Raw genomic sequence first — 223,207 nt, 5'->3', positions numbered from 1 at the left:
ACAGGAGGAAAGCTCGGCGTGTCCGGCTTGTTCGAATTGTCCGGCTGGGACGACCCTGGTCCAGCCGGAGGGGTGGTTGAGCCGCCTGAGTGCACGCCCGTGGCATTGCTTGGTGGCGCGGCGTTTGCGGTTCCTGCGCTTCCCAGCAGGGCGAGTCCTAGGATCCCCACTGTAGCGATAGTTCGTCTCATCTTCGGTCGCTCCATCTAGAGTAGATTTCCGACCTGACTGCACCGCGCGGAGTACCCACTTGAGACCCCGTAATGAAACGTTTCGGAGCCTACAACAGTGAGGATGTAGTCCGACAGTTACTCCCCAGCAGATTTGTCAGTCCGCTAACGCTGTCAGGGTAGGTCGGGGTATGAGCGGCCGTCCCGAGTAATTACCGCCCGCTTTATCCGCGGAAATACCCGTTCACGGCGGAGGAACTACTGGGACACAAAAACGTCGAGGTGGCACTCTGCGGCAATGATCCTGGGACCGTTGCCGCGAAGTGCCACCTCGACGGTGGTGCGGTGTGTGGAGTTTGGCTGACCGGGCGCTACGCCTCTGCGGGCTCCTCGTACTTGGGGAAGACGGGGGCCGGTGCCGGCAAGACGGTTCCGGCCTCGATCGGGGTCTCCAGCGCCGCAAAGTCGCGGGACTCCCCTTCCTGCTGGCCGAGGCTGTCAAGGATGGCAGCGGCAGCCGTCGGCATGACCGGCTGGGCGAGGATGGCGACGATCCGCAGCACTTCGAGGGTGACGTAGAGAACCGTATTCATGCGTTCGACGTCGGTCTTCCGCAGCACCCACGGGGCCTGTTCGGCGAAGTAGGCGTTGGTGTCACCGAGGACGTTCCAGATTGCTTCGAGCGCGCGGCTGAACTCCTGCTTCTCGAAGGCGGCCCGGGCGATGCCCAACAGTCCGCGGGCCTGGCCCAGCAGCGCGGCATCCTCTGCGCTGAAGCCGGCCGGGACCGGGACGCGGCCCTCGCAGTTCTTGGCCACCATGGACAGGGAACGCTGGGCAAGGTTGCCGAAGTTGTTGGCCAGGTCCGAGTTCATCCGGCCGACAATCGCGTCGTGGCTGTAGTTGCCGTCGGCACCGAAAGGTACCTCGCGGAGCAGGAAGAAGCGCACCTGGTCCAGACCGTACTGCGCCACCCAGTCCGCCGGCGCCACCACGTTGCCCAGCGACTTGGACATCTTCACGCCCTGGTTGTGCAAGTGTCCGTGGATCATGACGCGCTTGGGCAGCTCCAGCCCCGCGGACATCAGGAACGCCGGCCAGTACACGGCGTGGAACCGGGAGATGTCCTTGCCAATCACGTGCACGTCGGCGGGCCAGTACTTCCGGAAGCTCTCCGACTCGGCATCCGGGAAGCCGACGCCGGTCAGGTAGTTGGTCAGCGCATCGACCCAGACGTACATCACGTGGTCCGGGTTGCCCGGTACCGGCACACCCCAGTTGAAGGAGGTCCTGCTGATCGAGAGGTCCTCGAGCCCGCCCTTGACGAAGCTGATGACCTCGTTGAAGCGGCTGTGCGGGGCGCCGAAGTCCGGCTGGTCGGCGTAGAGGGCCAGCAGTCTGTCCTGGTAGGCGGAGAGCTTGAAGAAGTAGCTTTCCTCCTCGGTCCAGGTCACCTCGGTACCGGTTTCGGAGGCGTAGCGGAGACCGTCGTCACGGACCTCGGTCTCGTCCTCGACAAAGTAGCGCTCGTCGCGGACCGAATACCAGCCGGCGTACTTGGAGAGATAGATGTCGCCGTTGGCTTCCATCCGCTGCCAAAGCGCCTTGGCAGCTTCGTAGTGGTCCGGATCGGTGGTGCGGATGAAGCGGCTGAGTGAAATGCCCAGGTCGTCACTCATCTGCCGGAACGCGGCCGAGTTGCGGTCGGCGAGTTCCTTGACCGGGATGCCTTCCTTTTCCGCCGTCTGCTGCATCTTCAGGCCGTGCTCGTCTGTGCCGGTCATGAAGAAGACGTCGTAGCCGTCCAGCCTCTTGAACCGCGCCATCGCGTCGGTGGCAATGACCTCGTAGGCGTGGCCGATGTGCGGCACGCCGTTGGGGTAGCTGATGGCCGTGGTGATGTAGAACGGGGTTTTCTCGGAAGGCGTCACGTTAATAACCTAGATCAGTTCGGTCAGGGTATCGCTCTGGCGGACAAGTTCGTGGTCGTGTGAAGCGACCAGGACGGCGATACCGTCCGACGTCGTGTCCTTGAGGATGCTGATGATGCGGTTGGCCGAGGTGCGGTCCAGGCTCGCGGTAGGCTCATCGACCACCAGCACGCGGGTGCCGAGGATCAGGGCACGGGCGATCGCCACGCGCTGGCGTTCGCCGCCGGAGAGCTGGGCCGGACGGTGCCGCATGCGCCGGCCGAGGCCAACCAGGTCGAGGAGGTCCTTGGCCATGTCGCGGCGCTGTTCCACCTCGCCGTCGGGCACAGCCGGAAGCAGAACGTTCTCAAGCGCGCTCATGCCGTCAATCAGGGCGCCGCCCTGGTCGACGTAACCAATCAGCGCACGGCGGCGGTCGGCGATCTCGTCGTCGCCCATGGTTTCGAGCGAGTCGCCTTCCCAGAAGACCCGGCCCGACGTCGGCAGGGTCAGGCCCGCGCCGACGGTGAGGATGCTGGTCTTGCCCGAGCCGGAGCGGCCGGCGACGCAGTGCATTTCGCCGGCGTGCAGCGTCATGTTGAAGTCGTCCACAACGTTGACGGCCTCGGCGCCGCCCTTTCCGCCGCCGTAGTGGATGGTGATGTTGCTCAGTTCCAGCGGCGTGGCGTGGTCCGCGGCCTTCACGATCGTGTTGGCGCGGGTTTGGTGGCCGCCGGTCACGGTGCTCTCCGGCATCCGGTTCCGGGCCGCCCTGGTCAGGTTCAGCTCGTTAGTCATTGGACCACTTTCGTTGCAATCGGAATCCAGCAAAGTACAGCCACGAGTCCGGCGATTCCGGCCCAGAGCGCGGCATAGGGGGCGAGGAGCAAGCCAATGCCCAGGGCGCCGAGGACACCCAGCGGCACGGCGATGGCTCCCACCATGGCGTTTTCGAAGAAGCGGACCTGGCCCAGCATGTCGGGGTTCCAGCCCATCGCCTGCAGGATGCCCAGGTACTGGCGTTTGGCTCCCAGTTCAAAGCGTCCGGTGACCAAGGTCAGCAACAGGCCCACGGCAACCCCGGACACACCCAGGATGATGCTCGGCATCGCGATGCTGGCCGCGGCAAGTCCGCTGAGGGCGCTGGCTCCGGCGGCGCGCGGGATGTCGATCAGCAGCGCGGCGAGTCCACCCACCGCGGCGCCGAAGACGCCGACGGCGACTGCCAGGGAACCGGTGTTGAACTTATTGGTGCTCAGTTGCCTGCTGGCGAAAGTCAGCGGCGAATCGACCGGGATGAGCCGCTCGTCGTGCTGCGGCTCCTGGTCGATGACCTCGCGGTGGCGCAGCTGCTGCGCGGCGAAGTAGGCGGCGCCGCAGTACAGGACCAGGACCGAAGCGGAGACCACCGCGGTGGCGGGGTTCCAGCTGATCAGGCTCAGGGCGATGCCCACTACTGCCAGCAAGGCAGCGCCGACGCCGAACTCGGCGAGCACCCAGGACCGGATCTTGCGCTGCGTCCAGCCCATGGCCCGGAGCGTTCCGGCCTCGCGGCGGCGCTTGCGGACGTAGCTGACGGTGGAGGCGCCGGTGAGCAGGGCGGCCCCGCACAGGGTCAGGAAGAGCAGGGTCAGGTTGGTGCCGGTCAGCGAGCCCGAGACGGCGTCCGCGGCGTCCTGGCGGACCCACGACTGCTGCACGGTGCCGAGCGGCGATTCCTTGCCCGCGTCGTCCTTGGAGTAACCGGGCACGAAGATGCTGGCATCCTCGCGGGCCGAGCCGGCAACCACGGTCGCCTGCAGGCCCATGCCGCGGATCTCGTTGGCAAGCTTATCGACCTCGGGCTGGGCCTGCTTCCAGCTGCCGTCGACCTTGGCACGGACGCGGACCGCGTCGATCACGGAGGCGTTCTTCTCGTAGCCACGGGCGGCCGCCAGGCCGTAGTAGTCGGTGATGGCGCCGGCCGACTGGCTGACCAATCCGGTACTACTGAGCGAGGGCTTGAGCGCGGTCTTCTCGACGTCCTTGCCGTCCGCATCCTTGGTCAGGGTGAACGGGGTCGGGTCGTAGCCGCCAAGCGGGAGGCGGTTGACGTCGCCGGCCGCGTCCTGGACCTTGGCCGGGTCGAAAGTGCCGTAGACCATCGCCAGCGGCGTGGCCGGCTTCTTTCCGGTGGCGAGGTTCTCGCGGTAGGACCGCTCGTCGACCGGTGTGCGCTGCGTCTGGTCCACGGGGGCGTCGTTGGCGCCCTTCTCCGGCAACCGGTTGACGGTGACCCAGTCGCCCGGAACTGCGGATTTGTCGACGGCGCCGTTGCCGGCGGTCTGCCCGTCCTTGTACTTGGGCGCGGCAGCGAAGTCCGTGCTCCAGGTCGCCGGGTTGTAGAGGCCCTGGCCGAAGCTGCCGGTGTCACCGAGCAGCTTCGAGAGGTCCTTGGATCCGGGCCATTCGAGGGCGAACGGGGACTTGGAAACGAACGGCAGGTAGTCCTTGTCCAGCGAGCGGGTCACGGTCCCGACGTCCTTGGTGACGTTGCCGGCGTCGTCGATTTCCTCGATCTTGACGGAGTACTTGAGGTCCAGCGAAGTGCCGGACCGCACGATCAGCGGAATCGCCTGCGAATCATCGGTCAGTTGTCCGGCACGCTTGGCCTGCTGGTACTGCGTCATCAGTGGAGCCCAGTACTTCAGTTTGACGCCGAGGAAGTCGGGGCCTTCCTTGAGCTGCTCCATGCTGATGCCGCTGGTGAAAAGGCTCTCGAAGTGGCGGCCGATCGCGCCGGCGTTGCGGGCGTCTGCCGGGGGCGCCTTTTCCAGCGGCGCGAGGAAGTCGCCGGCGCCGCCCAGCAGCGCGCGCTCGGAGACGGGGTCGACGGCGACGACGGACTCGGTCACCTGCGGAGCCAGCGGCAGTGAGACCGAGAGGTTGAAGAGATTGTGCTCCGAGCCGCCGGCCGGCGCGGGGAACTTGATTCCGGTTTCGCCTTCCGGTCCTGCGATGCGGACGTTCTTGCCGCCGGCCACTTCCTCTTCGATGAGCTTGGCCTTGCCGAGGGAGCCTTCGGCGGTTGTCTTGAACAGGGTCTGCTCGGACTTGCCGTCAGATTTCACGGCGCTGGCGGTGAGGCGGTACTTCTTGACCGTGTCGCTCAGGACGGACTCTGCGGCGGGCCACTTCGACGGATCGGTGGCGCTGGGGTCACCGGCGGTGCCGGCGAGGCCGGCGTTGTAGCCGAGGTAGTCGGTAGCGTCGAGGCGCGGGGTCTCGAGGTTCTGCGAGACCCGGGAAACGAGGCTGATCGGAGCGGCCACGGAGGTGCCGGAGAGCTTGCGGATCGAGTCCAGCTGGTCGAAGCTGATGCCGCCCTGGCCGGTGGCGATCTCGGGCTGCATGAGCCCGCCCTTATCATCGGCCTTGGCCTGGACCAGGATGTCGTAGAGCCCTCGGGAATTTTGGTCGACGGTACGGTTCAGCGCGGCCTGCGACTGGCCCTGAACCAGCACGGATAGGCACATCGCCACGATCAAAATGGACGCGGTCAGCAAAAGCACTCTGCTTCTGATGAACCTCTGGACGGCGTTCATTGGGCTCCTGAAAGCTGGATTGCGTGCGCACACCGCTGTTCATTCCGCGCGGAAATGAAGGCGTCCCCGGCCGGGTGTGCAAAAGTAAAGGCCGGTCTGCCGGCCACATCCGAAATTCGGACCTAGCCATTGTACGCAGACCGGCCGCTCATTCGTGGCCGCCTGCGACGGTGTTGCCGCCGCAGGCGCCCACGTTGGGGACCTAGTCCTCGAGGTCGACCTCGCGGACCATGTCGGCCCCGATTCCGGCCTTGATCGCTTCCAGGACCTGCTGCGGCACGGAGCTGTCGATGGTCAGCAGGGCAAGCACCTGGCCGCCCTCATCCTGGCGTGCCACCTGCATGCCGGCAATGTTGATGTTGTTCATGCCGAGGATGTGGCCGATCGTGCCAATCACGCCGGGGCGGTCCGAATAGGCCACCACCACGAGGTGTTCGCTGATCGGAATCTCGACCTCGAAGCCGTTGATCCCGACGAGCTTCTGGATCTGCTTGGGCCCGGTCAGCGTGCCGGCCACCGAGATCTGGCTGCCGTCGCTGAGCGCCCCCCGCAGGGTCAGTACGTTGCGGTAGGACTCCGTGTCCGGTGTGGTGATGAGCCGGACGTTGATCCCCCGCTGCTCGGCGATCACCGGCGCGTTGACGTAGGAGACCTGTTCGGTCACGACGTCGGCGAAGATGCCCTTGAGGGCCGCGAGCTCGAGGACCTTGACGTCCAGCGACGAGATCTCGCCAGCCACCTCGACGTCGAACTGCGTCAGCGAGGCGTGGGTCATGGCGGTGAAGATCCGGCCCAGCTTCTCGATCAGCGGGATGCCGGGGCGTACGTCCGGGGCGATGACGCCGCCGGCGACGTTCACGGCGTCAGGCACCAGCTCGCCGGCAAGGGCCTGCCGGACGGACTTCGCCACCGAGACGCCGGCCTTTTCCTGGGCCTCGTCGGTGGAGGCACCCAGGTGCGGGGTCACCACGACGTTGTCGAGCTTGAAGAACGGCAGGTCGGTGCTGGGCTCCTTGACGAACACGTCGACGCCGGCACCGGCGATCTCGCCCGACTCCAGCGCGGCGTACAGGGCTTCCTCGTCGACCAGGCCGCCGCGGGCGACGTTGACGACGTAAGCGCTGGGCTTCATCTTCTTGAACGCCTCGGCGCCGAGCATGCCGACGGTCTCGGGCGTCTTGGGCATGTGGATGGTGATGAAGTCGGACTGGGCGAGCAGCTCGTCCAGGGTCACCAGCTGCACGCCGAGCTGGGCGGCGCGGGCGGAGGTGATGTAGGGGTCGTAGGCGAGGATCTTTGTGTCGAAGCCCTTCAGCCGGGCCGCGACCAGGGCGCCGATCCGGCCGAGGCCGATGATGCCGATTTTCTTCTCGAAGAGCTCGGTGCCGGTGTACTTGGACCGCTTCCATTCGCCGTCCTTGAGCGCGGCGGAGGCCTGCGGGATGTGGCGGGCGAGGCTGAGGATGTGGCCGACGGTGAGTTCGGCGGCGGAGACGATGTTCGACGTCGGGGCGTTGACCACCATCACGCCGGCCTGCGTCGCGGCCTTGATGTCGACGTTGTCCAGGCCCACGCCGGCGCGCGCGATCACCTTGAGGTTCTTCGCGGCGGCGATGGCCTCGGCGTCGACCTGGGTGGCGGAACGGATCAGGATCGCGTCGACGTCGGCGATCGCGGAGAGCAGCTGGGAACGGTCGGCTCCGTCGGTCTGGCGGATTTCAAAGTCCGGGCCGAGGGCCTCGACTGTGGCGGGCGAAAGTTCCTCAGCGAGGAGTACGACAGGTTTGGTGCTTGTCACCGGTGACCTCTTTAGCTCTCTTGTGTATCAGGTGGGGATTTGGAACGTTGGGTGGCGGACGGCGGTGTCCTTTCGGCTGCTGCGCTCGTTCCTCACGCAACAACGCAGCCTTCAAGGACACCACCGCCCACCACCACCGGGATTTAGCGGGCGACGGAGCCTTCGGTGTAGTCGTCTTCGTTCTTGATCCAGGAGAACAGCTTGCGCAGTTCGCGGCCGGTGGCCTCGATCGGGTGGTCCTCGCCCTTCTTGCGCAGGGCCTTGAACTCGGGGGCTCCGGCGTCCTGGTCGTCGATGAACCGCTTGGCGAAGGTGCCGTCCTGGATGTCCTTGAGGACAGCCTTCATGTTCTCCTTCACCTCGGGGGTGATGACGCGCGGGCCGGAGACGTAGTCGCCGTATTCCGCGGTGTCCGAGACGCTCCAGCGCTGCTTCGCGATGCCGCCCTCGACCATCAGGTCAACGATCAGCTTGAGCTCGTGCAGCACCTCGAAGTAGGCGACCTCGGGCTTGTAGCCGGCCTCGGTGAGGGTCTCGAAGCCGTACATGATCAGCTGCGAGGCGCCGCCGCAGAGGACCGCCTGCTCGCCAAAGAGGTCGGTTTCGGTCTCTTCGGTGAAGGTGGTCTCGATGACGCCGGCGCGGGTGCCGCCGATCGCCTTAGCGTAGGACAGGGCCAGTTCCTTGGCCTTGCCGGAAGCGTTCTGCTCGACGGCGATCAGGTCCGGCACGCCGCGGCCGGCTTCGAACTCGCGGCGCACGATGTGGCCCGGGCCCTTGGGGGCGACGAGGGCGACATCGACGTCGGCCGGCGGCTGGATGTAGCCGTAGCGGATGTTGAAGCCGTGGCCGAAGAACAGGGCGTCGCCGGCCTGCAGGTTCGGGGCGATGTCCTCGGCGTAGACGTGGCGCTGGACCTGGTCCGGGGTGAGGATCATGATGAGGTCTGCTTCGGCGGTGGCGTCGGCGACGTTGAGCACGCGCAAGCCCTCGGCCTCGGCCTTGGCGCGGGACTTGGAATCTTCCTTCAGGCCGACGCGGACGTCAACACCGGAATCGCGCAGGCTGAGGGCGTGGGCGTGGCCCTGGGAGCCGTAACCGATGACGGCGACGGTGCGGCCCTGGATGATCGACAGGTCGGCGTCGTCGTCGTAGAACATTTCAGTCACTGGGGTGTCTCCTTTGAATGGATTCTGTGGTGTTGTCTGTGAAACTCGGGGATGTTGCGGCAGGCCCGGCGGGCCCGATTTAGGCGGAGCGCAGGGCCCGGTCGCTCATGGAGCGGGACCCGCGTCCGACGGCGAGGGTACCGGACTGCACGATTTCGCGGACGCCGAAGGGCTCCAGCACCGAAAGCAGTGCCGAGAGCTTGTCGGGGTGGCCGGTGGCTTCGATGACGACCGACTCGGTGGAGACGTCGACCACTGAAGCGCGGAAGAGATCGGCTGCCTGGGTTACCTGCAGCCGGGTTGCGGCATCCGCACGTACCTTGACCAGGATGTGGTCGCGCTGTACGGAAGATTCGGGGGTGAGCTCGACGATCTTGATCACGTTGATCAGCTTGTTCAGCTGTTTGGTGACCTGTTCGATCAGCTCGCCGTCGGCGTCGACCACCACGGTCATCCGGGAGATGCCCGGAACTTCGGTGGGGCCGACAGCCAGGGAATTGATGTTGAAGGCGCGCCGGGCGAAGAGGCTGGCCACGCGGGTCAGCACGCCGGGCTTGTCCTCGACCAGGACGGAGAGTGTATGGCGGGTCATGTTCAGTCCTCTTCTTCCCAGTCCGGGGTCATGTTGCGGGCAACCTGGATCTGGTCGTTGCTGACTCCGGCGGGGACCATCGGCCACACCATGGAGTTGGGGCTGACGACGAAGTCGATCACGACAGGGCGGTCGTTGATCGCCAGGGCCTGCTGGATGGTGGCGTCGATGTCCTCGTCGCGTTCGCAACGGAACGAGGCGCAGCCGTAGGCGTCCGCCAGCTTGACGAAGTCCGGGATGCGGACGGTGTCATGGCCGGTGTTCAGGTCCGTGTTGGAGTAGCGGCCCTCGTAGAAGAGGGTCTGCCACTGGCGCACCATGCCCAGCGAGGAGTTGTTGATCACCGCCACCTTGATCGGGATCTTGTTGATGGCGCAGGTGGCGAGTTCCTGGTTGGTCATCTGGAAGCAGCCGTCGCCGTCGATCGCCCAGACCACCCGGTCCGGCTCCCCCACCTTGGCTCCCATGGCGGCAGGTACGGCATAGCCCATGGTGCCGGCGCCGCCGGAGTTCAGCCAGGCATGCGGGCGTTCGTACTTAATGAACTGCGAGGCCCACATCTGGTGCTGGCCGACGCCGGCGACGTAGACGCCCTCCGGGCCGGTGAGGGCACCGATCCGCTCGATCACGCGCTGCGGCGCGCTGAGGCCGTCCTCCGGCTCGGTCCAGCCGAGCGGGTAGGTCTCCTTGAGGTTATTCAGGAAGGCCCACCAGTTCGTCAGGTCCGGGGTGCCGGAGGCCTCGAACTGCAGGCGCAGCGCCTCGCTGAGCTCCGGGATGATTTCCTTGACCGAGCCCACGATCGGCACATCGGCGGTGCGGTTCTTGGAGATCTCGGCCGGGTCGATGTCCGCGTGGATGACCTTGGCATTCGGGGCGAAGGACTTCAGGATGCCGGTGACCCGGTCATCGAAGCGCGCGCCGAGCGTGATCAGGAGGTCGGACTGCTGCAGCGCGGTAACGGCGGAAACCGTGCCGTGCATGCCGGGCATGCCGACGTGCTGAGGGTGCGAGTCCGGGAAGACGCCGCGGGCCATCAGCGTCGTAACCACGGGGGCGCCGGAGAGTTCGGCGAGCTCCCGCAGTTCGGCCGACGCGTGCGCCTTGACGACGCCGCCGCCGACGTAGAGCACCGGCTTGTTGGCGGCGGCGATCAGCCGCGCGGCTTCACGGACCTGCTTGCTGTGGCCGCGGAGTACAGGCCGGTAGCCGGGCAGGTCGATCTTCGGCGGCCAGGAGAACGTCATCTGGCCCTGCTGGGCATCCTTGGCCACGTCCACCAGGACGGGGCCGGGGCGGCCCGTCGAGGCGAGGTGGAATGCCTCAGCCATCACGTGCGGGATGTCGTTGGGGTCGGTGACCAGGAAGGAGTGCTTGGTGATCGGCATCGTGATGCCGACGATGTCCGCTTCCTGGAAAGCGTCGGTGCCGATCACCCCACTGGAGACCTGTCCAGTGATAGCGACCATCGGCACGGAGTCCATGTGGGCATCCATGATGGCGGTAACGAGGTTGGTGGCGCCCGGGCCGGAGGTGGCGATGCAGACGCCCACCCGCCCGGTGACCATGGCATAGCCTTGCGCGGCGTGGCCGGCTCCCTGTTCGTGGCGCACCAGAATGTGGTTCATTTTGGAGGCCATCAAAGGGTCATAGGTGGGCAGGATCGCGCCACCGGGCAAACCGAAAATGTCCTGGACGCCGAGTTCTTCGAGCGAGCGGACGATTGCTTGCGAGCCTGTCATCACCGTCGGGGGTACGACGGTGTTCGGCCCAAGGACGGGAGAGGCAGCAGCATGCTCGACGCCGGCGTCTGCCGGGCGTTCGATGCGTTCCGGAGCCTTGTGGGCTCCAGCGGACTTTGTGGCCATCAGCGAGGGGCTGATCGGCGATCCTTTGCTCATCGGACTCTTCCTTTGGTGGATCTGTGGGTGGATCTACGGTGATCGTGTGGTGCTGGTGGTGCTGATGGAACGGAAATAAAAAAACCCCTCAGCCTGGAGGCTCTTCGAGGGGTTTGCGCGTGGCGATTCGTTACCAGGAACGGCTATTGAGCCACGCGCTTGGTAAGGACGACGACTGCAGCTGCGCAAGCGCCGCCGGTAACGATCTCGATCATGCGTTCAGTTTTCCCTCTTAGCAAGACAGGTGTCAACGAGCCTTCGCCGTGTCTCACTATGTGGACCACGCCGTCCACTAGCTGGGATCCCCGGTTCTTCCCTGGCGGCCCGGCAGCCTTCGGCGCCGGGCCTAATAAGGAGACTCCCGAGGGGCCCAGGGATGCGGCGCTCGCGCCGCATACCTGGGGAAGGCATTACCCGCAGTAGGCGCCGGTGGAGGCGCTGTGGACGAGCTTCGCGTACTTGGCGAGCACGCCCTTGGTGAACTTGGCAGGCAACGGCTCCCAGCCCACCTTGCGCGCTTCGAGCTCGGCCGGCTCCACCAGCAGGTCGAACGACCGGGCGGCAATATCGACGCGGATCCGGTCGCCGTCCTTGACGAAGGCGATGGGGCCGCCGTCGACCGCTTCCGGAGCGACGTGGCCGATGCACAGGCCGGTGGTGCCGCCCGAGAAGCGGCCGTCGGTGAGCAGCAGGACGTCCTTGCCGAGGCCGGCGCCCTTGATGGCGCCGGTGATGGCCAGCATCTCGCGCATGCCCGGTCCGCCCTTGGGGCCCTCGTAGCGGATGACGACGACGTCGCCGGCCTTGATCTCGCCCTTGTCCAGCGCGTCCAGGGCACCCTGCTCGCGCTCGAAGACGCGGGCGGTGCCCTCGAAGACGTCGGCGTCGAAGCCGGCGCTCTTGACGACGGCACCTTCCGGTGCCATCGAGCCGTGCAGGATGGTGATGCCGCCGGTCTTGTGGATCGGGTTGTCCAGTGCGCGGAGGATCTTGCCGTCGACGTCCGGCGGGTTGATGGCGTCCAGGTTCTCCGCGACGGTCTTGCCGGTCACGGTCAGGCAGTCGCCGTGCAGCAGGCCGGCGTCGAGCAGGGCCTTCATGATCACCGGCACGCCGCCGATCTTGTCGACGTCGGTCATCACGTAGCGGCCGAAGGGCTTCAGGTCGCCCAGGTGCGGGATCTTGTCGCCGATCCGGTTGAAGTCGTCCAGGGTCAGCTCGACCTCGGCTTCGCGGGCGATGGCCAGCAGGTGCAGGACAGCGTTCGTCGAACCGCCGAAGGCCATGGTGACGGCGATCGCGTTCTCGAACGCCTTCTTGGTCATGATGTCGCGGGCGGTGATGCCGAGGCGGAGCAGGTTCACCACAGCCTCGCCGGACTTGCGTGCGAAGTCATCACGACGGCGGTCGGCCGAGGGCGGCGCGGCGGAGCCGGGGAGGGACATGCCGAGGGCCTCGCCGATGCAGGCCATGGTGTTGGCCGTGTACATGCCGCCGCAGGCGCCTTCGCCCGGGCAGATGGCCTTTTCGATCCGGGTCAGGTCCTCCATGCTCATCTTGCCGGCGGCGCAGGCGCCCACGGCTTCGAAGGCGTCAATGAGGGTGACCTCTTTTTCGGAGCCGTCCTCCAGCTTGACCCAGCCGGGCATGATGGAGCCGGCGTAAAGGAAGACGCTGGCCAGGTCGAGGCGGGCAGCGGCCATCAGCATGCCCGGCAGGGACTTGTCGCAGCCGGCCAGCAGCACCGAGCCGTCGATCCGCTCGGCCTGCATCACGGTCTCGACCGAGTCCGCAATAACCTCACGCGAGACGAGGGAGAAGTGCATGCCCTCGTGGCCCATGGAGATGCCGTCGGAAACCGAGATGGTGCCGAACTGCATCGGGAAACCGCCGCCGGCGTGGACGCCTTCCTTCGCGCCTTGGGCCAGTCGGTTCAGGGAAAGGTTGCAGGGAGTGATTTCGTTCCACGAACTTGCCACGCCCACCTGGGGCTTGGCGAAGTCGTCGTCGCCCATGCCGACCGCCCGGAACATGCCGCGCGCGGGGGCTGCGTGGATTCCGTCGGTGACGACCCGGCTGCGGGGCTTGATGTCCGGCTTGGTCTCTGTCGCTGTTTGGGTGTCCTCACTCATGGCTCAAAGTCTAGGGCTCCGCCGAGGGCAGCAACGAGCCGGATTGGCTCATTAAGCGCAAAACCGGGAATATTTCGCCCAAATAGTGGACGCTTGTCTCATTTGCTGGACGTAAGCGCGGCATTGCCCTGGATGCTGTGAGCCGCATCACGCAATTCGGGCGCATCGGCGAGGGCCTGGGCCTCCGCTTTGAGCAGCACGAGCACCTGCTGGATGGTGGTGCGCGCCGCGGCCTCGGGGCGGGCCAGGGCCACGATGCTCCGGCTGGCCTTCACGCCGCGGAGCGGTCGGAGCACGAAGCCGCGGCCCTGGTTCTTCAGGGCGGTGTAGCGCGGCAGCAGGCTGAGCCCGTGCCCGGCGCTGACAAGGGCCTCCAGCACGCGCAGGTCCGGGAAGAGCTGGGCCCGCAGGGCCGGGGAATCGGCCTGCATCTCGATCTGGCGCAGCACGGTATCAAAGGGGAAGCCGTCGGGCACGCCCATCCAGGGGTAGCCGATGACGTCCTCCGCGCTGAGCGTCGCCTTGCCGGCCAGTTCGTGGTCCGTTGGGACTGCTACGTCCAGCGGCTCCTCCAGCAGGGGGATCACTTGCAGGCCCTGGCGGGCGAAGACCTCGGGCCCGTCCACGCTGTGGGCCAGGACGATGTCGTAGTCGGCGGCCAGGGCGGCGAATCCTGCGACTCCGGGGTCCTCGAAGTGCGCCTCGAAGCGGAGCCCGTCGATCTCCTTCACGCGGTGCAGCAGTCCTGGCAGGAACATTTCCGCTGCACTCGGAAAGAATGCCGCCTTGATCTGCGTCTGCCAGCCGAGCCGGTAGGTGTCGATGGTGGCCTCCGCACGGGCCATGGCCGTGGACACCTCTGCCGCGGCTCCGGCCATGGCCAGCCCCGCCTCGGTCAGCCGCACTCCCCTGCCGGACTTCTCAACGAGCACCACGCCGAGCTCGTCCTGCAGGATTTTCAGCTGCTGCGAGACGGCCGAGGGCGTCACCCGCATGGACTCCGCCGTGGCGCCCACGGAGCCGCGGTCCGCCAGCTCGCGGAGAATCTGCAGTCGCTTGAAATCCATGCAGCGAGGCTACACGGGGCGCGTCCGGAACGCTGGACAGCCGCGTCGGGCCGGACGTAACGTCAAACAGCGGCAACCTTGCCGCCCGGACAAAGGATTCGACTATGGATTGGATTATCTGGCTCGTCGTCATCGTGGTCATTGTCGGGGTCGTGTGGTGGCTGCTGAACCGCAACAACGCCCGCAGTGGCGCTACAACCCCGCCGTCCACCGGGGCAGGAACGCCTGCCTCCCCGCGGGTTTCCGAGGACCGGCTTTCCGAGGACCGGCCCGGCCACGACGGCGCCCTGTCCGGGGGTACCGCCGCCGCGTCGGCCGCAGCGGCCGCCACCACCGGTATTCCGTCCGCCGCCGGATTCGGCAACGCGGAACCGGTGCCGCCCACCACAGCCGACGACCGCGCGGCAACAGTGAGTCCTCCGGCCGGCAGCACGGCCCCCGAGTCCGCCGACGTCGGGAGCCCTGACGTGAAGAGTCCCCGCATCGATAGCGCCTCCCAGGAGGGCACCGCCGCCGGTGGCGCAGCGGAGGAAAACGCTGAGTGGGAGACCCAGTGGTCGGAGACGCCGCCCGCCGAGGCGCACGCCGCCACGCATCACGACCTTCACCACGGCGGCCACGGGGAGCAGGTGGCCCACGGCGCCCAGCTGGCACCCGACTCCCATGCCGAGGCCCCCACGAACCCTGCGACGGGAGCGGCCGCTGCCGCCACCACGCCGGAATCTCAGTCGGCGGAACATGTCCCGGTGCACCACGCCGAATACACCGAACCGCATGCCCCCACCCTCCCCGGCGCGGAGTCCGCGGCGGCCGAGGCTGCAGAGCTGGAGACGGCGCAGGCCGCGTCGTCGGCCGCACTCACCGAGGGCGCAGCCAGCCACTCCGCGGCGCCGGCCGGGCATCCCGCGGCGCCGGCCGGGCACCTGGCCGTCGAACAGCCATACGGCGAGGGTTCCGCCGCGCCGGCCCCGGACGGAAGCGGGCCAGAGGGATTCGCCGTCAAGGGGAACGCGTCGTCGATGATCTACCACGACGAAACCAGCCCCTCCTACGAGGAGACCGTGGCCGAGGTCTGGTTCCTCTCTGCCGCCCACGCCGAAGCGGCAGGCTTCCGGCCGCCACGCCGGTCCCGGATCTAGCAATGCGGCGGCGGTCGCCACGGCGCGCGGCCCGGGTAGCGGCCGTGGCGGCGCTGACCGCCGCCCTGGCCGCGGCCGGCTGTACCCCCGGCCCCACCGCTCCCCCGCCCGGTAACACCCCGGCCGCCGGCAGCCAGAGCGCTGGCAGCCCAAACGCTGGTAGCCAAGCCGCGCCGGCGGCGCCGCGAGTCGCTGGCCGCATCGAGGCCGGGCTGGCGATGCCGTGGTCCACGGTCTTCCTGCCGGACGGCACGGCCCTCATCTCGGAGCGGGACAGCGGGCTGGTGAAGGCGGTGCCGCCCCGAGGGGGCGCTGCCGCAACGACGGTCGGCAAGGTGCCCGACGTCGTTCCCGGCGGCGAGGGCGGACTGCTGGGGCTGGCCATCTCCCCCGACCTCGCAAGCGGCAGGTACCTCTACGCGTACTTCACGGCCACCGCGGACAACCGGATCGCACGCTTCCGGCTCGGCAAGGACGGCCTGCCGGATCTGGGCTCCCCCGAAGTCATCTTTACCGGCATCCCCAAGGCCTCCACGCATAACGGCGGCCGCATCCGGTTCGGCCCTGACGGATACCTCTACGTCGGAACCGGTGACTCCCAGCGCCGCGGCCAACCGCAGGACCGCAACGCCCTCGGCGGCAAGATCCTCCGCCTCACCCCGGACGGCAGCCCGGCCCCCGGCAACCCCTTCGGCGCGAACCCCGTCTACAGCCTGGGGCACCGGAACGTCCAAGGCCTCGACTGGGACAGCGCGGGCCGGTTGTGGGCCAGCGAATTCGGCCCGGACAGAGACGACGAACTGAACCTGATTGTCCCGGGCGGCAACTACGGCTGGCCCGAGGTGACGGGCGCCCCGCACCGCGCGGGATTCCTTGATGCGAAGGTGGTGTGGCCTTCGACGGCGGACTCTTCGCCCAGCGGACTCGAAATTGTCGGCGACACGGCCTACCTGGGCGCACTCCGGGGCCAGCGGCTGTGGGCGGTTCCGTTGCGCGGCAAATACGCCGGCGATCCTGTGGCCTATTTCACAGGCGAGTACGGCCGGATCCGCGACGTTTCGCTTGCCCCTGACGGCCGCCTCTGGGCCCTCAGCAACGGCAAAAACCCTGATTTTGTGCTGATTTTGACACTCCCCGGCTAGCCGTGGAGCGTCGTAGGAAGCTCGATTTCACACTGCACCAAAACTCGTGTAGAGTTTCATGTCGTTGCGGAGAACACCGCGGGAAATAAAAAGCCCGAGGGAAACGAAAACAACAGTTGCACCTCTAGCTCAACTGGCAGAGCAATTGACTCTTAATCAATGGGTTCCGGGTTCGAGTCCCGGGGGGTGCACCAAAGGAAAACCCCGTTCGGCAGGCTGAAAAGCTTGCCGAACGGGGTTTCTTTTTTTGCCCAGAAGCCACTGCGTCTGCCGCGTGGCTCATGCGGCAGACGCAGTGCGGTTTACGGGACCCGTGCGCTGTAGCCCGAGTACCTGGCCAGGCTCGTGTATCCCGCTTTCGACCCGATGACGCGCAGACTCATGACGTCGTAGCGGTCGGCCCAGGTGATCCGGTGATACCGGCCAGTGGCGCCGGAAATGGGCACGCCGGACCGGTACCACTGGTAGCGCAAGGTTGTGCCGGCGGTCCAGGTGCCCGGATGCGCGGTCAAGGTGTAGCCATACCGCGCGTATCCGCCCATCCAAGGCCGTGATGAGGCCAAGGACCCGGTCGCGATGGCGCTGGTCGATCCCGAGTACTTGGCGAGCGTCGTGTAGCCGGCCTTCGATCCGGTCACCCGGACCCGCATGGACTTGCCCCGGTCCGCCGCTCCAAGGGTGTACTTGGACGCCGTGGCTCCCGTGATGGCGCTGCCGGAGCGGTACCACTGGTACTTCAGGGTCGCGCCCAGGGTCCAGGTCCCGGAGGCTGCGGTCAGCGTGTAGCCGACCTTCCTGGTCCCGTTGATCAGGGGCGTCGGGCCCGAAAGGATCCCGGCGATGACGACGTAGTGCGGGGCTTCCTTGACGATGGTGGCGTAGCCGGGCTGGGTCCGTGTCACACGCCCCATGAGCGATTTGCCCAGGTCCGCCGCGGTGATGCCGTAGTAGGGGTGGTTGGTGCCCGGGACCGGCAGCCCCGACCGGTACCACTGCCAGGTTCTTGTGCCGTTGTACTGCCAGCCGGTTTGCTCGCTCAACCTGCCGAGGAGCGACATGCCCACCCGGGCGCTGCCCGTTACGGTGAGCACCGGATCCGGGACGGTGCCTGGCGCTATCGTGACGGGCGCGGATACGACGGTCAGGGTGGTGTAGCCGGCCTTCTTGCCTGTGGCGCTGATGGTCAGCTGATGACCGACGTCCGCCACCTTGGCCGTGTACGAGGATGAGGTGGCACCGTCGATGGGAACGCCGGAGCGGTACCACTGCCAGCCCAGACCCGTGCCCGCCGGCCAGGTGGTGGAGTTGCTGCGGATGCCCATGATGGAGCCGAGCTTTGGCACCCCGGTAATGGCCGGTGCCGTGGGCGTGAAGGTGCCGGGACCGACGGCCGGAGTGGGCGCCGAGGTTGCTGTCGCCGGATCGTAGCCGTACATGGTGCCGGTGACGGCCACTGTGAGGCTCTGGTCCAGGTCCGCCGCGGTCACGGTGTAGGTGCTGGCGGTGGCAGCGTCGATGGGGGTCCCGGCGCGGTACCACTGGTAGCTGAACGACGCGTTGGGCGTCCAGCTGCCCGGGACGGCTGTGAGCACCGAGCCCACACGGGCGCTGCCCTGGATTGTTGGGGTGCCCGAAACAATCGGCTCCGTTGCGGGCGGCTGCCAGCCGGGCTGGGCAACCCGCACGGCGGCTGCGGCATCCACCAGGCCTGCGCCGCAGCCTCCCGTGTCGCAGCTGCCCGGCAGCGGCCGCGCCGTCTGCTTGAGGATGGCTTCGACGTCGGCGGGGGTGAGGTCCGGGTTGGCGGACATGATGAGGGCGGCGGCGCCGGCCACGTGGGGTGCGGCCATCGAGGTGCCCTGCATGTAGCCGTACGTCTCGGCGCCCGGCGTGGTGGTGCCGTCGTTCAAGGTCGAGAGAATCGTGTTGGCCCCACCGGTTGAGCCGTCGCCGCCGGGTGCACTGACGTCGACCTCGGGACCGTAGTTGGAGTAGTACGACCGGCTACCTTCACGTCCCGTGGCCCCGACAGTGATGATGTTGTTGCAGTTGCCCGGGGTGGAGCCGGCGGCGGGAGCATTCGAGTTGCCGGCAGCTGCGACTACTGTCACGCCCTGTGCGGCGGCGAAGTCCAGCGCGGACTGGAAGTAGCTGCCGCACTGGCCGGCGCCGCCGAGGGACATGTTGATGACTTTGGCGCGGCTCGTGGCTGCCGGAACACCCGAGACGGTCCCGCCGGAGGCCCAGACGACGGCGTCGGCGATGTCGCTCAGGTAGCCGCCGCAGGCCCCCAGGGCGCGGACGGGAAGGATCTTCGCCGAATAGGCAACGCCGGCGATGCCGATGCCGTTGTTGGCCGCGGCCCCGATGGTTCCGGCCACATGCGTTCCGTGCCAGGACGATGATGAGCCGTTGCAGTAATCGCCGGCGTCGGTAGCGTCGCTGTCGCGGCCGTCACCGTCGTTGGACATGGTGCTGTCGGAAATGAAGTCGTAGCCGGGCAGGACGTTCGGCAGGTCGCTGTGGGCAGTGATGCCCGTGTCAATGACGGCCACTACGATGCCTTGGCCGGAACTCATGTCCCAGGCGGCGGGGACGCGCATCCCGCCGGTGTCCTCCGAGAGATCCCACTGCTTCGGGAAGAGCGGATCGTTCGGGGTTGACGTCTGGCGGACAAAGGTGTCCGGTTCGGCATACTCGACGTTGGACTGGCTGCGCAGGGAGGCGAGGACTTTGGCGCTCTCACCGGCAGTCAGCGCGCTGGCGGTCCGTACCACGGCCGCACCACGGGCCGTGGTGTGCAGTTCCTTGACGGAAACCCCCGCGGCCCTGGCAGCCTGTCCGTACGCGTTGCCCCGGGCGCTGGCTGTACCGGCGGTTCCGGACTTGAACTTGACGACGAACCGGCCGTTGGCCGCGGCAGGCGGCGCCGAAGAAGTCGACGACGGGGCGGCCGGGTGTGCGTCGATGGCCGGATCCGGGCCCGCGGCGGCAGGAGACGCGAACAGCGTGCTGAGCAGGACAGCGGCTGTGCTGAGTGATGCGGCGGCCGTAGTCAGACGTGGTGCGGTCATGCGGGTCCTCAGGGCATGGCCGGCCTGGGCCGGCGGACGGGCGAGAGCGGGAAACACTCGCGCTCAACAGGCGTCTGCCCCCGCCAGAACTCTAACCCAGGGAAAACGGTTCCAGCCGCAAATTGCGGGAGCCCTTGGTCTTTACTGCGCGTCTCCTGCCGACACTCGAGCTCTGCTGTCCGCTGCCATTACTAGGGAACCCGAACTCCGCGACGGCTGAGTGCCATAAGCGCCCAAGCTGACAGCAGCACGCCACCGACGGCCAGCAGTAAAGCCCCCGCCCGCAGGCTGGTGCCGCTGCCTTGTGAGCCTTGGACGACGACGGCGGGTGCCACAGCGACGGCCGAGGGCGCCGACGACGGCGTCCCGTCTGCCGTGGTGGACGGGACGTTTGCCCTGACAGGAACCGAAGACGGGGACGGGACCGGGGCCTTGGACGGCGTCGGCCGGGCGGAGCGTGTCGCCGATGGGGCTGGTGCGGGTCTCGCCGGTGCGGCGGAAGACGATGCCGGCACGACCGGCGCCGCCGACGGTGCTGCCGTAGCCGTGGCCGGGGGCTTGGGGGTGCTCGTAGGCTGCGGGGTGGGCGTGGCCGAGGGCTCGCATCGTCCCAGCGGAACCAGAATGACCGGTCCGCACGGTTCGGCGTCGGCCGGAGCGGCGATGGCGAGAGCAGTGAAGGCGGTGATGGCGAGGACTGCAAGGGCCGGCACGGCGGCAAAGATTCCCCTACGCGTTCTCATCCTCAACATCCTACGGTTCGGTGTTAGGTGCCTCCGGGATTTCCGGGCGCGGTCCTAGCTCCGTCCCGCCACCGCCAGCTGGAAATGGATGGGCAACGTCAGCTGGATCGGCAAGGTGCCCAGAGGCTCGTCGAGCAACTCGTTGATCGAGGTCTGCCCTTCAAGCTCGGGCGGCGGCACCATTTCCATAGGAAAACTCTATGCGAGCCTTTGCCCGGCACAGGGGCAGGACACGGCCTGTCAAACAGCAGAAAAGCCGCGGCCATTAGCCCGGTTTACGAGACAACCTCCACCCCTAGGAATCCTCGGGCGATGCAATGTGGGGGTCGCAGTCCTCGCAGAAAACCGCAGTGGCAAATTCGCCGCAGCACTGACAGTGATGCTCAAGGGATCTAGGCTCAAGGACGTAGCTCGTCATGCCCCCCATGTTTGCCCAGTGTCAGGTGCTCAGCACCAGTAATTGGTACTCGTTTTTGGGCAGTCACACTCTCGCCCGGCGCGCATACCGCTGCCGCTCGCAGGGGCCTAGTTGGCCTTAGCGGGCACACTCGACTCGGCCGAGGTGACGATCGCCTTCGCTTCCGTCGTCGACATGCGGTTGGCCAGTTCCCGGACCACGGACTGCAACTCGTGGCGCAGCGAGTCGGGATCAATCGAGGCGGCAGCAAGGACCGAGCGTTCCATGTCCGCGGCCGCAACGACGGCTTCGCGGCCGCGGTCCGTCAGGGTGACGACGTGGCTGCGGCGGTCGGAGGCACTGCGCTCCCGGGAGATGTGGCCATGGGCTTCGAGCCGGCTCAGGGTCTTACCCATGGTCTGGGCTTGCACACGAACCAGTTGCGCCAGCTGCGCTTGGGTCATGGGTCCTTGGACGGAGAGCACTTCCATCGCAATGACCCCCGCGTGGGTGAGGCCGATGGCCCCCAGCTTCTCATTCCAGGAGTGTTCTACAAGGCGTGCTGCCGTGGACAATAGGCGGCCAGTGGGCCAGCGATCCATATCAGGCATACCAAAGAGTATAACGATTGTCCGATTCGTCGACTGCGCCCGCGCTCACTAGGCTGGAATTCCCCCTATTTTTATCAGGAGAGATACATGACCGAACGACTCGTTCCCGGCACTGTGGCACCGGACTTTCAGCTGTTGGACTCGGCGGGACGCACGGTCGGCCTGCAGGACTTCCGCGGCCGGAACACGGTGGTCTATTTCTACCCTGCGGCCGCCACGCCCGGGTGCACTAAGCAGGCCTGCGACTTCCGGGACTCCCTCGCCGCCCTGCAGCGGGCCGGCTACGAAGTCGTAGGCATCTCCCCCGATCCGGTTCAGAAGCTCGCCGCCTTTGCGGCCGCCGAACGGCTCAGCTTCCCGCTGCTCTCCGATCCGGACCACGCTGTGGCGGAGGCCTACGCCGCATGGGGCGAGAAGAAGAACTACGGCCGCACCTATGACGGGCTCATCCGGTCCACCGTGGTGGTCGACCCGGAGGGCAAGGTCGCCCTGGCCCAGTACAACGTGCGTGCCACCGGCCATGTCGCCAAACTGCTCCGCGACTTGAAGCTGGACGCCTGAGTTTCGAGTCCAGACGCCGGACTGCGGGGCAAAACTGTAGACTGGTGGCCGGCATCCGCCGTCGAGGTCCTATTGGTTCCCCGAACGACGGCGCCGCGCGCGAGTGGTGAAATTGGCAGACACGCAGGATTTAGGTTCCTGTGCCTTCGGGCGTGGGGGTTCAAGTCCCCCCTTGCGCACAACGCGAAACCCCGGTCCGATGACCGGGGTTTCGCGTTTTAACCATGGCCCTTGACTGCCAGAAACCCCGGAATCACGCGGGAACCGCGGGCTGGAGCGGCCGCCGCGGGCCGGGCCAAAAAAAGAATTTCGATTCCCACCCATCCCTTTCAGCCGAGCTCCCGAATACCCATTGAGACACCAACCAAGGGTCGGTGCCCACCAGTCGGAGAAAGGCCACAGCGGCAAAGAGGTCCGCTGCAGGCAATGAAATCGGCACAACAAAGGAGAATCGAAATGCAGACCATCAAGCGCACGACTTTCGCCGTTGCAGGTATCGCTGCTGCAGCCATGCTCAGCCTCACTGCCTGTGGCGGTTCCAGCACCGGCTCCAGCTCCTCCTCGGCTCCGGCATCCACGCCGATGGAATCGAGCATGGCACCGTCGCCGTCCATGAGCTCCTCCGCTGCGGCAATGGACCCGGCAGCTGACCTGGTCGGCTCCGGCTGCGCCGGCTACGCCGCCAAGGTTCCCGATGGCAAGGGTTCTGTTGCCGGCATGGCCCTGGATCCGGTGGCCGTTGCCGCCTCCAACAACCCGATCCTGACCACCCTGACCGCAGCCGTTTCCGGCAAGCTCAACCCCAAGGTCAACCTGGTGGACACCCTGAATGGCAGCGAATTCACCGTCTTCGCTCCGACGGATGACGCGTTCAAGAAGATCGACGCCGCCACCATCAACAAGCTCAAGACGGACGACGCCCTGCTGAGCAAGATCCTGACCTACCACGTAGTCCCGGGCAAGATCAGCCCGTCCGAGATCGTGGGCACGCACAAGACCGTTGAGGGCGGTTCCGTTACCGTCACCGGCAGCAAGGACGCGCTCAAGGTCGATGGCGCCAACGTTGTCTGCGGTGGCGTCAAGACCGCCAACGCCACGGTCTACATGGTCGACTCGGTCCTGATGCCCAAGTAAGCATCACCAAGCCCTCCTGACCCGGATTCAGCCTGACTCCCTGGATCCACCTGGAGAAACGAAGGCCCGCACCCGGTGGTGCGGGCCTTCGCCTGTTCCCTGGATCCGCGGACCGGTCAACTAGACTGGGGCTGTTCCGCAGTCGGCGGCCGACAAGTTCCCAGAGGTGATTCCCGAGTGCCCAGCAGTACCGCGCCCATCAGTACCGGCCCCCGAAAGGCGTTGCGCCGCATCGCAGCCGGTTTCGGCGCAGTCCTGCTCCTGCTGCCTCTCGCTGCGTGCACCGGAACACCCGGCCCTGCACCCTCGCCCACCTCCGCCAGCGCTTCCGACGCCGAGCCCACCGCCACCTTCACCTTCGGCACCGGCTCGCGTCCGCTCGGCCTGGATCCGGCCCTCGTGTCCGACGTCGACTCCTACCGCATCACCCGCCAGATCCTTGAAGGACTGATCGGTGTCGACCAGACCAGCGGCAAGCCCACGCCCCTCCTTGCAACAGAATGGACGAACAGCGACGACGGCCGCTCCTACACTTTCAAGCTCCGCGAGAACGTGAAGTTCCAGGACGGTACTGCCTTCAACGCGGCGGCAGTGTGCACCAACTTCAAGCGCTGGTTCAACTTCTCCCCCGCCCTCCGCAAGCAGGCGCCCGGCAGCACCTTCAAGGGCGTCTTCATGGCCCATTCGGACCAGGCGTCGCTGTCCATCTACAAGGGGTGCACCGCACTGGCGGCGGACAGCGTCCGGATCGACCTGACCCAGCCCTTTACCGGGTTCCTGCAGGCCCTCACCCTGCCGGCCTTCGCAATCTCCTCGCCGCGCGCCCTGGCCGCGGGCTCGGCCGATGTGTTGAACCGGAACCGCGAGGGCCAGCCCCTGTCCGCCTACGCCCTGCACCCCGTGGGCACCGGACCCTATGTCTTCGGCTCCTGGGAGGACAACACCGTCACCCTGGCCAGCAACAAGCACTATTGGGGGGACAAAGGCCAGATCGGAACGATCAACTTCGTCACCTACGACCACCCCCAGGCACGGCTCCAGGCACTGCTCGACGGCAAGATCGACGCCTACGACTCCGTGACCGTGGGCAACTTCGACCAGCTGGTCAAGCGCGGCAAGCAGATCATCCAGCGCGACCCGTTCTCCGTCATGTATCTGGGCATGAACCAGCAAGTTCCGGTGCTGCGGAAGCTCAAGGTCCGCCAGGCGATCGAGATGGCCCTGGACAAGGACACCCTGATCCGGAAGTTCTTCATCGACAACACCGCCGCCGCCTCGCAGTTCGTGCCGCCGAAGCTGAGCGGCTTCAACAACAACGCCCCATCGCTGGGCTACGACCAGAACAAGGCCAAGGAACTCCTCGCCGAGGCCGGCTACAAGGGCGAGGTGCTGAAGTTCTACTACCCGCTCAACGTCACCCGCCCGTACCTTCCGACGCCCGAAAAGGTCTACGCCGAGATCAGCCGCCAGCTGACCGCCGTCGGACTCAATATCAAACCGGTTCCGATCGACTGGTCCGACGGGTACCTCCAGAAGGTCACCTCCCCCGGCGACCATGCCCTGCACCTGCTCGGCTGGAACGGCTCCTATGCGGATCCGGACAACTTCGTCGGCCCGCTCTTCGGGGAAAACACCGGCGAGTTCGATTACCAGGACCCGCAGGTGTTCTCCAAGATCTCCCGTGCCCGCGGGCTGCCGGACGGCAAGGACCGGACCGAGCAGTACCAGACCATCAATGCGCAGATCGCGGCTACGGTGCCCGCTGTCCCGATCGCGTTCCCGATCTCGGCCCTGGCTCTCTCCGACCGGGTGCTGAAGTACCCGGCGTCGCCGGTGCTGAACGAAGTTTTCACAAACGTCCAACTAAAGCCTTGACGGGACGACCCAATTTCAGTTAGTGGGCCGTGCGGGGATATTCTGTGACAGCCAGAGCCGCTGCTATCGGAGACTGATTGTGACTTTCATTTCCAAGACCCAACACGCCGACGTTGTCCTGATAGGCGGCGGCATCATGAGCGCCACGCTGGGCGCCTTCCTCAAGCAGCTCGAACCGAACTGGACCATTTCGCTCTTCGAGCGCCTGGACCAGCCGGGCCTGGAAAGCTCCGGACCGTGGAACAACGCCGGTACCGGCCACGCCGCACTGTGTGAGCTCAACTACTCCCCCGCAGCCAAAGACGGCTCGGTGGATCCGGCGAAGGCGCTGCACATCAACGAGCAGTTCCAGCTGTCCCGCCAGTTCTGGTCCCACCTCGTGACCAACTCGCTGATCGGCTCCCCCAAGGGCTTCATCAACACGGTGCCGCACATGAGCTTCGTTGTCGGCGACGCCAACGCCAAGTTCCTGCGCACCCGCTACGAGGCGCTCAAGCCGAACCCCCTGTTCCGCTCGATGGAATACTCCGAGGACCACGCGCAGATCGCCAAGTGGGCACCGCTGATCGTCAAGGGCCGCGACCCGAAGCAGCACATCGCCGCCACCCGCGCCGCGGAGGGCACCGACGTCGACTTCGGCGCCCTGACCCGTGAGCTGACCGGCTACCTCGGCAACAACGGCGTGGAAATCAACTACGGCCACGACGTCACCGGCATCAGCCGGGCATCCGACGGCGGCTGGGACCTGGCACTGAAGCACCCGCGCTCCGGCGAGCACGGCTCCATCCACGCGAAGTTCGTCTTTGTCGGCGCCGGCGGCGGGGCGCTGCACCTGCTGCAGGCCTCGGGCATTCCGGAAAGCAAGGGCTTTGGCGGCTTCCCGGTATCGGGCCAGTTCTTCCGCTGCACCGATGAGACCCTCGCCGCCCAGCACAGCGCCAAGGTCTACGGGCAGGCATCCGTGGGCGCCCCGCCCATGTCCGTCCCGCACCTGGACACGCGCTTCGTCAACGGCAAGCGCTCACTGCTCTTCGGCCCGTACGCCGGCTTCTCCACGAACTTCCTCAAGAACGGCTCCTACCTGGACCTGCCGCTGTCCATCCGTCCCTCCAACATCATCCCGATGCTGGCCGTGGCGAAGGACAACATGGACCTCACCGCGTACCTGGTCAAGGAAGTCGCCAAGCGGCACGGCGCCAAGGTCGAGGCGCTGCGGGAGTACTACCCGGAGGCCAAGGACGGCGACTGGGAACTGATCACCGCCGGCCAGCGGGTCCAGATCATCAAGAAGGACCCGAAGAAGGGCGGCGTGCTGCAGTTCGGCACCGAGGTCATCGCCGGACGCGACGGCACCATCGGCGCCCTGCTCGGCGCCTCCCCCGGGGCCTCCACCGCGGTGCCGATCATGATCGAGCTGCTGCAGAAGTCCTTCCCGAAGAGCTTCAAGGGCTGGCAGTCCAAGCTCAAGGAGATGATGCCGGGCTACGGCGTCAAGCTCAACGAGAACCCGGAACTCGCGGCCAAGCTCGAGGCCGAGACCGCCGCCGCCCTCCAGCTGGAGCCGGTCAGCGCCAACCGCTGAAACTCTGCCGGGTTGCGGCACGTTTAGTCCCATTGAGGCGTTCCGTCGTGGCGAGCGTCCGCTAACCCCCAGGAGACCATGAGATGTTCCGGCTGGCCCAGCTCTCGCTAGCAAACCGGGCGCTGATTGCGCTGATCACCGTCTTCGCGTCGGTGTTCGGCGTGATCACGATGACCTCGCTCAAGCAGGAGCTCATCCCGTCCATCGAGTTCCCGCAGATCACGGTCATCACTTCGATGCCCGGTGCCTCGCCGGAGGTAGTGGACAAGCAGATCAGTGGTCCGCTGGAGACGGCGCTCAACGGCGTCGAAGGTCTGGAATCGACGTCGTCGACGTCGCGGAACGGCGTTTCGCAGATCACCCTGGCATTCACGTACGGATCCAATCTGGACCGCGCCCGGAACCAGATTGACCGTGCCATCTCCAACGCCAAGCAGGCGCTGCCGAAGGACGTCCAGCCGCAGGCGATCGCCGGCAGCATAAGTGACTTCCCGATCGTCTACCTCGCCGTCTCCTCGGACAAGCCGCTGAGCGAGCTCAACGCGGACCTAACCCGCCTCAGCGTGCCGCGGCTGCAGAAGCTCGACGGCGTGCGCGGCGCCGAAGTGACGGGCGGGGCCACCCAGCACATCCAGATCCTGCCGCGGCCGAAAGAGATGGCGGCCTCCGGGGTGACCATCGGAACCATTTCCGACGCGCTGAAGAACAACGGCACGCTCGTCCCGGCGGGAAGCATCGAAGAGAAGGGCAAGACCCTTTCGTTGCAGATCGGCAGCCCGGTGGATTCCATCGACGCCATCAAGGCCCTGCCGCTGGGCGGCGCCCGGGACGCCGCGACCATCGGCAGCGTGGCGGACGTCAGCATCGCCGAGGACGCCCGCACCTCGATCACCCGCACCAACGGCAAGGAAACCCTGGCCGTCTCGGTCACCAAGAAGCCCGAGGGCGACACGGTGGGCATCTCCCATGCGGTCAAGGACTCCATCCCGCAGCTTGAAGCGGAACTGGGCTCCAACGCCAAGTTCACCCCGGTGTTCGACCAGGCGCCGTTTATCGAGAAGTCCATCAAGGACCTCACGACGGAGGGCCTGCTGGGCCTGGGCTTCGCCGTCGCCGTCATCCTGCTGTTCCTGCTCTCGGTGCGCTCGACGCTGGTCACAGCCGTGTCTATCCCGTTGTCGCTGCTGATCACCTTCATCGGTCTCTCGGCCACCGGGTACTCGCTCAATATCCTGACCCTCGGCGCGCTGACCATCGCGATCGGCCGCGTGGTGGACGACTCGATCGTGGTGATCGAGAACATCAAGCGGCACCTGAGCTACGGCGAGCAGAAAATCACCGCGATCCTGACGTCCATCCGCGAGGTAGCCGGCGCCATCACCGCGTCCACCCTCACCACCGTGGCGGTCTTCCTGCCGATCGCGTTCGTGGCGGGACTCGCTGGAGAGCTGTTCCGGCCCTTCGCTTTGACGGTCACGATCGCGCTGGTCTCCTCGCTCCTGGTCTCGCTGACCATCGTTCCGGTGCTGGCCTACTGGTTCCTCCGGACGCCCGCGGACAAGGCCGGCGCCGAGGTTTCCGAGGCTTCCGCCCGCGAAACAGCTGCGAAAGCCCACGAGGCGGAGCAGCGCGGCTTCCTGCAGCGCGGCTACCTTCCCATCCTGACCAAGACCCAGCGGCACCCCGTGATCACCCTGGTGGCGGCCGTTCTGGTACTCGGTGGCACCGCCGCGATGTCCCCGCTGCTCGCCACCGACCTGCTGGGCCGTTCGGGCGAAAACAGCATGACCGTGAAGCAGGCCCTTCCGGCCGGCACCAGCCTCTCCGAGGGCAGCGCCGCCGCCGTCAAGGTCGAAAAGGCACTGCGCGGCATCGACGGGATCAAGGACGTCCAGGTCACCACCGGTAACGCCCAGTCCGGCTTCTCGGCGCTGCAGTCCACCGGGGCTGCGAACTCCAGCTTCACGGTCGTGACCGAGGAGAAAGCCAACCAGGGCAAGCTGCAGGACACCGTCCGCAACGAGCTCGCCAAGATCTCCGGCGCCGGCAAGATCACGGTGGGATCGCAGCAGGGCGGCTTCGGCACGACGTCGACTGTCGACATCACGCTGAAGGCCGCCAGCTCCGCCGACCTGAAAACGGCGAGCGACGCCATGGTCAAGGCCATGGACGGCGTACCCGGCTCGTCCGAGGTCAGCACCAACCTGGCCGCGAGCCAGCCGGTGGTCCAGGTCAAGGTGGACCGCGCCAAGGCCGTCGCGGCCGGTCTCAACGAACAGCAGGTCGCCGGCGTGCTGGCCTCCACCATCAGCCCGATCCCTGCAGGGACCGTGCGCATCGGCACGAACGATTTCCCGGTCCGGATCGGCGAGGGCAGCCGCTTCACCAGCATCGGCGCCGTGCGCGACCTCCCGCTGCCGACGGCGCGGGGACCGGTTCCGCTGTCTTCGATCGCCTCGGTGGAACAGGTGGACGTCCCGGTCTCCATCACGGCCAGCAACGGCCAGCGGACCGCACGAGTGTCCGTCACGCCGTCCGGCGGCAACCTGGGCGCGGTCAGCACAGAGGTCCAGGCCCGGCTCAAGAACGTCCAGCTCCCGCCGGGCGTAACGGCAGAGATCGGCGGAGCCACCACCCAGCAGGCAGAGTCCTTCGGCCAGCTGGGGCTGGCGCTGCTGGCCGCCATCGCGATTGTCTACGTGATCATGGTCGCCGCGTTCAAGTCGCTCGTTCAGCCGCTGATCCTGCTGGTCTCCATCCCGTTCGCGGCCACCGGCGCCATCGCCCTGCTGCTGGTGACGGGCGTTCCGCTGGGGCTGCCGTCACTGATCGGCATGCTGATGCTGGTGGGCATCGTGGTGACCAACGCAATCGTGTTGATCGACTTGATCAACCAGTACCGCCAGCCCCGTAACGGCGAGCCAGGGATGAGCGTGGCGGAAGCGATCACGCACGGCGCACGGCAGCGCCTGCGCCCAATCCTGATGACCGCGCTGGCCACCGTGTTCGCGCTGACCCCGATGGCGCTGGGCCTGACCGGCGGCGGCGGTTTCATCTCGCAGCCGCTGGCCATTGTGGTGATCGGCGGCCTCATCTCTTCCACCGCCCTGACGCTGATCCTCGTGCCCGTGCTCTACCGGCTGGTCGAAGGACGGCGCGAACGGAAGGCACTGCAGAAGGCCGAGGGCGGCAGGCCCGTCCATGGCCGCCGGGCCCAGCCCGCTCCGGCAGACACCATCCATGCCCGGCAGGACGGGCAGTTCGAGGCCGACAAACCGGACGAAGCCCCCGCGCTCCGCAACTAGATCCCTCCTCTCCCAACTAGCTCGCAATAGTTGTCGTTTTGACCGCCCAAAACGACAACTACTGCGAGCTAGTTGGGTTGGCGCGGGCCGGGCCTGTGGATAACCCCCTAGGCGCCACCGGATTTTGCCAGCATGGGGCTATGAAGACCCCGCAGCCCCTGCCGGACGCGGTTGCCCGTGCGCCCTTCACCTTTCAGGAGGCGCTCGAGGCCGGGGCCAGCTACCGCCGGCTCCGGCACCACGGCCTCGTATCGCCGAGTCGAGGCATCCGCATCCCGGGCGGCGAGGAACCGACTCCCGGCTTCGTCCCGCTGGTGCGGCCCTTCACCCTGATTACGGAATTCACGGCAGCCTCGCACGCCACGGCATTCCGGGCCTGGGAGATGCCCGGTTATTTGCCCGGTTCGGACGGACCACACATCCACTTATCGCGGCCCGACTCCATGGCCATCCCCCGGCGGACTGGCGTGATCGGCCACGTCGGCCAATTCTTTCCCGATGAGATCACGAGCATCGGCGGCCTCCTCTTGACGACGCGGACCCGGACCTGGCTCGATGTGTCCCGGCTTATGACGGTGGACGAGCTCACCGTGGTGGCCGACCATCTGATCCGTGTTCCGCGGCCTGGCTTGGAGGGTCGCGGTGATCCCCACGCCAGCATCGCCGACCTGGCCGCGATGCTGGACCGGCACAAGGGAACCCCGGGAATCCGGAAGGCCCGGCTGGCCTTGGAACAGGCCCGGGTCGGCTCTGATTCAGCACCGGAGACCCGGCTGCGACTCGCATTGACGCGGGCGGGTTTGCCGGAACCCGAGGTGAACCCGCGCACGGAGCTGCTCAACGGCGTCGTGCGTCATCCCGATCTGGCGTATCCGGAATTTCTGGTGGCGGTGGAATACGAAGGCGAGGGGCACTCCTCGGCCGGGCAGGTGATCCGGGACATCACCCGGGAGGAAGACTTCAGCCGGGCCGGCTGGACGCTGGTCCGGGTGTCCAAACGCCACATGGCCAACGACGCCCGTTCTGCGGTGTCGAAGGTCCGCGTCGCGCTGCTGGCCGGTGGGTGGAGCCCGCGCTGACTTTCCCAACTGACTGGCAGTTGTTGTCGTTATGAGGGCCCAAAACGACAACAAATGCAAGCTAGTTGGGGGCGGAAGCCGGCTTGGTGGTTTCGAGGGTTCGTGCAAGCGCGGGATCCGGGTCGGAGAACGCCATCCGTGGCACCAGCACCAGCGCGGCGGCCGCGGCCAGTCCGGTAACCCCGCAGATGGTCCACACCGTGAGGTAGCCGGCCAGCGGCGCCGCTGTCTGGCCGGCGCCGGCGGCAGCACCTGCGTCTGCCAGGACATGGCTGATCAGGGCTATGCCGAAGACAGCCGAGGCGAAAGCCCCGCCGATGGTCTTGGTGGTGTTGGTCAGGCCGGTGGCCATCGCCGTGCGGTTCAGGGGTGCCGCGGCAGCCGCAGCCGAGGGCAGCGCAGCCACGAGTGCCCCGGAGCCGACGCCGGCCACCGCCATGTTGACCAGCGCCTCCGCCAGGCTGCCGTGGAGGGGCAGGAAGAGCAGGTAGCCCAGCCCCACGAGCGCTGCCGCGCCCACCAGGGTCCAGCGCGGGGTCAGCCGCCGCGTCACCACCGGGTACAGCAGCGCCCCGATCAGCAGCGCGAGCACGTACACCCCGATGATGATCGAGACCTGGCCAGCGCGCAGCCCCAGTCCGTAGCCGTGTAGGGCGGGGTCGGTCCGGGCGAAGGTGGAGAGCGGGGCCTGGGCGCCGAGTACGGACACCCCGAACAGCCCTGCGGTCAGCTGCACCGGCCACATTGACTTGGACCGCAGCATCCGAATGTCCACGAGCGGATCTTCGCGGCCCAGCTCCACGCGGGTGAACGGGACAAAGACCAGCAGGCCGGCCGCGACCAGCGCCCACGCCCACCAGGCTCCGGGGCCGTTGAGGCGCATGAACGTCAGCCCGGAGGTGATCAGCAGGAGCCCGACGGCGAGCAGCGCGAAGCCGCGGGTGTCTACTGTGCCGCCGCCGCGTTGGGTGGATTCCGGCACCCCGAAGCGGATGGCGAACCAGCACGCCGTGACTGCCATCGCGGGAAGCATCAGCACCAGCTGCAGTTGGCCTGCGAAGACTTCCACGAGGGCACCGGCGGCGAGGGCGCCGGCGATCACACCGAATTCCAGTGCGCCCACCAAGGCTCCGGCGGCGCGGCGGGTGCGGGCGGCACCGTCGGGCAGCGCGTGCACCCGGCTGAAGACGAGTGCGATTTCCAGCGGAAGCCAGACCACGTAAAAACCCTGCAGCGACCATGCCGCGAGGAACGTCCAGAAATCCGGCGCCAGCGCCACGCCCCAGGACGCGGCGGCGGTGAGCACGGTGGAAACGAGCAGGATCCTGCGGTGTCCGTACAGGTCCCCCAGCTTTGCCAGCACCGGCACGGCCAGGGCGCTGACCGTCAGCTGGGCGGCCTCGAACCAGTTCACGTCGGCGTCGTGGATCCCCAGGTGCCGGGCGATGTCGGTAAGGATGGGCGTGTAGTAGCCCTGCAATATCCCGCTGGTAAGTTCCACCAGACACAGAAAAGCGACAACGCGGCGCATGGCGACTTTCCGGGCGGGCTGGGCATTGGGCGGCCAGCCGACTGATTGCATCCTAGGTCCGGGCCCCGCGGCCGCCCCGCAGGCGAGGGAATATCGCGGCGTGGCGGACGTTATAGTCGGTGATAGATGCAAATGCATGTAAATCGGCTATAGTAGAAGCAGTTACCGGAAGTCTCCGGCCCCGGAAAGGAACACCATGCAGATCGGCGTATTCAGCGTCAGCGACATCACTACCGACCCCACCACGGGCCGCACTCCCACGGAACACGAGCGCATCAAGGCCTCGGTTGCCATCGCCAAGAAGGTCGAAGAGATCGGCATGGACGTCTACGCCATCGGCGAGCACCACAACCGGCCGTTCTTCTCCTCCTCCCCCACCACCACGCTCGCCTACATCGCGGCGCAGACGGAGCGGATCATCCTCTCCACCGCCACCACGCTGATCACCACCAACGACCCGGTCAAGATCGCCGAGGACTTCGCGATGCTCCAGCACCTTGCCGACGGCCGGGTGGACCTGGTTCTGGGCCGCGGCAACACGGCCCCCGTCTACCCCTGGTTCGGCAAGAACATCCAGGACGGGATCGAGCTCGCCATCGAGAACTACTCCCTGCTCCGCCGGCTCTGGGACGAGGACACCGTCAACTGGTCCGGCAAGCACCGCACCCCGTTGCAGAACTTCACCTCCACGCCGCGCCCGCTCGACGGCGTCGCCCCCTTTGTCTGGCACGGCTCGATCCGCACCCCGCAGATCGCCGAAGTAGCGGCGTACTACGGCGACGGCTTCTTCGCCAACAACATTTTCTGGCCCAAGGAGCACTACCAGCAGCTGATTGGCCTCTACCGCGAACGCTACGAGCACTACGGCCACGGCAAGGCGGACCAGGCGATCGTGGGCCTCGGCGGCCAGTTCTTCATGCGGAAGAACTCCCAGGACGCCGTGAAGGAGTTCCGCCCGTACTTCGACAACGCCCCCGTCTACGGCCACGGCCCCTCGCTTGAGGACTTCACCTCGCAGACCCCGCTCACGGTGGGCAGCCCGCAGGAAGTCATCGAGAAGACTCTGACCTTCCGTGAGTACTTCGGCGACTACCAGCGCCAGCTGTTCCTGATCGACCACGCCGGCCTGCCGCTGAAGACCGTGCTGGAACAGTTGGACCTGTTCGGCGAGGAAGTCCTGCCGGTGCTCCGCAAGGAATACGCGGAGAAGACCCCGGCCCACGTTCCCGAACCGCCGACGCACGCCGGACGCGTGGCCGCCTCGCTGGCAGCCCGTGAAGCCGCCCCGCAGGACGCCTGATGTCCGCGAAAGCAGGCACTGATGCCGCCGCCGCCGACCAGACACCGGGGCCAGCCTCCCCGGTGCGGCTGGCGGCGCAGACCTGGGAATCCCTGTTCCGTGCCCAGGTCGCCGTGATGCGGCGGCTGCAGGCCGGCCCGGCCTTCAAGTCCCTGGCCCTGAACGAGTACGACGTGCTCTTCACCCTCTCCCGCTGCCCGTCCGGCTGGCTGCGCCAGAATGAGCTCAACGACCATGTGCTGCTCAGCCAGTCGAGCCTGAGCCGGCTGGTGGAGCGGCTCGAGAAGCGCGGCCTCGTGGAACGCAGGCCAGCCCCCGACGACGGCCGCGGCGTGCTGATCCGGCTCACCGACGCCGGGCGGGAGCTGCAGAAGACGATCGGGCGCGAGCATGTCCGCGACATCGCCGCCCTGGTGGGCCCGGCTCTCACACCGGCCGAGCAGGAGGAGTTGCTCCGGCTGACGGACAAGCTGAGGGCTTCGGTCTCGGGCCGCTAGTTGGTGCTGCAACCAGCGCCACTAGCGGATGGCGACCAGCGCTGCAGGGTCCTCGGCCGGAAGCTCGCCGGTGACGGTGGCGGTGACCTTCAGTTCCTTCAGCAAGAGGCTGCCGCCCACGGTGGACAGGAACGCGGTGTCCGAGGAATCCCGGCCGGCGGTAATCCGGAGCATGCTCTCCCGGGGCGCGAGGCCGGTGGGGTCGATGACGTGCCAGGCGCCATTGACGTGGGCTTCGGCCACGGCGTGGAAGTCCATCGGAGTCAGTCCCGGCGCGTAGACGGCGGCCAGCCGCGCCGGGACGTTCTTGGACCGCAACAAAGAAATGGCCAGGTGCGCGAAGTCCCGGCAGACGCCGCGCCGGTGCAGCAGCGTCTCGACGGCGCCGTCGGTGCCGCGGGACGATCCGCTGACGTAGCGCAGTTCGCTGAAGACCCAGTCCCGCACGGCGTGCAGGAGCTCCGCGCCGTCCAGGCCGCCGAACTCGGCGTAGGCGGTCGGGAGCAGCCGGTCGGATTCGGCGTAGCGGCTGGGCCTGACGTAGCGGATGAGTTCCATCAGCCCGGGTTCCTCCGGGACGGCGAACCCGTTGACGGTGGCCCTGTACTCCACCAGCACCTCTGTTGGTTCGGCGAATTCCATGTAGTGGAAGCGGCCGCCGTGGTGGTCCGAGAGCTCCGTCAGGGCCACGTCCTCGCCGCCGGCCGTCACGGACAGCGACTCCTCGAAGCTGCTGTAGCCGGGGTTGCGGGCAACGGCCACCGCCATCGCGACCTTTGTATCGGCCACGGTCTTGAAGGCCAGGCGTGCGGACACGATGCGTTCCATGAATCTCCGGAGGGTGCGAGCGAGGCCGCTGGATTCTCAGCGGAAGGGCAGTGTCCCGGGCAGCCGCAGTACCGGCCCGGCGGGACTAGTTTTTGATCTTCAGCGACATTAGCATCCGCTGGACGTTGGCGAATTCCGAGCCTTCGTTGACGTATTTGTCCGCTTGTCCCAGCGTGTCAAAGGACTTGGCCGGTGCCACTCTCTGGTCCGGAGCGAACGCCTTCAGCTCCACCAGGTCGCCGAAAGAGTAATCGCCCTTGCCTTCCGGGCCGCGGACGACGTTCCGCAGGGCGCAGGATTTCCCGCCCGCACCGCCAACCACGTTGGTGATGCCGTAAGAGCCGAAGTACTTGTAGCCCTGGATCACCCTGAATACCACGTGCGGGTCGATAGTTCCTTCCCCGTCCAGGTGCGCCAGTTCCACGGGAACGCTGCTGACCACGACATACTGTTTGGCCGCTTTTGCCTTGCACGCGGCCGCCGGCTGCGGCCTGAGTCCGGTCTGCAATGTGGCCAGGTACCGGCCGTCCGGGTCCTTGACCTCGATCTTCAGCGCCCCCGGCAGTGTGCCCTGCGCCGGGGTGACCGACTGGGCAATCCATTCCTGCGGCAGTTCGAAACTGACGTTCTTGCCGGGATCGGAGTACGTCTTCCAGGCCGCGGCCGTCGCACCGGCCGTCGCACCCGCCGTGGCGGAGGCTCCGGCGGAGGCCGTGCCCGTGACAGACCCGCCCGGGCTGGCCGCCGATGACCCGCCGGCGGAGGGAGCCGCCGTCGAGCTTCCGCTTGGGCCGCCCGCCGTCCAGCCCGGGGCGCCCTTGCCTTCGCTGCTGCAGCCTGCGAGCGCACCGGCGGTGAGCGCCAGCGCAGCGGTAATCCGGAGTCCGCGGGAGAGAACCGTGCCAGTCATGGTGCCAGCGTAGCCGGGGCCTGGTCCGGTTTAGAGCCTCCGGATCAGCGTTTCGTAGAAGCGGACGCCGCGGCCCAGGGTCTCAAGCGAGATCTTCTCGTCGACGGCGTGGATGGTGCCACGGTCCGCTGCGTCCATAGCGAAGGGCGCAAACCGGTACACCGAGTCGGAGATCCGGGTGAAGCGGCGCGAATCCGTCCCGCCCATCATGATGTACGGCGTGATGATCGCCTCCGGGAAGATCTCGGAGATGCAGTCCTCCAGCAGCTGCCACTGCGGACCAACTGAGGCGGACACCGGCGTGGGCTCATTGCCCTCCACCACCCGCAGTTCCACCTTCGGATCCCGGATGACCTTCCGCAGCCGCTCCACGGTCCCGGCCACGGTGTCGCCGACGGCCACCCGGATGTTGGCGTTCGCCCTGGCCGTAGCGGCGAGCACGTTGGCGCCGGCACTGCCTTCCAGGGTGGTGATGGCTACGGTGGTGCGGGTCATCGCGTTGGTTTCGTTCCCCAGCCGGCCGAAGAGCCACGTCATCGGAACCTTGAGCAGCGACAGATTCGCGAACGCCACCCGCAGCGGGCCCGGTGCGTGCGGCCCGAAGCGCCGGAGCATCTCCGCGGTCACCTCCGGGAGGCGCTGCGGGAAGGGGTTCTGCTCGATCCTGGTGATTGCGCGCGCCAGCCGCGCCGTCGCTCCCATCCGGGGCGGCGTCGAGGCGTGTCCCCCGGGGTCCCGGGTCAGCAGCTCGACATCCAGGATCCCCTTTTCGGCCACGCCGACGACGGCGGCCGGCCGGCTCACGCCGGGAAACGCGCCGCCCGCCACGGCACCGCCTTCGTCCAGCACCAGCCAGGGCCGCACCCCGCGGCCGGCCAGGAGGTCCACCGCCGCTGCGGCACTGTCGCCCGCGGTCTCCTCGTTGTTTCCGAAGGAGAAGTAAATGTCGTGCTCAGGAGCGAAACCGTCACCGAGCAGGGCTTCCGCGGCCTCCAGGATGGCGACGAGCTGGCCCTTGTCGTCCAGGGTGCCGCGGCCCCAGAGGTGGGTTCCATCGCTGTGACCGGAGAACGGCGGGTGGGTCCACGCCTGCTCGTCCCCCGCCGGAACCACGTCGTAGTGGGCCATCAACACCGTGGCGCCGCTGCCGGGCTCCGCCGCCGTGCCGGGCCAGCGGAACAGCAGGGCCGCGCCGTTAACACGCTCCACCTCCAGGGCCGCGTGCACCGCAGGATAGAGCAGGGGCAGCGCCGCGAGGAAGGCCTCGAACTCGTCGGCGTCCACCTCGGCCGGGACCCGGGAGGAAACGGTGCGGAAGCGGACGAGTTCGGCGAGCGAGGCTGCGGCGCGGCGGGCTGATTCGTCGGGGGCGGTGTTGTGCATGCGGGCAGTCTACGACCCGCCGCCGGCGCTCCGGGGGCACGGCCCGCCGCAAACCGGGCAGCTAAACAGGGCTAGGCTGGTGGGATGGCTGAACAGCATTTTGACGGAGAAGACATTGGTGCGGCCGACGGCGTCGCGGGGATGTCCGCCGTCGACATCGCGGATTGGCGGCTCCGGACCTTCGCGCTCTACGCCGCCGTGCGTAAGATCGCTGCGGACAGCCCGGCCGAAGCCCACTCCTACTGGCGGCAGGAGAGGGACCGGATGTTCGGCACCCACCCCGCCTCGCCGCTGACCGCAGAGGCCAAGGCGAACTTCGGCGGCCTCCGGACCGCGGACTACGACCCGATCTACCGCTTCCACGTCCCCATCACGAAAGAGGGCGCCGGACGGGAGATGAACGTCGAAACCGGAACCGACGGCGTCGTCCGCTTTGTCAGGCTGGGCACCTTCGACCTGCCCGAGATGGGCCAGCTGGCGGTCTGGAAGCTCAACGGCTACGGCGGCGGCATCTTCGTGCCGTTCCGCGACGCCACTGCCGGCCAGCCCGGCGGCAGCTACGGCGCGGGCCGCTACCTGCTGGACACGATCAAGGGCGCCTTCCACGGCGTCAACGGTTCCGGGCCCGACGCCGAATTTGTGTTGGACTTCAACTTCGCCTACAACCCGTCCTGCGCCTACAACGAGGCCTGGGCCTGCCCCCTGGCAGGACCCGCCAACCGCCTCGCCGTGGACATCCCGGTCGGCGAGCTGTACTAGCGGATGGAGTCGCAGCTACAACAGGAGCAGCCCGCCCCGTCCGTTCCGCCGGACACCGCCCCACTCCTCCCGGCCTCTCCCCCGCAGGCGTCGCCGCGGCGCCGCCACCGGGGCGTGCTCCGCTATCCCGTGGTCCGTCAGCTGCTGCGCTTCACCGGCGTCGGCGTCGTGTGCACGGTGTCCTCGCTGGCGCTGTACGCCTTCCTGCGGCCGTGGATCGGGCCGCAGCCTGCCAACGCGGCGGCGCTGATCATCACTTCGCTGATGAATACCGCGCTGAACCGGCGGCTGACGTTCAAAATTACCGAGCGCCACCGGATGAAGCGCGACCACCTCAACGGGCTGATCGTGATCGCCGTCGCCCTGCTGATTACCGGCGGCAGCCTCGGCATCCTGCACTGGCTCAACCCGGACGCCACCGTGGCCGACGAGCTCTGGACCACCACCCTGTCCGGATTCCTGGCCACGGCGGTGCGGTTCACCATGCTGCGGCACTGGATCTTCCGCCGCGCCCGGCACCGCTAGCCGGTTGCTCTCTCACTTATGGGTGTTCCGGCGCCTCCGGAGCAGCCATAAGTGAGAGAGGAACGCGGGCTCAGGCGCCCAGGGACCGGACGCTGCCGACGGCGCTGTGCACCGCTGCCGCCGCTTCGCGCAGCTCGGGTGCGGTAATGGACGATTCGAAGCTGAAGCGCACGGCGGTCTGCGCCACCTCCGCGCTGATTCCCATCGCCAGCAGCACGGGCGAGGGCTCATCGGAACCCGCGGCGCAGGCCGAACCGCTGGAGCAGATAACGCCCTGCCGCTCGAGCTCCAGCAGCACCGACTCACCGCTGGTTCCCGGGAAGCAGAAGGACGCCACCGAAGGCAGCCGCTCGTCCGGATGGCCGGTCAGTACGGCCCCGGGCACTCCGGCCAGGACGGCGGAAATGAAGTCATCACGCAGTGCGGCCACCCTGGCGGAAGCCGCCGGCTGCGAGGTCCCGGCGAGGGTCAACGCCGTCGCCAGGGCCACGGCACCGGCAACGTTTTCGGTGCCCGAGCGGCGGCCGCGTTCCTGGCCGCCGCCGTGGATCAGCGGCTCCATTCGGGTCCGGCTGCGCACGAACAGCGCCCCGCAGCCTTTCGGGGCGCCCAGCTTGTGGCCGGAGAGGCTCAGGGCGTCGACGCCCAGCTCGCGCGTGTCGAGGGAGAGCCAGCCGGCGGCCTGCACGGCGTCGCTGTGCAGCGGGACACCCTGGCTGCGGGCCAGGGCCGCGAGCCGGGCCACGGGCTGCACCGTGCCGACCTCATTGTTGGCGTACATGATGCTCACCAGCGCGGTCTCCGGCCGGAGCACGGCGGCGAGCGCCTGCTCGGTGACCTGCCCGTAGCGGCCCACCGGGATCACGTCGACGGCAAAGCCGTGGACCCGTTCGAGGTACCTGGCGGATTCTTCCACCGCAGGATGTTCGACGGCGCTGATCGCCACCCGGTCCAGGCGCGGGTCCGAGGCGCGCCTGGCCAGAGCGATGCCTTTCACGGCGAGGTTGTCCGCTTCCGTGCCGCCGGAGGTGAAGACGACTTCGCCCGGCCGGCAACCCAGGGCCCTCGCGGTCGCCTCCCGCGCTCCGGCGAGCGCCACGGCGGCGGCCTCCCCGAGCGAGTGGTGGCTGGAGGGGTTGCCAAAGTCGCCGCTGAGGTACGGCCACATGGCTTCGAGCACCTCCCGGCGAACCGGGGTGGTGGCGGCGGCGTCAAGGAAGATCACGGAATTCCTCAGCCGGCCGCCGGGCCGGCTCCCCGGTCAGCCTCGGTAGCCACGGCGGCTTCCAGTTCGACATCGAGGCCCAGGTCCAGGGCGGTGACGCTGTGGGTGAGCGCGCCGATCGAGATGACGTCCACCCCGGTCGCGGCGATCCCTGCCACCGTGGCGAGGCTGACGTTGCCGCTGGCCTCCACCCGGGCCCGCCCTGCGACCAGCTCCACGCCGTCGGCGAGCTCGATCAGCGAGAAGTTGTCCAGCATGATGGTGTCCACGCCGGCGGCCAGCACGGGCTCGATCTGCTCCATGCTGTCCACCTCCACCTCGAAATGCGTGGTGTGCCCCAGCCGTGCCTTGGCGTCCCGCAGCACCGTGGTCAGCTTCGCTGGGTCTCCCCCGGTGAGCACGGCCAGGTGGTTGTCCTTGGCCAGGACCGCGTCCGAGAGGCTGAAGCGGTGGTTGGCCCCGCCGCCGCAGCGGACCGCGTAGCGCTCCAGCACCCTCAGCCCGGGCGTGGTCTTCCGGGTGTCGGTGATCCGGGCGCGGGTGCCTGCAACCAGCGCGACGAATTCCGCGGTCCGCGTGGCGATGGCGCTCATCCGCTGCACGAGGTTCAGGGCCACCCGCTCTGCCAGCAGCACACCCCGGGCGTCGCCGGTCACCCGGGCCAGCGCCGTGCCGGCTTCAAAGGAGTCACCGTCGGCCACGAGCAGTTCGACGACGGCGGACGGGTCCGCCAGCTTCATCGCTGCGGCGAACACCTCGCCGCCGCTGAGCACGCCTGGCACCCGCGCGGCCAGCACCGCCGTGGCGCGGGCCCCGGCGGGGATGAGGGTCTGCGAGGTGATGTCGCCGTACGGGGAGTCCTCCTGCAGTGCGGTCCGCAATACGGCATCGACGGCGGCCGCCGGGAGGGTTCCCGCGAGGGCGGTGGGGGCCTGCGTTTCCTGGGTGGTGGCAGTCATGAGGAAATCCTTTGCTTTTGACGGGATACGGCGGCGTGCCGGTACCCGTGTGTTGCGGCGGGAGGGGTGGATCGGGCCGGCGCTGCGAGCATCGCCGGGAGGCTGACATCGGCCTGCCGGGAGGCTGCGTCTGCGTCCGCGCGGAAGTGGGCGCCGAGTGAGCCGCTTCTGGCCCGGGCGGCCTGCACCAGCAACCCGGCGGCCAGGAGCAGGTTCCGGTCCTCGTGCTCCCGCGGATCCAGCATGTCCGGCACTTCTTCAGGACGGACGACGGCGGCCCACTCGGCCAGCTGCACGGCGGCACCATCGAGGTCAACCCCCGAACGCAGGACCCCGGCATGCGAGGTCATCAACCGCCCCAGAACCTCCCGCGAAAACGGTTCGGGAACAGACTCCGGCCCAGACCTCACAACAACTTCGGGCACCGCCGCGGAGGTTCCTTCCTTGGAGGAGCCGCGCAAGGGTGCTGCGGAAGCGTGCGTCAAAGGGAGGCCGGCCGCGGCCGAGCTAGCACGCGGAGCAGTGCCGTTGTGCGGAACTTCGCCGCGCAGGAAGTCCTCCACAGCCCGGCGCCCGAACACCAGGCCCTCCAGCAGTGAATTGCTGGCCAGCCGGTTGGCGCCCTGGACGCCCGTGCAGGCGACCTCTCCCGCGGCGTAGAGCCCCGGTACCGAGGTGCGTCCCCGATGGTCGGTGGCGACCCCGCCCATCCAGTAGTGCGCGGCAGGGGATACGGGCAGCGGTTCGGTGGTCCAGTCGTAGCCGGCGGCGCGGGTGGCCGCGTTGATGGTGGGGAACCGCCCGGCCAGGAAACCCGTTCCGCGCCGGGCCTCGATCCCCCGGGCGTCCAGATACACCGGGCTGTCCGCCGGGAGCCCGGCGGCCGCCAGGTGCAGGGCAATGCTGCGGGAGACGACGTCGCGCGGGGCCAGTTCCGCATCCGGGTGGTAGTCGGGCATGAAACGGTAGCCCGCCGCGTCCAGCACCACCGCACCCTCGCCGCGCACCGCTTCGGAGATCAGCAGCGCCGGCGGTCCGCCCGGCAGTTCGGCGGCAGCGAGCGTGGTCGGGTGGAACTGGAAGAACTCGAGGTCGCGGACGTCGGCGCCGGCGCGCCAAGCCAGGGCGAGGCCGTCGGCGGTGGCGACCGAGGGGTTGCTGGTGCGGGCGAAGAGCCGCCCGGCGCCGCCCGTGGCGATCAGTACGGCGTCGGCGTCGAGATGCTTCAGCTCCCCGCCGGCGAGGTAGGCGACGCCGGTGACGGCGCCCGAAGCGGCGCCTTTCGCCTGGCTGCCGCCTCCGGTGAGCAGCTCGGTGACGAAGGCGCCGGTCTCCACCCGCAGCCTGCCCTGCTCGGCGCGCTGCAGCACGGCCGCCACCAGCGCGCGGGCAATGCGGGCGCCGGTAGCGTCGCCGCCGGCGTGCAGGATGCGGGCCGCGGAATGCGCAGCTTCCAGCCCCAGCGCCGGTCCGCTGTCGGGAAGCGCGTCGAATTCCACGCCGAAGCGGCGCAGCCCGGCGATATCCCGGACGGCCTCGGTGCAAAGGATCCGCACCGCGTCCGGGTCATTGTGCCCGGCACCGGCGGCGAGGGTGTCGGCGATGTGCGCCGCCACGGAATCGCCCGGCGCGGCCTCCCCCGGCGCCAGTACGGCGGAGACGCCGCCCTGGGCGTAGAAGGTGTTGCTCTGCTCCAGCGCCCCCTTTGTCAGGAGCACCACCTCGGCCCCGGGTGCCGCGCCGGCGCTGCCCGGATGGGAACCTTGCTCGGAGGCGAGCAGAGCCGCGTACAGTCCGGCGATCCCGCTGCCGACGACGACGAGCCGCCTGGTCACGGCCGCGCCGCCAGCATGCGCTCCAACGCGACGCGGGCGGGGGCCGCGACGTCGTCCGCCACCGTGATGCGGTTGACCACCTCGCCGCGGACCAAGGACTCCAGCACCCACGCTAGGTAGCCCGGGTGGATGCGGTACATGGTGGAGCAGGGGCAGATCACCGGGTCCAGGCAGAAGATGGTGTGCTGCGGGTATTCGGCGGCGAGCCGGTTCACCAGGTTGATCTCGGTGCCGACGGCGAAGACGGTGGGCTCCGTGGCGGCGGCGATGGCCTTGCGGATGAAGTCGGTGGAGCCGGCGGAGTCCGCGGCGTCGACCACCTCCATCGGGCACTCCGGGTGCACGATGACCTGCACGCCCGGGAAATCGGCCCGTGCCTTCTCAATCTGGGCGACGTTGAAACGCTTGTGCACGGAGCAAAAGCCGTGCCAGAGGATTACCCGGGAGTCCTGCAGCGCCTGCTCGTCGTTGCCGCCAAGCTCCCTGCGCGGATTCCACATCGGCATCTGCTCCAGCGGCACGCCCATGGCTTTGGCGGTGTTCCGTCCCAGGTGCTGGTCCGGGAAGAACAGCACACGCTGGCCCCGCTCGAACGCCCACTCCAGCACCGTGGCGGCGTTCGAGGAGGTGCAGACGATGCCGCCGTGCTCGCCGCAGAAGCCCTTGAGCGCGGCCGAGGAGTTCATGTAGGTGACCGGGATGACGGGCACCTTGCCGTCGGCGTCGGGCTCCGTGCCGAAAAGTTCTTCCAGCTGTTCCCAGCACTCGGTGACCGAATCGATGTCCGCCATGTCCGCCATCGAGCAGCCCGCGGCGAGGTTGGGCAGGATTACGGCCTGCTCCGGCCGGGAGAGGATGTCCGCGGTTTCGGCCATGAAGTGCACGCCGCAGAAAATGATCGCCTCGGCGTCGGGCCGGGTCAGCGCCGCGTTGGCGAGCTGGAAGGAGTCGCCCACGAAGTCGGCGTATTCCACCACCTCGTCGCGCTGGTAGAAGTGGCCCAGGATGACGGCACGGTCGCCCAGGGCCGCCTTGGCGGCCCGGATCCGGGTGTCCAGTTCTGCGTCGTCGGCGATGCGGTACTCCTCCGGGAGCTGGCCCTGACGCGGCGTGGACCGGGGGGCGACGTCGGCTGCCGAGGCGCCGGGGCCGTAGGCGGGCACACCGGCGAGGGCCTCGGCGAGGTCGTAGTCCCAGGGGCCCCGGGCGAGCGCCGGGCTGCAGGTGGACCCCGCAGCTGCAATGCCCGTGGCGCTGGCTGTTGCCTGGCTTGTGGCCGCCTCGCGCGTGATCAGCTGGATCGCCGTGTTGACGCTGCTCATGGTGTGCTCCTGTTGTCTGGATCGAGGCCGGGGCGGCCGGTGAAGCGGTAGAGGCGGGGCGGGCGGTGCTTGCCGCCTTGGAGGTACTCGTCGGTTTCTTCGATTTCCGGGGCGGCTTTGATCTGGCGGCGGAAGTTCGCCGGATCCAGCTCGCGGTCCAGGACTGCCTCATAGACTTCGCGGACCTGGGCCAGGGTGAAGTATTCGCCGAGGAGGTGGTAGGCGATTGAGCCGTAGGCCATCTTGTTCCGCAGCCGCCAAAGCGCGTACTCGATGATTGCGTTGTGGTCGAAGGCCAGTTCGCCAAGCCGGTCGGCCCGGAACCAGCGGACGTTTTCCGATTCGTCGGCGAGCGCAGCCTCGGTGGGCTGGACCAGCGCCCAGTAGACGATCGACACCACCCGCTGGGTGGGCGAACGGTGCAGGCCGCCGAAGGCGTAAAGCTGTTCGAGGTAGTTTGGCGTCAGTCCGGTGGTCTCGCGCAGGTTCCGCGAGGCGGCGTCCTGGAGCGACTCGGAGTGCGTGAGCGGGCCACCGGGCAATGCCCAGAGCCCCTTGAACGGCTCCCGGATCCGGCGCACCAGCGGAATCCACAGCGTGGGGCGCCCGGAGCGTTCACTCGGGCGCAGGGCGAAGATCACCGTGGAGATGGCCAGCGACGGCGGCGCGAGCTGGCGCTCCGAGACGTTGGCTGGAGAGGTGTAGACGGTGATCGACCCCCGCGGTCCGGGATCCGGGCCTGTGGAGACTGCCCGGACGGTTCCGGCCCTACCGCCGGAGTAGTTATAGTCAAATTGACTATAACTAATTCTACGACGACGGCGGTCCGGCGCAAAATGTTGCGGTCCCGGGCCGGCCGCGCGGCCTACTGACCCTCCGCGGCGGCTTCCAGCAGCGGCAGGGTCCGGCCCTCGAAATGGGTGTTGAGCACGATCACGGAGGAAGACCGCAGCACCGTCCGGGTGGCGATCATCGCATCGAGCACCCGCTGCAGGTCCGAGTTGGAGCGGGCCGCAATCCGGGCCATCAGGTCCGAACTGCCGGACACGGTGTGGATCTCAATCAGCTCGGGAATCCGGGCCAAGGCCTCCACGACGGCGTCGTGGCCAAGATCCTGGTTGATGGTCAGGGAGCAGAACGCCACCACCGGGTAACCGAAGCGGGCCGGATCCGGCTGCGGCACCCAGGAGCCGATCACACCGTTCTCCTGCATCCGGTCCAGCCGCGACTGCACGGTGGCGCGGGCGACCTTCAGCACCCGGGACGCCTCCAGCACGGAAGCCCGCGGGAAGTCCGTGAAGAATCGGACAATCTTTGCGTCGAGCGGGTCAACGTTCACGGCGGTTTCCTTGCCTGCAGGGATTCAATAGCGCAAATCGTCACGATTCGGGCCGGATATTCAACAAACTGCCACCATGCTCTCACGCCGCCCGCGCGCAGGGGCATCCACGGGACGGTAAATTCAAATGGTCCCAAAAGGACAACTCCACCACCGTAAGAAGGTTCGCCAGCATGACAACGAAGTCCACCGCGGAGCGCCCGGCCCTGAAACTCGGCCACAGCATGAAGCCCCGGCAGCTCACCATGATGGGACTCGGCAGCGCCATTGGCGCCGGCCTGTTCCTCGGATCGGGGGCCGGAATCCAGGCCGCCGGGCCGGCCGTCCTGATCTCCTACCTGGTCGCGGGCACCCTGATCATCATCGTGATGTGGGCCCTCGGCGAGATGGCCGCCGCGAATCCGAACAGCGGCGCGTTCTCCGTCTACGCCGAAAAGGCGATGGGCAAGACCGCCGGCGCCACCGTGGGCTGGCTCTGGTGGCTGCAGCTCGTCGTCGTCATCGCAGCCGAAGCGCTCGGTGCGGCCGGGTTGCTCTTCACCATCTGGCCGGTGGTCCCGGTGTGGGGCCTCGCGCTGATCTTCATGGCGGTGTTCACGGCCATCAACCTCGCCGGGGTGAGGAACTTCGGCGAGTTCGAATTCTGGTTCGCGATCCTCAAGGTCGCCGCCATCCTGCTGTTCCTGGCCATCGGCGCGGCCCTGCTCTTCGGCTGGCTACCGGAGGTTCCCAGCCCGGGGCTGTCCAACATCACCGCCAACTTCGCCCCGGCGGGCCTTGGCGGCATCGCCGCGGCCTTGTTCGTGGTGATCTTCGCGTTCGGCGGCACGGAAATCGTCAGCGTCGCCGCGGCCGAGACGGAGGATCCCGAACGCAGCGTGGGTCACGCGATCCGCACCGTCGTCTGGCGGATCCTGGTGTTCTACATCGGCTCCGTATTCGTCATCGCCGCGGTGCTGCCGTCGACGTCGGCAGCACTGAAGTCGCCGTTCGCCGGCGTCCTGGACCTGGCCCGCATCCCCGGGGCCGGCGCCGCCATCACCCTGGTCGCCGTCGTCGCACTGCTTTCCGCCCTCAACGCGAACCTGTACGGGGCATCCCGGATGGCCTACTCGCTGTCCGTCCGCGGCGAAGCTCCCCGGTTCCTGTCCCGGCTCACCAGGACCCGCGTTCCGGTCATCGCGGTCAGCATCTCGGTGGCGTTCGGCTTCCTCGCCGCCGTACTCGAACTGCTGTTCCCGGAACGGATCCTGCCGGCGCTTTTCCAGCTGGTGGGCTCGACCTGTCTCGTGGTGTGGGGCTCGGCCCTGGTGTCGCAGCTGATCCTGCGGCGCCGGGCGGACCGCGCAGGCACGGTACTGCCGCTGCGGATGAAGGGGTTCCCGGGGATCACGATCTTCGGGCTGGTCCTCCTGGCCCTGATCTTCGCCGTCGGCTTCAGCAGCCCGGACAGCAGCAAGCAGCTCTTCAGCACCATGGCGCTGATCGCCGGCATTGCCGCCGCCTGCTGGATCGGCGCCCGGCTGAACCGGACCCGGACGCCCGACGAATCCCGGGCAGTCGAGCCCAAGTAGCTCGCATTAGGGGCCGTTTTGGTCGCTCATAACGGCCCCTACTGCCAGTCAGTTGGGTAACGCCTATAGCTGCACAAATTGCCACGTGCGGCGGCGGCTTGGCTAGCGTTCTTGCGCAGAATGGTCAGCGTTTCCTGAGCTGATTGCCTAGGACTTAGACCGTGACTAGGGTCACAGGCATGGAAACACTCCCCCTCGCGGTTTCCGGCGACGACGCCGGGCCGCTCACTCCCGCCCAGCTGCGCGAGCTCTACTCGCTGATGGTCGCGGTACGGCACCTGGACACCTCGGCGATCGCTTGGCAGCGGCAAGGCATCATTCCCGGCTACGCCCCGGAGCTCGGCCAGGAAGCCGCCCAGGTGGGCAGCGGCTACGCCGTGGACACCACCCGCGATTTCGTCTTCCCCACCTACCGTGAAATGGGCGTCGCCCGGACCATGGGCGTGGACATGGTGGGCTACATGTCCACCCACAAGGCCACCTGGCACGGCGGCCTCTACGACCCGATGCAGTCCCGCCTCGCCCCGATCCAGGCCGTAGTGGCCGGATCCGTGCTGCATGCCGTCGGCTGGGCCCACGGCCAGACCCTGGAACAGAAGGACGGCGTCGCCCTTACCTACTTCGGCGACGGCGCCTCCTCGCAGGGCGACGTCCACGAGGCCCTGAACTTTGCGGCCGTGATGAAGGCACCCGTGGTCTTCTTCGTGCAGAACAACGGCTGGGCCATCTCGGTTCCCACGGAACGCCAGGTGGCCGGCGGCTCCGTCGCCGCCCGCGCGGCCGGCTACGGCATGCCGGCGCTGCAGGTCGACGGCAACGACGTCGTCGCCGTCGTCGAAGCCACCCGCCGCGCCTTCGCACACGCCCGCTCCGGCAATGGCCCCGTGCTGATCGAGGCCATGACCTACCGGCGCGGCCCGCACTCGACCTCCGATGACCCCGGCCGCTACCGCTCCCTCGACGAGGAACGCGACAGCGCCGGCGAGGATCCGCTGGAGCGGCTCAAGCAGCGGCTGCTGGCGGACGGGATCGCCGGCGAGGAGTTCTTCGCCGAGGCCCTGGCCGCGGCCAAAGCCGAAGAGGAAGAGATCCGCACCGGCATCCAGGCCCTGGGCCCGCGCCCCGGAGCCGAAATGTTCGACCTGGTCTTCCAGGAAACCACCCCTGCCCTGCAGGCCCAGGCCGCCAACTGGCGCGAGGAGTCCGAACATGTCTAACTCGATTCTTGAAGGCGCAGCTGCCGCAGGTGACAGCACTGCCGATACGCCCATGACCGAAACCCTGTCCATGCAGCAGGCGCTCAACCGCGCGCTCGACGAGGTGCTGGCCGAGAACCCCAAGGCCGTCATCTTCGGCGAGGACTGCGGCCGCCTCGGCGGCGTCTTCCGGATTACCGACGGGCTGCAGGCCAAGCACGGCGCGCAGCGGGTCTTCGACACCCCGCTGGCGGAATCCGGCATCCTCGGCATGTCCGTGGGCCTGGCGATGGCCGGCTTCCACCCCATCCCGGAAGTTCAGTTCGACGGCTTCGCCTACCCGGCCATCAACCAGATCGTCTGCCAGATCGCCCGGATGAACTACCGCAGCCGCGGCACCCTGCCGATGCCGATCACCCTGCGCGTGCCCAGCTTTGGCGGCATCCGCGCGCCCGAACACCACGGCGAAAGCCTGGAGGCGCTCTTCGCCCACGTACCCGGGCTGAAAGTGGTCTCGCCGTCGAACCCGCACGAGGCCTACCACCTGCTCAAGCACGCCGCCACGCGGCCGGACCCGGTGATCTTCATGGAGCCGAAGTCCCGCTACTGGCAGAAGGGCGAGGTGGACGTAGCCAACCCCGGCACCCCCGAGGGCGCCAAGGTCATGCGCGAGGGCCGGCACCTGACCCTTGTGGCGTGGGGCGCCATGGTGGCGCGCTGCCTGCAGGTGGGGGAGCTCGCCGCCGAGGACGGGATCGACATCGAGGTCCTGGACCTGCGCTGGCTCAAGCCGATCGACGCCGAGGCGCTGGCCGCCTCCGTGAGCAAGACGCGCCGCGCCGTCGTCGTCCATGAGGCGCCGCTGACCTCAGGGCTGGGCGCCGAGGTGGCGCAGCTGATCACCCAGAGCTGCTTTGACACGCTCAAGGCACCGGTGGAGCGCGTGACCGGATTCGACGTCCCGTATCCCTCCGGCGACCTGGAGGACGAATACATCCCGAACATTGACCGGATCCTCTTCGGCATCCAGCGAGTATTGGAGTACAAACGTGGCTGAAATTTCCTTCCCGCTGCCGGATCTCGGCGAAGGGCTCATCGAGGCGACCGTGCTGGAATGGCTGGTTGCACCGGGCGACCAGGTGGAGCGGAACCAGCCGCTCGTGGAGGTCGAAACCACCAAGTCCGCCGTCGAATTGCCCAGCCCGCAGGCAGGTAAGGTAGTGCGTATCCACGGCGGGCCCGGCGACAAGATCAACGTCGGCGAGCCCCTGATCGTGTTCGAGGTGCCGGACAACACCGCCGGCATCGTGGGCACGGTCCCGAAGGAAGAGGCACCGAAGCGCCGGGTCCGCCTGAGCGCCGTACTTGATGAGGACTGACACCATGAGCGGCAGGCACACCGGCGAACAGCATTCCCACACGGTCGAGGGCACCGACCCCCAGCTCTACGTCGGGGTGCACGATCCCAAGGACGACGCCGGGCTTCGGCCGATCCTGCTGCTGCACGGCTTCTCCTCTTCCTCCAAGCTCAACTGGGAGGACACCGGCTGGATCGCCGCCCTCACCGAGGCCGGCCGCCGCGTCATCACCGTGGACCTGCCCGGCCACGGCCGCAGCGGCGCCCCGGAGGACCGGGATTCCTACTCCCCCGGCCGGATCCGCGCGGATCTGCTGCAGATCGCGTTCGACGCCGGCGCGCGTCCGCTGCGCGACGGGGATCCGGCCAGCGGCCTGGACGTGATCGGCTACTCTCTGGGGTCCCGGCTGGCCTGGGAGTTCGGCGCAACGCAGCGCGAGCTGGTCCACCGGCTGGTGCTGGGCGGACCCAACATCGCGGACCCGCTGGCGGAGTTCGACCTGGTCGCCGCGCAGCGGTACCTGGCCGACGGCACGCCCATTGCGGACGCGTCCACCGCCGGGCTGTTGAAGATGGCGCAACTGCTGCCGAGCAACAACATCTTTGCCCTGCTCTCCCTGATCGAGGCGATCAAGGACGAGCCGTTCGATCCCGCCGAGGCGGTGCCGCAGATGCCGATGCTGCTGGTTGCCGGCGAAAAGGACGAGCGGGCCGCGTCCATGCCGGAGCTCGCCGCGCTCGGCGCCAAGGGCGGGGCGATGGTGGAACAGCTCGTCCTCCCCGCACGGAACCACACCAACGCCGTCACGAGCCGGGCGTTCAAGCAAGGGGCCATCAGCTTCCTGGGCGTCTGAGCCGCCTGGATTTTGCATCGAAGCCGCAACACAGAAGAGGCACGGACTACGGTCCGTGCCTCTTCTGTATTGCCTTGTTCCTGGCGGGCTGCCGCCTGGTTGGCTGCTGCCTAGTGGTGGCTGCTGACGCCCAGCGGGCGGCCGCGGGTTTCCTTGGCCAGCACGACGCCGACGGCGGAGATGACGCAGAGGATCATGATGTAGATGCCGATGGAGCCGGTCCAGTGCGTGCCCTGCAGCAGGGCCTCGGCAATGGTCGCCGCGAAGGCGCCGCCCAGGATGGCGCCGAAGGCGTAGCCGATGGAGATGCCGGAGTAGCGGACGTTTGCCGGGAACATCTCGGCGTACATCGCGGACATCGGGCCGTAGGACAGGCCGAGGCCGATGGTCAGCACGAACAGCGCGACGCCGTAGAGCAGGATGTCCTTGGTGTCGATCAGGGCGAACATCGGGATCATCCAGGCGAAGACAATCCCGTAGCCGATCAGGAAGGTCTTGACCCGGCCGATCTTGTCAGAGAGCCAGCCGCCGACCAGGGTGAAGATGAGCCAGCCGAAGGATGCCAGCGTGGTGGCCAGCAGAATCTGCGGGGTGGGCATCTTCAGCGTCTTGGTGGCGTAGGAGATGAAGAACGCGATCAGCAGGTAGCCGGCGGCGTTGTTGCCGATGAAGATCATCGTGGAGTAGAGGACGGCCTTCTTGTGCTTGCGGATCAGCTCGCCCAGGGGAGCCTTGCTTTCTTCCTTGCGGTCCTGCATCTCCTTGAAGACCGGGCTCTCGGCCACGGCGCGGCGGATGAGGTAGCCRACCACGATCAGCACGATCGAAAGCAGGAACGGAACCCGCCAGCCCCACGCGCCGAAGTCTTCCTTGGACATGCTGGTGTTGAGGAAGAACAGCAGGCCGGTGGCGAGGATCATGCCCACCGGAACACCGATCTGCGGGTAGGCGCCGAACAGTCCGCGCTTGCTCATCGGGGCGTGCTCGACGGCCATCAGCGCAGCGCCGCCCCATTCACCGCCGGCGGAGAAGCCCTGGATGACGCGGAGCAGGATGAGGAGGACGGGGGCCCAGAAACCGATCTGGGCGTAGGTCGGCAGCATGCCGATCAGCGCCGTCGCGGCACCCATCATCACCAGGGTGAAGACCAGCATCGCCTTGCGGCCGAGGCGGTCGCCGAGGTGCCCGGCAATGATGGCACCGAGCGGCCGGAACAGGAAGCTGATACCGATCAGGGCGAAGGACAGAATCTGCGCCAGGCCCGGGTTGGACGCGTTGAGGGGCGCCAGGAAGAGCGGGGACAGCAGCGTTGCTGTCAGCTGGGCGAAGATGAAGAAGTCGTACCACTCGATGGTGGTGCCGACCAGCGTCCCGGCGAGGACCTTACGTTCCTCATGCTTGCTGCTGGGGCCCGCCTCAGAATCAACGGTGGAAGTTGCGGTCATTGGAACTCCGTAGCTGGGGGCAGAGGTACTGCCCGGGTGGGTGCGAGTGAATAACTAAATGCCTCATGAATTACTGATCGAACGGTCAGTTAGTAACTGCGATCATACTATGAAAACTGTGATAGAGCACACATTTCGCTGGATGTGTCCGTAGAGGTGGCTGCCGGCCGGGGATGACGGCCGGCCGGAGCTGTTCAGGGCTCCATTGCGAGTTCTATAATCGAACGCATCGTTCATATATAGAACGCTGTGCCAGAACGCTACTGCACTGTGAGCCGCAGCACAAGACTCTTCCTGCCCGCCCCTAGGATGGAACTCATGACCCCGAACGCCGGCAGCACCCAGGCCCCGCCCTCCCAAACGCTCTCGCGAGGCATCCGGGCACTGGAGATCCTGGCCGACGCTCCGGAGCCGCTCACCATCGCCGAACTCGCCGACGCCATGGGCGTCCACCGCTCGGTGGCCTACCGCATCCTGCGCACCCTCGAGGACCACTCGCTGCTGGTCCGCGACGACGCCGGCCGGGTCCAGCCCGGTCCCGGCCTGGCCGTTCTCGCCCGGGGCGTGGCGCGCAACCTGCAGACCGCCGCGCTGCCCGAGCTCACCCAGCTGGCCAATACCCTGACCATGAGCGCGTTCGTGGCCGTCTGGGACCGCGAAGACTGCGTCACCCTGGTCACCGTGGATCCCCGCCACACCGGGGCGGCCGTGGTCCAGCACCCCGGCTCCCGGCACCCGGTCAGCGCGGGCGCCCCCGGCATCGCGATCCAGTCCGCGCTTTCGGAGCAGGAATGGCAGCGCCTCGCCCCCGGCATCCACTACCGCCCCGAGGCAGCCGAGGCGCGACGCCGCGGCTTCGCGGCCAGCCACGACGAGGTCATCCCGGGCGTCTCCTCGCTCGCCGTGCCGGTCAGGGTTCCCGGCGGGCGTCCGGCCGCCCTCGCCGTGGTCTATATCCGCGCCGCGCAGGATCCGGCCGAAGTTGCGGCCGCGCTGTCGGCGAGCGCCGCGCGCATCGAGGCGCAGCTGGCCTGAAGCCGTCCCGGCGGCGCCGCACCCTGGGCCTTGACAAGCAGCCCCGGCTCGGGCAGTTTAGTATCGTATACGATTTCATACTCAATGAGGAGATGCGATGGAGCAGCTTTCGCAGGACGCCCTGGCCGCCGCCGGCAAAGTCATCGCGGTGCACATCAACTACCCCAGCCGGGCCGCCCAGCGCGGCCGCACCCCGGAGCAGCCCTCCTACTTCCTGAAGCCCACCTCCTCGCTGAGCCTCTCCGGCGGCACGGTCGAACGCCCCGCCGGCTGCGAGCTCCTGGCCTTCGAGGGCGAGGTGGCGCTGGTGATCGGCACCCGTGCCCGCCGCGTTTCCCCCGATGAGGCCTGGCGCCATGTCGGCTTCGTCACCGCGTCCAACGACCTGGGCGTCTACGACCTGCGCTATGCGGACAAGGGCTCCAACCTGCGCTCCAAGGGCGGGGACGGCTTCACCCCTGTGGGGCCAGGCCTCCTCCCGGCCGCGGAGGTGGATCCGGAGGGCCTGCGCCTCCGCACCTGGCTCAACGGCGAACTGGTGCAGGAAGACACCACCGGCACCCTGCTGTTTCCCTTTGCCCGCCTCGTCGCGGACCTCTCCCAGCTCCTCACCCTGGAGCCGGGCGACATCATCCTGACCGGCACGCCCGCCGGCGCCTCCGTAGCCCAGCCGGGCGACGTGATGGAGGTCGAGGTGGACGCCCCGGCGTCGGGACTCACCACCGGCCGGCTGACGACGACGGCGGTCCAGGGCACCGTGCCGCTGGCCGGCTACGGAGCGCAGCCGCGCAGCGACGACGCCCAGCGCGCCGAGGCCTACGGCACTCCGGCCGCCGAACAGACCGCGCCGAAAAGCGTGCTGACCCCTGAGCTCAAGGCAAAGCTCGGATCCGTTGCGACCGCCACCCTGAGCTCCCAGCTGCGCAAACGTGGGCTGAACAACGTCAGCATCGACGGCCTGCACTCGACCCGACCGGACCGCACCGTCGTCGGCGTCGCCCGGACGCTGCGCTACGTGCCCAACCGCGAGGACCTGTTCAAGACCCACGGCGGCGGCTTCAACGCCCAGAAACGCGCCATTGACTCGCTCCAGGAGGGCGAAATCCTGGTCATGGAGGCCCGCGGCGAAAAAGGCACCGGAACGGTCGGGGACATCCTGGCCCTGCGCGCCCAGGTCAACGGTGCCGCGGCCGTCATCACCGACGGCGGCGTCCGCGACGTCACCGCCGTCGGCGCCCTGGACATGCCCACCTTCTTCGCCAACGCCCACCCCGCGGTCCTCGGCCGGCGCCACATCCCCTGGGACGTTGACCTCACCATTTCCTGCGGCGGCGCCACGGTGCAGCCCGGGGACATCATCGTGGGGGACGCGGACGGCATCCTCGTGATCCCGCCGGCCCTGGCCGAGGAAGTGGCCAACGACGCCCTGGTCCAGGAAGCCGAGGAAAGCTTCATCGCCGAGATGGTCGCCGCCGGGCACAGCGTGGACGGCCTCTACCCGATGAACGCACAGTGGCAGGAAAAGTACCGGTCGTGGGCCGCGGACCGCGGACAGTCCCGGCCATGACCAGCGCAGTGACCGCGAGCGCCGGCGCCGCGGCCGCCACCGCCAGCAAGTCGGAACAGGCCTACGCGGCCATCAAGGCCAGCATCCTCAGCGGCGAGTACTCCCCCGGCTACCGGCTGGTGCTGGCCAAGATCGCCGAGGACCTCGGCTTCAGCGTCGTCCCGGTCCGCGAAGCCATCCGGCGGCTCGAAGCGGAGAACCTCGTGGTGTTCGAACGCAACGTCGGCGCCACCGTGGCCGGGATCGATCCCACCGAGTACCTCTACACAATGCAGACGCTGGGGATCGTCGAAGGCGCCGCGACTGCCCTGTCCGCCCCGCTGATCTCCGCCGCGGACATCGCCCGGGCCCGCGCCGTGAACGAACTGATGCGCGAGTGCCTGGCGGACTTCGACCCGGTGCGCTTCACGAGCCTGAACCGCGACTTCCACAGCGTCCTCTTCGAACACTGCCCCAACCCGCACATCCTCGACCTCGTGCACCGCGGCTGGAACCGGCTGCAGGCACTGCGCTCCTCCACCTTCAGCTACGTGCCCGGCCGCGCCCGGCAGTCGGTCGAGGAACACGAGGCGCTTCTGAAGCTGCTGGAAGCGGGCGCCCCGGCCGACGACGTCGAACGCGCCGCCCGCGCGCACCGCACCGCGACCCTCGAAGCGTACCTGGCCCACCGGACACCATCCCCCTGACCACAGCGGGACCGCCCCCGCTTCCGCTCCCCCGAACGATAAGGAAACAACAATGAAGTTCCGTTCCGATCCCCAGCAGCACCTCAAAGGCTCCCTCGCCGCGATGTTCACCCCTTTTACCGCGTCCGGCGACGTCGATCATGACAGTCTGCGGAACATGGTCGAATGGCAGATCGCCAGCGGCTCCTCCGGCATCACGATCGGCGGGTCCACCGGGGAGCCCAGCGCCCAGTCGGTGGAGGAACGCGCCGCCGCCATCCGCGCCACGGCCGAGGCGATCGGCGACCGCGTGCCCTTCATGGCCGGCACCGGAACGGCGAAACTGCAGGAGACGCTGGAACTGACGCAGGCCGCCGTCGACGCCGGCGCGGACGCATCGATGATCATCACGCCGTACTACTCCCGGCCCACGCAGGAAGCCCTGTACCGCTGGTATGCCACCGTCGCCACGGAGTTCCCGGAGATGCCGTTCGTGATCTACAACGTGCCGTCCCGCACCGCGGTGGACATGGCCCCCGAAACGGTGTCGCGGCTGTTCCGCGATTTCGACAACATCGTCGGGATCAAGGAGACCACCAAGGACTTCGAACACTTCTCCCGCGTCATGCACCTGGCCGGCAAGGACCTGCTGGTCTGGTCCGGCATCGAACTGCTGTGCCTGCCGCTGATGGCGATTGGCGGCGTCGGCTTCATCTCGGCGCTGGCAAACATCGCGCCGAAGGCCTCCGCGGACATGTACAACGCCTGGGTCGACGGCGACTTCGAGACCGCCCGGAAGATCCACTACGGCGTCCACCCGCTGGTGGACCTGCTGTTCGTCGAGACCAACCCCGCGCCCAGCAAGTGGCTGATGGCCGAGGCCGGCCTGATCGCCTCCGACTACGTCCGCCCGCCGCTGATCACCCCCACCGACGCCGGGCTCAAGAAGATCGCCGAACTGATGGAGGCTGGCCGGGAGTACCTCACCCCGGTGGACGGCTTCCGGATCGCCAATTAGCAGCTGCACCGCAGCACACCGCAACTTCAACGCCGAAGCAAAGGATCGACCCATGGCTGAGCACTACATTCCGGACGATTTGCCCACCCGCATCCAGCACTACATCGACGGCCAGTTCGTCGACTCCGTCAGCGGCAAGACCTTCGATGTCCTGGACCCGGTTTCCAACGAAACCTACGCCACGGCGGCCGCCGGGCAGCAGGAGGACATCGACCTCGCCGTAGCCGCCGCCCGCAAGGCCTTCACCGAGGGGCCCTGGCCACGGATGAAACCGCGCGAGCGTGCCCGGGTCCTGAACAAGATCGCCGACGCCGTCGAGGCCCAGGAATCCCGGCTGGCGCAACTGGAAACCTTCGACACCGGCCTGCCCATCACCCAGGCCAAGGGCCAGGCGCTCCGGGCCGCGGAGAACTTCCGGTTCTTTGCCGACCTGATCGTGGCGCAGTTCGACGACGCCATGAAGGTTCCCGGCGCGCAGATCAACTACGTCAACCGCAAGCCGATCGGCGTCGCCGGCCTGATCACGCCGTGGAACACGCCGTTCATGCTGGAGTCCTGGAAGCTCGCCCCGGCGCTGGCCACCGGCAACTGCGTGGTGCTCAAGCCCGCCGAATTCACGCCGCTGTCCGCCTCGCTCTGGGCGAAGATCTTCAAGGACGCCGGGCTGCCCGACGGCGTGTTCAACCTCGTCAACGGCCTCGGCGAAGAAGCCGGCGACGCCCTGGTCAAGCACCCGGACGTCCCGCTGATCTCCTTCACCGGCGAAACCACCACCGGCAAGACGATCTTCCGTAACGCGGCGGAGAACCTCAAGGGCCTGTCGATGGAACTCGGCGGCAAGAGCCCGGCAATCATCTTCGACGACGCCGACCTGGACGCGGCGATCGATTCGACCCTGTTCGGTGTCTTCTCGCTCAACGGCGAGCGCTGCACGGCCGGCTCGCGGATCCTGGTCCAGCGCGGCATCTACGAGGAGTTCTGCGAGAAGTACGCCGCCCGGGCCAAGAACATCGTGGTCGGCGACCCGCACGACCCGAAGACCGAGGTTGGCGCGCTGGTGCACCCGGAGCACTACGAGAAGGTTGCCCGCTACGTCGAGATCGGCAAGTCCGAGGGACGGCTGCTGGCCGGCGGCGGGAGGCCCGAGGGGCTGGATACCGGCAACTACATCGCGCCCACGGTCTTCGCCGACGTCAAGCCGGACGCCCGGATCTTCCAGGAGGAGATCTTCGGCCCGGTGGTGGCGATCACCCCGTTCGAGGACGACGCCGAGGCGCTGGCCCTGGCGAACAACACCCGTTACGGCCTGGCCGGCTACGTCTGGACCAACGACCTGACCCGGGCGCACAACTTCTCGCAGAACCTTGAAGCCGGCATGGTCTGGCTCAACAGCCACAACGTCCGGGACCTGCGCACCCCCTTCGGCGGCGTCAAAGCCTCCGGCCTGGGCCACGAGGGCGGCTACCGCTCGATTGACTTCTACACCGACCAGCAGGCCGTCCACATCACCCTCGGCAGCGTCCACACCCCCAAATTCGGCGCCGCGGCGGAGCACTGAAACACTTCCCCTCCTCAACGAAGAGAGAATTTCCATGAACGACATCATCACCCCCACCGTGCCCGCACCGGACATTGTCCGCTGCGCCTACATGGACCTCGTGGTCACCGACCTGGAAAAGTCCCGCGCGTTCTACGTGGACCTGCTGGGCCTGCACGTCACCTACGAGGATGAGGACGCGATCTACCTGCGCTCCTTCGAGGAGTTTATCCACCACAACCTCGTGCTGCGCAAGGGTCCGGTGGCGGCCGCCGCGGCATTCGCCTACCGGGTCCGCAGCCCCGGCGACGTGGACAAGGCCGAGGCCTATTTCGCCGAGATGGGCTGCCGCACGGAGCGCCGGAAGGACGGCTTCGCCCGCGGCATCGGAGACGCGGTCCGGGTGGAGGATCCCTTGGGCTTCCCCTACGAGTTCTTCTACGAGGTCGAGCACGTGGAGCGCCTCACCCAGCGCTACGACCTCTACAGCGCCGGGGAACTGGTCCGGCTGGACCACTTCAACCAGGTCACGCCGGACGTGCCGCGCGGCCGGAAGTACCTCGAGGACCTGGGCTTCCGGGTCTCCGAGGACATCAAAGACTCCGACGGCGTCACCTACGCGGCCTGGATGCACCGCAAGCAGACCGTGCACGACACCGCCCTCACGGGCGGCGACGGGCCGCGGATGCACCACATTGCCTTCTCCACCCACGAGAAGCACAACATCATCCAGATCTGCGACAAGATGGGCGCGCTGCGGATCTCGGACCGGATCGAGCGCGGTCCCGGCCGGCACGGCGTGTCCAACGCCTTCTACCTCTACATCCTGGATCCCGACGGGCACCGGGTGGAGATCTACACCCAGGACTACTACACGGGCGATCCGGACAACCCCACGGTGACCTGGGACGTGCACGACAACCAGCGCCGCGACTGGTGGGGAAACCCCGTGGTCCCGAGCTGGTACACGGAGGCTTCCCTGGTCCTGGACCTGGACGGCAAGCCGCAGCCGCTCGTGATCCGCACCGACAGCAGCGAAATGGCCGTCACGGTCGGCGCCGACGGCTTCGCCTACACGCGTGAGCCCGGCGAGGAGCGCGGTTTCAAACTGGGCTCCCAGCTCTAATTCACCCAACTGACTCGCATTAGTTGTCGTTTACAGCCTTCAAAACGACAACAATTGCGATTCAGTTGGGGTTACGCGGCCGCCGTCGTCGTCCTCTTGTTCCGTCGCTGGAGGACGACGGCGGCCACCGCTCCGAGCACGAACAGCGCGGCCGCTGCGCAGACCGGAACCAGGAACGCGGCCGAATAGCCGGAGTTCTGCGCCAGTTGGCCGGCGATGGAGGAGCCCAGCGCTGTCCCGGCCACGATGCCGCTGGCCAGCGCCGTCATCACCGTGCCGAGTTTCCCTTCCGGGGCCACGACGCCGCCGATAGCGAACACGGTGACCATCAGCGGGCCCACCGGAAGGCCCAGGACCAGCAGCACCAGGATCATCGGCAGCGCGGAGGACGGCAGGAGCAGCAGCGCCGCAAAGCCGGCCATCAGCGCCGCGCAGGCCAGCCAGCGGGCGTTGACGCTGAACCGACGGGGCCAGTACGCCACGGAGAGCGCGGCCGCGGCGGAGCTCAGGCCCATCACCGCGTAGAGCAGGCCCGCGAGCTCGGAGGTGGCGAAGCTGGCCGAGAAGGAACTAAGGGACGTCTGGGTGGACCCGAAGAAGGTGCCCATGCAGACCATGGCCAGCACCGGCAGGGCGACGGCGGCGGAGGCCGCCGTGCGCTGCCCGGGCGCCAGGGCCTTGCGTTGCCGGCGGGCGGCTGCCGAGGCTGAGCGGCTCGGGGCGGCGGCGCGCGGCACCGCACGGTGGGTCGGGTGCACGGCAAACGCCGGAACCAGGATGAGGGTGAGCGCGGCCGCGAGCGCCAGCGGCAACCAGGGGCTGAGCAGGCTGGCGAGAATTCCTACCAGGGCCGGGCCCAGCACGAAGGTCAGCTCGTCGGCGGTGCTCTCATAGGACAGCGCGGTGTCCAGGTCTTCGGTGTGTCCGGTTCCGCCGCGGGAGCTCAGGGCCATCCAGCGGACCCGCGCCAGCGGGCCGACCTGCGGGCAACTGGCGCCGGCCACGAAAGCAGCGGCGAGCACGGGAACGGCGGCAGCCAGCTCCCGGGCGCCCGGCACCAGGTAGGCAACGAGAATGAGGGCGGCCACGGCGGCCGTGTTGAGGACCGCGGACACGATCAGGACGGGACGTTGGCCCAGCCGGTCAGCGAGGGCGCCCAGCACGGGGGCGCCGAGTGCCGAGCCGATGCCGACGGCACCCGCTGCAGCCCCGCCCACGGCGTAGGAGTCGGTAACGGCTGTGACGAGCGTGAGGGCGCCGACGGTCAGCATGGCCAGCGGGAGGCGGGCGAAAAGTCCCAGCGGGATGAAACTCCGGCCAGCCAGGAGGGGCAGCCGGGCGAAGCGGCCGCCGCTAGACGGTGCCGCGGGCGCGGTGGCGGGAGGGGTCGTCGTGGAGGACGGTGAAGGGTTCATGATTCCGGGTTCGTTCGATGGTGCGCATCGTCCCTCCTCCCGATGCGCGCGACCCGGTAACCCTCCGAATTATACCTGAGGCGGGGGACTCAGGCCTGGGCGTCGTCGGAGATGTGCAGGGTGGAACCGTTGCGGCCTTTGACCACCTGGAGCTGGGTGGTGATCCGCTGTTTCATTTCCGCCACGTGGCTCACCAGGCCCACGACACGGCCTCCGTCGCGGAGACCTTCCAGCGCGTCCATGACCTGTTCGAGTGATTGTTCATCGAGGCTGCCGAAGCCCTCGTCCACGAAGAGGGTTTCGATGTCCACTCCGCCGGATTCCATTTGCACCACGTCCGCAAGGCCGAGGGCCAGCGCGAGCGAGGCCATGAAGGACTCCCCGCCGGAGAGGGTGGCGGTGTCGCGGCGCTGGCCGGTCCACTGGTCCACGACTTCGAGGCCCAAACCGGATTTCTGCCCCCGGGCGGCTTTGGCGTCGGTGTGCTGCAGGGTGTAGCGGCCGTCGCTCATGCCGATCAGCCGTTCCGAGGCCGCTGCCGCCACCTGTTCCAGCCTCGCGGCCAACACGTAGCTGTTCAGGCTCATGCGGTAGTTGTTGTCTCCGCCGCCGCGGGCCGCCTCGGCCACGGCGGTCCACAGCGCCGCCCGTTCGCGGGGTTCCCGGCCGGCTGCCGCAAGCTCCCCGTATTCGGCGGAGATCCGGCCCAGGGTCCGCACCGAATTCCCGGCAAGTCCGGAGGCCAGTGCGGCCTCCCGGGCGTCGCGTTCCGCCGCGGCGCACTCGGCCCTGAGCTGATCGAGCGCACTGTCGTCCACCGGGCCGTCGGTTGCCAGCTCGCGGGCGGCCAGGGCGAGTTCCTCACCGGCGAAGAGTTCCGTAAGCCGGGCGGCTTCGTCCTGCCCGGCACGGACGGCGGCTTCCAGGCCGGCCGCATCCGGAGCGGGAAGGAGTACCGAACGGGCCGCCTCCGCCGAGGCAAAGCCGGCGTCCGGCAGCGCCCGCTCAAGGTGGGCACGCGCGTCAGTTGTCCGAACGCGGGCCTGTTCCAGGTTGCCGGTGGCCGCATCGGCGTGTTCGAGCAGGGCCGTCGCGCCGTGGACCGCCGCGAGCCGTGCCCCGAGGGTGGCGTGCCCGGAGCGCAGGCCGGCCAGGGCGGTCTCGATTCCTTCAGCCTCTCCGCGGACCCCGCTGAGGGACGCCTCGGCCTCCGCGATGGCCAGGGCAGTCGCCGTCCGGGCCTCTTCGGCAGCCGAAACCTCGTCCTCCAATTCGGACCGCCGTGTCCGGTTGGCTGCAAGCTCCGCGGCGGCGCGGCTGGCTTCGGCCGCCCGCTCCTTCGCCAGCGCGGCCTCGTTGCTTGCCACCTCGGGCGCAGTGTCGCCGCCCTGGGCCGCCAGCACGGCGAGGCTTTGTTGGGCTTCGCCGAGTTCGCGCTCCAGCGCCGACAGCACGGCCTCCGCCGCCTCGGCGTCCTGCTCTGCGGTCTTCTCGGCTTCGGCGATGGCCAGGGCGGATGCCGCAGCCGGCGCAGGGGCCGGGTGCTCGGCACTGCCGCAGACCGGACACGGTTCGTCCGGGCGCAGCTGGGCCGCGAGTTCGGCGGCGGCGTTGGCGAGCCGCTCTTCCCGGAGGTCCAGCCAGCGCTGCCGGCGGTCCTGGTGGGTGTCGCGGGCCGCGCGGCGCCGTTCGATGATCCGTGCACAGTTATCCGCGGCGGTTCCATGGCGGCCCACAATGGCGACCAGCTCGTCCGCCGCGGCGGCTTCCTTGGTGCGCAGCTGGACTTCGGCAGCAAGTTCCTCGAGCGGGGCCAGTGCTGCAAGGAGGCCGGCGGACTCGAGGCGCAAGGCGTCCAGGGCCGCGGCGCCGGAGCGGCTTGCCGTGTGCAGCCCGTCCAGGGTGCGCTGAAGTTCGGCGCTCCGGTCCTTCAGGGTTGCCAGCCGGTCCTCGTCCGGCAGCCTTTCCTCCAGCACGGCGCGGAGCGAGCGCAGCCGGCCCAGTTCGCTCCGCAGCACCGCTGCCTCGGGCAGTGGCGCGCCAGCCGGTCCGCCGGATGTCTGGAGGGCAGCCTGCAGCGGGGCCAGCTCCGGGTCGGTAAGAGCTGCGGTGCGGAGCTCCTCGGCCGCGCCGGCGGCGGCCGCGGCCGCCCGTTCCTCGGCCGCCTCGGCGCTGTCCAGTGCCTGCAGTTGGCCGCCAAGGACTTCCGCTTTCCGGTGCTGTTCCAGCAGGGCAGCTTTCTCCCGCAGCTCGGGGCCCGCTGCCTCGGCTGCGGCCCGCCGGTGTTCCGCGGCCGCAAGTTTCGCCTGGCGTGCGGCCCGCGCCGTCACGTCCTCCAGCCGGGCGGCCAAATCGGCGCCGTGCCGCTCCGCCTTGAGCGCGGCGGCCTGGCGTTCCCCGGCGGCCGACTCCGCAACGGCCGCAAGCCGGTCCAGCAGCTGCTCGGCCTGAGCGCGGTCAAGGGCCTCCTCCAGTTCCAGGCCCAGACCCGCGGTCTCCGCTTCGGCTTGGGCCAGCAGGAGTTCGAGTTTGTTGTTCAGGCTTTCCACTTCGCTGCGGGCCGCGGCGGCGCGGCGGCCCAGTTCCTGTTCCACCGCTTCGAAGCGCTGGGTGCCGAAGAGGCTTTGGAGCAGCACCAGCCGGTCGGCCGCTTTGGAACGCAGAAACGCGGCGAAGTCGCCCTGGGGTAGCATCACCACGCGGGTGAACTGTTCGCGGTCCATGCCGAGCAGGGCGGTAATCTCAGCTCCCGCCTCGTCGTTGCGGCCGGACTTTTCCAGCCACTCGCCGTCGATCCGCTCCCGCAGCAGGGTATTGGCTTTCTGCTCGGTGAACCCGTTCTTGCCCCGGGCGCTGGGTTTGTTCCAGGCGGGCGTCCGGGACACCTCAAAATGCCGGCCCTGCGCGGAGAACTCGCAGGTGACGCGCGGTTCGGCGGCCGGGTCGGCGTGGTCGCTGCGCAGCCGTTTCCCTTCCTGCCGGGCGCCGGGAACGGAGCCGTAGAGGGCGAAGCAAATGGCGTCCAGGACGCTGGTCTTTCCCGCGCCGGTGGCCCCGTTGAGCAGGAAGAGCCCGTGGGCGCTGAGCCGGTCGAAGTCGATGCGCTCGGTGCCGGCAAAGGGGCCGAAGGCTGAAATATCCAGGCGGTGGATCCTCACCGGGACACCCCTTCCAGTCGGACGGCTTCAAGGGCTTCGGCCAGGACTCCGGACTCCGCCTCATCGGCGGCGCGGCCGCGGACATGTTCCAGGAAGCCGCAGCAGATCGAGAGATCGTCCCCGGCCTGCGCCAGCCTGCTGCTGTAGCTGGTCTTGGCCGAAGCCTCGGCACCTTCCGGGTCGAAGCCCAGGACCAGGGTGTCGGGAAAGCGCGCCCGCAGCCGTTCCATGGCCTGGTTCGGACGTTGCGCGTCGGTCAGCGTGATCTGGCAGTAGGCGCCCTCGGCCCAGGCGAACTCCTCGTTCGAGAGCAGTTCCTCGAGTTTCCCGCGCAAGGTGGCGAGCCGGCGGGGCGCTTCCCACAACACTTCGGTGACGGCAGTGACCCCGCTGGCATCGACGTCGATCATCCAGCCGCCCTTTTGGTGCTTCGCCTCGGAGAACGAATAGGCCAGCGGTGAGCCGGAGTAGCGGACCGCGGGCGAGAGCGACTGCCTGCCGTGCAGGTGGCCCAGGGCGGTATAGCTGAAGCCGTCGAAGAGATCGAGCGGCACGGCGCCGACCCCGCCGATGCTTAGGTCCCGTTCGCTGTCGGAACTGATCCCGCCGCTGGCGAAAGTGTGCGCGAGCACCACGGAATGGACGGTCCGGTGTTGCGACCGGGCCTCGATGTCGGCACGGACCAGCGCGGTGGCGGCGCGGGTCACTTCGAAGTGGCTGGCAGTCTCGACGCCCAGCTGCCCTGCAACGAGCCGCGGCTCCAGCCAGGGGATGCCGTAGATCGCCAGCACCGGCCCGTCGTCGGTGGACCCAGCAGCCCCAGACCCGCCTTCACCGGATTCGGCGTCGTTCGGGAGCGGCAGCAACAGCGGCGTGTCCAGCTCCGCGAGCCGGGTGCGCAGGTGCACTCCCCCGCGTTCGAGCAGGCGGGAGGCGAAGCCGAGCCGGATGGCCGAATCATGGTTGCCGCTGGTCAGCACCACCTTCGCACCGGCACCGCTGAGCCGCACCAAGGCGTCGTCGAGCAGGCCCACGACGTCGACGCCGGGCAACGCCCGGTCGTACACGTCGCCGGCGATGAGGACGACGTCGACCGATTCTTCACGGACGACGCCGACGAGCTGGTCGATGAAGGCCCGCTGGGCGTCGAGCATCCCGACGCCGTGGAATGAACGGCCCAGGTGCCAGTCCGAGGTGTGCAATAACCGCATGCCACTACGCTATCGGCTGGCACCGACAGTAAAGCGCACCGGCACCCGTGACGGGGCGCCCGGCGTTACGGGGTGGGCCTGTCGGGTTTGTCGAAGAAGGCGCGGGCTTCATCGGCCGGGGCAGACCGCGGAGTGTCCCCGGCGTCGGCCGCGCCACCGGCGCTAACGGGCTCCACGGCGGAACCGGCGTCCACGTCGTCGTCGAACCCATCTTCCGGCTCGGGGCCGCCGGAGACGGGCAGCGCCCGTCCCGGCGTGTGGGCAAAACCACGGAACACCAGGCCGGCCACCGCGGCGCCGGCCAGCGGCGCCACCCAGAAGAGCCAGAGCTGGCCCAGGGCGTCCGGGCTGCTGAAGATCGCGGAAGCGGTGGCACGCGCCGGGTTGAACGGGGCATTCCCGATGCTCTGGCCCAGCTGCAGCAGCACGGCCATACTCAGGCCGACGGCGAAGGGAGCCGCGGCCTTTGCCGGGTTGCGTCCCGCGGTGGTGCCGAGATAGACCGCGACCAGCAGGGCGGCGCCGAGCACCTCGACCAGCAGCACGCCGGCCATCGGCGCCTGGATCACGGAGCGGCTGTCGAAGCCCGCCGCGACGGTGTCGAAGGCCGTCTGCGTGCCGTTGAGCTTGGGCACGGTGCGCAGGACGCCGAACAGCGTGAGCGCCCCGAGCAGGGCTCCGGCCAGCTGCGCGCCGAGGTAGGCGGCGGCGTCGAGGGCCCGGATCCGGCCGGCGATCGCGTTGCCGACGGTGACGGCCGGGTTGAAATGGCCGCCGGACAGGTAGCCGAAAGCCAGCATGGCCGCCGTGAGGGCCAGGCCCGCAGCCAGCGAGGCGGACATCGGGTTGTACTGCGGAACGGCGAACAGCGGCACGCCCAGGCCCACCACCACGACGAAGAGGGTTCCCAAGGCCTCGGCGGACAGCCGGGCGGCGAGGCCGGTCCGACGGAGATCGGGGACGAAGGCCGGCCGGGCGATGCCCGGCTCGGAGGCTTGGACTGGCATGGTCATGGCGCGGGAATCCTTTGGCTGGGGGTCATGGTCTGATTGGAGTCTGCCAGCGGAGGCTGGACTTTCGCTGGCGGCCTGCCGGGCGGCCGGCAGCTAGCCGCCGAGGGCGATCGCGGCCACCGTGCTCGCGGCGAGCGCCAGGACAGCCGCCGTCGCGCTGAACATCAACGCTGCCGGGGCTCCTTCGGTGGAGCCGCGCAACTGCCGGGAGCGCACCCTGACGCAGACGAAGAGGACCACGGTGGATCCGAGCGCAGCGGCGGCGCACAGGCCCAGGTAGTCTAAGCGCCCCGCGGCTGGACTTTCCGGACCGGACAGCGCCCAGGTGCGCCAGATGAACAGATCGGCGACGACGAGGGCCAGCAGCGTCCGGCCCCAGGCAAGGGTGGTGCGCTCCGGCTGCAAGCCGGGGTCCCGCGGCGCAGTGGTCACCGGGCAACGAGGATCAGGATGGCGATGGTGAGCGCGGCAATGGCGACGCCGACGGTCATGATCAGCATCAGCCCGGAGTACGGCAGTTCCCGGTTGTTGCGCATCGCGGCTTCCATCCGGCCCCAGCGGTGGTAGGCCAGTGCCGCCAGTCCGGCGCCGAGGACAGCCAGCACGACGCAGACGGCGATCCGGACGGGACCCGGCGCAATGTTGGGCGCCAGCTGGTCAATGGCGAGCGCGCCGGCAATCAGAGCCAGCGAGGTCCTCACCCAAGCCAGGAAGGTCCGCTCATTGGCGAGCGTAAACCTGTAGTCCGGCGTGCTGCCTGTCTTCCGCCACGCTGGTTCGCGCATCCGTCTCCCCTGCCTGAGTCCGCTGGTCATGTCCGCGGCACCACAGCCAACATGGCGCCATCAGCACCCTACCGGGATATGCCGGCGATCCAGTCCGGCGCATCGTTCCCGGCCGGCCCGTTCCCGGGAGGCCCGGCCACCGGGGTAAATTTGAAGCCATGAACATCGAGTCCGGCAGCACCCCGGCGGCGCCGACGCCGTCCCACGAATCCCGCATCCATGGTTGCCTGCTGGGCGGCGCGCTGGGCGATTCGCTGGGCTACGCCGTCGAATTCTCGAAAATCGACGAGATCCGCGCCATGTACGGCCCGGAAGGACTGCGGGACTTCGCCGAGCTCGACGGCGGCAGCCACTTCTCCGACGACACCCAGATGACGCTGTATACGGTGGACGGCCTGCTGGAGGCTCTCGAATGGGCCAACTCGGGCGTGGCGGCGGACACGAACGCCTGCCTCTGGCTCTCCTACCTGCGCTGGCTGGCCAGCCAGGGCGTGGCCCTGCCGGATGCCGCCCCCTTCCAGCCGCCGCGCTGGATCGACAGCCATGAGGTGCTCCGGCACCGCCGCGCTCCCGGCAATGCCTGCCTCAGCGGGCTCGCCACCGGGGAAATGGGGACCGTCCACCGGCCGGTCAACCCGGATTCCAAGGGCTGCGGCACGGTGATGCGCTCGGCGCCCTTTGGATTGATTCCCCACGTCCCGGCGGAGGCGGTCTACAAGATGAGCGCGGATGCGGCGTCCCTGACTCATGGGCATCCCGCGGCCCGGCAGAGCGCCGGGGTGTTCAGCCTGCTGATCCACGCCCTGGTCAATGGCGAAGACCTGCACAGCGCGGCGGGAGCCGCGCTCGCGCACCTGCAGGACGGCCCCCTGCCAAAGGGCGAGGAGCCGGATCCCGCCCTGGTCGACCGGCTGACGGCGTCCCTGCGCCTTGCCGGCGCCTCCGCACGCGGGTCCGAAGACGAGAGTTCACCGGGCCTGCTCGGCGCAGAAGAACTGGTGCGTGAACTGGGCGAAGGCTGGGTGGCCGAGGAAGCCCTCGCCGTCGCGCTCTATGCCGTGCTGGCCACCGCACCGGAAGCGACGGCGGCTGCCAGCCCGGCGGAGCACTTCCGGGCGGCGATCGCGGTGGCGGTAAACCACAGCGGCGACAGCGATTCCACGGCCTCGATCGCCGGCAACATCCTGGGGGCGCATTACGGCGAGGAGTGCCTGCCGGCGGACTGGCTCGCCGCGCTCGAGGCGCCCGAGGTCATCCGCGGCATGGCCGCGCGGCTGGCGTCGGTTACGGGCGCCTGAGCGAGATGTTGTTGCAGGCTTCGCAGACATCCTCGGAGATAAGTCCGCGGCGCTGCAGGTAACCGAAGATGGCGCAGCCGAGGCAGAAGCCGGCGAAGGCTTCCAGCGAAGCGGCCGCAATCAGTGCCACGAGCAGGATCCAGGCGACCGGAGCCAGACCTGCGGCGAAGAGGACGGCGGCCGCCGTGGAGAGGGCCGCCCCGATGCCTTGCGCAAAGCGCTTCGGCGGCCCGGGGACCAGCCGTTTCTTGCCCAACAGCGGAGTCAGAACCTTGACTGAGAGCACGCCGAAGGGTGAAATCCTCGGTCCGAACAGCACCCGCAACCAGAATCCGACGGCGATGACTGCCAGCCCCCAGCCGGAGCCGGTCAGGAGCGTCGCAAGGGACAGCAGCACCACGAGCGCCGCGGTGATCCGCGCGGAGTACTCGTTCACCGGATTGGGGAAGGCAAAGACCCTGCCCCAGACGCTTGCGCCTTGCGGGTCAGCGGCGGGAGCCTCTGCTGCGGGGGCGGGTGAAGAGATCAGTTTGCTCATCATTCAAGGCTAGGAGCGGCCCGACCCCGGGCGAAATGATTGTTGCGCCGTATGACCCGCGGACGGACCGCGCTAGCTGGCCCGGGTGGCCGCGGCGGCGACGTGGCCGCCCACCATCTGCAGGAACTCCCCCTCGGAGAGCACCTCGATCCGCTGCCCGCGGTCGTGGAGTTCCAGGACCCGGCGTGCCTTGCCCGTCAGCCGGCCCGAACGCAGGTCGGCCGCGACAAAGCCGTCCCCCACCACCAGCACCGTGGTGCGTGCGGTAACGCGGCTTTCTGGGCGGGCCCCCAGCTCGGCGGAGCGCAGCTTCGCCTCCGGCCGCGGAATCGCCAGTTCTCCGGTGAACACCACGGTCTGCCCGAACAAGGGGTGGTCCGGGGCTGCCGCGGCATTGGGCAACGGGTTGGCGCCCTCGTCCGGCCAAGCGGGGCGGAACGGGCGGGTGGCTGGAGCCGGGCCTTGTCCGGCGGCGAGCGCCTCGAGGGCCGACCGGGTGGCCTTGGAGAGCGGGTCGCGGCGCGGGTCGAAGGCCGGTTGGCGCGAAACTGTGAGCCCCAGCGAGAGGTACAGTTCGGCGATGCTGGCCGCACAGTTGCGGGCCGCGATGTCGATCAGGATGCCGGCGCAGGCCCGTGCGTCCTCGGCGGCGTCGTGGTGGTTGAGCAGCGGGACGCCGGCTTCCTCGGCGGCGTACGGCAGCGAATTGGACACCAGCGAGTAGCAACGGCGCGAGAGCATCACGGTGCAGACGTAGTCGTAGGCGGGCCCGGGAAGCCCGGAGACCTCCAGGCCGGAACGGATCACGCCCAGGTCGAAGGCGGCGTTGTGGGCGGCCAGCACGTCGTCGCCAATGAAGGCACCGATCTCGGGGAAGAGCTCACCGAAGCGGGGCAGGCCGGCGACCTGCTCGGGCCGGATGCCGTGGATGCGGACGTTGTGGTGGTCAAAGGCGTCGTGGTTCTCGGGCGGCCGCATCAGCCAGGAGGCCTCCTCGACGACGACACCGCCGCGTACCTTGCTCAGCCCGACGGCGCACGGCGAGCCGCGGAAGCCGTTCGCGGTCTCAAAGTCGATCGCCGTAAAGTCCAAACCCACGCTCCAACTTTAGCGCCGGAACCGGCCGCACCCGGTCAAGTACCCTAGATAGGTGAACCCTTATACCCTGCACGACTTCGCCGTGACCACCCTCGGAGGCGCCGGGCCGGTCCAGCCGCACCTGGCCTCGTTCCTGCCCGACTGGCTCAACCCCCAGGTCTTCCTGGCAGATCCGGCCCTCGCGCCGTGGGTCGTCATCCTGGTGTGCGGCATCATTTTTGCCGAGACCGGGCTGCTGATCGGCTTCTTCCTGCCAGGGGATTCGATGCTGTTCACGGCCGGGCTGCTCGTCGCGACGGACACGATCAAGTTCAACATCTGGGCGTTTGCCGCGCTGATTGTCGTCGCCGCGATCATCGGCAACCAGGCCGGCTACCTGATCGGCTCCAAGGCCGGTCCGGCCATCTTCAACAAGCCGGACTCCAAGCTGTTCAAGCGTGAGAACGTCGAGAGCGCCCACGCGTTCTTCGAGAAGCACGGCGGCAAGGCACTGATCCTGGCCCGCTTCGTCCCCATCATCCGGACCTTCGTCCCGGTGATCGTCGGCGTTGCCCAGATGAGCAAGCGCAAGTTTTTCATCTATAACGTGATCGGCGCCGCGCTGTGGGGCGGCGGCGTGACCCTGCTCGGCTACCTGCTCGGCGACAAGGTGCCGTGGGTCCGGGACAACCTGGACATTATCTTCATCGCGATTGTGCTGCTCTCGGTCATCCCGATCGGCATCGAGGTCATCCGCGGCCTCATCGCCAAGCGCCAGGCGGCGAAGTACGGCACCGGGCTGGTCGATGAATTCATCGAGGAGCACGAACCCGAGGAAGAGCGCAAGACGCCGTAAATCCGGTCCGGGAAAGCATTCACTCCCCAAAAAAGGATGGCGCCCCTGGCGGGGCGCCATCCTTTTTTGATGCGGCCTTTGATGCGGCGRCCGGAACTACCTGCCCGCCAGCGCCTCCACGATCGCCGGCAGCAGGGCCCGGAAGGCGTGGCCGCGGTGGCTGATGGCGTTCTTTTCCTCCGGGCTGAGTTCCGCGCAGCTGCGGTCCAGCCCGCTGGGCTGCAGCACCGGGTCGTAGCCGAAGCCGCCGGCCCCGCGCGGCTCCCGCAGCAGCGTGCCTTCCAGCTGGCCGTATTCCACCACTTCCCGGGCCTCCTCGCCGGAGGTGCCCGGCACGGCGAGTGCCGCGGCGCAGACAAAGGCCGCGCCGCGGTATTCGTCCGGCACATCGGAAAGCTGGTCCAGCAGCAGCTGGAGGTTCGCGGCGTCGTCGCCGTGCCGGCCCGCCCAGCGGGCAGAGAAGATGCCGGGCGCTCCGCCCAGGACGTCGACTGCCAGGCCGGAGTCGTCGGCGATCGCGACGAGGCCGGTGGCCTCGGCCACCGCCCGGGCCTTGAGCAGCGAGTTTTCCGCAAAGGTAACGCCGGTTTCGGCGACATCGGGGGCTCCGACGGCGCCCGCGTCCACCACCTGCGTGTCGACGTCGAGCCCGGGCAGCTGGCCGCGCAGCAGTTCGCGCAGTTCCCTCAGCTTGCCCTGGTTGTGGGTTGCCAGGACCAGGACCGGCCGGTTCGGCTGGTCCCCTGCGGGAGCGCCGCTCACGGGGCTTCGGCCAGGGTCTCGCGCTGGATGGCGGCGAGCTGCTCCGTTCCGAGCAGGGCAAGGTCCAATAGTTTGTTGAGCTCGTCACGGTCGAACGGCGCGCCCTCGGCGGTGCCCTGCACCTCGACGAACTTGCCCGAGCCGGTCACCACCACGTTCATGTCGGTCTCGGCGCGGACGTCCTCCACATACGGCAGGTCCAGCATCGGGACGCCGTCAATGATGCCGACCGAAACGGCGGCGATGGTGTCCACCAGCGGCTGCGCGTTGCGGGCGATCAGCTTGTTTTCGCGGGCGAACCGGATCGCCTCGGCGAGGGCGACGTAGGCGCCGGTGATGGCCGCCGTGCGGGTTCCGCCGTCGGCCTGCAGGACGTCGCAGTCCAGCACGATGGTGTTTTCGCCGAGAGCCTTGGTGTCGATGATGGAACGCAGCGAGCGGCCGATCAGCCGGGAAATCTCGTGCGTGCGGCCGCCGATCTTGCCCTTGACGGACTCACGGGCGGAGCGCGTGTTGGTGGCCCGCGGCAGCATCGCGTACTCGGCGGTGACCCAGCCGCGGCCCTCCCCCTTGAGCCAGCGCGGGACGCCTTCGGTCAGCGACGCCGTGCAGAGCACCCGGGTGTTGCCGAACTCGATCAGTGCCGAGCCTTCGGCCTGCTTGGACCAGCCGCGGGTGATGCTGATCGGACGAAGCTGGTCGGGGGTGCGGCCATCGGCGCGGAGAACGGGAGCGGTAAGGGCTTCGGAAGTCATGCCTTCCAGCATATCGACCCGGCGCGTGCTCTTGCCTCCAACGTCAGCTCAGACGGTGTAGTGCACGCCCGCGACCGCGACGGCCACGTGCTGGCCGAAGACCTCCTTGGCCTCGGCCATCACCTTCGGCGGGGACGTCCAAACCGGAATGTGCGTGAGCAGCAGCCGCCGCGCCCCGGCTGCCACGGCTGCTTCGCCGGCGCGCTTGCCGGTCAGGTGGACGTCCTTGATGCCGTCGTCCCGGCCCTCCTCGAACGCCGCCTCGCAGAGGAACAGGTCCGCGTCCCGGGCCGCGTGCTCGAGGCCGCTGCAGGAGTCGGTGTCCCCCGAGTAGCCCAGCACCCGTGTGACCGGGTAGCCGTCCTTGTCCGGTTCGGTGACCTCCACCCGCAGGGCGTAGGCCTCCTCGACCGGGTGGTTCACCGCGAAGGGGGTCACCGTGAACGGGCCCATGGTCACGGGCTTCCGTTCGGACCAGTTGCTGAAGTCGAACTCCTCGTGCATGCCCGGGTCCAGATCCAGGCCGTAGGCGGTTGCCATCCGGTCCGCGGTGGCGGCGGGGCCCCAGACCGGGATCCGGCCGCGCCCCCAGCCGCCCGGCTTCCACCGCACCGCGACGTGCAGCCCGCACAGGTCCATGCAATGGTCCGGGTGCAGGTGGCTCAGGAAGATCGCGTCGATGTCCTCCAGGTCGGTGTACCGCTGGATGGCGCCAAGCGCGCCGCTGCCCAGGTCCAGCACGATCTTCCAGCTCCGCTCGCCGTCGTGCGCGGTCAGCAGGTAGCACGACGCCGGCGAGCCGGGCCCCGGAAAGGATCCGGTACAGCCCACGATGGTCAGCTTCACAGGCCGGACCTCCGGAGGCCCGCCAGCGGCACCCCGCCGGAGGCAGAGGCGGAGGAGACGAAGTTGGAGATCCGCGGCCTGCCGGCGGCAGCCTGCGCGGCGGCGATCATTTCCGGGGTGATCCGGGCGAGGCTGCCGGTGGGGTACTGCGCGGCCACATGGTCCACGTGGCGGACGCTGAGGACCTCGGGGCCCAGGAAACGGCGGGCGAGGTGTTCGAACTGCGCGGCGTCGCCGGTGGCGATGAAGTTGTGTTCCGGGGCAGTCGTCCCGGTTCGTTCAAGGCCGCGCGAAGCCAGTGCCCGGTACACGTCCTTGGCGGTTTCCTCCGCGCTGGACACGAGGGTGACGTCCTCGCCCAGAACGAAGGAGAGCACTCCGGTCAGCAGCGGGTAGTGGGTGCAGCCCAGCACCACGGTGTCCACGCCGGCCGCGGTGAGCGGGGCGAGGTATTCGCGGGCGACGGCGAGCAGTTCCGGCCCGGTGGTGATGCCGGCTTCCACGTAGGGCACGAACGCCGGGCAGGCCACGGACGTGATCTCCAGGTCCGGTGCGGCCGCGAAGGTGTCCTCGTAGGCGCGGGAGCCCACGGTGGCGGAGGTCCCGATCACGCCGACGCGGCCGTTGCGGGTGGCCGCGACCGCGCGCCGTACGGCGGGCTGGATCACCTCGATCACCGGGATGCCATACCGTGCGGTGTACCGTTCCCGGGCGTCCCGGAGCACGGCGGCGGACGCGGAGTTGCAGGCAATAGTGAGGAGTTTGACGCCGGAGTCCACCAGCTCGTCCATCACGCCGAGGGCGTTGGCCCGCACCTCGGCAATGGGCAGCGGACCGTACGGGCCGTGGGCGGTGTCGCCGACGTAGAGGATGGATTCGTTGGGCAGCTGGTCGATGATGGACCGAGCCACGGTGAGGCCGCCAACGCCCGAATCAAAAACGCCGATGGGGCGCTCCCCCGTCCGGGCGTCCCCGGTACTGCCCGCTGCGGTCTCCGCCGCAGCGTCCGCTGCCGGATCCGTGCTCGATGCTGAAGTCATGATTATTCGAGGATAGGGCTTCGCCACAGGTGCGGCCATCACATTGTGTCGAGCGACTCGTGTCTGTTGGGTCACACCTGACCCGCCGCAGCCGGCCTTCAGGTTCCGGTGCCGACCCGCCGCGCCGTGCCCCGGTTGAGCGCCAGGTGGCCGCCCAAGAAACCGGCTCCGGTGACGGCGGCGTTGCCGGCGAGTCCGAGCCGTACGCCCAGGCTGTGCCGGCCGCGCAGCCGTGCGATCAGCGATGCCAGGAACAGGAAGACCGAAAGATCCGTGCCAAGCGCGTGGACGGCGCCGATCCGGCGCTCTTCCCCGCTCATCTCCGCCCAGTCCGCGGCGCCGGCGAGGGCGGTGGGCACCGCTGCGGCGAGCCCCGCCCCGACCAGCACCTTGGCCCCGGAACGCGACTGGGGACCGCCGGCGAGGTCCAGAATGGCGGCGCTGAGCCAGCATCCCAGCGTCACGTCCGTCAGCAGCGGATGAACCGAGTGGCCCAGGACGCCGCTGTGGAGCGGGCTGCGCCGTGCCCAGTCAATGAGCGGCCGATAGATCCGCTCCTGGACCACGGCAAGGCGTTCGGACACGGGGCTCCCGCCCACCGACCGGGTCAGACGTTGCGGCAATGCCAGCTCGCTCACGTTAAGTCACGGTACGCCGGGCCCCACCGGCTGTATAGACCGGAATCCGGCTTACGCCTCGAGCGAGGCGAGCATGGCCTGGACCAGGGATTCCTGCAGCCAGGTGGTGAAGTTGTAAACCAGGGCCAGGTAGCTCTCCACGTCCTCGGCCTGGGACCAGTCCTGCATCCGGTGCACGTGCTCGGCGTCGGCGTCGTCCCGGATGTCGAGGCGTTCGGCGAGCACCAGCCGGACGTCGTTCAGCGCGGTGGACCAGTGCCGGGCGTCGGCGGGCGTCAGCACCAGCTCGTCCTTGTCCAGTCCCAGGGCCGCAGCCTTCAAGGCGCCGATCTTGCTCTCGCGCAGTGAGCGCTCGGTGTAGCGGCGGAACTCGAGGGAGGCCTTGTCGTCGTCCTTCATGACGTTGGGCAGCAGCCGGCGCAGGGCGCGGTCGGAGGGCTCCCGGGCCTCCGGATCCAGCCCCACCAGCGCGGCCAGCGGATCCTGGTTGGCACGCTCCTCCGGCTCCAGCATGGAAATAACGTCATCGAAGAGGCTGCGGAGCAGATCCCGCTCGGCCGGCTCGAGGTAGCCGGTGATGCCCTTGAGCCCGTATTTGAACGCCTTAGCCACGTTTTCCCTTGCCCTTGCCCGATCCCTTGCCGCCGTTACCGCCGCTGGCCTTTTCCACCGTGGCCCACAGGCCGTACCCGTGCATCGCCACGGCGTGCTGCTCCACCTGCTCCTTGCTGCCGTGCGCCACGATGGAGCGGCCCTTCTTATGGACCTCCAGCATGAGTTTGTTGGCCTTCGCCTCGGAATAGCCGAAGTAGCTGCGGAACACGTAGCTCACATAGCTCATCAGGTTCACCGGATCATTCCAGATCACGAGGTTCCAAGGGATGTCCGGGGCGGTCAGGACGTCGGTCAACGACGCTGTTCCGGTCTGGGTGCTCTCCTGGGTATCAGGGCCGAGCGCAACGCTGAGGGTCATCTGTCCATTCTATGGGGACGCGCATTAGAGTGAATTCGTGAGTACCTCTGCTGGCTGGGACCATCCCCGCACGTCCCTGTACACCGACCACTACGAGTTGACCATGCTGCAGGCTGCGCTGCATTCCGGCGCCGCCCACCGCAAGTCGGTGTTCGAGGCCTTCGCGCGGCGGCTCCCGGACGGACGGCGCTATGGGATTGTCGCCGGCACCGGCCGGCTGCTGGAGGGGATCGCCGGCTTCCGCTTCGGCGACGAGGAGATCGACTTCCTGCGCCGGACGAAGGTGGTCAACGAGGAAACCCTGGAGTACCTGGCGAACTTCTCCTTCTCGGGCGACATTTGGGGCTACGCCGAGGGCGAGGCGTACTTCCCGAACTCCCCCATCCTGATCGTCGAATCCACCTTCGCCGAGGCCTGCATCCTCGAGACGTACATCCTTTCGATCCTCAACCACGACAGCGCCATCGCCTCCGCGGCCTCGCGCATGATCACGGCCGCAGGGACCCGGCCCTGCGTCGAAATGGGCTCCCGCCGGACCCAGGAGGAATCCGCCGTCGCGGCCGCCCGCGCGGCCGTGATCGCCGGCTTCGACAGCACCTCCAACCTCGAGGCCGGCCGGCGTTACGGGATCAAGACGGTGGGCACCGCTGCCCACTCCTTCACCCTGCTGCACGACACCGAACGTGAGGCGTTCGAGGCCCAGATCGCCTCGATGGGCGCGGGCACCGCGCTGCTCGTGGACACCTACGACGTCGAGGCGGCCGTGCGCACCGCCGTCGAACTGGCCGGCGACAAGCTCGGCGCGGTGCGGCTGGATTCCGGCGACCTGGTGGCGCAGGCGCAGTGGGTGCGGCAACTGCTCGATGAACTCGGCAACGAGAACACCCGGATCATCGTCACCTCGGACCTTGACGAGTTTGCCATCGCCGCGCTGCAGTCCGCCCCGGTGGACTCCTACGGCGTCGGCACCTCGCTGGTGACCGGCTCCGGCGCGCCGACGGCGAGCATGGTCTACAAGCTGGTCAGCCGCACCGACGACTCCGGCGCGTTCATTCCGGTGGCCAAGGCAGCCAAGAACAAGACCAGCAAGGGCGGCCGCAAGTACGCGCTGCGCAGGCTGAACGACCGCGGGACCGCCAGCCAGGAAATCGTCGGCATCGGGCACCGCCCGGACGACGACGGCAACGACCGGCAACTGCTGCAGCAGTTCATCAAGAACGGCGAACTGCTGCCCGGCTGGACCGGCCCCGAGGGCGTCGTGCGGGCGAGGCGGCGGCACGCGGACAGCATGAAGGAGCTCCCGGCCGTGGTCAACCGCCTCCAGCGCGGCGAAGCAGCCATCCCCACTATCTACGAGGAGGACTGAATGTCACGTGCCTTGATCATCGTTGACGTGCAGAACGATTTCTGTGAGGGCGGGGCGCTCCCCGTCGAGGGCGGAGCCGCTCTCGCGGCCGAAATCAGCGAATATGTCGACGCCCACCACGGGCAGTTCGACCACGTGGTGGCCACCCAGGACTGGCACATCGAGCCGGGCGCGCATTTCTCGGACGAGCCGGACTTTGTCGACAGCTGGCCGCCGCACTGTGTCGCGGGCACCCGCGGCGCGGAACTGCACCCGGACCTGGACACCGAATACATCCAGGCCTACTTCCGCAAGGGACAGTTCACCGCGGCCTACTCGGGCTTCGAGGGGCTGCTCGCCCCGGACGACGCCGTCCCCACCGGTGACCGCACGCCCGGCTCGTTGCCCGTGGGCGGCGCCGGCAGCGGTGATGCCGCCGGCGAGTTCGCCGCTGGCGAGGACGCCATCGGCCTCGATGACTGGCTGCAGAGCCACGACGTCGAGGAAGTCGTGGTGGTGGGCATCGCCACCGACCACTGTGTGAAGGCCACCGCATTGGACGCCGTGCAGGCCGGATACTCCGTGACTGTGCTGCGCGGGCTCACCGTGGGCATCGCCGAGGACCTCGACGACGCCTTCGCGGAAATGGAGTTCGGCGGCGTCGACATCGCCTGAGCTCGTCGCTGCCCCGAGCCGCACAGTAGACTCGGAATCCTTGCCAGAATCGTCGGACCCGTAAATTCCCGGAGTACACCATGAAGAAGACCCTGACCGTCCTGATCGCTGCCGGGACCCTGCTCGGCGCAGCCGCCTGCTCGGCTCCGCAGATGACAAACGCGGAGACCTGCTCCCGCGTCAAGGCGATCACCACCTCGCCGACCTCCAACTCGGACAAGTTCGGCATGACGCGGCTGGCCAACCAGATCCGGCCGATCGAGGCGAACGCTTCAGACGAGCTGCAGGCTCCGCTGCAGTCGATCGTGGACTACCTCGACGAGTCCGCGAAGAAGGACCCGGACCAGGGCAAGCTTGATGAGCTGAAGGCCCAGTACACCGCGGCCGGCCAGAAGCTCTCGCAGACCTGCGGCGCCGCCCAGTAACGACGGCAGTGCGCCTATAAAGGCAGCAAAAAGGGACCGGTTACCCGGTCCCTTTTTTGCGTCCGGTGCTACTTCCGGCCGATGAACCAGTCCTGAAGCCTCCGCAGCCGGGTCTGCAGCTGTTCCTCGTTGGCCTGCGCCACGGCCGGGCCACCGCACACGGTCCGGAGCTTGGTGTGGATGACGCCGTGCGGGGTTCCGGTCCGGGCAGACCAGGCCGCGACGTTCTTGGCCAGCTCGGTGCGCAGGTCCATCAGCATCCGGTGGTCCGGCACGGCCGGCGCCGCCTCTGCGGCAGCTGCCCCCTGCGGGGCGCGCTTGTTCTTGCGGTTGAGCTGTTCGTGCTGGCGCTGACGCAGCAATGTGCCCACCTGTTCGGCGTCGAGCAGGCCGGGGATGCCGAGGAAGTCCAGCTCGTCCTCCGAGCCCACCTCGCCGCCCGTGCCGAACTCGCCGCCGTCGAACAGCACCCGGTCGAAGGAGGCCTGGGAGTCCAGCGCTTCGAACTTGCCCTTCATCAGGGTGTCGGAGGCCTTCTCCTCGCGGTTCGCCTCGTCCATCAGCGAGTCCTCGGGATTGAAGAGCCCGTCGCCGTCCTCCTTCTCCGGGCGGTCCAGGGCGTGGTCGCGTTCGGCTTCCATGGAGTTCGCCAGCGCCATCAGCTGCGGCACGGAGGGCAGGAACACCGACGCCGTCTCGCCGCGCTTGCGGGCACGCACGAAGCGGCCCACGGCCTGGGCGAAGAACAGCGGGGTCGACGTCGAGGTCGCGTAGACGCCGACGGAGAGCCGCGGGACGTCCACGCCTTCGGAGACCATGCGCACCGCGACCATCCAGCGCTTGTCCCCAGCCGAGAACTCCTCGATCTTGGAGGAGGCCTTGGCGTCGTCGGAGAGGATGACGGTGGGTGATTCGCCGGTGATTCTCTTCAACTGGCCGGCGTAGGCGCGGGCGTCCTCGTGGTCGGTGGCAATGACCAGGCCGCCGGCGTCGGGCACGGTGCGCCGCACCTCGCTGAGGCGCTTGTCCGCCCCGGCCAGCACGGCCGGAATCCACTCGCCGGCCGGGTTCAGCGCCGTCCGCCAGGCCTGGGACGTGATGTCCTTGGTGACGGCGGCTTCGCCCAGCGAGGCCGCCATCTCGTCCCCGGCGCTGGTCCGCCAGCGCATCTGGCCGGAGTAGGCCATGAACATCACCGGACGGACCACGTGGTCCCGGAGCGCCTTGCCGTAACCGTAGGTGTAGTCGGCCTTGGAGCGGCGGATGCCGTCGCGGTCCTCGGCGTACTCGACGAACGGGATCGGCGAGGTATCCGAGCGGAACGGGGTACCGGTCAGGGAGAGGCGCCGGGCGGCGGGGTCGAAGGCCTCGCGCAGCCCGTCGCCCCAGGACAGGGCCTCACCGCCGTGGTGGATTTCGTCGAGGATCACGAGGGTGCGCGCTGCCTCGGTCTTGGCCCGGTGCAGCATCGGCTTGCTGGCCACCTGGGCGTAGGTCACAGCGACGCCGATGAAGCCGCGGCCGTGTTGGCCGTCGGCGTTCTTGAAGTTCGGGTCGATCGCGATGCCCACCTTCGCGGCGGCGTCCGCCCACTGGCGCTTGAGGTGGTCCGTGGGTGCCACGATCGTTACCCGGTTCACCACGCCGGCCTCAATCAGCATCGAGGCCACGCGCAGCGCGAAGGTAGTCTTGCCGGCGCCGGGGGTGGCGACCGCCAGGAAGTCCTTGGGGTGGGTACTGAAATAGCTGTCCAGGGCCTCCTGCTGCCACGCGCGCAGCTTCGGGGCGGTGCCCCACGCGGCGCGCTCGGGATAGGCGGGCGGCAGCACGGGGCCGCCAAAGAGTGTCTCTGTCATTTAGGAGTCCTCCCCTCCGCGCATGGTTGCCGGTTCCGGAGAAACCCAATTAAGCACAAAAACACCAATCTTTTTCGGATGAACCGGACAGCAGGAACGCGGCGGACTACGCAGTAGGGCAAGGGCACCTTCCGGTGCCGGATCTACGCCGGAAGCCGCAACGGATCCAGCCCGCTGCGGGGGCCTAAGTCGAAGGGCCTATTTCCCGGAATCTCCGCCGTCGCCGCCCGGGCGGAGGCCCTCATAGACCTCTTTACACTCGGGGCAGACCGGGAACTTCTTCGGATCGCGCCCGGGCGTCCACACCTTGCCGCACAGGGCAATCACGGGTTCACCCGAGAGGGCGGATTCCATGATCTTTTCCTTGCGCACGTAGTGCGAGAAGCGCTCCCGGTCGCCGGGCTCCACTTCCTGCCGCAGTTCCTCGCGCTCAATCGTAGCCGTCGACGTTCCGGCTCCGGAGAGCTCACGCATCGGGTCGTTGGCCGGGGCATTTGCCGGGTCATTTTCCAGGGCGGAATCCGTCATGCTGCTCATGTCTTCCATCTTAGCCGCTGGCTCGGACGGTATCGCGACGGCGGCTCCCGGCGTCGGGCATTGGAGCGTCTTCACAGGCCCTGCCAGCGCGGCTTGCCGTCGTAGCTGTGCCGGTAGTAATCGGCGAGCCGGAGCGAGGAGGCCGCCGCCTCGTCCAGGAGGACAGTGGCATGCGGATGCAGCTGCAGGACCGACGCCGGACAGATGGCAGCCAGCGGCCCCTCGGTAAAGTCGCGGACGGTCTGTGCCTTCTGCGCTCCGGTGGCGAGGAGGATGACGTGCCGGGCCTCAAGGATGGTGCCCAGGCCCTGGGTGAGGACATGGTGCGGCACCTCGGCCAGGCTCCCGAAGAAGCGGGCATTGTCCCGCCGCGTCTGCTCCACGAGGGTCTTAATCCGGGTCCGGGAGGCCAGGGAGGACCCCGGCTCGTTGAATCCGATGTGGCCGTCCGTGCCCACTCCGAGAAGCTGCAGATCCACTCCCCCGGCCGCGCGGATCGCGTCCTCGTACGCCCGGCAGGCCGCCGGAACGTCGGCAGCCTCGCCATCGGGTCCGTGGACGTTGTCCGGGCTGATGTTCACCCGGTCGGTAAATTCGCGCCGGATCACTTCGCGATAGGACTCGGGGTGCCCCGCGGGGAGCCCGACGTACTCGTCCAGGATGAAGGCGTGGGCACGGCTAAAGTCGAGGCCGCCCCGCTCATGCCGTTGCGCGAGCTCCTCGTACACGGGCAACGGCGAGGATCCGGTGGCCAGGCCCAGGACTGCCTCGGGCTTGCGCCGCAACAGGCCCTCGATCGCGTCGGCGGCGAGGGCGGCGACCAGCCTGCCGCCGGGCAGGATGACGATTTCCATGGACGGCAGGCTATCCCACTCCGGCGCTACCGGCCCGGGTCCTCGGACCCGGTCAGCGGTTGACGGCCACCTGTGACAGCAGCTCCGGGGTGCGCGAGTCGAACCATTTGCCGCCCAGCCGCACGCCCGCCGCGAAGAGACCCAGGCCCAGCACCGGGCCCAGCACCAGGCAGATCCAGCCGGGCACCATGCTGCCGCCCGCCAGCTGCAGGGCCACCAGCACCACCTCCGGGCTCACCAGGAGCAGCAGGACCGCCATGCCGCCGAACTGCACCGCCAGGGTCTGGGCCACGTTGCCCGGCGGCTTTTTGAACGGGCTGTCACCGGGCAGCGGCACGGGCACGGTGTAGCGCGCCGAGACCACGGAGGACAAACCCAGCCCGGTGAACAGCACCCCCAGGGTCAGGCCCAGGATGCCCGGCAGCAAAGCCCAGTCGCCGGTGAAAAACATTGGGATGACGCTGAAGACCAGCACCGTGGGCAAGGCGAAGACCAGGCACGCCACGGCCCGTCCGAGCCTGTCGTGCAGGCCGCGCACGCCGGCGGCGACGTGCAGGGCAAAGGCTGTGCTGTCGTAGGAGACGTCCGAGGAGATGGACCAGGCGAGCAGGAAAGCGGCGAGCGGCCCGACGAACTGCAGGATTCCGTAGAACCCGGTCTGGCTGGCCTGGAAGAAGAGCAGCGCCGGCAGCAGCGGCACCACCACGAGGGCCCCGGCGTAGCGCGGATCACGCAGCCAGTAGGTGAGCGAGCGCGCAACTATCGCTCCCGTGGGCGTGGCCGGAGCCAGGGCGAAGAGCCCCAGGCCCGCTGCCTTCTTCTTTGCGGTGCCGGCGTAGGGCGGCGTGACGAGCGCACGCTGCAGCAGGAGCTTCCAGCACTGGACCAGGGCGGCGAGAGTCGCGGCAGCGATGAGCAGCTTGAGCACGGCCGGTCCGTAGCTGCCGGCGGCCAGCTCTCCGCCGACGGCCCAGGCCGCCCCGGCGGGCGTCCATTCGAGGGACCGCGCCAGCTTGGCCACGAACCCGGCATTGCCGGCGATCCCGCGGGAGACGCCGGCCAGGATCGGGCCCATCAACACCAGCGGGATCAGGAATGCGACCGCGCTGACGTCCTTGAAGCGCCGGGAGCTGGCCAGGCCAACTGTGCCGGCCGTGACCACCTTGGAAAGCACAATGCACGTGAGCACACCGAGGACCGCGCCGGCCAGGCCGCCCGCCGCGGCCAGGAAGCCACGCGACCAGGTGCCCACGGTGGCCAGCGCCACGAGGGCCGTCGCCGCCCCCGGGATGCCAATCAGCCCGGCCAGGGCGAGGCCTGCCAGCAGTTTCCGCATCGGCACGGCAAAGGTCGTGAACCGGGCCGGGTCCAGCGTCATATCCGCGGCCGAAGCCACGATCGGGACGACCGCCCAGCCCAGGACCGCGGCGGTGCCGCCGAGCACCACCACCGTCTGCGCCGTCGCCACGTCGGCCTGGCGCAGCAGGATCAAACCGGCAACCCCGACGCCGACCAGCCCCAGGGCGTACAGGACGCCGATCCCCAGGCCCACGAGCTGCCAGGGGCTGCGCCGCAGGCCATTGCGGAGCAGGGTGAGCTTGAGCCTTAGAAGGTGCGCAACCATTCCAGCCCTTCCGCTTGGCTGCGTCCGCCCACCAGCTGCACGAAGCGGTCCTCCAGCGACTCGCCGGCGCGCACCTCGTCCACCGTGCCGGCGGCCAGCACCCGGCCGCCGGCCACAACGGCGACGTGGTCACACATGCGCTGCACGAGGTCCATGACGTGGCTGGAGACGATCACCGTGCCCCCGGACGCGACGTAGCGGTCCAGGATGTCTCGGATATTTGCGGCGGAGACCGGGTCCACCGATTCGAACGGCTCGTCCAGCACCAGCAGCCGCGGCGCATGGATCAGCGCCGAGGCGAGCGCGATCTTCTTGGTCATGCCGGCGGAGTAGTCCACCACGAGCGTGCCGGCGTCCTGGCTGAGGTCCAGGGCGGCCAGCAGTTCCGCGACCCGCGTCGCCACCACTTCACGGTTCATGCCGCGCAGCAGGCCAGCGTAGCTCACCAGCTGCTCGCCGGTCAGCCGGTCGAAGAGACGGACCCCGTCCGGCAGCACGCCCATCAGCTTTTTTGCCTCCAGGGGGTGCTGCCAGACATCCACCCCGTGGATAAAGGCGGTGCCGAAATCCGGCCGCAACAGCCCGGTGGCCATCGACAGGGTGGTGGTCTTGCCGGCACCGTTGGGCCCGACGATGCCGTAGAAGGAGCCGGCGGGAACGTCGAGGCTGATGCCGTCCACCGCGATCTTGGTGCCGAAGCGCTTGGCCAGCCCGCGCAGGGCCAGCGCCGGGACTGGGGTTTGCGGGTGGGGTTGTTCGAAAGTCATGACGTTAGACTAACCGCCGCGACCGCCTAAAACGTGTGCCGCGGGATAGCCCGTTCATACTGCGGCGGCCAGGCGAGCTCGTGGCCCAGTTCGAATGCGGCACGCAGCCACCAGTGCGGGTCCCGCAATGCGGCTCGGGCGATGAACACCCCGTCGGCCTGTCCCGTGGCGACCGCATGTTCGGCCTGTCCGGCGGAGGTCAGCAGGCCCACCGTACCGGTCCGCACGCCGGCCTCGCGGCGGATCCGGGCACTGAATCCGGTCTGGTAGCCGGGCCCGACCGGAATCGACTGGTGCGCCACGGCACCGCCGCTGGAGACGTCCACGAGATCCACCCCGTGTTCGCCGGCCGCGCGGGCCAGCCGCACCGAGGCCTCGGCATCGATGCCGCCCTCGGCCCAGTCCGACGCGGAGATCCGCAGCAGCAGCGGCATGGAATCCGGGATGACGTCCCGGACGGCGTCGACCACCGCGAGGGTCAAGCGGTTGCGCCCGGTCTCATCCCCGCCCCAGCGGTCCGTGCGGTCATTTACGAGCGGGCTTTGGAACTGGTGCAGCAGGTAGCCATGGGCGCCATGGATCTCGACCGTGTCGAATCCCGCACCGACCGCGCGGACAGCCGCGGCAACGAAGTCGGCGATCACGCCGTCGATCTCCTGCTCGGTCATGGCCGACGGCGGCGCGTAGCCGTCAAAGGCGCCGGGGCCCGGGCCAACCGTGTCCCAGCCGCCGTCGGAGACGGGAACGGTGCCGCTCTTGCCGGAGAACGGCCAGTAGGAGGATGCCTTGCGCCCGGCGTGGGCGAGCTGGGTGCCGATCTTGGCGTTGGCAGAGCCGTGCCGGTGCACAAAGGAGACTATCCGCTGCCATGCCTCGGCCTGGTCATCGTTGTAGAGGCCGGCGTCCCGCGGGCTGATCCGCCCGGCCGCGTTGACGGCAGCCGCCTCGGTGAGGATGAGCGCAGCGCCGCCGGTGGCGAAGGAGCCGAGGTGCATCAAGTGCCAGTCATTCGGAACGCCCTCGCCGGTCTCCGGTTCGCAGCTGTACTGGCACATCGGCGAGACCCAGCCGCGGTGCTCCAGCCGCAACGAGCGCAGCTCCAGCGGGGTGAACAGTGCCGAGCCCACTAGAACAGCACCCGCGCGAGGTTCTGCCGGGCCTTGGCGACGCGGTCATCGGAGCTTCCCACCACGTCGAACAGCTCCAGCAGGCGCACCCGGGCACTCTCGCGCTCCGGGCCGAAGTTCCGGCCGATGAATGCCACGACACGGCCGAGGCCGTCCTCGACGTGGCCGCCGGCAATATCAAGGTCGGCCACGGCCAGCTGGGCCTCAAGGCTGTCCGGCTCCTCGGCGGCACGGGCGCGGACGGCGTCCGTGTCCGCGGCGGACAATGCCTGCAGGCGACCCATGAGCTCCACCTGGGCGAGGCCGGCCTTGGCCTCGGCGTCGGCGGGCATCTCGGTCAACGCCTGCCGGTAGGCCGCAGCAGCGCCGTCGTAGTCGCCTGCCTCGATGGCGTCGAACGCCTTCTGGTGCAGGGGCGGGAGCGGCGGAGCCTCGGGCTCGGCCGCTCCGGGGCCGCCGGCGCCGATCCGGCCGGTCACGCCGTTGGCGGCCGCCACCTTCAGCAGTTCGTCGAAGAGGCTGCGCACCTGCTGCTCCTCGGCGCCGCCCTGGAACAGCGGCACGGGCTGGCCTTTGACCACGGCGACGGCGGTCGGGACGGCCTGCACCTGGAAGGCCTGCGCAAGCTGGGGGAAAGCCTCGATGTCGGCCGCGCCCATGACCAGGCGGCCCCCGTAGCTTTCGACGATCTGTTCCAGCACGTCCACGAGCTGCGCGGATCCCGGCGAGTAGTTGGCCCACATTGCGATCACCACCGGGACCTGGGCGGAAAGGTCCACGAGCTCCTGGAAGTTGGCTTCCGTGACGTCAACCCGCAGAGGCGTACCGGCGGGAGCGCCGCCTGGTGTTGCAGAGCCCGCGCCGGCAGCACCGGCCTCCTGCGCCGGAGGCCGGCCGGCCCCGGCGGCCGCGGGCGGGGCCGGGCGCTGTTTCAGCGAGGAGAGGTCGACGGCGCCCCGCAGGTTCAGCGGGTTGGCGGCAGCTGGAGGGACCGGGCGGGAAGCTGGCGAAGTCATAGCTCCACTCTATCCACTACGCCCGACGCAGCAACGACCGGGCCGCGATGGCGGCCCGGTCGTTGCGGTGCTTGTGGTTCCGGCCGGTGTCAGTCGGGCGGTGTCCTGCGGAAGGCTACTTGATCTTGGCCCCGACCAGGCCGCGGGTGGCTGCCACCAGCTTCATCGGGTCCTTGGAACCTGTCGGCGGGATGTAGACGGCCACAGCTTCGGCAAAGTTCAGCACCATGCCGGTGCTGGTCTCCTTGCCGCCAGCCAGCGCCGCTGCGTCGTTACCGATCGTCAGCTTGTCCCCGGAGTTCTTCGGCGTGCCGTCGAAGGCGAAGTTCAGCCGGCCCAGGACCAGTGCGCCGCCGTCGGCGGTCCGGAACACCACGGTGTCCTCGGGAACAGGCTTGTGGCTGAAGGTGAACTTGCCGTTAGCACCCGACTTCACCACATCCTTCTGGTACGCCAGGGTGTCAGCGATGTACGGCGAGGACTTTCCCTCGGCGAGCTTGTCCTTGAAGGTGGAGTCGGCCTTGGTCAGCCGGTCCCCCAGCCCGGACAGCGCTTCCTGTCCGCTGTACAGCAGCCCGGACTTGTCCGTGGCGGCCAGAGTTTCGGTGCCACCGCGGTTGATTCCGGGGAAGGTGGTCCCCGGCTGCAGCGGGGTTGCCCCGACCAGCTTGTAGTTCTCGCGCGGGGAGGACTGCACGAGGGTCAGCAGCTGCGGAACGACGTTGCCGTCACCCTGGGTCACAGCCATGACGGACCGCGGCCAGCTGCGCTTGTTGCTGACCACGGTGGTGAGCAGCTTCGTGGCGCGCACCGGCATCCGGGGCTCGTAGCTTCCCACCTTGGAACGGATCTTGTAGTTCTGCTTGCGCACCTCGAGCTCGCTCGCCCCGACGCGGGACGAAAGCTTTGCCGCGTCTTTGGCAGCGTCCCCGGCGTCGACGGCGCTGGCCACCTGCTCCAGGATGCGGCGGAACTGCGCGTCCAGCAGGACCGGAGCGTCGGCGGCCTGGCCGGCGGCGGAAGAGGATTCGCTAGGCGACGGCGAGGGAGCCTGGCTGGCCTGCGCCGCAACGCCGGTGCCGGCAACCGCGGCGGCGGTCAGCAGCGCTACCGCGGCGCCGGAGCGACGGCGGACAGCCGCGGGGGCGGCAACGCGTTCCACACTGCCGTTCCGGGCCGGATCGGCATTCTGGGCACCGCCGGCGGTGCTGCGGGCAGCGGCCCTCGCCTCTGCCTTGGCCTGGGCCTTGGCCTGCGCGCGGCGCGCAAACAGGCTGCCCTTCGGGGCGGCTCCGGAGCCGCCCGCTGGATCGTCGTCTGAACGACCGTCGTCGGAGTGGTTCCGGGCGGGCTTGACCAGCAGCAACGCAGCGCCGGCCAGGACCAGCAGGCCGCCCAGTAACATCAACGGAACGGCCCACGGGGTGGACGTGTCATTGGGGAAAGTCATCGTGATCGATGATGGGGCCGGCTTGGTGCCGTCCGAGGCGAGCAGCAGCGCCCAGTCGCCGTCCGCCGGAGCGGTCCAGGAGTAGTCCAGGTCGCCGTTGGCGTTCTCGGTGGTGACCCACAGGTCCGAGCCTGCCGGGGACGGCGCCTTTGCGTCGCCGTCGGCGTGATCAACCTGCAGGGACTTGCCGTCGTCGGAGACCCCGGAGACGGTGTTGTGGGCGGTCTTGCCCACCCACGCATCGACGTCGTCCGGCCGGCCGGCGGCGAGCATGAAGTTGCCCTCCCCCTTGACATGGATCTGCACCGTGCCGCCATGCAAAGTACGCAGCTTCTCGTCGAAGACGGTCAGCGGGGCGGCGGTGCCACCCGTGGGCGCGGTGGCGGTGACGGTCTCGGCCGGAGCCCAAAGCGTCTTCTGGCCGATTCCGGCCAGCAGTGTCAGGAGGCCGAGCAGCACAAGTGCGACTGCAGTCTTGAAACGCAAAGTATTACCTATCATCAGCGGACACGTAGCTTTAACAGTAACCGTTTTGTTACCTGAGAGTCAGATCGGCACTCTTGTCAACCCCTTCCCCGGCCCCGTCCGGCCCCGCTGGGCCGCCAGCTGGCAAGGCTGCTGATAGTGTTTGCGGTGATCATCACACCCGGCCCGCAACCGCGGTTTTGCAGGGAATTTTCGGACAAAAAGGGCCTTCGACGCAGTGACTGAACCCACGGATACCTCCGCCGCAGGACACCCCGCCAGCCAGGAATCCGGCAGCCAGCCACGCGGGCCGCACGAGCCGGCCACGCAGCTCTCAACGCCGCGGGCGGCCGCGGCGGGGTTCCTGATTTCGATGGCGCGCCGGCTGCGGCAGCCGCTGCCCGGCGCCCAGCCGCGACTGCGTTTCGAGATGCCGCCCGAGCACGACGAGGACGAAGCGGCAACGTCGGAGAGTGAAAGCACCGCAAAGTTCGGCGCTCCCGGACCGCGAATGTCGTCCCAGCACCCGCTGTACGTCGGTTTCATGGGCACGGTGGGCGTGGGCGCGGCTCTTCTGGTCTACTGGATCGGCTCCAACACCACCCAGTTGCTGCTCTGGATCGTCACCGCGCTGTTCATTGCGCTTGGCCTGGACCCCGTGGTGCGCTGGCTCGAAAGCAAGAAGGTGCCGCGGCCCGCGGGCATCCTGGTCTCCGTCGCCGTGCTGGCGCTGGCCGTCACGGGGTTCTTCGCCACCCTGATCCCGACCATCGTGCAGCAGGTGACGCAGGTCGTCCAGCAGGCTCCGCACTGGATCCAGGACTTCATCGACTCCGACTTCTTCCGCACGGTGGACAGCCAGTTCGGCGTCCGTGACCGGATCAGCCAGGAACTCGAGAAGTTCGTGAACAACCCCGAGGCCATGAGCGGCATCTTCGGTGGCGTCGTGGGCTTCGGCTCCACCGTGGCAAACGGCCTGTTCGGCGCCCTGATCGTCCTGGTCCTCAGCCTCTACTTCCTCTCCGCGATGCCGGCCATGAAGAAGTGGGGCTACCGGCTTGCCCCGCGGTCCCGGCGTGCCAGGGTCGAGGCCCTGTCCGAAGAGATCACCGGTTCGGTCGGCAACTACGTGATCGGCCAGGTCTGCGTGGCGCTGCTGAATGCCACCTTTGCCTTCATCGTGATGTCGATCGTGGGGGTGCCGTTCGCCCTGCTGCTCGCGTTCGTCGTGGCCCTGCTGGCGTTCATCCCCCTGGTCGGCGGCATGATCGCCGGCGTCCTGGTGACCTTGATCGCCCTCACCGCCGGCTGGCAGACCGCCGTGGTCTTCGCGATCTGCTACTTCGCCTACCTGCAGTTCGAGGCCTACTTCATCTCCCCGCGCATCATGCAGAAGGCCGTCGCCGTGCCCGGCGCGGTCGCGGTGATCTCGGTCATCGCCGGCGGCAGCGTGCTCGGCGTGCTCGGCGCCCTGATCGCCATTCCCACGGCCGCAGCGGTCATGCTGCTGGTCAAGGAAATCTTCATCGTCCGCCAGGACAAGCACTAGTCAGGCGTGGGCGGTGGCCACCGGGCCGTCCCACTCCTCGGGCAGGGCAGCCGGAGCGCCGTCTGGCAGCACCTCGGCCACGATCTCGTTGAGTACCCGGCCGGCGTACTTCTCCCCCACCCACAGGTGCTTGGCGCCGTCGACGCCCACGACGTCCGCGTGCGGCACCAGGGCGAAGCGCTCGGCGGCGGCGGCAGGCTGCAGGTAGTCGTCATGCTCCGGGACCAGGACCTTCAGCGGCTTGCCGAAGGCCGCCCACTCCTTGAGGTGGACATCCGTGGCGCGGTGCAGCGGCGGCGAGAGCAGGATGGCGCCCTCGATCTCGGAGGCCACGGGCTCGGCGGCGCCGTACATCAGCGCGAGTTCGGTACCGAAGGACCAGCCGACCAGCCAGCGGTTCGGCAGTCCGCGCTCGACGGCGAAGTGCACCGCAGCCTCCACGTCGAGCCGTTCGCCGATGCCTTCCTCGAAGGACCCCTGGCTGGTTCCCCGCGGCGAGGACGTCCCGCGGGTGTTGAACCGCAGCACCGCGATGCCGGCGAGGGCCGGGAGGCGGTAGGACGCCTTGCGGTAGACGTGCGAGTCCATGAAGCCGCCATGGGTCGGCAGCGGGTGGAGCGTGATGAGGGTTGCCTTGATCTCGCCGGACTCGGGAAGCGCCAACTCGCCGACCAACCGGTGCCCGTCCGCGGTGCGGAGTTCCACATTTTCGCGGTGCGCCGGCAGCACGGTCGAGGCACGGATCGCAGTGGGCGTTGAGGGCTGGCTGAACACGTAGGACGCCGGGTCGAAAGTCATGCCCTCCAGCTTAGCGAAACCGCTCAGCGGTACCGGTAGCTGCGCGAGCTCCAGCAGTTGGAGTGCCAGTGCCGCCGCTCGGCCAGGCCCGCGGCTGCGCCGAAGATGTGGTCCTCGGACCAGACCACGAGGTGCGCGGTGCCCGGCGGCACGGCGGTAAAGCATCCGGGGCAGACGTACGTCTTCCCTGCCCGGCTGGCGGAGATAGAGCGGACCATCCACTCGCCGTCCGGGGCGCTCTCGCGCCGCGCGATCCCGGTCCGGGCGCGCTCCAGGTCCAGTTCCGGTGCGGGCCCGGCAGCATGTTTACCGGCAGCGCCTCTGCCGGATGCGGCTCGGCGGGGGCGGTTGGAACGGGGCATGAGTCCATTCTGCCCCAGCCCGGATGCTCCGCCGGCACTCCGCCGGCACTATGAGGCGGCCGCGACGCCCGGGAGCAGCGGTGCAGGCGGTAGTGTTGTCCGGGTGCGTTTAGTGATAGCCCGTTGCTCCGTTGATTATGTCGGCCGGCTCAAAGCCCATCTCCCGCTCGCCACCCGGCTCCTGCTGGTCAAGGCCGACGGTTCGGTCCTGGTCCACTCGGACGGCGGTTCCTACAAGCCGCTGAACTGGATGAGCCCCCCGGCGAGCCTGCGCGTCTCAACCCCGGACGAAGTCGACGTCGAAGTCGGCGTGATCGAGCAGTGGACCGTGCAGTCTGCGAAGACCGACGACCGGCTCATCATCAACATCCACGAACAGCTGCATGACACCTCGCACGAACTAGGCCAGGACCCCGGACTGATCAAGGACGGGGTCGAGGCAGACCTGCAGCGGCTGCTCGCGGAGCAGATCGAGACCCTCGGCGCCGGCTTTTCGCTGATCCGCCGCGAATACTTCACCGCGATCGGCCCGGTGGACATTCTGGCCCGCGACGCCAACGGCGCCACCGTGGCAATCGAACTCAAGCGCCGCGGTGACATCGACGGCGTCGAGCAGCTCACCCGCTACCTCGAGCTGCTGAACCGCGACCCGCTGCTGGCACCAGTGCGCGGCATCTTCGCCGCACAGCAAATCAAGCCGCAGGCCAAGGTGCTGGCGAACGACCGCGGCATCGATTGCGTCACCCTGGACTACGACGCCATGCGCGGCGTCGACGACAGCGAGTCCCGGCTCTTCTAGGTCCCTTACCGCGGACGCGCCCTAGACTCTGAGCATGAACCTCGACCCGGCCGGCAGGCACGTCCTGTATGGCACCGTGGTCAGCGACGGCGCCGTACAGCCGGATGCCGTCTTGGCCGTGGAGGCCGGACGGATCGCCTACGCCGGCCCGGCTGCCGGATTCAGCCCCGCGCCTGCAGGGTTCCGCGACGCACCCAGGCTTCAGCTGCCGCCGGGCGCCCTGATCCTGCCCGGGCTGGTGGACCTGCACTGCCACGGCGCCTACGGCGGCGACTTCCCCGGCGGTGAAGAAGCGCCAGCGCGGCGTGCCATTGATTTCCTGCACCGTTCCGGGACCACCTCCCTGCTGGCCAGCCTGGTCACCGCCCCGCGGGAATCGCTGCTGCGCGGGATCGGGCTGCTCGCCGGCCTTGTCGAGGAAGGCCTGCTGGCCGGCATCCATCTGGAGGGCCCGTTCCTCGCCGCGGCGAGGTGCGGTGCGCAGGATGCCGCCTTCCTGCTCGATCCCGACCCTGGACTGCTCACCGAGCTGGTGGCGGCCGCACGCGGCACCCTCGCCTCGATGAGCTTCGCCCCTGAACTTGCGGGGGCGGACGAACTTGTCCGGCTCCTTGCCCGGCACGCGGTGGTGCCCTCGCTGGGGCACACGGACTGCGACGACGCGACCGCTGCGGCGGCGCTGCACTCGGCCGGCGAGGCGCTGCGGGCCGGGCCGTCCGGCCGCGGCAGACGCCCCACGGTGACCCACTTCTTCAACGGCATGCCGCCGCTGCACCACCGGGCGCCGGGCCCCGTGGCCGCCTGCCTGCGCAGTGCCGCCTCCGGCGAAGCCGTCCTCGAGCTGGTCGCCGACGGCACGCACCTGGACCCGGCCGTTGTCGCCACGGTGTTCCAGCTGGCCGGCGCCGGCAACGTCGCCCTGGTGACCGACTCGATGGCGGCCGCCGGACTGGCCGACGGCGCATATACCCTGGGCCGCTCGGCGGTCACTGTTTCGGCCGGTGTCGCCCGCCTCGACGCCGGCGGCGCCCTCGCCGGCGGCACCGCCACCCTGCTCGACGTCGTGCGCCGCACCGCGGCCGCCGGCGTCCCGGTGCCCGACGCCGTCCTCTCGGCCACCGCGGTCCCGGCCTCGGTCCTCGGCCTCGGCGCGGAACTCGGCTCGCTGCGCCGCGGGCTGCGCGCGGACGCCGTGGTCGTCAATTCGGGGCTGGCCCTTTACCGGGTAATGCGCCGCGGGGAATGGCTGGAGCCGCTTTCCTAATGCGCCTTTCGCCTCCCCGCCCGGGGTCCGTCCGATTTCCGCCGCCCGGATCTCGTTCATGAACTCTTTACATAAAATTTCTGGAATTATGAGCCGGGCCCGTTGACCTGACGCAGGCGGCGTGAAATTCTTGTACCAGTCTTTGTGTAGGTGTTTTTCATGCTCGCAAGACATGTTGCGAGCGTGAAGCTCCCGCCGCCAAGGCCCGGTCCAACCGGGCGGAAGCCAAGGTTCTTCTCGCAGAGTGACCAAGCCCGGTGCAAAGTGCGCCGGACTTCTTCAAGATCCGTAATGAGGAGAATTAAATGGCACAGGGAACCGTCAAGTGGTTTAACGCTGAAAAGGGCTTCGGCTTCATCACCCCGGATGACTCCGATGGCGATGTCTTCGTTCACTACTCCGAGATCCAGACCGGCGGCTTCAAGACCCTCGACGAGAACCAGCGCGTTCAGTTCGAGATCGGCCAGGGCGCCAAGGGCCCCCAGGCTACCGGCGTCACGCTGGTCTAGTCTCCCCGGCAGGACTGCTTCCGGCAGTACCGCTGATTGAATGATCCCCGGCATTATTGCCGGGGATCATTTTCTTTGTCCGCGGCCGGCTATTTGAACGCATTGTTTGCCCGCACAAATGCCCATTACGGCAAGCCGATAAGGGCCATCGCCCGCGAATTAGCGCACCAGCGTCCGGAGCAGGCGCGCACTCTGGCGGACCGAAAGATCCGGAAGGTAGGCGCGGCTCAAAGCGCGGCCCATCGCCGGAAGCTGCAGCGGATCCTGGTAGTACAGGTAGAGCGTCCGGTAATCCGGCTTGAACCGCGATTTGAATGAGGCCAAGGAGCGGAATCCGTATGCAGGTTCCAGCGCCCGGCCCACCACGTCCAGAATTCCGGCGAGCCCCTCGCTCTCGCGCGGTGCGTCATCGCCGGTAGTGCGCGGCTCCGCCTTGGCGAGCGGAGAGCCGGAGAGGGAAATTACTTCCACCGAGGCCCGCAGTTCCAGCACTGCGGACGCGATCAGGAATTCCATGACGCCGGGGAAGGCGTCACCGCGGCGGCGCATGACATCCAGCGTCCAGCTCACCAGCTGTCCGACGTCGTAGACCGGCAGCCAGCTGGTGACCCCGTGCACGCGGTCCTCGGCGTCGACGGCAAGGCAGCACAGCACTTCCTCGTCTTCGAGCTCGTCGAGGCTGCCCAGCGTGAATCCCATTTCCGGTACGGACTTGCCGGCCGCCCATTCTTCGGAGACCTCGCTCAGCTGCGCCCGCAACGAGGGCGAGAATTCCCGGTAGCGGCCCCAGACGGCGCGGACCCCGGTCTTGGCCGCCCGGTTCAGCGCCGTTCGCACGTTCTGCCATTCCTTGCCTTTGAACTCCAGTTCGCGGACCGCCAGCCGGGTCTCAAGTGCTACGGCAACCCGGCGGAAGCCGCGGCCCCGAAGCATGGGCCACAGCTCGTCCGTGCAGGAATAAAAGCACGGGATCAAGGCGTGGTCGGTGCAATAGGAAAGGAACAGGGCGGCGGTCTCCTCGCGGTTCGCGGCCGGGCCGAAAGGTCCCGCCACTGTCAGCGCCACGTTGCCATGCTGCTGGTACCCCACTCCCCCGCGGCCATCGGGGGCGAACCAGTACGTGTTCGGTTCCCAGAGGGCCATCCAGGACAGCGAGTCCCCGCCCTGCCGGATCAGGCGGCGGGCCACTTCCCGGTCTTCGGCTCCGGCGTCCGTGCCGTGGTGGCGGCGCAACAGCACCAGCCAGACGCCGGCCAGCGCCACGACCCAAAAGATGATGCCGGAGCTGGCGAACAGGACCGCCTCTGCCGCGTTGCGGTTCTCGAAGACGCGGTTGTAGATACCGGGAATAGGCAAGGGCAGGTACTGCCGGGCGAGCTCGGCGGCAAGGCCCAGCCAGCCGCCGTCGCGCTCCAGGCCACCGGAGGCAAACCATGCCGCGGCATAACTGCCGGCCAGCACCAGGAAGGTTCCCGCCACCGTCAGCGCGAGGATACGGCGGGCCCGCCGGGTGGTTTCCACCCGGAACAGGCGCCGGTTGGCGAACAGCAGCAGCGCCAACCCCAGCGGCACCGCCACCAGTGGCAGCACGTGGACGAAGCCGGAACCCATCACGGGCGTGTGCGGCGGGCCGGGATAGTGCGGAATCCGGGCAAACAGCGCCAGGTACACGGCCGCCAGGGCAGTGACGCCCAGCTGTACCAGGACCGCGATGCGCAATGCGAGGCGGCGTCCGTGCCGCATCCCGTCGGCGCAAATCAGCAGCAGCACCACCGGCACCACGGCCAGGGCCAGGCCCAGCGGCCCGGCGTATCCCTCCCGCCCTGCGCTGAGGCAGGCGATGTCGACGGCGGCACCGCAGTTCTGCTCCAGCTGGTTCAGGGTGGGCAGCGGATTCAGCACCACCTCCCGCAGCAGTGCCAGCGGCCCTGTGGGGCTTCGCACCGCGGCCGTGATGATGGGGCCCACGGCGAAAATCGCCACGGTCAGCGCCAGGAGGTTGCGGGTTTCCCTGCCGGTGGAACGGTGGCGGTGGAGCGTGCCCTTGTCTCCCTGGATCCACCAGCCCGCCATGAGTCCGGCCAGGGCGCCGGACAGGCCCACCACGGTCTCCGCGTGCCCCACGTAGAGCACCAGCAACAGCGCCCCGGACACGACGGCGGTCCGCAGCCGCCGCTGCCACAAGGCGGGTAGGAGCGCGCAGGCCGCGAGCGTGACGGCGAGGATGGCACCGTACGGGCCGATCAGCCGGACCTCGGCCATAGGCCCGAGCCAGCCGTCGCCGGCAAAGAGGGCGAGCTGGGTGACCAGCAGGAACAGCGAGACGGCGGCAAACTGGCCGGCGAAGAAAAACACGGCCGTGCGCAGCGTGCCGAGCTGCCGTTCGGCCAGGCCCATCAGCCCCAGGACCATCACCGACGCCGCCAAATAGGCCAGCGGGTTGGTTGCGAAAAACAGCGAGCTGAACATGGTCCACCACAGTCCGCCCTGCAAGCCGGGCGCGCTTACCGAGGCCGCCTCGAGCAGGGCGTCCGGGGGGCCGGCCAGGTAGCTGCCGGTGGCCGCGCCGGTCGCCAGGAAAGCGATGAGGAATGCCAGCGAGAAGGGAATCCTCTTCAGCTGCCGCCAGAGGCGGCGGATGCCGTTGCGGCGAAGTCGGTTCCTCACTTCTTCATCCCCCACCGCGGAGCGAGGAAGTCTAGTCCGGCAGAGAGGCCCCGGGCTGCGACCGCCCAGGAATGGCCGGCGCCGGGGACGACGTGCGTCGCGACGGAGAACCCGGCGGAACGCGCGGCGACGGACAGGACGTCCATGTTCTTGGTGAACTGGGCGTCACGCTCCCCGGCTGCAAAATAGATGGCGTTGCCGTCGAAGCGGCGCTGCTGCATGAGCTGGAGTGGCGTCTGCCTGTCGAAGGCCGCGGTGTCGCCGCCGAACGAGGCCTCGACGGTCTTGCGCCGGACCTTGGCCAGGGCCGGCTCCTGCTCACTCGAGAAGGCCAGCGCCGCGCTGAAAACACCGGGATGCCGGGTCGCCATTTGGACGGCGCACGTGGCACCGAAGGAGAACCCTCCGGCTGCCCACTTCCGCGGATCAGGATCCACGTCAAGGGTCCTGTGGATCCAGGCAGGGACATCCCGGGCCAGGAAGGTATCGGCCCGCGCAATGCGGGTGTCCATGCACAGGGTATTGCCGTCGGGAGTGCCGTTGGGATCAACCACCACCACCACCGGGGCCGCGCCGCCGTGGGCTGCCGCGAAGCGGTCCATCCGGCTCTGCAGGGCGCCGCCGGTCAACCAGTCGGAGGGATTGCCGGGCTGGCCAGAGAAGAGCACGAGCACGGGCAGTGCCGGCCGAGGCGTGGCCTGGTAGGCAGGTGGCAGGTAGATATAGGCGTCGCGGCTGCGGAAGCCGGACACGGTGCCGGGGATCGACGCTTTGCGGATCAGGCCCGCCGCTGGCAGGGCTCCCGGCTGCGTCCACCGGGCCAGGCTGACGGGATCGGGCTCCCCCGGCTGGCGCTTGAGTGGGTCTTTGAGGCTTGGGATCCGGGCGACGGCTGACCCGGTCAGGTCGCCGACGGTGTGGCTTAGCCCGAAGTAGGCGTTGATCTGGACCGCGGACAGCGCCAGGACGCCGGTGAATGCAACGGCTGCGGCCGCCGTCGTGGTCCAGCGGCGTGCGGGCCGTGGGCGGCCCCGCCCCACGATCCAACTGCGGACTGCCAGCAACAGCGCAGCGACGGGAGGGATGGACCAGGCGAGAACCTCGGGCGGGAGCAGGTCAGGGAAGGCGAAGACCCCGTAGACAAGGATCCAGTGGACGCCGAGGACCAGCGCAGCGGCGAGCCCCACGGAGGCAAGGGCAGCGGCCGCGGTCCGGCGCGCAGGGGTGCTTTTCCGGCTGCGCGGCCACAGCAGGTAGACCGCCCCAACGAGGCCGATGGCGCACACGGCCCAGAGAACCGGACCGTCGTCGATCCGGATGCCTTCGGCGAAACCCACCGGGACTAGCGCCAGGTGCCGACACCGATGACCGGGCCGGCCTCAAGCCACGAGGAGAGGCCTGTGTAGGCGTCGAACCTCATCGCCAGCAGGACGTCTTGGCCCTCATAGCGGAGTTCGACGATCACTGTCTCCGGCTGCACCTTGACGAGTTCGGATTCGGTGGGCTCGCGGCGCCCCAGCAGCTCAAGGGAGCTGCGTCGGAAGGTGTATTTCGGCCGCACGCTCAGCGAGGCAAGCCGGAACCACTCCAGGTCGTTGTCCTGATAACGACAAACCCCCATCTGCCAGCTGTTTCCAGCCACGCAGATGGAGGCGTCCACCGTGCCCAGGGCGCGCCGCAGATTGAAGCGGCGCACCCCGGAAAGGCACAGTGCAAAGACCAGCAACGCAAACACGGTTGCCAGGACGATGAACGGAAAACCAGTAACGTTCATCAAGGTCGGGCTAGCGGATCCCCGCAGTAGCCGCGTCACCCATTTGGGCGTTGTCAGCAACAATGACGACCCGGTTGTTGTCGACGGAGAAGAATCCGCCGTCGACAACTACAGCAATGCGGTCACCGGACACCGGCTCGATCGCCAGCTCACCTTCGGCCAGAATCGCCAGCAGGGGCGAGTGGCCGGGCAGGATTCCGATTTCACCATCGCTGGTGCGGGCCTTGACCATCTTGGCCGCTCCGGACCACACGAAGTGGTCCGCTGCGACAATCTCAACCTCAAGCTCAGCCATATTACTTGGTCTGTTCCTGGATCTTGGCCCACTGGCGCTCGACATCGTCCAGGCCGCCGACGTTGAAGAACGCCTGCTCTGCGATGTGGTCGAGGTCGCCGTCGCAGATCGCGGTGAAGCCTTCAACGGTGTCCTTGATGGACACGGTGGAGCCTTCGACGCCGGTGAACTGCTTTGCCGTGTAGGTGTTCTGCGAGAGGAACTGCTGGATACGGCGTGCACGCGACACGACGATCTTGTCCTCTTCGGAGAGCTCATCGACACCAAGGATGGCGATGATGTCCTGGAGTTCCTTGTTCTTCTGCAGGATCTRCTTCACGCGCACGGCCGTGTTGTAGTGGTCGTGACCGATGTACTGCGGATCCAGGATGCGCGAGGTCGACGTCAGCGGGTCAACGGCCGGGTACAGACCACGGGAAGCGATTTCACGGGAAAGTTCCGTGGTCGCGTCGAGGTGTGCGAAGGTCGTGGCCGGAGCCGGGTCGGTGTAGTCATCTGCGGGAACGTAGATGGCCTGCATCGAGGTGATGGAGTGGCCCTTGGTGGACGTGATGCGCTCCTGGAGCAGGCCCATCTCGTCAGCCAGGTTGGGCTGGTAGCCCACGGCGGAAGGCATGCGGCCGAGGAGGGTGGAAACCTCGGAACCTGCCTGGGTGAAGCGGAAGATGTTGTCGATGAAGAGCAGCACGTCCTGGTTCTGCACATCGCGGAAGTACTCCGCCATGGTCAGCGCGGACAGGGCCACGCGCAGACGCGTTCCCGGCGGCTCGTCCATCTGGCCGAACACAAGGGCGGTGTCCTTGAGGACGCCGGCCTCTTCCATTTCAACCCAGAGGTCGTTACCTTCACGGGTACGCTCGCCGACACCGGCGAACACCGAGGTACCGCCGAAGTTGCGGGCAACACGGGTGATCATTTCCTGGATCAGCACCGTCTTGCCGACGCCTGCGCCGCCGAAGAGGCCGATCTTGCCACCCTTGATGTACGGGGTGAGGAGGTCGATCACCTTGATGCCGGTCTCCAGCATCTCGGTGGAGCCTTCGAGGGTCGCGAAGGCGGGTGCCTTGCGGTGGATCGGCCAGCGTTCGCTGATCTCCAGCTCGGACTCGGTCACGTCCAGGGGCTGGCCCAGAACGTTGAAGATGTGGCCCTTGACTCCGTCGCCGACGGGGACGGAGATCGGGGCACCGGTGTCAACCACGTTGGTGCCGCGGACCAGGCCGTCGGTCGCCTGCAGCGAGATGGCGCGGATGAGGTTGTCGCCAAGGTGCAGCGCAACTTCGAAGGTGATGGTCTTGGTCTCACCGTTGAGAGTAATCTCCGTGGTGAGTGCGTTGTAAATCGAGGGGATTGCGTCAGCCGGGAATTCGACGTCGACAACCGGGCCAATAACACGTGCAATACGGCCGGTGGCACCGGACGTTGCGGCTACGTGTTCGGTAGCAGTGGCAGTCATCTCTCTCACTTCACTCAGTAGATGGCGTGGGCGGTTAAGTTTGTTCTTTGGTGCAGGTAAAGCTGGGTCCGTACCGGACGGGCTAGGACGCGTTCAACGCGTCGGCGCCTGCCACGATTTCGGAAAGCTCCTGCGTAATCTCAGCCTGGCGGGCAGTGTTGCGCAGACGCGTGTACTTCTTGATGAGCTCCGTAGCGTTGTCGCCGGCGGACTTCATCGCCCGCTGGCGGGCTGCGAGCTCGGAAGCTGCGGCCTGCAACATTGCGGCGAAGATACGTGACTCGATGTAGCGCGGCAGCAGGGCATCGAGAACCTGCTCCGCCTCCGGCTCGAATTCGTAAAGCGGCAGGAGCTCCGACTCGGAGGCGGCCTGCTCTTCGACGACCTCAAGCGGGAGCAGGCGGATAACCGTCGGCTCCTGCGTCACCATGGACTTGAAGCGGGTGTAAACGACGTGGATCTCGTCGACGCCGCCCTCTTCGTAGGCCGTCGCGAAGTCTGCCAGCAGTGCTTCGCCGACTTCCCGCGCCGTCTCGAACTGCGGTGCGTCCGTGTTACCGGTCCACACCCGCTCGTAGGGGCGGTTACGGAAATCGAAGTATGCCTGTGCCTTGCGGCCCATGACGTACGTCTTGACTTCCTTGCCTTCCTCGTGGAGCAGCTCGGTGAGGCCCTCGGCCTGCTTGAGCACCGTGGCCGAGTAGGACCCTGCAAGGCCGCGGTCGGAGGTGATGACCAGGACGGCGGCGCGGCGGATCTGCTCCGGCTCGGTTACCAGCGGGTGGTCGATTTCGCTCTGGCTTGCGACGGCAGAAACGGCACGCGTGATCGCGTTTGCGTAAGGCAGTGAAGCCGCTACGCGTGCGCGGGCCTTGCCGATGCGCGAGGTAGCGATCAGTTCCATCGCCTTGAAGATCTTGCGCATCGACGTCGTCGAGCTGATCTTCTGGCGGTAGACCCGGATCTGGGCTCCCATACTTATCCTTTCCTAAGATCCCGGTGGCCGGGACTGCCGGAACCCGCGAGGGTCCCGGCAGTCCCTACCAGCGAAACTAGCGCTTCTGCTTGACGATTTTTTCCTGGTCGACTGCGTCCTCGTCGATCGGGGCGTACTCCTCGTGCCCCGCACCGACCAAGAGGCTGTCGCCCTCGCCGAAGAAGCCCTTCTTGAAGTCCACGATCGCGGTCTTCAGCGCCTCTGCCGTGTCATCGTCCATGACGTTGGTCTGTGCCAGCGTCGTCAGGATGGAGGACTTGTGCTTGAGGTGCTCCAGGAATTCGGTCTCGAAGCGGTTGATGTCTTCCACCGGAACGTCGTCGAGGTAGCCGTTGGTGCCGGCCCAGATCGAGACAACCTGGTCCTCGACCGGGAACGGCGCGTACTGGCCCTGCTTGAGCAGTTCCATCAGGCGCGCGCCGCGGGTCAGCTGCTGGCGGGAAGCCGCGTCGAGGTCAGACGCGAACATCGCGAATGCCTGCATGTCGCGGTACTGGGCCAGTTCCAGCTTCAAGGTACCGGAGACCTTCTTCATCGACTTCACCTGGGCCGCACCACCAACGCGGGACACGGAGACACCCACATCGACGGCGGGACGCTGGTTGGCGTTGAAGAGGTCCGACTGCAGGAAGATCTGGCCATCGGTGATGGAGATGACGTTGGTCGGGATGTAGGCGGACACGTCGTTCGCCTTCGTCTCGATCAGCGGCAGACCGGTCATCGAACCTGCACCCAGCTCGTCGGAGAGCTTGGCACAACGCTCCAGCAGACGGGAGTGCAAGTAGAAGACGTCGCCCGGGTAGGCTTCGCGTCCCGGCGGGCGGCGCAGCAGCAGCGACACCGCACGGTAAGCCTCGGCCTGCTTGGAGAGGTCATCGAACACGATGAGGACGTGCTTGCCGCCGTACATCCAGTGCTGGCCGATGGCCGAGCCGGCGTACGGTGCCAGGTACTTGAAGCCTGCGGGGTCGGACGCGGGGGAAGCCACGATGGTCGTGTATTCCAGTGCGCCGTTGTCCTCGAGGGTCTGGCGAACGGCCGCGATGGTGGACGCCTTCTGGCCGATGGCCACGTAGATGCAGCGCACCTGCTTGTTCACATCGCCGGAAGCCCAGTTGGCCTTCTGGTTGATGATCGTGTCGATGGCGATTGCCGACTTGCCGGTCTGACGGTCGCCAATGATCAGCTGACGCTGGCCGCGGCCGATCGGAATCATGGCGTCGATGGCCTTCAGGCCGGTCTGCATCGGTTCGTGAACCGACTTACGCTGGGTCACGCCGGGCGCCTGGAGTTCCAGGGCACGGGTGGTTTCGGCCTTGATCTCGCCAAGGTCGTCGATGGGCTGGCCCAGGGGGTCAACCACGCGGCCGAGGAAGGCATCGCCAACCGGAACGGACAGAACCTGTCCGGTGCGGTGGACTTCCTGGCCCTCTTCGATGCCGGTGAAGTCACCGAGGACGATGACACCGATCTCGCGGACGTCGAGGTTCTGGGCCAGGCCCAGCGTGCCGTCTTCGAAGCGAAGCAGCTCGTTCGCCATGACCGAGGGAAGGCCCTCAACACGGGCGATGCCGTCACCTGCGGTCGTTACACGGCCAACCTCTACGCGCTCTGCGTTTCCGGGTTCGTAGGACGCCGCGAACTCGTTCAACGCATTACGGACGTCGTCGGCGTTGATGGTCAATTCGGCCATCTGCAGTCCCTGCTCTCCTGTTTTCGTGATCATCGTTGCTCACGATGACCGGGGTTTCTTGTCGGTAAGTTGTGCTTGTCCGGCTAACTAGGCAATTTGACGCTGGAGCTGGCCCAGGCGGGCAAGAACCGAAGCGTCGACCACTTCATCGCCGATCTGGATCCGCAGGCCACCAATCAGTGCCGGGTCAACGTTCATGTTGATCTTGAGCTCACGGCCGTACAGGGCGTTGAGCCCTGCCTGCAGACGGCTGGCCTGGGTCTCCGTCAGCGGACGGGTGACGCTGACCGTAGCAATCCAGCGCTGCTGGCGCTTGGCCGCAAGCTCGGCGAAACGGCTGACGAGCTTGGTGACCTTGAGGCCGCGGGGCTGCGAGACTGCCTGTCCGATAAGGACTTTCGCTTCCTCGCTGGCGCGGGGAACGAGCTTTTCGGCGAGGGCAACCTTCGCAGCCTGGCTCGCCTGCGGCTCGGACAGAGCACGCTGAACCTCGTGGCTGGAATCGACGGCCTGGTTGAAGGAGAACAGGTCGTTCTCCAACGCTTCCAGTCCGCCGATACCCGAGGCAGAGACGGCCGACTTGTTTTCAGCAACGGCAATTACCACCGAAGCGGCAAGAGTCTCGAGTGCATCGCCGATGTCACGAGCCGACGCCCAGCGTGAGCTGGCCAGCCCGCTGGCGATCTCAACAGCATCAGCGGAGACTTTCCCGCTGAAGAGCTGCTTGACCAGCGCCGACTTTTCGTCACCGCTGCGGGACGGATCAGTCAGGGCACGGCGCAAGCCAGCCGAGCTGTCCACCGTTCCCAGGATTCCGAAGAGTTCCTTAGCCAACTGCAGCGACGCGTTGGGAAGCTTGGCTTCCAACGCGACGAGTGCCGCGGTCAGCGATTCGCTCGATACACCTGCCATTACTTAGCTGCACCTGCGTTCTGGTTCTCCAGATCTGCCAGGAAGCGGTCAACCACACGGGCCGAACGCGCATCATCGCTAAGCGCTTCGCCAACGATGCGGCCTGCCAGCGTGGTAGCCAGCGTGCCGACCTCGGCGCGGAGCGACACGACGGCCGCCTGGCGCTCGGATTCGATCTGCGCGTGTGCCTGGGCGGTGATGCGGGCAGACTCAGCAGCTGCCTTCTCCTTCAGATCCGCCAGGATCTGGGCGCCTTCGGCACGGGCTTCCTCGCGGATGCGGTTGGCCTCGGTGCGGGCGTCAGTGAGCTGCTGCTTGTACTCTTCGAGTGCTGCAGAAGCCTCTGCCTGCGCCTTTTCGGCCTTGGCGATGCCGCCTTCAATCGCCTCGGCGCGCTCTGCGAAATTCTTCTCGAACATCGGGACGACGTACTTCGTCACGATGAACAGGAGGACAGCAAAGCCCACGAGGACGACAAACATTTCCCAGATGTTGGGAACGAGGGGGTTGGTATCACCCTCGGTGGCGGCTGAGATGATCAGCTGCTTCATATTTCACCCGTCCTTATCTACTCGGTTCTGGATGTTCGCTGGGTTCTGAAGGTTTACTTGAGAACGAATGCGAAGACCAGGCCGAGGATGGCGAGGGCTTCAGTCAGCGCAAGGCCGAGGAATGCGATCGGCTGCAGGACGCGCTGTGCTTCCGGCTGACGTGCCACACCGTTGATGTAAGCAGCGAACACGAGACCCACACCGATACCACCGCCGATGGCGGAGAGGCCGTAGCCGATGAGGTTGAGGGAGCCGTTGATGGAGCCTTCCATTTTTCTTCCTTTCAAGATGCCACCCGTGTGGCAGGTTGTTTGGGTTGCTTCATCCCCGCGAGGGGAAGTTTGAGGGTGCCTTAGTGGCTGTCGGCGTGCAGTGCGCCTTCGATGTAGATCGCGGTCAGCAGCGTGAAGACGTAAGCCTGCAGCGCCATGATCAGCGCCTCCAGCATGTACATCGCCAGCGAACCGGCCAGGACCAGGACCGAGGCGCCCTTCAGCAGGACGTTCTCCTGCATGACGAGGAACTCGATGCCGGAACCGGCGATCATCACGATCAGGTGGCCGGCCAGCATGGTGGCGAACAGACGGAGGCTGTGCGTAACCGGCCGGACCAGGAAGTTGGAGATGATCTCGATCGGGATGACGATCGGAAGGATGTAGACGGGCACGCCGCTCGGCACGGTGGCCAGCTTGAAGTACTTCAGGCCGTTCTTCTTGATGCCGATGGCGATCCAGGTGACGTACACGATTGCTGCGAGCACGTAGGCGCCGCCGACGTGCGAGAAGCTCGGGAGCTGGATCACGGGGATGGCGCCGTAGATGTTGTTCACCAGGATGAAGAAGAACAGGCTGAACAGCAGCGGGACGTACTTGATGAAGTCTTTGCCACCGATGATGTCCTTGGCGATGCCGTTGCGGACGAAGCCGTAGGCTGCCTCGCCTGCGAACTGCAGCTTGCCGGGAACGAGCTGCTGCTTACGCGCAGCGATCACAAAGAATGTGGCGATAATGACGACCGAGAGGATCACCAGCAGCATCTGCTTGGAGAATCCTTCGGCCGCACCCCAGGGCAGGATAGCCGGCAGGTGCATTTGTTCAATTCCAGGAGGAGTGAACTCTCCTGAATCTTGGGCCGGGAGCGCAAGCGCGATCAACGCGTTTCCTCTCTGCAGTGTCCATCATTGGGCGTTGGGCGGGGAGCGGCGACATTTCTGTCAGCAATTCCCCCTGTGAAATTTTTTGGCATTACTGTTCCGCGTCCTTGGACGGGCCACCTGCAGCGCCGTCTTCGCCAGCCGAATTCCGGTGACTGGTGAGGCCGTGCATATGAGAAAGATAGAACCCTCCCGCAGCTCCAAGCAGGGCGCCTGCGAGCACAATCCAGCGGGTTCCCCACAGATTATCCAGACCCCACCCTATCAAACTCCAGACGATGATTCCGCCAACAATGTAGCTAAAGACTGCTATTCCGGCGTTGTATCCGCCGTCGTTGCCGTCCTGCGATACACCGGGGGCACCGCCAGTGGCGTGCGACTTGGGTGAGTGCTTCCTGGGGTCCTTGCCGTCGGCTTTTCGGCTAGGCATTGGGACCGCCTTCCGCGGATTCAGGGTCGTTGTAAATTTGCAGCCGGGCCTTGCTGAACCCGATGATCTCCGCCGTCTGCCACGCCAGGACGCCGACGACGGCGCCGATCAGGAACCAGCGTTCATGCAGCCAGGCCGGCGCCCCGAGGACAAACAGCACCACGGCGAAACCGACGACCTTCACGAAGTAGGTGGCAACAAACATGCCAATCGCTCCGGAGGGGTTGTTACGGCCGACAAAATGCCCGATCGCCAGGCTGATCGCGAAGAACGCCATCACCAGGGTTCCGCCGAAGAGGCTTGAGAGTGCACCGAAGCCGCCGTTGAAGACGAAAGCGAGGACCGCCGTGAGCAGCAGGGCTGCGCCGGCTGCCGCGGAGCTGAGGGCCAGCAGCTTCAGCCAGAGCGACCTGGTGGGACCGGATCCGCCAACGGGGCCGCTGCCGGACGTGCGTCCGGACTCGGCGTTGGAGCGCATGGGAACCCAATCGTTGCATTTTGGTAAGGGCAGGAACGCGGCGAAAGGCCGCCCCTGAATTCTACACGAGATAGAACAGGGCTAGGCCACCGGGATGCGGGTGACCTTGGGACGGTGCCGGAACTTACGGATAAGGTCCGGCGACGCGAGATACAGTCCGAGCACCAGCAGGCTGCCGGCCACGCAGAGGGCGACGACGGGCAGCGGCGCGGTGGCTGCGACGAAACCAAGGACGATGACGGCGGCGGTGCACGCGGTGACCACAGAGGCAGACTGCAGGTGTGAGAAACCGACGTCGGTGAGCCGCTGGTATACGTGCGCGCGGTGGGATGCGTACCAGCGCTCCCCCGCCTTGATCCGGCGCAGCAGGGTGTAGCCGGTGTCCGCTGCGTAAACGAGGATTGGTGAGAGGACGTATTCGACGTAGACACCGCTCAGGAAGCCCGCCACGGCGAGGGCAGCGATCGAGGCACCAAGGAGATAGCTGCCGACGTCGCCCAGGAAGACCGAGCCGCGGCCGAGGTTCCACGGCAGGAAGCCGAGGAAGGCCATGGCCAGAACCGTACCGCCGGCGGTCAACCAGGGCTGTCCGGCCAGCACGCCTGCCAGCGCGTACGCAACGCCGGCGGTGACGCCGTGCAGGCCGGAGATGCCGTTGATTCCGTCCATGAAGTTGGCGATGTTGACGTAGGCCGCGATGGCGACAGCCGCCAGCGGCAGCCACCAGAACGACTGGGCCGTCAGGACGATCAGCGCTGCGGAGCCGGCGGCACCGATGCCGAGTTGGGCGCCAGCGCGTGCCCCGATGGACAGTCCGCGCAGGTCCTCGGTCCAGCCCACGACAACGCTCGCCGCGATGATCGCCAGCACGACGGCGAAAACCGAACGATCCACGGTAACGAGGTCCAGGAGCAGCGCGGCCAGGTAGCCGACGGCGGTGGCCAGGGCGGCCGCCATCCCCATCCCGCGGATGGTCGCCTTGTGGTGGGAAGAGCGGGCGGAGGGGATGTCGACGACGCCCATCCGGACCAGCCACGGCTTCACCGCGAAGGGAAGCAGCAGGCTGGCGAGCAGGGTGACGCCGGCAAGTACCACCAGCGGCGTCACGATGCCACCCTGATCGAGCCCGCTTCATCGGCCTCGTCGTCGGGAATGTCCCCGATGTTGAGGCCCTGCTCGGCCTCGCAGCGGGCCAGCCAGACGTTGAGGTCCAGTTTTTCCGGATCCTGCTCGGTGGCCTTGGTGTGCGAAATCTTCGGGTGCAGGGGACGCTGGTCCAGTTCGCCGGTGCCGACCAGCTCCTCATGCAGCTTTTCCCCGGGCCGCAGGCCGGTGTAGATGATCTCGACCTTCTTGCCGGACATGGCGATCATCCGCTGGGCAACGTCGAGGATCTTCACGGGCTCGCCCATGTCCAGGATCATGACGTCGCCGCCCGAACCGATAGCGCCGGCCTGGATCACCAGCTGGCAGGCTTCGGGAATCGTCATGAAGAAGCGGGTGACCTCGGGATCGGTGACGGTTACCGGTCCCCCGACGCGGATCTGCTCGGTGAAGAGCGGGAGCATGGAGCCGCGGCTGCCCATCACGTTGCCGAAGCGGACGGAGACGAACTTGCGGCCGGTCTGGCCGGCCATCCAGGCGGTCAGCTTCTCAGCGACGCGCTTGGAGTGGCCCAGCGCGGTGGTGGGGTTGGCTGCCTTGTCGGTGGAGATGTTCACAAAGTGTGAGACGTTCGCGTCCCGGGCGGCGCGCAGCACGTTCAGCGTGCCGCAGACGTTGGTCTTCCAGGCCTCGACGGGATACTGCTGCAGCAGCGGCGCGTGCTTCAGCGCGGCGGCGTGGAACACCACTTCGGGACGGCGGTCGGCGAAGATGTCCTGCAGGGCTTCGCCGTCGCGGATATTGGCCAGCACCGTGTCCCGGCCCGCCAGCAGGCCCCGGCCGGTGATGGAGATCTGGGTCTGCTGTAGCCCGGTTTCGTCATGGTCCAGCATGATCAGCTCCGCCGGGGCGAACTGGACGATCTGGCGGCAGAGTTCAGAGCCGATGGACCCGCCCGCGCCGGTCACCAACACGCGCTTGCCCTTGATGTATCCGGCGATTTCGTCGACTTTGATGTCGACCGGCCGGCGGCCGATCAGGTCTTCGACCGCCACGTCGCGGAAGTCCGAGAATCCGTCGGGGGCGCCGCCCCCGAGCATGTCGCGCAGCGGGGGCAGCACGAGCACCCGGATGTTCATGCCGGCCACGGCGTCCGAAATGCGGCGGACGACGGCGGCCTCCACATTGGCGAAGGCCAGGACGAGCACCTTCGCGCGGGTCCTGCGGATGACAGACGGGAGGTCCTCTCCCCTGCCGAGGACCTGGACCCCGGAGAGGCGCAGGTGCTTCTTGGCCGGATCATCATCGATCAGGCCGACAGGGAAGTACGGGGATTCCGGGTCCTGCAGCATCCGGGTGAGCAGCGAGTTGCCGAGGAATCCCGCGCCGTAGATCAGGGTGTTTTGCGCTTCGTCGCCGGGCCGGGTCTTGCCCTCGACGTAGAGCCGCTTCGCGTAGCGCGCGGCGCCCATGAAGAGGCAGGCGAAGGGGAAGGCAATGAGGCCCACGCTGCGGCCAATGTTGATGGCGCCGTAGAGCACCAGCAGGGTTCCGGTGATCGTAGCGGCCACAATCACGGTGACGAAGACGAGCGCCCTCGCCTCCTGGAAGCTTCCGAACGGGTACCGGCCACGGTACAGGGCCAGGGCATAGCCGGCGACGATCTGCGCGATGACGGCGAGGGCAGCAATGAAGAAGGCGCCAAGGAACTGTTCGGCACGGATGCCCATCTCGTAGCGCAGCAGCAACGCCAGCACGACCGCCACGATCCAGGACATCGAGTCCAGGAACAGCTGGATCCAGATCCAGAGGGCGGGCTTCTCTTCCCGTGCTGCGGCAGTTCCGCGCGCTTCAGATTTCGTACTCAAGAGAGGTTGCAACCGACTTCCACTACCACGGCGGCCAGGCGCCTGTTTCAAGAAACACCCCGCCGCAAAACTGTCGGACAGCGGCGGAGCCTAAAACGATACTAATCTCTTTCGGCTCCGCTGCCGGGGTCCGTGGAGCCGGCAGGGGCCAGCGGGGGCATCGGTTTCCAGCCCTTGTCGGCGAGAATCGCCCGTGATTCCCGCCATCCCTGCCAGAGCGCGTCGCTGCCCTTGAGTGTCCGTTCCACGAGCACCAGGCGGACAATTTCCTTCAGGAAAGTCAGTGCAGTCCCAGCGCCGAAGCCGGCCCGGTTGAACTTTCCGTGTGCCCGCAGGTACTGGGCGACGTGCCCGCGGTTGCGCATCACGTAGCGGCGGCTCAGATCGGACGAGTCATTGAGGTGGCGCAGGCCCAGGTCCACTTGGCGTTGCGCGCGGACCTTCTTGATGACGAAGGCGTTGACGTAGACCACCGGGGTCAACTGCGCGGCGAGCCAGCCGTAAACGAGGTCGTCCCAGGTGATGAAGAAGCGCGGGTCCGGCAGTCCGATGTTCCTGGCCACCGAGGCCTTGAGCAGCATGCCCTCGAAGTTTCCGACGTTGGTGCGGAAGACCTCCGAATGTTTGAAGACATCGCGCGAGACCGGGAAGAAGACGCCGAGCGCCTCGACGAAGTGGTGCTGCCAAAAGAAGGGTTTGCCGTTGGCATCGTAGCGGCGGCCGATCAGGCAGGAGTACTCGGGTGTGAACTTCTCCAGGGCCTCCACCGCACCGGGGAGGACCTCGACGTCGTCGTCCATCAGCCAAAGCCATTCGGCGCCGGACTCCAGCGCCAGTTCTACCCCGCGGGAGAAGCCGCCGGCGCCGCCGACGTTTTCGGCCAGCCGTTCGTAACGGATCGGCGGCCCGTCCGCGGCACTGGCCCGGGAGACCACCTCGGCCGTGTGGTCGGTGCTGGCATTGTCCACGACGATGATCCGCGCCGGCCGGGTGCTGAGTCGGGCAAAGGAGTCCAGCAGGTTCTGCAGGAAGTCGGCCCGGTTGTACGTGACGACGACGGCGTAGAGGTTCTCCACGGCGGCCTAGCTGCGGGTGGACATCAGTTGCGCGGGCGAGCCGAAGCCCTTGCCGCGGAAGCCGGTGGCGTAGGCACCGAACCAGTGCGCCAGCCCTTTCAGGTCCCCGTTTTTCAGGAAGTAGTAAGGGAAACCGACCATGTCCGCTCCGAACCAGCGCAGGTTCCGGTATTTCCGCGTCAGGTAGCCCCGGTTGCGGAAGTAGCAGTAGCGCTTGAACTCGCCCTCGGGAATGACCGGCGTGATGAAGCCGCCAAACACGGGCTTCATTTCGGTCCAGGTGGCGGGGTGCTGCACGGCGACGGTTGCCAGCGTGCCGTACTTCAGGCCGGCTTTCTTGACCCGGGAGAGGAAGTCGACCTCGTCGCCGCGGATGAAGAACTTCACGTCCGGAATGCCGATCTTGTAGAAGACCTCGGTGCGGATCAGGGCCCCGTTGAAGAAGTGCACCATGTCCGGGAGGTAGCCCATCGGTGCCAGCTTCGAGCGGTCGTTGGTCAGGAGGCCGTTGATCCTGAAGTTGAACGACAGCCGGTTCGGGTCGGCGGTGGCGGCGACAAGCGGGCTGACGATGTCGAGCTGGTGTTCCTCGGCCGTCTTGAGCAGTTCGGCCAGGCAGCTGGCGTCCTCGGGGTGGCCGTCGTCGTCCATCATCCAGATCCACTCGGCGCCGCTGGCCATGGCGGCCAGAATCGCGTAGGCAAAGCCGCCGGCTCCGCCGAGGTTCGCTTCCGAGCGCAGGTAGTTGATGTTCGCTCCCCCGGCGGCGACGACGTCGGTGGCCGGTACCGTCCCGGAGTCCACGAGGGCGATCGAGTGGATCGGGGCGGTCTGCCCAGCCAGGCCTTTGAGCAGGAGGGCGAGTTCCTCGTGCCGGTCGAAGGTGACGGCCGCGACGGCGACTTTCGGCTGCATGTCAGTTCCTCGGGGGGTCGTCGGAGTCGGTGGGATCGGTGTGGCCGGCCGGCTGCTCGCCGACCCCGAGCACGTCCGGAACCACCTCGCGCAGGCGTTCGAGGCTGATGGCGCCCTGGCGGACCACGCGCAGCGGCAGGTCCGTGGCGTCGATGATCGTGGATGGCTCGGCCCCGTTGCCTTCAACCGGGCGGTGACCGCCTTCAAGGTAGACCTCCACGGACTCCGCCAGCTGCGCCTCGGCGTCGGCGGCGCTCTGCGCGGCGGCCTGCCCGGTGCGGTTGGCGGAAGAAACCGCCAGCGGTCCGGTGAGCGTGAGCAGGTCCTGGGCGACGTCGTCGTCCGGGAGACGGAGCGCTACCGTGCCCTTGGTTTCGCCCAGGTCCCAGTCGAGCGAGGGCTGTGCGTGCAGGATCAGGGTCAGTCCACCGGGCCAGAAAGCCTCGGCCAGGCGGCGGGCCTCGGCCGGGACGTCGGTGGCGAGTCCGTCCAGGGCATTCAGCCTGGGGATCAGCACGGGCGGCGGCATCTGCCGGCTGCGCCCCTTGGCCGCGAGCAACAGGGTCACGGCCTGCGGCGAGAACGCGTCGGCTCCGATGCCGTACACGGTGTCGGTGGGGAGAACCACGCATTTGTGTTCCCGGATGGCCCGCTGGGCGTGTTCAAGTCCTGCGGCGCGTTGCTCCGCGTCCGCGCAATCGTAGCTAGTCGTCACTGGCCTATCCTTTCATCACTGCCGGGCTCGGGTCTGCGGATGGCGCTGGTGGCCCGTTCCCGGCCGTTGAGGTCCAGATGCGTTGACACCCCGGACCAGTGACCGGAGCGCTCCAGCATCGCGGCGATCCAGCCGGCCTGGACCTCGGCGTGCTCCATCACAAAGTAGCCGCCGGGCACCAGAAGCCTGGCGGCGGAGGCCGCCGCCGCCGTCGGAAGTTCCATGCCGTCCGCTCCCCCGCCGTAGAGCGCCTCCGGCGGGTCGTGCAGTGCCACCTCCGGCTCGTTGGGCACCGCCTCGGCGGGGATGTAGGGCGGGTTGGAAACGACGACGTCGAAGCTGCCGTTGTGTTCGGCCAGCGCGTCCCGCAGATCGCCGCGGACCAGGTGGACCCCCAGCGGCAGCAAATTCTTCGCCGCCCAGGCGTGGGCGAACTCGCTGAACTCCACCGCATGCACCTCTGCGCCCGGAACCTCATGCGCGATCGAGCCGGCAATTGCCCCCGAACCCGTTCCGAGGTCAGCGACCTTGGGCCGCGTACCATTCACCCCACCCGGCTGTGCGGCCCGGGTGGCGAGCCAGTCGATGACCAGCTGGACGACGGATTCCGTTTCCGGACGCGGGATAAACACGCCGGGGCCGACCGCGAGTTCGAGGTAGCGGAAGTGCGCCACACCCGTGATGTGCTGCAGCGGGGTCCGCTGCGCGCGCTCGGCGACCAGCTCGGCATAGCCTGCCGGCGCGGGCGTGTCGCCCAGGACCATGGCGCGGAGCCGGCCCGGACCAACCCCCAGCAGGTGGCCGGCAAGGAGCTCGGCGTCGACCTTCGGGCTGGGCACGCCCGCGGCGGCCAGCACGGCCGTGGCCTCGCGGACGGCGTCGGCCAGGCTCGGGCCGCTCTCAGGTGTCATCAACGCGCAGGATCCGTACTAGTCGCCGATGGCGTCGAGGCGGGCCTGTTCGTCCATCTCGATGGCGGACTGGATCACCGGTTCCAGGTCGCCGTTCATGACCTGGTCCAGGTTGTACGCCTTGTAGCCGGTCCGGTGGTCGGCGATCCGGTTCTCCGGGTAGTTGTACGTGCGGATCCGCTCGGAGCGGTCCATGGTGCGGATCTGCGACTTGCGCTGGGCCGAGTTCTCGGCGTCGATCTGCTCCTGCTGGTGGGCCAGGATCCGGGCGCGCAGCACGCGCATGCCGGCTTCACGGTTCTGCAACTGGGACTTCTCGTTCTGCATCGCCACGACGATCCCGGTGGGAAGGTGCGTGATGCGAACCGCCGAGTCGGTGGTGTTGACCGACTGGCCGCCGGGCCCGGAGGAACGGTAAACGTCGATCTTGAGATCGTTCTGGTTGATCTCGAGTTCCTCGGGTTCGTCCACTTCGGGGAGCACCAGGACGCCGGCCGCCGAGGTGTGGATGCGTCCCTGCGACTCGGTCACCGGCACGCGCTGCACCCGGTGGACGCCGCCTTCGAACTTCAGCCGCGCGAACACGCCCTCGGCGGGGTCGTTGGAGTTGCCCTTGACCGCCATCTGGACGTCCTTGTAGCCGCCCAGGTCCGATTCGGTGGCGGAGATGATCTCGGTTTTCCAGCCGCGGGATTCCGCGTAGCGGCTGTACATCCGTAGCAGGTCCGCCGCGAACAGCGCAGCCTCGTCGCCGCCTTCGCCGCCCTTGACCTCGAGGATCACGTTGCGTGCATCGTCCGGGTCGCGCGGGATCAGCAGTCGGCGCAGCTTGGCCGCGGCCGTCTCCAGGGCAGCCTCAAGCTCGGGCACCTCGGCGGCAAACTCCGGATCCTCGGCCGCCATTTCCTTCGCGGCCGCCAGGTCATCGTTGATGCCTTCCCAGCGGTGGTAGGCCTCCACAATGCCGTTCAGGACGTACGCAGTACGTCAGCAACAACGCGAAGGGGCGGGGCCGGCAAAAATATGCGACGGCCCCACCCCCTGCTTAGCTACTTGTCGTTATCGGACTTCGCACCAAGCGTCGTCTTCTGCACCTGCATGAGGAACTCGACGTTGCTCTGTGTCTCCCGGATCTTGTTGGTCAGCAGCTCGAGGCTCTGCTGCGTTTCGAGTCCGGAGAGGACGCGGCGCAGCTTCCACATGATCTTGACTTCCTCGGGCGAGAGCAGGTTCTCTTCGCGGCGGGTACCGGACGCGTTGACGTCCACGGCCGGGAAGATGCGCTTGTCCGCGAGCTGGCGGGACAGGCGCAGTTCCATGTTGCCGGTGCCCTTGAACTCTTCGAAGATGACCTCGTCCATCTTGGAGCCGGTCTCGACGAGAGCGGTTGCCAGGATGGTGAGCGAGCCACCGTTTTCGATGTTGCGGGCTGCACCGAAGAAGCGCTTCGGCGGGTACAGCGCTGCGGAGTCGACGCCACCGGACAGGATGCGGCCGGACGCCGGTGCTGCCAGGTTGTAGGCACGGCCCAGGCGGGTCATCGAGTCCAGCAGGACCACAACGTCCATGCCCATTTCCACGAGGCGCTTGGCACGCTCGATGGAGAGTTCGGCCACGGTGGTGTGGTCGTCGGCGGGACGGTCGAAGGTGGAGGCAATGACCTCGCCCTTGACGGTGCGCTGCATGTCCGTGACTTCTTCGGGGCGTTCGTCAACGAGCACCATCATGAGGTGGACCTCAGGATTGTTGGTGGTGATGGCGTTGGCGATGGACTGCAGGATGAGCGTCTTGCCGGCCTTCGGCGGCGAGACGATCAGGCCACGCTGGCCCTTGCCGATCGGGGCGACCAGGTCGATGACGCGGGGGCCGATCTTCTTGGGGTCCGTCTCGAGGCGCAGGCGCTCGGAGGGGTACAGCGGGACGAGCTTCGCGAACTCGACGCGGTCCTTGAGCTCCTCCGGAGTCTTGCCGTTGACCGAGGTGACCCGGACCAGGGCGTTGAACTTCTGGCGGGCGGACTGCTGGTTGCTGCGGTCTTCGCCTTCACGCGGGGCGCGGATGGCGCCGACGACGGCGTCGCCCTTGCGCAGGTTGTACTTCTTGACCTGGGCGAGCGAAACGTAAACGTCGTTCGGGCCCGGCAGGTAGCCGGAGGTGCGGATGAACGCGTAGTTCTCCAACACGTCCAGGATGCCGGCGACCGGCAGCAGGACGTCGTCCTCGGTGACCTCGACGTCGTCGACGTCGGGTCCCTGGGAACGGCCGCGGCGGCGTTCGTTACGGTCACGGAAACGGTCGTTGCGCGAGTTGTCGCGGTCCTGGCCGCCGGAGCGGTCGTTGCGATCGTTGCGGTCGCGACGGTTGCGGCGGTTGCGGCGGCTGCCGCCGTCGGAATCGTCGTTATCGCGGTTGTTGTCGCGGTTGCCGGACGTGTTGTCCCGGTTGCCGGCGTTGTCCTCACGGGCGCCGCGGCCACGGGTGTTCTCGCGGCGCTGGCCGTCCTCGCTGCCCTGTTCGGACTGGCGGTCCTGGCGCTGCTCGCCGGAGGCCTGCTCGGCCGGGGCTTCGACAGCTGCTGACGGCTGCGTTTCGCCCTGCGCTGCTGCTTCGCCGCGGCGCCGGTTGCGGGTACGCGGCTGGCGGGTGCGGTCGTTGCCTTCGGTGGCCTGCTCGGCCGGTGCGGCTTCGGCGGGGGCGGACTGTGCCTCCACCGCGGCGGCCGGAGCCTCAGCGGCAGGGGTGCTGACGACGCCGTCGCTGCCGGCGCGGCGGCTGCGGCCCCGGGTGCGGGCCCGCGGGTTCTCCTGGGCCGGAGCCTCGGAGCCTGCGGCGGGAGCAGCGGCCGGAGCCGAAGCGTGGGCAACAGTGCCGTTGTCGCTCGCCTTTTCAGCGGCGCGTTCGGGTGCCTTGCTGACCGGGGTACCGGCACGGTGGGCGGAAATGGCGGTCACCAGATCACCCTTGCGCATCCGGGAGCCGCCGGAGATCCCCAGCTGGCTGGCGAGAGCCTGGAGCTGGGCGAGCTTGAGGCCGGCGAGGCCGCTGCTCTTGGCGGGTGCTGCCGGTGCGGCAGCGGAAGATGATGTTTCCACAGCTGAAGACAGCTCAGTGGTTTCGGTCACGAAGGATCCTTCCCCCTCGACGGCGTCCAGGCTAGGAGCTGGACGCGGTGATTTGATCTGGGCTGCAGTTCAGATCTGCAGCCGGGATTTCGGCCTTGCCGGTTCGATTTCGGCCAGCAGGGCCGGTTACTGCTACACCAAGACACGCCCCGATATGCGGAACGGCCGGCTGACACTTTGGGGGTACAGAGGAATTCTGCAGCGTCCTGCGTCAGACCGAAAGCAGGTGGCACCGGAAAATATTGCGCAGTGAAAGATGAGAGAGGGCAACTTGGCCAACATCGCGGTCTTTGGAAAAAGCTTGCGTGATTACCGCCGGTGCACTTCCACTTTAGCACCCTCGGTGTCTACAGCCAGTTTCATCACACGCCAAGCGACCTCCGGCGTGTTGTCGGCGGTGAAAGCCCCGATGAACTCGACGACGGCGGCCGCTTCCTCTTCCCCGGCGGCCAGGACCAGCACGGTGGGGCCAGCACCGGAGACGACGGCGGCGTGGCCGGCGCGCCGCAGCGCTGCGATCAGCTCCGCGCTTGGCCGCATTGCCTGCGCCCGGTAACTCTGGTGCAGGTAGTCCTCGGTGCCCGGCAGCAGGAATTCAGGCTTCTGCGTCAGCGCGTGGATCAACAGGGCGGCGCGGCCCGAGTTCATGGCCGCGGCGTGATGGCCAACGGAGGCCGGAAGCAGCGCCCGGGCGGCCTCGGTGGAGAGTTCGAAGTCCGGAACGGCGACCACGGGGATGATCCCGGCGTCGACGCTCGCGCAGGTGCTGCTGTACTGGTCACTGTCCTGCCAGGACAGCGCCAGTCCGCCGAAAATGGCGGGTGCGACGTTGTCCGGGTGGCCCTCCAGCCGGGACGTGAACTGCAGGATCCAATCCTTGCCACGACGGGACGCGGCCGGGACGAGGGCGTTGGCGGCGGTGGCGGCCGCCACCACCGCAGCGGCCGAGGATCCGAGGCCGCGGCCGTGCGGGTTGACGTTGTCCGCGGTAATCCGCAGCCCCTCGTGCCGGAAGCCCAGCACGTGCAGCGCCTCTGTAAGGGCCCTGGCCACGAGGTGGCTCGCATCGCGGGGCAGCGTGTCCGCGCCCTCGCCGCTGAGCTCGAACTCGAGTTCTCCGCTCTCAAGGGTTTCCACCGTCAGCGTGTCGTGCAGCGAGAGGGCCAGGCCCAGGCTGTCGTAGCCGGGACCGAGGTTGGCGCTGGTGGCCGGAACCCGGACGGTGACGGCTTGCCCGGCCGGAACCGCCGGGATGTCGGCGGGAGATTCGGCCGGGACGGTGAGGGTGGTTTCCACGGTTATTTTTCTTCCAGTCCCAGTTCTGCGGCCACCGTGACGACGTCGTTGGCGACCTTGACCGGCTGCACGTCGCTGCCGTCCTCGGTCCGAAGGGCCCACTGCGGGTCCTTGAGGCCGTGGCCGGTGACGGTGATGACGATCGTCTTCCCGGTGGGAACCTCGCCCGCGGCGTGCTTCTTGATCAGGCCCGCAACGCCGGCGGCGGAGCCGGGTTCGACGAACACGCCTTCGCGGGCGGAGAGCCAGCGGTGCGCGGAGAGGATTTCCTCGTCGGTGACGGCCTCGATCACGCCGCCGGATTCATCCCGGGCGGCGACGGCGGTGTCCCAGGAAGCCGGGTTGCCGATCCGGATGGCGGTGGCGATGGTGTCCGGTTCCGTGATGGGGTGGCCGGCGACGAACGGCGCTGCGCCGGCGGCCTGGAAGCCCCACATCACCGGCGTCCTGGTGGCTACGGCTTCGAGGGTGCCGGCGGTGGCCGACTCATAGGGCGCCGCGTACTCCTTGTAGCCCTTCCAGTAGGCGCTGATGTTGCCGGCGTTGCCAACCGGGAGCACGTGGATGTCCGGGGCGTCGCCGAGAGCGTCGACGACCTCGAACGCGCCGGTCTTCTGGCCCTCGATCCGGGCCGGGTTGACCGAGTTGACCAGGAATACCGGGTAGGACTCCCCCAGCTTGCGGGCGATGTCCAGGCAGTCGTCGAAGTTCCCGTCCACCTGCAGCAGGGTGGCGCCGTGCGCGATCGCCTGGCTGAGCTTGCCCATCGAAATCTTGCCCTCGGGTACCAGCACGGCGCACTGCAGCCCGGCCGAGGTCGCGTAGGCCGCGGCCGAGGCGGAGGTGTTGCCGGTGGAAGCGCAGACCACGGCCTTCGCGCCGGAGGCGACAGCCGCGGTCATGGCCATCGTCATGCCACGGTCCTTGAACGATCCGGTCGGGTTCATGCCCTCGACCTTGAGGTAGACGGTGCAGCCGGTCAGCTCGGAGAGCTTCTGCGCGTGCACGAGCGGGGTGCCGCCCTCGCCCAGGGTGATGACCTTCGTGGCCTCGGTGACCGGCAGGCGTTCAGCGTATTCGCGGATGACCCCGCGCCATTGGTGAGCCACTTAGACCCCTTCTACCCGCAGTACGGATGTGACGGAATTGATGACGTCCAGGCCCTTGACGGCCTSGACGGTYGCTGCCAGYGCRGCTTCGSTYGCGCGGTGCGTGACGATCCGCAACTCAGCGGACTCCGATTTGGAGGCCGAATCGCGGTGGATGGTCTGCCGCATGATTTCGATGGACACGCCGTGCTCGGCGAACAGCTGCGCGATCCGGGCCAGGACGCCGGGCTGGTCCGCGACGTCGAGGCCGATGTAGTAGCTCGTGACGGCCGCGTCGATGGGCAACGCGGGGACGTGCCCGGTGGTGGTTTCGGTGCGTCCCGGACCGCCCAGGACGATCCGGCGGGCCGCCGAAACCAGGTCCCCCAGCACGGCCGACGCCGTCGGGGTGCCCCCGGCGCCCTGGCCGTAGAACATCAGCTCGCCGGCGTTTTCGGCCTCGATGAATACGGCGTTGAACGCACCGTGCACCGCCGCCAGCGGGTGTTCACGGGGCAGCAGTGTGGGGTGGACGCGGACGGAGACGCCGTCTTTGCCTTCGGAATCACTCAGCTTCTCGGCGATCGCGAGCAGCTTGATCACGAAGCCGGCGTCTTTCGCCGCCGCGATGTCCGCGGCCGTCACGGAGCTGATGCCCTCGCAGTAGACGTCCTCAAGCGCGAACCGCGTGTGGAAGGACAGGGAAGCGAGGATGGCGGCCTTCGCGGCGGCGTCGAGGCCCTCGACGTCGGCGGTGGGGTCGGCCTCGGCGTAACCCAGCCGCTGTGCCTCGGCAAGGGCGTCGGCGAACTGCGCGCCCGTGGTGTCCATCTGGTCAAGGATGAAGTTGGTGGTGCCGTTGACGATCCCCAGCACCCGGGTGATCCGGTCCCCGGAGAGGCTGTCCCGGATCGGGCGCAGGATCGGGATGGCCCCGGCGACGGCGGCCTCGTAGGAGAGCTGCACGCCGGCCTTGTCCGCCTCCTCGTAGAGCGTCGGACCGTCCTGGGCGAGCAAGGCCTTGTTGCCGGTCACGACGGACGCGCCGTGCCGGATCGCGGTGAGGATCAGGCTCCGTGCCGGTTCGATCCCGCCCATCAGCTCGATGACCAGGTCGGCGTCCTTGACCAGGGCCTCGGCGTCGGTGGTGAACAGCTCGCGCGGCAACTCGACGTCCCGCCGGGTCTCGGGGTTGCGCACGGCGATGCCGCTCAGTTCGAGACGGGCGCCGGTGCGGGACGCCAGCGCATCGGCGTCGTCAATGAGAATCCGCGCAACCTGGGCCCCGACGTTGCCACAGCCCAGCAGGGCCACTTTCAGGGTTCGCAATTCCGTCATTCAGACTCCCATGTCGCGGTTCAGCAGATCTTGTTCGGTTTCGCCGCGGACAATCAGCCGGACTGATCCATCGCGTACCGCGACAACGCCCGGCCGGGCCAGATAGTTGTAGTTGCTTGACAGGGCCCAGCAGTAGGCGCCGGTCCCCGGTACAGCGAGCAGATCACCGGCTGCCACGTCCTCGGGCAGATATACATCTCTAACAACTATGTCGCCGCTCTCGCAATGTTTGCCCACCACTCGGGACAGCTGCGGCGCCGCGTCGGAACTGCGGGAGGCCAGAACCGCAGAATAATCCGCGTCGTAGAGCACCGGGCGCGCGTTGTCGCTCATGCCGCCGTCCACCGACACATAGCGGCGGGGATACGTAACGTTTTCGGCGCCGTTTTCCGGCGCGTCCACCCGGACGGTCTTCAAGGTGCCCACCTCGTAGAGCGTGAAGGTGCTGGTCCCGACGATCGCGCGGCCCGGCTCGATCGAGATCCGCGGGGCGGTGATGCCGAGCTCGGCCACCTTGGCGCGGACCACGGCCGCCATCGCCTGCGCGATTTCGGCCGGCGGCCGCGGAGTGTCCACCGGGGTGTAGGCGATGCCGTAGCCGCCGCCCAGATCCAGCTCGGGCAGCACGATGGAGTACTTGGCCTGCATCGCGGCCAGGAAGTCGAGGAGTTTCTCCGCGGCCAGCGCGAAGCCGTCCGGTTCGAAGATCTGGGAGCCGATGTGGCAGTGCAGACCCAGCAGCTCGATGCTTTCGTGCCCGGCGGCGGCGGCCACGGCCTCCTCGGCGGCGGACAAGCCGGCCTGCTCGGTGGAGTCGCCGGCCATCGAAAGCCCGAACTTCTGGTCCTCATGCGCGGTGGCGATGAATTCGTGGGTGTGCGCGTGTACCCCCGGCGTCAGCCGCAGCATGACCTTCGCCGTCTCGCCACGGTTGGCGGCGATCGCCGCCACGCGCTCCAGCTCGGCGAGGCTGTCGACGACGATCCGGCCCAGCTTCATATCCAGGGCGCGGTGGATCTCGGCGTCGGACTTGTTGTTCCCGTGCAGCGCGACGGCGGCGCCGGGGATGCCGGCCCGGGCGGCGACGGCGAGTTCCCCGCCGGAAGCGGTGTCCAGCCGGAGCCCTTCCTCCTCCACCCAGCGGACGACGGCGGTGCACAGGAACGACTTGCCGGCGTAGTAGACGTCCACTCCCCCGCAGATGTCCGCGAAAGCCTCGTTGAACGCGTCCTGGAACGCCCGCGCGCGGGCCCGGAAGTCGGTCTCGCTCATGACGAACAGCGGCGTGCCGAACTGCCGCTGCAATTCGCTGACGGGGATCCCGTCAATGGCGAGTTCGCCACCCTCGTGGCGCGCCACGCCGGCGGCCCACATCGGCTCATGCAGGGCGTTGAGGTCCGCCGGTACGGCGAGCCAGTCGGGTGCCAGCGGCGAGGCTGCAGGGCTGTTGTTCGGGTTCGCGGTCATGGCGGTCACATCCGTTCCGGCGCCGAAACGCCCAGCAGTTCCAGTCCGTTGGCAAGCACCTGGCTGGTGGCATCGTTGAGCCACAGCCGGGTGCGGTTCAGATCCGTAATGGCTTCCTCGCCCAGCGGCGCGACCCGGCAGGCGTCGTACCAGCGGTGGTAGGCCCCGGCGATGACTTCGAGGTGGCGGGCGACGCGGTGCGGTTCGCGCAGCTCGGCGGCCTTGGCCACGATCGAGGGGTAACTGCCCAGATGCGAGAGCAGCTCGTTTTCGGTCGCGTGGTCCAGCAGGGCGGCGTCGAACGCGTCCTGCCCGTCCACCCGGCGCTCGACGCCGGCGGCCACCGCGTTGCGGGCGGCGCCGCGGGAGCGGGCGTGCGCGTACTGGACGTAGAAGACCGGGTTTTCGTTGCTGTGCTTCTTGAGCAGCTCCGGGTCCAGGGTGAGCGGCGAGTCAGCCGGGAAGCGCGCCAGCGAGTAGCGGACGGCGTCCTTGCCCAGCCAGGAAATCAGGTCCTTGAGCTCGATGATGTTGCCCGCCCGCTTGGACAGCTTGGCGCCGTTGACCGAGACGAGCTGGCCGATGAGCACCTCGATGTTGACCTCGGGATCATCGCCGGCCGCGGCCGCGATCGCCTTGAGCCGGTTGATGTAGCCGTGGTGGTCGGCCCCGAGCAGGTAGATTTTTTCGGTGAAGCCCCGGTCCTTCTTGGACAGGTAGTACGCGGCGTCGGCGGCAAAGTACGTCGGCTCGCCGGTCGCGCGGATCATCACGCGGTCCTTGTCGTCGCCGAAGTCGGTGGTGCGCAGCCAGACCGCTCCGCCGTCGTCGTAGACATGGCCCTGTTCGCGGAGCCGGGCCACGGCGTCGGCGATGGCCCCGGCGTCGTGCAGTTCCTGCTCGGAGAAGAAGACGTCGAACTCGACGCCGAACTCCGCGAGAGTCTGCTGGATGTCCTTCAGTTGCGCTTTGTAGGCCGCGCCACGGATCACCGGCAGCGCGGCGACGTCGGTGAGTTCGCGGATGTCCGGGTGCTGGGTCAGCACCTCGTGGCCCAGGTCAGCGATGTATTCGCCCGGGTAGCCGCCTTCCGGAACGCCGCGGCCGTGCAGCCGGGAGAGCACCGAGTGGGCGAAGACGTCCATCTGTGAGCCGGCGTCGTTGATGTAGTACTCCGCCGTGACGTCGGCGCCGGAGGCACGGAGCACGCGGGCGATCGAGTCGCCCAGGGCGGCCCAGCGGGTGTGGCCGATGTGCAGCGGACCGGTGGGGTTGGCGGACACGAACTCCATATTGACCGTGCGGCCCGCGAGCGCCGTGTTGGTGCCGTACGCGGGACCGGCCTCGACGATCGCCTTGGCGAGGGCGCCCGCGGCGGCGGCGTCGACGGTGATGTTCAGGAATCCCGGTCCGGCGATGTCGACGGCGGCGACTCCCTCGATCGAGGCCAACCGTTCGCTCAGCAGGCCGGCGAGCTGGCGCGGGTTGGTTCCGGCCGGCTTGGCCAGCTGGAGCGCGATGTTCGTGGCCCAGTCCCCGTGGTCCCTGATCTTGGGTCGCTCCACCCGCACCGCCTCGGGAATGTCGGCGGCGGCCAGGGCAATTTCACCGGCGGCAACGGAGTCCTTCAGGCAGGCGGATATGGCGAGGGAGAGCTGTTCTGGGGTCACGGTTCCAGCCTACCGGGGGCCCGCTGTCCGGCGGAATTTTGGCGCCGTCATCTTGGGCTTTCCTGCTCCCGGGAGGATCTCCGGAGCCTCCGGGGGCGCTGTTTTCCTTTGGGGCCCACCTTCCTGCTAAGCTCTAGGACGTCCCGCCGGTAACGGCAGGATCCCTGAATGCCCTCGTAGCTCAGGGGATAGAGCGTCTGCCTCCGGAGCAGAAGGTCGTAGGTTCGAATCCTATCGAGGGCACCAACAAAAACCCCGCCGTTTCAACGAAACGGCGGGGTTTTTACGTTCCTTCCTCAGACCCCTGCGCGGCTTCCCCCGGCCTCGAATTCCAGGCTGGCTTCGTCCGGCGTGGACAGGGTCAGCACGGCTTCCTCCACCGTTTCGTGGTCCTCCAGTTCGCGCTCTATCCGGCGCAGCGCCACCGCCACCTCGTGTTCGGGGTGGTCGCCCTGCAGGTCCACGGCCGCGACCAGGTACAGCCGGCGGGGTCCGACAAACTCCAAGTGCAGGTACGTGAGCCGCGCGATGTCGTCATGCTCCAACACCCGGCGGGCCATGGACTCTTCGATGTCCGGAGTGACGCCCTGGCCCACCAGGAAGCGCCGGTTGCGGTCGATCAGCACGACGGCGACGACGGCCAGCAGCACGCCCACGATGATCGAACCCACCGCATCCGGCAGCGGCGAGCCCGTGAGCTGGTGCAGGAATACGCCCACGAACGCCACCACCAGGCCGATCAGTGCCGCAGCGTCCTCCGCGAAGACGGCACGCAGGGTGGGATCGGAGCTGATCAGGACCTGCTCGAGGGTGTGCCGCTCCAGCTCGTGCGCCGCCTTCCGGGTCTGCCGGAAAGCCTGGATGAAGGAGATCCCTTCGAAGACGAAAGCCACGGCAAGGACCACATAGGCCACCGCAAAGTCGGCTGCGGGCTCCGGCGCAATGATCTGCTGGATGCCGTGCATGATGGACACCACTGCACCCGCGGTGAACAGCCCGAACGCTGCGAACATCGACCAGACGTAGGCTTCCCGCCCATAGCCCATCGGGTGGCTCTTGTCCCGCGGCCGGGCCGAGCGCCGTTCCGCGAAGAACAGGAACACCTGGTTTCCGGTATCCGCCCAGGAGTGCGCCGCCTCGGCGGTCATGGAGGCCGATCCGGTCAGGACCGCGGCCACCGACTTCGCCGCCGCCACGAGGACATTCGCCGCGAAGGCGATAATGACCGTCAGCAGGGTCGAGCCGGGTTTCTTTTTCTGCTCCGTTTGCGCCATTGGCCTACCGTATCCAACCAGCCGGCGTCGGCGCGCACTTTCCGGCTCCCCTGCCAAATGTCGGCGGGCGCTCGTAGGCTGTTCGCATCGGCAGAAGCAAAGGGGTCTCACATGTACTGCTCCATCATTCCTCCCTACCTGTTGCGCCGGCTGGCAGCGCAGCACCATGAACCTCGGCTGCTGGTCGCGGCCCGCGCCGCCAAGGAAGCCCTGCAGCACGTCAAGAGCTTCCAGGCATCCCGGGCGGCTCCGGCCCCCGCGGTGCCTCCGGGGCTCCGGCAGCTCACCCCCGGCCCGCCGCAGCGCACCGTCTACGATGCGAAAGCCTCGGAGAACCTGCCCGGCGTGCTGGTGCGTAAAGAGGGTGAACCCGCCACCGGGGACCCGGCAGCCGACGAGGCGTATGACGGCCTCGGCAGCACGCACCGGCTGTACGCCGAGGCCTTCGGACGCAACTCGATTGACGGCAACGGCCTGCCCCTGGATGCCACCGTGCACTTCGGCCAGCGCTACGACAACGCATTCTGGGACGGCAAGCAGATGGTCTTCGGCGACGGTGACGGCCAGGTCTTCAACCGCTTCACGGCTTCGCTAAGCGTGATCGGCCACGAGCTCGCGCACGGCGTCACCCAGTTCTCCGCGGGCCTCGCCTACCGGAACCAGGCCGGCGCCCTCAACGAGTCGCTCTCGGACGTCTTCGGCGCGCTCGTGGAGCAGTATGTGAAGCAACAGACCGCGGCCCAGGCCAGCTGGCTGATCGGCGAGGGTCTCTTTACCGATCAGGTGCAAGGCACCGCGCTGCGCTCCATGAAGGCTCCCGGCACCGCCTACGACGACGATGTGCTCGGCAAGGACCCGCAGCCGGACTCGATGGATTCCTATGTCCACACCAGCGCGGACAACGGCGGGGTGCACCTGAACTCGGGCATCCCCAACCGTGCCTTCTACCTTGTCGCGACAGCCCTGGGCGGGAATGCGTGGGAGACTCCCGGCCGCATCTGGTACGACACCCTGACCGGCGGCTCGCTGCCCGCAGCCGCCACCTTCACCGCCTTTGCGAAGGCCACCGCGGCGTCCGCCAAGGAGCTGTACGGTGGGGAGTCGGCGGAGCATGACGCGGTCCGCAAGGCGTGGGAAACTGTGAAGGTGAGGCTTTAAACGGCTCCTGCCAAAGGATTACCCCGAGGAAGCACCCCCGTGAAAATAACCGTCCAGCGCAGCGGTGGCGTTGCCGGGATGGAGCGCGTCTGGAGCGTGCAGGCGCTGACCGACGATGACCGGAACCAGTGGCAGCCGCTCGTCGAGGCCTGCCCCTGGGACGACCTGCCGGGCCCGGCGCAGGAGGGCGCCGGCGGCGTCCCGCAGCCGGACCGCTTCGTCTATCGGATCCGGGCCGGCCAGCGCCGCGCCACGCTGCCCGAACGGGACCTCGTCGGCCCGTGGCGGGCCTTGGTGGATTGCACCCGGGCGGCGGCGGAGGCCCCCGGGCAGGCGGGCCACTCCGGTTAGACCGCCGCCAGGTGCCCGCGGAAAGTCCGACGGTAGGACTGCGGGCTGGTGTCCAGCACCTTGGCGAAGTGGTGCCGGAGCAGCACCGAGTGGCCAAACCCGGCCTCCCGGGCAATCTCGTCGATGTTGAGATCGGTGGTTTCCAGCAGCTCCTGTGCCCGCAGCACCCGCTGCGAATTCAACCAGGCGGCGGGAGTCGCGCCGGTCTCTGCCCGGAAGCGCCGGGCAAAGGTCCGCGGCGACATGTGCACGCGGGCGGCCAGCTCGTTGACGGAGTGCTCCTCGTCCAGGTTTCCGACCATCCAGCGCAGCAGTTCCTCCATCGGCTGCGAGCCGCACCTCGGCATCGGCCGGTCGATGTACTGGGCCTGGCCGCCGTCGCGGTGCGGTGGTACCACCATGTCCCGGGCGATGCTCGCGGCCACGTTGGCGCCGAGCTCCACCCGGACCAGGTGCAGGCTGGCATCGATTCCTGCGGCGGTGCCGGCACTCGTGATGATCCGCCCGTCCTGGACGTAGAGCACGTTTTCATCGACCAGCGCGGCCGGGTAGCGGGTGGCGAGCTCCTGCGAGTAGTGCCAGTGGGTGGTGCAGCGGCGCCCGTCCAGCAGCCCGGCCCGGGCCAAGGCGAAGGCGCCCGAACAGATCGACATGACCCAGGCACCCCGCGCGTGCGCGGCCCGCAGCGCTTCCAGGACGGATGCCGGGACATCGGAGTCCTTGCCGAACGGGGTCATGATGACCAGGTCCGCGTCCGCGGCCGCTTCCAGGCCGAGCCCCACATGCATCGACAGGCCGGACTTCATCGGAACGTCTCCGGGTTCCGGGGTGCAGACGCGGAAATCGAACGCCGGAACCCCCGTGCCGCGGTCCGATCTGTCGACGCCGAACACCTCGAAGGCGGTCCCGAATTCGAAGACCGAGAAGTTGGGAACCACGATCATCGCCACTGATTTGAGCATGCCTCCATTGTGGCAGAAATTTTAGCTTTTTGGTCGTTTCTGCCACTATTTTTGACTCCCCCACCGGAGAAGCATGGAGGTATGGAACTCATCGGAATCGCCCTCATCGTCTTGATCCTCGCCGCCGTCGCCGCCACCCTCCGGGCCCTCCGGAAGGATGGCCTCGGGCACAATCCGCCGGTCCGTTCGGAAGAGTACTGGATGGCCCACGACCTCCCCAGCACCAGCTACACGCTGCGGTTTTTCTAGACCCCTCACTCCAATTGCTGCCCGGCCCCGCCCAGGGACCGGGCAACCCTATGTCCGGCGGCTAGACTGTTTTCAGCCATGACACTGCATATCTCCTACCCCGCCGAGCTGCCGGTCTCCGAGCGCCGCGAGGACCTGATGGCCGCCATCGCCGCCAACCAGGTGACCATCATCGCCGGCGAGACCGGTTCCGGTAAGACCACCCAGATCCCCAAGATGTGCCTGGAACTGGGCCTGGGTGAAAACGGCCTGATCGGCCACACCCAGCCGCGCCGGCTTGCCGCGCGGACGGTGGCGGAGCGCATTGCCGAGGAACTCGGCGTCGAGATCGGCCAGGAGGTCGGCTTCCAGGTCCGCTTCACCGGCGAGGTCAGCCGCTCCACCAAGGTCAAGCTGATGACCGACGGCATCCTGCTGGCCGAGATCCAGCGCGACAAGCTGCTGCGCAAATACAACGCGATCATCATCGACGAGGCGCACGAACGCAGCCTCAACATCGACTTCATCCTCGGCTACCTCAAACGGATCCTCCCGCAGCGCCCGGACCTGAAGGTCATCATCACCTCGGCCACCATCGATCCGGAGCGCTTCGCCAAGCACTTCGGCAGCGAGGAGGAGCCCTCCCCCATCATCGAGGTCTCCGGCCGCACCTACCCGGTGGAAATCCGCTACCGGCCGCTCTCCCAGCCGGCCGGCGGTGCCGCAGGCGAGGACGCCGAGTCCTCCGACGACGAACTAGAGGAGGACCGCGACCCGCTGGACGCGGTGTGCGACGCCGTCGACGAACTCGCCCTCGAAGCCCCGGGCGACATCCTGATCTTCTTCTCCGGCGAGCGCGAAATCCGGGACGCCGCGGAGGCGCTCAACGCAAGGATCCAAACGAATCGTCGGCTGGCCGGCACCGAGGTCCTCCCGCTCTTCGCCCGCCTGAGCCTGCAGGAGCAGCACAAGGTCTTCCACCCCGGCAGCAAGCGCCGGATCGTGCTGGCCACCAACGTCGCCGAAACCTCGCTCACAGTTCCCGGCATCAAATACGTCATCGACACCGGCACAGCCCGCATCTCGCGCTACTCGCACCGCACCAAGGTCCAGCGGCTGCCGATCGAGCGGGTCTCCCAGGCCTCCGCCAACCAGCGTTCCGGCCGCTGCGGCCGCGTCTCGGACGGCATCGCGATCCGGCTGTACTCGGAGGAGGACTTCGAGTCCCGGCCACTGTTCACGGACCCGGAGATCCTGCGCACCAACCTTGCGGCAGTGATCCTGCAGATGACGGCCATGGGCGTGGCCCGCGGGCCGAAGGACGTGGAGAACTTCCCCTTCGTGGAGCCGCCTGACTCGCGGGCCATCAACGACGGCGTCACGCTGCTGCGCGAACTCGGCGCCCTGAGCGCCGCCCGCCCGCAGGAGAGCACGGGCGACGGCGACGGCGGCGGCAGCCAGCGTGGCGGCCAACGCCGTGGCTCCGGCCGCCCCGGCAGCGGGCTGACCGCCGTCGGGCAGCAACTTGCGCAGCTGCCGGTGGACCCCCGGCTGGGCCGGATGATCGTCGAGTCCGGCAAACGCGGCTGCGTCCGCGAGGTCATGATCCTGGCCGCCGCGCTGACCATCCAGGACCCGCGCGAGCGCCCAACGGATAAGCAGCAGCTCGCCGCGGAGAAGCACGCCCGGTTCCGGGACGACAACTCGGACTTCACCGGCTACCTGAACCTGTGGAACTACCTGCAGGAGAAACAGCAGGAGCTCTCCTCCACGGCCTTCCGCCGACTCTGCCGCAACGAGTTCATCAACTACCTGCGCGTCCGGGAGTGGCAGGACCTCTTCGCCCAGTTGCGCCAACTCGCCCGGCCGCTGGGCATCAGCCTGGACAACAAACGCCTTACCGATCCCGTGGGCAACCATGAGGGCATCCACATCAGCCTTCTCTCGGGGCTGCTGAGCCACATCGGCATCCTCGACGAACGCAAGCGCGAGTACGCCGGCGCCCGCGGCAGCCGCTTCGCGATCTTCCCCGGCTCGGCGCTGTTCAAGAAGTCCCCCACCTTCGTGATGGCTGCCGAATTGGTCGAAACCAGCCGGCTCTGGGCGCGTGTGGCCGCGAAATTCGATCCGCTCTGGGCCGAGCAGGTGGCTCCGGACCTGGTCAAGCGCAGCTACAGCGAACCGCACTGGTCCAAGAAGATGGGCTCGGTGATGGCCCATGAGAAAGTCACGCTCTACGGTGTGCCGATCATCCCCAACCGGCGGGTCAATTACGGTCGCGTGGATCCGGAGCTCTCCCGCGAGCTCTTCATCCGGCACGCGCTCGTGGAGGGCGACTGGCAGACCCACCACAAATTCTTCCACCGCAACCGTGCCCTGCTGCAGGAAGTCGAGGAGCTCGAGGCAAGGATGCGGCGCCGCGACATCCTGGTCGATGACGAGACCTTGTTCGAGTTCTACGACGCCCGGATCGGCAAGGGCGTGGTTTCCGAGCGCCACTTCGATAAGTGGTGGAAGGAAGCACGCCAGCAGGATCCCACGCTGTTGGACTTCGACCAGTCGCTGCTGATCAGCGAGGACGCCGACGCGCTCGACGATTCGGCGTACCCCAAGACCTGGCTGCACAAGGGCTTCGAGCTGCCGCTGAGCTACGAGTTCCATCCGGTGGCGCCCGGTTCGCCGCCGAACCCGTCCGACGGCGTCACCGCCGAGGTCCCCGTGCTGTTCCTGAACCAGCTGGACGATGCGGCGTTCCGCTGGCTGATCCCGGGCCAGCGGGTGGAGCTGGTCACCGCGCTGATCAAGTCCCTGCCCAAGCAGGTCCGCAAGAACTTCGTTCCCGCGCCGGATGTCGCCCGCCAGGCCGTAGCCGCGCTCGAAGCCGACTTCGATCCCGCGACCGATGAGCTGGAGCCCTCGCTGGAACTCGTGCTGCGCAGGCTTCGCGGCCAGGTCATCCCGCCGGGGTCATGGAACTGGGATGCCGTCCCGCCGCACCTTCGGGTGAGCTTCCGGGTGGTGGACTCCCGCGGCAAGGTGCTGGACGAGGGCAAGGATCTGGCCGCGCTCCAGGAAAAGCTGGCACCCGCCACCCGACGGGCCATCGCCGAATCACTCGGAGCAACTCCTTCAACGGTGGGGCCGACGGCGCCCAAGGCAGCATCGGCGGCTGCCGCCGCTGGCCGGGCGAACGGCAAATCCCCCGCGTCCCCCACCGCAACGGCACAGCCCGCCGAGGCCCCGGGCGGCTTCACCGAGCTTTCCGGCCTCAAGGACTGGACCTTCGGCACCGTGCAGCGCCAGGTCCAGGGAACCGTCAAGGGCCACACCGTTACCGGCTACCCGGCCCTGGTCGATGAAGGATCCTCGGTGGCGCTGCGGCTGTTCCAGACCGCCGGCGAGCAGGAACAGTCCATGCGCGGCGGCGTCATCCGGCTCCTTGCCCTGAAGGTCCCGCCGCCGGACCGCTATGTCCTGGAGCACCTGAACAACACCGAGAAGCTGACGTTCAGCCAGAACCCGCACGGTTCCGTCTCGGCCCTGATCGCGGACTGCGCCCTGGCCGCGATCGACAAGCTCACCCCGGCCGAGTTGCCGTGGGACGAGGCCTCCTTCAAGGCGCTGTACGAGCAGGTCCGCGCCGAACTGATCGACACGGTCTTCACGGTGACCGCCGTCGTCGAGCGCATCCTGGCCAGCACGCGGCGGATCGAGAAGCAGCTCAAGGGCAGCACCAGCCTCGCCCTGATCAGCGCGCTCAACGATGTGAAGAGCCAGCTTGGCCAGCTCGTCTTCCCTGGCTTCGTGGCACGCACGGGCTACGCCCAGCTCAGTCAGCTGCCCCGCTACCTCGCCGCGATTGAGAAGCGCCTGGAAAAGCTGCCCACAAACGTCCAGCGCGACGCGCAGCACATGTCCGTCATCCAAGGCCTTGAGGACGACTATGACGACGCCGTGTCGGCTCTCTTGCCCGGACGGCGCGCAGGGACGGAGTTAGCCCAGGTTCGCTGGATGATCGAGGAGCTCAGGGTGAGCCTGTTCGCCGTCGAGCTCGGGACCGCCTACTCGGTGTCCGAAAAGCGGATCCGGACCGTGCTGAACAAGGCGCTGGCGCCGGCGTAGCCCCCTGGGGAGTACTGCGCCGACGCCAGAACTTGGGAACTAGGCCTCCCTTGGAACTAGGCCTCGGGGACGTGCTCCGCGTGGCCGGCCTTCCGCAGGCCCTCACGCAGCGTCTCCGCGTTGGCATCGAGCCGGGCCGGGTCCGGGTGCTGATCCACCGAGCCGAAATCGAAGTCCGCCATCGAGTTGGAGGGCCACACGTGCACGTGCAGGTGGTTGACCTCGTAGCCGGCCACGATCAGGCCTGCCCGGGCGGCGTCGAACACGTCCACCTGGACCGCGCCGATCTTCCGGGCAACTTCCATCACGCGGGCCAGCACCTCCGGGGAGGCGTCGGTCCAGCGGTCCACCTCCTCGGTGGGAACCACGAGCGTGTGGCCGTCGGCCAGCGGGCCCACCGTCAGGAACGCGACGACGTCGTCCTCGCGCCAGACAAAGCGGCCCGGGATCTCGCCATTGATGATCTTGGTGAACAAGGTGCTCATGCATCAGCCTTTTCCGCCGGGGACCCCAGGGTGCTGGCGTCCAGGACAAACCGGTACTTCACGTCGCCGGCCACCATGCGGTCATAGGCCTCGTTCAGCTGGTCCGCGCGGACCAGCTCGATGTCTGAGACCACGCCGTGTTCGGCGCAGAAGTCCAGCATCTCCTGCGTCTCGGCGATGCCGCCGATCAGCGAGCCGGCGTAGGCGATCCGGCGCCGGATCAGGGCGCCGGGGTTCACCGGGGGCATGGCTTCCGAGGGCAGGCCCAGCTGGAAGAGGGCTCCATCAACCCGCAGGGTGCGGAAGTACGGGTTGAGGTCGTGCGGCGCGGCGACGGTGTCGATGATGACGTCGATGCTGCGGTCGGCGGCTTCCATCGCGGCCGGGTCCGTGGAGAGGACAACGTGGTCGGCTCCCAGTTCGCGGGCGGCTGCGAACTTCCGTTCCGACGTCGTGAAGACCGTGACCTCGGCGCCCATGGCCTTGGCGATCTTGACCGCCATGTGGCCGAGGCCGCCGAGGCCGACGACGCCCACGACGTCGCCCTCCTCGACCTCGAAGTGGTTCAGCGGCGAGTAGGTGGTGATGCCGGCGCAGAGCAGGGGTGCCGCGGCGGCCGGATCCATGCCCTCCGGGACCCGCAGGACGTAGTTGCGGTCCACGACGATTGAGGTGGAGTAGCCGCCCTGGGTGATGGCGTCCCCGTTACGGGCGTCTTTGGCGCCGTACGTGCCGGTCATGCCGTTCTCGCAGTACTGCTCCAGGCCGTCCAGGCAGCTATCGCATTCGCGGCAGGAATCGACCATACAGCCGACGCCGACGCGCTCCCCCACGGTGAAATCGTCGACGGCGGAACCCACCCGGGTGACGCGGCCGACGATTTCGTGTCCCGGGATCAGCGGGTAGGTGTTGCCGCCCCATTCGCCGCGGCTGGCGTGCACATCGGAGTGGCAAAGGCCGCAGAACTCGACGGCGATCTCGACGTCGTCCTCCTTGGGGGCGCGCCGGGCCACGGTCAGCGGAACCAGGCCGCTGTCGGGGGCCGTGGCGCCGTAGGCGGCTGCGAGGGTGGGAGCGGCGGTGCCGTCATTATGAGCTTGGGCGTCGTTGAGGTCGGGCAACGGCTTGGCGAGGGGCGGCGGTACGGGGCGTCCTGGAGTCATGTTTCGACGCTACCCCCGGAAGTAGGCGCTCTGCCACTTTCGTGCGGGTGCAAAGGATGCGCGGTGATGAAGCCAACCGGTCTCAAAGACGATCGTTTTGATCACCCGTTTCCATGAGCGATACGCCCGATGAACGCTCCCTGTCCAGCTGCAAGCACATGGGCGTGCTTTAACTTGATCCAGGAAACCTCAAAGCGTGTGGGTTTCCCGACGCCATCATGGCTCTCCTGCCACTCCCATTTTTCAGGCAGATCAGCATCATCGGCAGCGATTTGGAAATAGTGGCGTACATGGATCGAATCGGCGTATGGGCGCATGTCGTATTCGCCAGCTCCCAAATACTTTACGATCCTGAGGTTTTCTATTCCCGTTTCTTCGAAAGCCTCACGCAGGACGGCATCCTCAGGCAGCTCTGCCCGCCTGATAGTTCCAGCCGGTACCTGCAAACCGGTCTGTTCCAATGGGAAATCGACGTGCCGAATCACTGCAACACAGCCATCCCGGACGATGTATGCCACAACTTTCTGGGGACGATTCATAGACCTGAAATCCTAACTGGCGCTAGTTACACCGGTCTCAAAGACGATCGTTTCCGTCGTCGGATTGTTGTCGCCCGGCGTCCCGAAGACGCGGGTCATGCGCGGCACATCCTCAGGTCCGCCGTCGCGTGGAAGTGCCCGTTCCATCCACTTAACGAAAATCTCCACCGGGCGGCCCGCCGCCTTGGCTTCCGCCCAGCCGATTGCTGCGACAACGTCGGGGGCGTCCCGGACATCCCACTCGTCAAGCATCCATGAGTAGCCCTCGATGGTCGCCGGGGTCCAGATGCGGACCCGGTACTCTGCGGGTTCATCAGATTCCCCGATGGCCGCCTCAGGTCCGACAGGTCGAATGTCCATCGGCAGATCCTACTCCTGCGGATCCGAATCACCCGGCAGGTGCGGGCAGGGCGGACGCTGACCGCGGTGGAGGCCCGCGCCGGGCTGCGGGGTGGTGGTGGTCGGCGCCAGCCGGGATGGTTGACCTTGCGGGAGGCGGGCTTAAATGTCGTAGGCCACTGGGAACATTGACCTATGGAAGGCATTCGGCAGCTCGACATGGATCCGGCGCGGCGGGTTCCCGCGCCGGAACGGGCGTTTTCGGTCGCTGAGCTGATCCGGCTCTCGGCTGAACTGCCGCCCCCGGTGAGTGCGGCCCACCTCATCGACGAGATCCGTTCCCTGGAGGACCTCAAATCCGCCGCAGCGGCCCGGCAGGCCCGGTTGTCGGTCGCGTTCGATCTGCTGCGGCGCCGGGGGCGGGCCGACGCCGGGATGCCAACAGACCAGCTCGGGGCCGGAGTTGCCGCCGAGATCGCCCTCGCCCGGCGGGAATCCCCGGCCAAAGGCTCCCGACTGCTGGGCCTCGCCAGGGCCTTGGTCACCGAGATGCCGCACACGCTCGCGGCCCTGGAAACCGGTCGGCTGAATGAATGGCGCGCCACCCTCCTGGTCAAAGAAACCGCTTGCCTGTCCGCGGCGGACCGGGCCGCCGTGGACGAGGAACTCGCCGCCGATACCGGGACCTTCGACGGCGCCGGAGACCGGACCATCACCTCCGCGGCCAAGGCCGCAGCGTACCGGCGGGACCCGCGCACGGTGACCGAACGCGCCGCCCACGCTGCCACCGAGCGGCACGTCAGTCTCCGCCCCGCTCCGGACACCATGTGCTACCTCACCGCCTTGCTGCCCGTCGCGGCCGGTGTCGCCGTGCACGCTGCCCTCACCCAGCACGCCGACGCCCTGCGCTCCGCCGGCGACCCCCGTTCCCGGGACCAACTGATGGCCGATGCTCTCGTCGAACGCACCACCGGAAAAGCCGGCGGGATCAGCGGCGTCGAAATCCAACTCGTCATGACCGACCGCACCCTGTTCCAAGGCGACAGCGAACCCGCCCGTCTGCCGGGCTACGGTGTTGTCCCCGCAGGGTGGGCGCGGAAGCTGCTCCAGGACGCGCCCACCCGCGTCGGCGTCGGCACCCCCACCACCACCGCGGACGGCAATGCGACTGCTGCCGCCGACAGCCAAGCCAACGAACGCGCCTTTACCACCTGGCTCCGCCGCCTCTACACCGCCCCGGCCACCGGCGAACTCACCGCCATGGACTCCCGGGCCCGCATCTTCCCCGCAGGGCTCCGGCGCTTCATCCAGGTCCGGGACCACACCTGCCGCACCCCGTACTGCGACGCGCCAATCCGCCACCTGGACCACATCGTCCCCTGGCACGACGGCGGAACGACCAGCCTCAGCAACGGCGCGGGACTCTGCGAAGCCTGCAACCACGCCAAAGAAACCCCCGGCTGGAGTGCCCAGCCCAGACCCGGGCCGGGGCGGCACACCTTCCAGCTCACCACCCCCACTGGCCACACCTACCACTCCACAGCACCCCCGCTGCCCGGCAGAGGCAGCGGCGCGCACCTGGTGCTGCGGCCGGAACAGCGCCGCAATGTTGACGGGAAGACCGTGGCCCCGGCTGGAGAACTCCACGGCAGGAGAATCCGGTACCGGGAGAAAATCGGGCACCCCGTCGCGGCCAAGGTGGGCATCGGCTCAGCAGTGAAGGGGGCCGCCTAGCCGAAAAGCATCCGATGTATCTTGCGCTGGGTCACTGCGCGGCTGTCCGGCTGCTTTGTGACCCATCACCCTGGGGAGCCGCACCGGTGACGACGGCCTTGGAAGGATTGTTGGACCACTCCGAAAACGAGCCTGGGTACAGCGCCGCGGGGAAGCCCGCAAGCTCGAGCGCGGCGATCTCGTGGGCAGCGGTCACCCCGGAGCCGCAGTACACGGCAGTGGGCCGGTCCGCCTGCACGCCGAAGCCAGCAAAGCGTTCGCGCAGCGCGGCTGCCGGCAGGAACCGGCCGTCCGCCTCAAGGTTTCCGGTGGTCGGCGCGCTCACCGCGCCGGGGATGTGCCCGGCGCGCGGATCCACCGGCTCGATCTCGCCGCGGTACCGCTCCCCGGCGCGGGCGTCGAGCAGCAGGCCATGGTCGGGCCACGCGGCAGCGTCGTGAGCGTCGATCACCGGCATGGCGCCGTCGGACAGTACGACGTCGCCGGGCTCTACGACGGGTTCGCCGGTTTCGACGCCGAAGCCGGCCGCGCGCCAGGCGGCGAGGCCGCCGTCGAGCAGGCAGACCTCGGGGAAACCGGCGTTGCGCAGCATCCACCAGAGCCTGGCTGCCGCGAGGTTGCCGGTGTCGTCGTAGGCCACCACAACATCACCGACCTGCACACCCCAGCTGCGCGCGGACTGCTGGAACTGCTCCAGCGTCGGCAAGGGATGGCGTCCCCGGCTGGGATCGGCCGGCCCGGCAAGTTCTGTGGCAAGGTCCACGAAGACCGCCCCCGGAAGGTGCGCCGCCACGTAATGCTCCCGCCCGTGCGGGTCGCCGAGCGCCCAGCGAACGTCGAGCAGCACGGTCCGCGCGCCGGAGTCCAAACGATCCTTGAGTTCGGCGACAGTCATGAGGGTGTCCATCCGCCCACTGTAACGGGGCTCCCGCCTCCGCTGGCCATGCACCGCCGCGGGTAGGCTGGGGCGGTGACCAAAGCGCGCCAGCAGGACCGGGATTGGGCCGACGAAGCCATCCGCCGGATCAATGCCGAGAACAACAGATCAGCCGACACGCACCTATATTCGGTGCCCCTGCCGGAGCAGTGGGGCATCCAGCTGTACCTCAAGGATGAGTCCACCCACCGCACCGGAAGCCTCAAGCACCGGCTGGCCCGCTCGCTGTTCCTGTTCGGGCTGGTCAACGGCTGGATCCGCGAAGACACCACCATCGTGGAGGCCTCCAGCGGCAGCACGGCCGTCTCCGAAGCGTATTTCGCACAGCTGCTCGGACTGCCGTTCATCGCGGTGATGACCCGGACCACCAGCCGCGAGAAGATCGCACTGATCGAACAATTCGGCGGCTCCTGCCATCTGGTGGATCACGCCTCGGAGGTTTATGCCGCAGCCGAGGACCTGGCCCGCAGCACCGGCGGCCATTACATGGATCAGTTCACCTACGCCGAGCGCGCCACCGACTGGCGCGGCAACAACAACATCGCCGAGTCGATCTTCGGCCAGCTCGCCCTCGAAGAGCACCCGGTCCCCCGCTGGATCGTCGTAGGCGCAGGCACCGGCGGGACGAGCGCCACGATCGGCCGCTACCTGCGCTACCAGCGGCACGACACGCAGCTCGCCGTCGTCGATCCCGAGAACTCCGCGTTCTTCCCCGGCTGGCTGGCCAGCCGCAAGGGCGACGCCGGGACGGAAGCCCCGGGCCTGCCGTCCCGGATCGAGGGCATCGGGCGTCCCCGGCTGGAGCCAAGCTTCGTCCCTGCCGTGATCGACCACATGATCCAGGTGCCCGATGCCGCATCAGTGGCGGCCATGCGGCACCTGCGTGACTACGCCGGGCTGCACGCCGGCCCGTCCACCGGCACGAACCTCTGGGGTGTCTGGCAGCTGATCGCCCAGATGATCGCCGAGGGGAAGCGCGGCAGCGTTGTGTCCCTCATGTGCGACGCCGGCGACCGGTACTCCGGCAACTACTACAGCCCGGAGTGGCTGCAGTCGCAGGGCCTGGACCCGGCACCGCACCAGGAGACCATCCGCGGCTTCTTTGCGAGCGGCGTGTGGCCCGAGTGAGCGACGGGGGAAGCTAGACCTCCACGGATTCGCCGCTGGAAAGGTGCCGGTATTCGGTGCCGTACCTGGCGCCAATCCGGGTGACGTGTGCTTCCACCAGGCCGCGTCCCGCGTCGTTGAGCAGGGCGTCGTGGATGGGGAAAGCCCGCGGCGCACGCACGCCGATAACAAAGTCCACGACCTCGCCCACCTTGTTCCACGGCGCGTGGATGGGCACCAGCAGGGTCTGCACCTCGATGCCGTCCGGAATCGCGAAGGAATCCCCCGGGTGGTAGACGTTGGAATCCACCAGGAAACCGACATTCGCGACCACCGGGATCTGCGGATGGATCAGCGCATGCTGGCCGCCAAAGCTCCGAATGGCGAAGCCGGCCGCCTCAAAGCTTTCGTCGGCGGCCACCGTGGAAATCCGCTCTGCAGCATCCGGCGCCTTGCCGCGCAGCTGGGAGGCCACGCCGTCGGGAGCGAACAGCTGCAGTTCCTTGTTTGCCAGCAGGGCGCCCGAAACGGCGTCGACGTCGATGTGGTCCGCGTGCTCGTGGGTGATCAGGACGGCGTCGGCGCCGGCGAGGGCCTGCTCAGTTTCGGAAAACGTTCCCGGGTCCAGCACCAGCACCCGGCCTTCCTTTTCGAGGCGGACGCAGGCGTGGGTGAATTTCGTAAGCTTCATCCGGCCAGCCTATGGCGCCCTGCGAAGCGGTGTCCACGATCTCCGGCTGGTAATCTGGGACCTTGCCCATTCCCGCAGTATGACCACCAGCGAAGCGAGTTTCCCCATGTCCCAGGGCGCCCCCACCGGCGGCAGCCAGGCGCCGGCCGGCACCGCCGCCGCTGGCCCGAACGGACAGCCGGCGGCCAAGGAACCGGCCAAGGAACCGGGCAAGGAACAGCGCGTCACGAAGCAGCGCCTGGCCGTCAGCGCCGCCCTGGACGAACTGGCCGACTTCGTCAGCACCCAGGAACTGCACCGCATCCTGCAGGAGCGGGGTACCTCGGTCTCCCTCGCCACGTCCTACCGGATCCTTCAGTCGCTCGCCGATGACGGCCTGGTGGATGTGCTGCGGAACGCCGACGGCGAGGTGGTCTACCGGCGCTGCGCGGTCACCGGCCACCACCACCACCTGCTCTGCCGCAACTGCGGCAAGGCCGTTGAGGTCGAAGCGCCCGCCGTCGAGGCCTGGGCGGCCCGGATCGCGAGCGAGCACGGCTTCACCGCCGTTGAGCACACCGTGGAGATCTTCGGGCTGTGCCCGGAGTGCACCGCCCTGCAGGCCGGCAACTAGCAAATCTCGACTGGTGCTATCGGTCCTAAAACACCGGTTCCGAGCACAATTCGATGACCGGCCCTTAGGATCGGGTCCATGGACGAGCTGGATGATGGCGAGAGGACCCGGATCCTGTCGGAGTGGCTGAACGCGTGTGGGCGGAGTTCCGGCTGTCGACGGCGGACGAGGACCGGCTTAAGGCCGAGTGGTCGGCCAATGTTTCCGAGGAAAGACTCTTGGCCCTTGGACTGACGGCGGAACGCCGCCGAGACGCCGCCCTGTTTTCGGCGCAACTGCGGGAGTGGGAGCGCGGCCATAGGAGGACCCAAATAGCGGAAGGGCTCAAGTCTTTCGGCACGTTCTCAACGGAAACCCTGGCTGCCTTCGACCGCGACCTGCGCTCCGACGGACCATTTGCAGAGGCGATGGAGATCAGCCTGCACGACGGCACCCCGCAACCGAGCCGTTGGCATAAGCATGGGAAAACCGAGAGCCTTGTCCGGGGAATCCAATCCAAGTTCTCGGGTGAGCGCTTTATCCGGGACTTCCTCACGTTTCAGCCCTACAACTACGAAATTATCTTGGACGCGTACACGGCACTCGGACTCACCGCGCCCGTCGGACTTACGGAATTTGCCGCGCAGGAGTATTCCCTGCGGGCGGTCGAGGAAGTCCTGCTCATCGGAGAGGCTCTCCGACAGGTCCAACGAAGCCGGCAGCACGATCTGGTGATCGGCACCGGTTACAGCGCAGGGGACGAGATGCATGAACGATGCAAGCATCTCCAACACCTGACGCCCCACTTCGCCCGCTGGATCCTCACTGAATCGCCATCGGACGCGGCCCTCGTCGAGAAGCTCTTCGTAGGACGCGGAGGCGTCTTTGGACTGACGCTGGAAGGACTCTCATCCGATGACTTCCTCCGGGTCCTCCACCACTATCGTGCACGCCGCAAACGCTAGTTGGCCCAGCGGCGCCGACGTCCTGAGCTCGCGCCGTTCGGCGCCGGCGTGCCAAGGTAAGGACCCGGGCCCCGGGTGATCCTCAATCCGGTGCGTCATGTTGCCGGCGCGACAATCCGGCCGTGGTAGCCGCGGCGGTCCCGGATTCCACCGATCACCCGGCACACCACGTAGATCAGGAAGGACAGCGTGGTCACGTAGGGGCTGATCGGGAGCCGGCCGCCGAGTGCCAGCAGGATGCCGCCAACGGTTGCCGTCACTGCGAATACCACGCTCAGGAGCACCACGAGCCGCGGCGACGAGGTCACCCGCAGGGCCGCGGCGGCCGGAGTGATCAGCAGCGCCAGCACCAGCAGCGCGCCGACGATCTGGATGGACAGTGCCACGCTCACGCCCAGCAGCAGCATGAAGCCCAGCGCCAGCCCGCGCACCGGGACGCCCCGCGCCGCGGCCACCCTGGGGTCCACACTCGCGAAGGTCAGCGGCCGCCAGATGGCGATCAGCGCCAGCATGACGACGACGGCGGCGACGGCCAGCACCTGCAGCTGCACCGTGCCGACGGACACAATCTGGCCGGTGAGCAGGCCGAACTTGTTGGCCGCACGCCCCTCGTAGAGCGAGAGGAAGAGAATGCCCAGGCCCAGCCCGAACGGCATCAGCACCCCGATGGTCGAGTTCTTGTCCCTGGCCCGGACCCCCATCAGCCCCAGCAGCAGGGCCGCCACCACCGAGCCGGCGAGCGAGCCCAGCACCACGTCGGCGCCGACCAGCAGGGCGAAGGCCGCGCCGGCGAAGGAAAGTTCGGAAATGCCGTGCACCGCGAAGGCAAGGTCACGCTTCATCACGAAGGTGCCCACCAGGCCGCCGAGCAGGCCCAGCACCGCGCCTGCCCAGAGGGAGTTCTGGACCAGGTTGAGCAGTTCACCGTAATTCTCGAAGTTGAAGATCGCATGGATCACGCTGTCCAGGTCCATCTAGCCCACCTCCCCCGCCACCGAGTGGGCGTCCTCATGGTGGTGCGTCGTCGCATCCGGCAGGCCCACCACAATCAGCCGGCCGTTGGCGCGGATCACTTCGACATGGCTGCCGTACAGATCGGACAGGACCTCGGTGGTCATGACCTCCTCGGGCGTACCCACGCGGAAGCGCCCGCCGGCCAGGTAGAGGACGCGGTCCACGTAGTCCATGATCGGGTTGATCTCGTGCGTCACGAAGACCACGGCGCTGTCCTGCTCGTGGCACTGCTTATTAATGAGCGCACTGACCGCCTGCTGATGATGCAAGTCCAGCGACAGCAGCGGTTCGTCGCACAGCAGCACCTTGGGGTCCGTGGCGAGGGCCTGCGCCACCCGCAGCCGTTGCTGCTCGCCGCCGGAGAGCTTGCCCACCGGGACCTTGGCGTAGTCCTGCGCGCCCACTTCGGCGAGCAGTCCGTCGATCCTGCGGTTCACCCTGCCCCCGCCGAGGCGGATTCCCCAGCGGTGACCGTCGACGCCGAGGCCCACCAGGTCCCGGGCGCGCAGCGGGGTGTCCGGGTCGAACGACTCCTGCTGCGGGACATACCCGATCCGCCGGCTTCCGCGGGCGATGGGCTGGCCGTCCAGGGTGGCCGTCCCGGAGCTCAGGTCCTGCAAACCCAGCAGGACTTTAAGCAGGGTGGTCTTGCCGCTGCCGTTAGGCCCCAGCACGGCGAAGAACTCGCCGGGATTGATGTCCAGGTCCAGGTTCTCCCACAGGGTCCGGTCGCCGAACGTGAGGGAGGCTCCGCGCAGGCTGACGACGGGTGTCAACGGGTTTTTCCGCTCTGCTTGAGGGCCTGGGCCAGGTGGTCCACGTTTGCGGACATCCACTGCAGGTACCCCTTGCCTTCCGGCAGGGTCTCGCTGAAGTCCACCACCGGAACGCCCGCGGCGACGGCGGCGTCCTTGAGCGCCCGGGTCTGCGGGCCTTCCGTTTGCGGGTTGTAGGCCAGCAACCGGATCCCGCCGGACTTCACCACGTCGACGGCGGAGCGCAGAACGGCGGGTGGAACGTCCGAGCCGGATTCGATGGCTGCGCTGTATTCGGCCGGCGTCCGGTTCTCCAGGCCGGCCGCTTCCAGCAGGTAGAGCGGCACGGGCTCGGTGACCGCGACCCCGCCGCGGGCCGCCGATGCCTTGAGCCCCGACAGCCGGGTCTCCAGGCCGCCGAGCTCCTTCTTCAGCGCCGCGGCGTTGCTCTTGAATTCCCCGGCCGAGGCGGGTTCCAGGGCGGCCAGCTTCTCCGCCAGCGCATCGGCCAGCCGGCTCATCGCGCCGGGGCTGTACCAAACGTGTTCATTGAAGGTTGCCGGGGATCCGGAGACCAGGCCGGAGATGCTCACGGCGTTGAGCAGGTTCTTTTTATCCAGCCCGGTGTCCGCGGCCAGCTTGTCCAGGAAGTCGTCGTAGCCGCCGCCGTTCTCCACTACCAGTTCGGCCTTGGAAACGGCCAGCTTGTCCTGCGTCGTGGCCTCGTAGGAGTGCGGATCCTGGCTGGTCCGGCTGATGATCGAGGTGACCCGCACCTTGTCGCCGCCGACGCTGCGGACGATATCGCCGTAGACGCTGGTGGAGGCGACCACCTCGACGACGCCGTCGCCGGCACCCGGCCGGTCGCCCGACGTCGGGCCGCAGGCGCTCAGCAGGAGGCTGCTGAGGCCGGCCAGGAGAACAGTGGCGGCGGAACGGCGCACGGGAATACCTCGGATCTGTTATTGAGAAGCGTTAGCAACACACCGAGTCTAACCCTAAATAGGAATGATTCCTATTTAGGGCCAGACCCGTGTTGCCAGCCTCCGCTAATCCTGCCCAAGCCTGCGGTAGCCGGTTGCCTGCGTCGCGTCCCTGATCTCTCCGACCAGCTGCTCGATCACGTCCTCCAGGAACAGAACGCCCTGGGTGTGCCCGTCCGGGCCGATCACACGGGCAAGGTGCGAGCCGGTGCGCTGCATGACCGACATCGCCTTCTCGATCTCGTCGTCCATGGCCAGGTTGGCCAGCGAGCGGATGCGGCTTTCCGCAATAGGGTGCTGGTAGCCGGCCTCCGGAATCGAGAGCACGTCCTTGATGTGGAGGTAGCCCGAAAGCATGCCCTCATCGTCCAACATCGGGAAGCGCGAGAACCCGGTGCGGCTCACGGCCTTCTCGAACTCCTCAGGCGTGGTGGCTGCCTTGAGCATCACGAGCTTGTCCAGCGGAACCATGACCTGGGACGCAGTGTGTTCGGAGAACTCCAGCGCACCCGTGATCAGGCCCGCGTCATCGTCCACCAGGCCGTGCCGGGTGGATTCCTGCACGATCGACTGGACCTCCTCAAGCGTGAAGGAGGAGGTGACCTCATCCTTCGGCTCGATCCGCATCAGCTTCAGGATGTGGTTGGCGGACCAGTTGAGGGCCACGATCGCCGGCTTGACCGCCCGGGCGATGAACATCAGCGGCGGGGCCAGCAGCAGGGCCGCCTTATCCGCCACCGAGACGGAGATGTTCTTCGGCACCATCTCGCCGAACGTCACGTGCAGGAAGGTGACCGCCAGCAGCGCGATGGCAAACGCCACGACGTCGGCCATCTCCATCGGGACCCCGAGCGCTTCCAGCGGGACGGCCATGAGGTGGTGGATGGCAGGCTCCGCCACCTGCAGGATCAGCAGCGAGCAGACCGTGATCCCGAGCTGGGCGCAGGCCAGCATGAGCGAGACATTTTCCATCGCCCGCAGCGTGGTCTGGGCCCGCTTGGACCCGGACTCGGCGAGGGGCTCGATCTGGCTGCGGCGGGCGGACATGACAGCGAATTCGGCAGCCACGAAAAACGCGTTGCCCACCAGCAGAATGGCGAGCCAGAGGATTCCCAGCCAGTCGCTCATGCGGCACCGGCCTTTCCGGCAGCATCGATCCGCCCGTTGTTTCCGCCATGCGGTTCGTGTTCCGCCGGAGCGGGCTTGAAGCAGATACGGTCGATCCTTCGCCCGTCCATGCGGGTGACGCTGAGCTTTCCGCCTCCGACGTCGACCGTGTCGCCTACTACCGCGATCCGCCCGAGTTGGCTCATGACGTAGCCGCCGACTGTTTCATAAGCCGCCTCATCCGGCACGCTGAGGCCCGGAATCTGCTCGGAGAGTTCGTCCGGGCGTAGCAGGCCCGGGAAGTACCAGTCCCCCGAGGCGCTCTGCAGCAGCCCGGGCCGCACCTTGTCATGCTCGTCGGCCACTTCCCCGACAATTTCTTCCACGAGGTCTTCCAGGGTGGCGATCCCCGCGGTTCCGCCGTACTCATCCAGCACCACGGCGAGCTGCAAATTGCCTTCGCGCAGTTCAGCGAGGAGCCCGTCAAGGTGGATCGTCTCAGGCACCCGGAGCACCTCGGTCATGATCGCCCCGGCTTCCAGGTTGGCGCGCCGGTCCACGGGAACGGCGATGGCCTTCTTGACGTGCACCACGCCGCGGATATCGTCCGAGGACTCCCCGATTACGGGAAAGCGCGAGTAACCGGTGCGTTTGGCTGCCTCGATAATGTCCGAGACCGGCTGGTGGCCGTCAATGGTTTCCACCCGGATCCGCGGCGTCATCACGTCCGCGGCCGTCCGTCCTGAGAACTTCAGGGTGCGGGAGATGAAGTTGGCGGTCCGTTCGTCCAGGGTCCCCATCGCGGCCGAGCGGCGAACCAGCGAGGCAAGCTCGGCCGGGGTGCGGGCACCCGAGATTTCTTCCTTTGCCTCGAGGCCGAAGACGTTCAGGACCTTATTGGAGAAGCCGTTGAGCACGATGATGGCCGGCTTGAAGATCGCGGTGAAGACCAATTGCGGCCGGGCCAGGGCCTTGCCGACCGGGAACGACAGCGCGATGGCCATGTTCTTCGGGACCAGCTCGCCGATCAGCATCGACAGCAGGGTGGCCAGCGCCATCGCGAGGACCAGCGAGACCGATACGGACGCGGCTTCCGGCAGTCCGAGGGCCGTCAGCGGGCCTTCGAGCAGCTTCCCCACCGAGGGTTCCATGACGTAGCCGGTGAGCAGGGTGGTCAGCGTGATGCCGAGCTGACAGCTGGAGAGCTGGGTGGAAAGGGATTTGAGGCACTTCAGCAGCGGGACGGCGGCGGTGTCACCGTTGTCCACGGCACGCTGCACGGTGGCCTGGTCGAGGGCGACCAGGGAAAATTCGACGGCGACGAAGAAGCCCGTGCCGAAAATAAGGAGCAGTCCTGCTCCGAGCAATAACCACTCCATTTAGCGGCCCGCCTTGAAATGGCGAAGGATGCCGTGCCGGAGCGGCTGCCGGGGGAAACGTCCCGGCGGAGGATGGTCAGCCGAGGCCGACCCTGTTTCCTGTAGGGCACTCTGTCCGTGGAACGATGCGTTCCGTGCAGCGGATGAGTGATGGGCGCGTGAACGGGGTTTGCCGGCTCTGCGGGTGGACTGGGCGGGAACGGATTCCGTTCCGCGCTGACAGCCCCCAGGCCGGCACCTAGATTTACTGTCCATAAGAGTTTCAGTCTACAGCTTGGCGATCACCAGCTCTGCGGCACCGGACGGCCTTCCTCGTAACCGGCCGCCGACTGGATCCCGGCGACGGCCCGCTCCCGGAAGGCAGCCAGATCGGCCGCGCCGGCGTAGCTCATCGAACTCCGCAGGCCCGCAGTGATCATGTCCAGCAGGTCCTCAACGCCGGGGCGGGTCGAGTCCAGATACATCCGGGAAGTGGAGATGCCCTCCTCGAACAGGGCTTTCCGGTCTTTCTCGTAGGCATCCTCGCGCTGGTTGCGGTTCTGTACCGCCCGCGCCGAGGCCATCCCGAAGCTCTCCTTGAACTGGCGGCCGCTGGCGTCCAGCTGCAGGTCGCCGGGGCTCTCGTGCGTCCCGGCGAACCAGGAGCCGATCATGACCTGGCTCGCACCGGCGGCCAGGGCCAGCGCCACGTCCCGGGGGTAGCGGACGCCGCCGTCGGCCCACACGCGGCCGCCCGCGGCGCGTGCCGCGGCCGAGCACTCCAGCACGGCGGAGAATTGGGGACGGCCCACCGCCGTCATCATCCGGGTAGTGCACATGGCGCCGGGACCGACGCCGACCTTGACGATGTCCGCGCCGGCCTGGATCAGCTCGCGGGTTGCGTCGGCGGTGACGACGTTGCCGGCCACTACCGGCACTCCGGGGTTCAGGCTGCGGACCGCGGCCAGGGCGTCGAACATCTTCTGCTGGTGGCCGTGGGCGGTGTCCAGCACCAGCACATTGACGCCGGCGGCCAGCAGCTCCGCGGCCCGGCCGGCGACGTCGCCGTTGATGCCGACGGCGGCGGCCACCTTGAGCGCGCCGTCGTCGTCGAGGGAAGGCCGGTAGAGCGTCGAGCGGAGCGCTCCCTTGCGGGTGAGCACGCCGGCCAGGACGCCGTCCTGCTGCACCGGGACAAAGTCGGTACCGGCGGCGTCCATCGCGTCAAAGGCCCGGCGCAGCGCCACCGACGCGGCGTCGGAGCCCGCGCCGGCGTCGAACTCCGCGGCGTCCAGCACAAGCGGCTGGTGGCGCATCACGGAGGCCAGAGACGCGAACCGGTCCTGGCCTTCGAAGTCGGCGGCCCGGACGACGCCGGCGACGGCCCCGGCGTCGTCGACGACCACCACCGCGCCGTGCGGACGCTTGCCCATCAGGTGCAGGGCATCAATCACGGTGTTCGACGCGCGCAGGCTGACCGGCGTCTCAAAGACCGTGTGCCGGGCCTTGACCCAGGCCGTCACGCTCCGGAGCACGTCCAGCGGCACATCCTGCGGCAGCACCGCCAGGCCGCCGCGGCGCGCCATCGTCTCGGCCATCCGTTTCCCGGTCACCGCGGTCATGTTGGCGACGACCAGCGGGATCGTGGAACCGGTACCGTCGTCGGCCGACAGGTCCACGTCCAGCCGCGAGGTGACATCGGAGCGCGAGGGCACCAGGAAGATGTCCGAATAGGTCAGGTCTGTGCTCGGCTCACTCAAAAAACGCACGGCTGCTCCTTCATAGAGGGTCTCGTTTGTGATTCTAGAGGCACTCGGCGGACGGCGCGGTTCAGGCCCGGCAGCGGCTCCCCCGTGCCCGATCGGACGCCGTTGCGGCTCGTGGATGATTTGAGTCACCCTTATTGGCGGTTTGGCCGGAATCGTCACTAGACTGGCAAAGGTCTGGGTTCACTGGACGCGGAGAACTGGTTCGATTGACGTGCTGCGGCACCGTGGAAACCAGCGGGAATCAAACTCATGGAAGAGGCGTATTTCAAGTGCCAGAGCAGCCTAGCCACCGTCTACCCGAGGAATTTGGCGGAAACGAGTGGCTCGTTGACGAACTGTACGAGCGGTACCAGCAGGACAAGAACACGGTAGACGCCAAGTGGTGGCCGCTTTTCGAATCCTTCGACGCCACCGACGGTTCCTCGACCAACGGCGCCTCGGCAACGGCCGTCGCGCACCCCTCCACCCGTGAACTTCCGGTTGTAGCGCAGCCCGCCGCAGCCCCGGCGCCGGCAGCCCCCGCTGCTCCGGCCGCAGCACCCGCAGCCCCGGCTGCGGCCCCTGCCCCCGCTCCCGCCGCAGCCCAGAAGGCGCCGGCAACCGTGGCCCGCGACGGCTCGAAGACCACCGAGCCCGGCGCCGGCACCCCCATCCCGGCCCAGCTGCCCAAGAACGTCAAGGCCCCCACCGCGCCGGAAGAAGACGTCGTCTCCGTGCTGCGCGGCCCGGCCAAGGCCATCGCCGCCAACATGGTGACCAGCCTCGAGGTGCCCACCGCGACGAGCGTCCGCGCCATCCCCGCCAAGCTCCTGATCGACAACCGCGTGGTCATCAACTCCAACCTCGCCCGCGCCCGCGGCGGCAAGGTCTCCTTCACGCACCTGATCGGCTACGCCGTCATCCGGGCGCTGGCCCAGTTCCCCTCCATGAACGTCTACTACGACGTCGTCGACGGCAAGCCCGTCGCCGTGCAGCCCGCGCACGTGAACTTCGGCATCGCCATCGACATGCCCAAGCCGGACGGCACCCGGCTGCTCATGGTCCCGAACATCAAGAAGGCGGAGACGCTCAACTTCTCCGAGTTCTGGCACACCTACGAGGACCTGATCAAGCGCGCCCGCAACGGCAAACTGACCGCGGACGACCACTCCGGCACCACCGTCTCGCTGACCAACCCCGGCGGCATCGGCACCGTGCACTCGGTCCCCCGCCTTTCCAAGGGCCAGGCGGCCATCATCGGCGTCGGCGCGCTGGACTACCCGGCCGAGTTCCAGGGCGCCAGCGAGAAGATCATCGCGCACAACGCCATCAGCAAGGTCCTCACGCTGACCTCCACCTATGACCACCGCGTCATCCAGGGTGCCGGCAGCGGCGAGTTCCTCAAGCTCGTGCACCAGCTCCTGCTGGGCGCGCAGAACTTCTACGACGAGATCTTCGAGTCGCTCCGCATTCCGTACGAGCCGGTGCGCTGGAGCCCGGACCTTCAGGTGGACCCGGCGGACGAGATCAACAAGGTCGCCCGGATCCAGCAGCTCATCCACTCCTACCGCGTCCGCGGACACCTGATGGCTGACACCGATCCGCTCGAGTACGTCCAGCGAAAGCACCCAGACCTCGACGTCCTGACCTACGGCCTGACCCTGTGGGACCTGGACCGCGAGTGGCCCACCGGCGGCTTCGGCGGCAAGCCGATGCTGAAGTTCCGCGACATCCTGGGTGTGCTCCGCGATGCGTACTGCCGCACCACCGGCATCGAGTACATGCACATCCAGGACCCGGAAGAGCGCAAGTGGTTCCAGGACCAGCTGGAGCACCCCTACTCGAAGCCGAGCCGTGACGAACAGCTCCGGATCGTCTCCAAGCTCAACGCCGCCGAGGCCTTCGAAACCTTCCTGCAGACGAAGTTCGTCGGCCAGAAGCGTTTCTCGCTCGAGGGCGGCGAGTCGCTGATCCCGCTGCTGGACGCCATCATCTCCGATGCAGCCGATGACGAGCTCGACGAAGTAGCCATTGGCATGGCCCACCGCGGCCGCCTGAACGTGCTCACCAACATCGCGGGCAAGACCTACGCGCAGGTCTTCCGCGAATTCGAGGGCACCCAGGACCCGCGCTCGGTCCAGGGCTCCGGCGACGTGAAGTACCACCTCGGCACCGAGGGCACCTTCACCTCGGACAACGGCAAGGAGACCAAGGTCTACCTCGCCGCCAACCCTTCGCACCTCGAAGCCGTGGACTCCGTCCTTGAGGGCATCGTCCGCGCCAAGCAGGACCGCCTGGACCAGGGCGAGTCCTTCCCCGTGCTCCCGATCATGGTGCACGGCGACGCCGCGTTCGCCGGCCAGGGCGTCGTCGCGGAAACGCTCAACCTCTCGCAGCTGCGCGGCTACCGCACCGGCGGCACCATCCACGTGGTGGTCAACAACCAGGTCGGGTTCACCACGGCGCCGTCGTCCTCGCGTTCCTCCACCTACTCCACGGACGTCGCCAAGATGATCCAGGCTCCGGTGTTCCACGTGAACGGCGACGACCCGGAGGCCGTGGTCCGCATTGGCCAGCTCGCCTACGAGTTCCGCCAGCGGTTCCACAAGGACGTTGTCATCGACATGGTCTGCTACCGCCGCCGCGGCCACAACGAGGGCGACGACCCCTCGATGACGCAGCCGCTGATGTACAACCTGATCGAGGCCAAGCGTTCGGTCCGCAAGCTCTACACCGAGTCGCTGATCGGCCGCGGTGACATCACCGAGGAAGAAGCCGAGCAGCTGCTCCGCGACTACCAGGAACGCCTCGAGCGGGTCTTTGCCGAGACCCACGCAGCGCAGACCTCCCCGATCCCGATCATCACCGCGGATTCCGCCGCTGTGTCTGACCTGGAACGGCCTTCCGCCCAGCAGTCCGACACTGGCATCAGCGCCCCGGAGTCCACCGCGATCTCCACCGAGACGCTGGCCCGGATCGGCAAGGCGCACGTCGAATTCCCCGAGGGCTTCACGGTCCACGCCAAGCTCAAGCAGCTGCTTGAGAAGCGTGAGCAGATGTCCCGCGAAGGCGGCATCGACTGGGGCTTCGGCGAACTGGCTGCCTTCGGCTCGCTCAGCATGGAAGGCGTCCCGGTCCGGCTCGCCGGCCAGGACTCGCGCCGCGGCACCTTCGTGCAGCGCCACGCCGTCTTCCACGACCGCGCCAACGGCGACGAGTGGATGCCCCTGGCCCACCTCTCCGATGACCAGGCCAAGCTGTGGATCTACGACTCGCTCCTGTCCGAATACGCGGCGATGGGCTTCGAATACGGCTACTCGGTCGAGCGCCCGGATGCCTTGGTGCTGTGGGAGGCGCAGTTCGGCGACTTCGTCAACGGCGCGCAGACCATCATCGACGAGTTCATCTCCTCGGCCGAGCAGAAGTGGGGCCAGCGGTCCTCGCTGGTGCTCATGCTGCCGCACGGCTACGAGGGCCAGGGCCCGGACCACTCCTCGGCACGGATCGAGCGCTTCCTGCAGCTGTGCGCGGAGGAGAACATGATCGTGGCCAACCCCACGACGCCTGCCTCGCACTTCCACCTGCTGCGCCGCCAGGCGTACAGCCGCCCCCGGAAGCCGCTGATCATCTTCACCCCGAAGCAGCTCCTGCGCCTGAAGGCCGCGGCGTCCTCGGTGGAGGACTTCACCACGGGTACCTTCCGGCCGGTCATTCCGGAGCACGAGCAGCTGCAGTCCGACGCCGTCGAACGCGTCCTGCTGGTCTCCGGCCGCCTGTACTACGACCTGCTGTCCACCCGGCAGAAGACCGGGGACACGACGACGGCGATCATCCGGGTCGAGCAGCTCTACCCGCTGCCCGCCGCGGAGATCGCTGCCGAGCTGGCCAAGTACCCGAACGCCGAAGTTGTCTGGGCGCAGGACGAGCCCGCCAACCAGGGACCGTGGCCGTTCATTGGCTTGAACCTGCCGGATGCGCTGGACCGCCGCGTGCGCCTGGTCTCCCGGCCCGCCTCGGCTTCCACCGCGGCAGGGTCGATGAAGCGCCACGCAGCCGAGCAGGACGCCCTGCTCAAGCAGGCATTCGCACGTAAGTAAGAGCAGGCTGCCCGGCCGGAAGTGGAACACCACGACTCCGGCCGGGCAGCTTCGTTTAAGGCTTTGAACCGGCATTGGGAATGAAGAGGTAGTCGTGGAAGATCGGAAGCTGCGGATCGCAGCCGTTGGAGATGAGCTGCTGGCCGGCCTGGGCGACCCCCGGGCGCTGGGCTGGCTGGGACGGGTGCTCGCCCGCACTCCGCACGACGGACTTAGCCTCGAAAGCTACTCACTGCCCTGCCCGCAGGAAGGGACCGAGGGGCTGGCCGAGCGCTGGCTGGAGGAAGCCGGCCGGCGCTTCGGCCCGCAGCATGAAAACCGCCTGGTGATCGGCCTCTCCGGCCGTGACATCGAGTTCGGGCTGTCCACCGCCCGCAGCCGGCTCAACCTCGCCAACATCCTGGACTCCGCCTCGCAGAACAAGATCGAGGTCTTCGTCGTCGGGCCGCCGCCGACGCTGGACCCCGCCCAGAACCGCCGGCTGGGCGAGCTCAACACTGCCTTCGCCGACGTCACGACGCGCCGCAAACACCTCTACGTGGACACCTTCTCGCCGCTCTTGAACCACGAACAGTGGCGGCAAGACCTCGCGGCCAACGGCGGAACCCCGGGCCAGGCCGGCTACGGCCTGATGGCCTGGCTCGTGCTGCACCGCGGCTGGTTCCAGTGGCTGGGACTGGACGCGCCGGAGTAGGCCCGGGGCTCCCCCGGCCGACCGGAGGCAGGCTGCGGAAATCATCTCGCGATATATCTTGACTGTCCCCCACTCGCGATATACCGTGTTTCCATAGTCGCGATATATCGCAAGCGGCGACGCTGGCCCGATCGCATCCGTCCGCCTCCGGAGGAACCATGGAACAGAACACGTGGACCGTTACCGGCCCCCAAACCATCGACGTCGACGGCGTCCGCTCGCTCAAGCTCGGCATTGTCCGGGGCCGCTTCGACATCGTCACCCACGACGAGGACGTGGCCCGCATCGAGGTTTCCGAAATCGATGGCGATCCGCTGGCGGTCAGCCTCACGGACGGCCGGCTCGAAGTGCGGCACCAACTGCACGGCCCGCAAGGCTGGTTCAAGAACCTGATGGGCACGGTCAACAACAGCTCCAGCAATACGGTGGTGATCAGCATCGCCGTGCCGGCCGGCGTCGACGTCGAGGCCGGCACCGTCAGCGGCGACGGCATGGTTTCCGGCGTCAGTGGCCACACGAGGCTCAACACCGTTTCCGGCTCCGTCCTGGCCGACGGCACCACGGGCGAACTCGCCGTGAGCACCGTCAGCGGCGAAGTCATCGCCCGCAACCACCACGGCGTGCTGACGGCCAAGAGCGTCTCTGGCGAGGTCACGGCCTCGGGCGAGTTCAGCAACATCCGCGCCAATACCGTCAGCGGGGACCTGAGCTTCGACCTGCACGGCTTCACCCAGGACTTCGGCGCCAACTCGGTCTCCGGCGATGTCACGATCCGGCTGCCGCATGACGTCGGCGTGGACATCATCGCGAAGTCGGCCAGCGGCGCGGTCGTGATTGACGACCAGCGCTACATGCAGCCCGGCGGGACGCTGCAGACCATCGCCGGCCCGGACGCCAAGCTGATGCTGGTCCGGACCAACTCGGTGTCGGGGAAGACCTCGATCTTCCACGGCCAGCCCAACCCGGACGCCGAAACGGGCCTCTGATGCCTCCGGTCTTTGCCCACGGCGCGCTGCGGCTGTACCTGCTGGYCCTGCTGGAGTCCGGCCCGAAGCACGGCTACGAGCTGATCAAGGCGCTCAGCGACCGCTTCGGCGGCACCTACTCCCCCAGCGCCGGCACCATCTATCCGCGGCTGGCCAAGCTTGAGGAAGAAGGGCTCGTGGCCACCCGCACGGAGGGCCGGCGGACGAACTACAGCATCACCCCGGCCGGACTGGTGGAACTCAACAGGCGGCGCGAGGACGTGGCAGATGTGGAGGAGGACATTTCCGCCTCAGTCCGCCGGCTGGCCGACAAGCTGCGGCAGGATATCCGCGTAAACATGCAGGGGCTCCGGGCGGACCTTGCCGCCACGGCCGAGGCGGCGCGCTCAACGGCCCGCAGCGCCGCGTCCCCGGCAGGGGCGCGTTACTCCAAGGAAGGCGACCGCCGGCTGCGGGAGGCCGAAATGCTGGTGCAGTCTTTCCGGGACGACATCCGGGTCGAGCTGCGCCGGCACGCCGGGGCGAGGCCAGTCAGCCCGGTCACCCTGGAAACCGTCAAGACAGTCCTGGACCAGGCACGGATCTCCATCCGGAACTCATTGGACGATTGAGGCCCCGACGGCGGGCTCCCGGTTCGCGGCGGGTCCGCCAATGTGGGAGACTTGAGGGCAGCTCTTTTGAGTACCAAGATTAAGGAGGCCAGCTATGAGCAAGCGTGCACGTAAACGTCGTGACCGTAAGCGTGGCGGCGCGAACCACGGTAAGCGCCCCAACACCTAAGCCACGGCTTGGATTGAAAGCTTTAAGTGAAAGACCCCGGAAACCTGACGGTTCCCGGGGTCTTTCGCTGTCTGCGGCGCTCAAGCCTCCGCTGGCGGCGCTCAGGCGTCCGCCTCGGCCTCAACCGGGCCGATCGAGTGGATCCGGTCCAGGATAGAGTTCTTGAGGTTCTCCGGCGCGGCCTCGGTGCAGGAGCGCTTCACCATCACGCGAATGATGCATTCGAGGTCATACTGCTCGTGGCACTCCGGGCACTCGTCGAGGTGCTTCTTGATCTCGGCGATGTCATCGTGCGTCAGGGCCCCGTCGAGGTACTCGTAGATGCGCTGCATCCGGGTGTCGTCGCAGTCGCCCAGTCCCTGGCAGTCGCTCATTTCCTGTTCTCCTGATTGTTGCTTTCGGCCGCTGCGGCGGGATCGCCGGCGGCCCTGAATCCCCGCTCGGCCGCATAGTCGGCCAGCATGTCCCGCAGCATTCTCCGGCCGCGGTGCAACCGGGACATGACGGTCCCGATGGGGGTGTTCATGATGTCTGAAATTTCCTTGTACGCGAAGCCCTCGACGTCGGCGAAGTAGACGGCAAGCCGGAACTCCTCCGGAATCGACTGCAGCGCCCGCTTCACGTCCGAATCCGGCAGATGGTCCAGCGCTTCGGCCTCCGCAGAGCGCAGGCCGGTCGAGGTGTGCGACTCCGCGCGGGCCAACTGCCAGTCCTCGATGGTGTCCGAGTTGGACTGCAGCGGTTCGCGCTGACGCTTGCGGTACAGGTTGATGTACGTGTTCGTGAGGATCCGGTACAGCCAGGCCTTGAGATTCGTCCCGGGCTTGTACTGGTGAAAGGCGGAAAACGCCTTCGTGTAGGCCTCTTGGACCAGGTCCTCGGCGTCGGCCGGATTCCGGGCCATCCGCATTGCCGCGGAGTAAAGCTGGTCAACGTACTGCATCGCGTCGCGTTCGAAGCGCACTCGGCGCTCGTCCGTAGTCTCAGCCGCGGTGTCCAGCGGCTGGCCGGTGCCGTCCGCTGCTACGGTCTCTGCGGCTGTCCGTTCCGCAACGGCCTCGTCCACCGGGGTGGTGACCGCCGCGCTGCTGGCGGCGGTTGCCTCGGAGGGCTTGGCGTCGTCGTTTCCGGCAACCTCGTGCATGGCCGCAACGGCCGGATCCATGGTGCTCATTGCCTTCAAGTCTACTGTCACCTTCCGGCGGCCGCTTAAGGCTCCCGTCCGGGCCGCGGCCCATGGGTCCGCAGCGGTTTCTTCCAATAGCCCGGATTCTTTAACCAGAATCAAACCTCCGCCTTCCTGCACAGGCCGAACAACCGGCCGTGCACCTCGTTACTGCGCTGGTTTTCCCGCCCCCATTTCGGCTGGATTCTGTCTTGCACAACCGCGCACAACGGGCAAATATTCCGCAAAAGTGCAAGACTAGAACCGGTTCTCCCGCATAGCGTCCGCGGTTCGTCCATCCAGGAGGAAATTCATGTCCTTTGTCCGCTTTCTCGCCCGTCCCATGCTCGCCTCCAGTTTCGTGCTCGCAGGCATGGACAAGCTAAAGAACGCGGATGACACGGCAACCCAGCTGTCTCCCCTGCTGCGCCGCGCTGCCGAGTCCCTCCCCTTTCAGGCCGATGAGAAGGTTTTGGCCCGCGTGATCGGCGGCACCCAGGTGGGTGCCGGCGTGTGCCTGGCCCTGGGTAAGTCAGCCCGCCTCGCCGCCACCGTGCTCGCTGTCATCTCGGCGCTCAATGGTTTCGTGGAATGGCGCAGTGCGGACATCTCCTCCAAAGAAGGCCGGGACGCCCGGCGCAAGCAGCTGCTGAAGAACGTCTCGCTGACCGGTGGAGTGTTGCTGGCTGCCGTGGACACCGCGGGTAAGCCGAGCCTGGCCTGGCGCGCGGAGCACCTCGCGGCCGACGCCCGGAAGACCACCGCGCACCTCGCGGCCGACGCCCGGAAGACCACCGGCAAGAAGCTGAAGAAGGCTGACAAGGCGGTACGCAAGGCCGTCGACCACGCCGTCGGAGCCTAAGACGGCAATGACTGGCACCACCCCCACCGCAGCAGCCCCTTCCCTTCCGGCTGGCGGCGGTCCGCACTGGCCTGCGCCGTTCGCGGAACGTCCCGTCGACGCTACCGTGACGGTCCCAGGGTCCAAGTCCCTGACGAACCGGTATCTGGTTCTGGCCGCCCTCGCGGACGGTCCGTCCAGGCTGCGTGCGCCGCTGCACTCGCGGGACTCGGCCTTGATGATCGAGGCCCTACGGCAGTTGGGGGCCACCATTACCGAAGTGCCCGGCGACGGAGCCTACGGCCCCGACCTGGCCATCACCCCCATTGCGCTCGATGCTGCTGCTGCCGAGACCGCCATCGACTGCGGCCTCGCCGGCACGGTCATGCGCTTCGTTCCGCCGGTTGCCGCGCTGCACCGCGGCCGGACGGTGTTCGACGGCGATCCGCACGCCCGCAAACGGCCGATGGGCACCATTATCGAAGCCCTGACCGGCCTCGGCGTGGCAGTCAGCGCGCCGGACGGCGGACCGGCATCGTCATTGCCGTTCTTCGTCGAGGGCACGGGCGAAGTCCGCGGCGGCCACCTCGTCATTGACGCCAGCGCCTCATCCCAGTTTGTCTCCGCCCTGCTGCTGGCCAGCGCCCGCTTCACCGAGGGACTCCACTTGGAGCACCGCAGCAGCGACGGAGCAAACAGGCCGGTGCCGAGCCTCGACCACATCACCATGACGGTGGCCGCACTGCGCGGCGTCGGCGTGGCGGTCGACGACTCGGTGCCAAACCACTGGGTGGTCTCCCCCGGCCCCATCCGTGCCTTCGACCAGCGGATCGAACAGGACCTCTCCAACGCCGGGCCGTTCCTCGCGGCGGCGCTTGCCACCCGTGGCACCGTACGGATCCCCAACTGGCCGGCCGGGACCACGCAGGTCGGGGATCTCTGGCGCGGCATCCTCGCCAGCATGGGCGCCACCGTGACGCTGGAGGGCGGCACGCTGACCGTGACCGGCGGTCCGGAGATCAAGGGCGGCGACTTCGACGACACCAGCGAGCTCGCTCCCACCGTGGCAGCCCTCTGTGCCCTGGCCGACGGCCCCTCCCGGCTCAGCGGAATCGCCCACCTCCGGGGCCATGAAACGGACCGGCTCGCCGCCCTCGTTGCGGAAATCAACCGCCTCGGCGGCGACGCGGAAGAAACCGAGGACGGACTCATCATCCGGCCGGCGACGCTGCACGGCGGCGTCGTGCACAGCTACGCCGACCACCGGATGGCCACCGCCGGTGCCATCCTGGGACTCGCCGTCCCCGGGGTCCAGGTCGAAGACATCGACACCACAGCCAAGACAATGCCCGGTTTCCCGCAATTGTGGACGGCCATGCTCGGCCAGACAGGCACCCCAGACAAGGACGCCGCCGGTGGCACGCAGCACTGATTCCTGGGACGAATCCGACGTCAGGATCCGCCCCAACAAAAAGGGCTCCCGCCCCCGCACCAAGGACAGGCCCAGCTACGACGACGCCGTCACCGGCCGGATCGTCACCGTGGACCGGGGCCGTTACACCGCCGTCGTCGGTGAGGGCACAGCCGACGAACGCAAGATCATCGCGGCCCGGGCCCGGGAGCTGCGACGCAATCCCGTGGTTGCCGGGGACTTCGTCTCCCTCGTCGGGGACGTCAGCGGCGAACCCGACACCTTGGCCAGGCTGGTCAAGATCCAGGACCGCCGGACGCTGTTGCGCCGCAGCGCGGACGACACGGACCCGATCGAGCGCGCCGTCGTCGCCAACGCCGACCAGCTCGTCGTCGTCGTAGCCGCGGCAAACCCGGAACCGCGCACCGGTTTCATCGACCGCGCCCTCGTGGCCGCCTATGACGCCGGCATCGATCCCCTGCTGCTGGTCACCAAGGCCGACGTCAAGGATCCCGCCGAGCTGCTGGCCAACTACCAGCACCTCGACTTCCCGGTCATCATCTCCAAGACGGCGGATTCGGCCGCCTCAGGCATCGACGCCCGCTCCGACGACGGACTGTCCGCCCGGTTGGACAAGGCCGCGGTCTCGCAGCTGCGAGAGCACCTCGACGGGAAAGTAACCGTCATGCTGGGCCACTCCGGCGTCGGCAAATCCACCATGGTGAACGCCCTCACCGGGGCCGAACGGGCCACGGGCGGCGTCAACGCCGTCACCGGCCGGGGCCGCCACACCTCCTCCTCGGCGCTGGCGTTGAAGGTCAGCGATGCCCCGGCCGGCAGCTGGATCATCGACACTCCCGGCATCCGATCCTTCGGCCTGGCCCATGTGGACCCGGACCGGATCCTGCGCTCCTTCCCGGACCTGGCACCGGGCACCGACGACTGCGAACGAGGCTGCAAGCACGACGCCACCGCCGTGAACTGCGGAGTGGACGCGTGGGTGCAGGGCGGCCACGCGGGCCCGTCGGGACCGGCCCGCCTTGCCTCCCTGCGCCGGTTGCTCGGCACGGATCCGCGGATGGAAGCGCAGGAAACCAAGGAACTCGGCAGCGTCTCCTAGCAGCGCCCACTAGGCAGGCTGCGACGTGGCCTCCCCGTCCTCGGGGCGTTTTGACGGTAGTTTGGAAGCATGAGCCAACCAGCTTCGAGCTACAACGATGACCTGCGCCTTGCCCATGTACTGGCAGATTCCGTAGATTCCCAGACCATGAGCCGCTTCAAGGCGCTCGACCTTCGGATCGAGACGAAGCCGGACCTCACCCCCGTCACCGACGCGGACAAGTCCGCCGAGGAAGCCATCCGCGGCCAGCTTTCCCGCTCCCGCCCGCGCGACGCCGTCCTCGGCGAAGAGTTCGGCAGCTCCGGCCACGGCTCGCGGCGGTGGATCATCGACCCGATCGACGGCACCAAGAACTTCGTCCGCGGCGTCCCCGTCTGGGCCACCCTGATCGCCCTTGTGGACGAAGGAGAACCCGTGGTCGGCGTCGTCAGCGCCCCCGCCCTGGGCAAGCGCTGGTGGGCCGCTAAAGGCGCCGGCGCGTACATGGGCCGCTCACTGGCCGCCGCCACCCGGCTGAAGGTCTCCAACGTCTCGCGGCTCGAGGATGCGTCCCTCTCCTACTCCAGCCTCGGCGGCTGGAAGCAGCGCGGAAACCTCGACGAGTTCCTCGGCCTTACCGAAGAGGTATGGCGCACCCGCGCCTACGGCGACTTCTGGTCCTACTGCCTCGTGGCCGAGGGCGCCGTCGACATCGCCTGCGAGCCGGAGCTCAACCTCTACGACATGGCCGCGCTCGTCCCGATTGTGACGGAGGCCGGGGGCCGCTTCACCTCGCTCGACGGCGAGGACGGACCCTTCGGCGGCAACGCCCTGGCCACCAACTCGATCCTGCACTCGGAAGTCCTGAAGCGCCTCAACCCCGGCCTCGACGACCTGCTCTAGTGTGGCGCGCCAACGGCAGTCCGTAACACTGCGCTTCACATTCCGGCCTGCCTTTTCGGCGCGGCCGGCCATGTCCTAGGCTCGAAGCAGGTCACGAGTGCCAGCGCTAAACCCCGGTTTGCTGGCCGGCAACCCTCCATTCGCGGCGGGGTGCCCCGGGTGACGACCTGGCCGGTCCGGAGCGGACCCGGCAAGCGCGGATCCCCTGTGAGCGGGGTCCTTTTCGAGCGAGGTCCCATGACGACTGCCACCATCCCCAGCCACAGCACCTCCCCCGCCGCCGTTGGCGACGCACGTATCGACGCCGCCCGCCAGCCGCTGTCCGCGGTGTCCGGCGCTGAAATCCAGGCCCCACTGATCCAGGGCGGCCAGGTCCGCTACGCCAACCTGGACTACGGAGCCTCGGCCCCGGCACTGTCCGTGGTGTCCGCCTACCTGAACGAGATCCTGCCGTACTACGCCAGCGTGCACCGCGGCGCCGGGTACGCCTCCCAGCTGAGCACCTCAGTGTACGAAAACGCCCGGAACATCGTCCGCGACTTCGTCGGCGGCCGGCCGGACGACTCCGTGATCTTCACCCGGAACACCACCGACTCGCTGAACCTGCTGGCCGGCTGTTTGCCGGCCGACGGCGGCCGGCACACCGGCGAGGTGCTCTACCTGGACATCGAGCATCACGCCAACCTGTTGCCCTGGCAGAACGTCCCGCACCGCAGCGTCGTGGCGGCCCCCACCCTGCGCGGCACCGTGGAGCGGCTGCGGGCGGAACTCGCCCTTGGCGGCGTCAACCTGCTCGCCGTGACCGGCGCCTCCAACGTCACCGGCGAAATCCTGCCGATCCGCGAGCTGGCCGCCCTGGCGCACGAATTCGGTGCCCGGATTGCCGTCGACGCGGCCCAGCTCGCCCCGCACCGCCGCATCGACATCGCCGCGGACGACGTCGACTACCTCGCCTTCTCCGGCCACAAGCTCTACGCCCCGTTCGGCGCCGGCGTGCTGGTGGGACGGCCGGACTGGCTGGACGCCGGCACCCCGCATCTGGCCGGCGGCGGCGCCGTACGGGACGCACGGCTCGACTCCGTCAGCTGGACCACAGGCCCAGCCCGCCACGAGGGTGGCTCCCCCAATGTCCTGGGTGCGGCCGCGCTGGCCCGTGCCAGCCAGGTCATCGAGGCGCTCGACGAGCAGCAGTGGCACGCCCACGAGGACGCCATCCGCTCCTACCTGGTCGAGGGGCTGCAGCTGATCGACGGCGTGAGCGTCCACCACATCTTCGAGGACACCGCCCTGGCGACCGGCCCCGGGACGATCGGCGTCGTCAATTTCTCGGTGGCCGGTTACGACGCCGGACTGGTCGCGGCCTACCTGTCGGCCGAGCACGGCGTCGGACTGCGCGACGGGCGGTTTTGCGCGCACCCGCTGCTGAAGCGGCTGGGCCTGCCCGCCGGGTCGCTCCGCGCCAGCTTCGGCCTCGGGTCGCGGCTTGAGGATGCCGAGCGGCTGCTCGCCGGAATCCGGGAGCTGCGGCGGAACGGCCTCGGCTGGGACTATGTCGTGGACGCCGGACGGTGGGTGCCGGCCAACGACACCCGCAGCTACCCGCACTGGGCGCCCAACACGCCTGGCACTGCCGGCGCCGCCCCCTGCACCGCCGACTAAGGGCTCCGGGGTCCGGCCCCGTGCGGTAAATTCGGATGGTACTTACCAAAAGCTGCCGAAGGAGATCGCACGTGGCACGCGGCGGCCCCAAACTCCACCACCACCGGCGGCAGGAGCTCGGCCAGAGCTTCCAGGACGGCGGCGAGCACTACGACCGGGTCCGGCCTGGCTATCCGGCGGATTCGGCCGACTGGCTGATACCCGCAGGGGCCAGCGACGCCGCCGACCTGGGCGCGGGGACCGGCAAGTTCACGACCCTGCTGGTCGAGCGCGGGCTCCGGACCGTGGCCGTGGATCCGTCCCTCGACATGCTCGAGCAGCTGCGCCGGGCCCTGCCGGGCGTCACCGCCGTCGAGGGCACCGCCGAATACACGGGCCTGCCGGCGGAGGCCTTCGACCTGGTTACAGTGGCGCAGGCCTGGCATTGGTGCGATCCGCTGCTGGCCAGCACCGAAGCGGCACGGATCCTGCGCCCGCACGGTGTGCTTGGCCTGGTCTGGAACCAGTTGGATACCTCCGTGCCCTGGGTGCACCGGCTCTCCCGGATCATGCACGCCGGGGACGTCCACAAGCCCCACTTCAGGCCGCCGCTGGGTCCCGAATTCACCGGGCTGCAGAGCCACCTCACCCGCTGGGAGGATCCGGTGACCACCCGGGACATCATGGAACTGGCCAAGTCCCGGAGCTACTATCTACGGGCCGGCGAGGCTACCCGCGCCAAGGTGCTCGGCAACCTCGACTGGTACCTGCACGAACACCTCGCGCACGGCCCGGATGAGATGGTGGCGCTGCCCTACCTGACGCAAAGCTGGCGCGCCACCAAAGCCTGAGGTTTCCGCATTGCACCGTCGCCGCCGCGACGCCTATGATTTCGGTGTGCCTAACTTTTGCGTGTAGGCACTCAGGAACTTCTTGGGAGCCCGCAGTGCTGGAAACAACCGGACACGAACCCCAGCCCGCAGGGCACCCGCCTGCCCGCAGGATCCGGGGTAGCCGCCGGGCCCTCCTCGGTCTGCTCGGCCCCGCGTTCGTGGCCGCTATTGCCTACGTGGACCCCGGCAACGTCGCCGCGAACCTCACGGCCGGCGCCCAATACGGTTACCTGCTCGTCTGGGTGCTTGTTGCCGCCAACGTGATGGCCGTGCTGGTCCAGTACCAGTCCGCGAAGCTCGGCATCGTCACGGGCAAGAGCCTCCCGGAGATCCTCGGCGAGCGGCTCAGGCCCGCCTGGCGCCGTGCTTTCTGGGTGCAGGCCGAAATCGTGGCCGCGGCGACGGACCTGGCCGAAGTGGTGGGCGGCGCGGTGGCCCTGTATCTGCTCTTTGGCCTGCCCCTCCCCCTCGGCGCCGTCATTGTCGGCGGCATTTCGATGGCCCTGCTCGCGGTGCAGAGCCGGAACCAGCAGCGTCCGTTCGAGTTCGTCATCATGTTCCTGCTGGGCATCATCACCGTCGGGTTCCTGGCCGGGCTGTTCATCAGTCCGCCTGACCCGGGCGGCGTCGTAGCCGGCCTGGTTCCAGGATTCCAGGGCCCGGACACCGTGCTGCTGGCCGCGAGCATGCTCGGCGCCACCGTGATGCCGCACGCCATCTACGTCCACTCGGCGCTCTCCCGTGACCGGCACCGGCCCAATCCCCATCTCCACGTCCCGCCGCACGCCATTGCCCGGCTGGTCAAGGCCACGCGCTGGGACGTCGTCGCGGCGCTGGCCGTCGCCGGCATCGTCAACATCGGAATGCTGCTGCTGGCCGCGTCCACGCTGGGCGGCGAAGGGGGAACGGACACGATCGAAGGCGCGCACGCCGCCATCACGGCCAACCTCGGTCCGGTGGTGGGCGTCGTCTTCGCCGTCGGCCTGCTCGCCTCCGGCCTGGCTTCCACCTCGGTGGGCTGCTACGCCGGCGGCACCATCATGCAGGGCCTGCTCAAGATCCGGATTCCGCTGATGACGCGCCGGGTACTCACCCTGGTTCCCGCCGTCGTGCTGCTGGCCGTCGGCTTCGACCCCACCTGGGGACTGGTGCTCAGCCAGGTGGTGCTCAGCTTCGGCATTCCCTTCGTACTGGTCCCTTTGGTGGTGCTGACCAGCAGCAAGACCCTGATGGGCCAGTTCGCGGACGGCCTGACCCTGCGCGTCGCCGCCGTGGTCAGCGTTGTCCTGGTGGTGGCGCTGAACCTGGTCCTGCTGTGGCTCACCTTCACCGGTGCCGCCGGACGGTAGGCTTGGGGCTGTGAAGACCAGTCCGCCCTCCTCCTCGATCGAGGACTACGTCAAGGTCATCTACTCCTTCACGGAGTGGCAGGACAAGCCCATCACCTCCACGCAGCTGGCCCAGCGCCTCGGCGTCGCGAACTCCTCGGTCTCCGAGATGGTCCGCAAGCTCAAGGACCAAGGCCTGGTGGACCACAAGCCGTACAGCGCCGTCACCCTGACCGCGGACGGCGTGCGGCTGGCCCTCTCCATGGTCCGGCGGCACCGGCTGATCGAGACCTTCCTGGTCCAGGAGCTTGGCTACCGCTGGGACGAGGTCCATGACGAGGCCGAACTGCTGGAACACGCCGTCTCCGACACCTTCATTGAGCGGATGTCCGCAAAGCTGGGCAACCCGGTCCGCGACCCGCACGGGGACCCCATTCCGGCAGCAGATGGTTCGGTCCTGATGCCGCCGGCGTACCGGATGAGCGAGCTCGACGACGGCCACACCGGCCGGATCACCCGGATCAGCGACGAGAACCCGGAACTGCTTCGCTACCTCGCTGCGGAGCAGATCGACCTGGACGCCGACGTCGAGGTGCTCGGCCGGAAGCCGTTCGGCGGCCCGCTCGTGGTCCGTATCGGCACGGGAGCGGCGCTGCGCGAAATCGACCTCGCCGACGAGGTGGCCTCCGCGCTATGGGTACACAGCGACGCCGCCCACTCCGGCTGCAGCGTCGCCCCCTAGTCCGCCCGGCCGCCCGCGTCCTGGCTCTGCCCCTGCTCCTGCCCCGGCGGCGGATTCCTGATCCCGACGGCGGACGCCAGGGCGCCCGCGATGAAGAGTCCCGCGGTGACCGCCGCTGTGCCGTGCAGGCCCGACGTCGTAATCACCGGCCCGGTGATGAGGCCGGCAAAGGCGATGGCCACCAGGCCCGCGATACGGGCGACCGCGTTGTTCACCGCCGATCCGATGCCGGCTTCCTCCGGATCCACGGCTCCCAGGATGGCCGAAGTCAGCGGCGCCACGGTCACGGCCAAACCGACGCCGAAGACCACCAACCCGGGGAAGACCTGCGCGAAATAATCCAGCGGCAGTCCGATGCCCATCAGCATGACGAAACCCGCCGCGCAGAGCAACGGCCCGGCGGTCATGAACCAGCGCGGGCCGAACCGGCCCGAGAGTGCCCCGATTTTGGCTGAAAGCAGGAGCAGGATCAGGGTGGACGGCAGCAGGGCGAAGCCGGCGGCCGTGGCGCCCAGGCCGGCGACCTGTTGCAGGAAGAGCCCCAGCACGAAGAAGCCGAGGTTCAGCGCGCCGTAGATAACGGTGGTGGCGATGTTGCCCCAGCCGAAATTCCGGATGGCGAAGAGCCGCAGCGGCATCATCGGCGCCGGGGTCCGCCGTTCGTGGAGCAGGAAGGCGGTGAGACCGGCGACGCCGAGCACCAGCGGCAGCCAGACCTGCGGGGCGCCCCAGCCAAGGGTCCCGCGTTCGATGAAGGCATAGACGATGCCGCCCAGTCCGATGATCGCCAGTACGGTTCCGGCGACGTCAATGGTGCTACCGGGCGCGCGCCCCAGGTCCATCTCCCGGAGCTTGCGCAGGGCCGGCCACACGGCAACCGCCGGAACTATGTTGAGGAAGAAAATGACCCGCCAGGTGAACACGTCCACGGAGATACCGCCAAGTACGGGGGCCGCCACGATGGCCCCGGACGTCCAGGCGGACCACTTGCCAATCGCTGCGGACTGGGCCGGGCCGCTGAACACGGTCACGATCAGGGCAAGCGAACTGGGCACCAGCAGGGCTCCGGCGACGCCCTGCAGCCCGCGGGCCACAATCAGCGACTCCCCGTTCCAGGCCAGGCCGCAGAGGATGGAGGTGGCGGTAAAGCCCGCGAGACCCCATTCCAGGACCCGCACCCGGCCAAATTGGTCCGAGAGCGATCCTGCCACGAGGATGAGTGCCCCCAGGGTCAGCAGGTAGGCGTCCACCACCCATTGCTGGACCACCAGGCCGCCGCCGAGCTCCCGGTTTATCGCCGGGAGGGCAAGGTTGACCACCGACCCATCCAGAAAAGCAATGAAGGACGCGATGATCGCCACGTACAGCACGCGCTTCTCAAGGCTGGACATGGCTGCGGCGGGAGTGCCGGACATGGCTGCTGCCTTCCTCACTGCCCGTTTGGGGGCGGGCGCCGGGTTTGGGATGAGCCTAGCACCGGCCGCTCGGCAGCTGTTGATGTGCCGGAATCCCGTAAAGTTGAAGGATGGTTACGAGACGTGAAGCTGCCCAGATCCTTGATATTCCGCTGGAAATGGCGCACCGCCACGGCATTCCGTCCCGCTTGTCCGACGCCGAACTGGATGAACTGCTGGACAGCCCTCCTGCGTGGCTGCTGCAGTCCCGGGCCAACCGGACGGGCAAACGCCCGGTTTGGGTGCAGCTGACCTGTGCCGTCTGCGGCTTCTCCGAAACCGCCCGGCCCAAGAAGTGGTGGCCGGAGTTCAGCTACATCTGCTGCGCGCACCACGCCCCGTACGAACTGCCCGCCCTGCACGCCGGGCTGGTCCGCAGCGAGTACGAGGGCGTCGGGAGCCGCTTCATCGGCATCGTGGACGTCGCGGTACCCGAGGCGTAGCCTTAAAAGCACGGGCTCATCCCGGGCCCCCACCTTTTAGGGAGCGCGAAATGCCTGATAAGTCGCCGCACCGGCACCTGACCAAGAAGCCGGTCAAAACCATCAAGGAAAAACGGGCCGAGAAGAAGGCCAAGCACATCGTGGACGAGCACACAGATCCGGTGGCCCACATCAAGAAGCGTTGATCGGCGCCCGGCGTCGGACGCAACGCAGTACCAGCACAACAAAAAGGCCGGAAGCTGATGCTTCCGGCCTTTTGCTACGGGGTGGAACTCCGTTGCCGGGGCTCCCTATGTGGAGATGGGGGGAATTGAACCCCCGTCCGATGTCGTGTTGTCAGGGCTTCTCCGGGCGCAGTTTGCGTCGGATTTTCTCGGCCCCAGCCATCCTGCAAACAGGTGGCTGATCCGGGCCCAGTCATCTAAGAGTCCCGTTCACCCCGATGACGGAGGTAAACAGCAGTGGCTATCTAAATGACGCCAGGATCCGGGGCAATAGCAACCTCGGGCTGACGGACTGTCTTACTGCTTAGGCAGCGAGAGCGAAGTCAGTGCGTTTTGATTCGGCACTTATTGGTTTGCAGACAGCGTTTACGAGATAATTCTGCATCCTCGGCCCGCTTCACCTGTCGCGACTAACATCGTCGAAACCGATCATCCCCGTATTTTTTTACCAAACCGGTCGGGATCTGCTCGATCCTTCCCGGACTACCAAGCATAACGCACCCCAGCGGGGATTCATTCCCGCCGGTTCCGGAACCGTCGGCTAGCGCCGGTTCCGCTCGCGCATGACGCGCAGGGCCTCGCGCTTGTCCTGCTGCTCACGCAGCGTCTGGCGCTTGTCGTATTCCTTCTTGCCGCGCGCGACGCCGATCTCGACCTTCGCACGGCCATCCACGAAATACAGCTGCAGCGGCACGATCGTAAAGCCGGACTCGCGGATCTTGTGCGAGATCTTGGTCAGCTCCTCGCGGTGCAGGAGCAGCTTGCGACGCCGCCGGGCGGCGTGGTTGGTCCAGCTCCCCTGGTGGTACTCGGGGATATGGATTCCCTCCATCCACAACTCGTCGTTGTAGAAGGTGCAGAAGCCATCCACCATTGAGGCGTGGCCCTCGCGGAGGGACTTGACTTCGGTGCCCATGAGCGCGATGCCCGCCTCATAGGTGTCCATGATGTGGTAGTCGTGCCGGGCCTTGCGGTTGGTGGCCACTACCTTCCGGCCACTTTCTTTAGGCACGGTGAAACTCCTTAGTCGATGGATCGGGTTAGTTCCAGTTTAGAGCAGGCCCATCGGGTCGACTGCCTGGCCATTGACCCACGTCTCGAAGTGCGAGTGGCAGCCGGTTGAGTTGCCGGTGGTCCCGGAGTAGGCGATCAGCTGCCCCTGGCTTACCTGCTGGCCTGCCGAGACCACCACGGAGGTGTTGTGGTAGAAGATCGTGGTCAGCGAGTTGCCCTGCACGACACCGTGGGAGATCTTCACGTGGTTGCCGCCGCCGTCGTTCCCCCACCCTGCGGAGAAGACAGTTCCGGCCGCCGGGGCGTAGACCGGGGTGCCGCAGGGGGCACCGAAGTCGATGCCGGTGTGCATGTAGCCGCCCTGGCCGTAAAAGTCGATAGTGCCCGGCGGCGTTGCGCGCCAGCCGAAGCCGGAGGTGATCGGAATACCGTTGAACGGGCTGCGCAGGCCGAAGGCCGAGACGGGTCCGGGAGGCGCCGGTACGTAAGGCGCGGGCGGTGGCGGAGCCTGGTTTCGGGCCCGGGCCGCGGCGGCGGCCGCGGCCGCCCGGGCTGCGGCGAGCCGGCGCTGTTCGGCTTCCCAGGCCTCGCGCAGCTTCCGGTCGCGTTCGACAATTTCGGCCGCGACGGCGTCCTGCCGGGCTTTCACCTTCGCGAGCTGGCCCTGGATGGCGGGTTTGGCGGCCTGCAGCTGGCGGTTGAGCCGGCTGGTGTCGGCGATCAGCTTGTCCACCGTCGCCTTCTTGGCTGCCGCCTCGTCGCGGGCTGCCTGCTCGCGGACCAGGGCCGCGTCGGCCTTGGACTTGAGGTCGGCGATTTCCGCCTCCACCGCCTGCAGGCGCGCCTGGGAGTTGACGTTCGTGGCGTTCTGCTGGGTCAGCTTGTCCATCGCGGAGTTCTGGCTTCGCAGCGCCTGGTCCGCCAGGTCGATGGTGTCGGTCAAGCTGCCATTGTTGGAGCCAAAGAAGAGCGAGAGGTTGGACGGCACGCCGCCGGACTTGTAGGCCTGGGTGGCGATCTGCCCGATCAACTTCCGGGTACTGGTGATCTTCTTCTGGTCATTCGCCAGCTGCTGGGTGATCTTGGCCTTATTCTGCTGGGCCAGGTCCACACGGGCGGCGAGGGCTTCGACTTCCTTGACGGCTCCGGCCACGCGGCCCTGGGCGTCAAGCAGCGCCTGCTGCGCGCCGGGCAGCTGGCCCTGGTAGATGACCAGGTCGCCTGCGGCCTTGGCGATGCGTGCGTCCACGAACTCCAGCGAATGCTGGACACGTTCGGCCTCAGCCCGGAGGGCCGCCTGCTGGTCCTCAAGGGTGTCGGCGAATGCCACCGGCGTCGAAGCACCCAGGTTGGCGGCAAGGACCAGCACCACCGCGGCGCTGATCAGTCGGCCGCGGCGGACTCCTTGGCGGGCCGGGTCCGTGCGTCGGGCCATCGGATTCATGAGCATTCCTCTTCGTTGCGCAAAGTTAGACCCTCAAGTAGCGGCGGAGGGTCAGGAGTGATGATGTCCCGGCCAGCAGGACGCCCAGGCCGACCAAGGCCGGAGCCAGGATCAGCGTCTGGGCCGGGGAAATGAAGGCGGTGTCCGGATACTGCTTTGACAGGAACTCGCCGAGGAAGAAGTGCGCCACGGCCCACAGCGTGCCGGAGGCGAGAGCCGCGCCGATCACTGCCGCAATGACGCCCTCCAGGATGAAGGGCAGCTGAATAACCGTCTTAGACGCTCCGACGAGACGCATGATTCCGGTCTCCCGGCGGCGGCTGAAGGCGGAGAGCCGGATGGTGGTGGCGATCAGCAAGATGGCGCAGACAATCATCACGCCGGCGACGCTGACCGCCACCAGCGAGGCGGCGTTCATCGCGGAAAACAGCCGTTCCAGGAGCTGGCGCTGATCGATGACCGACTCGACGCCGGGCTGCGAGGAGAAGTTCTCGCTGATGACCTCGTACTTTTCCGGGTGCTTCAGGTTGATCCGGAAGGACGCGGGAAGCTGGTCCGGGGTCACGGAGTCGACAATCGGCGAGTTGGAGAACTGCTCCTTGAAGTGCTTGTAGGCCTCGTCCTTCGATTCAAACTGGAAATCGTTGACATACTGGGCCACGGCCGGCGACTGCAGCAGCTTGCGCAGGTTCTGCTGCTGTTCCGGGGTCGCCGGGCCGGTGGCGCAGCCTGGCGACGTCGAACCGTCGCTGCAGAGGAAGACGGCGACCTGGACTTTGTCGTACCAGTAGCCCTTCATCTGGTTAATCTGCAGCTGCAGCATGCCGGCCGCACCGACAAAGGTCAGGGACACGAAGGTCACCAGGATGACGGAGACCACCATGGACAGGTTCCGGCGCAGGCCGCTGCCGATCTCGGCCAGGATAAAAGCGAGCCTCACAGCGTGCCCTCCCCTGCGCGCTGGGCCTCACCGTTGGCGGCGGCGAAGTCGGACGGTTCTCGGCCGCTCGCGTCCCGCAGCCGGCGGGACTGTCCCACGACCGGAATCATCGAGGTGTAAAGGGCTTTGGCCTCGTCACGGATAATGACGCCGTTGCGCAGTTCCACCACGCGCTTGCGCATTTCGTTGACAATGTCGTCGTCGTGGGTGGCCATGACGACGGTGGTGCCGTTCTGGTTGATCTTGTCGAGGACGCCCATGATGCCCATAGAGGTGGTCGGGTCGAGGTTTCCGGTCGGCTCGTCCGCCAGCAGGATGCCGGGACGGTTGACGACGGCGCGGGCGATCGCCACGCGCTGCTGCTCGCCGCCGGAGAGTTCGTGCGGCAAGCGGTTTTCCTTGCCTTCCAGGCCCACGGTCTTGAGGACTTCGGGCACGGTTTCGCGGATGACGCTGCGGCTCCGGCCAATGACCTGCATGGCGAAGGCTACGTTGGCGAACACGGTTTTCTGCGGCAGCAGGCGGAAGTCCTGGAAGACGACGCCGATCCCCCGGCGAAGCCGCGGCACCCGCCAGCTGGAAATCTTCGCCACGTTCTGGCCAGCGACGTAGACGGCGCCCGAGGAGGCGCGGTCTTCTTTCAGCACAAGACGCAGGAAGGTCGATTTTCCGGAGCCGGATGCTCCCACGAGGAAGGCGAACTCGCCACGGTCGATCTCAAGGTTGATCGAATCCAGCGCCGGTCGCGCGTTCTGGTCGTAGACCTTGGTGACATTTTCGAAACGGATCATGGCCCTAATACCCTGCAGGAGCCGGGCATTTTCAGACCAGTTCTGCTGCCGGGGCGCGGGCTTTCTTTTGGGGGAAGTAGGGCACCGGCCCCTCGACTATACGCACGGGTAACAGCGCAAGGGCCGGAGGGCCGGGGTGTGTCGCGGGATTTGGCTGGCGGCGGCCCGGTCGTGGAACGGGCCGCCGGCAGTCCGTCTAGTTCTCGGCGTTGCGGTTGTCGGTCCGCCAGCGGATGCYGGCGTCGATGAAGTCGTCGATCTCGCCGTCGAACACCGCGGAGGTGTTTCCCACCTCGTGTTCGGTCCGAAGGTCCTTGACCATCTGGTACGGGTTGAGCACGTAGGAGCGCATCTGGTCACCCCAGGATGCCTTCACGTCGCCGGCGAACGCCTTCTTCTCGGCGTCTTCCTGCTCTTTCTTGAGCAGCAGCAGGCGGGACTGCAGCACGCGCAGGGCGGCCGCGCGGTTCTGCAGCTGCGACTTTTCGTTCTGCATGGACACCACGGTGCCGGTGGGGATGTGGGTCAGGCGGACGGCGGAGTCCGTGGTGTTGACCGACTGCCCGCCCGGGCCGGAGGAGCGGAAGACGTCGACGCGGATCTCATTGTCCGGGATGTCGATGGAGTCTGTCTGCTCGATCAGCGGGATGACCTCGACGGCGGCGAAAGACGTCTGGCGGCGGCCCTGGTTGTCGAAGGGGCTGATCCGGACCAGCCGATGGGTGCCTGCCTCCACGCTCAGCGTGCCGTAGGCATAGGGCGCCTTGACCTCGAAGGTGGCGGATTTCAGCCCGGCTTCTTCGGCGTAGGAGGTGTCCATGATGGTGGTCGGATAGCCGTGGCGTTCGGCCCAGCGCAGGTACATGCGCAGCAGCATCTCGGCAAAGTCCGCCGCATCCACGCCGCCGGCGCCGGCCCGGATGGTAACCACGGCCTCGCGCTCGTCGAACTCACCGGAAAGCAGCGTGACCACTTCGAGGTCCTTGAGGGCTTTGCTGATCGATTCAAGCTCCGTGGCGGCGTCAGCCATCGAGTCGGCGTCGTCCTCGTCCTGGCCCAGCTCCACGAGGACTTCCAGGTCGTCGATCCGGGCGGCCAGCTTGTTAAGCCGCTCCAGTTCCGACTGCTTGTGCGAGAGCTTGGACGTGATGACCTGCGCGGCCGCGGGGTCATCCCAAAGGTTCGGCTCGCCGGCGCGCTCGCTCAGTTCGGCGATGTCTTCCTTCAGCGCATCGACGTTCGAAACATTCTCGATCGAAGCGTAGGTGGCGCGCAGCGCGCGGATTTCTGCGGGAAAATCAATGTTTGCCATGGTTTTTCAAGCCTACGCTATCCGTCGTGGGCGCCCCCGCCCGGGGCCCCGGTTGCTCTCTCACTTAGGGCTGCTCTGGCGCCACTTTGGCCGCCATAAGTGAGAGAGCAACGGGGTGACGCGGCCTGTCAGCGGGTGAGGCGGGAGCGCGCCGTCGACGTCGCCTCGATCCGGATGCCGTCGGGGACCAGGAAGTTGACGATGGGCGGGTGGACGGCGGCGCTGAGGACCACGACGGCGGTGGACCCGTCGGGGCTGCCCGTCGCCGGGCCGACGGCCAGGCCGCTGAATCGGGCGAAGGCGCCGTTGCGGTTCAGATAGTCGGCTGCGGCGCTGCGCACCCGGCCGGCGTTGAGCACGGCGGTCGGGCTGCCGGAGCTAACTTCCAGCTGGCCCAGGGTGAAGCTGTCCGCAGCGGCCACCGATGCCCCGTCGGCCAGGGACAGCAGTTTCTTGTGCTCGATGTAAACGGTGGACGCCGCCGCGACGACGGTGGTGACGAGCAGTGCGAGCAATACGTAGCCAATGATCAGCACCATCAGCTGGCCGCTCTCGCTGTCCTTGCCGGACGTGGCTCCCGGCTGCAGCTCGGTCCGACGCTCGGTCCGACGGCAGTCTGGCCGGGCCAGCCGGGCGGGGCGGGCGGGGCGGGCGTGCCGGGCGGTCATCGGAACCGCCCGACGATCTGTGTGGCGGAGGCGCTCAGGTGGCCGGCGTCGAGCCGCAGGGCGTCGCTGAACGGCACGAACGGCAGCGGCACCGTGAGGCGCACGGTGACCGTGACGGCGGATCCGGCGGCCGTGCAGTCCGCAGGCACGCAGCTGGTTTCCATGCTCGCGTTTTCCGCCGGCTGGCCGTAGTCGGCGAGCGCCAACTGCACGGCCTGTTCCGCGGCGGCCCGGCCACTCGCGGCGTCGGGCTGGGCAACGAAGACCTTGGCTGCCTGGTCCGCGGCGCCGACCACCGCGAAGGAGCCGCCCTGAAGCTGGCCGACAGTGATGATGAAGTAGACCACGGGCACCATCAGCAGGAGCGACAGGAAAGTGAACTCGACGACGGCGCTGCCACGTTCGGCGTCGTCGTTAGGGCTGGATGGCGGCATGTCCCTTCACTTCCAGAAGTTCCCGTGGCCCGATCAGGCCGATGACCGGCAGCGGCGCGCGAACCGTCACCTCCAGCGTGCGGATGCCGGCGTAACTGGTCTCGGCGGTGCTGACGTCCCGGGCAAACTCCGGGGTTAGGGCCACCCCGATCAGCTGCGCGGTGCGCTCCTTGGCGTCTGCCGCGCCGCGGTCCGCCAGGGTTCCGTACCGGGCGCCCGAAGCTGCGGCGTCGATCAGGGTGTTCCGAACATGCAGGACGAGGGCAAGTTGGATGATTCCCAGGAAGAACAGTGTCAGCAGTCCGCCGACCAGGACAAAGTCGACGACGGCGGAGCCGCGTTCCGGGCCAGGGCGGCCGGCTTCCTGGCTGGCGGGACCATCACTGCCGGCCGGGTCCACCGGCTACTGCCCGACTTTTTGCATGGCCTGGTTGAAGAGCCCTTCCAGCGCCGGGCCCGCGAGCGCCAGCAGCGCGGCAACCAGCACCGCCGACATGAGCGTGATCATTACCCAGCCAGGGACGTCCCCACGCTCCCCGGGATCAGGACTGCAGTGCGGCAGGCCTCCCGTCCGGCCCGGCTGCCGGCCGCTCTGCACGGCGCGCGGCCTCCCCGGGCGCCTGTCCGCTCCGGCGGACCGCCACAGCTGCGTGGCCGCCAGCTGAACCAGTAATAAGGTGCGGATTCCAATACTCTTCACCGTTTCCCCTTTTCGTGTGCGTGATCGTGATCGTGTTTAAAGCGATATTCGATGTCCTGTTCAAAGTCCCAGGCTGATGGCCGCCAGCCCCGGAAAGACGGCAAACACCACAGTCAGCGGCAAGACGCCGAAGACGAGGGGCACCATCATGCCGATTTCCTTCCGGCCGGCGGACTCCATCAGCTCGCGTTTGGCGGTGTCGCGCACATCCTGGGCCTGGGCCCGCAGCACTTCCGCGAGTGGTGTCCCGCGTTCCACCGCGACGATCAGCCCGTCCACGAAGCGGACCAGCGGAGCTAGCTCGGTCCGTGCTGAAAAGTCATGCAGGGCATCCGCCAGCGGCTTGCCGGCACGGGTATCGGCAAGGACCCGCGAGAACTCCTTCGAGAGTTCGCCCTGCGTCCTGCGTCCCACCCGGTCCAGGGCGCCCGTGGCGCTCTCACCTGCGCTGACTGCCAGAGCCATGAGCTCGGCCACGCTGGGAAACTCCGCCATCATCCGGGCTTCGCGTCTCTTCACCTGCGCCCCCAGCACATAGTCGCGGAGGAGGAACCCGCCCAGGCCGGAGCCCAGGACGATCAGCACGGCAAACAGCGGATTGAACCGGCCCGTGGCGCCTCCCAGCAGCACGATGCCCGCGGCAGTCAGAAATCCACCGGCGGCCCACAGCAGCTGCTCGGCGCGGAAGTCGACAGCCGACTTGGTGCTGCCGGCCCGGGCTAGCCTGCGGTTGAGTGCCGACGAGCCCGGGTTGAGCCGGCCCAGCGCCCGGACCCCGTCCCGGATCACCGGGCGCAGGATCCGCTCAAGCGGCCCAAAGGGAGTGACGTTGCCGGGGGCCGTGCGCAGCAGCCGGGATTCCAGGCTGTGGGCTCTCAGCTGCGGGCCGATGCGCTCCGAGAAGCTGATGGGCCGCATGAACGGCAGCCGCACCAGGAGGAGCCAGAGGCCGCCGCCCAGGACTGCGCCGCAGACCGCCGCGTTTGCGATCGTGCCGTTCACCGAAGTACCCGTTCGTCCTGCGGCAGGGCGGCGATCCGCAACATGACGGTATAGGAGAACAGCGAAAGCAGCAGACCACCGATCAGAACCGCAGCCCCAACGGGTGAGTTGTACGCGGCGACCGCCTCGGGCCGGCTCGCCATCAACACCAGGACAATCCACGGCGCCGCCACGGCGAGCCGGGCTGCATTCACCGTCCAGGACTGCCGGGCCTCCAACTCGCTTCGGGTCCGGGCGTTTTCCCGGAGGAAATCCGCGAGGGTGCCGAGCAGGCGGCCGAGGTCCGATCCGCCTACCTCCCGCGTGAGCCGCAGCGCCTCAACGATCCGGTCAGCGACAGGATCGGCGAGTCTTGCTTTCAACCGGTCCAGGGCCGGTTCAAACTGACCGCCGGACCGGTAGTCAGCGCCGAAGTCGCGGAACAACTGCCGCAGCTCGGACGGCCCTTTCTCCCCCAGCTGGATAAGAGCCTCCGGCAACGACAAGCCTGCGCGGATCGCCGAGCGCAGGTGGTCGACGACGTCGGGCCAGAGCTCGCGGAGCACGGCCGTGCGCCTACGGGCGCGCCACTTGACGATGCCCAGCGGAAGCCAGCCGCCGAACAGTCCGAAGCAGCCGGACATCGGCCCTGACCTGGTCCCCGCGTAGAACACGAGTGTCACGAAGGCACCGACTCCCAGACATGTCGCGAGCAGGCCGAGCCGGCTGACCTTTTCGATGCCGGCGGACCGCAGGAGGTCCTCCAGCCGGCTGACACGTCGCCGGGGTCTCGCTGCGGGCGGCTGTTCCCAGGCTGACCACCAGACCAGCAGGAGTCCGGCGCCCCCGAGTACCCCCAGCAGCGCCGCCATCAACGCGGCTCCAGCAGCGCTGCGACGTCGAACCCGGAGCGGGCGAACTTCTCCGCAGCCGGCATGGAGTTGGCCTTCGGTTGGAGTTTTCCGTCGAGCAGGTCGAACACCATGGACGACTCGATGATGCCGTTCTCGACCCGCCGACCCAGCGAGAGGATTTCCGTGACCTGCCGCCGGCCGCCCGGCTGTCGGCTGCAGTGCACCACCAGATCGATACAGGACGCCACGGTGGGGACGACGAAGGCACTGGAGATGTTGTCCCCCGCCAGCAACGGCAGCGTGCAGATCTTGGTCACCGCGTCATGGGCCGAATTCGCGTGGATCGTGCACATTCCAGGAAGCCCGGAATTCAAGGCTATGAGCATGTCCAGACTTTCGGCCTCGCGAACCTCGCCGACCACGAGCCGGTCCGGCCTCATCCGCAGGGCCTCCTTGACCAGCCTGCGCATCGGAATCTCGCCCTCACCTTCCAGATTGGGCTGCCGGCACTGGAGTCCGACGACGTCGCGCAGCGGGAACTGGAGTTCGAAGATCTCTTCCACCGTGACCACCCGCTCGCGCGTGCCGATGCCGGCGGCCAGGCAATTCAACATGGTGGTCTTGCCTGCCTGGGTGGCGCCGGAGACCAGGATGTTGAGCCCGCTTGCCACCGCGGCACCTAGGAAGCGGGCCGACTGCGGCGTGAGGGTGCCCAGCTCCACGAGGTGCTCGAGCCGGCTGGCCCTCACCACGAACTTGCGGATATTGACGGCCCAGTGCCGCCGCGTCACGTCGGGAATCACGACGTGCAACCGGGAGCCGTCCGGCAGGGCAGCGTCCACGAACGGCGAGGAAATATCCAGCCTCCGCCCGGAGCTCTTCAGCATCCGCTCCACGAGGTTGCGCACCTGCTGGTCCGTCAGGGCAATAGAGGTCAGCTCGGATTCACCGTTTCGTGCGACGAAAATCTCGTCCGGGGCGTTGAGCCAGATTTCTTCGATGGCCGGGTCGTCCAGCAGGGGCTGCAGCGGGCCGAATCCCGCCACGGCGTCGAAGACGAATCGCCGGGCCTGCTCCAGCGGCCCGATCGGCGGAAGCGGGGCGAGCAATGCACGCTCGTCGTAGTCGCTGATCGCTTCCTCCACGAGGCGGCGGACTTCCCCGCTTTGCCGCAAGGGATCCAGGCCGCGACGACGGATCAGCTCCCGGACCTCGTCCTCGACGATGCGCACGGCTTCCACGGTGCCCCCAACATGGCCGCTGCCCATCCCCCTGGGGCAGTACAACTGGGTTAAAGCTAGAGGAGGCCCGGGAGACGGACAAGGGCGCGGCCGGCCGTATGTGGAAAACATCCCACCGGATTCATAACAATTACCCCACTAGTCACACGAGGCACTCTGGCCTGCCCTAGGTGGCGGTGTTAGGGTGGGCGCGACAAGTCAGACATTCTCACATCCCGGACAGCTGCCTCCTGCATGGCACCCGGGCACGGGATCACTATGACACTGCCATGAGCGTGTTGTTCCGGAGCGGCAAATGAAACGGACCCAACTTCCACCCCCGAGCCTTCTGGGCAGCCGCGTCGGAGCCGTGCTTTTGGCCGCCTCCCTCGTTGCCGGCACGGGAATGGCGACGCCTGCAACCGCTGTGGAACCCACACCGGAGGCAACGGCAACGCCGGCGCCAACAGCTGAAAGCCCGGCTCCAACCGCCTCCCCCACGCCGGCCGCTCCGGCGCCGTCGCCTTCTCCGACTCCGTCGCTTTCAGCGCCGTCGCCGTCGCCGTCGCTTTCTGCAACGCCGTCGCCGACCCCGAGCTCCACTCCGGTAACTGTCGACCGGTCATCTGAGGCCTACCGCGCCGCCATGGCGGCGGCAACCCGCTCCGGCGGCGCGGAGATGGGCGGGGCCGGACGGAACGCCGCCGACGGCGGCAAGGCGAGCACCCAGGCTTTGACCACGGAAGGCACCTGGACGCCGACGTTCGGTGTGGACGGCCTGGATGTCAGCGAGCACCAGCCGTCTATCGACTGGAAGCAACAGTGGAACCTCGGCGCCCGGTTTGCCTACGTCAAGGCGTCCGAGGGCAACTACTACACCAATCCCATCTTTAGCTCGCAGTACGGCGGTTCCCGGTCCGCCGGGTTCATTCGGGGTGCCTACCACTTTGCGAACCCGGCGGCGTCGTCCGGTGCCGACCAGGCAAGGATCTTCGTCAGGAACGGCGGAGGCTGGTCCAGCGACGGTTACACCATGCCGCCGGTCCTCGACTTCGAGGGCAACCCCTACGCAGGACGAACCATCAACGGCTACTACCAGGGCAACATCTGCTACGACATGTCCCCCTCCGCGCTGACTGCCTGGGCCCGCGACTTCAGCAACACCATGAAGGCGCTGACGGGACGGCTTCCCGTCATCTACACCGGCAACTACTGGTGGAAGGACTGCGTCGGAAACCCCCTCGGCTTTGGCGACAACCCGCTCTGGCTGGCTTCCTACCCTTCCTCGCCCTCGAACAATGCAGGACCCATTCCGGCGAGCTGGAGCACCTACAGCATCTGGCAGTTCAGCAGCACCGGCCCCTATGCCAACAGCGGGGACTCGAACGTCTGGAACGGCACGCTCGCGCAACTGCAGCGCTTCGCGAAGGGGGACTTCAATAACTCGGTCCTATCCATGTCGGCCGGCGACATGACGGCAGACGGCCACGCAGATCTCCTGACACGGGCCCAGGATGGCTCGCTRAAGCTGCAGCCGGGCAACGGGGACGGAAGCTTCGGCGCGGCCACAACCATTGGCAACGGATGGACGATCTACGACGCCGTCGTGGCCTCGGGCGATTTCGACGGCGACGGAGCGGGCGATGTGCTGGCCCGCTCCGTCGACGGAAACCTGTGGCTCTATTCCGGAACCGGGAACGGCGCCGTCCTCCCCCGCCGGCAGATCGGCAGCGGTTGGAACGGATTCTCCCTCATCACGAGTGCGGGCGACTTCAACGGGGACAAGGCCAATGACCTGATGGCCGTCGGCACCGACGGCACGCTGTGGCTGTACCCGGGCAACGGGACCGGCGGTTTCCTGCCGCGAACTGCCATAGGGCAGGGCTGGAATATCTTCATGTCCTTGTCTGAGGCAGGCGACTTCAACTCTGACGGATTCGCCGACACCTTCGCCCGGACACGGGACGGCGACCTGTTCCTCTACCCCGGGCGCGGCAACGGCGGCTTCCAGACGCGGTCACTGGTGGGCAAAGGCTGGGCCGGCTTCACCGGCGTCGTCGGCGGGCAGGACCTGAACGGGGACCGCAAGGATGACATCCTGACCCGCGACGCATCGGGCCGGCTCAGCACCTACTTGGCAAACGGTGCCGGCGGATTCCTCAGCCGACTGCAGGTGGGCGCCGGCTGGGGGTCGTTTTCAGCCGTGTGGGAAGCCGGCGACTTCGACGGCGACGGCCTCCCCGACGTGCTCGCTCGGGCCAACGACGGCAACCTTTACCTCTATCCGGGCAACGGACACGCCGGCTGGCTTCCGCGCAGGCAAATCGGCAGTGGCTGGAATATCTTCGCGGACATTGTCAGCGCCGGCGACTTCGACGGCGACGGCAAACGGGACCTGATAGCCCGCGGCAAGGACAGCATCCTTTACCTCTACCCAGGCGACGGCGCGGGCGGCTTCAAGCCACGGAAGTCCATTGGCCGCGGCTGGGATGTCTTCGACAAAATCGTCGCTCCCGGCGACTGGTCCGGGGACGGACGCCGCGACCTGATCGCGCGGTCCAAGGACGGCAAGCTCTGGCTGTATCCCGGCAACGGCGCCGGCGGGTTCGGAACCCGGCGCGTGATCGGGTCCGGTTGGTCCGTGTTCAACGCCGTGACGGGAGCCGGCGACCTCAGCGGTGACGGCAAGCCCGACCTCCTCGCCAGGACCCCTGCGGGGGCGCTCTGGCTCTACAAGGGCGACGGCTCCGGGGGCTTCCTCGGCCGGACCCTGATTGGGAATGGCTGGGACCGAATGACATCCATCTCGGTCGTCGGAGACTTCTCCGGCAGCAGGACCGTCAACCTGCTCGCGAGGGACGGGGCCGGTTCCCTGTGGATGTACGCGGTTGGGGTGAACGGCGCCTTCCGCAGCATCCTGATCGGCGGCGGCACGAGCTAGCCGGGCCGGGCCGGAACCCGCCGTGTGTGCCGATGCCGTAGTCTATAAGGCGTCCCCCAGCGCGCGCGGCAGCGGTTTTCGGCTGCCCGTCGTCCTATCCTGAAGGAGCCCCGTCCGGAATGGACATCCAGAACCACTTCTACGGCCATTCCGCTGTACTCGCCGCCCACGCAGGCTTGGACCGCCCCCGCCACTTCGCGGGACTGCTCCAGCACGGCTGGACGCCGGTCACACCCATCCGCACCCACTTTGCGGATCTCGCCGGCTCCGCCCCCAAGGGCAACCTCTTCACCTGGACCCACTCGTCACGGGGCTGGTCCGAGGAGGAATCCATCAGGGAAACCGGCTTTGCGAGCACGCCAATCGGCTCGCCCGCGCTGTACCTTGCGGACATGGTCCAGCGCAGCGGCTCGGCTCCCCGCCGCACGCTGGGAACCGTGGTCTTCCCGTTCCACGGCACCCGGCTGCTCTCCGTGGAAGGGGACCAGGCGGCCTACGCCAAGGAAATTTTCGACCGCGAAGGCCCAGCAGTCGTCTGCCTGCATATCGATGATCTTCAGCGGCCCGAGATCCTGCGGGCATGGACCGAGGCAGGCCACCACATCACCACGGCCGGCGAACGCCGGGATCCGCAGTTCCTGGCCCGCATCATGTGGCTGCTGCTCAACAGCGAGAAGGTCGTGTCGAACCGGCTTGCCACGGCCCTCGTCTACGCAGCGGCCGTCGAAACTCCCGTCAGCATTTACGGGCCCCACTTCCAAATCGCCGGCATCCAGGAGACCTCGTCCGAGGCGTACCTCAAGGAGCTTTGGCCTGAGTTCTACGACGAAGGGATCCCGACGTCGGTTCTCCAAGACGTGGCAAACGCCGAGCTCGGGCGCGACTACATGAGGTCGCCGGAGGAACTGCGTTCGCTGCTGGGGTGGGACTCCCGGGGCTTCCTTCCCTTCGCGAACTACTGGATCGGCGCCCCCGTTGCCAAGGCGCAGGCAATCCTGGGACTGAAAAAGCGGGAGGTGGGCGCGGTGGTCAACGAGGTCAAGCTGAGTCCGCTGCATTTCCTGAAAGACCCGCTGGAACATCTTCCCGACCGGCTCCCGAAGGTAGTGTCCAACGGCCTGGTCGCACCGGCCATCGACTATGTCGGCTGAACTGACCGTCAGCCCCGTTTCACAACGCCGGCAGTCGATTTACTACCTGCTCGGAGCGGCGCTGCAGGGTGCCGGCGCCCTGCTGGTCCAGCCCTTCTCGATCCGCATTCTCGATTCAACCCAATGGGGCAGGGTCGGTCTCGCGGCCGTGTTGCTGCAGGTGGGCCAGGTGATTTTGTCCGCGGGTCTGCCGCTGGCCATCACCAAGGCCTACTTCACGCCTAAAACCGGCCCCACGCACGCCCGGGCCATCCACGGCGCCAACATCATCCTCAGCCTGGTTCTGTCGCTTGCCGCGGCCGGCATCTACTTCCTGATCACGCCCGACCGAGGAGCCGCCGCCACGTTTGCGCTGGCCATCGTCGCCACCGGACTGCTCAGCGCCGTCGTCAGCTCCCAGTCCGTGCTGCGCAGCCAACGGAAGGCGCTCGCCTTCGTTATCCTGAGCGGCGCCGCCTCGCTCGGCTGCCACCTGCTCGGGTTGGCGGCCATATCGCTCATCGCCGCGAACTCGGAAACGTACCTGGGCGCATTTGCTGTCGGCATGCTGGCCACCGGGATCGCCGCAATGACCCTGGCCCCGCCCCTCTGGCCGTCCAAGGCCTGGGATGAGGTCAAGGCGGCGTTCCGCCTGGGCCTCCCGGTCCTGCCCCACAGCCTGGCAATCATGTTGCTGATGCAAGGCGACACCTTCCTCGTGCAACATTTCCAGGACACCGCCACCGCAGGCCGCTATGTGTCCGCGGCGGCGTTCGCCCTCGGACCGTTTTCCGTGCTGGCAGCGCTCAACAACGTGTGGACGACGCGGATCTTCGAGGCATCGCACGACAGCGGGCTCAAGGCCGTAATACGAAGCGTGGGAAACAACTCGGCAGCCATCGCCGCAGCCCTGTCGGTGGCAGGATCATCCGCGGCGGCCCTCGGGATGTTCCTCCTGAAGGGCATCGACCACGACGTCGTCCAGCTCGCGCGCGTGCTTCCGGTCGTGGCCTGCGGCTATGCGCTCTACCTATTGACAATGTCCATGGCGTTCGCGGTGAACAAGACCGGTGCCTACACCTGGGTCACGCCCAGCGTCCTGCTGATCGGCGTAGCGATAGCCTGGCTGCCCGCGCAGTCAGGAACGCTCTGGGAGCTGGGCGCAGTCAAGGCCCTGGTCTTCACGCTGCTGGGCGTAGCGTATTACCTCGTCGTGTCCCGGCTGTTGCCTGGCACGGTCCCGGTGCGCAACTTCGTTCTGGCCTTGCTGGCCTCCACCGCCGCAGCCGCCATCAACTTGGCCCTGCCGACCACCCTCGACGTGGGCATCGTATCGATCGCGGTCGTGGCAGTGGCCGGGGGCATCGTCTTTTGGGCGGTGCGCAAACGCGGGCTAGCATCGATGTAGTGGGCCGACGGGCACGACAAGACAACAAATCGCACAATCAGATAGGTCTGTAATGGGTACATCCTTTGAAGTCGCCACCCAACGCATTGGCGAAGCCGAAAGGCCTTTCATCATTGCCGAGATGTCCGGGAACCACAACGGGGATCTGCAGCGGGCCCTGGACATCGTGGACATGGTGGCCGCCTCCGGGGCGCAGGCAGTCAAACTGCAGACGTACACGGCGGACACGATCACGATTGATTCCGGCCGCCCGGAGTTCTCCATCAGCGCAGACCACGCCCTGTGGGGCGGCAGCAACCTGTACCAGCTCTACAAGCAGGCGCACACGCCCTGGGAGTGGCACGCCCCCATCTTCGAACGCGCACGTTCGCACGGACTTATCCCCTTCTCGAGCCCGTTCGACGCCACCGCCGTCGACCTGCTGGAATCGCTCGACGCGCCGCTCTACAAGATCGCGTCCCTGGAGATCGGCGACCTGCCGCTGCTCAGGCTCGTGGCCCGGACCGGCAAGCCCGTCATCCTCTCCAACGGTGCCGCCACGCTGGCCGAAATCGACACCGCTGTCCAGACGATCAGGGCAGAAGGCAACGAACAAATCATCGTGCTGGCCTGCACCTCCTCGTACCCGGCAGCCGCGTCCGAATCCAACCTGCGGACCATTCCGGTGATTCGTGATGCCTTCGGCGTCCAGGTGGGCCTCTCGGACCACACGATGGGAATCGGAGCGGCCGTCGCTGCCGTCGCACTGGGTGCAACGGTCATCGAGAAGCACGTCACGATGAGCCGGGCCGACGGCGGCGTCGATTCGGACTTCTCGCTGGAGCCCGACGAACTCACGGCGCTGGTGCGGGAGACGCAGACGGCGCACGAAGCGCTGGGCTCCCCCGTTATCCGCCAGACGGCCGGAGAATCCGAAAGCCGCCGGCTGAAGCGTTCGCTCTACGTTGTGGAGCCCGTGAAGCGTGGCGACATTGCCACGCCCGCAAATGTCCGCTCCATCCGTCCCGCCGGCGGCCTTGAGCCCGCCCTGCTCGAAACCGTGATGGGACGCCCCTTCCGGGAAGACTGCGAAGCCGGAACGCCGCTCACCTGGGATGTCGTCTAGGCCGTAAGGTCTTATCAAAAGCCTGTGGCCCGGTCCCGGGGTGAACGCAATGACGTTCACCCTAAGACCGGGCCACAGGTGTATCTGACTATAAATCCGCTGCAGTGCTGCGTGGACAGCGGACCCTCCTGAGGGTGGATCAGTCGCCGGCCTTGGTGAGCTCGTACCAGTCTTCGTTGTCGATTCTGGTCAGGCCTCCGGTGTACCCGGCGGCCTGGAAGAGCCGCAGTGAGGGCTGATTGGACGCGAGCATGGCCGCGTGCAGCGTCTTCCCGGGGTACTTCGAGCAGAAGAACCGTTCGGCTTCGTGGAGCATGGGGCCGGCCAGGCGCCGCCCGCGCATGCTGGCACCCACGGTGATGGAGACTTCCCAGTTGAGGGGGTCCAGGGCGTGGAACCTGACCGTGCCCGCGGGGGCGCCGTCCATTTCGGCAATGAGCAGGCAAACTTCCGGGTTGGCGACGGCAGCCGCAACCCAGGCGACGTGCGAGTCCCACGACAGTTCGTTCCTCGTACGGGATACCTTTCGAACCGATGGCTCGTTGCGCCAGTCGAAGAGCTGGGAGGCGTCCTCGATCCGCGCGGGCCGGGCGTTGAGTCCCGGCGGAGCCTCAATGATCTCGGCCCAAGCGGCCACAATCCTGTCGGCCCCGGCGCCATCAACGAGTTCGCGCGACCGTGCGGAAAGGCGTTCGCGGCTTTCAGTGTCTGTGAGGAGTTGTCGGAGCCCCGCGGTGGCCAGGCCCTCGTCCAGCTCGCCCGAACTGGCATCTCCCAGTCCCGCGGCCATGCCCTCGGATGTTGCGAAGCGGTAGTTGTCGCCCTGGTTCTCGACCAGCTGCACCAGTGCCGTCGGCACGCCCAGGGCCGCGAGTTCCCATGTCGTGGTGCCGGCACCGCTGAGCACCAGATCCATGGAAGGAAACAGCTTGGGGAGGTCAAGGGCGGGCGGCACGATCTCCAATTCCTGCCCCTCCCCCAGCGCCACGGGCACTTCCGGCCGCCCTGCTGACACGACGAAGCAGCGCGAGGGAATTCCCGTCTGCGCCCACCAGCCCAAGCAGCGGGCTGTCATGTCCCTCGCGTCGGTGCCGCCCATGACTATCATCATGTTGGGTTTTCCCGGCTCGGCGTCCGCCGGCCTCGGCGACGCCGTGGGGAGTGCCCGGATGGCACCCCGGATCGGGATGGCGGCGGCGCCCCGCAGCAGGCGGTGGGAACCGTCGGCGGGCCGGTAGCGGGTCTCGGCCGCCGGCGACGGGTCGACGGCCAGGTCGGCCGGCCGCCGTCCGAAGGGCCCGTCCTCCATCGAAGAGAGGAGAATTCCGGCCTCGTTGAGCAGGGCCCTGGCTTCGCCTTGCTCGGCGTAGGTGTCGATGTGGACGACGTCGGCCTCGGCCTCGCGCGCCAGTTGCACCAGATCCTCCGCGCTGTCCGGCCGGGCATACCGCACCGGACAGCGGGCCTCAACAAGCTCGCGGCCCATGGCGCTTTCCACATCGCCGCTGAATACGACGTCCCACCCCGCAGCTAACGCGGCCTCCGCAACCGCCATGGTCCGCACAACGTGTCCCAGCCCCTGGGCCTTAGATGAGTCACACCGCAGCAGTACGCGCACTTTAGCCTTCGTTCAGAGGTTTCTGTTCGATATGCGCGTTAAGCGCCACAATATCGGGACGGCTCCGGAGGACCGCCACCACGTCGCGCCAGCCTGGCGGCTGGTCCGGCAGCAACCTGACTACCTCGTCCAGCAGTTCCGCGTCCTCCGCGGTGTCGAGGGTCACGCGGAAATTCGAGCTCCCGGGCGAAAAGGTCAACGCCGCGCAGTCGAATCCGGCGCCCTCCTCGTACAGGGCGCTCGTCACGTGGGCACGGTGGTAGCTCTCGGTCCGCTCGTTCGCCCGAGCCAGCGCAGCGGAGGTCGCCAGTTCCACGTCGAGGCCCCGGGGCAACGAGCGAACCTTCGTGGTTGAGACGTAGTCAAGGTCCGGGTCGTGGCGCCAGATCGAGACGACCTGGGCAATAACTGTTGGATCGAGGAGCGGGCAGTCCGAGGTCAGCCTGACAACAGCATCGGCGTTTGTCGATTCCGCAGCGCCGATGAAGCGGCTGAGGACGTCGTCCTCACTCCCCCGGACCACCTCAATCCCGTGGCGATCGCCGAATTCGACGATCGCGTCGTCACCCGGCGCGGTAGACGTGGCAATTACGACCTGGTCGATGCCGGCCGCAGCCTGCGCTGCGCGCACGACCCAGTCAAGCACCGGCCTGCCGCCCAGGTCCCGGAGGACCTTTCCGGGCAGCCGGGAGGAACCAACCCTCGCCTGGATTACCGCAACGACACGAAGTGAGTGTCCGTCCTTCACGATCCGACTACGTCCAGAACTTGATCGACGACGGTGTTTACTTCGCTGTCCGTCAGGCCCGGGTACAGCGGGAGGGATATCTCCTGCTGGTAGTACAGCTCCGCTTCGGGGCACATGCCGCGGCGGTACCCAAGGTCCTCAAACACCGGGTGCCAGTAGGCGGGAATGTAATTCACCTGCACTCCGATGCCGCGGCTCCGGAGTTCGTCGAAAATGCTCCGCCGGCGGCTGGCCTCGACCCGGAGCGGGTAGAGGTGCCACGCCGGGGCAGCGCCTTCCGTGGTCTGCGGCAGCATCAGGTTGTCGTTGCCCGCGAATGCGGCGTTGTACGTATCGTGGATCTCCTGCCGCCGTTTCCGGAAGCCGTCCAGCTTAGCCATCTGGCTGATCCCCAGGGCGCACAGGACGTCCGGGAGCCGGTAGTTGAGTCCGAATTCGTGCACTTCCTGGTGCCAGGCGCCCTCGTCGGGGTACCGGAGCTCCGACTTCTCCCGCACGAGGCCCTGGCCCTTGAACCGCCGGGCGCGCAGCGCGAGATCCTCGCGCGGAGTGACAACCGCGCCGCCTTCCGCCGTCGTCATGTTCTTCGTGGGGAAGAAGGAGAAGGTCGTCAGGTCAGCAAGCTTGCCGACCGGCTCGCCGTGCAGCGAGGAGCCAACCGAATGCGCCGCGTCCTCGATGAAGACTGCTCCGGCGTCGTGCGCGAGCCGGTTGAACGCCGAGGCATCGACAGGCAGACCGGCGTAATCCACGGCGGTAATCGCACGTGTCCGCGGTGTGACTGCCGCCGCCGCGGCGTCGAGTGCCAGGTTGCCGGTGGCGGGATCGATGTCGGCGAAGACCACCTTGGCCCCGGCGATGGCCGCCGTCGCAGCCGTCGCGACAAACGTCAACGGCGTGGTGACGATCTCATCGCCGGGCTTGATGCCGGCCGCCACGTAGGCGACGTGAAGTGCGGCGGTGCCCGAGGTTACTGCCACAGCGTGGGATCCGCCGGCAATATCCGAGATGGCGGCTTCGAACTCGTCAACCTTCGGTCCGGTCGTCAGCCACTCACTGCGAAGAGCCTCGGATACCGCTTTGATGTCGGATTCGTCGATGGACTGGCGACCGTACGGGAGCATATTGCTAGAGCCCTTCCGCTTCAAACATGGCGCGGAGCTCTTCCACGGAAAGGAAGACCTCGTTGCCGTCAGACTGGTAGCTCCACCCGTCCTTGACCGCGACCCCGTCGGAGGGTGCCTCGTAGCCCCAGCCACCGAGGTGCGGCATGACCACGTAGCGGTCGCCGACCGAGACGGTCCGGCGGGAGTCGTCGGCAGCAATCATTTCTTCGTGCAGCTTTTCGCCGGGGCGAATTCCGATTTCGTGGGTCACTGCATTGTCGTCAACGGCCTTGGCCAAATCGGTAATGCGCACCGACGGAATCTTCGGAACGTAAAGCTCGCCGCCCTGCATGATTTCGAAGGAATCGAGCACGAATTTGACGGCCTGTTCCAGGGTGATCCAGAAGCGGGTCATGCGGTCGTCGGTTACCGGCAGCGACTTTCCTTCGGCGTGCATCTTCTTCCAGATGGGCACGATCGATCCGCGCGATCCCATGACGTTGCCGTAGCGGACCACGCAGAAACGGGTGTCGTAGGCGGCCGCGTAGTGGTTGCCGGAGATGAAGAGCCGGTCGGCGCAGAGCTTCGTGGCGCCGTAGAGGTTCACCGGGCTGGATGCCTTGTCGGTGGACAGGGCCACGACTTTCTTGACACCGGCGTCGATAGCGGCGTCGATCACGTTCTGCGAGCCCTGCACGTTCGTCTGGACGTATTCGAACGGGTTGTACTCCGCCGTGTCGACCTGCTTCAGTGCCGCTGCGTGGATGACGTAGTCAACCTTGTGGAAGGCCCGGTCCAGGCGGTGCCGGTCGCGAATGTCGCCGATAAACCAACGAAGGCGGGGGTCATTGTTGAACATGGCCCGTGCTTCGTGCTGCTTCAGCTCGTCCCGACTGATGATTACCAGTCGGCGGACATCGTGGTTATCCAGGATTTCCTTGATAAGGGCCTTGCCAAGAGAGCCTGTACCGCCCGTGATCAGTACCGATGAGCCGCTCAGTAGGGACATTCTCAAACCGCCTTGATTTTCATGTAGATAAAAAGTCTATTTGCTTATTCGACACAATGTGTGCCGAGGGAGCACCCCAGCAAGCCTACCAGCACGTGCTGCACCGCCGACCGCCGGAACAAATGCTCCGCGTTGCGGGCAGATGCCCGCGCCACTGCCGGAGCGGTGAGGTCAGGGCCTGACGGCGTGCGTGACCAGCTTGCGCAGGCCGGGCCACATTCTCTTCGAGACCACCTTCGGGGTCAGGGTCACGGCGTTCAGGCGTGACGTCAGGTGCCAGCGCGCGGCGCGGGCGGCCGAGGTCCAGCCCTTGGCGGTGAAATCGCGGACGCACTCGTCGAAGAAGGCGCGCTCCTCGGCGAAACGGCGGCCGTCCAGCGCCCGGACCGAGGAGTCGGACTCGCGGTGGCGGCGGTACTGGAAGCACACCGTGTCGACGACGGCCATCTTGCCGCCGCTGAGGGTGATGTCGATGGCCAGCGCGAGGTCCTGGACGACGTCGTACTGCGGCCGGAAGTCGTGCTTCTTGATGGCCTCGGCGCGCCAGGCCACGGACGGGAAGTACAGCCAGTCACCTACCATGAGGCTTTCCGCGATGGCTTCGCCGGAGACGATCGCTTCCGACGTCTTGCCAACCAGCTTGTGCCGGAGGAACTGCTTTACGGAGTCGCCCAGCGGCTGGTACACGGCGCCGTTCTCGTCGATGACCTCGACGCCCGGCTGGACAATGCTGACTTCCGGGTCCTGGAAGGCCTTGCGCACCGTGCTGATGTAGTTCGGCAGCATCAGGTCGTCGGCGCCCATGATGACCACGATGTCGTGCTCAACCAGGCCCACGCACTTCTTGTAGTTGCCGTTGGCGCCGAGGTTGGCCTCGTTGCGGTAGTACCGGACACGGTCGTCGGCGGCCACGAGTCCGGCAAAGTACTCCGGGAGGGTGTCGTCAGGGTAGCCGTCGTCGACGATCGTGAAGCGGAAGTCCTTGTCGTCCTGTGCGAGTACGGAGGAAACAGCAGCCTTCATCATGGCTACGTCCCCGTAGTACGGGAACATTACGTCAATTGTCACTATTTTCTTCTCTCGGTTGGCGGCACGGCGGAAGCCGTTGCGGCCTCGCCTGCCGTCGGCTGGATTGGTTTGGATTCCCGTTGGAGTCGTTCCACGGAGGATCGCAGGATGGCAACTTCCTCGGCGAGGATGCGGGTCTCATCCTCAAGGATGGTGAGTTCGCGGGACACGTGCAGGCTGACGCCCACAAGCAGCAGGATCGCCAGGGCGAACAGCAGATTGGACGGAACGACGACGCCGACCAGCGCTGCCGCCCAGTTCAGGAGTCGGGGGAAGATGCCCAGGATGATGGTCAGCGTGCCGATGACCAGCCACAGGATGGCGTACTTCTCCCGCAACCGGCCGTTGCGAAGCATTATGAGGACTACTGCCACCATCACGATGGACAAAATCAAGGAACCTGCAACGTTCATGCCTTAGGCACTTCCCTCTCCGGCAATGTCGCCGGACAGCGGCGCATGTAGTTCGGCCGGGCGCGGAGTCCGGCGGCGGGCCAGCGCGAAACACAGGACGAGGCCCGAGCGCGCAAGATAAATGGATGCTTTGATGGGCCCCTGGCTGGGCGTACCGGCCTGGCGCTCCTTCATTTCGACCGGCACCTGGGTCACACGGCAGCCGGACTTGACTGCCACCACCAGTGAATCGATGGTGTCCCCAAGGTATTCGGCCGGGAAATGCGAAATGTACTGCCGCAGTGCGGTTTCGTTCGCGGCGCGAAATCCTGAGGTGACATCGGTCAGCTGCGTCCCGGCCACCGCGGAGATGACCTTGGCAAGGAAGAACATGGCCCAGCGCCGGGGGCCCTTGGCACCATAGTTCCCCTTGCCTGCGAAGCGGGCCCCGATCGAAATGTCGGCGTGCTCCAGACCGGCCAGGACACGGTCGATGTCGTGGGGATCGTGCTGGCCGTCCGCATCCACCTGGATCACGGACTTGTAGCCGTTGCGGAGCGCGTACTTGAATCCCGCCCGCATCGCCCCTCCGACACCCAGGTTGAAAGGCAGCCGCAGGACCGAAGCGCCGGCTTCCCGGGCGATCCTCGGAGTGTCGTCCTTCGAGCCGTCGTCGACGACGAGAACATCGTGTTGGGGGACTACAGCCAGGACTTTCCGGATGGTATTGCCGATGGCCTCGGCCTCGTTCCAAGCCGGCATGACGATTAAAACGCCGGAACGCTGTGAGTTACCCATGGTTTGAAAGTATAGCAACGTGCAACTGCCGCCCTTTTCCGGCCCGCCGGTTTCCACTTCCGGGCCGCCAGGGTGCCCGCCGCCGGATTCGTGGCCCGGTGCGCATACTTGTAGGGTTGGCTGTGAACTTAGGAGACTTGATCAATGACTTGGTGGGAAACGCTTCCTACGCTGGCAGCAACTGCGCTGGTTTACTTCCTTCCCGGTTTGATGATCCTGGCAGCGGCCGGTCTTCGCCGGTTGAACCTGGTGGCCCTGGCCGCGCCGGTATCGGCGTCCGTATCAGGGACGATCGCCATCATCCTGCCGTATCTGAAGCTCCCGTTTAACCCGGTGAGCTACTTTGCCGTCAGCGTGCTCGCTGCGGCAACGGTGGCAGTATTCAGGCTCGTCCGGCGCCGTCGTCGTTCAGCGGCTGGTACCGAAGCCGCCGGCACCGCGGAAGCGGGCAGCCGCTTCACCGGCTTCCTGGGCGCGAACTTCCCTCTCTCCCCCGCCGACACCGGAATCTGGCTGGCGCGCCTGGCGATCCCCGCCGCCGTCCTCATCCCGGCCGCGATCATCAGCCTCCGCTACGTCGTGGGCTTCGGATCCCCAGACAGCTTCTCGGAGACGTTCGACAATATCTACCACCTGAACGCGGTCCGCTACATCGCCGATACGCAGAACGGCTCGACGCTGACTATCGGCAACCTGACGGCCGCATCCAAGGGACTGTACCCGGCGGCCATGCACGACTCCATGGCCCTGGTCCTGATGCTCGGTGCACCGTCGGTCATGGCAGTAGTTAACGTCGGGACCATCGTTACCGGCGCCATCGTCTGGCCGCTGGGTTGCCTCTTCCTGATCAGCCGGATCGTCGGCTACCGGCCGATGCCGCTGCTGGCGGCGGGCATCCTCTCGGCCGGGTTCAGCGGTTTCCCATACCTCATGGTTGGCTTCGGCGTCCTCTACCCCAACCACGCCGCCATCGCCCTGCTTCCCGCCGTCCTTGGCCTTGCCATCGAGTCGCTCGGCATGTCGCGGACTCCCCCGGGCTCGCCGCTGGCACCGGTGCTGGCCCTGGCCGCCACCGTTCCGGGCCTCGCCCTCTCGCACCCCAGCACGCTGGTGGCGCTTCTTGGCTTCTCCGCGCCCGTAGTCGTCGGCCGCCTGATCCGCTCCTGGCTGGCTGCCCGGGAAGGTTCCGTGTCGAAGCGGCAACCGCAATTGTGGCTGGCCTTCACGGTCGCATACCTGCTGGGCACGGCCGGCGTCTGGATGGTCGCCCGACCCAACCTCAGCGCCGCCGGGTGGACCCCGTTCCAGACCAACGCACGGGCCATCGGCGAAATCCTCGGCAGTGCTCCGATGGGAACCACGGCCGCCTGGGTCATGCTGGTCCTGACCATCATCGGGCTCTACGTCGTGGCACGCCAGATTCGCCGGTACTGGTGGGTCGGCGGCATGTACGTCGTCGGTGGCGTCCTGTACCTCGTGGTGTCCAGCTGGAGCAACGGCACCTTCCGCGATTTCCTCACCGGCGTCTGGTACACCGATAGCTTCAGGCTCGCCGCGCTGCTCCCGGTGGTGACGCTCCCCGTCGTCGTGCTGGGCGCGGAATGGGTGGTCTGGCGGGTCCGGGCCTTGACCGGCGCCCTGATCGCCTCGGCCAAGGTGCGGGCGGCCGGCCGTCCCCGTGCGGCCGCAGGATTGATCGGCCGCTTGCCGGCCTCCTCCGGGATCGCCGTGGGCTGCGCCGTGCTCCTGGTTCTGGGCATCGGAGCGCAGGGCGGGACGCTGTCCCGGGTGCAGGACCGCATCAGCACCACGTTCACCACGACGCCCACGTCCACGCTGCTGTCCACGGACGAGGTCTCGCTGCTCAAGGAGGTGGCGGACATTGTTCCCGAGGGCGACGTCGTGGTGGGCAACCCCAGGACCGGGGCCTCGCTGGTCTATGCGTTCTCCGGCCGCCGTGCCCTGGCCCCGCACATTTTCGGAATCCGAACCCCGGAGGAGCAGCTGTTGCTTGACCACTGGGACGAAGCGGCCTACAACTCTGCGGTGTGTCCCGCCGTCAAGGCGCTCAAGGCTTACTGGGCACTCGACTTCGGAAACACCGAGATCACCCCGCGGGCAGAACCCCTGGTCGGCGTCCGCGATCTTGCAGACGACACCGCACCTGGGATGAAGCTGGTCAAGGCCGTGGGCGGGGCCCGGCTTTTCCGGGTCACCGCCTGCGGGTAGCAGGAAAGTTCCGCTCTTCCACAGGATCAAAAAAGAACCGGGCCGCGACTATCGTCGCGGCCCGGTTCTTTGCTTACAAGCTACTTTTTGGCTGCCTGGCGCTGCCGCTCGAAGTACGCTTCCTTGGCCAACTCCGGAACGATGTTCCGGCTGGCCCAGGCGGCGCCCAGGGCCGAGCCTGACCGGAGTGCCTGGTCCTCGACCCCGGCGGCGTAAAACAGCGAGGGCTGCCGGGCCTTCGACAAGGCCGGGATCTTGCCGCCCACACGCAGGGTGGCCATGTCGTCCTGGCTGACCGACGCCACCAGGATATCCGCGGCGAGTTCGTCGGCGCGTTCATGCGGCCACACGTAGGAGGCTGGCGATTTTTGGCCGCCCGGCGCACGTCCCTCTTGCTTGACCGCAGCCAGCGAGGGGGCCGGCACAAGTCCGAAGTCCTTGAGCATGCCCATCGCGACGGAATCCTCCGACGACACCTGGATATCGGCACCATCAGCAGAAGAAACTGTCACGAAGAGAACAGTTGTTCCTTTGAGGCCGGCGTAGTCGCGCACCGAGTCCCTGATGGCCCCCTCGGTCTTGGCCTGCAGTTCGGCGGCAGCGTCACTGCGCCCGAGCGCCTTGCCTAAGAGGGCCGACGCCTGACGCCAAGCCGGGCCGGAACCCGATTCCATCGGCAGCACCACCGGCGCGATCTGGGACAGCTTGTCGTAGTCCGCACGGCTGATCCCGGCGCCGACGGCCAAGATGACTTCCGGGTCAAGGTTGCGGATGTCATCGAGCGGCAGCGCGATCTTGTCGCTCAGGAGGAACGGAGGGGCGCCATCGATGTCGCGCATCGCGGCAGTGAACCACGGCGACGAGGCGGAGCCGGAAATCCCCACCGGAGCCAGGCCAAGCGCGGCGCAGGCATCGGCGTCGGCGCTGCTCAAGGCAACAACGCGCATGGGCGGCGCGGCCACCGTCGTCGTCCCGTAGCTGTGCGAAAGGCTCACGGGGAACGCGCTGGCTGAAACCGCGACGGTCTCGGTTCCCTTCTTCGCGCTGCATGCGGGCAGCGCCAGCGGCAAGGCGACAATCGCGGCAAGGAATCCGCGCCGGCCGATCGCCTTGCCGGTGGTTGGTCCGTTCAGCGGCGTCATGCCCATATTTGAATCCTCAGTATTTCGGTGGTGAACAATGATGCGGGCCCGCTGGACAGGTCCGAGTGTATCGCTTGCAAAGTGATCGGCCCCGCTACCTGCATGCGGTCAATTTCAGGAGCTTGGCCGCGCCGTGCTGATCGACCACGCTGGCCACGCCCGCCTTCTCAAGGTCGGCCAGGCCGGGCGCTGGGTGATGCTCGTTGTTGACTTCCTGCGTGCCGAAATCCAGGACATAGCCGATGCCGAGCCGCGACACCGCGGGACAGACTTCCGGGTCCGTCCGGGCGTTCCGCAACCGCGCCAGGATGATTTTGTCGTCGGGGTTTTCCTTGCTGATCAGGATGTGCAGCTGCATGGTGCGCCGGTCCGCCAGCGCGTAGGCGAGGGCACTGCCGTTTCCAGGGTTCGAGGCGATCACCGAGTCCGCCGGAACGTACTTGTCCAGCTCGGCCAGGACGGCGGCTTCATCGGATGTGAGCAGCGGGGACTCCGGCGTCAGCGCATAGCTGCCGCGGGCGAGGGAGACCATGTCCGGAACGCTGCCCAACTGGGTGAGGACCAGGAGCGCCACGGCGCCCACCGCGGAGACGGTGGCCTTTACGGGCTTCCTGGACAGCAGCGGGGCCTGCAACGTCCCGGCCGGGGCCGCCTTGCTGCTTGGCGCGCCGTTGCCCGCACCGGCGAGCCGGGACCGGAGCCAGGTCCAGGCCGCTGTCGCTCCCACGGCCGCCGGCACGATCACCGCCACCGGCAGCAGGGCGGCCAGCCGGTAGCTGTCGCTGTACCAGCTGCCGGAGAGGAGGTAGCGCAGCCGGCCGGCCGGGAAGCTGGACACGGCGACGAAGAGCAACACCGCGATCAGCAGGACACCAATCAGCCACCACTGCCGTTGCCTGCGGGCGGTTAGGACGACGCCGATCACGGCAAGTACCGAGATGGCGACGGCGGGTGAGGTACCCAGGGGCGCATTGCCCGCGACCTGCAGAAGCGCCCGCGGAATGGACTGCACCGGCGGCCAGAACGCTGCCGCAAAGGACGGCCGGGCAAGGATCCAGAGCCCGAGGGCCGCCGCGCCGCCGACCAGGAGGGCGATGCTCCAGGCCACGCACCTGAGCTTGTTCGCGGCCCAGTCCCGGCGCCATTTCAGGACCGAAACCACGTACACGTACAGCACGGCGGGCGACAGGAAGGCCAGGAAGGCCAGGAACGTACTGGGGTGCGCCTGGGCCACACCGGCCGATGCCAGCACCAGCACGATCAGGGGCAGCGGGCCGAGAAGCTCCGGAACCGCCGAAAGCTTCAGGGCCTGCACGCCCAGCGCCAGCAAAGCAGGGAGCAGGGCGAGGGAAAGAAGGTTGGGATAGAGAACCCCGAAGTGAATCATCAGCAGCGGAAAAGCCCCGAATCCGGCGGACAGGATTCCCGCGATCACTGCGGCATCCCTGCGTTGGCCCAGGGCCTGCTGGCAGAGGTAGACGCACCCCAGGGGCCAGGCGATCGAGGCGATGGCGATGTTGCCGGCGTTGACGGCAACGGGAATCGGCGCGGCCGAGGTCTGTGTGACCAGCGAGATGAAGGCATGCCAGCCGGCCGGATAGAACCCTCCGCCGGTCATGGCCCCCAGCGTCAGCGACGACGCCTGTCCCGTGTCCTCGATGTACCGGATGGCATTCAGGTGGAAGATGTTGTCAAAGGTCTGCGAGATGTGCTCGGGCGAGCCGATGATCTCGACCATCCGCGCGCAAATGACGGCACCGCCGACGGCCGCGCCGCCGAGTGCCCACCAGAAGCGCTGGTCGATCGCCCGCCCGCCRTGGGGCTCCCGCCACTTCGTCGGCAGCGCGCGCCGGACACCCAGCGCGCCGAGGACGGCGACGGCGGTAAGGCCGGCAACCGGCCACAGCGACCACGGGATTTTCAGGAACGGGGCGAGCAGGCCCGCTACCGACACGAGCGCCATCGACAGGACCGGGGACAAGGCAGCCACGGCAAATGCCTTCAGCCCGAGGGCCCGGCCCAGGACCAGTCCGGGCACGAGCAGCACCAGGACGGCCGTCAGAACCGAGGGCAGGCTCGTAAACCAGGACATCTGTGTGGCAACTCCTCAAAGCGGTGGGCGGCGGAAAGCGGGTCTAGGACGCGGCAGCCGACCTGCGCCGCAGTTCCGTCACGACTTCATCGACCGGCCCGTCGAGAACCACGTTTCCGTGCTCCAGGAGGACCCCCCGCTCGCAGACGGTGGAGACGAGGTCGAGGTCGTGGCTCACCACAAAGAGCGTCTTGCCGGCATCCGCCAGCTCCTTGATCTTCGCGATGCACTTGCGCTGGAAGGGTTCGTCGCCGACAGCCAGGATCTCATCGATCAGGAAGATCTCCGGGTCCGTGTGCACGGCAATCGAAAAGGCCAGGCGCAGGTACATTCCCGAGGAATAGAACTTCACCTCGGTGTCGATGAACTCACCGATTTCGGCGAAGTCCACGATCGAGTCGAACATCTCGTTGATCTGCTTCTCCGACATGCCGAGGATGGCGCCGTTCAAGTAGACATTGTCCCGGCCGCTGAGATCGTGGTGGAAGCCCGCCCCGACCTCGATCAGGCCGGCGACCCTGCCCCGGGTACGCACGGTTCCGGCGTCGGGCTGCAGGACGCCGGAGATGAGCTTGAGGAGGGTCGACTTGCCGGAGCCGTTGAGGCCAAGCAGTGCCACTGTCTCGCCTTGGTGGACATCCAGGGAGACGTCCCGCAGCGCGTCGAACACCTTGTACATGTCCCCCTTGCGCCCCCGGACGAACCAGACCAAGGCCTCCTTGAGGGATCGGGTGTGCCGCAGGACGAACTTCTTCCGTACGTCCTTGCACGTAATTGCCAGCATTTTCTCCTGCACGGCCATCACAGCTCCTGGGCGAAACGGACGGACAGTTTGCGGAAGACCAACTGGCCGACAAACAGGACCAGCAGCGAGACGCCGAGCGCCACCGGCGCCCAGATGGAGGCGAGGCCGTGCATGACCGGGGCGGCTGCGAGCTGGTCCGAGTTAAGCGTCGGATACCAGAAGCCCCAGTGGAAGATCTCCACCCCGACAGTCATCGGGTTCAGCTGGTACAGGAAGAAGTACGGTCCGAGGGCCTTTTCAACCATGGTCCAGACGTACAGTACCGGCGATGCCCACGTCACGATCATGAGGATCATGTCGACAATGTTTTCCGAGTCCCGGAAGTAGACGTTGGCGGCGCCGAAGAGGAGTCCCAGCCCGGTGGCCAGGATAGCTACGATGACGAAGGCCAGGGCAATGGCGGCCAGTTGCAGGATGCTCGGCGCCCAGCCCGCCAGGAGGCAGGCACCGATGAGGACCACCGTCTGGGGAAGGAAGTGGATGGCCGACACCAGGAGCGTCGAGACCGGAAACAATTCCCGCGGCAGGTAGATCTTCCGGATCAGGTCCCGGTTGTCCACGATCGAGCGCGTCGAGTTGCCAAGGACTTCGACGAAGAAGTTAACCAGGATGATTCCGGAGAACAGATAGATCGCGTAGTTCGGGGTGCTGCCCTGAAGGTTCAGGAAGATGCCGAGCGCCACGTAGTAGACAAGGAACTGCATCAGGGGCTTCACATAGGACCACAGCAGGCCCAGGACCGAGCCGCGGTAGCGGACCTTGATTTCCTTGCGGACCAGGAGCTTCAGCAGGAACCACTGGCGGAAGACGTCCCGCAGACCGGCCCCTTCGCCGGGTGTGGACAGCGGCGAAACCACCGCGTTTCCACCGGAGGGAATGGCGGTCATATCTTCGCTTCTCCCCTCTCGTAATCTTCGACCGACACAGCTGCGAACGTTTCCTGCCAGGCCTGCTGGCCGGTGAATGCGGGGAGCGCGTCCTTGTACCTGCGGGCGTTGTTGTCCCATTCGGCCATCAGCTTCATGTGGAGCCGGACGGTGCGCAGGAGCATGCTTCCGAACTGCTTCCGATCACGCTTGTACCAAGAGGCGCCGCTGCCGTCCGAGGACGAAACGAGGGCCGAGTCAAGGCTTGCCAGCCTCCACCAGCGGGCCTCGACGGCCGGAACGGCCACCTGCGGATTGGCCATTGCGTCGTCGCGGACGGGGCGAAGCTGGCGCAGCAGTCCGGTTGCGGCGCGCACGAGCGACTCGGCCACGTAGTTCGGTTCGTGGTCGGCGTCCACTTCGCCGGAGCCGAGGACCCGCGGGAAGGAGTGCAGGTCCGAGGTGATCTGCGCGTCGGTGAAGCCAGCGCGGGTCTTCCGGACCCAGTCCAGCCTCTCCGCAATCGTGGCGTGGAGGTGTTCCGGCCCGCTGAGCACGTCCTCCAGCGCCTTGAGCCGGACTTCAACGGCCGAGTACTGCATGGAGATCAGGTGCCGGACATCCACCGCGATGCTTTCGAATGGCATCCGGCCGCCCTTCTTCCGCGGGGAGTGGCTCAGCGCCGCCACCCACCGGTTGCGCTGGTGGTAGTACGCCTGCCAGTCGATGGTGTCGTCTTTTTCGCTCCAGGGCATGTGCCACACAGCGGCGCCGGGCAGGGTCACCGTGGTGATGCCATGTTCCTTGGCGCGGATTCCGTATTCGGCGTCGTCCCATTTGATGAACACGGGGAGGGCGTAGCCGACCTCGCGGACGATTGAGGTGGGGATCATGCACATCCACCAGCCGTTGTAGTCGACGTCGATCCGGCGGTGCATCCACGGCGTGGTGCGCAGGTTACTGGCGCCAAAGTCGTGCGCTTCTTTGGTGTTCACGGCCGGGCGCCAGAAGTAGCGGCCGTCGTCCACCTGCTCGCCGTAGGTGTGCAGTACCGAGCGCTCGTAGAGGTTGAACATGTGGCCGCCCACAATGGTGGGAGTCCGTGTGAAGTCCGCGAAGTTGACGGCACGCAGGATGCCCTCTGTCTCGATGCTGACATCGTCGTCCAGCAGCATGACGTACTTGCTGCGTCCGTCTTTCAGGGTCTCGTCCATACCGCGCGAGAAGCCGCCGGATCCGCCGATGTTGCCCTGTTCGATGACCTTGAGCCGGTCGCCGAGCACCGCCGCCTGTTCCTCGAACTGCGGCTGGGCGCGGACCTTGTCGGTGCCCTGGTCCACGAGGATGAAACGGTCGAGGATGTCGACGACGCCGGCGTCCCCGGCAAGCGTGCCGATGTGGCGCAGGGCGTAGTCGGGCCGGTTGAAGGTGGTGACCGCGATAGACAGCGTTCCGGGCACGAAGCCTTCGGGCTCCTGAACGGACCATCCGGCGCTCTTTAGTGCTACCGGTGTTCCGTGGGCCACCAGGTCGAACCAGTACCAACCGCCGTCCACAAAGGACTTCAGCGGCAGGTCAAAGGTGACTTCGCCGCCCTGGGATGCGTGCGTGCTCTCCACCCGGTTCGCCGTGCCCCGGGGGCTGGAACGGTACACGATGACCGTCGCTTCGGCGTCGACGTCGACCGTCAGCCGTACCGAGTCCACCGCGGTGTGGTTCCGCCAGTAGCTGGCGGGGAAGGCGTTGAAGTAGGTACCGAGCGACACCCTCCGGAACGCCGGCAGCGTCATGCTGTTGCGCCCGGTGATGAAGCCCGAGTGCTGGTGCGACGTGGCCGGAACGGTCGGCGGCGCCGAGATCCGGCCGCGCCGCAATGCGCGCTTGGACAGCTGCACGACGCGCTGGACCGGGTTGAAATCGACATACAGCGGCAGAACGTCCGTGTCGCCGTCAACCGGCAGCACGACGCGGTGGACGGTCCGGAACGCGCGCAGTTCCTTGGCCGGTGTCGATTTCTCCACGGCTACGCTCATGCGTCCACTCCTCCGCTTTCGATCTTGGCGCCGGCCTCGAAGTGCGGGCGGATCTTGTTCTCGAACATGGTCAGGGCCGAGCCGATGGCCATGTGCATGTCCAGGTACTTATAGGTGCCGAGGCGGCCTCCGAAGAGCACGTCCCGTTCCGCGGCCGCGAGATCGCGGTACTTGAGCAGGCGTTCGCGGTCCGCCGCGGTGTTGATCGGGTAGTAGGGCTCGTCGCCCTTCTCGGCGGCGCGGGAGAACTCCCGCATGATGACGGTCTTTTCCGTCTGGTAGTCGCGCTCCGGGTGGAAGTGGCGCGGCTCGATGATGCGCGTGTAGGGGACGTCGTCGTCGTTGTAGTTGACCACCGACGTTCCCTGGAAGTCTCCGACGTCGAGGACTTCCTCCTCGAAGTCGATGGTGCGCCAGGAGAGGTCGCCCTCGGCGTAATCGAAGTAGCGGTCCACCGGGCCGGTGTAGACGACCGGGATGTTGCCGACGACCTTGTCCTTGCTGTACTCGTGCGACTCGTCGAAGAAGTCCGTGTTGAGCCGGACCTCGATGTTCGGGTGCTCGGCCATCTTCTCGATCCACGCGGTGTAGCCGTTGGTCGGCAGGCCCTCGTACTTGTCGTTGAAGTAGCGGTTGTCGTAGTTGTAGCGCACCGGGAGCCGGGAAATGATGCCGGCGGGCAGGTCCTTCGGATCCGTCTGCCACTGCTTGCCGGTGTAGTGCTTGATGAACGCCTCGTACAGCGGCCGGCCGATGAGCTGGATGCCCTTGTCGTTCAGGTTCTGCGGGTCAGTGCCGGCGAGTTCCCCGGCCTGTTCCTTGATCAGGTCCTGGGCCTGGCCCGGGGTCAGGTTCGCACGGAAGAACTGGTTGATCGTGGCCAGGTTGATGGGGAGGGAGTACACCTCGCCCTTATGGACGCCGTAAACCTTGTGCACGTAGTTGGTGAAGGTCGTGAAACGGTTGACGTACTCCCACACGCGGTCGTTCGAGGTGTGGAAAAGGTGCGCGCCGTACCGGTGGACTTCGATGCCGGTCTGCTCCTCCTTCTCGCTGTAGGCATTGCCGCCGATGTGGTGGCGGCGGTCGATAACGACGACCTTCAAGCCCAGCTCAGTGGCGGCCTGTTCTGCGATTGTCAGGCCGAAAAAGCCCGACCCTACGATGACGAGGTCAGCGGTCACAAAATCTCCTGGTTCGAATGTGGGCAGCGCAACGTTGTGCATTGTCTGCTGCTCTAGACTACCGAGGCTTTCACCGGTCCCACGAATCGCGGCGCCCGCCACGCTGTGCCGCCGGCAGTGCCGGGAGGTGAATTCCTGTGCCCCGGCGCGCCCGCCGCGGTTGAACTTTTCCACATCGGCTTCTTTTCCACATGGCCGGATTCGGTGGCCTGCGGGGGCCCGGCCGCTTCCTAGCGTGAGCTTAGCGCGGGCTTGACGCGGGCACCCGGTGTCCCTCTTCCGCCCGTCCACAGAAAGGAGCCAAGCGATGTTGCTTCAGTGCACCCTGGTCCGAGGGCCGGCCGCCGCGCTGGCGGGGGCACCGGTTGAACTCTCCGTCGAACTGCCGGCAGGCTGCGCGGGGTCTGAACTGGAGGCGGCTATGGCCAGGAAGTTCGGCACGCTTGGGCTGACCGTCAACGGATTTCCCATCAACAGCCTGACGGCCGGCCACTCCCCGCTGGTCAACGGCGCAGTCTTGGTGGACGGCGGGGACTGCCGTCGGGCCTCCGACGGCGGCTCCGTGGCCGCTTCATTCTCCGGCCCTGCCTTGCTTCTCGCCGTCCTAAGCGGCCCGGGAGCCGGCAAGGTGCTTCCGCTGCGCCGCGGACATTACCGCGTGGGCCGCGCCGGGACTGAACTGCTGCTTCCCGACCCTGAACTGTCCCGGGAACATGCCCGGCTGGAGGTCACGGATGTTGGCGTCACCCTGACCGATCTGGGCAGCGCCAATGGAACCACCGTCGACGGCAAGCGGGCCGACAGCGCACGGATCTCAAGCGATGCCATCATCGGCTGCGGCCAGTCGACACTGGGTTTGGTTTTCCGCGGCGGGCGCACAGGAGGGCGGGGCGAGGGCTCCGGACCATTCCGGGCCGAGGCCGGCGGCGACACGACGGAGCCACTGCGGATCCCCAGTCCGGGGTCCCCGGCAAATGGCGCCGCGCTCCTGCTCACCGCGGTCCTGCCCTTGGCCGTGGGGGCTGCCCTTGCCATTGGCACCGGAACCTGGGTGTTCCTGGCTTTCTCCGTTCTCCCGGCCGTGTCCCTGCTGGTACCGGCGGCGGCCGGTCGACGACGGCGTCGGGAGCTCAAAGTGGTAGTTGCCGCCGCAGTTGACGAAGACCGCGACCGACGACGGCGGGCCGCGCCGTCTGCGGCCGATCTGGTCATCGATGCCCGGGCACCGGAATTAGGCGGTGGTTCGGACGCCGAAACCGGGCCAGTGTGGCTACGGCTTGGGCTGGCCCCGGCAGACGCGAGAATCCTTTGGGACCCGGACGAGGCGGGGTTCCGTATCCCGTCCGTGGGCCCCGTCCCGGTGTGTTTGGACCCTTCGGAGCCGACCGGACTCCGTGGCCCGGCGGATTCCCTCGCGGGGCTGATCCGTTTCCTGGTCATGCAGCTTGCGAGCTACCCCCGTGCACGCCGAACCCGGGTGCTACTGCATGGCCCAAGCGCGTCCTTGCCGCTCGCGGCCCGCTTCCTGGGGCGGGTTGCCCTGTCCGCCAGCGATCCGGTCACCGCCGCGCAGCTTGATGCCGGTCCCGGACCCGGCTGTGACCGGGGCGTGCTGATCATCGTCGCCGGAACCGGAAGCACCCCGGCGATCAGCTCCGCTGCGGTCCGGAACGGCTGGCAGGTCCTTGACTGTTCCGCCGGCGAGCCGGCCGCTGACGGCCAGTCGGTGGTGCTTGGCGAGCGCCGAGCCGTCCTCACCTCCGGCCGGGCAGAAACCTCCTTCGACCCTGACCTTGTCCCGGAGGATGTCTTCGACCGCTTCTGCCGCCGCGCGGGCTGGCAGCAGAGCGACCCGGACAACGCTGCGGCACCCATCCCGCACGATTGCAGCCTTTCCGATCTCCTGCCTCTTTCGGCCGCTGAGGTGAAGGAGCGGTGGGCTCTGGGCGGCGGCCGGTCTCCGCGCGGGCTGTCCGTTCCTGTCGGCCGGGCGGCGTCCGGGCCACTGCACCTGGACCTGCAGGCGGACGGCCCGCACTTGCTCGTGGCCGGGACAACCGGGTCCGGCAAGTCGGAGTTCCTGCGCACCCTCGTGGCCGCGCTGGCAGCCAGCTACCCGCCGGACCTCGTCACTATGCTCTTCGTCGATTTCAAGGGCGGTTCCGGGCTGGGACCGTTCACCGGCCTGCCGCACTGCGTCGGGATGCTGACCGATTTAGCCAGCCACGAGGTGGAGCGGAGCCTCGCCTCGCTGCGCGCGGAAGTGCGCCACCGCGAAGAACTGCTTGCCTCAGCCGGCGTGCCCGACCTGGCCGCTTACCCCCTGCCCGCCCCCGGGTTGCCCGTGCTTCCGCATCTGGTGCTGGTGATAGACGAATTCCGGATGCTCGTGGAGGAAGCCCCGGCGGCGCTAAGGGAGCTCATGCGGATTGCGGTTATTGGGCGCTCCCTGGGAATCCACCTGGTGATGGCCACACAACGGCCGCAAGGCGCGCTCAGCGCGGACATCCGGGCCAACGTCACCAGCAGCATCGTGCTGAGGGTCCAGTCGGACCTTGAGTCCGCCGACATCATGAACTCACGGCACGCGGCCGCCATACCGCTTGGAAGTCCGGGGCGGGCCTACCTGGTACGCGGCAGCGGCGAACCAGAGGAATTCCAGACCGCCACCATGGCTCCCCCGTGCCCGCCTGCAGGCAACAACGTCGTGACCATCACCGAGGCCGCGGCTCTGCTGGAGCAGGGGCGGGCCGCCCTCGGAGCCGGATTGCAGCGGTCCGCCGAGATTGCTCCGGCGCGGACCGCTGCGCCCTTGGTCCGCCTGACGGCAGGGCTCTGGGAAGAGCCCGGCTGCACGCTCCCCCGCCGCCCGGTGGCTGAACCGCTGGCGCGGTCGCTCCCCTTCCCGCGACAGAACACCGGCACAGCGGCACCCCGGCCCGGTGTGCTGCTGGGGATGGTTGATGTGCCGGAGGAGCAGCGACTGCGTGAGCTCCGCTGGTTCGCGCCCGGACACGGCCACCTCGCCCTTATCGGAGGCGGCGCGAGCGGGATGCCGACCGGACCGGCAGAGGCCCTGGAGCATGTTGTGGACCGGATACTTGATGACGCGGCCGAATCGCATCTGTATATCCTCGACGCGGATGGCTCGCTGCACGGCGCAGCTGCCTCACCCAGGGTCGGCGCGTGGGCCGGCGCCCATGAGCTGCGCCGGGCTGTCCGGGTCCTGGAACGCCTGGCTGAGGAAGTCCGCAGCCGGCTGGCTCCCGCAAGAGCATCGGACGCCCCGGCATTGGTCCTCGTGATAGAGAACTGGGGGTCGTGGATGTCAGCCTTCCGGGCCGGTCCCCTCGCGTGGGCCGAGGACCTCGTTCACGACATCATCAGGGACGGTCCCGCCGCGGGTGTAACCGCGGTCGTCTCCGGCGCACGCGAACTGGTAGCCGCACGGTTTTTTGCGGCGCTTCCCAACCGCATCTTCTTCCCCGCCGGAACAACGGAGGAAGGCCGGTATGGCTGGCCACGGCTACCGGACCTTCCGGCCATCCCCGGCAGGGTGGCCGTTGCCGGTCCGTTCGCCGAAACGGCCCCGCATGCGGCCCAGCTCTATGAGCCGCCGGCTTCAGGATCGGGGCCGCGGCCCATCGGGCTTCCGCGCGAGCGTCCCGCAGTACGGCCGTTCCGGGTTGAACCGCTTCCAGTGCGGGTGACCGTGGCCGAAGTCCGTGCCCGGATCGGCCCGGAGACCATTCACCCTGCGCCCCCGGCGAAGGGCGCGCGCCTTTGGATCGGGGTAGGCGGGGATGAACTCGGCCCGGTCGGCATCCCACTGCCACCGGCTGCAGTCTTGGCTGTCCTGGGCGGGCCGGGCGCGGGCAAGACGTCCCTCGTTCAGGCGCTACCGGGGCTCAACCCTTCCGCATCCTGGCTGCGCCCAGCTGCGGACGAGGATCCGGACAGGTATTGGTCCGCCATCCTGGATCGGGCACGGGGCGGATGTCTCCAGCCGGGGTCGGTCGCGGTGGTGGACGACGCGGATCTCCTGGGCACGGACGCCAACCTGAGGCTGCTGGAGCTCAATAGCCTGGGCTGGGCGGTGGTGCTGACGGCAGGCTTCAACCCCGCGGTCCAGCAACGCGTCCCGCTGGCACTCCACGCCCGGGGCCAGGGCAGCTGGATCCTGATCGGCCCCCGGAGCCCGATGGACGGTGAACTGTTCGGTGTCCGGGTCGAGGCCGAGTCCAGCCCGCCGCCCGGCCGCGCACTCGTTCCACTGGATGGTTGTCCCGCAGCGGTGCAATTGGCGGCCCCGGAGCCTTCACCTTCCCCGAGCACCCGCGGGCTGGGCGGGCCGGCCGACTAGAGGGCCCGGCTTGAACCGCCCGGACGGGACGCGAAGGCAATGACGCGCTTGTCGAACAACAGGATGATGGCAAGGGCCGCCGGCAGCAGCATGGCCAGTCCGGCCAGGGGGTAGCCGCCGGTCAGAGTCGGGAAGCCGATGGTGAGCATGAATAGCTGGGCCACCAGCGCGCCGGCCCTCGGCCAGCGGTACCCGCGGAAGAGGAAGAGGCTCACGGCGAAAAGCCAGGCCGAAAAAGCCAGCAGCAGGCCGAGCGTAAAGATTGCGCCCCAGAAGGACAGGACCGGTGCGCCGGTCAGCAGCTGGAATCCGTACCAGCCTGCAGCCACCAGCAGCGCCGCGGCCTCCAAAGCCGTGATGATCGAAATGACGCTGATCCCGGCAGGTCGGGGGGCGGCAGCGGGAGCCGGGCCATTTGTTTCCGGACCCTCGGGCTGCGGCTCGGCGGGATCGGCGGGGTTCACTGGGGGTCTTGACACACTGGCACCCTACCGGACATAGTCGAACAGAATTGGGGGTTCCGCCAGCCAATGTGATGCATCGCTCACGATTTGGCGGCATTTGTTCCGCAAATACCCCTTGTTTACACGGCGTTAACATGACACGCTTAATCCAGATGACCGAGGGGGCCCACAGGGCCCCTTTCTTATGAAGCCTCTAGTGAATAATTTCACAAAGGGCATTTAATGAATTCCCAGGAATGGAGTTACTGATCAGCATGGATTGGCGTAACCGCGCAGCGTGCCTTGACAAGGACCCGGAGCTGTTCTTCCCCGTCGGAAACACCGGCCCCGCCCTCCTGCAGATCGAGGAAGCAAAAAGCGTCTGCCGGCGCTGCCCCGTTGTGGACACCTGCCTCCAGTGGGCCCTCGAATCCGGCCAGGATGCCGGCGTGTGGGGCGGCATGAGCGAAGACGAACGCCGGGCCCTGAAGCGCCGCGCAGCCCGCGCCCGCCGCGCGTCCTAAACTTCCGCCTCTGGGCGAACCAATAGCAACAACGGATAGCAATGGCCTCGGACCGACTGGTCCGAGGCCATTGACCGTTTAATCCGGGAGTGTGCGTGAAGCTCAGCGGGCGGCGAGGCTGAGAACCACCTGCACCGCGGTTCCCCCGCCCTCCCGCGGCTTCCACTGGATACTGCCGCCGAGCTCGCTCGTCACGAGGGTGCGCACAATCTGCAGGCCCAGTCCTTCGGTGTAAGACCCGGCCGGGAGCCCGACGCCGTCGTCCGCCACCGTCACGGTGAGCAGCTCGTCTCCGTCCTCGCTCTCGGACCGGTCGGCGAGCAGCCACACCGTCCCGGCCCTTCCCTCGAGCCCATGCTCGACGGCGTTGGTCACGAGCTCGTTGATGACGAGGGCAAGCGGCGTCGCGAAGTCGCTCGGCAGCTCCCCGAACAGGCCGGAGCGCTGGGTCTTCACTTGCTGCGAGGGCGAGGCCACCTCGGCTGAGAGTCGGAACTGGCGCCCGATCAGCTCGTCGAAATCAACGCTCTGGGTCAGACCCTGCGACAGTGTTTCGTGCACCAGCGCGATGGTCGCCACCCGGCGCATGGCCTGTTCGAGTCCCTGCTTGGCCTCGTCGCTGACCATCCGGCGCGACTGCATGCGCAGCAGCGCCGCGACGGTCTGCAGGTTGTTCTTGACCCGGTGGTGGATCTCGCGGATGGTGGCGTCCTTGGTGACGAGTTCCATCTCCCGCCGGCGGAGCTCGGAGACGTCGCGGCACAGCACGAGGGCGCCGAAGCGCTGCTGTTCGTCCCGCAAAGGAATCGCCCTGAGCGACAGGCTGACGCCGCGGGACTCGATCTCGCTGCGCCACGGCATGCGCCCGGTGACCACCAGGGGCAGGGTCTCGTCCACCATCCGCCGGTCCCGCAGCAGGCCCGCCGTGACTTCCGCGAGGGAGCGGCCCTCCAGCGACTCGCCGTCGCCGAGCCGGCGGAAGGCGGAGACGCCGTTAGGGCTCGCGTACTGCACGATCCCTTCGGCGTCGAGCCGGATCAGGCCGTCGCCGACGCGCGGTGCGCCGCGGCGGGAGCCGGTGGGCGAGGCAAAATCCGGCCAGAGCCCCAGGGTGCCCATCCGCAGCAGGTCGTAGGCGCACTGCCGGTAGGTCAGTTCGAGCCGCGAGGGCATTCGGGAGCTGGACAGGTCCATGTGCGAGGTCACGATCGCGAGCGTCCGGCCGTTGCGGACCATCGGCACGGCCTCGACCCGCATCGCCATGTCGCTGCTCCAGTTGGTCTCGTTGGAGCGTTCGATGGTGCGGCTTTCCCAGGCCTTGTCCACGAGCCTCAGCAGGTCCGAGCGGATCCCCTCCCCCACGAAGTCGGCATGGAACACCGTATGCGTGGTGGAGGGGCGGACGTGGGCCAGCGCCACGTAGCCAAGCTCGGGGTGCGGAAACCACAGGGCGAGGTCGGCAAAGGCAAGGTCAGCGACCATCTGCCAGTCCCCCACGAGCAGGTGCAGCCACTCGGCATCCCCCGGCCCGAAATCAGCATGCTCCCTGATAGGGTCCGTAAAGATTGCCACAGCACCTCCATTTGCGACGCGGGGCCGGCAGCCCTTAGCGTCGGACGATTGACCTCAAGAGCCTCAATGCTACCGAGAGCGAGGCCATGTCATCGGCCTCGAGGGCGTTCACTTCGTCGAACATGCTCTTCGCCCGTCCCAGTTGCTCCACGTTTTGGCCCTCCCAGGCCACGAGCCGCTCTTCCGCCGGCATGTCCGACGGCGTCGCTTCCAGGACCGCCGTCGTCATGTCCGAGACGGTCGAGTACAGGTCGTCGCGGAGGGCCGCACGGGCCAGAGCCTGCCAGCGGTCTTTCCTCGGCAGCTTGGTGATGCGCTCGAGCAGCGAATCGGCGTGGAAGCGGTTGAAGACGGTGTAGTAGACGTGCGCGATGTTCTCCACCGGCTCCGGGCTGACGTGCACGATCTTGGCGATGTCCAGCAGCACGAAGCTTTCGAACAACTCGGCCCAGCGGTGCGCCAGGTCCTCGGGGAGGTCCCAGCTGCGGGCCTTTTCGAGCCACTGGGATACCCGCTCGCGGTCGTCGCCGCGCAGGTAGTCCAGCAGCCGGGCACGCATCGGATCCATCAGCGGCTTGAACTCGGCCACGATCTCGGCGATCGGTCGCGCGGCGTTGCCCTGGCTCAGGACCCAGCGGACGGCGCGGTCGAGGAGCCTGCGGATGTCCAGGTGGACGGTGCTCCAGTGCTCGGTCGGGAACGACGCCGGCAGCTCGTTCAGTTCCGCGACCATGATGTTCAGCTCGTAGACCTCACGGAGGGCGACGAACGCCTTGGCCACGGCGGCCTCGGTGGCGGAGGTTTCCTCCATGGCGCGGAACGCGAAGGTGATGCCGCCCATGTTGATCATGTCGTTGGCGACGACGGTCGCGATGATTTCGCGGCGCAGCGGGTGGGTGTCGAGTTCGGCGTCGAACCGTTCCCGCAGCTGCTTCGGGAAGTAGGCCCGGAGCGTCTCGCGGAACCAGGGGTCCTCCGCGAGGTCGCTGTCGCGCAGCGCGGTCGCGAGTTCGATCTTGGCGTAGGCGGCCAGCACGGACAGTTCCGGCGAGGTCAGCCCCTGGCCCTGCTCGAGGCGCTCGCGCAGCGTCTCGGTGGTGGGCAGTGCCTCCAGTTCACGCTTGAGATCGGCGGATTTCTCCAGCCAGTCCATCAGCCGCTCGTAGCTGGGGCTCCATTCGGCAACCCGCATCCGGTCGTTGAGCAGCAGGATGTTCTGGTCGATGTTGTCCTCGAGCACCAGACGGCCGACCTCGTCGGTCATCGAGGAGAGGAACTCCGCGCGTTCGGCCGGATCCAGCTTGCCGGCGGCGACCATGCGGTCCACGAAGATCTTGATGTTGACCTCGTGGTCGGAGCAGTCCACGCCGGCCGAGTTGTCGATGGCGTCCGTGTTGAGGATGACGCCCTGCAGGGCGGCCTCGATCCGGCCGCGCTGGGTCATGCCCAGGTTGCCGCCTTCGCCGACGACCTTGACCCGAAGCTCGCGGCCGTCGACGCGGATGGCGTCGTTGGCCTTGTCGCCAACCTCGGCGTTGGTCTCGGTGCTCGCCTTGACATAGGTGCCGATGCCGCCGTTGTAGAGCAGGTCGGCCGGCGCCAGCAGGATCGAACGGAGCAGTTCCGGCGGGCTGAGCCGGGTGGTGCCTTCCGGCAGGCCCAGCGCAACCCGGACCTGCGCGGACACGGGAATGGACTTGGCCTGGCGGGCGAATACGCCGCCGCCTTCGCTGATCAGCGACTTGTCGTAGTCATCCCAGGAGGAGCGGGGAAGCTCGAAGAGCCGCTGCCGCTCCGCGAACGAGGCGGCCTCGTCCGGGTTCGGGTCCAGGAAGATGTGCCGATGGTCGAACGCGGCGAGCAGCCGGATGTGCCGCGAGAGCAGCATGCCGTTGCCGAAGACGTCGCCGGACATGTCGCCGACGCCGACGACGGTGAACGGTTCGGCCTGCGTGTCCAGATCCAGCTCGCTGAAGTGGCGCTTGACCGATTCCCAGGCGCCGCGGGCGGTGATGCCCATCGCCTTGTGGTCGTAGCCAACGGAGCCGCCGGAAGCGAAGGCGTCGCCGAGCCAGAAGCCGTACTCGGCGGACAGTCCGTTGGCAATGTCGGAGAAGGAGGCGGTTCCCTTGTCGGCCGCAACGACGAGGTAGGAGTCGTCGCCGTCGTGCCGCACGACGTCGGCCGGGGGCACCAGCCGCTCGCCGTCCGGGGTGGTGACCAGGTTGTCCGTGAGGTCCAGCAGACCGCTGATGAAGGTCTTGTAGCTCTCGATACCTTCAGCCATCCAGGCGTTGCGATCCACAGTGGGGTCCGGAAGCTGCTTGGCGTAGAAGCCGCCCTTGGCGCCGGTCGGCACGATCACGGCGTTCTTGACGGTCTGTGCCTTCACCAGGCCCAGGATTTCGGTGCGGAAATCTTCCCGGCGGTCCGACCAGCGGAGCCCGCCGCGGGCCACCTTGCCGAAGCGCAGGTGCACGCCCTCGACCCGGGGCGAGTAGACCCAGATCTCGAACATCGGCCGCGGGAACGGCAGACCGTTGATGCCGGAGGGGTCCAGCTTGAAGCTGACGTGCGTCTTGTTTTGGTAGAAGTTAGTCCGCAGCGTGGCCTGGATGAGGTTCTTGAAGGTGCGCAGCACCCGGTCGGCGTCGAGCGTGGCAACCTGCTCGATGGCCTTGTCCAGGCTGGCGACGACCTGTTCCTGGCGCTGTTCGCGTTCGCCCTCCGGCAGCGCGGGGTCGAAGCGGGCAGCGAAGAGCGCGTTCAGGCCGCGGGCCACGTCAGGGTTGGCCAGCAGCGTGTCCGCCATGAATTCGAAGGAGTTGGTGTTGCCCATCTGCCGCATGTACTTGGCGTAGGCGCGCAGCACAATCACCTGGCGCCAGTGCATGCCCTCGCGCAGCACCAGGCGGTCGAAACTGTCCGATTCCACGACGCCGGACACGGCCGCCCCGAAGGACTCGCCGAGCAAGTCGCCGGTGCGCTCCGGGTCCACCCCAGCCGGGTACTTCAGGCCGAGGTCGTAGAGGAAGAAGTCGCGGTGGTCGGCCGTTTCGATCTCGAAGGGGCGCTCGTCCAGGACCTCGAGGCCGAGGTTGTGGAAGTACGGCAGGATCTGGCTCAGGCTCTTGGGCTCGAGCATGTACAGCTTGACCCGGGCGTCCTCCTCCAGTGTCGCGCCGGCGCCCTGGGGCAGGTAGACGTGCACGCCCGGCCGCTCCCCGCCCGGCTCGCCGGTGCGCTCGGCGGCGCCGTACTTCTCGAAGCGGGCAATGTCCTCAAGGGCGTCTTCGACTTCGTAGTCGACGCGGTAGCTGGCCGGGAACGCCTCGGCCCAGACGCCGGCGAGTTCCTTGGCGCCGTTTTCGCCGTCGGCGCCGGCCCTGGCGCGTAGCACCTCGGCGATGCCTTCGCTCCAGGAACGGGCGGCACGGACCAGGCGCTTCTCCAGCTCGTCGCTGTTGACGTGGCTGACGTCGGCGTCCTTGGGCAGCCGGATCCGGAAGAACAGCCGGGCGAGGGCGGATTCGGTCATCCGGGCCTCATAGTCGATCGACACGGCGTCGAAGGTTTCCCGCAGTTCCTTCTCGATGCGCAGCCGGACGTTGGTGGTGTACCGGTCGCGGGGCAGGTAGACGAGGGCGGACATGAACCGGCCGTAGATGTCCGGGCGGAGGAACAGTCGGGTCCGGCGCCGCTCCTGCAGTCGCTGGATGCCGGTGGTGATGGCGGCCAGGTCCGGTACTTCGATCTGGAAGAGCTCATCGCGCGGGTAGGTCTCGAGGATGCCGAGCAGGTCCTTGCCGGAGTGGGAGTCCGGCGGGAAACCCGCGTCCCGCAGCACGGCGTCGACTTTTTCGCGGACCACCGGGATGTCCCGGACGGAGCCGGCGTAGGCGGTCGTGGCGAACAGGCCGATGAAGCGCCGCTCACCGTTGACGTTGCCGGCGGCGTCGAAGCTCTTGACGCCGATGTAGTCCAGGTAGGCCGAGCGGTGCACGGTGGAGCGGGAATTGGCCTTGGTGATTACCAGCGCCCTCTTCTCGCGCGCCTTCTTCCGGCCGGTTTCGGTCAGGTGCTGGATCTGGTGGCGGGTGTCAGCGCCGTTGCGCAGCAGCCCCAGGCCGCTGTCCTCCCGGAGTTCCAGCACGTCCTCGCCGGATTCGGTCTTCAGGTCGTATTCGCGGTAGCCGAGGAAGGTGAAGTTTCCATCGTCCAGCCAGCGGAGCAGTTCCTGGGCCTGGCGGAGTTCGGCGATCTGGCCGGCGTCGGCGACCTTGTCGAGGTCATCGGAAATCTCGTGCGCCTTGTTGCGCATTTTCGGCCAGTCCTCGACCGCGGCTCGGACGTCGCCGAGCACCCGGGTGAGGCCCTCGATCAGCTGCTGACGCTTGGCGTCGTCGACCCGTTCAATTTCGACGGCGATCCACGACTCCATGTGCGAGGCGTTGTCCCCCTCGGCGATCAGGTGGGACAGGTTGGGCATCGCTGCGGTGTCGCCGCTGGAGATGCCCAGGTGCGAGGGGACCCGGGAGACCTTGACCAGCCTGCCGGTCTCGCGGTTGCGGGTGACGACGAAGAGCGGGTGGATCACGAGGTGGATCGGGGACTTCTGCCGGACCAATTCGGTGTTGACTGAGTCGACCAGGAAGGGCATGTCATCGGTGACGATGTAGACAACGCTGGCTTCGGCCTCGTCGGAGATCGAAATGTTGGCCACGCCGGGCTGTCGGGTGGCGGCCACCTGCAGGTGCATTTGGGACCGCTCGGTCAGGACGTCGTCACCGTAGGCGCGGGCGTCCTCCTCGGCGAGATGTTCGTAGTAGTCCCCGAAGTAGCCTTCGTTGGCACCAATCGAAACGGGCTGATCCTCCACGCTGGACCCAGACGACATCGACAAACGCCTCCATCAAAAAAGTTCACGGCCGCACCGTTGCAGCCCTCATGGCGAGCCTAGCCTCTTAGCCGGAGCTTTGCTGTGGGAGAAAGGACAGAGGATCTGCGATTTTGCTGGACAGGTGCACAAACAAGGTTTCTGATTGCCCTGCGGAGGGCCGAGTCCGGCACACTCTCGAGCAGCAGCGAACCGGCCAGCAGGGCTGCGTCGCAGGCGGCGGGATCGGACGGGAGGAAGGCTTCCAGCGGCGCCGCCGGACCGTATCGCGCCCAGGCCTCCCGCAGCTGGCGCTCCGGGGAGCGTCCGACGGCGGAGGTCCGCACCTTGTTCAGGACCACCCGCGGGCACGCTCCCGGGACGGCAGCGTCCAGCTCGGCGAGTCCGCGCACCAGCCGCGGGACCCCCACCGGATCGGCGGCACCGACGGCGTACACAACGTCGGCCAGCTCCAGGCTGCGCAGCGTGGCGGCGTTCCGCCGCGGCGCCATCGAGTCAAAGCTCAGCTCCTCGTCCGCCTCCAGGCAGAAACCGGCGTCGACCACGGTCACCTCGGCGATCTCGCGGGCCCGCTCGTAAACCAGCGAGAGGGCCGCCGCCCGAAGTTCGGTCCAGCGGTCGGCGCGCGTGATGCCGGTCAGGACGCGGAAGGTACCGGCGCGGATCGATACCGGGGCCGCGATCCGGAGCAAGGCTGCGCCGTCGAGCAGGCCCTGGTCCGCCAGCCGGCAGGCCTGCGCGAGCCCGGCCGCCTCATCCAGCAGCCCCAGCACCGCCGCGATGCTGGCGCCGTAGCTGTCGGCGTCGACCAGCAATACGGACTTGCCCTCCGCCGCAAGTTCGCCGGCGATATTGGCGGCCACCAGCGTCCGGCCGGGCGCTCCGGCGGGACCCCAGACGGCGATGATCGTGCCAGTCCCCGTGGCAGTGTCCGGTTCCCCGGCACCGGCACCGGCACCGGCGCCGCCGGCGGGGCCGCCGCCTGCGGGGCCGCCGTCGGAGCCTACGGGGCCGGAGCCGGCGCGGTGGCCAGCCGGTTCCATTACTGCCGAGGCGCCCGTGGGCGCGCCGAGCGCCGCGGACGGGTCGGCGAAGCCACTGGTGCCGGGCCGGGCTCCGGCAAGCTCCGCCACCGCGCCGGCGATCAGGGCCGCGAGGGCGGCTGCCTCGACGCCGGGAGCCTCTGCGGTCACACCGATCCCCCGAAGCCGGGCCGATTCCTCCGGACTGTCGGTCAATGCCACCACGGCGACGCCCACGGCTGAGAGGCGGTCTACCAGCGAAGCGGTAAGCTCACCGCTGCCTTCGGCGACGACGGCGGCGCGGGCCAGGCCGGTCTGGCACGCGGCGAGCAGTTCGGCGAGTTCGCTGCAGCGTCTCACCACGGACACGGGGCCGTGAAGCCGCTCGAGGCCGCCGACCAGGTCGTCCCGCGTCCGGCCCACGGTGACCACCGGAATGCCCATCAGGGCGTGCCTCCCGGATTCCAGACGACGGAGATCTTGGCCTTGTTGGCCTGCGCTCCCAGCAGTTTAGGCATCTGCCCGTCCGGCACGAGGACCATCACCACGGTGGACCGCTGTGACCCCAGCGCGGTGCTCCCAGGGGTGAGCTGGGCAATCTCGGCGCCGGGCAGCAACAGCGTGGGCTCGCTGAATCCGTTGCGGGTGTCCGGCAGCGCCACCCAGACATCCACCCGCGAGCCCGCGACCGCCTGCGACGGCAAGGCCTCGTCAATGGTGATGGCGACCGGTTTTCGGTCCAGGGAGTCCCGCGCGCCGAAGCTTGCGCGCGGCAGGAGCTGGTCCTTGCCGATGCGCTGGACGGCGACCAGGCCGCCGTCCATGCCCGATTCCGGGGTGAAGTACTGCTGTTCGACGTCGCCCAGCCGGACTTTGACCCGGTGCAGCTTGTCCGGGGAGAGCTTCTCCCCGACGGCGATCGGCTCGCTGGCGGCGTAGGCCTCCGTCGTCCGGTCCGCCGCCGCGACGATCGAGACAACGCCGACAACGGATGCCAGCACCAGCAGGATTCCTATGAGGTGCCGCGGATCCTTCCACGAGGGCTTCTTCAACCGCGCGCCACCGGTCACCGTGCTCACGCTCATGCGTCCTGCTCCCCCCGTAGTCGCAGCCCGTGCCACGGGCGCGGACAACCCTATTCTCACGAATCGGCGGCCCCGCGGGAAGATGCCAGGACAAACAGCAGCAAATTGTGGATAACGTCCCCAAACGCCACCACCGGTGGCAAAATGGTGGCATGCCCCGATTCCTGACCCTCGCCGACGTAGCCGAGCAGCTCCAGATCAACTCTCCTGCCGCCTATGCCCTGGTACGCAGCGGCCAGCTCAAGGCCATCCAGGTGGGCGGCCGCGGCCAGTGGCGGGTCGAGGAAACCATGCTCGAGCAGTACATCCAGGAGCGGTACGCGGAGGCCAGCCGGATGATCGACGAAGCCAAGGCCAAGGGCCGCTGAGTCGCTGCGCCTAGCCGTCGGCGCTGCGTACTGATCGGAGCCCGGAGAGGGCGCCGAAGGGAATGGTGGCCACGCCGTTGACATTCGCGGGCCGCCGTTCCTCCCCCGGAGGGGTGACCGCGAGGTCAAGGAAGTCCCGCCCCACCCGGTCGATGACGCCATGCAGGACGGATTCCCCCGCTGCCCCGCGGGACACCATCACGGCCAGGTTGGCACGGTCGCGCGCCAGCCCCCGCAGAGCGCTGGCCAGTCCGAGTCGCTGCCGGACAGCCGTGCCCGCGCCTACAGCCAGCCGCGAGAGTCCGGCATAGCGCACAGCCGAAGCGTAGGGAATCAGGACCTGGTGCCGTTCTTCGTCTAGCACCAGCCACTGGCTGCCCGCGTGGCTCAGGGTGCCCTCGCACACGGTCCCGGAGCTCAGGTGGACGCTGATCCGCCGGCCAAGCGAGCCCCGGAGCCGGTCCGCCAGTTCGACGGCGGCCGCATCCACCCGTGCCCGCTCTCCTATCTCCGCGTCCAGATCCAGGCGCTCCCCGGCGGCAAGCTGCGCCTCCAGGTCTGAAAACAGCTCGTCCCAACGCATGGCGCCAGCGTAGGCGCGGCCCCGGACGGCGGTCAATCCACATTCTCGGCGGAGAGCCCTAGACAAATGGCTGCTTCGAGGATCAAACTCGCTTTAAACAAATCAAACTGCAGCAAACAACATCAAAGAGGATGGCGGGAGGCTCTGCGGGCCGGCTGTCCGGAAGACGAGCGGGGTTGCCCGCGGAGGAGGCAGTTGTGGGAACCACGAAATTCTCCGGTGCCGGGCACTGGCGCGGGCTGGGCGCGGACGCGGCGATGGCCACGGCAATACTCGTGCTGGGAGTTTTCCTTGCAGGCTCAGGTGCCCAGCTCGCCCAGCGCCTGCATTTATCGGCCGCGAGACGCCAGTCAGCGTCCTTCGAGGACCAGATCGGGGCCGCCGCCAACACCGCCGGACTAATCGTGGTCGTCTGGTGGGCACTGTCCTTCGTGATCGCTTTCGGGGCCGCAGTGCTCGAGCGAAGCGGCAGCCGCCGTTCCGCCGAAGCGGCAGGGAAGTTCAGCCCGGCCTTCATGCGCCGGCTGGCCTTGGCCGCCTTGGGACTCCAGCTCGCTGCCGCGCCGCTGGCCCACGCCAGCCCGGATCCGGCAGACCCGGCGCCGACGCCTGCTGCCGCTGTCTCTGCGCAGTGGATCCCCGGCGGGGCCGGAGTGGCCACTGCCGGGCCGGGACCGGCGGCTCCCACGCCGGCCCGTCCTTCTGCCAGCGAGCCGGGCCGTCCCCGCCCCACGGCCGGGCCCCGAAGCCTCGGCCTCGATCCGCACTGGACGCCCGCGCCGGCGCCGGTGGACCCCCGCTCCCTGGCGCCAGCCCCTCGGCGCGGCCAGGAGCCGTCGGCAAGGGCAGAGGTCACCGTCCGGTCCGGGGACTCGCTGTGGAGCCTGTGTGCAGCCGAGCTCGGGCCGCTGGCATCCGACGTCGACATCGCACTGGCATGGCCGCGGCTCTACCAGGCCAACCGGGACGTCATCGGCGCCGACCCCGGCCTACTGTTTCCCGGGCAAGTCCTTCGGATGCCGCCCAAAGCCTGAATCAAGTAACCCCGGAACGCATCAACGACAGCAAAGGAAGAACCATGAGTCCCATGACCGGTATCCGCGCAGGCGCCGCTGTCCACCTCCCGCTGGCGCCGCCGGGTCCGCGGACCGTCGCTTTCCGCACTCCGCGTCCTCCGTCGCCAGGCGCTTCCGCTCCGGCGCTGCGGCTGGTGGACCAGGACCGCGAGGTGTGCGCGATCTGCCGGTCGACGGTGCAGGCTGCCGTCGAGGTCCTTGCCGGAACCCGGCCCGCGCAGCAGCTCGCACGCCGGCTCGACGAGCGCTGCCTGGCCGCGCTGCAGCACCGGGCCGCACTGACCCGCCGCGTCGCCTCGGGCACTTCGCCCACGGCCGGGCGCCTGCACCGGAATCCGGCGGTCCGCTCGGTCCGCGCCTGCCAGGTGTCCGAGGACGTCTATGAGGCCAGTGCCGTGGTGTCGGACGAGCTACGCGTCCGCGCCGTCGCCCTGCGGCTGGAACGCAGCAGGCTGGTCTGGCGGGTCACCGTGTTGGAGATMGGCTGAGGATTCGCGCCAGGATTTCGGGAAAGGAGGAAAGGATAAAAAGAGCAGGGCCGGAACTGTCGTTCCGGCCCTGCTCTGGTGCTTCCGGCCTAGCGGCGCTTCTTCTTGCTGGCGCGGCGTGGCGACTCCTGCGCGGCCTTCGCCGGGTTGCCGGACCGGCCGGAGGACTTGGCCTCGACCCGGGTCTGGGCCGAGCCGTCCTCGCCCGGCGCCGTGTATTGCAGCTGGGCGGGCTTCTCCGGCGCTTCCAGGCCAGCGGCATGGATCTGCGGCTCGTGGTGCTCCGTGTGCTGGCCCGCGGCGTCGGCCACCACGACGTCTTCCGCGGGGGTCACCTCAACCTCCAGGTTGAACAGGAAGCCGACGCTCTCCTCGCGGATGGCCTCCATCATGGCCTGGAACATGATGAAGCCCTCGCGCTGGTACTCGACTAGGGGATCGCGCTGGGCCATCGCCCGCAGGCCGATGCCTTCCTTGAGGTAGTCCATCTCGTAGAGGTGTTCCTGCCACTTGCGGCCGATCACGGAGAGAACCACGCGGCGCTCAAGCTCACGCATGCTTTCCGAACCGATCATCTCTTCGCGGGCCTGGTAGACCAGGCGCGCGTCGGAGAGGATCTCTTCCTTCAGGAACTCGGCGGTAATCCGCGACTTCCCGCCGGCCTCGTCGATCACGTCGCGGGGCGAGAAGCTCACCGGGTACAGGGTCTTCAGGTTGGACCAGAGCAGGTTGAAGTCCCAGTCGTCGCCGGTACCTTCGGCCGTGGCCTCGTTGATGAACGCTGTGATCGTGTCCTCGAGGAAGTACTGGACCTTTTCGTGCAGGTCGTCGCCCTCGAGGATCCGCCGGCGGTCACCATAGATCGCCTCGCGCTGGCGGTTCAGGACGTCGTCGTACTTCAGGACGTTCTTGCGCTGTTCGGCGTTGCGTCCTTCCACCTGGCCTTGGGCCGAGGCGATGGCGCGGGAGACAAGCTTCGACTCGAGCGCGACGTCGTCCGGCACCGAGCTGTTCATCAGCCGCTCGGCCGCACCGGAATTGAACAGTCGCATCAGGTCATCGGTGAGCGAGAGGTAGAACCGGGATTCGCCGGGGTCGCCCTGGCGGCCGGAGCGGCCGCGCAGCTGGTTGTCGATGCGGCGGGATTCGTGCCGCTCGGTGCCGAGCACGTAGAGCCCGCCGAGGCCCAGGACTTCCTCGTGCTCGTCTTTGACGGACTGCTTGGCGGCTTCCAGGGCGGCAGGCCACGCGGCCTCGTATTCCTCGGAGTTTTCCTCCGGGTCCAGCCCGCGCTTGGCCAGCTCGGCGACGGCGGTGAACTCGGCGTTGCCGCCGAGCATGATGTCGGTACCGCGGCCGGCCATGTTGGTCGCGACCGTCACGGCAGCCTTGCGGCCGGCCTGCGCGACGATCGAGGCCTCACGGGCATGGTTCTTGGCGTTCAGCACCTCGTGGCGGATGCCTTCCTTGGCCAGCAGCCGGGAGAGGTACTCGCTCTTCTCGACGCTGGTGGTGCCGACCAGGACGGGCTGGCCCTTTTCGTGCCGTTCGGCGATGTCCTTGACCACGGCGTCGAATTTCACGGTCTCGTTCTTGTAGACCAGGTCCGGCTGGTCGATGCGCTGCATGTCCCGGTTGGTGGGGATCGCGACGACGCCGAGCTTGTAGGTGCTCATGAACTCGGCGGCTTCGGTTTCGGCCGTACCGGTCATGCCCGCGAGCTTGTCGTACATGCGGAAGTAGTTCTGCAGCGTGACCGTGGCGAGGGTCTGGTTTTCGGCCTTGATCTCGACGCCTTCTTTGGCTTCGATCGCCTGGTGCATGCCCTCGTTGTAGCGCCGGCCGGCGAGGATGCGGCCGGTGTGCTCGTCGACGATCAGCACTTCGCCGTCGAGGATGACGTAGTCCTTGTCCCGCTTGAAGAGTTCCTTCGCCTTGATGGCGTTGTTCAGGAAGCCGATCAGCGGGGTGTTCGCGGACTCGTAGAGGTTGTGGATGCCGAGGTAGTCCTCGACCTTCTCGATACCGGCTTCGAGGACGCCGACGGTGCGCTTCTTCTCGTCGACCTCGTAGTCGGTCTCGGGCTGCAGGCGCAGCACCACCTTGGCGAACTCGCTGTACCAGCGGTTGGTGTCGCCCTGGGCCGGTCCGGAAATGATGAGCGGTGTGCGGGCCTCGTCGATGAGGATGGAGTCCACTTCGTCGACGATGGCGAAGTTGTGGCCGCGCTGGACCAGTTCGGACTTGTCCCACGCCATGTTGTCGCGCAGGTAGTCGAAGCCGAATTCGTTGTTGGTGCCGTAGGTGATGTCCGAGGCGTACTGCTCGCGGCGGACGGCGGGGTCCTGGTTGGCGAGGATGCAGCCGCTGCTCAGGCCGAGGAAGCGGTACACGCGGCCCATCAGGTCCGACTGGTACTCCGCGAGGTAGTCATTGACGGTGATGACGTGCACGCCCTTGCCGGTGAGCGCATTCAGGTAGGCCGGAGCGGTGGCCACCAGGGTCTTGCCTTCACCGGTCTTCATTTCGGCGATGTTGCCCAGGTGCAGGGCGGCGCCGCCCATCAACTGGACGTCGAAGTGCCGCATCCCCAGGGTGCGCGACGAGGCCTCGCGGACGGCCGCGAAGGCCTCGGGCAGCAGGTCGTCGAGCTTCTCGCCGTCGGCGTGGCGGGCCCGGAGACGGTCCGTCTCTTCGCGCAGTTCTGCGTCGGTGAAGGTCTGGAAGGAGCTTTCCAGGGCATTGATGGAATCGGCATAGTTCCGCAGTTGCCGCAGGGTCTTTTTGTCACCAGTGCGGAGAAGTTTTTCGATAAGTGATGCCACGTGAAATTGCTCCCAGTCTCAAGCTGCCGAATTCCGGCGTGTTTAGTCTACGGGAGAGACGCAGGGCGGAACGCGCCTGTTCCCTCAGAGCGGATGCAGGCCGGCCACGGCCTGCCCAAGGGCGGGCGCCAGGTCCCCCACGGGGGCGACAACGATCCGGTCCAGCTCCAACCACTCTGCCATGAGCTGCAGTTCCTCGGCGAGTTCGACGGCGGTGTCGGCCGGCGCGCCGGGCTCGGCGTGGCTTGCCCGGGCGAGCAGGCTGCCGGTCGCCCGGTCTGCTTTCAGGTCGACGCGGGCCACGATTTCGTCGCGCAACAGGAAGGGCAGCACGTAGTAGCCGTAGCGGCGCTTGGCTCCGGGGGTGTAGATCTCCAGCCGGTAGTGGAAGCCGAACAGTTCCTCCAGCCGGCGCCGTTCGAACACGAGCGAATCGAAGGGGCTCAGCAGCGCGCGGCCGTTGGCGGCGCGGGGCAACCCGGCGTCGGCGTGGCGGTACAGCGGTCTGTTCCAACCGGCCACCGTCACCGGCTCCAGCCGCCCCGCGTCCACGAGGTGCTCCACCGCGGTGGCGGCGGCGCGTAGCGGGCTCCGGAAGTAGTCGGCAAAGCACCGTACGGTGCCGATTCCGTGCGCCTGCGCCGCCGCGTCGATCAGCCGGATCATGGCCTCCGCCGCATCCGGCTCCGGGGCTCCGTCGGCTGGTTCCTGCGCGGCGGAAACCTCGGCGGCCAGAATCCTCGAGGTCAGCGTGTAGCGGCGTTCAAAGGACTCGGTCCGGGACGCGGCCGAGACCAGGCCTTCCTCGAAGAGGTGCTCGAGGACCCGTTTGACCGCGTTCCAGTTCCATCCCCAGTTGTCCTTGGGTTTGTCCTCGACGTGGCCGATCCTGGCCGTGAGTTCGGCGGCGGTCAGCGGCCGGCCCGCGGCGAGCGCTGCCAGCACCTGCTGCGCCACCGAGCTGCGCAGTTCCGGATCCATGGCATGGGCGCCCACCCATTTGCGGTTCTGCCACAGCACGAGGTCGCGGAAATGCTCGGGCCGGATGAAGCTGGCCTCGTGCGCCCAGTACTCCATCATCCGGCGCGGGTGGGTCCCCGCCATGCGGTGCAGGATCGCCCGGTCGTAGTTCCCGAGCCGGGAGAAGAACGGCAGGTAGTGGCTGCGCGAAAGCACGTTGACGGAATCGATCTGGACCAGGTGCAGGCGGGCAAAAGTCCGGCCCACCGCCCGTGCGCTAACGGGTGCGGCCGGCCGGACCTTGTCCAATCCCTGGGCTGCCAGTGCGATCCGCCGTGCCTGCTTGAGGCTCAGCGCTGCGTGCACATCAGTCCCTTCATCGGATGGTCACCAGCTCAGGCGCTGGCAGGCTCATCCTCTGAACGATAGGCGATGATCTTTTCTTCCAGTGGAGCCGCGCCCGGTTCGCAGGTCTGGTCCAGGCTGATCACGCCGTAGGTCCAGCCTTCACGGCGGTAGACGACAGATGGTGCCTTCGTTTCCTTGTCCACGAACAGGTAGAAGTCGTGGCCCACGAGTTCCATGTTGTCGACGGCGTCGTCGAGCGTCAAGGAGGCCGCGGGGAAGACCTTGCGGCGGATCAGCACCGGCGAGTCCCCGGCCGGGATGTCGTTTTCCACCTCGTAGGGCGACTTCTCCGCGGACGCGGGCTGCGGCGGGTGGCTCGCTTCCTCATAGATCGGCTCGCTGGTGCTGGCCGGTTCGAGGGTGGCCGTCGCCTCGGTGACGGACTTCGGGGTGTGCCGGCCGTGGTGGACCTTCTTGCGGTCCTTGGCGCGGCGCAACCGTTCAAGAAGCTTGTTGTAGGCCAGATCAAACGCGGCAAATTTGTCAGCGGCGCTGGCTTCGGCACGGATCACGGGGCCTCGGCCCAGGACGGTCAGCTCGACAGTGAGCAGTTCTGCGGTCTGCCGGGCCTTGGTCTCCTTGGTAACCTTGGCGTCCACCCTCTGGACCTTGTCCCCCAGTGATGCGATCTTCGAGATCTTTTCGTCGGCGTATTCGCGGAACCGGTCCGAGACCGTCAAATTACGACCGCTGATCATGAACTCCATGGTGCCCTCCAAATGACTTCGGTGACACGACGGCGGCACTTCCCGGGGCTGATCTGACGGACAGTCGAGCCCCTTTCCGAGCCGCTATCGACAGGTACATCTATTCTTGGTACCCACGTTCGACGTTAGTTCATGGACCCCTGTTATTCATCTTTTTTTGGTTTATTTTTTTCCTCATCGCCAGGGTTCCGCGCCAGCCCGGGGATTGACGCGGCAAAGTCATTCCGCGTGGGCGGGCGTGTCGCCGCGAGCACCACCGCACCGCGGACCTGGCCTCCCGCGGCCCGCAGCGCGCGGGCCGCTTCGGCCAGCGTGGCGCCGGTGGTGAGCACGTCGTCCACGATGAGGCAGGGCCGGCTGTCCAGCTCCCTCGGAGGCGCTCCGCCCTTGATCCGCATGGAGCCGCGTACCCGGCCGGCCCGTGCCGCCCGGCCCAATCCTTTCTGGCCGCCGGACGCGCCGCCAGCCAGCCCCGGCAGGCCCCATCGACCGTTGCGGCGGGGCCGTGTTTGGCGGAGGACGTCAGCGACGTCGGCTCCGGCCAGGCGAGGATTTCGCCGGGCCCGCGTGAGCAGGAGGTGAACGGGGCTGAACCCGCGGCGACGGAAAGCCGCACCGCTAGTGGGGACGGGCACCAGGAGCAGTGGCTCCGACCCGGACGCAGCGCTGATGGCTTGGACGAGTGCCGTGGCCAGTTCCTCCGCCAGCTGACGCTGGCCGTGCCGTTTGAAGGACAGCACAGACTGCGCCAGCTCGCCCCGGTAGGCGCCGGCCGCCACAACCGGCAGCAGGACGGAGCCGTCCATGTCCACAAGGGCAGGAGCCCGCGCTTCGGCCCGGAACGGCCGACTCGTTAGCCGGCGGAGCCGCTGGGCACAGCCGGCGCACAGTGTCCGGTCCTCGGCGCCGCAGCAGACGCATTCCACCGGCACTGCCAGCGCCAGCAGCTCCGCGGCAGCTGCGGCGGCACCTTCCGCGGTCCGCTCCGTCCAGCGCCGGTACCGGCCACGGTGCCTTGCTCCGGTAAGCACCGGGGCAAGGTCCGGGTCTATGGCGCGGTCGGTGCGCAGATGCGCAGGTGGATGCAGGCCTGGGTGCGGGCCTGGGCGCGGGCGTTTGTTCACCCTTCCAGGCTGGCCGACGCCGTCCCGGGGTGGAAGTCATCCCGGCCGCTATGTGGACAACCTTTCGGCTGGGCTCAGCCCGGGAACGACGGGTCGATGGCTCCCTTGAGTTGCGGCGACCAGCCGTTGCCGAGGCGCTGGAAGATACCCTCCGTGGACTGGCCATAGATCTCGGCCGGTCCGTTGCCTGCGCTCAGCGCGGTGAGCCCCGGCCAGGGCGCCAGCTGCTGCGGCGCTCCGGAGGTCAGGGACAGCAGCTCGGGTGTGACGTTGTCGTTCACCGACCCCTTCATCACGGCCACGGTCGTGTCGCTGACCCAGACGCCCCGGTCCGGGGCGCGCGCCGGCAGCAGGGTGATCGGCGCGGTGAGGTCCCGGGGCGTGCCGTCTCCGGTGCGGATGATGCCGGTGATCTGGACGCTGGTTTTACCGTTCAGCTCCGAGATGACCAGCGCACGGGTGCCTTCGCGCGAGACCCGGAATTCCTTGACCGTGCGTCCCGCGAGCCAGGGCGGGGTCATGGTCGCCGCAGGCACGTTCGCTCCCGCCGCGGGCCCCGAGGGATGGTGGGCGATGACTTCGGTGGCCCCCTTGCTGCCCGGCCCGGCGGTCCAGACCCAGTCGTAGCGGTCGAAGGACGGCCGCGCGAGGGCAGCCCGCGTGGTGAGGGCGCGGGCGGGCTGGCCCGGCAGGATCGAGTACAGCGTGGTGCCGCCGGCGTTGAGGAACGCCGCCGCCTGGGATACCGGCGATTCGGCGGGCGCACGTGGCGCCAGCGCCCTGACGGACTGGATGTCCGGCAGCGGGCTCAGCTTGTTGTTCTCGTAGCGGACCAGGTCGTTGTTGCTGACGGCGATCTGGTGCGCGGGCACGTCCTTGTCCCGCACCGGCGGCAGCACGGACCCGTCGTCTTCGACCCGGACCAGGTCCTGGTTTGCGCGCAGCTCCACGTTGATCACGTCCGGCTGGCTGCGGAAGGTCAGCGCCAGCTGGGTCTGCATGCGCAGCCGGTCTTCGTTGGACGCGTCCACGAGTTCCTTGGCCGTCAGGTCCACCTGCGCGGCGCCGGAGACCACGGGCACCGACTCGCGGGCCAGCTTCATGCCCGAGGGGAATGCGCTGACGACGGCGCCTTTGAGGTAGGGGGCCGGGCCGCCGAGCAGGGCGCTGGTCATGGCTTTGACGGTTTTCTTCTTGATGAACCAGCGCATGTCCGGCACCGCGTAGGTGAAGGTGGGGTCGTAGAAGTAGATGGGGTAAGCGCCGTAGATGACTTTGAAGGTCTCCTCCGGGATGGCGGTTCCATCCGGGATTTCCGAGATCCTCCATTCGCCGTCGACCTTGGTCAGCGTCGCGGGGATGCTCTCCTTGGAACCTTCCGGCAGCGGCGTGGCGATGCCGTCGGCGTCAACCGAGTAGGCCAGGTCAAGTTCGTAGTTGTAGACGTTCTCGACGGCGGTGCGCACCACGCGGGCCGAACGGAAGACCAGCACGCGCTGGTCCGGCTTCCACTTCACCGACGAGGCCTGGGTGAGGTACTGCCGGGCCACGGCGTAGTCGTCCTCGTAGCCGCTGCCCGCGAGGTAGAAGTCCTCGATCACTGCCTCCGGGCCCGCCCCTGCCCGTGGGGCCACGGGGAAGAAGACCGGCGCGTTGTTGGGCTTTCCCGCGCTCTCGTCGGTGCTTTTGCCCACCGGGCCGGAGCGCGGGATCTGGGCGCACGAGGTCAGCAGGACCAGGAGCAGCGCCAGCAGCGCCCCGGTGAGGGCCTTCAGTTTTCCGGCGCCGCTCATGGCTGCTCCTTCGTTGCCTCGGAGTCGGACGGCGCCGGACTGGGCTCCGTGACCGCCGGCTCCAGCAGCAGCATGGTCCGCTCACGTACAACGCCGGCAGGACCGACGTCGGCCGGTTCCAGCTGGAGCGGTGACCTCGTGATCGATTCGCCCTGGCGCAGCGGCAGCGTCAGGCGGAAGTTGGAGCCCCTCCCCTTTTCGCCCCAGGCCTGCAGCCAGCCGTTGTGCAGCTTGGTGTCCTCGGTCGCGATGGACAATCCCAGGCCGCTGCCGCCGGTGGTGCGGGCACGGGCCGGATCGGCCCGCCAGAAGCGGTCGAACACGCGTGCCGCTTCGGCGGCCGTCATGCCGATTCCGTGGTCCCGGACGGCCACGGCCACGGCGGTGTCGTTTGCCGCCACCGAGATATTCACCGGCCGGCCTTCGCCGTGCTCAAGCGCGTTCAGGACCAGGTTGCGCAGGATCCGGTCGATCCGCCGGTCGTCCATGTCGACGACAATGCTTCCCGCGGGGGCGTTCAGCGTCACTTCGGAACCGTACTCGGCGGCCACGGGGGCCACCCCCTCGATCACATGCGAGATGAGCTGGACGATGTCGGTCGGTTCGGCGTCGAGCATGGCGACGCCGGCGTCGAACCGGGAGATTTCCAAGAGGTCGGCCAGGAGGGACTGGAAACGCTCCACCTGGTTGTAGAGCAACTCCGCGGACCGCTTGTTGATCGGGTCGAAATCGTCCCGGGCGTCGTAGAGAACCTCCGCGGCCATCCGGACCGTGGTCAGGGGGGTGCGGAGCTCGTGCGAGACATCCGAGACGAAACGCTGCTGCATCTGGGACAGGGTGGCCAGCTGCGTGATCTGCTCCTGCAGGCTCGCGGCCATGTGGTTGAAGGACGCGCCGAGCCGGGCCACTTCGTCTTCGCCCTTGACCACCATGCGCTCCTGCAGCTGTCCGGCGGCCAGCTTTTCGGAGACGACGGCGGCGTGGCTGACGGGGCTGACGACGTTGCGCGTGACGTACCAGGCCACGGCGCCGATCATGAGCGCGAGGGCGGCGGCGCCGGCCAGCAGGACGTTCTGGATCTCGTCGAGGGTCTTCTGCGCCGTATTGAGGTC

191 protein-coding genes, 3 tRNA genes, 1 other RNA gene, 1 pseudogene and 1 riboswitch (1 of these 197 only partly in view) are annotated in these 223,207 nt (G+C 67.6%); of the genes and pseudogenes, 68 read left to right on the top strand and 128 right to left on the bottom strand.

Annotated elements, in window-relative coordinates; all coding sequences use genetic code 11:
- Positions 1–541 precede the first annotated feature (541 nt).
- The 9 genes from metG to AC1DK9_RS05455 all read right to left on the bottom strand — a co-directional run bounded on the left by metG (position 542) and on the right by AC1DK9_RS05455 (position 14,323).
- On the bottom strand, positions 542–2,101 hold the full coding sequence (gene metG, locus AC1DK9_RS05495; RefSeq protein WP_476915226.1) for a methionine--tRNA ligase: 1,560 nt from the start codon (positions 2,099–2,101) through the stop codon (positions 542–544).
- Between the two features lie 9 nt (positions 2,102–2,110).
- On the bottom strand, positions 2,111–2,878 hold the full coding sequence (locus AC1DK9_RS05490; RefSeq protein ID WP_476862723.1) for an ABC transporter ATP-binding protein: 768 nt from the start codon (positions 2,876–2,878) through the stop codon (positions 2,111–2,113).
- A complete protein-coding gene (locus tag AC1DK9_RS05485; protein ID WP_476915225.1) occupies positions 2,875–5,664 on the bottom strand; it encodes an ABC transporter permease in 2,790 nt (929 codons plus the stop codon). The genes AC1DK9_RS05490 and AC1DK9_RS05485 overlap by 4 nt, the downstream gene beginning before the upstream one ends.
- A gap of 202 nt (positions 5,665–5,866) precedes the next feature.
- The gene (gene serA, locus AC1DK9_RS05480; RefSeq protein ID WP_476915224.1) at positions 5,867–7,462 is read right to left on the bottom strand and encodes a phosphoglycerate dehydrogenase; all 1,596 of its coding nucleotides are present in this window, start codon (positions 7,460–7,462) and stop codon (positions 5,867–5,869) included.
- A 143-nt stretch (positions 7,463–7,605) separates the two neighbouring features.
- Positions 7,606–8,631 carry a ketol-acid reductoisomerase gene (gene ilvC / locus AC1DK9_RS05475; protein ID WP_346960859.1) on the bottom strand — a complete coding sequence of 342 codons (1,026 nt, stop codon included), beginning with the start codon at positions 8,629–8,631 and terminating at the stop codon, positions 7,606–7,608.
- A 79-nt stretch (positions 8,632–8,710) separates the two neighbouring features.
- Positions 8,711–9,223 carry an acetolactate synthase small subunit gene (gene ilvN, locus AC1DK9_RS05470; RefSeq protein WP_476862719.1) on the bottom strand — a complete coding sequence of 171 codons (513 nt, stop codon included), beginning with the start codon at positions 9,221–9,223 and terminating at the stop codon, positions 8,711–8,713.
- Positions 9,224–9,225: 2 nt separating this feature from the next.
- Entirely contained in the window at positions 9,226–11,124 is a 1,899-nt protein-coding gene (locus AC1DK9_RS05465; protein WP_476862718.1) for an acetolactate synthase large subunit, read from the bottom strand.
- Positions 11,125–11,534: 410 nt separating this feature from the next.
- On the bottom strand, positions 11,535–13,256 hold the full coding sequence (ilvD, locus tag AC1DK9_RS05460; protein ID WP_476862717.1) for a dihydroxy-acid dehydratase: 1,722 nt from the start codon (positions 13,254–13,256) through the stop codon (positions 11,535–11,537).
- Positions 13,257–13,354: 98 nt separating this feature from the next.
- Positions 13,355–14,323, bottom strand: coding sequence for a LysR family transcriptional regulator (locus AC1DK9_RS05455; protein WP_476862716.1), 969 nt, complete (start codon positions 14,321–14,323; stop codon positions 13,355–13,357).
- A 104-nt stretch (positions 14,324–14,427) separates the two neighbouring features.
- Between AC1DK9_RS05455 and AC1DK9_RS05450 the strand changes: the two genes are divergently transcribed.
- The 3 genes from AC1DK9_RS05450 (at position 14,428) to AC1DK9_RS05440 (ending at position 16,798) form a co-directional block, all read left to right on the top strand.
- Entirely contained in the window at positions 14,428–15,462 is a 1,035-nt protein-coding gene (locus tag AC1DK9_RS05450; protein WP_476915223.1) for a sunset domain-containing protein, read from the top strand.
- Between the two features lie 2 nt (positions 15,463–15,464).
- Complete coding sequence (locus AC1DK9_RS05445) at positions 15,465–16,604, top strand: PQQ-dependent sugar dehydrogenase (protein ID WP_476915222.1); 1,140 nt, start codon at positions 15,465–15,467, stop codon at positions 16,602–16,604.
- A gap of 118 nt (positions 16,605–16,722) precedes the next feature.
- Positions 16,723–16,798: transfer RNA gene (locus AC1DK9_RS05440), tRNA-Lys, on the top strand.
- Positions 16,799–16,906: 108 nt separating this feature from the next.
- On the opposite strand, the gene AC1DK9_RS05435 is transcribed toward AC1DK9_RS05440, so the two are convergent.
- The 3 genes from AC1DK9_RS05435 to AC1DK9_RS05425 form a co-directional block, all read right to left on the bottom strand.
- The gene (locus tag AC1DK9_RS05435; RefSeq protein ID WP_476915221.1) at positions 16,907–19,678 is read right to left on the bottom strand and encodes a S8 family serine peptidase; all 2,772 of its coding nucleotides are present in this window, start codon (positions 19,676–19,678) and stop codon (positions 16,907–16,909) included.
- A 797-nt stretch (positions 19,679–20,475) separates the two neighbouring features.
- Positions 20,476–20,610: a hypothetical protein gene (locus AC1DK9_RS05430; RefSeq protein ID WP_476862711.1), complete on the bottom strand. Its 135-nt coding sequence runs from the start codon at positions 20,608–20,610 to the stop codon at positions 20,476–20,478.
- Between the two features lie 336 nt (positions 20,611–20,946).
- Entirely contained in the window at positions 20,947–21,420 is a 474-nt protein-coding gene (locus tag AC1DK9_RS05425) for a MarR family winged helix-turn-helix transcriptional regulator (protein ID WP_476862936.1), read from the bottom strand.
- A gap of 96 nt (positions 21,421–21,516) precedes the next feature.
- Between AC1DK9_RS05425 and bcp the strand changes: the two genes are divergently transcribed.
- From bcp to AC1DK9_RS05390, 7 genes are all read left to right on the top strand, one after another.
- Complete coding sequence (bcp, locus tag AC1DK9_RS05420; RefSeq protein ID WP_476862710.1) at positions 21,517–21,990, top strand: thioredoxin-dependent thiol peroxidase; 474 nt, start codon at positions 21,517–21,519, stop codon at positions 21,988–21,990.
- A gap of 97 nt (positions 21,991–22,087) precedes the next feature.
- Positions 22,088–22,169, top strand: a tRNA-Leu gene (locus tag AC1DK9_RS05415).
- Positions 22,170–22,446: 277 nt separating this feature from the next.
- Positions 22,447–23,124: a fasciclin domain-containing protein gene (locus tag AC1DK9_RS05410; RefSeq protein WP_476862709.1), complete on the top strand. Its 678-nt coding sequence runs from the start codon at positions 22,447–22,449 to the stop codon at positions 23,122–23,124.
- A 222-nt stretch (positions 23,125–23,346) separates the two neighbouring features.
- Positions 23,347–24,999, top strand: coding sequence for an ABC transporter substrate-binding protein (locus AC1DK9_RS05405; protein ID WP_476915247.1), 1,653 nt, complete (start codon positions 23,347–23,349; stop codon positions 24,997–24,999).
- A 79-nt stretch (positions 25,000–25,078) separates the two neighbouring features.
- A complete protein-coding gene (locus AC1DK9_RS05400) occupies positions 25,079–26,581 on the top strand; it encodes a malate:quinone oxidoreductase (RefSeq protein ID WP_476862708.1) in 1,503 nt (500 codons plus the stop codon).
- Between the two features lie 83 nt (positions 26,582–26,664).
- Positions 26,665–29,886: an efflux RND transporter permease subunit gene (locus tag AC1DK9_RS05395; RefSeq protein ID WP_476915220.1), complete on the top strand. Its 3,222-nt coding sequence runs from the start codon at positions 26,665–26,667 to the stop codon at positions 29,884–29,886.
- Between the two features lie 140 nt (positions 29,887–30,026).
- Positions 30,027–30,965, top strand: coding sequence for an endonuclease domain-containing protein (locus AC1DK9_RS05390; RefSeq protein ID WP_476915219.1), 939 nt, complete (start codon positions 30,027–30,029; stop codon positions 30,963–30,965).
- A 61-nt stretch (positions 30,966–31,026) separates the two neighbouring features.
- Here AC1DK9_RS05390 and AC1DK9_RS05385 read toward each other — a convergent pair whose 3' ends face one another.
- Positions 31,027–32,496 carry an MFS transporter gene (locus AC1DK9_RS05385; RefSeq protein WP_476915246.1) on the bottom strand — a complete coding sequence of 490 codons (1,470 nt, stop codon included), beginning with the start codon at positions 32,494–32,496 and terminating at the stop codon, positions 31,027–31,029.
- A gap of 196 nt (positions 32,497–32,692) precedes the next feature.
- Here AC1DK9_RS05385 and AC1DK9_RS05380 point away from each other — a divergent pair, with 196 nt between their 5' ends.
- Positions 32,693–33,796 carry an LLM class flavin-dependent oxidoreductase gene (locus AC1DK9_RS05380; RefSeq protein WP_175322930.1) on the top strand — a complete coding sequence of 368 codons (1,104 nt, stop codon included), beginning with the start codon at positions 32,693–32,695 and terminating at the stop codon, positions 33,794–33,796.
- Positions 33,796–34,293, top strand: a complete 498-nt coding sequence (locus AC1DK9_RS05375) for a MarR family winged helix-turn-helix transcriptional regulator (protein WP_476915218.1) — start codon at positions 33,796–33,798, stop codon at positions 34,291–34,293. The genes AC1DK9_RS05380 and AC1DK9_RS05375 overlap by 1 nt, the downstream gene beginning before the upstream one ends.
- Before the next feature lie 21 nt (positions 34,294–34,314).
- On the opposite strand, the gene AC1DK9_RS05370 is transcribed toward AC1DK9_RS05375, so the two are convergent.
- The 3 genes from AC1DK9_RS05370 to AC1DK9_RS05360 all read right to left on the bottom strand — a co-directional run bounded on the left by AC1DK9_RS05370 (position 34,315) and on the right by AC1DK9_RS05360 (position 37,414).
- On the bottom strand, positions 34,315–35,121 hold the full coding sequence (locus AC1DK9_RS05370) for a transglutaminase-like domain-containing protein (protein WP_476915217.1): 807 nt from the start codon (positions 35,119–35,121) through the stop codon (positions 34,315–34,317).
- An 85-nt stretch (positions 35,122–35,206) separates the two neighbouring features.
- Complete coding sequence (locus AC1DK9_RS05365; protein WP_476915216.1) at positions 35,207–36,031, bottom strand: hypothetical protein; 825 nt, start codon at positions 36,029–36,031, stop codon at positions 35,207–35,209.
- 30 nt (positions 36,032–36,061) lie between these two features.
- Entirely contained in the window at positions 36,062–37,414 is a 1,353-nt protein-coding gene (locus AC1DK9_RS05360) for a M20/M25/M40 family metallo-hydrolase (RefSeq protein ID WP_476915215.1), read from the bottom strand.
- Positions 37,415–37,498: 84 nt separating this feature from the next.
- Between AC1DK9_RS05360 and AC1DK9_RS05355 the strand changes: the two genes are divergently transcribed.
- Both AC1DK9_RS05355 and AC1DK9_RS05350 read left to right on the top strand, forming a co-directional pair.
- Entirely contained in the window at positions 37,499–38,173 is a 675-nt protein-coding gene (locus AC1DK9_RS05355; protein WP_476915214.1) for a DUF1684 domain-containing protein, read from the top strand.
- Between the two features lie 3 nt (positions 38,174–38,176).
- The gene (locus tag AC1DK9_RS05350; RefSeq protein ID WP_476915213.1) at positions 38,177–38,698 is read left to right on the top strand and encodes a GtrA family protein; all 522 of its coding nucleotides are present in this window, start codon (positions 38,177–38,179) and stop codon (positions 38,696–38,698) included.
- Positions 38,699–38,768: 70 nt separating this feature from the next.
- On the opposite strand, the gene AC1DK9_RS05345 is transcribed toward AC1DK9_RS05350, so the two are convergent.
- The 6 genes from AC1DK9_RS05345 to AC1DK9_RS05320 form a co-directional block, all read right to left on the bottom strand.
- A complete protein-coding gene (locus AC1DK9_RS05345) occupies positions 38,769–39,923 on the bottom strand; it encodes a cysteine desulfurase family protein (protein WP_476915212.1) in 1,155 nt (384 codons plus the stop codon).
- Positions 39,924–39,931: 8 nt separating this feature from the next.
- Positions 39,932–40,882, bottom strand: a complete 951-nt coding sequence (gene nadC, locus AC1DK9_RS05340) for a carboxylating nicotinate-nucleotide diphosphorylase (RefSeq protein WP_476862697.1) — start codon at positions 40,880–40,882, stop codon at positions 39,932–39,934.
- Positions 40,879–42,717 (bottom strand): L-aspartate oxidase, encoded by a 1,839-nt coding sequence (locus AC1DK9_RS05335; RefSeq protein ID WP_476915211.1) that lies wholly within the window; start codon positions 42,715–42,717, stop codon positions 40,879–40,881. Before AC1DK9_RS05335 ends, nadC begins: the two co-directional genes overlap by 4 nt.
- A complete protein-coding gene (gene nadA, locus AC1DK9_RS05330) occupies positions 42,714–44,039 on the bottom strand; it encodes a quinolinate synthase NadA (protein ID WP_476915210.1) in 1,326 nt (441 codons plus the stop codon). Before nadA ends, AC1DK9_RS05335 begins: the two co-directional genes overlap by 4 nt.
- Positions 44,036–44,752, bottom strand: a complete 717-nt coding sequence (locus AC1DK9_RS05325; protein ID WP_476862933.1) for an NUDIX hydrolase — start codon at positions 44,750–44,752, stop codon at positions 44,036–44,038. Before AC1DK9_RS05325 ends, nadA begins: the two co-directional genes overlap by 4 nt.
- Before the next feature lie 152 nt (positions 44,753–44,904).
- The gene (locus AC1DK9_RS05320; RefSeq protein WP_476862694.1) at positions 44,905–45,378 is read right to left on the bottom strand and encodes an Lrp/AsnC family transcriptional regulator; all 474 of its coding nucleotides are present in this window, start codon (positions 45,376–45,378) and stop codon (positions 44,905–44,907) included.
- A 173-nt stretch (positions 45,379–45,551) separates the two neighbouring features.
- Between AC1DK9_RS05320 and AC1DK9_RS05315 the strand changes: the two genes are divergently transcribed.
- The 5 genes from AC1DK9_RS05315 (at position 45,552) to AC1DK9_RS05295 (ending at position 50,359) form a co-directional block, all read left to right on the top strand.
- Positions 45,552–46,952 carry an amino acid permease gene (locus AC1DK9_RS05315; RefSeq protein ID WP_476915209.1) on the top strand — a complete coding sequence of 467 codons (1,401 nt, stop codon included), beginning with the start codon at positions 45,552–45,554 and terminating at the stop codon, positions 46,950–46,952.
- 179 nt (positions 46,953–47,131) lie between these two features.
- Entirely contained in the window at positions 47,132–48,169 is a 1,038-nt protein-coding gene (locus AC1DK9_RS05310; RefSeq protein ID WP_476862692.1) for a thiamine pyrophosphate-dependent enzyme, read from the top strand.
- Positions 48,170–48,221: 52 nt separating this feature from the next.
- Positions 48,222–49,205 (top strand): alpha-ketoacid dehydrogenase subunit beta, encoded by a 984-nt coding sequence (locus tag AC1DK9_RS05305; RefSeq protein ID WP_476915245.1) that lies wholly within the window; start codon positions 48,222–48,224, stop codon positions 49,203–49,205.
- Entirely contained in the window at positions 49,198–49,527 is a 330-nt protein-coding gene (locus AC1DK9_RS05300) for a biotin/lipoyl-containing protein (protein WP_056426240.1), read from the top strand. Before AC1DK9_RS05305 ends, AC1DK9_RS05300 begins: the two co-directional genes overlap by 8 nt.
- 4 nt (positions 49,528–49,531) lie before the next feature.
- Complete coding sequence (locus AC1DK9_RS05295) at positions 49,532–50,359, top strand: alpha/beta fold hydrolase (protein ID WP_476915208.1); 828 nt, start codon at positions 49,532–49,534, stop codon at positions 50,357–50,359.
- 110 nt (positions 50,360–50,469) lie between these two features.
- Here the strand turns inward: AC1DK9_RS05295 and AC1DK9_RS05290 are convergent, their stop codons facing one another.
- Positions 50,470–51,804, bottom strand: a complete 1,335-nt coding sequence (locus AC1DK9_RS05290) for an MFS transporter (RefSeq protein WP_476862689.1) — start codon at positions 51,802–51,804, stop codon at positions 50,470–50,472.
- A 318-nt stretch (positions 51,805–52,122) separates the two neighbouring features.
- Here AC1DK9_RS05290 and AC1DK9_RS05285 point away from each other — a divergent pair, with 318 nt between their 5' ends.
- The 6 genes from AC1DK9_RS05285 to hpaD all read left to right on the top strand — a co-directional run bounded on the left by AC1DK9_RS05285 (position 52,123) and on the right by hpaD (position 58,752).
- Complete coding sequence (locus tag AC1DK9_RS05285; protein WP_476915207.1) at positions 52,123–52,839, top strand: IclR family transcriptional regulator; 717 nt, start codon at positions 52,123–52,125, stop codon at positions 52,837–52,839.
- 97 nt (positions 52,840–52,936) lie between these two features.
- The gene (locus AC1DK9_RS05280; protein ID WP_476915206.1) at positions 52,937–54,406 is read left to right on the top strand and encodes a fumarylacetoacetate hydrolase family protein; all 1,470 of its coding nucleotides are present in this window, start codon (positions 52,937–52,939) and stop codon (positions 54,404–54,406) included.
- A complete protein-coding gene (locus tag AC1DK9_RS05275; RefSeq protein ID WP_476915205.1) occupies positions 54,403–55,092 on the top strand; it encodes a GntR family transcriptional regulator in 690 nt (229 codons plus the stop codon). Before AC1DK9_RS05280 ends, AC1DK9_RS05275 begins: the two co-directional genes overlap by 4 nt.
- A gap of 52 nt (positions 55,093–55,144) precedes the next feature.
- Positions 55,145–56,089 carry a 4-hydroxy-tetrahydrodipicolinate synthase gene (dapA, locus tag AC1DK9_RS05270; protein ID WP_476915204.1) on the top strand — a complete coding sequence of 315 codons (945 nt, stop codon included), beginning with the start codon at positions 55,145–55,147 and terminating at the stop codon, positions 56,087–56,089.
- Positions 56,090–56,141: 52 nt separating this feature from the next.
- Positions 56,142–57,647 (top strand): 5-carboxymethyl-2-hydroxymuconate semialdehyde dehydrogenase, encoded by a 1,506-nt coding sequence (hpaE, locus tag AC1DK9_RS05265; RefSeq protein ID WP_476915203.1) that lies wholly within the window; start codon positions 56,142–56,144, stop codon positions 57,645–57,647.
- 34 nt (positions 57,648–57,681) lie between these two features.
- Complete coding sequence (gene hpaD, locus AC1DK9_RS05260; protein ID WP_476915202.1) at positions 57,682–58,752, top strand: 3,4-dihydroxyphenylacetate 2,3-dioxygenase; 1,071 nt, start codon at positions 57,682–57,684, stop codon at positions 58,750–58,752.
- Between the two features lie 71 nt (positions 58,753–58,823).
- On the opposite strand, the gene AC1DK9_RS05255 is transcribed toward hpaD, so the two are convergent.
- The 6 genes from AC1DK9_RS05255 to AC1DK9_RS05230 form a co-directional block, all read right to left on the bottom strand.
- A complete protein-coding gene (locus AC1DK9_RS05255) occupies positions 58,824–60,167 on the bottom strand; it encodes an MFS transporter (protein WP_476915201.1) in 1,344 nt (447 codons plus the stop codon).
- Positions 60,168–60,256: 89 nt separating this feature from the next.
- Positions 60,257–63,325 (bottom strand): AAA family ATPase, encoded by a 3,069-nt coding sequence (locus AC1DK9_RS05250; RefSeq protein ID WP_476862681.1) that lies wholly within the window; start codon positions 63,323–63,325, stop codon positions 60,257–60,259.
- Positions 63,322–64,536: an exonuclease SbcCD subunit D gene (locus AC1DK9_RS05245; RefSeq protein ID WP_476862680.1), complete on the bottom strand. Its 1,215-nt coding sequence runs from the start codon at positions 64,534–64,536 to the stop codon at positions 63,322–63,324. Before AC1DK9_RS05245 ends, AC1DK9_RS05250 begins: the two co-directional genes overlap by 4 nt.
- A 65-nt stretch (positions 64,537–64,601) precedes the next feature.
- Entirely contained in the window at positions 64,602–65,549 is a 948-nt protein-coding gene (locus AC1DK9_RS05240; protein WP_476862679.1) for an MIP/aquaporin family protein, read from the bottom strand.
- 93 nt (positions 65,550–65,642) lie between these two features.
- Positions 65,643–65,981: a DUF202 domain-containing protein gene (locus tag AC1DK9_RS05235; protein ID WP_476862678.1), complete on the bottom strand. Its 339-nt coding sequence runs from the start codon at positions 65,979–65,981 to the stop codon at positions 65,643–65,645.
- Entirely contained in the window at positions 65,978–66,334 is a 357-nt protein-coding gene (locus AC1DK9_RS05230) for a YidH family protein (RefSeq protein ID WP_476862677.1), read from the bottom strand. The genes AC1DK9_RS05235 and AC1DK9_RS05230 overlap by 4 nt, the downstream gene beginning before the upstream one ends.
- A 158-nt stretch (positions 66,335–66,492) precedes the next feature.
- Between AC1DK9_RS05230 and AC1DK9_RS05225 the strand changes: the two genes are divergently transcribed.
- Positions 66,493–67,632, top strand: coding sequence for an ADP-ribosylglycohydrolase family protein (locus tag AC1DK9_RS05225; RefSeq protein WP_476915200.1), 1,140 nt, complete (start codon positions 66,493–66,495; stop codon positions 67,630–67,632).
- On the opposite strand, the gene AC1DK9_RS05220 is transcribed toward AC1DK9_RS05225, so the two are convergent.
- Positions 67,619–68,170 carry a DUF4395 domain-containing protein gene (locus tag AC1DK9_RS05220; RefSeq protein ID WP_476915199.1) on the bottom strand — a complete coding sequence of 184 codons (552 nt, stop codon included), beginning with the start codon at positions 68,168–68,170 and terminating at the stop codon, positions 67,619–67,621. The genes AC1DK9_RS05225 and AC1DK9_RS05220 overlap by 14 nt on opposite strands.
- Positions 68,171–68,242: 72 nt before the next feature.
- The gene (locus tag AC1DK9_RS05215; protein ID WP_476915198.1) at positions 68,243–69,268 is read right to left on the bottom strand and encodes a 3'-5' exonuclease; all 1,026 of its coding nucleotides are present in this window, start codon (positions 69,266–69,268) and stop codon (positions 68,243–68,245) included.
- A gap of 67 nt (positions 69,269–69,335) precedes the next feature.
- Between AC1DK9_RS05215 and AC1DK9_RS05210 the strand changes: the two genes are divergently transcribed.
- The gene (locus tag AC1DK9_RS05210; protein ID WP_476862932.1) at positions 69,336–70,103 is read left to right on the top strand and encodes a VTT domain-containing protein; all 768 of its coding nucleotides are present in this window, start codon (positions 69,336–69,338) and stop codon (positions 70,101–70,103) included.
- Positions 70,104–70,199: 96 nt separating this feature from the next.
- Here the strand turns inward: AC1DK9_RS05210 and rdgB are convergent, their stop codons facing one another.
- The 7 genes from rdgB to clpS are packed head-to-tail and all read right to left on the bottom strand — an operon-like array spanning position 70,200 to position 75,117.
- The gene (gene rdgB / locus AC1DK9_RS05205) at positions 70,200–70,865 is read right to left on the bottom strand and encodes an RdgB/HAM1 family non-canonical purine NTP pyrophosphatase (protein ID WP_476862673.1); all 666 of its coding nucleotides are present in this window, start codon (positions 70,863–70,865) and stop codon (positions 70,200–70,202) included.
- Entirely contained in the window at positions 70,862–71,620 is a 759-nt protein-coding gene (rph, locus tag AC1DK9_RS05200) for a ribonuclease PH (RefSeq protein ID WP_476862672.1), read from the bottom strand. Before rph ends, rdgB begins: the two co-directional genes overlap by 4 nt.
- A 48-nt stretch (positions 71,621–71,668) precedes the next feature.
- The gene (locus AC1DK9_RS05195; protein WP_476915197.1) at positions 71,669–72,466 is read right to left on the bottom strand and encodes an MBL fold metallo-hydrolase; all 798 of its coding nucleotides are present in this window, start codon (positions 72,464–72,466) and stop codon (positions 71,669–71,671) included.
- Positions 72,463–73,545, bottom strand: a complete 1,083-nt coding sequence (gene murI, locus AC1DK9_RS05190) for a glutamate racemase (protein WP_476915196.1) — start codon at positions 73,543–73,545, stop codon at positions 72,463–72,465. The genes AC1DK9_RS05195 and murI overlap by 4 nt, the downstream gene beginning before the upstream one ends.
- A 59-nt stretch (positions 73,546–73,604) precedes the next feature.
- A complete protein-coding gene (locus tag AC1DK9_RS05185) occupies positions 73,605–74,144 on the bottom strand; it encodes a DUF2231 domain-containing protein (protein WP_476915195.1) in 540 nt (179 codons plus the stop codon).
- Between the two features lie 51 nt (positions 74,145–74,195).
- The gene (locus AC1DK9_RS05180; protein ID WP_476862668.1) at positions 74,196–74,756 is read right to left on the bottom strand and encodes a DUF2017 domain-containing protein; all 561 of its coding nucleotides are present in this window, start codon (positions 74,754–74,756) and stop codon (positions 74,196–74,198) included.
- Positions 74,749–75,117: an ATP-dependent Clp protease adapter ClpS gene (clpS, locus tag AC1DK9_RS05175; protein ID WP_476862667.1), complete on the bottom strand. Its 369-nt coding sequence runs from the start codon at positions 75,115–75,117 to the stop codon at positions 74,749–74,751. Before clpS ends, AC1DK9_RS05180 begins: the two co-directional genes overlap by 8 nt.
- Positions 75,118–75,154: 37 nt before the next feature.
- On the opposite strand from clpS, the gene AC1DK9_RS05170 reads away from it, so the two are divergent.
- The 3 genes from AC1DK9_RS05170 to AC1DK9_RS05160 all read left to right on the top strand — a co-directional run bounded on the left by AC1DK9_RS05170 (position 75,155) and on the right by AC1DK9_RS05160 (position 77,562).
- A complete protein-coding gene (locus AC1DK9_RS05170; protein WP_476862666.1) occupies positions 75,155–76,483 on the top strand; it encodes a nicotinate phosphoribosyltransferase in 1,329 nt (442 codons plus the stop codon).
- The gene (locus AC1DK9_RS05165) at positions 76,484–77,137 is read left to right on the top strand and encodes an isochorismatase family protein (RefSeq protein ID WP_476915194.1); all 654 of its coding nucleotides are present in this window, start codon (positions 76,484–76,486) and stop codon (positions 77,135–77,137) included.
- An 80-nt stretch (positions 77,138–77,217) separates the two neighbouring features.
- Positions 77,218–77,562, top strand: coding sequence for a hypothetical protein (locus AC1DK9_RS05160; RefSeq protein ID WP_476862664.1), 345 nt, complete (start codon positions 77,218–77,220; stop codon positions 77,560–77,562).
- A gap of 68 nt (positions 77,563–77,630) precedes the next feature.
- On the opposite strand, the gene AC1DK9_RS05155 is transcribed toward AC1DK9_RS05160, so the two are convergent.
- The 8 genes from AC1DK9_RS05155 to AC1DK9_RS05120 all read right to left on the bottom strand — a co-directional run bounded on the left by AC1DK9_RS05155 (position 77,631) and on the right by AC1DK9_RS05120 (position 87,294).
- On the bottom strand, positions 77,631–79,418 hold the full coding sequence (locus AC1DK9_RS05155; protein ID WP_476915193.1) for a DEAD/DEAH box helicase: 1,788 nt from the start codon (positions 79,416–79,418) through the stop codon (positions 77,631–77,633).
- Positions 79,419–79,616: 198 nt separating this feature from the next.
- Positions 79,617–79,955 (bottom strand): DUF3039 domain-containing protein, encoded by a 339-nt coding sequence (locus tag AC1DK9_RS05150; protein ID WP_476862662.1) that lies wholly within the window; start codon positions 79,953–79,955, stop codon positions 79,617–79,619.
- Positions 79,956–80,026: 71 nt separating this feature from the next.
- A complete protein-coding gene (gene nagB / locus AC1DK9_RS05145) occupies positions 80,027–80,809 on the bottom strand; it encodes a glucosamine-6-phosphate deaminase (RefSeq protein WP_476915192.1) in 783 nt (260 codons plus the stop codon).
- A 52-nt stretch (positions 80,810–80,861) separates the two neighbouring features.
- Positions 80,862–82,433 (bottom strand): transporter, encoded by a 1,572-nt coding sequence (locus tag AC1DK9_RS05140; RefSeq protein WP_476915191.1) that lies wholly within the window; start codon positions 82,431–82,433, stop codon positions 80,862–80,864.
- Positions 82,415–83,200 (bottom strand): ABC transporter ATP-binding protein, encoded by a 786-nt coding sequence (locus tag AC1DK9_RS05135; protein ID WP_476915190.1) that lies wholly within the window; start codon positions 83,198–83,200, stop codon positions 82,415–82,417. The genes AC1DK9_RS05140 and AC1DK9_RS05135 overlap by 19 nt, the downstream gene beginning before the upstream one ends.
- Positions 83,201–83,226: 26 nt before the next feature.
- Entirely contained in the window at positions 83,227–84,327 is a 1,101-nt protein-coding gene (locus AC1DK9_RS05130; protein WP_476915189.1) for an NADH:flavin oxidoreductase/NADH oxidase, read from the bottom strand.
- Positions 84,327–85,343 carry a co-chaperone YbbN gene (locus AC1DK9_RS05125; RefSeq protein ID WP_476915188.1) on the bottom strand — a complete coding sequence of 339 codons (1,017 nt, stop codon included), beginning with the start codon at positions 85,341–85,343 and terminating at the stop codon, positions 84,327–84,329. The genes AC1DK9_RS05130 and AC1DK9_RS05125 overlap by 1 nt, the downstream gene beginning before the upstream one ends.
- Before the next feature lie 115 nt (positions 85,344–85,458).
- Complete coding sequence (locus tag AC1DK9_RS05120) at positions 85,459–87,294, bottom strand: hypothetical protein (RefSeq protein ID WP_476915187.1); 1,836 nt, start codon at positions 87,292–87,294, stop codon at positions 85,459–85,461.
- Positions 87,295–87,496: 202 nt separating this feature from the next.
- Between AC1DK9_RS05120 and AC1DK9_RS05115 the strand changes: the two genes are divergently transcribed.
- Positions 87,497–88,807 carry an AI-2E family transporter gene (locus AC1DK9_RS05115; RefSeq protein ID WP_476915186.1) on the top strand — a complete coding sequence of 437 codons (1,311 nt, stop codon included), beginning with the start codon at positions 87,497–87,499 and terminating at the stop codon, positions 88,805–88,807.
- Here AC1DK9_RS05115 and AC1DK9_RS05110 read toward each other — a convergent pair whose 3' ends face one another.
- Both AC1DK9_RS05110 and AC1DK9_RS05105 read right to left on the bottom strand, forming a co-directional pair.
- Positions 88,808–89,605, bottom strand: a complete 798-nt coding sequence (locus tag AC1DK9_RS05110; RefSeq protein ID WP_476915185.1) for an alpha/beta hydrolase — start codon at positions 89,603–89,605, stop codon at positions 88,808–88,810.
- Between the two features lie 23 nt (positions 89,606–89,628).
- Complete coding sequence (locus AC1DK9_RS05105) at positions 89,629–89,967, bottom strand: ATP/GTP-binding protein (RefSeq protein WP_476862654.1); 339 nt, start codon at positions 89,965–89,967, stop codon at positions 89,629–89,631.
- Positions 89,968–90,070: 103 nt separating this feature from the next.
- On the opposite strand from AC1DK9_RS05105, the gene nucS reads away from it, so the two are divergent.
- The 3 genes from nucS to AC1DK9_RS05090 all read left to right on the top strand — a co-directional run bounded on the left by nucS (position 90,071) and on the right by AC1DK9_RS05090 (position 92,539).
- Positions 90,071–90,766 carry an endonuclease NucS gene (gene nucS / locus AC1DK9_RS05100; protein WP_175322880.1) on the top strand — a complete coding sequence of 232 codons (696 nt, stop codon included), beginning with the start codon at positions 90,071–90,073 and terminating at the stop codon, positions 90,764–90,766.
- A 34-nt stretch (positions 90,767–90,800) separates the two neighbouring features.
- Positions 90,801–92,030, top strand: coding sequence for an N-acetylglucosamine-6-phosphate deacetylase (locus AC1DK9_RS05095; RefSeq protein WP_476862653.1), 1,230 nt, complete (start codon positions 90,801–90,803; stop codon positions 92,028–92,030).
- Between the two features lie 305 nt (positions 92,031–92,335).
- A complete protein-coding gene (locus AC1DK9_RS05090; protein ID WP_011692441.1) occupies positions 92,336–92,539 on the top strand; it encodes a cold-shock protein in 204 nt (67 codons plus the stop codon).
- A 159-nt stretch (positions 92,540–92,698) separates the two neighbouring features.
- Here AC1DK9_RS05090 and AC1DK9_RS05085 read toward each other — a convergent pair whose 3' ends face one another.
- The 26 genes and pseudogenes from AC1DK9_RS05085 to argS all read right to left on the bottom strand — a co-directional run bounded on the left by AC1DK9_RS05085 (position 92,699) and on the right by argS (position 121,515).
- A complete protein-coding gene (locus AC1DK9_RS05085; protein ID WP_476915184.1) occupies positions 92,699–95,206 on the bottom strand; it encodes a bifunctional lysylphosphatidylglycerol flippase/synthetase MprF in 2,508 nt (835 codons plus the stop codon).
- Positions 95,203–96,543 carry an alpha/beta hydrolase gene (locus AC1DK9_RS05080; protein ID WP_476915183.1) on the bottom strand — a complete coding sequence of 447 codons (1,341 nt, stop codon included), beginning with the start codon at positions 96,541–96,543 and terminating at the stop codon, positions 95,203–95,205. The genes AC1DK9_RS05085 and AC1DK9_RS05080 overlap by 4 nt, the downstream gene beginning before the upstream one ends.
- A 5-nt stretch (positions 96,544–96,548) precedes the next feature.
- Entirely contained in the window at positions 96,549–96,980 is a 432-nt protein-coding gene (locus tag AC1DK9_RS05075; RefSeq protein ID WP_476915182.1) for a DUF2550 domain-containing protein, read from the bottom strand.
- Positions 96,981–96,990: 10 nt separating this feature from the next.
- Positions 96,991–97,275 (bottom strand): F0F1 ATP synthase subunit epsilon, encoded by a 285-nt coding sequence (locus AC1DK9_RS05070; protein WP_104172348.1) that lies wholly within the window; start codon positions 97,273–97,275, stop codon positions 96,991–96,993.
- A gap of 1 nt (position 97,276) precedes the next feature.
- The gene (gene atpD, locus AC1DK9_RS05065) at positions 97,277–98,731 is read right to left on the bottom strand and encodes a F0F1 ATP synthase subunit beta (protein WP_476915181.1); all 1,455 of its coding nucleotides are present in this window, start codon (positions 98,729–98,731) and stop codon (positions 97,277–97,279) included.
- An 82-nt stretch (positions 98,732–98,813) separates the two neighbouring features.
- Positions 98,814–99,707, bottom strand: a complete 894-nt coding sequence (locus AC1DK9_RS05060; RefSeq protein WP_175322876.1) for a F0F1 ATP synthase subunit gamma — start codon at positions 99,705–99,707, stop codon at positions 98,814–98,816.
- A gap of 76 nt (positions 99,708–99,783) precedes the next feature.
- Positions 99,784–101,421, bottom strand: a complete 1,638-nt coding sequence (atpA, locus tag AC1DK9_RS05055) for a F0F1 ATP synthase subunit alpha (RefSeq protein WP_476862930.1) — start codon at positions 101,419–101,421, stop codon at positions 99,784–99,786.
- A gap of 87 nt (positions 101,422–101,508) precedes the next feature.
- Complete coding sequence (locus AC1DK9_RS05050; RefSeq protein ID WP_476862648.1) at positions 101,509–102,333, bottom strand: F0F1 ATP synthase subunit delta; 825 nt, start codon at positions 102,331–102,333, stop codon at positions 101,509–101,511.
- Complete coding sequence (locus AC1DK9_RS05045; RefSeq protein ID WP_476862647.1) at positions 102,333–102,884, bottom strand: F0F1 ATP synthase subunit B; 552 nt, start codon at positions 102,882–102,884, stop codon at positions 102,333–102,335. The genes AC1DK9_RS05050 and AC1DK9_RS05045 overlap by 1 nt, the downstream gene beginning before the upstream one ends.
- Before the next feature lie 53 nt (positions 102,885–102,937).
- The gene (gene atpE, locus AC1DK9_RS05040; protein ID WP_003804776.1) at positions 102,938–103,156 is read right to left on the bottom strand and encodes an ATP synthase F0 subunit C; all 219 of its coding nucleotides are present in this window, start codon (positions 103,154–103,156) and stop codon (positions 102,938–102,940) included.
- An 80-nt stretch (positions 103,157–103,236) separates the two neighbouring features.
- A complete protein-coding gene (atpB, locus tag AC1DK9_RS05035) occupies positions 103,237–104,037 on the bottom strand; it encodes a F0F1 ATP synthase subunit A (RefSeq protein WP_476862646.1) in 801 nt (266 codons plus the stop codon).
- A 91-nt stretch (positions 104,038–104,128) separates the two neighbouring features.
- Positions 104,129–104,467 (bottom strand): hypothetical protein, encoded by a 339-nt coding sequence (locus AC1DK9_RS05030; RefSeq protein WP_476862645.1) that lies wholly within the window; start codon positions 104,465–104,467, stop codon positions 104,129–104,131.
- The gene (locus AC1DK9_RS05025; protein WP_476862644.1) at positions 104,460–104,945 is read right to left on the bottom strand and encodes a hypothetical protein; all 486 of its coding nucleotides are present in this window, start codon (positions 104,943–104,945) and stop codon (positions 104,460–104,462) included. The genes AC1DK9_RS05030 and AC1DK9_RS05025 overlap by 8 nt, the downstream gene beginning before the upstream one ends.
- An 81-nt stretch (positions 104,946–105,026) precedes the next feature.
- Positions 105,027–106,052 carry an MraY family glycosyltransferase gene (locus tag AC1DK9_RS05020; RefSeq protein WP_476915180.1) on the bottom strand — a complete coding sequence of 342 codons (1,026 nt, stop codon included), beginning with the start codon at positions 106,050–106,052 and terminating at the stop codon, positions 105,027–105,029.
- Positions 106,049–107,917: a polysaccharide biosynthesis protein gene (locus AC1DK9_RS05015; RefSeq protein WP_476862642.1), complete on the bottom strand. Its 1,869-nt coding sequence runs from the start codon at positions 107,915–107,917 to the stop codon at positions 106,049–106,051. The genes AC1DK9_RS05020 and AC1DK9_RS05015 overlap by 4 nt, the downstream gene beginning before the upstream one ends.
- Positions 107,918–108,018: 101 nt before the next feature.
- Positions 108,019–108,993: a glycosyltransferase gene (locus AC1DK9_RS05010; protein ID WP_476862641.1), complete on the bottom strand. Its 975-nt coding sequence runs from the start codon at positions 108,991–108,993 to the stop codon at positions 108,019–108,021.
- 6 nt (positions 108,994–108,999) lie between these two features.
- Positions 109,000–109,908, bottom strand: coding sequence for a glycosyltransferase (locus AC1DK9_RS05005; protein WP_476862640.1), 909 nt, complete (start codon positions 109,906–109,908; stop codon positions 109,000–109,002).
- Between the two features lies 1 nt (position 109,909).
- Entirely contained in the window at positions 109,910–110,623 is a 714-nt protein-coding gene (locus tag AC1DK9_RS05000) for an L-threonylcarbamoyladenylate synthase (protein WP_476862639.1), read from the bottom strand.
- The gene (prmC, locus tag AC1DK9_RS04995; RefSeq protein WP_476915179.1) at positions 110,620–111,534 is read right to left on the bottom strand and encodes a peptide chain release factor N(5)-glutamine methyltransferase; all 915 of its coding nucleotides are present in this window, start codon (positions 111,532–111,534) and stop codon (positions 110,620–110,622) included. The genes AC1DK9_RS05000 and prmC overlap by 4 nt, the downstream gene beginning before the upstream one ends.
- An 18-nt stretch (positions 111,535–111,552) precedes the next feature.
- A pseudogene (gene prfA / locus AC1DK9_RS04990) lies at positions 111,553–112,506 on the bottom strand (peptide chain release factor 1); the annotation flags it as partial.
- Between the two features lie 77 nt (positions 112,507–112,583).
- Positions 112,584–114,656 (bottom strand): transcription termination factor Rho, encoded by a 2,073-nt coding sequence (rho, locus tag AC1DK9_RS04985; protein ID WP_476915178.1) that lies wholly within the window; start codon positions 114,654–114,656, stop codon positions 112,584–112,586.
- Positions 114,657–114,965: 309 nt separating this feature from the next.
- Positions 114,966–115,952, bottom strand: coding sequence for a homoserine kinase (thrB, locus tag AC1DK9_RS04980; protein WP_476915177.1), 987 nt, complete (start codon positions 115,950–115,952; stop codon positions 114,966–114,968).
- Between the two features lie 2 nt (positions 115,953–115,954).
- Positions 115,955–117,061, bottom strand: a complete 1,107-nt coding sequence (gene thrC, locus AC1DK9_RS04975) for a threonine synthase (RefSeq protein ID WP_476915176.1) — start codon at positions 117,059–117,061, stop codon at positions 115,955–115,957.
- On the bottom strand, positions 117,062–118,378 hold the full coding sequence (locus AC1DK9_RS04970) for a homoserine dehydrogenase (RefSeq protein WP_476915175.1): 1,317 nt from the start codon (positions 118,376–118,378) through the stop codon (positions 117,062–117,064).
- Positions 118,379–119,845 carry a diaminopimelate decarboxylase gene (gene lysA, locus AC1DK9_RS04965; protein ID WP_476915174.1) on the bottom strand — a complete coding sequence of 489 codons (1,467 nt, stop codon included), beginning with the start codon at positions 119,843–119,845 and terminating at the stop codon, positions 118,379–118,381.
- Positions 119,846–119,850: 5 nt separating this feature from the next.
- Complete coding sequence (gene argS, locus AC1DK9_RS04960; protein ID WP_476915173.1) at positions 119,851–121,515, bottom strand: arginine--tRNA ligase; 1,665 nt, start codon at positions 121,513–121,515, stop codon at positions 119,851–119,853.
- Positions 121,516–121,685: 170 nt separating this feature from the next.
- On the opposite strand from argS, the gene AC1DK9_RS04955 reads away from it, so the two are divergent.
- Positions 121,686–121,761, top strand: a tRNA-Arg gene (locus AC1DK9_RS04955).
- Between the two features lie 50 nt (positions 121,762–121,811).
- On the opposite strand, the gene AC1DK9_RS04950 is transcribed toward AC1DK9_RS04955, so the two are convergent.
- Positions 121,812–122,789: a cation diffusion facilitator family transporter gene (locus tag AC1DK9_RS04950; protein WP_476915172.1), complete on the bottom strand. Its 978-nt coding sequence runs from the start codon at positions 122,787–122,789 to the stop codon at positions 121,812–121,814.
- Positions 122,790–122,900: 111 nt separating this feature from the next.
- On the opposite strand from AC1DK9_RS04950, the gene AC1DK9_RS04945 reads away from it, so the two are divergent.
- Both AC1DK9_RS04945 and AC1DK9_RS04940 read left to right on the top strand, forming a co-directional pair.
- Positions 122,901–123,947 (top strand): M4 family metallopeptidase, encoded by a 1,047-nt coding sequence (locus AC1DK9_RS04945; RefSeq protein ID WP_476915171.1) that lies wholly within the window; start codon positions 122,901–122,903, stop codon positions 123,945–123,947.
- Positions 123,948–123,986: 39 nt separating this feature from the next.
- On the top strand, positions 123,987–124,298 hold the full coding sequence (locus AC1DK9_RS04940) for a protealysin inhibitor emfourin (protein ID WP_476863192.1): 312 nt from the start codon (positions 123,987–123,989) through the stop codon (positions 124,296–124,298).
- On the opposite strand, the gene AC1DK9_RS04935 is transcribed toward AC1DK9_RS04940, so the two are convergent.
- Complete coding sequence (locus AC1DK9_RS04935; protein WP_476915170.1) at positions 124,295–125,260, bottom strand: GlxA family transcriptional regulator; 966 nt, start codon at positions 125,258–125,260, stop codon at positions 124,295–124,297. The two genes, AC1DK9_RS04940 and AC1DK9_RS04935, sit on opposite strands and share 4 nt — an antisense overlap.
- Before the next feature lie 81 nt (positions 125,261–125,341).
- Here AC1DK9_RS04935 and AC1DK9_RS04930 point away from each other — a divergent pair, with 81 nt between their 5' ends.
- Positions 125,342–125,509 (top strand): hypothetical protein, encoded by a 168-nt coding sequence (locus tag AC1DK9_RS04930; RefSeq protein WP_175322851.1) that lies wholly within the window; start codon positions 125,342–125,344, stop codon positions 125,507–125,509.
- 78 nt (positions 125,510–125,587) lie between these two features.
- Complete coding sequence (gene hrpA, locus AC1DK9_RS04925) at positions 125,588–129,610, top strand: ATP-dependent RNA helicase HrpA (protein WP_476915169.1); 4,023 nt, start codon at positions 125,588–125,590, stop codon at positions 129,608–129,610.
- Between the two features lie 56 nt (positions 129,611–129,666).
- Here hrpA and AC1DK9_RS04920 read toward each other — a convergent pair whose 3' ends face one another.
- From AC1DK9_RS04920 to AC1DK9_RS04905, 4 genes are all read right to left on the bottom strand, one after another.
- Positions 129,667–130,095 carry an HIT family protein gene (locus AC1DK9_RS04920; RefSeq protein WP_476863189.1) on the bottom strand — a complete coding sequence of 143 codons (429 nt, stop codon included), beginning with the start codon at positions 130,093–130,095 and terminating at the stop codon, positions 129,667–129,669.
- Complete coding sequence (locus AC1DK9_RS04915; RefSeq protein ID WP_476915168.1) at positions 130,092–131,258, bottom strand: NAD(P)-dependent alcohol dehydrogenase; 1,167 nt, start codon at positions 131,256–131,258, stop codon at positions 130,092–130,094. Before AC1DK9_RS04915 ends, AC1DK9_RS04920 begins: the two co-directional genes overlap by 4 nt.
- Positions 131,259–131,359: 101 nt before the next feature.
- Positions 131,360–131,797, bottom strand: coding sequence for an NUDIX hydrolase (locus AC1DK9_RS04910; RefSeq protein ID WP_476915167.1), 438 nt, complete (start codon positions 131,795–131,797; stop codon positions 131,360–131,362).
- 12 nt (positions 131,798–131,809) lie between these two features.
- On the bottom strand, positions 131,810–132,157 hold the full coding sequence (locus tag AC1DK9_RS04905; protein ID WP_476915166.1) for a hypothetical protein: 348 nt from the start codon (positions 132,155–132,157) through the stop codon (positions 131,810–131,812).
- Positions 132,158–132,331: 174 nt separating this feature from the next.
- Between AC1DK9_RS04905 and AC1DK9_RS04900 the strand changes: the two genes are divergently transcribed.
- Positions 132,332–133,870: an HNH endonuclease gene (locus AC1DK9_RS04900; protein WP_476915165.1), complete on the top strand. Its 1,539-nt coding sequence runs from the start codon at positions 132,332–132,334 to the stop codon at positions 133,868–133,870.
- Positions 133,871–133,901: 31 nt separating this feature from the next.
- On the opposite strand, the gene AC1DK9_RS04895 is transcribed toward AC1DK9_RS04900, so the two are convergent.
- Entirely contained in the window at positions 133,902–134,777 is an 876-nt protein-coding gene (locus tag AC1DK9_RS04895) for a sulfurtransferase (protein ID WP_476915164.1), read from the bottom strand.
- A 63-nt stretch (positions 134,778–134,840) separates the two neighbouring features.
- Here AC1DK9_RS04895 and AC1DK9_RS04890 point away from each other — a divergent pair, with 63 nt between their 5' ends.
- Positions 134,841–135,935, top strand: coding sequence for a PLP-dependent cysteine synthase family protein (locus AC1DK9_RS04890; protein WP_476915163.1), 1,095 nt, complete (start codon positions 134,841–134,843; stop codon positions 135,933–135,935).
- A gap of 13 nt (positions 135,936–135,948) precedes the next feature.
- Here AC1DK9_RS04890 and AC1DK9_RS04885 read toward each other — a convergent pair whose 3' ends face one another.
- The gene (locus tag AC1DK9_RS04885) at positions 135,949–136,605 is read right to left on the bottom strand and encodes an MBL fold metallo-hydrolase (protein ID WP_476863182.1); all 657 of its coding nucleotides are present in this window, start codon (positions 136,603–136,605) and stop codon (positions 135,949–135,951) included.
- A 79-nt stretch (positions 136,606–136,684) separates the two neighbouring features.
- Here AC1DK9_RS04885 and AC1DK9_RS04880 point away from each other — a divergent pair, with 79 nt between their 5' ends.
- Positions 136,685–137,218, top strand: a complete 534-nt coding sequence (locus AC1DK9_RS04880) for a Fur family transcriptional regulator (RefSeq protein WP_476915162.1) — start codon at positions 136,685–136,687, stop codon at positions 137,216–137,218.
- A 122-nt stretch (positions 137,219–137,340) separates the two neighbouring features.
- Positions 137,341–138,162 (top strand): hypothetical protein, encoded by an 822-nt coding sequence (locus AC1DK9_RS04875; RefSeq protein WP_476915161.1) that lies wholly within the window; start codon positions 137,341–137,343, stop codon positions 138,160–138,162.
- A 95-nt stretch (positions 138,163–138,257) separates the two neighbouring features.
- Here the strand turns inward: AC1DK9_RS04875 and AC1DK9_RS04870 are convergent, their stop codons facing one another.
- The 6 genes from AC1DK9_RS04870 to AC1DK9_RS04845 form a co-directional block, all read right to left on the bottom strand.
- Positions 138,258–139,136, bottom strand: coding sequence for a metal ABC transporter permease (locus AC1DK9_RS04870; protein ID WP_476915160.1), 879 nt, complete (start codon positions 139,134–139,136; stop codon positions 138,258–138,260).
- Complete coding sequence (locus AC1DK9_RS04865; protein WP_476915159.1) at positions 139,137–139,952, bottom strand: metal ABC transporter ATP-binding protein; 816 nt, start codon at positions 139,950–139,952, stop codon at positions 139,137–139,139.
- Positions 139,949–140,875, bottom strand: coding sequence for a metal ABC transporter solute-binding protein, Zn/Mn family (locus AC1DK9_RS04860; RefSeq protein WP_476915158.1), 927 nt, complete (start codon positions 140,873–140,875; stop codon positions 139,949–139,951). The genes AC1DK9_RS04865 and AC1DK9_RS04860 overlap by 4 nt, the downstream gene beginning before the upstream one ends.
- Before the next feature lie 105 nt (positions 140,876–140,980).
- On the bottom strand, positions 140,981–142,042 hold the full coding sequence (locus tag AC1DK9_RS04855; protein WP_476863177.1) for a hemolysin family protein: 1,062 nt from the start codon (positions 142,040–142,042) through the stop codon (positions 140,981–140,983).
- Positions 142,039–143,400: a hemolysin family protein gene (locus AC1DK9_RS04850; RefSeq protein ID WP_476863176.1), complete on the bottom strand. Its 1,362-nt coding sequence runs from the start codon at positions 143,398–143,400 to the stop codon at positions 142,039–142,041. The genes AC1DK9_RS04855 and AC1DK9_RS04850 overlap by 4 nt, the downstream gene beginning before the upstream one ends.
- A gap of 281 nt (positions 143,401–143,681) precedes the next feature.
- The gene (locus tag AC1DK9_RS04845; RefSeq protein ID WP_476863175.1) at positions 143,682–145,148 is read right to left on the bottom strand and encodes a GuaB1 family IMP dehydrogenase-related protein; all 1,467 of its coding nucleotides are present in this window, start codon (positions 145,146–145,148) and stop codon (positions 143,682–143,684) included.
- 269 nt (positions 145,149–145,417) lie between these two features.
- Here AC1DK9_RS04845 and AC1DK9_RS04840 point away from each other — a divergent pair, with 269 nt between their 5' ends.
- The 5 genes from AC1DK9_RS04840 to AC1DK9_RS04820 all read left to right on the top strand — a co-directional run bounded on the left by AC1DK9_RS04840 (position 145,418) and on the right by AC1DK9_RS04820 (position 151,684).
- Positions 145,418–149,224, top strand: a complete 3,807-nt coding sequence (locus tag AC1DK9_RS04840; RefSeq protein ID WP_476915157.1) for a multifunctional oxoglutarate decarboxylase/oxoglutarate dehydrogenase thiamine pyrophosphate-binding subunit/dihydrolipoyllysine-residue succinyltransferase subunit — start codon at positions 145,418–145,420, stop codon at positions 149,222–149,224.
- A 94-nt stretch (positions 149,225–149,318) separates the two neighbouring features.
- A complete protein-coding gene (locus AC1DK9_RS04835; protein ID WP_476863173.1) occupies positions 149,319–149,918 on the top strand; it encodes a GDSL-type esterase/lipase family protein in 600 nt (199 codons plus the stop codon).
- A gap of 158 nt (positions 149,919–150,076) precedes the next feature.
- Positions 150,077–150,904, top strand: coding sequence for a DUF4097 family beta strand repeat-containing protein (locus tag AC1DK9_RS04830; RefSeq protein ID WP_476863172.1), 828 nt, complete (start codon positions 150,077–150,079; stop codon positions 150,902–150,904).
- On the top strand, positions 150,904–151,515 hold the full coding sequence (locus AC1DK9_RS04825; protein WP_476915156.1) for a PadR family transcriptional regulator: 612 nt from the start codon (positions 150,904–150,906) through the stop codon (positions 151,513–151,515). The genes AC1DK9_RS04830 and AC1DK9_RS04825 overlap by 1 nt, the downstream gene beginning before the upstream one ends.
- Positions 151,516–151,609: 94 nt before the next feature.
- Positions 151,610–151,684, top strand: a complete 75-nt coding sequence (locus tag AC1DK9_RS04820; protein ID WP_369299106.1) for a 50S ribosomal protein bL37 — start codon at positions 151,610–151,612, stop codon at positions 151,682–151,684.
- A 101-nt stretch (positions 151,685–151,785) separates the two neighbouring features.
- Here AC1DK9_RS04820 and rsrA read toward each other — a convergent pair whose 3' ends face one another.
- Both rsrA and AC1DK9_RS04810 read right to left on the bottom strand, forming a co-directional pair.
- Positions 151,786–152,058, bottom strand: coding sequence for a mycothiol system anti-sigma-R factor (gene rsrA / locus AC1DK9_RS04815; RefSeq protein ID WP_476915155.1), 273 nt, complete (start codon positions 152,056–152,058; stop codon positions 151,786–151,788).
- Positions 152,055–152,972 carry a sigma-70 family RNA polymerase sigma factor gene (locus AC1DK9_RS04810; RefSeq protein ID WP_476915154.1) on the bottom strand — a complete coding sequence of 306 codons (918 nt, stop codon included), beginning with the start codon at positions 152,970–152,972 and terminating at the stop codon, positions 152,055–152,057. Before AC1DK9_RS04810 ends, rsrA begins: the two co-directional genes overlap by 4 nt.
- A gap of 190 nt (positions 152,973–153,162) precedes the next feature.
- Here AC1DK9_RS04810 and AC1DK9_RS04805 point away from each other — a divergent pair, with 190 nt between their 5' ends.
- From AC1DK9_RS04805 to AC1DK9_RS04770, 8 genes are all read left to right on the top strand, one after another.
- On the top strand, positions 153,163–153,711 hold the full coding sequence (locus tag AC1DK9_RS04805) for a DoxX family protein (RefSeq protein WP_476863168.1): 549 nt from the start codon (positions 153,163–153,165) through the stop codon (positions 153,709–153,711).
- 7 nt (positions 153,712–153,718) lie between these two features.
- Positions 153,719–155,122, top strand: coding sequence for a 3-phosphoshikimate 1-carboxyvinyltransferase (gene aroA / locus AC1DK9_RS04800; protein WP_476915153.1), 1,404 nt, complete (start codon positions 153,719–153,721; stop codon positions 155,120–155,122).
- Positions 155,106–156,221 carry a ribosome small subunit-dependent GTPase A gene (gene rsgA, locus AC1DK9_RS04795; protein ID WP_476915152.1) on the top strand — a complete coding sequence of 372 codons (1,116 nt, stop codon included), beginning with the start codon at positions 155,106–155,108 and terminating at the stop codon, positions 156,219–156,221. Before aroA ends, rsgA begins: the two co-directional genes overlap by 17 nt.
- Before the next feature lie 69 nt (positions 156,222–156,290).
- Positions 156,291–157,103: a histidinol-phosphatase gene (gene hisN, locus AC1DK9_RS04790; protein ID WP_476915151.1), complete on the top strand. Its 813-nt coding sequence runs from the start codon at positions 156,291–156,293 to the stop codon at positions 157,101–157,103.
- 89 nt (positions 157,104–157,192) lie between these two features.
- Positions 157,193–157,306, top strand: a riboswitch (SAM riboswitch).
- Between the two features lie 34 nt (positions 157,307–157,340).
- Positions 157,341–158,762: an aminotransferase class V-fold PLP-dependent enzyme gene (locus AC1DK9_RS04785; RefSeq protein ID WP_476915150.1), complete on the top strand. Its 1,422-nt coding sequence runs from the start codon at positions 157,341–157,343 to the stop codon at positions 158,760–158,762.
- Positions 158,763–158,833: 71 nt separating this feature from the next.
- A complete protein-coding gene (locus AC1DK9_RS04780) occupies positions 158,834–159,592 on the top strand; it encodes a class I SAM-dependent methyltransferase (protein ID WP_476915149.1) in 759 nt (252 codons plus the stop codon).
- 98 nt (positions 159,593–159,690) lie between these two features.
- Positions 159,691–160,983: an Nramp family divalent metal transporter gene (locus AC1DK9_RS04775; RefSeq protein ID WP_476915244.1), complete on the top strand. Its 1,293-nt coding sequence runs from the start codon at positions 159,691–159,693 to the stop codon at positions 160,981–160,983.
- 10 nt (positions 160,984–160,993) lie between these two features.
- Positions 160,994–161,704, top strand: coding sequence for a metal-dependent transcriptional regulator (locus AC1DK9_RS04770; RefSeq protein ID WP_476915148.1), 711 nt, complete (start codon positions 160,994–160,996; stop codon positions 161,702–161,704).
- On the opposite strand, the gene AC1DK9_RS04765 is transcribed toward AC1DK9_RS04770, so the two are convergent.
- Positions 161,701–163,119, bottom strand: coding sequence for an MFS transporter (locus AC1DK9_RS04765; RefSeq protein WP_476915147.1), 1,419 nt, complete (start codon positions 163,117–163,119; stop codon positions 161,701–161,703). The two genes, AC1DK9_RS04770 and AC1DK9_RS04765, sit on opposite strands and share 4 nt — an antisense overlap.
- A gap of 110 nt (positions 163,120–163,229) precedes the next feature.
- Here AC1DK9_RS04765 and AC1DK9_RS04760 point away from each other — a divergent pair, with 110 nt between their 5' ends.
- Both AC1DK9_RS04760 and AC1DK9_RS04755 read left to right on the top strand, forming a co-directional pair.
- Positions 163,230–163,601, top strand: coding sequence for a hypothetical protein (locus AC1DK9_RS04760; RefSeq protein ID WP_476915146.1), 372 nt, complete (start codon positions 163,230–163,232; stop codon positions 163,599–163,601).
- A 50-nt stretch (positions 163,602–163,651) separates the two neighbouring features.
- The gene (locus tag AC1DK9_RS04755; RefSeq protein WP_261375082.1) at positions 163,652–163,786 is read left to right on the top strand and encodes a hypothetical protein; all 135 of its coding nucleotides are present in this window, start codon (positions 163,652–163,654) and stop codon (positions 163,784–163,786) included.
- A 107-nt stretch (positions 163,787–163,893) separates the two neighbouring features.
- Here AC1DK9_RS04755 and ssrA read toward each other — a convergent pair.
- The 12 genes from ssrA to AC1DK9_RS04695 all read right to left on the bottom strand — a co-directional run bounded on the left by ssrA (position 163,894) and on the right by AC1DK9_RS04695 (position 174,204).
- Positions 163,894–164,262: a transfer-messenger RNA gene (ssrA, locus tag AC1DK9_RS04750) on the bottom strand.
- A 104-nt stretch (positions 164,263–164,366) separates the two neighbouring features.
- Positions 164,367–164,837, bottom strand: coding sequence for an SsrA-binding protein SmpB (gene smpB, locus AC1DK9_RS04745; protein WP_175321881.1), 471 nt, complete (start codon positions 164,835–164,837; stop codon positions 164,367–164,369).
- A gap of 39 nt (positions 164,838–164,876) precedes the next feature.
- Positions 164,877–166,283, bottom strand: a complete 1,407-nt coding sequence (locus AC1DK9_RS04740) for a peptidoglycan DD-metalloendopeptidase family protein (protein ID WP_476863159.1) — start codon at positions 166,281–166,283, stop codon at positions 164,877–164,879.
- A gap of 25 nt (positions 166,284–166,308) precedes the next feature.
- Complete coding sequence (gene ftsX, locus AC1DK9_RS04735; RefSeq protein WP_476863158.1) at positions 166,309–167,223, bottom strand: permease-like cell division protein FtsX; 915 nt, start codon at positions 167,221–167,223, stop codon at positions 166,309–166,311.
- A complete protein-coding gene (gene ftsE, locus AC1DK9_RS04730) occupies positions 167,220–168,014 on the bottom strand; it encodes a cell division ATP-binding protein FtsE (RefSeq protein ID WP_476863157.1) in 795 nt (264 codons plus the stop codon). The genes ftsX and ftsE overlap by 4 nt, the downstream gene beginning before the upstream one ends.
- A gap of 196 nt (positions 168,015–168,210) precedes the next feature.
- Positions 168,211–169,326: a peptide chain release factor 2 gene (prfB, locus tag AC1DK9_RS04725; protein ID WP_476915145.1), complete on the bottom strand. Its 1,116-nt coding sequence runs from the start codon at positions 169,324–169,326 to the stop codon at positions 168,211–168,213.
- A 128-nt stretch (positions 169,327–169,454) separates the two neighbouring features.
- On the bottom strand, positions 169,455–169,994 hold the full coding sequence (locus AC1DK9_RS04720) for a pilus assembly protein TadG-related protein (RefSeq protein ID WP_476915144.1): 540 nt from the start codon (positions 169,992–169,994) through the stop codon (positions 169,455–169,457).
- A complete protein-coding gene (locus AC1DK9_RS04715) occupies positions 169,991–170,428 on the bottom strand; it encodes a hypothetical protein (RefSeq protein WP_476915143.1) in 438 nt (145 codons plus the stop codon). The genes AC1DK9_RS04720 and AC1DK9_RS04715 overlap by 4 nt, the downstream gene beginning before the upstream one ends.
- Positions 170,409–170,828, bottom strand: coding sequence for a TadE/TadG family type IV pilus assembly protein (locus AC1DK9_RS04710; protein WP_476915142.1), 420 nt, complete (start codon positions 170,826–170,828; stop codon positions 170,409–170,411). Before AC1DK9_RS04710 ends, AC1DK9_RS04715 begins: the two co-directional genes overlap by 20 nt.
- A 360-nt stretch (positions 170,829–171,188) precedes the next feature.
- A complete protein-coding gene (locus AC1DK9_RS04705; protein ID WP_476915141.1) occupies positions 171,189–172,130 on the bottom strand; it encodes a type II secretion system F family protein in 942 nt (313 codons plus the stop codon).
- Positions 172,127–172,981, bottom strand: a complete 855-nt coding sequence (locus AC1DK9_RS04700; RefSeq protein ID WP_476863152.1) for a type II secretion system F family protein — start codon at positions 172,979–172,981, stop codon at positions 172,127–172,129. The genes AC1DK9_RS04705 and AC1DK9_RS04700 overlap by 4 nt, the downstream gene beginning before the upstream one ends.
- Entirely contained in the window at positions 172,981–174,204 is a 1,224-nt protein-coding gene (locus AC1DK9_RS04695; protein ID WP_476915140.1) for a CpaF family protein, read from the bottom strand. Before AC1DK9_RS04695 ends, AC1DK9_RS04700 begins: the two co-directional genes overlap by 1 nt.
- Before the next feature lie 625 nt (positions 174,205–174,829).
- Here AC1DK9_RS04695 and AC1DK9_RS04690 point away from each other — a divergent pair.
- From AC1DK9_RS04690 to pseI, 4 genes are all read left to right on the top strand, one after another.
- Positions 174,830–177,124 carry an FG-GAP-like repeat-containing protein gene (locus AC1DK9_RS04690; protein WP_476915139.1) on the top strand — a complete coding sequence of 765 codons (2,295 nt, stop codon included), beginning with the start codon at positions 174,830–174,832 and terminating at the stop codon, positions 177,122–177,124.
- A 119-nt stretch (positions 177,125–177,243) separates the two neighbouring features.
- The gene (locus AC1DK9_RS04685) at positions 177,244–178,275 is read left to right on the top strand and encodes a hypothetical protein (RefSeq protein WP_476863149.1); all 1,032 of its coding nucleotides are present in this window, start codon (positions 177,244–177,246) and stop codon (positions 178,273–178,275) included.
- Positions 178,265–179,662 (top strand): oligosaccharide flippase family protein, encoded by a 1,398-nt coding sequence (locus AC1DK9_RS04680; RefSeq protein WP_476915138.1) that lies wholly within the window; start codon positions 178,265–178,267, stop codon positions 179,660–179,662. Before AC1DK9_RS04685 ends, AC1DK9_RS04680 begins: the two co-directional genes overlap by 11 nt.
- A 52-nt stretch (positions 179,663–179,714) precedes the next feature.
- Complete coding sequence (gene pseI / locus AC1DK9_RS04675; RefSeq protein ID WP_476863147.1) at positions 179,715–180,767, top strand: pseudaminic acid synthase; 1,053 nt, start codon at positions 179,715–179,717, stop codon at positions 180,765–180,767.
- Between the two features lie 139 nt (positions 180,768–180,906).
- Here pseI and AC1DK9_RS04670 read toward each other — a convergent pair whose 3' ends face one another.
- The 7 genes from AC1DK9_RS04670 to AC1DK9_RS04640 all read right to left on the bottom strand — a co-directional run bounded on the left by AC1DK9_RS04670 (position 180,907) and on the right by AC1DK9_RS04640 (position 187,506).
- Complete coding sequence (locus AC1DK9_RS04670; protein ID WP_476915137.1) at positions 180,907–182,322, bottom strand: GNAT family N-acetyltransferase; 1,416 nt, start codon at positions 182,320–182,322, stop codon at positions 180,907–180,909.
- Positions 182,323–182,386: 64 nt separating this feature from the next.
- Positions 182,387–183,133: a cytidylyltransferase domain-containing protein gene (locus tag AC1DK9_RS04665; RefSeq protein ID WP_476915136.1), complete on the bottom strand. Its 747-nt coding sequence runs from the start codon at positions 183,131–183,133 to the stop codon at positions 182,387–182,389.
- On the bottom strand, positions 183,130–184,257 hold the full coding sequence (gene pseC / locus AC1DK9_RS04660; protein WP_476863144.1) for a UDP-4-amino-4,6-dideoxy-N-acetyl-beta-L-altrosamine transaminase: 1,128 nt from the start codon (positions 184,255–184,257) through the stop codon (positions 183,130–183,132). Before pseC ends, AC1DK9_RS04665 begins: the two co-directional genes overlap by 4 nt.
- A gap of 4 nt (positions 184,258–184,261) precedes the next feature.
- Positions 184,262–185,248 carry a UDP-N-acetylglucosamine 4,6-dehydratase (inverting) gene (gene pseB, locus AC1DK9_RS04655; RefSeq protein ID WP_476863143.1) on the bottom strand — a complete coding sequence of 329 codons (987 nt, stop codon included), beginning with the start codon at positions 185,246–185,248 and terminating at the stop codon, positions 184,262–184,264.
- A gap of 171 nt (positions 185,249–185,419) precedes the next feature.
- Positions 185,420–186,316 carry a glycosyltransferase family 2 protein gene (locus tag AC1DK9_RS04650; protein WP_476863142.1) on the bottom strand — a complete coding sequence of 299 codons (897 nt, stop codon included), beginning with the start codon at positions 186,314–186,316 and terminating at the stop codon, positions 185,420–185,422.
- On the bottom strand, positions 186,316–186,729 hold the full coding sequence (locus AC1DK9_RS04645) for a DUF2304 domain-containing protein (RefSeq protein ID WP_476863141.1): 414 nt from the start codon (positions 186,727–186,729) through the stop codon (positions 186,316–186,318). Before AC1DK9_RS04645 ends, AC1DK9_RS04650 begins: the two co-directional genes overlap by 1 nt.
- A 3-nt stretch (positions 186,730–186,732) precedes the next feature.
- On the bottom strand, positions 186,733–187,506 hold the full coding sequence (locus tag AC1DK9_RS04640; RefSeq protein WP_476863140.1) for a glycosyltransferase family 2 protein: 774 nt from the start codon (positions 187,504–187,506) through the stop codon (positions 186,733–186,735).
- A 144-nt stretch (positions 187,507–187,650) separates the two neighbouring features.
- Here AC1DK9_RS04640 and AC1DK9_RS04635 point away from each other — a divergent pair, with 144 nt between their 5' ends.
- On the top strand, positions 187,651–189,735 hold the full coding sequence (locus tag AC1DK9_RS04635; protein ID WP_476915135.1) for a DUF6541 family protein: 2,085 nt from the start codon (positions 187,651–187,653) through the stop codon (positions 189,733–189,735).
- Between the two features lie 80 nt (positions 189,736–189,815).
- Here AC1DK9_RS04635 and AC1DK9_RS04630 read toward each other — a convergent pair whose 3' ends face one another.
- The 6 genes from AC1DK9_RS04630 to glf form a co-directional block, all read right to left on the bottom strand.
- Positions 189,816–190,877: an ABC transporter substrate-binding protein gene (locus AC1DK9_RS04630; protein WP_476915134.1), complete on the bottom strand. Its 1,062-nt coding sequence runs from the start codon at positions 190,875–190,877 to the stop codon at positions 189,816–189,818.
- Between the two features lie 94 nt (positions 190,878–190,971).
- Entirely contained in the window at positions 190,972–192,969 is a 1,998-nt protein-coding gene (locus AC1DK9_RS04625) for a DUF6541 family protein (protein WP_476915133.1), read from the bottom strand.
- Positions 192,970–193,012: 43 nt separating this feature from the next.
- Positions 193,013–193,753, bottom strand: coding sequence for an ABC transporter ATP-binding protein (locus AC1DK9_RS04620; protein WP_476915132.1), 741 nt, complete (start codon positions 193,751–193,753; stop codon positions 193,013–193,015).
- A 17-nt stretch (positions 193,754–193,770) separates the two neighbouring features.
- Positions 193,771–194,661 carry an ABC transporter permease gene (locus AC1DK9_RS04615; protein WP_476863135.1) on the bottom strand — a complete coding sequence of 297 codons (891 nt, stop codon included), beginning with the start codon at positions 194,659–194,661 and terminating at the stop codon, positions 193,771–193,773.
- Complete coding sequence (locus tag AC1DK9_RS04610) at positions 194,658–196,673, bottom strand: glycosyltransferase (RefSeq protein ID WP_476915131.1); 2,016 nt, start codon at positions 196,671–196,673, stop codon at positions 194,658–194,660. Before AC1DK9_RS04610 ends, AC1DK9_RS04615 begins: the two co-directional genes overlap by 4 nt.
- Complete coding sequence (glf, locus tag AC1DK9_RS04605) at positions 196,670–197,857, bottom strand: UDP-galactopyranose mutase (RefSeq protein WP_476863215.1); 1,188 nt, start codon at positions 197,855–197,857, stop codon at positions 196,670–196,672. The genes AC1DK9_RS04610 and glf overlap by 4 nt, the downstream gene beginning before the upstream one ends.
- Before the next feature lie 307 nt (positions 197,858–198,164).
- On the opposite strand from glf, the gene AC1DK9_RS04600 reads away from it, so the two are divergent.
- Positions 198,165–202,220 (top strand): FtsK/SpoIIIE domain-containing protein, encoded by a 4,056-nt coding sequence (locus AC1DK9_RS04600; protein WP_476915130.1) that lies wholly within the window; start codon positions 198,165–198,167, stop codon positions 202,218–202,220.
- On the opposite strand, the gene AC1DK9_RS04595 is transcribed toward AC1DK9_RS04600, so the two are convergent.
- Entirely contained in the window at positions 202,217–202,699 is a 483-nt protein-coding gene (locus AC1DK9_RS04595; RefSeq protein ID WP_476915129.1) for a hypothetical protein, read from the bottom strand. The genes AC1DK9_RS04600 and AC1DK9_RS04595 overlap by 4 nt on opposite strands.
- 239 nt (positions 202,700–202,938) lie before the next feature.
- Here AC1DK9_RS04595 and AC1DK9_RS04590 point away from each other — a divergent pair, with 239 nt between their 5' ends.
- Positions 202,939–203,187, top strand: a complete 249-nt coding sequence (locus tag AC1DK9_RS04590) for a WhiB family transcriptional regulator (RefSeq protein ID WP_003804966.1) — start codon at positions 202,939–202,941, stop codon at positions 203,185–203,187.
- A 102-nt stretch (positions 203,188–203,289) separates the two neighbouring features.
- On the opposite strand, the gene AC1DK9_RS04585 is transcribed toward AC1DK9_RS04590, so the two are convergent.
- From AC1DK9_RS04585 to AC1DK9_RS04570, 4 genes are read right to left on the bottom strand one after another with little or no spacing between them, the layout of a single operon-like run.
- The gene (locus AC1DK9_RS04585) at positions 203,290–204,759 is read right to left on the bottom strand and encodes a sensor histidine kinase (RefSeq protein ID WP_476863131.1); all 1,470 of its coding nucleotides are present in this window, start codon (positions 204,757–204,759) and stop codon (positions 203,290–203,292) included.
- 34 nt (positions 204,760–204,793) lie between these two features.
- Positions 204,794–209,656, bottom strand: coding sequence for an NAD-glutamate dehydrogenase (locus tag AC1DK9_RS04580; RefSeq protein WP_476915128.1), 4,863 nt, complete (start codon positions 209,654–209,656; stop codon positions 204,794–204,796).
- 59 nt (positions 209,657–209,715) lie between these two features.
- On the bottom strand, positions 209,716–211,122 hold the full coding sequence (locus AC1DK9_RS04575; RefSeq protein WP_476915127.1) for a CpaE/TadZ family protein: 1,407 nt from the start codon (positions 211,120–211,122) through the stop codon (positions 209,716–209,718).
- Positions 211,122–211,763 (bottom strand): CpaB family protein, encoded by a 642-nt coding sequence (locus AC1DK9_RS04570; protein ID WP_476915126.1) that lies wholly within the window; start codon positions 211,761–211,763, stop codon positions 211,122–211,124. Before AC1DK9_RS04570 ends, AC1DK9_RS04575 begins: the two co-directional genes overlap by 1 nt.
- Before the next feature lie 152 nt (positions 211,764–211,915).
- On the opposite strand from AC1DK9_RS04570, the gene AC1DK9_RS04565 reads away from it, so the two are divergent.
- The gene (locus tag AC1DK9_RS04565) at positions 211,916–212,131 is read left to right on the top strand and encodes a helix-turn-helix domain-containing protein (RefSeq protein WP_441402321.1); all 216 of its coding nucleotides are present in this window, start codon (positions 211,916–211,918) and stop codon (positions 212,129–212,131) included.
- 10 nt (positions 212,132–212,141) lie between these two features.
- On the opposite strand, the gene AC1DK9_RS04560 is transcribed toward AC1DK9_RS04565, so the two are convergent.
- On the bottom strand, positions 212,142–212,714 hold the full coding sequence (locus AC1DK9_RS04560) for a hypothetical protein (RefSeq protein WP_476915125.1): 573 nt from the start codon (positions 212,712–212,714) through the stop codon (positions 212,142–212,144).
- Between the two features lie 197 nt (positions 212,715–212,911).
- Between AC1DK9_RS04560 and AC1DK9_RS04555 the strand changes: the two genes are divergently transcribed.
- Positions 212,912–213,748, top strand: coding sequence for a LysM peptidoglycan-binding domain-containing protein (locus AC1DK9_RS04555; RefSeq protein ID WP_476915124.1), 837 nt, complete (start codon positions 212,912–212,914; stop codon positions 213,746–213,748).
- Positions 213,749–213,792: 44 nt separating this feature from the next.
- Positions 213,793–214,278 (top strand): Rv3235 family protein, encoded by a 486-nt coding sequence (locus AC1DK9_RS04550; protein ID WP_476863125.1) that lies wholly within the window; start codon positions 213,793–213,795, stop codon positions 214,276–214,278.
- Between the two features lie 89 nt (positions 214,279–214,367).
- Here AC1DK9_RS04550 and secA read toward each other — a convergent pair whose 3' ends face one another.
- From secA to mtrB, 6 genes are all read right to left on the bottom strand, one after another.
- Positions 214,368–217,103 carry a preprotein translocase subunit SecA gene (gene secA / locus AC1DK9_RS04545; protein ID WP_476915123.1) on the bottom strand — a complete coding sequence of 912 codons (2,736 nt, stop codon included), beginning with the start codon at positions 217,101–217,103 and terminating at the stop codon, positions 214,368–214,370.
- 84 nt (positions 217,104–217,187) lie between these two features.
- The gene (locus AC1DK9_RS04540; RefSeq protein WP_476915122.1) at positions 217,188–218,429 is read right to left on the bottom strand and encodes a winged helix-turn-helix domain-containing protein; all 1,242 of its coding nucleotides are present in this window, start codon (positions 218,427–218,429) and stop codon (positions 217,188–217,190) included.
- A gap of 29 nt (positions 218,430–218,458) precedes the next feature.
- Positions 218,459–219,178 carry a ribosome hibernation-promoting factor, HPF/YfiA family gene (hpf, locus tag AC1DK9_RS04535; RefSeq protein ID WP_476863122.1) on the bottom strand — a complete coding sequence of 240 codons (720 nt, stop codon included), beginning with the start codon at positions 219,176–219,178 and terminating at the stop codon, positions 218,459–218,461.
- Between the two features lie 143 nt (positions 219,179–219,321).
- A complete protein-coding gene (locus AC1DK9_RS04530) occupies positions 219,322–220,302 on the bottom strand; it encodes a ComF family protein (RefSeq protein ID WP_476915121.1) in 981 nt (326 codons plus the stop codon).
- Positions 220,303–220,376: 74 nt separating this feature from the next.
- Positions 220,377–222,095, bottom strand: a complete 1,719-nt coding sequence (locus AC1DK9_RS04525; RefSeq protein WP_476915120.1) for an LpqB family beta-propeller domain-containing protein — start codon at positions 222,093–222,095, stop codon at positions 220,377–220,379.
- Positions 222,092–223,207, bottom strand: the 3' portion of a protein-coding gene (gene mtrB, locus AC1DK9_RS04520) for an MtrAB system histidine kinase MtrB (protein ID WP_476915243.1). Its footprint extends 645 nt past the window's final position; the window shows 1,116 of its 1,761 coding nt (coding positions 646–1,761); its start codon lies off the right edge, out of view; it ends in the stop codon at positions 222,092–222,094. Before mtrB ends, AC1DK9_RS04525 begins: the two co-directional genes overlap by 4 nt.

The organism is Arthrobacter sp. 01T414 (assembly GCF_056398965.1).
The sequence above is the reverse complement of the archived record's forward strand: the minus strand, read 5'-3'. Positions and strand labels throughout refer to the sequence as shown.

Excerpts from the sequence above, each read along its gene's own strand:
- AC1DK9_RS05490 (WP_476862723.1), bottom strand. The coding sequence starts at position 2,878 with ATGACTAACGAGCTGAACCTGACCAGGGCGGCCCGGAACCGGATGCCG.
- AC1DK9_RS05485 (WP_476915225.1), bottom strand. The coding sequence starts at position 5,664 with ATGAACGCCGTCCAGAGGTTCATCAGAAGCAGAGTGCTTTTGCTGACC.
- ilvN (WP_476862719.1), bottom strand. The coding sequence starts at position 9,223 with ATGACCCGCCATACACTCTCCGTCCTGGTCGAGGACAAGCCCGGCGTG.
- AC1DK9_RS05465 (WP_476862718.1), bottom strand. The coding sequence starts at position 11,124 with ATGAGCAAAGGATCGCCGATCAGCCCCTCGCTGATGGCCACAAAGTCC.
- ilvD (WP_476862717.1), bottom strand. The coding sequence starts at position 13,256 with ATGAGTGAGGACACCCAAACAGCGACAGAGACCAAGCCGGACATCAAG.
- AC1DK9_RS05455 (WP_476862716.1), bottom strand. The coding sequence starts at position 14,323 with ATGGATTTCAAGCGACTGCAGATTCTCCGCGAGCTGGCGGACCGCGGC.
- AC1DK9_RS05450 (WP_476915223.1), top strand. The coding sequence starts at position 14,428 with ATGGATTGGATTATCTGGCTCGTCGTCATCGTGGTCATTGTCGGGGTC.
- AC1DK9_RS05445 (WP_476915222.1), top strand. The coding sequence starts at position 15,465 with ATGCGGCGGCGGTCGCCACGGCGCGCGGCCCGGGTAGCGGCCGTGGCG.
- AC1DK9_RS05435 (WP_476915221.1), bottom strand. The coding sequence starts at position 19,678 with ATGACCGCACCACGTCTGACTACGGCCGCCGCATCACTCAGCACAGCC.
- AC1DK9_RS05430 (WP_476862711.1), bottom strand. The coding sequence starts at position 20,610 with ATGGAAATGGTGCCGCCGCCCGAGCTTGAAGGGCAGACCTCGATCAAC.
- AC1DK9_RS05425 (WP_476862936.1), bottom strand. The coding sequence starts at position 21,420 with ATGGATCGCTGGCCCACTGGCCGCCTATTGTCCACGGCAGCACGCCTT.
- bcp (WP_476862710.1), top strand. The coding sequence starts at position 21,517 with ATGACCGAACGACTCGTTCCCGGCACTGTGGCACCGGACTTTCAGCTG.
- AC1DK9_RS05410 (WP_476862709.1), top strand. The coding sequence starts at position 22,447 with ATGCAGACCATCAAGCGCACGACTTTCGCCGTTGCAGGTATCGCTGCT.
- AC1DK9_RS05395 (WP_476915220.1), top strand. The coding sequence starts at position 26,665 with ATGTTCCGGCTGGCCCAGCTCTCGCTAGCAAACCGGGCGCTGATTGCG.
- AC1DK9_RS05390 (WP_476915219.1), top strand. The coding sequence starts at position 30,027 with ATGAAGACCCCGCAGCCCCTGCCGGACGCGGTTGCCCGTGCGCCCTTC.
- AC1DK9_RS05385 (WP_476915246.1), bottom strand. The coding sequence starts at position 32,496 with ATGCGCCGCGTTGTCGCTTTTCTGTGTCTGGTGGAACTTACCAGCGGG.
- AC1DK9_RS05380 (WP_175322930.1), top strand. The coding sequence starts at position 32,693 with ATGCAGATCGGCGTATTCAGCGTCAGCGACATCACTACCGACCCCACC.
- AC1DK9_RS05375 (WP_476915218.1), top strand. The coding sequence starts at position 33,796 with ATGTCCGCGAAAGCAGGCACTGATGCCGCCGCCGCCGACCAGACACCG.
- AC1DK9_RS05370 (WP_476915217.1), bottom strand. The coding sequence starts at position 35,121 with ATGGAACGCATCGTGTCCGCACGCCTGGCCTTCAAGACCGTGGCCGAT.
- AC1DK9_RS05365 (WP_476915216.1), bottom strand. The coding sequence starts at position 36,031 with ATGACTGGCACGGTTCTCTCCCGCGGACTCCGGATTACCGCTGCGCTG.
- AC1DK9_RS05360 (WP_476915215.1), bottom strand. The coding sequence starts at position 37,414 with ATGCACAACACCGCCCCCGACGAATCAGCCCGCCGCGCCGCAGCCTCG.
- AC1DK9_RS05355 (WP_476915214.1), top strand. The coding sequence starts at position 37,499 with ATGGCTGAACAGCATTTTGACGGAGAAGACATTGGTGCGGCCGACGGC.
- AC1DK9_RS05350 (WP_476915213.1), top strand. The coding sequence starts at position 38,177 with ATGGAGTCGCAGCTACAACAGGAGCAGCCCGCCCCGTCCGTTCCGCCG.
- nadC (WP_476862697.1), bottom strand. The coding sequence starts at position 40,882 with ATGACTGCCACCACCCAGGAAACGCAGGCCCCCACCGCCCTCGCGGGA.
- nadA (WP_476915210.1), bottom strand. The coding sequence starts at position 44,039 with ATGAGCAGCGTCAACACGGCGATCCAGCTGATCACGCGCGAGGCGGCC.
- AC1DK9_RS05315 (WP_476915209.1), top strand. The coding sequence starts at position 45,552 with ATGACAACGAAGTCCACCGCGGAGCGCCCGGCCCTGAAACTCGGCCAC.
- AC1DK9_RS05310 (WP_476862692.1), top strand. The coding sequence starts at position 47,132 with ATGGAAACACTCCCCCTCGCGGTTTCCGGCGACGACGCCGGGCCGCTC.
- AC1DK9_RS05305 (WP_476915245.1), top strand. The coding sequence starts at position 48,222 with ATGACCGAAACCCTGTCCATGCAGCAGGCGCTCAACCGCGCGCTCGAC.
- AC1DK9_RS05295 (WP_476915208.1), top strand. The coding sequence starts at position 49,532 with ATGAGCGGCAGGCACACCGGCGAACAGCATTCCCACACGGTCGAGGGC.
- AC1DK9_RS05285 (WP_476915207.1), top strand. The coding sequence starts at position 52,123 with ATGACCCCGAACGCCGGCAGCACCCAGGCCCCGCCCTCCCAAACGCTC.
- AC1DK9_RS05280 (WP_476915206.1), top strand. The coding sequence starts at position 52,937 with ATGGAGCAGCTTTCGCAGGACGCCCTGGCCGCCGCCGGCAAAGTCATC.
- AC1DK9_RS05275 (WP_476915205.1), top strand. The coding sequence starts at position 54,403 with ATGACCAGCGCAGTGACCGCGAGCGCCGGCGCCGCGGCCGCCACCGCC.
- dapA (WP_476915204.1), top strand. The coding sequence starts at position 55,145 with ATGAAGTTCCGTTCCGATCCCCAGCAGCACCTCAAAGGCTCCCTCGCC.
- hpaE (WP_476915203.1), top strand. The coding sequence starts at position 56,142 with ATGGCTGAGCACTACATTCCGGACGATTTGCCCACCCGCATCCAGCAC.
- hpaD (WP_476915202.1), top strand. The coding sequence starts at position 57,682 with ATGAACGACATCATCACCCCCACCGTGCCCGCACCGGACATTGTCCGC.
- AC1DK9_RS05255 (WP_476915201.1), bottom strand. The coding sequence starts at position 60,167 with ATGAACCCTTCACCGTCCTCCACGACGACCCCTCCCGCCACCGCGCCC.
- AC1DK9_RS05245 (WP_476862680.1), bottom strand. The coding sequence starts at position 64,536 with ATGCGGTTATTGCACACCTCGGACTGGCACCTGGGCCGTTCATTCCAC.
- AC1DK9_RS05240 (WP_476862679.1), bottom strand. The coding sequence starts at position 65,549 with ATGACCATGCCAGTCCAAGCCTCCGAGCCGGGCATCGCCCGGCCGGCC.
- AC1DK9_RS05230 (WP_476862677.1), bottom strand. The coding sequence starts at position 66,334 with ATGCGCGAACCAGCGTGGCGGAAGACAGGCAGCACGCCGGACTACAGG.
- AC1DK9_RS05225 (WP_476915200.1), top strand. The coding sequence starts at position 66,493 with ATGAACATCGAGTCCGGCAGCACCCCGGCGGCGCCGACGCCGTCCCAC.
- AC1DK9_RS05220 (WP_476915199.1), bottom strand. The coding sequence starts at position 68,170 with ATGAGCAAACTGATCTCTTCACCCGCCCCCGCAGCAGAGGCTCCCGCC.
- rph (WP_476862672.1), bottom strand. The coding sequence starts at position 71,620 with ATGACTTCCGAAGCCCTTACCGCTCCCGTTCTCCGCGCCGATGGCCGC.
- murI (WP_476915196.1), bottom strand. The coding sequence starts at position 73,545 with ATGGCCGCACCTGTGGCGAAGCCCTATCCTCGAATAATCATGACTTCA.
- clpS (WP_476862667.1), bottom strand. The coding sequence starts at position 75,117 with ATGACCCTCAGCGTTGCGCTCGGCCCTGATACCCAGGAGAGCACCCAG.
- AC1DK9_RS05165 (WP_476915194.1), top strand. The coding sequence starts at position 76,484 with ATGTCACGTGCCTTGATCATCGTTGACGTGCAGAACGATTTCTGTGAG.
- AC1DK9_RS05160 (WP_476862664.1), top strand. The coding sequence starts at position 77,218 with ATGAAGAAGACCCTGACCGTCCTGATCGCTGCCGGGACCCTGCTCGGC.
- AC1DK9_RS05155 (WP_476915193.1), bottom strand. The coding sequence starts at position 79,418 with ATGACAGAGACACTCTTTGGCGGCCCCGTGCTGCCGCCCGCCTATCCC.
- AC1DK9_RS05150 (WP_476862662.1), bottom strand. The coding sequence starts at position 79,955 with ATGAGCAGCATGACGGATTCCGCCCTGGAAAATGACCCGGCAAATGCC.
- nagB (WP_476915192.1), bottom strand. The coding sequence starts at position 80,809 with ATGGAAATCGTCATCCTGCCCGGCGGCAGGCTGGTCGCCGCCCTCGCC.
- AC1DK9_RS05140 (WP_476915191.1), bottom strand. The coding sequence starts at position 82,433 with ATGGTTGCGCACCTTCTAAGGCTCAAGCTCACCCTGCTCCGCAATGGC.
- AC1DK9_RS05135 (WP_476915190.1), bottom strand. The coding sequence starts at position 83,200 with ATGACTTTCGAACAACCCCACCCGCAAACCCCAGTCCCGGCGCTGGCC.
- AC1DK9_RS05125 (WP_476915188.1), bottom strand. The coding sequence starts at position 85,343 with ATGACTTCGCCAGCTTCCCGCCCGGTCCCTCCAGCTGCCGCCAACCCG.
- AC1DK9_RS05120 (WP_476915187.1), bottom strand. The coding sequence starts at position 87,294 with ATGATAGGTAATACTTTGCGTTTCAAGACTGCAGTCGCACTTGTGCTG.
- AC1DK9_RS05110 (WP_476915185.1), bottom strand. The coding sequence starts at position 89,605 with ATGACTTTCGACCCGGCGTCCTACGTGTTCAGCCAGCCCTCAACGCCC.
- AC1DK9_RS05105 (WP_476862654.1), bottom strand. The coding sequence starts at position 89,967 with ATGCCCCGTTCCAACCGCCCCCGCCGAGCCGCATCCGGCAGAGGCGCT.
- AC1DK9_RS05095 (WP_476862653.1), top strand. The coding sequence starts at position 90,801 with ATGAACCTCGACCCGGCCGGCAGGCACGTCCTGTATGGCACCGTGGTC.
- AC1DK9_RS05090 (WP_011692441.1), top strand. The coding sequence starts at position 92,336 with ATGGCACAGGGAACCGTCAAGTGGTTTAACGCTGAAAAGGGCTTCGGC.
- AC1DK9_RS05075 (WP_476915182.1), bottom strand. The coding sequence starts at position 96,980 with ATGAACGTTACTGGTTTTCCGTTCATCGTCCTGGCAACCGTGTTTGCG.
- AC1DK9_RS05070 (WP_104172348.1), bottom strand. The coding sequence starts at position 97,275 with ATGGCTGAGCTTGAGGTTGAGATTGTCGCAGCGGACCACTTCGTGTGG.
- AC1DK9_RS05060 (WP_175322876.1), bottom strand. The coding sequence starts at position 99,707 with ATGGGAGCCCAGATCCGGGTCTACCGCCAGAAGATCAGCTCGACGACG.
- atpA (WP_476862930.1), bottom strand. The coding sequence starts at position 101,421 with ATGGCCGAATTGACCATCAACGCCGACGACGTCCGTAATGCGTTGAAC.
- AC1DK9_RS05050 (WP_476862648.1), bottom strand. The coding sequence starts at position 102,333 with ATGGCAGGTGTATCGAGCGAATCGCTGACCGCGGCACTCGTCGCGTTG.
- AC1DK9_RS05045 (WP_476862647.1), bottom strand. The coding sequence starts at position 102,884 with ATGAAGCAGCTGATCATCTCAGCCGCCACCGAGGGTGATACCAACCCC.
- atpE (WP_003804776.1), bottom strand. The coding sequence starts at position 103,156 with ATGGAAGGCTCCATCAACGGCTCCCTCAACCTCATCGGCTACGGCCTC.
- AC1DK9_RS05030 (WP_476862645.1), bottom strand. The coding sequence starts at position 104,467 with ATGCCTAGCCGAAAAGCCGACGGCAAGGACCCCAGGAAGCACTCACCC.
- AC1DK9_RS05025 (WP_476862644.1), bottom strand. The coding sequence starts at position 104,945 with ATGCGCTCCAACGCCGAGTCCGGACGCACGTCCGGCAGCGGCCCCGTT.
- AC1DK9_RS05005 (WP_476862640.1), bottom strand. The coding sequence starts at position 109,908 with ATGCAGCCGAAAGTCGCCGTCGCGGCCGTCACCTTCGACCGGCACGAG.
- prmC (WP_476915179.1), bottom strand. The coding sequence starts at position 111,534 with ATGACACCTGAGAGCGGCCCGAGCCTGGCCGACGCCGTCCGCGAGGCC.
- lysA (WP_476915174.1), bottom strand. The coding sequence starts at position 119,845 with ATGACCGCGAACCCGAACAACAGCCCTGCAGCCTCGCCGCTGGCACCC.
- AC1DK9_RS04950 (WP_476915172.1), bottom strand. The coding sequence starts at position 122,789 with ATGGCGCAAACGGAGCAGAAAAAGAAACCCGGCTCGACCCTGCTGACG.
- AC1DK9_RS04945 (WP_476915171.1), top strand. The coding sequence starts at position 122,901 with ATGTACTGCTCCATCATTCCTCCCTACCTGTTGCGCCGGCTGGCAGCG.
- AC1DK9_RS04935 (WP_476915170.1), bottom strand. The coding sequence starts at position 125,260 with ATGCTCAAATCAGTGGCGATGATCGTGGTTCCCAACTTCTCGGTCTTC.
- AC1DK9_RS04930 (WP_175322851.1), top strand. The coding sequence starts at position 125,342 with ATGGAACTCATCGGAATCGCCCTCATCGTCTTGATCCTCGCCGCCGTC.
- hrpA (WP_476915169.1), top strand. The coding sequence starts at position 125,588 with ATGACACTGCATATCTCCTACCCCGCCGAGCTGCCGGTCTCCGAGCGC.
- AC1DK9_RS04920 (WP_476863189.1), bottom strand. The coding sequence starts at position 130,095 with ATGAGCACCTTGTTCACCAAGATCATCAATGGCGAGATCCCGGGCCGC.
- AC1DK9_RS04915 (WP_476915168.1), bottom strand. The coding sequence starts at position 131,258 with ATGACTCCAGGACGCCCCGTACCGCCGCCCCTCGCCAAGCCGTTGCCC.
- AC1DK9_RS04910 (WP_476915167.1), bottom strand. The coding sequence starts at position 131,797 with ATGAATCGTCCCCAGAAAGTTGTGGCATACATCGTCCGGGATGGCTGT.
- AC1DK9_RS04905 (WP_476915166.1), bottom strand. The coding sequence starts at position 132,157 with ATGGACATTCGACCTGTCGGACCTGAGGCGGCCATCGGGGAATCTGAT.
- AC1DK9_RS04900 (WP_476915165.1), top strand. The coding sequence starts at position 132,332 with ATGGAAGGCATTCGGCAGCTCGACATGGATCCGGCGCGGCGGGTTCCC.
- AC1DK9_RS04895 (WP_476915164.1), bottom strand. The coding sequence starts at position 134,777 with ATGGACACCCTCATGACTGTCGCCGAACTCAAGGATCGTTTGGACTCC.
- AC1DK9_RS04885 (WP_476863182.1), bottom strand. The coding sequence starts at position 136,605 with ATGAAGCTTACGAAATTCACCCACGCCTGCGTCCGCCTCGAAAAGGAA.
- AC1DK9_RS04880 (WP_476915162.1), top strand. The coding sequence starts at position 136,685 with ATGACCACCAGCGAAGCGAGTTTCCCCATGTCCCAGGGCGCCCCCACC.
- AC1DK9_RS04870 (WP_476915160.1), bottom strand. The coding sequence starts at position 139,136 with ATGGACCTGGACAGCGTGATCCATGCGATCTTCAACTTCGAGAATTAC.
- AC1DK9_RS04855 (WP_476863177.1), bottom strand. The coding sequence starts at position 142,042 with ATGAGCGACTGGCTGGGAATCCTCTGGCTCGCCATTCTGCTGGTGGGC.
- AC1DK9_RS04850 (WP_476863176.1), bottom strand. The coding sequence starts at position 143,400 with ATGGAGTGGTTATTGCTCGGAGCAGGACTGCTCCTTATTTTCGGCACG.
- AC1DK9_RS04830 (WP_476863172.1), top strand. The coding sequence starts at position 150,077 with ATGGAACAGAACACGTGGACCGTTACCGGCCCCCAAACCATCGACGTC.
- rsrA (WP_476915155.1), bottom strand. The coding sequence starts at position 152,058 with ATGAGCGACTGCCAGGGACTGGGCGACTGCGACGACACCCGGATGCAG.
- AC1DK9_RS04805 (WP_476863168.1), top strand. The coding sequence starts at position 153,163 with ATGTCCTTTGTCCGCTTTCTCGCCCGTCCCATGCTCGCCTCCAGTTTC.
- aroA (WP_476915153.1), top strand. The coding sequence starts at position 153,719 with ATGACTGGCACCACCCCCACCGCAGCAGCCCCTTCCCTTCCGGCTGGC.
- hisN (WP_476915151.1), top strand. The coding sequence starts at position 156,291 with ATGAGCCAACCAGCTTCGAGCTACAACGATGACCTGCGCCTTGCCCAT.
- AC1DK9_RS04785 (WP_476915150.1), top strand. The coding sequence starts at position 157,341 with ATGACGACTGCCACCATCCCCAGCCACAGCACCTCCCCCGCCGCCGTT.
- AC1DK9_RS04765 (WP_476915147.1), bottom strand. The coding sequence starts at position 163,119 with ATGTCCGGCACTCCCGCCGCAGCCATGTCCAGCCTTGAGAAGCGCGTG.
- AC1DK9_RS04760 (WP_476915146.1), top strand. The coding sequence starts at position 163,230 with ATGGTTACGAGACGTGAAGCTGCCCAGATCCTTGATATTCCGCTGGAA.
- AC1DK9_RS04755 (WP_261375082.1), top strand. The coding sequence starts at position 163,652 with ATGCCTGATAAGTCGCCGCACCGGCACCTGACCAAGAAGCCGGTCAAA.
- AC1DK9_RS04740 (WP_476863159.1), bottom strand. The coding sequence starts at position 166,283 with ATGAATCCGATGGCCCGACGCACGGACCCGGCCCGCCAAGGAGTCCGC.
- ftsE (WP_476863157.1), bottom strand. The coding sequence starts at position 168,014 with ATGATCCGTTTCGAAAATGTCACCAAGGTCTACGACCAGAACGCGCGA.
- AC1DK9_RS04720 (WP_476915144.1), bottom strand. The coding sequence starts at position 169,994 with ATGACCGCCCGGCACGCCCGCCCCGCCCGCCCCGCCCGGCTGGCCCGG.
- AC1DK9_RS04715 (WP_476915143.1), bottom strand. The coding sequence starts at position 170,428 with ATGCCGCCATCCAGCCCTAACGACGACGCCGAACGTGGCAGCGCCGTC.
- AC1DK9_RS04700 (WP_476863152.1), bottom strand. The coding sequence starts at position 172,981 with ATGGCGGCGCTGCTGGGGGTACTCGGGGGCGCCGGACTCCTGCTGGTC.
- AC1DK9_RS04685 (WP_476863149.1), top strand. The coding sequence starts at position 177,244 with ATGGACATCCAGAACCACTTCTACGGCCATTCCGCTGTACTCGCCGCC.
- AC1DK9_RS04680 (WP_476915138.1), top strand. The coding sequence starts at position 178,265 with ATGTCGGCTGAACTGACCGTCAGCCCCGTTTCACAACGCCGGCAGTCG.
- pseI (WP_476863147.1), top strand. The coding sequence starts at position 179,715 with ATGGGTACATCCTTTGAAGTCGCCACCCAACGCATTGGCGAAGCCGAA.
- AC1DK9_RS04670 (WP_476915137.1), bottom strand. The coding sequence starts at position 182,322 with ATGGCGGTTGCGGAGGCCGCGTTAGCTGCGGGGTGGGACGTCGTATTC.
- pseC (WP_476863144.1), bottom strand. The coding sequence starts at position 184,257 with ATGCTCCCGTACGGTCGCCAGTCCATCGACGAATCCGACATCAAAGCG.
- pseB (WP_476863143.1), bottom strand. The coding sequence starts at position 185,248 with ATGTCCCTACTGAGCGGCTCATCGGTACTGATCACGGGCGGTACAGGC.
- AC1DK9_RS04645 (WP_476863141.1), bottom strand. The coding sequence starts at position 186,729 with ATGAACGTTGCAGGTTCCTTGATTTTGTCCATCGTGATGGTGGCAGTA.
- AC1DK9_RS04640 (WP_476863140.1), bottom strand. The coding sequence starts at position 187,506 with ATGGGTAACTCACAGCGTTCCGGCGTTTTAATCGTCATGCCGGCTTGG.
- AC1DK9_RS04635 (WP_476915135.1), top strand. The coding sequence starts at position 187,651 with ATGACTTGGTGGGAAACGCTTCCTACGCTGGCAGCAACTGCGCTGGTT.
- AC1DK9_RS04630 (WP_476915134.1), bottom strand. The coding sequence starts at position 190,877 with ATGACGCCGCTGAACGGACCAACCACCGGCAAGGCGATCGGCCGGCGC.
- AC1DK9_RS04620 (WP_476915132.1), bottom strand. The coding sequence starts at position 193,753 with ATGCTGGCAATTACGTGCAAGGACGTACGGAAGAAGTTCGTCCTGCGG.
- AC1DK9_RS04615 (WP_476863135.1), bottom strand. The coding sequence starts at position 194,661 with ATGACCGCCATTCCCTCCGGTGGAAACGCGGTGGTTTCGCCGCTGTCC.
- AC1DK9_RS04610 (WP_476915131.1), bottom strand. The coding sequence starts at position 196,673 with ATGAGCGTAGCCGTGGAGAAATCGACACCGGCCAAGGAACTGCGCGCG.
- AC1DK9_RS04600 (WP_476915130.1), top strand. The coding sequence starts at position 198,165 with ATGTTGCTTCAGTGCACCCTGGTCCGAGGGCCGGCCGCCGCGCTGGCG.
- AC1DK9_RS04590 (WP_003804966.1), top strand. The coding sequence starts at position 202,939 with ATGGATTGGCGTAACCGCGCAGCGTGCCTTGACAAGGACCCGGAGCTG.
- AC1DK9_RS04580 (WP_476915128.1), bottom strand. The coding sequence starts at position 209,656 with ATGTCGTCTGGGTCCAGCGTGGAGGATCAGCCCGTTTCGATTGGTGCC.
- AC1DK9_RS04575 (WP_476915127.1), bottom strand. The coding sequence starts at position 211,122 with ATGGGCATTCCGGTGGTCACCGTGGGCCGGACGCGGGACGACCTGGTC.
- AC1DK9_RS04570 (WP_476915126.1), bottom strand. The coding sequence starts at position 211,763 with ATGAGCGTGAGCACGGTGACCGGTGGCGCGCGGTTGAAGAAGCCCTCG.
- AC1DK9_RS04565 (WP_441402321.1), top strand. The coding sequence starts at position 211,916 with ATGCCCCGATTCCTGACCCTCGCCGACGTAGCCGAGCAGCTCCAGATC.
- AC1DK9_RS04560 (WP_476915125.1), bottom strand. The coding sequence starts at position 212,714 with ATGCGTTGGGACGAGCTGTTTTCAGACCTGGAGGCGCAGCTTGCCGCC.
- hpf (WP_476863122.1), bottom strand. The coding sequence starts at position 219,178 with ATGGAGTTCATGATCAGCGGTCGTAATTTGACGGTCTCGGACCGGTTC.
- AC1DK9_RS04525 (WP_476915120.1), bottom strand. The coding sequence starts at position 222,095 with ATGAGCGGCGCCGGAAAACTGAAGGCCCTCACCGGGGCGCTGCTGGCG.